The organism is Sorangium sp. So ce145, from assembly GCF_051525985.1.
GTDB lineage: Bacteria > Myxococcota_A > Polyangia > Polyangiales > Polyangiaceae > Sorangium > Sorangium cellulosum_B.
In genome coordinates, this window is sequence record NZ_CP150315.1 from 6,517,916 (window position 1) to 6,745,622 (window position 227,707).

The 227,707-nt window shown below is 71.0% G+C and carries 194 protein-coding genes and 2 pseudogenes (2 of these 196 cut by a window edge); 91 read left to right on the plus strand and 105 right to left on the minus strand.

Annotation, left to right across the window (positions count from 1 at the left end; translation table 11 throughout):
* From WMF34_RS23815 to WMF34_RS23825, 3 genes are all read left to right on the plus strand, one after another.
* On the plus strand, positions 1-673 hold the 3' portion of the coding sequence (locus WMF34_RS23815) for a DUF1552 domain-containing protein (RefSeq protein WP_012237240.1). It extends 773 nt beyond the left edge of the window; 673 of the gene's 1,446 nt are visible here — the last part of the coding sequence; its start codon lies beyond the left edge, outside the window; its stop codon occupies positions 671-673.
* 308 nt (positions 674-981) lie between these two features.
* Positions 982-2,451: a PAS domain-containing protein gene (locus WMF34_RS23820; RefSeq protein WP_437989211.1), complete on the plus strand. Its 1,470-nt coding sequence runs from the start codon at positions 982-984 to the stop codon at positions 2,449-2,451.
* A 120-nt stretch (positions 2,452-2,571) separates the two neighbouring features.
* Positions 2,572-2,826, plus strand: coding sequence for a hypothetical protein (locus WMF34_RS23825; RefSeq protein WP_437989212.1), 255 nt, complete (start codon positions 2,572-2,574; stop codon positions 2,824-2,826).
* A gap of 192 nt (positions 2,827-3,018) precedes the next feature.
* On the opposite strand, the gene WMF34_RS23830 is transcribed toward WMF34_RS23825, so the two are convergent.
* From WMF34_RS23830 to WMF34_RS23845, 4 genes are all read right to left on the minus strand, one after another.
* On the minus strand, positions 3,019-4,398 hold the full coding sequence (locus tag WMF34_RS23830; protein WP_012237243.1) for a DUF1552 domain-containing protein: 1,380 nt from the start codon (positions 4,396-4,398) through the stop codon (positions 3,019-3,021).
* On the minus strand, positions 4,398-5,927 hold the full coding sequence (locus WMF34_RS23835) for a DUF1592 domain-containing protein (protein WP_231864218.1): 1,530 nt from the start codon (positions 5,925-5,927) through the stop codon (positions 4,398-4,400). The genes WMF34_RS23830 and WMF34_RS23835 overlap by 1 nt, the downstream gene beginning before the upstream one ends.
* 737 nt (positions 5,928-6,664) lie before the next feature.
* Positions 6,665-7,762: a serine/threonine-protein kinase gene (locus WMF34_RS23840; RefSeq protein ID WP_437989213.1), complete on the minus strand. Its 1,098-nt coding sequence runs from the start codon at positions 7,760-7,762 to the stop codon at positions 6,665-6,667.
* Positions 7,763-7,806: 44 nt separating this feature from the next.
* Positions 7,807-10,551, minus strand: a complete 2,745-nt coding sequence (locus WMF34_RS23845; RefSeq protein ID WP_437989214.1) for a protein kinase domain-containing protein — start codon at positions 10,549-10,551, stop codon at positions 7,807-7,809.
* Positions 10,552-10,730: 179 nt separating this feature from the next.
* Here WMF34_RS23845 and WMF34_RS23850 point away from each other — a divergent pair, with 179 nt between their 5' ends.
* Both WMF34_RS23850 and WMF34_RS23855 read left to right on the plus strand, forming a co-directional pair.
* On the plus strand, positions 10,731-12,257 hold the full coding sequence (locus WMF34_RS23850; RefSeq protein ID WP_437989215.1) for a serine/threonine-protein kinase: 1,527 nt from the start codon (positions 10,731-10,733) through the stop codon (positions 12,255-12,257).
* A 334-nt stretch (positions 12,258-12,591) separates the two neighbouring features.
* Positions 12,592-13,077, plus strand: a complete 486-nt coding sequence (locus WMF34_RS23855) for a hypothetical protein (RefSeq protein WP_012237248.1) — start codon at positions 12,592-12,594, stop codon at positions 13,075-13,077.
* Between the two features lie 69 nt (positions 13,078-13,146).
* Here the strand turns inward: WMF34_RS23855 and WMF34_RS23860 are convergent, their stop codons facing one another.
* Positions 13,147-14,301 carry a hypothetical protein gene (locus tag WMF34_RS23860; RefSeq protein ID WP_437989216.1) on the minus strand — a complete coding sequence of 385 codons (1,155 nt, stop codon included), beginning with the start codon at positions 14,299-14,301 and terminating at the stop codon, positions 13,147-13,149.
* A 186-nt stretch (positions 14,302-14,487) separates the two neighbouring features.
* Between WMF34_RS23860 and WMF34_RS23865 the strand changes: the two genes are divergently transcribed.
* Both WMF34_RS23865 and WMF34_RS23870 read left to right on the plus strand, forming a co-directional pair.
* A complete protein-coding gene (locus WMF34_RS23865; protein ID WP_012237250.1) occupies positions 14,488-14,970 on the plus strand; it encodes a peroxiredoxin in 483 nt (160 codons plus the stop codon).
* A 115-nt stretch (positions 14,971-15,085) separates the two neighbouring features.
* Positions 15,086-17,095 (plus strand): DUF4139 domain-containing protein, encoded by a 2,010-nt coding sequence (locus tag WMF34_RS23870; protein ID WP_437989217.1) that lies wholly within the window; start codon positions 15,086-15,088, stop codon positions 17,093-17,095.
* Between the two features lie 192 nt (positions 17,096-17,287).
* Here the strand turns inward: WMF34_RS23870 and WMF34_RS23875 are convergent, their stop codons facing one another.
* From WMF34_RS23875 to WMF34_RS23885, 3 genes are all read right to left on the minus strand, one after another.
* A complete protein-coding gene (locus WMF34_RS23875) occupies positions 17,288-17,587 on the minus strand; it encodes a hypothetical protein (RefSeq protein ID WP_437989218.1) in 300 nt (99 codons plus the stop codon).
* A gap of 135 nt (positions 17,588-17,722) precedes the next feature.
* A complete protein-coding gene (locus tag WMF34_RS23880; RefSeq protein WP_437989219.1) occupies positions 17,723-18,694 on the minus strand; it encodes a type 1 glutamine amidotransferase domain-containing protein in 972 nt (323 codons plus the stop codon).
* 45 nt (positions 18,695-18,739) lie between these two features.
* The gene (locus WMF34_RS23885) at positions 18,740-19,351 is read right to left on the minus strand and encodes a Crp/Fnr family transcriptional regulator (protein ID WP_437989220.1); all 612 of its coding nucleotides are present in this window, start codon (positions 19,349-19,351) and stop codon (positions 18,740-18,742) included.
* A gap of 232 nt (positions 19,352-19,583) precedes the next feature.
* On the opposite strand from WMF34_RS23885, the gene WMF34_RS23890 reads away from it, so the two are divergent.
* The 3 genes from WMF34_RS23890 to WMF34_RS23900 all read left to right on the plus strand — a co-directional run bounded on the left by WMF34_RS23890 (position 19,584) and on the right by WMF34_RS23900 (position 21,975).
* Positions 19,584-20,042 carry a hypothetical protein gene (locus WMF34_RS23890; protein WP_437989221.1) on the plus strand — a complete coding sequence of 153 codons (459 nt, stop codon included), beginning with the start codon at positions 19,584-19,586 and terminating at the stop codon, positions 20,040-20,042.
* Between the two features lie 432 nt (positions 20,043-20,474).
* Complete coding sequence (locus WMF34_RS23895) at positions 20,475-21,338, plus strand: mechanosensitive ion channel family protein (RefSeq protein WP_437989222.1); 864 nt, start codon at positions 20,475-20,477, stop codon at positions 21,336-21,338.
* A gap of 205 nt (positions 21,339-21,543) precedes the next feature.
* The gene (locus WMF34_RS23900) at positions 21,544-21,975 is read left to right on the plus strand and encodes a nuclear transport factor 2 family protein (protein WP_012237257.1); all 432 of its coding nucleotides are present in this window, start codon (positions 21,544-21,546) and stop codon (positions 21,973-21,975) included.
* Positions 21,976-22,056: 81 nt separating this feature from the next.
* Here the strand turns inward: WMF34_RS23900 and WMF34_RS23905 are convergent, their stop codons facing one another.
* Together WMF34_RS23905 and WMF34_RS23910 are read right to left on the minus strand one after the other, a co-directional pair.
* Complete coding sequence (locus WMF34_RS23905; protein WP_437989223.1) at positions 22,057-23,373, minus strand: vanadium-dependent haloperoxidase; 1,317 nt, start codon at positions 23,371-23,373, stop codon at positions 22,057-22,059.
* Positions 23,374-23,909: 536 nt separating this feature from the next.
* Positions 23,910-24,647, minus strand: coding sequence for a helix-turn-helix transcriptional regulator (locus WMF34_RS23910; RefSeq protein ID WP_012237259.1), 738 nt, complete (start codon positions 24,645-24,647; stop codon positions 23,910-23,912).
* Positions 24,648-24,748: 101 nt separating this feature from the next.
* Between WMF34_RS23910 and WMF34_RS23915 the strand changes: the two genes are divergently transcribed.
* Positions 24,749-25,861: a DNA alkylation repair protein gene (locus WMF34_RS23915; RefSeq protein WP_437989224.1), complete on the plus strand. Its 1,113-nt coding sequence runs from the start codon at positions 24,749-24,751 to the stop codon at positions 25,859-25,861.
* A 205-nt stretch (positions 25,862-26,066) separates the two neighbouring features.
* The gene (locus WMF34_RS23920; protein ID WP_437989225.1) at positions 26,067-26,720 is read left to right on the plus strand and encodes an HD domain-containing protein; all 654 of its coding nucleotides are present in this window, start codon (positions 26,067-26,069) and stop codon (positions 26,718-26,720) included.
* A gap of 43 nt (positions 26,721-26,763) precedes the next feature.
* Here WMF34_RS23920 and WMF34_RS23925 read toward each other — a convergent pair whose 3' ends face one another.
* Positions 26,764-27,711 (minus strand): diacylglycerol/polyprenol kinase family protein, encoded by a 948-nt coding sequence (locus tag WMF34_RS23925; RefSeq protein WP_437989226.1) that lies wholly within the window; start codon positions 27,709-27,711, stop codon positions 26,764-26,766.
* 627 nt (positions 27,712-28,338) lie between these two features.
* Here WMF34_RS23925 and WMF34_RS23930 point away from each other — a divergent pair.
* Positions 28,339-32,304, plus strand: a complete 3,966-nt coding sequence (locus WMF34_RS23930) for a M36 family metallopeptidase (RefSeq protein WP_437989227.1) — start codon at positions 28,339-28,341, stop codon at positions 32,302-32,304.
* 77 nt (positions 32,305-32,381) lie between these two features.
* On the plus strand, positions 32,382-33,041 hold the full coding sequence (locus WMF34_RS23935; RefSeq protein WP_012237264.1) for a carbonic anhydrase: 660 nt from the start codon (positions 32,382-32,384) through the stop codon (positions 33,039-33,041).
* A 216-nt stretch (positions 33,042-33,257) separates the two neighbouring features.
* On the opposite strand, the gene WMF34_RS23940 is transcribed toward WMF34_RS23935, so the two are convergent.
* Positions 33,258-34,484, minus strand: coding sequence for a cytochrome P450 (locus tag WMF34_RS23940; RefSeq protein ID WP_012237265.1), 1,227 nt, complete (start codon positions 34,482-34,484; stop codon positions 33,258-33,260).
* A gap of 507 nt (positions 34,485-34,991) precedes the next feature.
* Between WMF34_RS23940 and WMF34_RS23945 the strand changes: the two genes are divergently transcribed.
* From WMF34_RS23945 to WMF34_RS23960, 4 genes are all read left to right on the plus strand, one after another.
* The gene (locus WMF34_RS23945) at positions 34,992-36,182 is read left to right on the plus strand and encodes an STAS domain-containing protein (protein WP_012237266.1); all 1,191 of its coding nucleotides are present in this window, start codon (positions 34,992-34,994) and stop codon (positions 36,180-36,182) included.
* 31 nt (positions 36,183-36,213) lie between these two features.
* Entirely contained in the window at positions 36,214-37,542 is a 1,329-nt protein-coding gene (locus WMF34_RS23950; RefSeq protein ID WP_437989228.1) for a cytochrome P450, read from the plus strand.
* A 123-nt stretch (positions 37,543-37,665) separates the two neighbouring features.
* Positions 37,666-39,201, plus strand: a complete 1,536-nt coding sequence (locus tag WMF34_RS23955; RefSeq protein WP_437989229.1) for a hypothetical protein — start codon at positions 37,666-37,668, stop codon at positions 39,199-39,201.
* Positions 39,189-40,370, plus strand: a complete 1,182-nt coding sequence (locus WMF34_RS23960; RefSeq protein WP_437989230.1) for a hypothetical protein — start codon at positions 39,189-39,191, stop codon at positions 40,368-40,370. Before WMF34_RS23955 ends, WMF34_RS23960 begins: the two co-directional genes overlap by 13 nt.
* Positions 40,371-40,539: 169 nt before the next feature.
* Here the strand turns inward: WMF34_RS23960 and WMF34_RS23965 are convergent, their stop codons facing one another.
* The 5 genes from WMF34_RS23965 to cysK (WMF34_RS23985) all read right to left on the minus strand — a co-directional run bounded on the left by WMF34_RS23965 (position 40,540) and on the right by cysK (WMF34_RS23985) (position 44,088).
* Positions 40,540-41,250, minus strand: a complete 711-nt coding sequence (locus tag WMF34_RS23965; RefSeq protein WP_012237270.1) for an HPP family protein — start codon at positions 41,248-41,250, stop codon at positions 40,540-40,542.
* Between the two features lie 92 nt (positions 41,251-41,342).
* Positions 41,343-41,609, minus strand: coding sequence for an SDR family NAD(P)-dependent oxidoreductase (locus WMF34_RS23970; RefSeq protein WP_437989231.1), 267 nt, complete (start codon positions 41,607-41,609; stop codon positions 41,343-41,345).
* Entirely contained in the window at positions 41,606-42,019 is a 414-nt protein-coding gene (locus WMF34_RS23975) for a hypothetical protein (RefSeq protein WP_012237271.1), read from the minus strand. The genes WMF34_RS23970 and WMF34_RS23975 overlap by 4 nt, the downstream gene beginning before the upstream one ends.
* A gap of 108 nt (positions 42,020-42,127) precedes the next feature.
* Positions 42,128-43,102 (minus strand): serine O-acetyltransferase EpsC, encoded by a 975-nt coding sequence (gene epsC / locus WMF34_RS23980; protein ID WP_437989232.1) that lies wholly within the window; start codon positions 43,100-43,102, stop codon positions 42,128-42,130.
* Positions 43,099-44,088 carry a cysteine synthase A gene (gene cysK / locus WMF34_RS23985; protein ID WP_012237273.1) on the minus strand — a complete coding sequence of 330 codons (990 nt, stop codon included), beginning with the start codon at positions 44,086-44,088 and terminating at the stop codon, positions 43,099-43,101. The genes epsC and cysK (WMF34_RS23985) overlap by 4 nt, the downstream gene beginning before the upstream one ends.
* Before the next feature lie 561 nt (positions 44,089-44,649).
* Between cysK (WMF34_RS23985) and WMF34_RS23990 the strand changes: the two genes are divergently transcribed.
* The 5 genes from WMF34_RS23990 (at position 44,650) to WMF34_RS24010 (ending at position 50,321) form a co-directional block, all read left to right on the plus strand.
* Positions 44,650-45,555 (plus strand): family 2A encapsulin nanocompartment shell protein, encoded by a 906-nt coding sequence (locus WMF34_RS23990; protein WP_437989233.1) that lies wholly within the window; start codon positions 44,650-44,652, stop codon positions 45,553-45,555.
* The gene (locus WMF34_RS23995) at positions 45,542-47,530 is read left to right on the plus strand and encodes a family 2A encapsulin nanocompartment cargo protein cysteine desulfurase (protein WP_437989234.1); all 1,989 of its coding nucleotides are present in this window, start codon (positions 45,542-45,544) and stop codon (positions 47,528-47,530) included. Before WMF34_RS23990 ends, WMF34_RS23995 begins: the two co-directional genes overlap by 14 nt.
* A 188-nt stretch (positions 47,531-47,718) precedes the next feature.
* Complete coding sequence (locus WMF34_RS24000) at positions 47,719-48,033, plus strand: rhodanese-like domain-containing protein (RefSeq protein ID WP_012237276.1); 315 nt, start codon at positions 47,719-47,721, stop codon at positions 48,031-48,033.
* Positions 48,034-48,097: 64 nt separating this feature from the next.
* Positions 48,098-49,978: a DUF885 domain-containing protein gene (locus tag WMF34_RS24005; protein ID WP_437989235.1), complete on the plus strand. Its 1,881-nt coding sequence runs from the start codon at positions 48,098-48,100 to the stop codon at positions 49,976-49,978.
* A 109-nt stretch (positions 49,979-50,087) separates the two neighbouring features.
* Positions 50,088-50,321 (plus strand): hypothetical protein, encoded by a 234-nt coding sequence (locus tag WMF34_RS24010; protein WP_012237278.1) that lies wholly within the window; start codon positions 50,088-50,090, stop codon positions 50,319-50,321.
* 122 nt (positions 50,322-50,443) lie between these two features.
* Here the strand turns inward: WMF34_RS24010 and WMF34_RS24015 are convergent, their stop codons facing one another.
* Positions 50,444-50,959, minus strand: a complete 516-nt coding sequence (locus tag WMF34_RS24015) for a hypothetical protein (protein ID WP_044969061.1) — start codon at positions 50,957-50,959, stop codon at positions 50,444-50,446.
* 190 nt (positions 50,960-51,149) lie between these two features.
* Entirely contained in the window at positions 51,150-52,790 is a 1,641-nt protein-coding gene (locus tag WMF34_RS24020) for a c-type cytochrome (protein WP_012237280.1), read from the minus strand.
* A 418-nt stretch (positions 52,791-53,208) separates the two neighbouring features.
* Between WMF34_RS24020 and WMF34_RS24025 the strand changes: the two genes are divergently transcribed.
* From WMF34_RS24025 to WMF34_RS24035, 3 genes are all read left to right on the plus strand, one after another.
* On the plus strand, positions 53,209-54,159 hold the full coding sequence (locus tag WMF34_RS24025) for a hypothetical protein (protein ID WP_437989236.1): 951 nt from the start codon (positions 53,209-53,211) through the stop codon (positions 54,157-54,159).
* A 159-nt stretch (positions 54,160-54,318) separates the two neighbouring features.
* A complete protein-coding gene (gene ybaK, locus WMF34_RS24030) occupies positions 54,319-54,804 on the plus strand; it encodes a Cys-tRNA(Pro) deacylase (protein WP_437994663.1) in 486 nt (161 codons plus the stop codon).
* Positions 54,805-55,052: 248 nt separating this feature from the next.
* Complete coding sequence (locus WMF34_RS24035; protein WP_437989237.1) at positions 55,053-55,886, plus strand: hypothetical protein; 834 nt, start codon at positions 55,053-55,055, stop codon at positions 55,884-55,886.
* On the opposite strand, the gene WMF34_RS24040 is transcribed toward WMF34_RS24035, so the two are convergent.
* Positions 55,860-56,324 (minus strand): DUF2243 domain-containing protein, encoded by a 465-nt coding sequence (locus WMF34_RS24040; protein ID WP_231864221.1) that lies wholly within the window; start codon positions 56,322-56,324, stop codon positions 55,860-55,862. The genes WMF34_RS24035 and WMF34_RS24040 overlap by 27 nt on opposite strands.
* Before the next feature lie 304 nt (positions 56,325-56,628).
* Here WMF34_RS24040 and WMF34_RS24045 point away from each other — a divergent pair, with 304 nt between their 5' ends.
* Complete coding sequence (locus WMF34_RS24045) at positions 56,629-57,411, plus strand: hypothetical protein (RefSeq protein WP_437989238.1); 783 nt, start codon at positions 56,629-56,631, stop codon at positions 57,409-57,411.
* A 45-nt stretch (positions 57,412-57,456) separates the two neighbouring features.
* Here the strand turns inward: WMF34_RS24045 and WMF34_RS24050 are convergent, their stop codons facing one another.
* From WMF34_RS24050 to WMF34_RS24060, 3 genes are all read right to left on the minus strand, one after another.
* Positions 57,457-57,816: a hypothetical protein gene (locus tag WMF34_RS24050; protein ID WP_157906872.1), complete on the minus strand. Its 360-nt coding sequence runs from the start codon at positions 57,814-57,816 to the stop codon at positions 57,457-57,459.
* Between the two features lie 101 nt (positions 57,817-57,917).
* Positions 57,918-59,300, minus strand: coding sequence for an MFS transporter (locus WMF34_RS24055; RefSeq protein ID WP_437989239.1), 1,383 nt, complete (start codon positions 59,298-59,300; stop codon positions 57,918-57,920).
* A gap of 133 nt (positions 59,301-59,433) precedes the next feature.
* Positions 59,434-60,222 (minus strand): SDR family NAD(P)-dependent oxidoreductase, encoded by a 789-nt coding sequence (locus WMF34_RS24060; protein ID WP_437989240.1) that lies wholly within the window; start codon positions 60,220-60,222, stop codon positions 59,434-59,436.
* A gap of 321 nt (positions 60,223-60,543) precedes the next feature.
* Here WMF34_RS24060 and WMF34_RS24065 point away from each other — a divergent pair, with 321 nt between their 5' ends.
* Entirely contained in the window at positions 60,544-60,687 is a 144-nt protein-coding gene (locus WMF34_RS24065; protein WP_157906873.1) for a hypothetical protein, read from the plus strand.
* Here WMF34_RS24065 and WMF34_RS24070 read toward each other — a convergent pair.
* The 10 genes and pseudogenes from WMF34_RS24070 to WMF34_RS24115 all read right to left on the minus strand — a co-directional run bounded on the left by WMF34_RS24070 (position 60,671) and on the right by WMF34_RS24115 (position 73,811).
* Positions 60,671-61,468 carry a hypothetical protein gene (locus WMF34_RS24070; protein WP_012237294.1) on the minus strand — a complete coding sequence of 266 codons (798 nt, stop codon included), beginning with the start codon at positions 61,466-61,468 and terminating at the stop codon, positions 60,671-60,673. The two genes, WMF34_RS24065 and WMF34_RS24070, sit on opposite strands and share 17 nt — an antisense overlap.
* Positions 61,469-61,491: 23 nt before the next feature.
* A complete protein-coding gene (locus tag WMF34_RS24075) occupies positions 61,492-63,840 on the minus strand; it encodes a DUF2169 domain-containing protein (protein WP_437989241.1) in 2,349 nt (782 codons plus the stop codon).
* Positions 63,841-63,892: 52 nt separating this feature from the next.
* Entirely contained in the window at positions 63,893-64,780 is an 888-nt protein-coding gene (locus WMF34_RS24080; RefSeq protein WP_012237296.1) for a HEAT repeat domain-containing protein, read from the minus strand.
* A gap of 103 nt (positions 64,781-64,883) precedes the next feature.
* Positions 64,884-67,910 carry a type VI secretion system Vgr family protein gene (locus WMF34_RS24085; RefSeq protein WP_437989242.1) on the minus strand — a complete coding sequence of 1,009 codons (3,027 nt, stop codon included), beginning with the start codon at positions 67,908-67,910 and terminating at the stop codon, positions 64,884-64,886.
* A gap of 12 nt (positions 67,911-67,922) precedes the next feature.
* Positions 67,923-68,495 (minus strand): hypothetical protein, encoded by a 573-nt coding sequence (locus tag WMF34_RS24090; protein WP_012237298.1) that lies wholly within the window; start codon positions 68,493-68,495, stop codon positions 67,923-67,925.
* Positions 68,496-68,532: 37 nt separating this feature from the next.
* The gene (locus tag WMF34_RS24095; protein ID WP_049876340.1) at positions 68,533-69,906 is read right to left on the minus strand and encodes a hypothetical protein; all 1,374 of its coding nucleotides are present in this window, start codon (positions 69,904-69,906) and stop codon (positions 68,533-68,535) included.
* Complete coding sequence (locus WMF34_RS24100; RefSeq protein ID WP_437989243.1) at positions 69,903-70,226, minus strand: hypothetical protein; 324 nt, start codon at positions 70,224-70,226, stop codon at positions 69,903-69,905. The genes WMF34_RS24095 and WMF34_RS24100 overlap by 4 nt, the downstream gene beginning before the upstream one ends.
* Positions 70,227-70,301: 75 nt before the next feature.
* Complete coding sequence (locus WMF34_RS24105) at positions 70,302-71,198, minus strand: DUF4123 domain-containing protein (protein ID WP_437989244.1); 897 nt, start codon at positions 71,196-71,198, stop codon at positions 70,302-70,304.
* An 86-nt stretch (positions 71,199-71,284) separates the two neighbouring features.
* Positions 71,285-71,572: pseudogene (locus WMF34_RS24110) on the minus strand (PAAR domain-containing protein); the annotation flags it as partial.
* Positions 71,573-71,600: 28 nt separating this feature from the next.
* On the minus strand, positions 71,601-73,811 hold the full coding sequence (locus tag WMF34_RS24115; RefSeq protein WP_437989245.1) for a type VI secretion system Vgr family protein: 2,211 nt from the start codon (positions 73,809-73,811) through the stop codon (positions 71,601-71,603).
* 426 nt (positions 73,812-74,237) lie between these two features.
* Here WMF34_RS24115 and WMF34_RS24120 point away from each other — a divergent pair, with 426 nt between their 5' ends.
* Positions 74,238-74,966, plus strand: a complete 729-nt coding sequence (locus WMF34_RS24120) for a hypothetical protein (protein WP_157906876.1) — start codon at positions 74,238-74,240, stop codon at positions 74,964-74,966.
* 243 nt (positions 74,967-75,209) lie between these two features.
* Entirely contained in the window at positions 75,210-76,151 is a 942-nt protein-coding gene (locus tag WMF34_RS24125) for a hypothetical protein (RefSeq protein ID WP_012237304.1), read from the plus strand.
* A gap of 62 nt (positions 76,152-76,213) precedes the next feature.
* Here the strand turns inward: WMF34_RS24125 and WMF34_RS24130 are convergent, their stop codons facing one another.
* A complete protein-coding gene (locus WMF34_RS24130; RefSeq protein WP_437989246.1) occupies positions 76,214-77,920 on the minus strand; it encodes a DUF6178 family protein in 1,707 nt (568 codons plus the stop codon).
* Positions 77,917-81,804 (minus strand): serine/threonine-protein kinase, encoded by a 3,888-nt coding sequence (locus WMF34_RS24135; protein WP_012237306.1) that lies wholly within the window; start codon positions 81,802-81,804, stop codon positions 77,917-77,919. The genes WMF34_RS24130 and WMF34_RS24135 overlap by 4 nt, the downstream gene beginning before the upstream one ends.
* A gap of 304 nt (positions 81,805-82,108) precedes the next feature.
* Between WMF34_RS24135 and WMF34_RS24140 the strand changes: the two genes are divergently transcribed.
* The 4 genes from WMF34_RS24140 to WMF34_RS24155 all read left to right on the plus strand — a co-directional run bounded on the left by WMF34_RS24140 (position 82,109) and on the right by WMF34_RS24155 (position 86,193).
* A complete protein-coding gene (locus WMF34_RS24140) occupies positions 82,109-82,375 on the plus strand; it encodes a hypothetical protein (protein WP_012237307.1) in 267 nt (88 codons plus the stop codon).
* A 68-nt stretch (positions 82,376-82,443) separates the two neighbouring features.
* Entirely contained in the window at positions 82,444-83,268 is an 825-nt protein-coding gene (locus WMF34_RS24145) for an SDR family oxidoreductase (RefSeq protein ID WP_437989247.1), read from the plus strand.
* Positions 83,269-83,874: 606 nt separating this feature from the next.
* Entirely contained in the window at positions 83,875-84,891 is a 1,017-nt protein-coding gene (locus tag WMF34_RS24150) for a hypothetical protein (protein WP_437989248.1), read from the plus strand.
* A 192-nt stretch (positions 84,892-85,083) separates the two neighbouring features.
* Positions 85,084-86,193, plus strand: a complete 1,110-nt coding sequence (locus WMF34_RS24155; RefSeq protein WP_437989249.1) for a hypothetical protein — start codon at positions 85,084-85,086, stop codon at positions 86,191-86,193.
* A gap of 1,154 nt (positions 86,194-87,347) precedes the next feature.
* Here the strand turns inward: WMF34_RS24155 and WMF34_RS24160 are convergent.
* Complete coding sequence (locus WMF34_RS24160; protein WP_437989250.1) at positions 87,348-89,774, minus strand: substrate-binding domain-containing protein; 2,427 nt, start codon at positions 89,772-89,774, stop codon at positions 87,348-87,350.
* 662 nt (positions 89,775-90,436) lie between these two features.
* Here WMF34_RS24160 and WMF34_RS24165 point away from each other — a divergent pair.
* The 5 genes from WMF34_RS24165 (at position 90,437) to WMF34_RS24185 (ending at position 94,569) form a co-directional block, all read left to right on the plus strand.
* Positions 90,437-91,234 carry a polyphosphate polymerase domain-containing protein gene (locus tag WMF34_RS24165; protein ID WP_231864224.1) on the plus strand — a complete coding sequence of 266 codons (798 nt, stop codon included), beginning with the start codon at positions 90,437-90,439 and terminating at the stop codon, positions 91,232-91,234.
* Positions 91,231-91,923: a DUF4956 domain-containing protein gene (locus WMF34_RS24170; protein ID WP_044965622.1), complete on the plus strand. Its 693-nt coding sequence runs from the start codon at positions 91,231-91,233 to the stop codon at positions 91,921-91,923. The genes WMF34_RS24165 and WMF34_RS24170 overlap by 4 nt, the downstream gene beginning before the upstream one ends.
* A gap of 97 nt (positions 91,924-92,020) precedes the next feature.
* Entirely contained in the window at positions 92,021-92,407 is a 387-nt protein-coding gene (locus WMF34_RS24175) for a VOC family protein (protein ID WP_012237325.1), read from the plus strand.
* Positions 92,408-92,854: 447 nt separating this feature from the next.
* On the plus strand, positions 92,855-93,826 hold the full coding sequence (locus WMF34_RS24180; protein ID WP_437989251.1) for an SUMF1/EgtB/PvdO family nonheme iron enzyme: 972 nt from the start codon (positions 92,855-92,857) through the stop codon (positions 93,824-93,826).
* A gap of 110 nt (positions 93,827-93,936) precedes the next feature.
* Positions 93,937-94,569: a DUF6151 family protein gene (locus WMF34_RS24185; RefSeq protein ID WP_044965625.1), complete on the plus strand. Its 633-nt coding sequence runs from the start codon at positions 93,937-93,939 to the stop codon at positions 94,567-94,569.
* 46 nt (positions 94,570-94,615) lie between these two features.
* Here WMF34_RS24185 and WMF34_RS24190 read toward each other — a convergent pair whose 3' ends face one another.
* The gene (locus tag WMF34_RS24190; RefSeq protein WP_012237329.1) at positions 94,616-95,647 is read right to left on the minus strand and encodes an endonuclease/exonuclease/phosphatase family protein; all 1,032 of its coding nucleotides are present in this window, start codon (positions 95,645-95,647) and stop codon (positions 94,616-94,618) included.
* A gap of 222 nt (positions 95,648-95,869) precedes the next feature.
* On the minus strand, positions 95,870-96,652 hold the full coding sequence (locus WMF34_RS24195; protein WP_437989252.1) for an MmcQ/YjbR family DNA-binding protein: 783 nt from the start codon (positions 96,650-96,652) through the stop codon (positions 95,870-95,872).
* A gap of 126 nt (positions 96,653-96,778) precedes the next feature.
* Here WMF34_RS24195 and manA point away from each other — a divergent pair, with 126 nt between their 5' ends.
* On the plus strand, positions 96,779-97,978 hold the full coding sequence (gene manA / locus WMF34_RS24200; RefSeq protein ID WP_012237331.1) for a mannose-6-phosphate isomerase, class I: 1,200 nt from the start codon (positions 96,779-96,781) through the stop codon (positions 97,976-97,978).
* 46 nt (positions 97,979-98,024) lie between these two features.
* Here manA and WMF34_RS24205 read toward each other — a convergent pair whose 3' ends face one another.
* From WMF34_RS24205 to WMF34_RS24220, 4 genes are read right to left on the minus strand one after another with little or no spacing between them, the layout of a single operon-like run.
* On the minus strand, positions 98,025-98,381 hold the full coding sequence (locus WMF34_RS24205; protein WP_437989253.1) for a hypothetical protein: 357 nt from the start codon (positions 98,379-98,381) through the stop codon (positions 98,025-98,027).
* The gene (locus tag WMF34_RS24210) at positions 98,378-99,151 is read right to left on the minus strand and encodes a nitrate reductase cytochrome c-type subunit (RefSeq protein ID WP_437989254.1); all 774 of its coding nucleotides are present in this window, start codon (positions 99,149-99,151) and stop codon (positions 98,378-98,380) included. The genes WMF34_RS24205 and WMF34_RS24210 overlap by 4 nt, the downstream gene beginning before the upstream one ends.
* Positions 99,148-101,571 (minus strand): molybdopterin-dependent oxidoreductase, encoded by a 2,424-nt coding sequence (locus tag WMF34_RS24215; protein WP_437989255.1) that lies wholly within the window; start codon positions 101,569-101,571, stop codon positions 99,148-99,150. The genes WMF34_RS24210 and WMF34_RS24215 overlap by 4 nt, the downstream gene beginning before the upstream one ends.
* Complete coding sequence (locus WMF34_RS24220) at positions 101,568-101,810, minus strand: hypothetical protein (RefSeq protein ID WP_012237335.1); 243 nt, start codon at positions 101,808-101,810, stop codon at positions 101,568-101,570. Before WMF34_RS24220 ends, WMF34_RS24215 begins: the two co-directional genes overlap by 4 nt.
* 275 nt (positions 101,811-102,085) lie before the next feature.
* Here WMF34_RS24220 and WMF34_RS24225 point away from each other — a divergent pair, with 275 nt between their 5' ends.
* The 4 genes from WMF34_RS24225 (at position 102,086) to WMF34_RS24240 (ending at position 106,997) form a co-directional block, all read left to right on the plus strand.
* The gene (locus tag WMF34_RS24225) at positions 102,086-102,706 is read left to right on the plus strand and encodes a hypothetical protein (RefSeq protein WP_437989256.1); all 621 of its coding nucleotides are present in this window, start codon (positions 102,086-102,088) and stop codon (positions 102,704-102,706) included.
* The gene (locus tag WMF34_RS24230; RefSeq protein WP_012237337.1) at positions 102,703-103,605 is read left to right on the plus strand and encodes a 4Fe-4S dicluster domain-containing protein; all 903 of its coding nucleotides are present in this window, start codon (positions 102,703-102,705) and stop codon (positions 103,603-103,605) included. Before WMF34_RS24225 ends, WMF34_RS24230 begins: the two co-directional genes overlap by 4 nt.
* A gap of 15 nt (positions 103,606-103,620) precedes the next feature.
* Positions 103,621-104,895, plus strand: coding sequence for a sulfate reduction electron transfer complex DsrMKJOP subunit DsrP (dsrP, locus tag WMF34_RS24235; protein WP_012237338.1), 1,275 nt, complete (start codon positions 103,621-103,623; stop codon positions 104,893-104,895).
* A 287-nt stretch (positions 104,896-105,182) separates the two neighbouring features.
* Positions 105,183-106,997, plus strand: a complete 1,815-nt coding sequence (locus WMF34_RS24240; RefSeq protein WP_012237339.1) for a carboxypeptidase-like regulatory domain-containing protein — start codon at positions 105,183-105,185, stop codon at positions 106,995-106,997.
* A 51-nt stretch (positions 106,998-107,048) separates the two neighbouring features.
* Here the strand turns inward: WMF34_RS24240 and WMF34_RS24245 are convergent, their stop codons facing one another.
* Positions 107,049-107,300, minus strand: coding sequence for a hypothetical protein (locus WMF34_RS24245; RefSeq protein ID WP_012237340.1), 252 nt, complete (start codon positions 107,298-107,300; stop codon positions 107,049-107,051).
* 313 nt (positions 107,301-107,613) lie between these two features.
* Between WMF34_RS24245 and WMF34_RS24250 the strand changes: the two genes are divergently transcribed.
* Positions 107,614-109,284 carry a carboxylesterase/lipase family protein gene (locus WMF34_RS24250; RefSeq protein WP_437989257.1) on the plus strand — a complete coding sequence of 557 codons (1,671 nt, stop codon included), beginning with the start codon at positions 107,614-107,616 and terminating at the stop codon, positions 109,282-109,284.
* 161 nt (positions 109,285-109,445) lie between these two features.
* Positions 109,446-110,081 carry an NUDIX hydrolase gene (locus tag WMF34_RS24255; protein ID WP_157906878.1) on the plus strand — a complete coding sequence of 212 codons (636 nt, stop codon included), beginning with the start codon at positions 109,446-109,448 and terminating at the stop codon, positions 110,079-110,081.
* An 88-nt stretch (positions 110,082-110,169) separates the two neighbouring features.
* Here WMF34_RS24255 and WMF34_RS24260 read toward each other — a convergent pair whose 3' ends face one another.
* From WMF34_RS24260 to WMF34_RS24270, 3 genes are all read right to left on the minus strand, one after another.
* Positions 110,170-112,242: a TonB-dependent receptor plug domain-containing protein gene (locus WMF34_RS24260; RefSeq protein WP_437989258.1), complete on the minus strand. Its 2,073-nt coding sequence runs from the start codon at positions 112,240-112,242 to the stop codon at positions 110,170-110,172.
* Between the two features lie 451 nt (positions 112,243-112,693).
* On the minus strand, positions 112,694-113,287 hold the full coding sequence (locus WMF34_RS24265) for a TetR/AcrR family transcriptional regulator (RefSeq protein ID WP_012237344.1): 594 nt from the start codon (positions 113,285-113,287) through the stop codon (positions 112,694-112,696).
* A gap of 7 nt (positions 113,288-113,294) precedes the next feature.
* The gene (locus WMF34_RS24270) at positions 113,295-113,882 is read right to left on the minus strand and encodes a DUF3995 domain-containing protein (RefSeq protein WP_049876345.1); all 588 of its coding nucleotides are present in this window, start codon (positions 113,880-113,882) and stop codon (positions 113,295-113,297) included.
* Positions 113,883-114,467: 585 nt separating this feature from the next.
* Here WMF34_RS24270 and WMF34_RS24275 point away from each other — a divergent pair.
* From WMF34_RS24275 to WMF34_RS24300, 6 genes are all read left to right on the plus strand, one after another.
* Positions 114,468-115,523: a hypothetical protein gene (locus WMF34_RS24275; RefSeq protein ID WP_012237346.1), complete on the plus strand. Its 1,056-nt coding sequence runs from the start codon at positions 114,468-114,470 to the stop codon at positions 115,521-115,523.
* Between the two features lie 120 nt (positions 115,524-115,643).
* A complete protein-coding gene (locus tag WMF34_RS24280; RefSeq protein ID WP_012237347.1) occupies positions 115,644-116,645 on the plus strand; it encodes a hypothetical protein in 1,002 nt (333 codons plus the stop codon).
* Positions 116,646-116,716: 71 nt separating this feature from the next.
* On the plus strand, positions 116,717-117,430 hold the full coding sequence (locus tag WMF34_RS24285) for a hypothetical protein (RefSeq protein WP_437989259.1): 714 nt from the start codon (positions 116,717-116,719) through the stop codon (positions 117,428-117,430).
* Positions 117,431-117,609: 179 nt separating this feature from the next.
* Positions 117,610-118,968: an AAA family ATPase gene (locus WMF34_RS24290; RefSeq protein WP_012237349.1), complete on the plus strand. Its 1,359-nt coding sequence runs from the start codon at positions 117,610-117,612 to the stop codon at positions 118,966-118,968.
* Complete coding sequence (locus tag WMF34_RS24295; RefSeq protein ID WP_437989260.1) at positions 118,965-120,209, plus strand: vWA domain-containing protein; 1,245 nt, start codon at positions 118,965-118,967, stop codon at positions 120,207-120,209. The genes WMF34_RS24290 and WMF34_RS24295 overlap by 4 nt, the downstream gene beginning before the upstream one ends.
* 7 nt (positions 120,210-120,216) lie before the next feature.
* Positions 120,217-121,209 (plus strand): DUF6602 domain-containing protein, encoded by a 993-nt coding sequence (locus WMF34_RS24300; RefSeq protein ID WP_012237351.1) that lies wholly within the window; start codon positions 120,217-120,219, stop codon positions 121,207-121,209.
* A 137-nt stretch (positions 121,210-121,346) separates the two neighbouring features.
* Here the strand turns inward: WMF34_RS24300 and WMF34_RS24305 are convergent, their stop codons facing one another.
* The 3 genes from WMF34_RS24305 to WMF34_RS24315 form a co-directional block, all read right to left on the minus strand.
* On the minus strand, positions 121,347-124,127 hold the full coding sequence (locus WMF34_RS24305; protein WP_437989261.1) for a YncE family protein: 2,781 nt from the start codon (positions 124,125-124,127) through the stop codon (positions 121,347-121,349).
* 420 nt (positions 124,128-124,547) lie between these two features.
* Complete coding sequence (locus WMF34_RS24310) at positions 124,548-126,089, minus strand: NCS1 family nucleobase:cation symporter-1 (protein WP_437989262.1); 1,542 nt, start codon at positions 126,087-126,089, stop codon at positions 124,548-124,550.
* Positions 126,090-126,316: 227 nt separating this feature from the next.
* Entirely contained in the window at positions 126,317-127,243 is a 927-nt protein-coding gene (locus WMF34_RS24315; protein WP_231864227.1) for a PAS domain S-box protein, read from the minus strand.
* Positions 127,244-127,882: 639 nt separating this feature from the next.
* On the opposite strand from WMF34_RS24315, the gene WMF34_RS24320 reads away from it, so the two are divergent.
* Positions 127,883-128,632: a hypothetical protein gene (locus WMF34_RS24320; protein WP_437989263.1), complete on the plus strand. Its 750-nt coding sequence runs from the start codon at positions 127,883-127,885 to the stop codon at positions 128,630-128,632.
* On the plus strand, positions 128,629-128,955 hold the full coding sequence (locus WMF34_RS24325) for a hypothetical protein (RefSeq protein WP_437989264.1): 327 nt from the start codon (positions 128,629-128,631) through the stop codon (positions 128,953-128,955). Before WMF34_RS24320 ends, WMF34_RS24325 begins: the two co-directional genes overlap by 4 nt.
* A gap of 479 nt (positions 128,956-129,434) precedes the next feature.
* Here the strand turns inward: WMF34_RS24325 and WMF34_RS24330 are convergent, their stop codons facing one another.
* Entirely contained in the window at positions 129,435-129,905 is a 471-nt protein-coding gene (locus WMF34_RS24330; RefSeq protein WP_437989265.1) for a hypothetical protein, read from the minus strand.
* A gap of 162 nt (positions 129,906-130,067) precedes the next feature.
* Between WMF34_RS24330 and WMF34_RS24335 the strand changes: the two genes are divergently transcribed.
* A complete protein-coding gene (locus WMF34_RS24335) occupies positions 130,068-130,862 on the plus strand; it encodes a hypothetical protein (protein WP_437989266.1) in 795 nt (264 codons plus the stop codon).
* 286 nt (positions 130,863-131,148) lie between these two features.
* Entirely contained in the window at positions 131,149-132,105 is a 957-nt protein-coding gene (locus WMF34_RS24340) for a hypothetical protein (RefSeq protein ID WP_437989267.1), read from the plus strand.
* Positions 132,106-132,160: 55 nt separating this feature from the next.
* On the opposite strand, the gene WMF34_RS24345 is transcribed toward WMF34_RS24340, so the two are convergent.
* Positions 132,161-133,144, minus strand: coding sequence for an aldo/keto reductase (locus WMF34_RS24345; RefSeq protein ID WP_437989268.1), 984 nt, complete (start codon positions 133,142-133,144; stop codon positions 132,161-132,163).
* A gap of 611 nt (positions 133,145-133,755) precedes the next feature.
* Positions 133,756-134,184: a DoxX family protein gene (locus tag WMF34_RS24350; protein ID WP_012237361.1), complete on the minus strand. Its 429-nt coding sequence runs from the start codon at positions 134,182-134,184 to the stop codon at positions 133,756-133,758.
* A gap of 355 nt (positions 134,185-134,539) precedes the next feature.
* On the opposite strand from WMF34_RS24350, the gene WMF34_RS24355 reads away from it, so the two are divergent.
* Positions 134,540-136,849 carry a hypothetical protein gene (locus tag WMF34_RS24355; RefSeq protein ID WP_437989269.1) on the plus strand — a complete coding sequence of 770 codons (2,310 nt, stop codon included), beginning with the start codon at positions 134,540-134,542 and terminating at the stop codon, positions 136,847-136,849.
* A gap of 87 nt (positions 136,850-136,936) precedes the next feature.
* On the opposite strand, the gene WMF34_RS24360 is transcribed toward WMF34_RS24355, so the two are convergent.
* Complete coding sequence (locus WMF34_RS24360) at positions 136,937-137,359, minus strand: ADP-ribosylation/crystallin J1 (RefSeq protein ID WP_437989270.1); 423 nt, start codon at positions 137,357-137,359, stop codon at positions 136,937-136,939.
* A 291-nt stretch (positions 137,360-137,650) separates the two neighbouring features.
* Here WMF34_RS24360 and WMF34_RS24365 point away from each other — a divergent pair, with 291 nt between their 5' ends.
* A complete protein-coding gene (locus WMF34_RS24365) occupies positions 137,651-138,199 on the plus strand; it encodes an EF-hand domain-containing protein (protein WP_012237364.1) in 549 nt (182 codons plus the stop codon).
* 48 nt (positions 138,200-138,247) lie between these two features.
* On the opposite strand, the gene WMF34_RS24370 is transcribed toward WMF34_RS24365, so the two are convergent.
* The 3 genes from WMF34_RS24370 to WMF34_RS24380 form a co-directional block, all read right to left on the minus strand.
* Complete coding sequence (locus WMF34_RS24370; protein WP_157906880.1) at positions 138,248-138,742, minus strand: hypothetical protein; 495 nt, start codon at positions 138,740-138,742, stop codon at positions 138,248-138,250.
* A gap of 96 nt (positions 138,743-138,838) precedes the next feature.
* Positions 138,839-139,234 carry a hypothetical protein gene (locus WMF34_RS24375; protein WP_012237366.1) on the minus strand — a complete coding sequence of 132 codons (396 nt, stop codon included), beginning with the start codon at positions 139,232-139,234 and terminating at the stop codon, positions 138,839-138,841.
* A gap of 109 nt (positions 139,235-139,343) precedes the next feature.
* Positions 139,344-139,919 carry a hypothetical protein gene (locus tag WMF34_RS24380; RefSeq protein ID WP_012237367.1) on the minus strand — a complete coding sequence of 192 codons (576 nt, stop codon included), beginning with the start codon at positions 139,917-139,919 and terminating at the stop codon, positions 139,344-139,346.
* 384 nt (positions 139,920-140,303) lie between these two features.
* Between WMF34_RS24380 and WMF34_RS24385 the strand changes: the two genes are divergently transcribed.
* A complete protein-coding gene (locus tag WMF34_RS24385) occupies positions 140,304-141,125 on the plus strand; it encodes a hypothetical protein (RefSeq protein ID WP_437989271.1) in 822 nt (273 codons plus the stop codon).
* A gap of 78 nt (positions 141,126-141,203) precedes the next feature.
* On the opposite strand, the gene WMF34_RS24390 is transcribed toward WMF34_RS24385, so the two are convergent.
* A complete protein-coding gene (locus WMF34_RS24390; RefSeq protein WP_437989272.1) occupies positions 141,204-142,058 on the minus strand; it encodes a hypothetical protein in 855 nt (284 codons plus the stop codon).
* A gap of 327 nt (positions 142,059-142,385) precedes the next feature.
* Positions 142,386-142,892: a hypothetical protein gene (locus WMF34_RS24395; protein WP_437989273.1), complete on the minus strand. Its 507-nt coding sequence runs from the start codon at positions 142,890-142,892 to the stop codon at positions 142,386-142,388.
* Between the two features lie 973 nt (positions 142,893-143,865).
* Between WMF34_RS24395 and WMF34_RS24400 the strand changes: the two genes are divergently transcribed.
* The gene (locus WMF34_RS24400) at positions 143,866-145,926 is read left to right on the plus strand and encodes a reverse transcriptase domain-containing protein (protein WP_437989274.1); all 2,061 of its coding nucleotides are present in this window, start codon (positions 143,866-143,868) and stop codon (positions 145,924-145,926) included.
* On the opposite strand, the gene WMF34_RS24405 is transcribed toward WMF34_RS24400, so the two are convergent.
* Positions 145,911-146,486, minus strand: coding sequence for a hypothetical protein (locus tag WMF34_RS24405; protein WP_437989275.1), 576 nt, complete (start codon positions 146,484-146,486; stop codon positions 145,911-145,913). The two genes, WMF34_RS24400 and WMF34_RS24405, sit on opposite strands and share 16 nt — an antisense overlap.
* A gap of 258 nt (positions 146,487-146,744) precedes the next feature.
* On the opposite strand from WMF34_RS24405, the gene WMF34_RS24410 reads away from it, so the two are divergent.
* The 7 genes from WMF34_RS24410 (at position 146,745) to WMF34_RS24440 (ending at position 151,912) form a co-directional block, all read left to right on the plus strand.
* Positions 146,745-147,353, plus strand: a complete 609-nt coding sequence (locus WMF34_RS24410; protein WP_437989276.1) for a YdeI/OmpD-associated family protein — start codon at positions 146,745-146,747, stop codon at positions 147,351-147,353.
* Between the two features lie 29 nt (positions 147,354-147,382).
* On the plus strand, positions 147,383-147,727 hold the full coding sequence (locus WMF34_RS24415; protein WP_437989277.1) for a VOC family protein: 345 nt from the start codon (positions 147,383-147,385) through the stop codon (positions 147,725-147,727).
* 137 nt (positions 147,728-147,864) lie between these two features.
* Positions 147,865-149,016: a penicillin-binding transpeptidase domain-containing protein gene (locus WMF34_RS24420; RefSeq protein ID WP_012237374.1), complete on the plus strand. Its 1,152-nt coding sequence runs from the start codon at positions 147,865-147,867 to the stop codon at positions 149,014-149,016.
* Positions 149,017-149,072: 56 nt separating this feature from the next.
* Positions 149,073-149,705, plus strand: a complete 633-nt coding sequence (gene nth / locus WMF34_RS24425) for an endonuclease III (RefSeq protein ID WP_044965656.1) — start codon at positions 149,073-149,075, stop codon at positions 149,703-149,705.
* 7 nt (positions 149,706-149,712) lie between these two features.
* A complete protein-coding gene (gene ung, locus WMF34_RS24430; RefSeq protein ID WP_012237379.1) occupies positions 149,713-150,396 on the plus strand; it encodes a uracil-DNA glycosylase in 684 nt (227 codons plus the stop codon).
* A gap of 7 nt (positions 150,397-150,403) precedes the next feature.
* Entirely contained in the window at positions 150,404-151,168 is a 765-nt protein-coding gene (locus tag WMF34_RS24435; RefSeq protein ID WP_012237380.1) for a YkgJ family cysteine cluster protein, read from the plus strand.
* Positions 151,169-151,294: 126 nt separating this feature from the next.
* On the plus strand, positions 151,295-151,912 hold the full coding sequence (locus WMF34_RS24440) for a glutathione S-transferase family protein (protein ID WP_012237381.1): 618 nt from the start codon (positions 151,295-151,297) through the stop codon (positions 151,910-151,912).
* A gap of 145 nt (positions 151,913-152,057) precedes the next feature.
* Here WMF34_RS24440 and WMF34_RS24445 read toward each other — a convergent pair whose 3' ends face one another.
* Together WMF34_RS24445 and WMF34_RS24450 are read right to left on the minus strand one after the other, a co-directional pair.
* Complete coding sequence (locus WMF34_RS24445; protein WP_437989278.1) at positions 152,058-153,002, minus strand: DUF4351 domain-containing protein; 945 nt, start codon at positions 153,000-153,002, stop codon at positions 152,058-152,060.
* Between the two features lie 165 nt (positions 153,003-153,167).
* Positions 153,168-154,073, minus strand: coding sequence for a phosphotransferase family protein (locus WMF34_RS24450; protein ID WP_437989279.1), 906 nt, complete (start codon positions 154,071-154,073; stop codon positions 153,168-153,170).
* An 84-nt stretch (positions 154,074-154,157) separates the two neighbouring features.
* Here WMF34_RS24450 and WMF34_RS24455 point away from each other — a divergent pair, with 84 nt between their 5' ends.
* Positions 154,158-155,063: a PP2C family protein-serine/threonine phosphatase gene (locus WMF34_RS24455; RefSeq protein WP_437989280.1), complete on the plus strand. Its 906-nt coding sequence runs from the start codon at positions 154,158-154,160 to the stop codon at positions 155,061-155,063.
* Between the two features lie 19 nt (positions 155,064-155,082).
* Here the strand turns inward: WMF34_RS24455 and WMF34_RS24460 are convergent, their stop codons facing one another.
* Positions 155,083-155,949, minus strand: a complete 867-nt coding sequence (locus WMF34_RS24460) for an SCE4755 family polysaccharide monooxygenase-like protein (protein WP_437989281.1) — start codon at positions 155,947-155,949, stop codon at positions 155,083-155,085.
* 371 nt (positions 155,950-156,320) lie between these two features.
* Between WMF34_RS24460 and WMF34_RS24465 the strand changes: the two genes are divergently transcribed.
* Both WMF34_RS24465 and WMF34_RS24470 read left to right on the plus strand, forming a co-directional pair.
* The gene (locus WMF34_RS24465) at positions 156,321-157,166 is read left to right on the plus strand and encodes an aldo/keto reductase (protein ID WP_437989282.1); all 846 of its coding nucleotides are present in this window, start codon (positions 156,321-156,323) and stop codon (positions 157,164-157,166) included.
* Positions 157,167-157,245: 79 nt separating this feature from the next.
* Positions 157,246-157,806 (plus strand): hypothetical protein, encoded by a 561-nt coding sequence (locus tag WMF34_RS24470; protein ID WP_437989283.1) that lies wholly within the window; start codon positions 157,246-157,248, stop codon positions 157,804-157,806.
* A gap of 22 nt (positions 157,807-157,828) precedes the next feature.
* On the opposite strand, the gene WMF34_RS24475 is transcribed toward WMF34_RS24470, so the two are convergent.
* Positions 157,829-159,286 (minus strand): thioredoxin family protein, encoded by a 1,458-nt coding sequence (locus tag WMF34_RS24475; protein WP_437989284.1) that lies wholly within the window; start codon positions 159,284-159,286, stop codon positions 157,829-157,831.
* A gap of 170 nt (positions 159,287-159,456) precedes the next feature.
* Between WMF34_RS24475 and WMF34_RS24480 the strand changes: the two genes are divergently transcribed.
* Together WMF34_RS24480 and WMF34_RS24485 are read left to right on the plus strand one after the other, a co-directional pair.
* The gene (locus WMF34_RS24480) at positions 159,457-160,122 is read left to right on the plus strand and encodes a hypothetical protein (protein WP_437989285.1); all 666 of its coding nucleotides are present in this window, start codon (positions 159,457-159,459) and stop codon (positions 160,120-160,122) included.
* Positions 160,123-160,252: 130 nt separating this feature from the next.
* Complete coding sequence (locus WMF34_RS24485) at positions 160,253-161,026, plus strand: hypothetical protein (RefSeq protein WP_044965665.1); 774 nt, start codon at positions 160,253-160,255, stop codon at positions 161,024-161,026.
* A gap of 236 nt (positions 161,027-161,262) precedes the next feature.
* Here the strand turns inward: WMF34_RS24485 and WMF34_RS24490 are convergent, their stop codons facing one another.
* Positions 161,263-161,697 carry a hypothetical protein gene (locus WMF34_RS24490; protein WP_437989286.1) on the minus strand — a complete coding sequence of 145 codons (435 nt, stop codon included), beginning with the start codon at positions 161,695-161,697 and terminating at the stop codon, positions 161,263-161,265.
* 196 nt (positions 161,698-161,893) lie between these two features.
* On the opposite strand from WMF34_RS24490, the pseudogene WMF34_RS24495 reads away from it, so the two are divergent.
* The 3 genes and pseudogenes from WMF34_RS24495 to WMF34_RS24505 form a co-directional block, all read left to right on the plus strand.
* A pseudogene (locus WMF34_RS24495) lies at positions 161,894-162,043 on the plus strand (type 1 glutamine amidotransferase domain-containing protein); the annotation flags it as partial.
* A gap of 321 nt (positions 162,044-162,364) precedes the next feature.
* Positions 162,365-164,410: an OPT family oligopeptide transporter gene (locus tag WMF34_RS24500; RefSeq protein ID WP_437989287.1), complete on the plus strand. Its 2,046-nt coding sequence runs from the start codon at positions 162,365-162,367 to the stop codon at positions 164,408-164,410.
* A gap of 648 nt (positions 164,411-165,058) precedes the next feature.
* Positions 165,059-165,295, plus strand: coding sequence for a hypothetical protein (locus WMF34_RS24505; RefSeq protein WP_012237396.1), 237 nt, complete (start codon positions 165,059-165,061; stop codon positions 165,293-165,295).
* A 28-nt stretch (positions 165,296-165,323) separates the two neighbouring features.
* Here WMF34_RS24505 and WMF34_RS24510 read toward each other — a convergent pair whose 3' ends face one another.
* Positions 165,324-166,061: a cysteine hydrolase family protein gene (locus WMF34_RS24510; protein ID WP_012237397.1), complete on the minus strand. Its 738-nt coding sequence runs from the start codon at positions 166,059-166,061 to the stop codon at positions 165,324-165,326.
* A 116-nt stretch (positions 166,062-166,177) separates the two neighbouring features.
* On the opposite strand from WMF34_RS24510, the gene WMF34_RS24515 reads away from it, so the two are divergent.
* On the plus strand, positions 166,178-167,089 hold the full coding sequence (locus tag WMF34_RS24515) for a LysR substrate-binding domain-containing protein (protein WP_437989288.1): 912 nt from the start codon (positions 166,178-166,180) through the stop codon (positions 167,087-167,089).
* Between the two features lie 76 nt (positions 167,090-167,165).
* Here the strand turns inward: WMF34_RS24515 and WMF34_RS24520 are convergent, their stop codons facing one another.
* Entirely contained in the window at positions 167,166-168,392 is a 1,227-nt protein-coding gene (locus WMF34_RS24520) for a PAS domain S-box protein (protein WP_437989289.1), read from the minus strand.
* Positions 168,393-168,663: 271 nt separating this feature from the next.
* Here WMF34_RS24520 and WMF34_RS24525 point away from each other — a divergent pair, with 271 nt between their 5' ends.
* The 3 genes from WMF34_RS24525 to WMF34_RS24535 are packed head-to-tail and all read left to right on the plus strand — an operon-like array spanning position 168,664 to position 171,346.
* Entirely contained in the window at positions 168,664-169,533 is an 870-nt protein-coding gene (locus WMF34_RS24525; protein ID WP_012237400.1) for an ABC transporter ATP-binding protein, read from the plus strand.
* Positions 169,526-170,359: an ABC transporter permease gene (locus WMF34_RS24530; protein WP_012237401.1), complete on the plus strand. Its 834-nt coding sequence runs from the start codon at positions 169,526-169,528 to the stop codon at positions 170,357-170,359. Before WMF34_RS24525 ends, WMF34_RS24530 begins: the two co-directional genes overlap by 8 nt.
* A gap of 57 nt (positions 170,360-170,416) precedes the next feature.
* Positions 170,417-171,346, plus strand: coding sequence for an aldo/keto reductase (locus WMF34_RS24535; protein WP_012237402.1), 930 nt, complete (start codon positions 170,417-170,419; stop codon positions 171,344-171,346).
* Between the two features lie 33 nt (positions 171,347-171,379).
* Here WMF34_RS24535 and WMF34_RS24540 read toward each other — a convergent pair whose 3' ends face one another.
* From WMF34_RS24540 to WMF34_RS24560, 5 genes are all read right to left on the minus strand, one after another.
* Entirely contained in the window at positions 171,380-172,324 is a 945-nt protein-coding gene (locus tag WMF34_RS24540; protein ID WP_437989290.1) for an alpha/beta fold hydrolase, read from the minus strand.
* Positions 172,321-172,953, minus strand: a complete 633-nt coding sequence (locus WMF34_RS24545) for a TetR/AcrR family transcriptional regulator (protein WP_437989291.1) — start codon at positions 172,951-172,953, stop codon at positions 172,321-172,323. The genes WMF34_RS24540 and WMF34_RS24545 overlap by 4 nt, the downstream gene beginning before the upstream one ends.
* 349 nt (positions 172,954-173,302) lie before the next feature.
* Positions 173,303-174,619, minus strand: a complete 1,317-nt coding sequence (locus WMF34_RS24550) for a hypothetical protein (protein WP_437989292.1) — start codon at positions 174,617-174,619, stop codon at positions 173,303-173,305.
* On the minus strand, positions 174,558-175,607 hold the full coding sequence (locus WMF34_RS24555; RefSeq protein WP_437989293.1) for a matrixin family metalloprotease: 1,050 nt from the start codon (positions 175,605-175,607) through the stop codon (positions 174,558-174,560). Before WMF34_RS24555 ends, WMF34_RS24550 begins: the two co-directional genes overlap by 62 nt.
* 15 nt (positions 175,608-175,622) lie before the next feature.
* Complete coding sequence (locus WMF34_RS24560) at positions 175,623-177,470, minus strand: hypothetical protein (protein ID WP_437989294.1); 1,848 nt, start codon at positions 177,468-177,470, stop codon at positions 175,623-175,625.
* Between the two features lie 122 nt (positions 177,471-177,592).
* Here WMF34_RS24560 and WMF34_RS24565 point away from each other — a divergent pair, with 122 nt between their 5' ends.
* Entirely contained in the window at positions 177,593-178,201 is a 609-nt protein-coding gene (locus tag WMF34_RS24565; RefSeq protein WP_437739181.1) for an FKBP-type peptidyl-prolyl cis-trans isomerase, read from the plus strand.
* A gap of 40 nt (positions 178,202-178,241) precedes the next feature.
* Here the strand turns inward: WMF34_RS24565 and WMF34_RS24570 are convergent, their stop codons facing one another.
* The 3 genes from WMF34_RS24570 to WMF34_RS24580 all read right to left on the minus strand — a co-directional run bounded on the left by WMF34_RS24570 (position 178,242) and on the right by WMF34_RS24580 (position 180,801).
* Entirely contained in the window at positions 178,242-179,357 is a 1,116-nt protein-coding gene (locus WMF34_RS24570) for a pyridoxal-phosphate-dependent aminotransferase family protein (protein ID WP_012237409.1), read from the minus strand.
* Between the two features lie 48 nt (positions 179,358-179,405).
* Entirely contained in the window at positions 179,406-180,263 is an 858-nt protein-coding gene (locus tag WMF34_RS24575) for a serine/threonine protein kinase (RefSeq protein WP_012237410.1), read from the minus strand.
* A gap of 121 nt (positions 180,264-180,384) precedes the next feature.
* The gene (locus tag WMF34_RS24580; protein WP_437292677.1) at positions 180,385-180,801 is read right to left on the minus strand and encodes a tellurite resistance TerB family protein; all 417 of its coding nucleotides are present in this window, start codon (positions 180,799-180,801) and stop codon (positions 180,385-180,387) included.
* Between the two features lie 172 nt (positions 180,802-180,973).
* Between WMF34_RS24580 and WMF34_RS24585 the strand changes: the two genes are divergently transcribed.
* Positions 180,974-181,711, plus strand: coding sequence for a tetratricopeptide repeat protein (locus WMF34_RS24585; RefSeq protein ID WP_437989295.1), 738 nt, complete (start codon positions 180,974-180,976; stop codon positions 181,709-181,711).
* Between the two features lie 26 nt (positions 181,712-181,737).
* On the opposite strand, the gene WMF34_RS24590 is transcribed toward WMF34_RS24585, so the two are convergent.
* Together WMF34_RS24590 and WMF34_RS24595 are read right to left on the minus strand one after the other, a co-directional pair.
* On the minus strand, positions 181,738-182,106 hold the full coding sequence (locus WMF34_RS24590; RefSeq protein WP_012237412.1) for a hypothetical protein: 369 nt from the start codon (positions 182,104-182,106) through the stop codon (positions 181,738-181,740).
* 10 nt (positions 182,107-182,116) lie between these two features.
* Complete coding sequence (locus WMF34_RS24595) at positions 182,117-182,467, minus strand: hypothetical protein (protein ID WP_012237413.1); 351 nt, start codon at positions 182,465-182,467, stop codon at positions 182,117-182,119.
* Between the two features lie 189 nt (positions 182,468-182,656).
* Between WMF34_RS24595 and WMF34_RS24600 the strand changes: the two genes are divergently transcribed.
* Positions 182,657-183,367: a nucleotidyltransferase family protein gene (locus WMF34_RS24600; RefSeq protein WP_437989296.1), complete on the plus strand. Its 711-nt coding sequence runs from the start codon at positions 182,657-182,659 to the stop codon at positions 183,365-183,367.
* On the opposite strand, the gene WMF34_RS24605 is transcribed toward WMF34_RS24600, so the two are convergent.
* The 3 genes from WMF34_RS24605 to WMF34_RS24615 form a co-directional block, all read right to left on the minus strand.
* Positions 183,356-184,501 carry a DegT/DnrJ/EryC1/StrS family aminotransferase gene (locus tag WMF34_RS24605; RefSeq protein WP_437989297.1) on the minus strand — a complete coding sequence of 382 codons (1,146 nt, stop codon included), beginning with the start codon at positions 184,499-184,501 and terminating at the stop codon, positions 183,356-183,358. The two genes, WMF34_RS24600 and WMF34_RS24605, sit on opposite strands and share 12 nt — an antisense overlap.
* A gap of 69 nt (positions 184,502-184,570) precedes the next feature.
* Positions 184,571-185,569, minus strand: coding sequence for an SDR family NAD(P)-dependent oxidoreductase (locus tag WMF34_RS24610; protein WP_437989298.1), 999 nt, complete (start codon positions 185,567-185,569; stop codon positions 184,571-184,573).
* Positions 185,570-185,741: 172 nt separating this feature from the next.
* Entirely contained in the window at positions 185,742-186,104 is a 363-nt protein-coding gene (locus WMF34_RS24615; RefSeq protein ID WP_044965677.1) for a hypothetical protein, read from the minus strand.
* A gap of 180 nt (positions 186,105-186,284) precedes the next feature.
* On the opposite strand from WMF34_RS24615, the gene WMF34_RS24620 reads away from it, so the two are divergent.
* Complete coding sequence (locus WMF34_RS24620; RefSeq protein WP_012237417.1) at positions 186,285-187,145, plus strand: endonuclease/exonuclease/phosphatase family protein; 861 nt, start codon at positions 186,285-186,287, stop codon at positions 187,143-187,145.
* Positions 187,146-187,328: 183 nt separating this feature from the next.
* Positions 187,329-188,219 (plus strand): cysteine synthase A, encoded by an 891-nt coding sequence (gene cysK, locus WMF34_RS24625; RefSeq protein WP_012237418.1) that lies wholly within the window; start codon positions 187,329-187,331, stop codon positions 188,217-188,219.
* A 52-nt stretch (positions 188,220-188,271) separates the two neighbouring features.
* Here the strand turns inward: cysK (WMF34_RS24625) and WMF34_RS24630 are convergent, their stop codons facing one another.
* From WMF34_RS24630 to WMF34_RS24645, 4 genes are all read right to left on the minus strand, one after another.
* Positions 188,272-189,819 carry a complex I subunit 4 family protein gene (locus WMF34_RS24630; protein ID WP_437989299.1) on the minus strand — a complete coding sequence of 516 codons (1,548 nt, stop codon included), beginning with the start codon at positions 189,817-189,819 and terminating at the stop codon, positions 188,272-188,274.
* Positions 189,816-191,249: a proton-conducting transporter transmembrane domain-containing protein gene (locus WMF34_RS24635; RefSeq protein ID WP_437989300.1), complete on the minus strand. Its 1,434-nt coding sequence runs from the start codon at positions 191,247-191,249 to the stop codon at positions 189,816-189,818. Before WMF34_RS24635 ends, WMF34_RS24630 begins: the two co-directional genes overlap by 4 nt.
* The gene (locus WMF34_RS24640) at positions 191,239-194,298 is read right to left on the minus strand and encodes a YbcC family protein (RefSeq protein WP_437989301.1); all 3,060 of its coding nucleotides are present in this window, start codon (positions 194,296-194,298) and stop codon (positions 191,239-191,241) included. Before WMF34_RS24640 ends, WMF34_RS24635 begins: the two co-directional genes overlap by 11 nt.
* Positions 194,299-194,376: 78 nt before the next feature.
* Complete coding sequence (locus tag WMF34_RS24645) at positions 194,377-196,017, minus strand: SulP family inorganic anion transporter (RefSeq protein ID WP_437989302.1); 1,641 nt, start codon at positions 196,015-196,017, stop codon at positions 194,377-194,379.
* A gap of 288 nt (positions 196,018-196,305) precedes the next feature.
* Here WMF34_RS24645 and WMF34_RS24650 point away from each other — a divergent pair, with 288 nt between their 5' ends.
* The gene (locus tag WMF34_RS24650; protein ID WP_044965681.1) at positions 196,306-196,893 is read left to right on the plus strand and encodes an RNA polymerase sigma factor; all 588 of its coding nucleotides are present in this window, start codon (positions 196,306-196,308) and stop codon (positions 196,891-196,893) included.
* The gene (locus WMF34_RS24655; RefSeq protein ID WP_437989303.1) at positions 196,890-197,498 is read left to right on the plus strand and encodes a hypothetical protein; all 609 of its coding nucleotides are present in this window, start codon (positions 196,890-196,892) and stop codon (positions 197,496-197,498) included. Before WMF34_RS24650 ends, WMF34_RS24655 begins: the two co-directional genes overlap by 4 nt.
* 103 nt (positions 197,499-197,601) lie before the next feature.
* Here the strand turns inward: WMF34_RS24655 and WMF34_RS24660 are convergent, their stop codons facing one another.
* On the minus strand, positions 197,602-198,675 hold the full coding sequence (locus tag WMF34_RS24660; RefSeq protein ID WP_157906885.1) for a sigma-54 interaction domain-containing protein: 1,074 nt from the start codon (positions 198,673-198,675) through the stop codon (positions 197,602-197,604).
* Between the two features lie 167 nt (positions 198,676-198,842).
* On the opposite strand from WMF34_RS24660, the gene WMF34_RS24665 reads away from it, so the two are divergent.
* The gene (locus WMF34_RS24665) at positions 198,843-200,633 is read left to right on the plus strand and encodes a phosphoenolpyruvate carboxykinase (GTP) (protein ID WP_012237426.1); all 1,791 of its coding nucleotides are present in this window, start codon (positions 198,843-198,845) and stop codon (positions 200,631-200,633) included.
* Between the two features lie 18 nt (positions 200,634-200,651).
* Entirely contained in the window at positions 200,652-201,392 is a 741-nt protein-coding gene (locus WMF34_RS24670) for a hypothetical protein (RefSeq protein WP_437989304.1), read from the plus strand.
* Positions 201,393-201,425: 33 nt separating this feature from the next.
* Here the strand turns inward: WMF34_RS24670 and WMF34_RS24675 are convergent, their stop codons facing one another.
* The 8 genes from WMF34_RS24675 to mazG form a co-directional block, all read right to left on the minus strand.
* Entirely contained in the window at positions 201,426-202,172 is a 747-nt protein-coding gene (locus WMF34_RS24675; RefSeq protein ID WP_437989305.1) for an NADH:ubiquinone oxidoreductase, read from the minus strand.
* Between the two features lie 2 nt (positions 202,173-202,174).
* On the minus strand, positions 202,175-203,635 hold the full coding sequence (locus WMF34_RS24680; RefSeq protein ID WP_437989306.1) for a hydrogenase: 1,461 nt from the start codon (positions 203,633-203,635) through the stop codon (positions 202,175-202,177).
* Between the two features lie 8 nt (positions 203,636-203,643).
* Positions 203,644-205,080 carry a proton-conducting transporter transmembrane domain-containing protein gene (locus tag WMF34_RS24685; RefSeq protein ID WP_437989307.1) on the minus strand — a complete coding sequence of 479 codons (1,437 nt, stop codon included), beginning with the start codon at positions 205,078-205,080 and terminating at the stop codon, positions 203,644-203,646.
* The gene (locus WMF34_RS24690) at positions 205,077-205,697 is read right to left on the minus strand and encodes a hypothetical protein (RefSeq protein WP_044965687.1); all 621 of its coding nucleotides are present in this window, start codon (positions 205,695-205,697) and stop codon (positions 205,077-205,079) included. The genes WMF34_RS24685 and WMF34_RS24690 overlap by 4 nt, the downstream gene beginning before the upstream one ends.
* 8 nt (positions 205,698-205,705) lie before the next feature.
* Positions 205,706-206,629, minus strand: a complete 924-nt coding sequence (locus WMF34_RS24695; RefSeq protein ID WP_437989308.1) for a respiratory chain complex I subunit 1 family protein — start codon at positions 206,627-206,629, stop codon at positions 205,706-205,708.
* Positions 206,626-208,602: a proton-conducting transporter transmembrane domain-containing protein gene (locus WMF34_RS24700; protein WP_012237433.1), complete on the minus strand. Its 1,977-nt coding sequence runs from the start codon at positions 208,600-208,602 to the stop codon at positions 206,626-206,628. The genes WMF34_RS24695 and WMF34_RS24700 overlap by 4 nt, the downstream gene beginning before the upstream one ends.
* A 79-nt stretch (positions 208,603-208,681) precedes the next feature.
* On the minus strand, positions 208,682-209,077 hold the full coding sequence (locus WMF34_RS24705) for a hypothetical protein (RefSeq protein ID WP_044965689.1): 396 nt from the start codon (positions 209,075-209,077) through the stop codon (positions 208,682-208,684).
* 450 nt (positions 209,078-209,527) lie between these two features.
* Positions 209,528-210,382: a nucleoside triphosphate pyrophosphohydrolase gene (gene mazG / locus WMF34_RS24710; RefSeq protein WP_012237435.1), complete on the minus strand. Its 855-nt coding sequence runs from the start codon at positions 210,380-210,382 to the stop codon at positions 209,528-209,530.
* Between the two features lie 157 nt (positions 210,383-210,539).
* Between mazG and WMF34_RS24715 the strand changes: the two genes are divergently transcribed.
* Entirely contained in the window at positions 210,540-211,760 is a 1,221-nt protein-coding gene (locus WMF34_RS24715; RefSeq protein ID WP_437989309.1) for a hypothetical protein, read from the plus strand.
* 312 nt (positions 211,761-212,072) lie between these two features.
* On the opposite strand, the gene WMF34_RS24720 is transcribed toward WMF34_RS24715, so the two are convergent.
* From WMF34_RS24720 to WMF34_RS24730, 3 genes are all read right to left on the minus strand, one after another.
* The gene (locus WMF34_RS24720; protein ID WP_044965691.1) at positions 212,073-212,993 is read right to left on the minus strand and encodes a transposase; all 921 of its coding nucleotides are present in this window, start codon (positions 212,991-212,993) and stop codon (positions 212,073-212,075) included.
* A 396-nt stretch (positions 212,994-213,389) separates the two neighbouring features.
* On the minus strand, positions 213,390-214,568 hold the full coding sequence (locus WMF34_RS24725) for a cytochrome P450 (RefSeq protein WP_012237438.1): 1,179 nt from the start codon (positions 214,566-214,568) through the stop codon (positions 213,390-213,392).
* 787 nt (positions 214,569-215,355) lie between these two features.
* Positions 215,356-216,654: a flavin-dependent oxidoreductase gene (locus WMF34_RS24730; protein ID WP_437989310.1), complete on the minus strand. Its 1,299-nt coding sequence runs from the start codon at positions 216,652-216,654 to the stop codon at positions 215,356-215,358.
* A gap of 100 nt (positions 216,655-216,754) precedes the next feature.
* On the opposite strand from WMF34_RS24730, the gene WMF34_RS24735 reads away from it, so the two are divergent.
* Positions 216,755-218,377 carry a ferritin-like domain-containing protein gene (locus WMF34_RS24735; RefSeq protein WP_437989311.1) on the plus strand — a complete coding sequence of 541 codons (1,623 nt, stop codon included), beginning with the start codon at positions 216,755-216,757 and terminating at the stop codon, positions 218,375-218,377.
* Here the strand turns inward: WMF34_RS24735 and WMF34_RS24740 are convergent.
* Positions 218,338-219,798, minus strand: a complete 1,461-nt coding sequence (locus WMF34_RS24740) for a hypothetical protein (protein ID WP_437989312.1) — start codon at positions 219,796-219,798, stop codon at positions 218,338-218,340. The genes WMF34_RS24735 and WMF34_RS24740 overlap by 40 nt on opposite strands.
* A 5-nt stretch (positions 219,799-219,803) precedes the next feature.
* Entirely contained in the window at positions 219,804-220,493 is a 690-nt protein-coding gene (locus tag WMF34_RS24745; protein ID WP_157906887.1) for a hypothetical protein, read from the minus strand.
* Positions 220,494-220,969: 476 nt separating this feature from the next.
* Between WMF34_RS24745 and WMF34_RS24750 the strand changes: the two genes are divergently transcribed.
* The gene (locus WMF34_RS24750) at positions 220,970-222,031 is read left to right on the plus strand and encodes a hypothetical protein (protein ID WP_437989313.1); all 1,062 of its coding nucleotides are present in this window, start codon (positions 220,970-220,972) and stop codon (positions 222,029-222,031) included.
* 77 nt (positions 222,032-222,108) lie between these two features.
* Here WMF34_RS24750 and WMF34_RS24755 read toward each other — a convergent pair whose 3' ends face one another.
* The 8 genes from WMF34_RS24755 to WMF34_RS24790 form a co-directional block, all read right to left on the minus strand.
* Positions 222,109-222,597: an FHA domain-containing protein gene (locus tag WMF34_RS24755; RefSeq protein ID WP_157906888.1), complete on the minus strand. Its 489-nt coding sequence runs from the start codon at positions 222,595-222,597 to the stop codon at positions 222,109-222,111.
* Between the two features lie 161 nt (positions 222,598-222,758).
* Entirely contained in the window at positions 222,759-223,220 is a 462-nt protein-coding gene (locus WMF34_RS24760) for a hypothetical protein (protein ID WP_437989314.1), read from the minus strand.
* 95 nt (positions 223,221-223,315) lie between these two features.
* On the minus strand, positions 223,316-223,474 hold the full coding sequence (locus tag WMF34_RS24765; RefSeq protein ID WP_157906889.1) for a hypothetical protein: 159 nt from the start codon (positions 223,472-223,474) through the stop codon (positions 223,316-223,318).
* The gene (locus WMF34_RS24770) at positions 223,471-223,683 is read right to left on the minus strand and encodes a hypothetical protein (protein WP_437989315.1); all 213 of its coding nucleotides are present in this window, start codon (positions 223,681-223,683) and stop codon (positions 223,471-223,473) included. The genes WMF34_RS24765 and WMF34_RS24770 overlap by 4 nt, the downstream gene beginning before the upstream one ends.
* A gap of 99 nt (positions 223,684-223,782) precedes the next feature.
* A complete protein-coding gene (locus WMF34_RS24775; RefSeq protein WP_437989316.1) occupies positions 223,783-225,075 on the minus strand; it encodes a pectate lyase family protein in 1,293 nt (430 codons plus the stop codon).
* Between the two features lie 358 nt (positions 225,076-225,433).
* The gene (locus tag WMF34_RS24780; RefSeq protein WP_437989317.1) at positions 225,434-226,081 is read right to left on the minus strand and encodes a hypothetical protein; all 648 of its coding nucleotides are present in this window, start codon (positions 226,079-226,081) and stop codon (positions 225,434-225,436) included.
* A gap of 113 nt (positions 226,082-226,194) precedes the next feature.
* The gene (locus tag WMF34_RS24785) at positions 226,195-226,902 is read right to left on the minus strand and encodes an SDR family NAD(P)-dependent oxidoreductase (protein ID WP_437292714.1); all 708 of its coding nucleotides are present in this window, start codon (positions 226,900-226,902) and stop codon (positions 226,195-226,197) included.
* A 106-nt stretch (positions 226,903-227,008) separates the two neighbouring features.
* Positions 227,009-227,707, minus strand: partial view of a PAS domain-containing protein gene (locus WMF34_RS24790; protein ID WP_231864232.1) — the 3' portion only. 456 nt of this gene lie beyond the right edge of the window; the window shows 699 of its 1,155 coding nt (coding positions 457-1,155); its start codon lies off the right edge, out of view; it ends in the stop codon at positions 227,009-227,011.

Below are 227,707 nucleotides of genomic sequence, written 5' to 3' on the forward strand. Positions count from 1 at the left end.
GCAGCATTTCGACGCCATCCGCGACGCCGAGGTCACGATGGGCGAGATGGCCGGGGCCTGCAGCCAGGCGGGCCTCTCGACGTCGGAGCTCGACGCGCTCAAGAGCGGCTTCGCGTTCAAGACGAACGGCATGATAGAAGACGTCGCGAAGCTCCACCTCGAGCTCGTGGCGCTGGCGTTCGCCTGCAACTTCAACCGCGTGGCGACGCTGCAGCACGGCGACGGCACGGATCAGACGAAGTATGCGGTGCCGTCGAACGAGAAGCTCGGGTGGCCCTTCCACCACATCAGCCATCGTGTGCAGTCGGACGCCTCTTCGGGCAGCAACCCGACGGCCGAGCAAGCGCACGCCGAGATCGACGTGGTCCGCATGCAGACGCTGCTCCACGGCCTCGATCAGTTCAAGGCGCGCGGCCTGTTCGACAAGTCCATCATCCTGTGGACGAACCACGTGGCGGACGGCCCGTCGCACAGCTTCCAGAACGTTCCGACGATCATCGCCGGGGACGGCGGCGGCTACCTGAAGCAGGGTGCTTACATCGACGCCGGAGGCGTCACGAACAACCGGCTCTTCAACGGCCTCATCGCCGCCGCCGTTCGGGACAAGACGGAGTGGACGGAGAACTTCGGCGAGGGCAAGGGCTCCGGGCCCATCGACGGCATGCTCGCCTGAGCGGCATCGCGCCCCCGGTGCTCATGACGATCCCAGTCCCGGGCCAGACCGAAGCGGTGGCCCAGGAAGAATGTGTTCGCTCACACACTTGAGCTCAAGCCCGATCGGCTGCACGCGTCTTGACGCGATCCGGCGGCTCGACGATAGGCCCGGCGCGGGGGTGCAGGCGCTCGTCGCTGGGCCATCGCCGCCGCGGGTGAGGGCAGGCGCGCCTCGCGGCGGGCCTCGTCGACTTTCCGGCGAGATCGACTTGCGGAACCGTTAGACTCGAGCGGCGCGCTCGTGGATCGGCGCGCGGAGGAGCGAGCATGGGTCGCGACAGGGGGGAGCGGACATCCGGACCGTTCGGACGCACGGACGCGGATGGGGTGTCGGGAGGGGACCACGGCTCGGAGGCAGGGAGCGCGGCGGGCGGGCCCTGCCAGCTCGACGGGGGCCCCGCGCCGGGCGGGGTGCCCGCGCGCGCCGACGGCGAGGTTGACTACAAGGCAGAGTGCGCGGCGCTGCGCGCGCGCGTCGAGGAGCTGGAGAATGAGCTGGCCAGTCGGCGCGGGGAGCTCGGGCGCGAGAGAGGGCTGGTCGGCGCGGCGGCGGCGTACCTCGACGCTCCGTTCGCTCTGGGCGCCACGCAAGTGCCGGCGCTGATCCACTGGCGCCAGGATGGCACCGTGACGCGCTGGAACGACGCCGCGGGGTACCTCTTCGGCTGGAGCGAGGGCGAGGCCGTGGGCCGCCGGCTCTCCGAGCTCGTGGCCGCGGATCCGGTGTCGCCAGAGGAGGTGGAGGCGTTCAACCACGATCCTGGCGAGAGCCTCTTCGCGACGACCACGAGCGCGGGCAGGACGAGAGAGGGAAACGAGATCACCTGCCGGTGGACCTACGCCGTGCTGCGCGACGAGAGAGGCGACGTCCGAGAGATCGCGGCCATCGTGGATGAAGGCGACGATCCGCGGCAGAGGGAGCGCCTGCTGCACGAACGCTATCAGATGCTCCTGCAGCTCGTGGACAGCTCGCCGAACGTCATGTTCATCAAGGACGCGGACGGACGCTACGTGTTCGTCAACCGCCATTATGCGCGGGCCATCGGGCGGCATGCCGTCGAGTTCCTCGGCAAGGACGAGCATGAGTTCGGCGCCACGCCGCCCGGCGTCGCCGACCGGATCGTGGAGAAGGAACGGGAGGTGTTCGCGAGCGGCCAGGCCATGCGATACGAGGAGGTCCTGGACTACGGCAGCCAGAATTTCTATTTCTTCACGGTCAAGTTCCCGGTTCGCAACGAGCGCGGCGAGCTGGTCGGCGTCGGCGGCGTCGTGAGAGAGGACACCGACCTGAGGCGCGCGCAGGCGGAGCGGACCGCGCTGCAGGAGCAAATCATCGCCGCGCAGCAGGACGCGCTCCGGGAGCTGTCGACGCCGCTCATCCCGCTCGCCGACGGCGTCCTGGCCATGCCGCTCGTCGGGACGGTGGACGGCGCGCGCGCGGGGCAGATCATGGAGACGCTGCTCACCGGGATCGGCAGCCAGCGCGCCCACACCGCGATCCTGGACATCACCGGCGTTCGCGCCGTCGATACGCTCGTCGCCGATGCGCTGACGCGGACCGCGCGCGCCGCCCAGATGCTCGGCGCGCGCGTGGTGCTCACGGGCATCCGCCCCGAGGTGGCGCGCGCCCTGATCGAGCTCGGCGCGGACCTCACCGGCATCGTCACGATGGGCACCTTGCAGAGCGGCATCGCGTACGCGCTCCGGCCCTCGGAGCGCCCGCGCGGCGCCCGGTGAAGCGCGCCCTGGCTGCATTGGCAAAGAGACCGAGGCTCCTCCCCTGCGCGGCGACTGGAGCGCGCGATCCGGCGGAAGGCGCGGGCCGCGGGCAAGAAGATCACCTTCGTCGGGTCCTTGATGAACGGGCCGGCGATGGTCGACGGCGCTGCGTTTCCGCGGGCCCATGAAGGGCACAGCGGCTGGAGGATCGATCAGATCGGGGGGCTGGTGCCGACGCCCGCGCTCGCGCAGGCCCCGCACATGGTGCTGCTCATGGCGGGGACCAACGATCTGACCCAGAACGACAACATTCCCATGGCGCCGCAGCGCCTGGGAGCGGTCCTCGACAAGCTCTTCGCCTCGGCTCCGGACGCGCTGCGACCAACGGGTTGAAACCGCCAGAAGAGAGCAGATTTCGAACCGCCAAGGCGCCAAGGCGCCAAGGCGCCAAGTAAATCACAAATCTTGGCGTCTTATGGCGCCTTGGCGGTTCACTTCTCGCTCGATCGACGGGATCGGTGTTCTGGAGGAGCGCCGGCCGGCGTCGTTGCGTTCGCGCGGGCCGGCTTTCCGCCCTTGTGACGGCTATGTCAGGTTCGTGAGCGGCCCGGTGCAGAATTTCGGGTCGCCGAACGTCGTTCGGTTGTCGCCGAAGAGGTTCAAGATCGAGACGAGCAGGTTGTTGTGCGGGAGGTTGGGGTACCGGACCCAGCGTCCAGTGCGCAGGCCGCCGCCGCCGCCGGCCAGCAGGAACGGCATGTTCGACTTGTTGTGGCTCGGCGGATCCGAGAGCTCGGACCCGAAGAAGACGACGCTCTCGTCGAGCAGCGAGTGTCCACCCATGTCGACCTTCGCCATCTCCTGCAGCAGATAGAGGTGCTGCTTCGAATACCAGTTGCAGATGAGCTCGCACTCGTTTGGCCTGAAGCCGCCGTCGTGCTGGTAGAAATGGTGGTGCTCGGTCAGGTTCAGCCAGGGGAAGGTGTGCTTCGCCTCCGTGTCGCTCCACTGCAGCGTGCCGACCGCGGTGATGTCACAGGCGAGCGACATCACCAGCATGTCCATCATCAGCTTGCCGACCTTGGGGATCGCCGCGTCGGTCGAGGTGTCCTTGACCTTGCCGTCGTTGTCCGCGCTGAGCCCCGTGCGCGGGTTGTAGTCGGACGTGTCGACCTTCGTCGGCGCCTTGCACGCGCTCGTCTCGACCGGCGGCGCGCTGTCGAGGCTCTTCTCGATCTCGCGGATCTTCGTCAGGTGCTGGTCGATCTTCTGCTTGTCGGCGGCGCCGAGCCGATTGGACAGGGCGGAGTAGCGCCCGTCGAGGAAATCGAGGATCGATTTCCTTCGCGCGAGCCGGCGGGCGGCGTCGTTGCCGGCGCTGGGGTCCAGCGTGCCGAAGAGGTCGGTGAAGATCTCCGTCGGATCGAGGCGCGGCGAGATCGGCCTGAACGGCGCGGCGCTCTCGAAGTTCGCGGCGTTCATCGGTGACAGCAGGCCGTGGGACTTGCCCGTCGCCCAGCGCACCGCGATCTCGATGCTCGCCTTCGCCTTCTGACCGGCGGAGATGCGGGAGGCGATCACCTGATCGACGGACGGTCCGCCCCCGTAGCCGCCGTTCGGGGCTTGGGTCGTGCCCGAGAGCCAGGCGATGATCCCGGCCTGGTGCTGCTCACCGACAGCGCTCTTCATGTCGAGGCCGTCGAGGACGAGCAGCCGGTCCTGCACCGGCGCGAGCGGCGACAGGATGGGCCCCAGGGTGAAGTTCGTCTCGGTGCCGGTCGGCCGCCAGCGGTTGATCACGGTCCCGCCCGGCGTGTAGACGGAGAGGAAACGCTTGGCGGGGGCGGGTTGCGCGCTCGCCGTGCGCTCGGGGCCCATGATCTCCAGCCAGGGGAGCGCGATGGCGATGGCGCCAGCGCCGCGCAGCACGGCACGTCGGCTCAAACGAAAGTTCGACATAACCATCACTCCTCCTGGGCAGCCATGTAGTGGAAGGCATCCGTCTGCGTGAGCTCGATCAGGAGCTGCTTTACATTGTATCCGGACGCCTTGAAGGCGTCCGTGACAGCCTTCTTGGTGCAAGCGTCCCCGGCGCGAAGCGTGAGACCATAGCCGTACTCGGCCCAGCGCGTCGCGAAGCAGTTCTGCACCGCCTCGGTCTGGGCGAGCCCCTGCACCAGCTCGATCGGCCCGCTCACCTTGATGTCCGTGCCCGGGACCCCGCCGCTCGCGTCGATCGGGACGTCGTTCTCCGTCGTGCGGAACAGCCCGACCGCGTCGTAGTTCTCGAGCGCGAACCCGACCGGATCCATGAACTGGTGGCACCCCGCGCAGACCGGATCCTTGCTGTGCTGGCTGAAGCGCTCCCGCGCCGTCGCGCCGGTGTACGGATCCGGCGGCTTCACCCGCTCCAGGATGTCGCCGGTGGGGAGCGGGATCTTCTGGCACATCAGCTTGTCGAGCACGAACGCGCCGCGGACCACGGGGTTCGTGTTGTTCGAGTGCGTCGTCCCGGCCATCATACCGGCCTGGGTGAGGAGCCCGAGGCGCTGGGTCGTGTCGAGCTGCACCCGCTGGAACTCGTCGCCCGTCACGCCGGGGACGCCGTAGAACTCCGCGAGAGGCCCGTTCATGAACGAGTACGGGGCCGTCAAGATGGACGCCCAGGTGCCGTTCTCCACGAAGATCTCGTGCTCGAGCAATCGCTGCGTCTCTTCGTGCATGAGCGAGCCGATCTTCCGCGAGAAGGTCGGGAACGACTCTGCTTTTCGCTCGAGATCCGCGAGGCTGCTGATGGGGAGCAGGTTGTCGAAGAAGTACCGGACGATGCTCCGGGACCGAGGATCCTCGAGCATGCGCTCGGCATGAGCGCGCACGCCTTCCTTGGTCGAGAGCTCACCTGCCCGCGCCGCCGTGCGCAGCTCCTCGTCGGGCATCGTGCCCCAGAGCAGGTACGATAGGCGCGTCGCCATCTCGTCGCCCGTGGGCCGGCGGAGCTCGGGGCGCTCCGGGTCGGGTGTGCCAAACTCGATGCGGTAGAGGAAATCCGGCGACTGGAGCAGCCCCTCGATCACCGTCGCGATGCCGACGTCGAACGTGGCGTCCGTCCGGCCGGCGCTGTACAGCGCGAGGAGCTCGTCCGCCTCGCCGTCGGCGAGCGGCCTTCGGTAAGCGAGCGGCGCGATTCGCTCGATGATCGTGCGTGCGCACGCGACCTCGCTCTCCGCCGTCACGCTGCTCGCGCAAGGGTCGAGCTTCGCGAGCGCCTCCGGGGTGGCGGTCGCGCGCTTGGCGACGCCCTCCGCGACGGTGCCCAGCTGGCTGGCGAGCAGGCTCGAGACCGACAGCGTGTCCGCGTCATTGCCGAAGCCGTTCCCGACATCCTCGCTCGGAAGCGAAATGGCTGGATCCGTCGTGTCGCCCAGGAGGTCGCGGACGGTCTTGTTGTATTCGAAGCGCGTCAGCCGCCGCAGCGGCGCTCGACCGGGGTACACCGCGCCGTCCTCGCAAGCGGCCGGGTCCGTCGGGCCCGTGCCCGTCGAGGTGGGCGGCGGGTCCGTCGTAGTGGAATCGGAATCGTCGGAGCGAAACCCGCCCAGGTCTCCCGTGCAGCCGCTGGCCACGATCAACGCGATCGAGACGGCTGACCGAGCGCCTAGGAGAGGACGCGCCTGCTCATGATCTGAGGGCCTAACCATGGGTTCTCTCTCTTCGCCCGCTGTGGGCACGCTACGTGAGCAATACCGATGATTTTTCACGACGATCGTGGAACAATCGATGTCTGTCGCGTTCTCTGGTGGCTCACTCCTGGCGAAACGCCGATCACCATCGTTCGACAATCGTCTGCGCGACGACCGAACGAGCGTAACCGGCACCAGGATCGACCCGATACCCGACCACGAAGCGCGCGATGCGCATGGCGACCCACGCAGAGCAAAGCGAAAGGATACCCTCGCAATGTGAACGCTCACATGCAGGATGTCAACGCCTATCGATCGGCCCGCGCGCGTCCGCCAACCCGAGGGAGGACAAGGTCGGTGGAGCTCCTCCGAAGCGCCGCGTCAACAAGAGCGGACGCCGCACCACGGTCGAGAACGTAAACGTAAACGTGGACGTCCACGTCCACGTCCACGTTCATGTTGCAGGGAGGGTGTAATCCTCCCGGTCGTGGTGTTGAACGAATACCCAGGCTCCGGGCTCCCCCGCGGACGCCGGAACCGCAGCGGCGCGCTCAGCCGCGCGAGGGCTGCCGCTGTTCCAGGAGCCCGCCCGATTCCGCCTCGCCCACCGGGCCCGCCGCGCGCATCGACTGCAAGGCAGCGACGATCTCCTCCGTGACGCACGGCCCGCCCGAAACGTAGTACGGCGCGAGCGGCCTCAGCGGCGGCGGGAGCACCTCGGCGACCCGCGCGCCAATGGCGTCGCGCGACGCCGAGTGCCCCTCCTCCCCGGCCGCGGCCCGGAGCGCCCGCGCGAAATCGGCCGCCGTGAGCCAGCGCGCGTCGCGATCGCGCTCGATCGCCCGCGCGACGGCCGCCGTGACGGCCTGGCCCACGCCCTCGCGCTCGCTCGAGAGCGGCGGCACCTCGCGCTCCAGGACGGCGTGGAGGGTCGAGACCATGTTGCCGCCGGCGAACAGCCGCCTGCCCGCCAGCACCTCCCACGCCACGACCCCGAGCGAGAACACGTCCGAGCGCCGATCCAGCGGCCTCGCGTTCGCCTGCTCCGGCGAGAAATAGCTCAGCTTCCCCTTCACCATCCCGGTCTTCGTCCGCGTCGTGCGGCGCAGGGCATACGCGAGCCCGAGATCGCAGATCGACGCCCGGCCGTCGACGCCGACAAGGATGTTGGACGGCGAGATGTCCCGGTGGATCACCTGGAGCAGCTCCCCCGAGCTGTCGCGCGCCTCGTGCGCCGCGTGCAGCCCCTCGGCGGCCTGCGCGATGAGCTCGATCGCGTCGCCGACCCCGAGCGCCCCGGGAGCACGGGTGAGGTGCTTGAGCGTGACCCCCACGACGAGCTCCATGACGATGTACGGCGCGCCCTCGTCGAGGCCGTAATCGAGGACGGGAACGAAATGGGGGCTCGCGACGCGCGACGCGATGGCCGCCTCGTCGAAGAGCATGCACGCATAGCTCGACTCGTAGCGCAGATCGGCCCGGATCCGCTTCACCGCCACGAGCGACCCGCGCTCCGGACCCGCGCCGCCCGCGTCCCCTCCGCCTGCAGCGCAGGCGCGACGCGCGATGAAGACCTCGGCCGAGCCGCCCCTGGCCAGCTGCAACAGCAGCTCGTAAGGACCGACGGCGCCCAGGTCAGAAGAATCCATGCTCACTGCTCCGGGCGGCGGGTTATCACGTCAATGGTTGTTCATCAACCTTGGCCCCCTTGCGCTTCGCTCCGTTCACACTCGGATTTGCGCTCCGGGGGGCGCCCCTCTCCTCCCCCTCCTCCCCCTCCTCCTCCGCCGCGATCCTGCGCGGGGCCGCGGGCGACGAGGCCCTCGCCGTCCGTGGGGGCGTCGCCGCCGCGCTCGGCGTGCTCGGCCAGCACCCGCTCGTCGGTCTCGCCCACCGAGCGCAGCCAGCGCGCCGCAGCCCGGTGGCCGGCGGCGCGATCGCCGTCCGTGAGCATCCCGTAGGCGGCGTCGCGCACGAGGGCGTGACGGAACGTGAGCTCGTCGTGCCCCGGGTAGCGCGACACGCCGCGCCGGGCGACGAGCTCCTCCGAGAGCAGGCTCTTGAGCCAGCGGTCGAGCGACTCGGCCGAGGTGCCAGCGCCGAGCAGCTGCCGCACGCCGTCCGGCCAGAAGCTGCCGCCGAACAGGCTCGCCGCCCGCAGCGTGCGCCGCGCCTCGGCCGGCAGCGCCTCGATGCGCGCGTGCATCAGGGCCACGACCGTGGGCGGCATGGCGCTCCGGCCCTCCGCGCGCGCGCGCATGAGCTCCTCGAGGAAGAAGGGGTGGCCGTCGGCGTGCTCGACGAGCCGCGCCACCTCGGGCAGCGCGAGCTCCTCGCCGAACACGCTGCGGACGAGCCGCTCGGCCGCGCGCTGGCTGAGCGCGCCGAGCTTGATGTGCTGCACGCCGCGCGAGCCCCAGAGGCCGGGGAACGTCTCCATCACGCTGTGGCGCGCGAAGCCGAGCACGAGGAGCGGGCGATCCGAGAGCGCCTGGAGCGCCTCGTCCAGCACCGAGACCGAGGCGTGATCGCTCCAGTGCATGTCCTCGAGCACCACGACGACCGGCCCCTCGGCGCACCGCGCGGCGAGCCACTCGAGCACGGCGCGGCGGGCCTGATCGCCCAGGGCGACCGCGTCCCCGCGGGGGGCGCGCAGCTCGGCGTCGGGGTCGTCGAACGGCGTGCCCGCGATCTCGCCGAGGTACCAGGCGACGCGCGGAGCGTCGTCGGCCGGCGCGGGGAGGGTCCGCGCGACGTGCTCGCGGATCTTGGCGCGGCGCGCCTCGAGCGCCTCGCCGGGCAGGCAGCCGGCGGCCGCGAGGACGATCTCGCCCAGCATGCCGAACGGCGCGCCCGCGCCGAGGGGGTCGCCCCGCGCCACGTAGACCGACGCGCGCGCGTCGCGCTCGCGCACGGCGCGGATGAGCTCGCAGCGGAGGCGCGTCTTGCCGATGCCAGCCTCGCCGAGGACGAGCGCGGCGCGCGCCACGGGCTCGTCGGCGCTCTGCTCGAAGAGGCCGCGCAGCGTCGCGAGCTCGCGGTCGCGCCCGACGAACGAGGTGACGCGGCCGAAGAGCGTGCGCTCGGGCTCGGTGCCGTCGCGCTCGCCCATCAGCAGGAACGAGGGGCCGTCGCCGATCACCTCGAAGCGCGGCGCAGCGAGCCCCGCGGTGACCTCGTCGATGCGCACGTCGCCCTCGGCCTCGCGGAGGCGGGCGACCGCGCGGTCGATGACGTCGCCCGCGGGCAGGCGCTCGCCCACCTGCGCGCGGCCCGTGGCGAGCGCGACCGGGCGCCCAGGAAGGCGCGCCTTCAGCGCGAGCGCGCACTGCGCGGCGCGCGCCGCGAGGTCGAAGGCGGCCATCGTGCCGGCGCCGCCGCGGCCGGAGAACACCTCGTCGGTCTGCGAGGACAGGAGCACCATGCGCGTGCCGCCCGGGAGCCGCACGCGCTCGCCGCCGAACGCCTCGGCGAGGTCCGCGACGATCCGCTCGACGCCGCGATCGCTCGCCGGCTCCGGGTCGGCGGCGCCGAGATCGACGAGGACGACGCTGACGAGCCGCCGCTCGTCGTCCGTGACCGACGCCGGCGCGCCGTCCGCGCCCGCGCTGGACGCGCGCGCGAGCAGGGCGCGCGCGTCCGCGAGCGCGGCCGCCGCCGCGCGGCCGTCCGCGGGGCGCGCCGCCGGATCCTTGGCCAGGAGGCGCGCGGCGAGCTCGTCGAGGAAGGGCGGCACGTCCGGGCGCCGCTCGACGAGGCGCGGCGCCTCCTCGAGGAGGATGCGGCACACCTCGGCGAGCGGATCGTCGGCCGCGAAGGGGCGCTGCCCGGCGAGGCACTCGAAGAGCAGGACGCCGAGCCCGAAGACGTCGGCGCGCGCGTCGACCTCGACGTCGCCGCGCGCCTGCTCGGGCGCGACGTAGCCGAGCGAGCCGACCAGCGAGCTGGCCTCCGTGACGAGCGAGGTCGACGCCGCCGCCCGGGCGACGCCGAAGTCGAGCAGGACCACGCCGTCGACCCTGCCGTCGCGCAGGAGCACGTTGCTCGGCTTGAGATCGCGGTGCGTGATCCCGATCGCGTGGATCGAGGCGAGCGCCTCCGCGATCTGGTGCGCGACGAGCAGCGCGTCGGCCACGGGGAGCGGCCCCTCCTGTAGGCGCGCGTCGAGCGTGACGCCCTCGAGCCACTCCATCGCGAGCCACAGGGCGCCGTCGTCGCCCGTGCCGTGCGCGATGTGCTGCACGATGAGCGGGTGCTGCACGGCCTCGAGCATGCGCGCCTCGCGCCGGAAGCGGGCGGCGAGCTCCGGGGGCGCGACCTTGAGCGCGACGGGGCGCCCGGTCAGCTGGTCGATCGCCCGGTAGACCGTGCCCATCCCGCCGGCGCCGGCAAGGCGGTGCACCTCGAACCGGCCTGCGACCAGCGTGCCCTCGCGCATGGTGCCAGCTTATCCGAGAGCTCCCGTCAGGTGCGCGGCGCGAGCGCTCGGTGGTGACGGTCCAGGGTGTTTGTTGTACGCTGTGCGCGCCGACACGCACCGACCCCCAGAGGGCCGCGCCGCCCGCACAGGACGCCCCCTCAGGACCGTCGGCTCGGCCGATCGAAGAGGGACCCCCGATGAACCCCGGACAGCAGGTGACGAGCACGCTCAGGCTGGCGCGCGAGCTCGGGAAGGGGGCGATGGGGAGCGTGTGGGTGGCCGATCACCTCGCGCTCGGGACGCAGGTGGCGGTGAAGTTCATGGCGCCGGCCTACGCGGACCAGACCGGCTTCGTGGAGCGCTTCCGGCGGGAGGCGATGGCGGCCGCGCAGATCAAGAGCCCGCACGTCGCGCAGGTCTTCGACCACGGCGTCACGCCGGACGGGGTGCCGTTCATCGTGATGGAGCTGCTCGAGGGCGAGGACCTCAAGAGCCGCATGCAGCGGCTGGGCGCGCTGCCGCCCGTCGAGGTCACGGCGATCGTGTCGCAGACGGCCAAGGCCCTCGGCCGGGCGCACCAGGTCGGGATCGTCCACCGCGACATCAAGCCGGACAACATCTTCCTGCTCGACGTCGAGGGCGAGCTGTTCGTGAAGGTGCTCGATTTCGGGGTGGCCAAGCGGGTCCAGGGCGAGCTCGGCATGACGTCGACCGGGAGCGTGCTGGGCACGCCGCTCTACATGAGCCCCGAGCAGCTGCTCAGCGCGAAGCACGTCGACTTCCGCGCGGATCTCTGGGGGCTCGCGGTGGTCGCTTACCACGCGCTCACCGAGCAGGTCCCGTTCCGGGGCGAGACGCTGGGCGCGCTGTCGGTGGTGCTGCACACCGGGATCTTCACGCCGCCGAGCGAGGTGAGGCCGGAGCTCTCTCCGGCGATCGACGCCTGGATGAAGAAGGCGCTGGCGCACGATCCGGCGGCGCGCTTCGCGTCGGCGCGGCAGATGGCGGAGGCGCTGGAGCGCGCGGTCCTCGGCATCGCGCGCACGGCGTTCACGACCGAGCCCTCGTCCGCGGGGGAGCGAGCCCTCCACGGGAGCGCGTCGCAGCCGGTGCTGTTCGGGGAGCCGACGCCGCTGCCGCCGGCGCCGGGCGCGCGGCTCTCGACGACCGGCACGCCGCCGTCGTCGGCGCCGAGCGCGCGGCTCTCGACGGACGGCGCGCCGGGGCGGACGCTCGCCGGCATGGCGACCTCGGGGACGGACGGGGCCCGGAGGTGGGCGCCGGCCATCCTGGCGGCCGCGCTCGCGTTCGGAGCGCTGGTGGCGGCGGTCGTCTTCCTGGCAACGAAGCAATCGCCCACGGCCGAGGTGACCCCCTCGTCGGAGGCGCCGGCCCGGCAGGCCGCGCCCGTCCCGGCGCAGCCGGTGGTGCCGGCGCCAGCGAGCGCCGCCGCGCCGGTGCCGGCAGAGCCGGCGAGCGCGACGCCCGCGGCCGAGACCGCGCAGCCAGCGGCCACGGCGGCGACCGCGCAGCCGGCGGCCACGGCGGCGACCGCGCAGCCGGCGGGCGCTGCCCGCACCGGCGCGGCAGGGAGGCCGGGTGCGACGGCGGCGCCGCGCGGCACGTCCGAGGGGCGCGGCCGCGCCACGCCGCGGGAGGCGTCGACGGGACGCCCGACGGGGACGAAGCCGCCCGCGCCGGTCGAGGACACGATCGGCTTCTGACGCGGCCTCCGGCCTCGTCGCGCACCGAACGCCCCGGACGCCCATGAACGCGGCCTTCGGACGACCTGGTCAGACGGAGCCCGTTGAAATGGGGCGCTCGCGCCGCTCGACGGCAAAATATGGAATCAACCGCGCTGGCACGGGCGATGTCGACATCGGAAGGTGAGGCCCACGGGGCGCACTGCGACATCCCGCCTCGCTCCTCCAGCGGAAGGGGCACAGAAATCGGCGCGAACGCACCGAGGCGTGAGAATTTCGGATTGGCACAGAGCGTGCGGTATCCGTCGCCGGGGCCCAGAGCGAGGACGCGCTCAACGCGAAGGAGGTCTCTTCCATGGAGAAGCTCGTAATTGGCCTGGTGCAGACGCACGACGACGCGGAAGCCGCGGCGGAACGCGTCATCGACTGCGGCTACACACGACAGGAGGTCAGCCTGCTGATGACCGAGGCGACACGCGACAGGTGCTTTCCGAGCCCGGACGTGGCGCCGCCGTCGAGCACGTTCGGCGCCGCGGTCGCGATGAGCGTCGTGGTCCCCGACCTCGGGTTCGTGGTCGCCGGGCCGCTGGCCGCGGTCGTGGCCAGCGCGGTCGGCGCCGGGATCACGGGCGGCCTGCGCGAGATCCTCATCACCGCGGGCGTCCCGAGGCACTGGGCGGAGCGCTACCAGGCCGGCGTCCGGCAGGGCGGCATCCTCGTGAGCGTCTTCGCCCGCAGCGAGCGCGACGTCGGCCTGCTCCATCTGGTCCTGGACGACCCGCACATGACGTCGTTCCACACGGAAGCCCACCGGCACCACGCGTACGACACGTCGTTTTGATCCGAGGCGCGCGCGTCGCGAGGCAAAGCGCCTCACCCCGGCAGGCGGATCCCACGCCTCGGCGCGGGCTCAACCCCCGAGCGACCTGAGCCGCGCGCGCAGCATCAGCGCCCCGATGAGGTCTTCCTCCGCGTCGCTCCGGCGCGACCAGCCCAGCGAGAGGTAGCGCAGCAGCTCGCCGAACGTCGGGCCGGCCAGCGCCGCGCTCGTGCCGCCGCGGACGACCCAGAGCTGCTCGCCGTCGGCCCCGAGCGCGACGACCGACCGCTGGGCCGCGCCGCCGCCGAGCGCCGAGCCCGAGAGCCGCGCGATCGGGTAGAGCTGTCGCGCCGCCGCCGCCTCCCAGCCCGGCTCGCGGTCGTGGGCGAGGAGCTCGCCCTTGCGGAGGAAGCGCAGCGTGCCCTCGACGGCGCCGATCGCGAGCTCGCGGTAGAGGTCCTCCGGATCCGCCGGATCGGCCCAGTCGTACGCGCGCACGAACGCCGCGTACGTCGCCGGCGGGGCGACGCCGCGGACGGGCGGCGGGGACGCGGGCGCGCCGCGGCCGTCTTCGCGGCGGAGCACCCGGTTGAGCCGCGCGACCTCGTCGGCGATCGACCCCGGCCCCGGCGCGACGAGGTGTATCTGGACGCGGCGCTCGGGCGCGAAGAGGCCGCCCATGAGCGCGCCCAGCACCGGGGCGCCCAGCTCGGCCGCGAGGAACGTCGAGCCGCGGTGCGGCCGGATCGCCCGGTCCATGGCCTCGCGCTCCTCCGCCGCGGTCGCGCCCTCCGGCAGGTCGACGTCGACCTCGACGATGTCGCTCCGGTCGGGCGCCTCCACGCCGGCCTCGACGCCCTCGTCCCCTTCCCTCACGAAGTGGCGGACGAACCCGCTCGCCTCGAAGCGCCAGCCGTCGTCGTGGACGACGTCCTCCGAGAACACGAGCGCGAAGACCGTGGCGCCGGGGTGGCCGAGCTCGGCGGCCGCGTCGAGCACGGCGACGGGCGGAGAGAGCTCGTCCTCGAAGAGCTCGGCGAGGTGGTCGAGCTCGTCGCCGCCGCCGGCGGGCTCGCCGCTCGAGTAGAACGCTGCCGCGTACCCGGGCACGCCGGGGAGCGGCGCGATGAACAGGCGCGGCGAGGCGACGTCCCAGCCACCGAGCGCCACGGCAAAGCCCTGGGACAGCGCGCGGTCCGGGATGTCGGCGGGTCGAAAGATCAACGCAGCGAACGTGGTGGCCATGGGGCGCTCAGGGTAACCCGATCTCCGGCCCGCGCCGGCGTCCGTCGCGCCCAGCGCGTCTTCATGACCGCTTCCTCAAGTTCTTCCTGATCCGGGGCGCAGGCGGCCGCGTTTTACTCGAGCGGCGAGCCGCCGCGCTCCGCGGGGCCTTGGACGCGGCGCGGCGCATCGGGTAGAGGAGACGCCATGCTCGGAAAATCCACCCTGTCCGTCGGTGAGACAGCGCCCGATTTCAGCCTGCAATCGCAGAAGCGGGAGACGGTCAAGCTCTCCGACTTCCGGGGCAAGAAGACCGTTGTCCTGTTCTTCTATCCCAAGGACGACACCCCTGGATGCACGGCGGAGTCGTGCGCGTTCCGCGACCATTACGATGCGTTCGCGGAGGCGGGCGCCGAGGTCCTCGGCGTGAGCGCCGACTCGGCGGGGTCTCACCAGCAATTCGCCGACAAATACCGCCTGCCCATGACGCTGCTCAGCGACCCTGGCGGGGAGACCGCCGCGCGCTACGGCGTCAAGTCGCTCTTTGGCCTCCTCCCGGGCCGCGTGACGTTCGTCATCGATCGCGACGGCATCGTTCGACATGCCTTCTCCTCCCAGCTCCGCGCGACCCGCCACGTCGACGAGGCGCTCGCGGTCGTGAAGCAGCTCGAGGCCTCGCGGCGCGGCTGACGCGCGGCGCCGCGCCCGATCTCCCGGCCAGCCACCGTCGTTGACGCCCCCCGGAGGGGCGTTATGGACACCGCCAGGGCGGGGCCATCGCACGCCTCCGCCGGGGGAGGCGACGATGAACCATGGATTGAGGACCACGGCGACGCTGCGGGCCGCCGCGATGGATCCGGCCCGATCGGGGGCCGCGTCGGACACGCTGCTGCTAAGGCGGGTGGTGCTCTCGACGGGCGGAGTCGGATATTTCGAGCACGAGGCGCGCGTGCGCGGCGACGCCGAGCTCCGGCTCGAGGTGCGGCTCGATCAGGTCGACGATGTATTGAAGAGCATCGTTGTCTATGACGATCGCGGCGTGATAGGGAATATCACGCTTCCCGGGAGGGAGCCGCTGCGCGATCTGTTCCGCGAGCTCCCGTTCGACGAGGGCGCGCTCGAGTCCGAGGCCGCCCTGCTCAACGCGCTCCGCGGCGCCGAGGTGCGGACGCGAGGGGCGCAAGGGGCCATCGCCGGGCGGATCGTGGCGGTCACCACGGCGCAGGCGGCGCTGCCGCACGGCGGCTCGGAGGACCGGCACCGGCTCTCGCTGATGTCGGAGGGCGCGCTGAAGCAGGTCGTCCTGGAGGAGCTCGAGAGCGTGGAGCTCGTCGAGGAGCGGCTGCGGCAGCAGGTCGGCGCGGCGCTGGTCGGGCTCTCGAGCCGGCGGGAGCGCAACCGCCGCGAGCTCGTCGTGCGCACGGCCGGCGAGGGCGAGCGGGTGGTCCGCGTGGCCTACGTCATCGAGGTGCCGCTCTGGAAGACGACGTATCGGCTCACGGTGCCGGAGGACGCGCAGACGAAGACCGGGGCGCTCGCCGGGTGGGCCGTCGTCGAGAACCAGAGCGGCAGCGACTGGCAGAACGTGGATTTCACCCTGGTGTCGGGAGACCCGGTGACGTTCCGCCAGGCGCTCTACGAGATCTATTACGTGGCCCGGCCGGAGGTGCCCGTCGACGTCGCCGAGCGCGTGCTGCCGCGGCTCGACGAGGGCGCCGCGGGGCTCGCGGCCAGGGCGGCGCGGCGCATGGGCTACCGCGCCGGCAGGGGCGCCGACGAGGCCCGCGCGCCCGCCGCGGCGGTCACCGTGCCCCCCGAGAAGGTCGAGCCGGAGCCCGCGGAGGCGGCGACGCAGGTCGTGTTCCACTTCCCGGCGCCGCTCACGATCGCGAGCGGGCAGACGGCGCTCCTCCCGATCATCCAGCGCGAGATCCCGGCAGAGCGGCTGTGGCTCTATCAGCCGGAGGCGAGCGCGCGCAGCCCGCTCGCCTCGGTCCGCCTGAGGAACGACGGCGACACGACCCTGCCGGCCGGCGCGATCACGGTCTACGAGCGCTCGGGCCGGGGGGTCGTCACCTACGTCGGCGACGCGCGCCTCTCGCCGCTGCCGCCGGGCGAATCGCGGATCGTGAGCTTCGCCGTGGACCGGAAGGTGCGAATCGACCGCGAGGAGCGGGGCGAGGAGGTGTTCTCGCGCGCCAAGATCCAGGGCGGCATGCTCGAGATCGTCAGGACCGCCCGCAAGGTGACGGTCTACACGATCGTGGGCGCGGCGCGCGAGCCGCGCGTCCTGCTCATCGAGCACCCGCGCATCGCCGGCTGGGACCTCGCCGAGCCCACGGAAGGCGTCGAGGCGACGCGCGATCGCTACCGCGTCCGGCGCGAGGTCGCCGCGGGCGAGACGGCGCGCGTGACCGTGGCGCTGGAGCAGCCCATCTCGCACACGGTGGCGCTCACGGGCCTCTCCGGCGAGCAGATCGAGGTGGTCCTGTCGTCGCGCGAGATCCCCGAGGCGCTGCGCGCGGCGCTCGCGCGGCTCGCGGAGCTCAGGGCCGCGGTCGCCGAGAGGCAGCGCGCGCTCTCGGCCCTCAAGTCCGAGATCGAGGCGCTGCGCGCCGAGCAGGCGCGCGTGCGCGACAACCTCAAGGTCGTGCCTCCGGGGAGCGCCCTCCACGAGCGCTACCTCAAGGCGCTGGGCGAGCAGGAAGACCGGATCGCGGCGGTGTCGGCGAAGCTCCCGGGCGCGCGGGAGGCGGTGGCCAGCGCCGAGCGGGCGCTCGCCGAGTACGTGCGCGGCCTGTCGCTCACGACCTAGCGCTGGAGTCGACCGAGATCGTCCCCGGCTGCGCGGGCCCGGCGCCCTCCTGCGCGGCCTCCGCTCCCCTCCTGAGCACCCCCATCATGGTGTCTGGAAAAGAGCTGGGATTGCTACGCTGAGGTCACCGCAGTTCACGCGTGATGGCTCGGGCTGCACGGGCCCCCTCGGTGTGCGGCAGAGATCGTTCCGTCACAGCGGCGGCTCGATTCCCAGGACCCTTGTTCCGCTCGAGTCCAGGATCGCGTGATGAATGTCGCTCTCGCCAAGCGCGTGGGTGGCCGTGAAATCGAAATAGTAGCTCGATCCGTAATACGGATAGAAACTCCCGCTGTGCGCTCCGCGTACGACCTTGATAGCGTAGCCCACCGGCCCCTGCACGAGACCCTGGAATTCGTTGTCGTCGTAACCTTCAATGAGCTGCTTGAGGCTGTCCCACGAAAGGTCGCCCTGATAATGGCTCGGTCGCTCGTCGATGAGCATCTTCGTCACCCCTCCGTGAATTCGCCGCGATTGCAACCCGGCGCGCGTGGCGCGTCGATACTGAACATGCGCCCGTCGTCCTCGCGAAGGCGGCCATGCGGCGGCATCGGGGGAGGCGCCGTTTTCCGCGCTCGCCGAGCAGGCCTATCGGCGGCCCTCGCCGGCACCCTCGGCGCAGCGGGCGCCGCGCCGGTAGTCGGCCAGCGCCTCCAGATAAAGCGCGCTGAAGCGATCGGTGGAGAACGGATTCTGGCTGGTCACGAGGTTGCAATCCCGCTGCGCGTAGGCGCTCCCGGGGAACGCGGCCTCGTGCTCGTAACCGTGATCCTCGAGCTGCTCGCCGATGCCCCGGACCTGGGCGTCGGCCCCCATCACGAAGGTCTCGATATAGAACTCCTCGAACGACGAGACCGACGTCACCGTCCGACCGCTGAGCGGATGCGGCTGCCGCATGCGGGTGAGCACCGCCGGCGCGTGGCAGATGAGCCCCACGGGCTGGTGTTTCGCGCCAAAGTGAGCGAGCAGCGCGTGCAGATCCGCGTTGTCGAGCAGGTCGACCATCACGCCCTGTCCGCCGGGAACGACGATGCCGTCGAACGAGTCGGCCGCGGCGCGCGCCGCCTTCAGGCTGAGCGGCGCGCGGACCTCCGGGGCGCGCTCGACGAAGCGCTGCGCTTGCGCGCGCCGCGCTCCGTCTCCCCAGTACCGCTCGTCGAGGCTCTCCGGGTCGATCGCCGGGGCAGCGCCCCCGTCGGTCGCGAACACGACCTCGTGCCCCGCGCCGGTGAGGGCCATGTACGGCTCGTAGAACTCGCCGAGGAAGGTGCCGGTCGCCCGCTTTGAGCTGTCGGCGAGCGTCTGCTCTCGCGCGGCGCTGAGGACGAACAGGATCTTCCCTCTGGGTTTCTCTGCCACCGGGCGCTCGGGGAACACGGGGTGGAGCCTCGGCGCCGCCGCGCCGCACGCGACGAGCGCCGAGCCGGCGAGCACGACCGCGAGGCCCGCGATCAGCGCCGTCCTTCGGGCCGCGGCCCGCGGCGCTCTGCGGCGCCCCGGGCCGCGCGTGGGTTCCGTCGCTGGGCGCTCGCCGTCTCGCTTCGTTCGTTCCGTCGTCATGCGGGAGACCATGACCAGCGGAGCGAGATCGCACCTTGACCTAGGTCAAGAAGCAGCGGCCCTGGTCACGGCGCGCTTCAGGCGGCTCAAAGCCTCGGGTGTGATGCCGAGATAGGCGGCGATGTGGTAGTCAGGCACGCGGCGCGCCACGGCCCCGTGCTCTGCGAGGAACGCCCGATAGCGCTCGGCGGCCGGATCCATCAGCAGCGACGCCTCGCGGCGCACCTTCTTCAGGTACACCCGCTCGACGATCCGGCGGCTCACCCGCTCCCAGTAGATGTCGCGCTCACAGAGCTCGCTCAGTCGCGAGTAGGGCGCGACGAAGAGCTGCATCGGCGTCAGCGCCTGGATCGTCAGCCGGGCGGGCTCCCTGGTGATCAGCGCCTCCAGCACCGACATGAAGTCCGGCGCGGAGATGAACCCCTTGTTGAACTCCTTCCCATCGCTCCGCGTGTAAAACATCCTCGCGATGCCGGAGTTGACGAGCGCCACCGAGTCGCTCGCGTCGCCCGCCCGCACGAACGCCTCGCCCTTCCGCAGGCTCTTCCCGTGAAACAGGGCCGCGAAGGCGTCGAAATGCGGCGCCGGCCGGGCGTCGAGCGCGGCGATCATGCGCGCGAGCGCCGCCACCTGCTCCGCGCGCGAGAGCTGCACCATGGCAGGGGAGCCTAGCACGGCGCTCCCGGAGCGCGCCTGCCGCTCGCCCGCGCCTGCATCGTGACGGGCCGAGTCGCATGGGCTAGATCACAGGTGCATGAGCCATTCGGCGGTCACAGCGGTCCTCGTCGGCGCTTGCCTTCTCGCCGGCTCTGCATCGGCGCAGGCGGAAGGCGTCCCCCCGGCAGGGAGCCCTCCCCCCGTGGTGGTTCCCGGCGAAGGCTGGCCCAACGTGGGGCGCCCTGGCGACCCCGTCGTGAGCGTGGGCGGCCTCTTCAGCTATGCTGGCCGCGAGAACGCCGATGACGCCGTGGGCGCCGGCGTCGAGGGGAGCCTCGCGTGGTACGGACAGCGCTCGTTCGTCTGGATAGGCGCCGTTGCGCAGGCGCAGATCGTCGCCGACCGACCGGTCCACGAGAGGTTGGCGCTCGGCTTCCAGGGTGGGTTCGGCCCGGTCGGCGCCGAGCTCTCGATGTACACCGAGGGCGCGGGCCGGTCGAACGCCCGGACGTATGGGGCGCAGATCGTCCCCTTCATCGCGATCCCCATCGCCTACGCGGGCTTTCGACTCGCCCTTCCGTTCGACGGGGCAGCTGGCGCGACGATGCCTTCCTACGGCACGGAGTACGGGCTGGTCATCGGCTTGAAATTCCCGATCAACCCGAGAGCCGCTGGGCACAGTCTTCATTGAGCCGGTTCACAGCCCCGTACGCCGGCCACACCGTTCTCCGCCCACGCCGCTGCCCCGCGTCCGCTCTCCGCTCCTCGAGCGTCACCTCGGCGGCGACGACGATCGCCTCGACCAGCTCCCTGGCTGGACACGCCTGCCTGGCGCGCTCGCTCGCTCCTGTGCCCTTGCACGTCGGCCGCGCGATCGCCGCCGCACGCCGCGAGCGGCCCCGCCGCCCGTTGCTCCTTCGCTACAACGAGGTATCCGCTCCGCGGCCGCCTGATGTCCGCAGGCAGCAGCGCTGAGGCCAGAAAATCTCGGTCACGCCCCTCGCGGAGCGGCCCGCCGGTGTGATAAGGCTGGCCGCCGGGGGGCAGATCCAGCAAGGCGCGTCGCGCATGGGCCTTGCACAGGGGCCCCGCGAGCGGCGCATAGGTCGCCAGGAGGCTTGAGATGGACGAGAGGGTTCAGCGGTACGTGGACATGGGGGTAGCGCTCGGGGTGAGCGTCGGCGGGAAGATCGTGGGCGCGATCCTGGTCTGGGTCATCGGCCGCATGATCGTCCGGGGGATCCTGTCGATGATGCAGCGCAGCTCCGCGCTGAAGAAGCTCGACACGACGCTGGCCCATTACCTGGAGTCGGCGGCGTCCGTGCTGTTGAACATCCTGCTCGTCATCGCCGTGCTCAGCGTCTTCGGCGTCGAGACGACCACCTTCGCCAGCCTGCTCGCCGCGATCGGCATCGCCGTCGGCATGGCATGGTCCGGCCTCCTGTCGAACCTCGCGGCCGGCGTCTTCATGATCCTCCTGCGCCCCTTCAAGACCGGGGATTACGTGACGGCCGGCGGCGTGACGGGCACCGTCCACTCGATCGGCCTCTTCGCGACCACCCTCGATACGCCCGACAACGTCCGCACCATCGTGGGCAACAACAAGATCTTCAGCGACACGATCCAGAACTTCAGCACGAACCCGGTCCGCCGCGTCGACTGCACCGCGCAGCTCGCCCACGGCGCGGATCACGAGGCGGCGATCGCTCAGCTCAAGACGCACCTCGCGCTCATCCCTAACGTCGCGAAGACCCCTGCGCCCAGCGTCGAGATCCTGGATTTCACCCTCGCCGGGCCCGTGCTGGCCGTCCGGCCCTTCTGCCACACCGATCATTACTGGGGCGTCTACTTCGCCACGACCAAGATCATCCGCGAGGAGCTCGGCAAGATGGGGCTCCCCGTCCCGAGCCAGCACGTGCACATCAACCAGCTCGCGGCGGCGCCTCCCCACCGCGCCGCAGGCTCGGAGATTCACCCGACGGCCTGACGCTCCGCCGATCGGCCGCGCGCCCTGCCCCTGCGCGCGGCCGGGATGCTCCGCATCGAGCGGATGAACCGGACACAGCTCGTCCTCCACCAGCAGAGCAAGGGCCCGTCCCAGTCGGCCCAGGCGCGGGGTCGAGCGGGCGAGGTGCCGAGACGACGCCGTCGAGGCCCTTGCGCCCGCGCTGGCCGGGGAGCATGGTCGCTGCATGAGCGTCGAGGAGCGCGTCGCGGCGGAACGGCTTGTCCTGGCCGCAAACGAGGCCTTTTACGAGGCGTTCCGCGCCGGGGATTACCAGGCGATGTGCCGGGTGTGGGCCGAGCGGGCGCCCGTGGCCTGCGCCCATCCCGGCATGGAGGCGCTCTCGGGGCGCGCCAGCGTGCTCGAGAGCTGGAGCCAGCTCTTGCGCCAGACCTCGCCCCTGCGCATGCGCTGCCAGGGCGCCTCGGCGCACCTCTTCGGGGACTTCGCCTTCGTCACGTGCTACGAGGCGAACGGCGACGAGCCCGCACACCTGTGCGCAACCAACGTGTTCGTCCTCGAGGACGGGCAATGGAAGATGGTCCACCACCACGCGGGTCCGCTCTCCGCGCCGCGGCCCGAGCGGTGGGCGCCCGCTCGCTCCCGGCTCATGAACTGAGGGGCTGGCCGGGGCCGGGGAGACCCGCCATGAGGCAACGGATCTCCGCTCGATGGAGCGCGCGGCTCGCTGGCGAATTCGTCAAGGAAGCGGCCGGAGGATCCTGTCGAAGACGGCGTCTCCGACGCGCTTGCCCTGACGGATCCCCTGCACTCCATCGAACCTCCAGTGGACGCCCAGGTAGACGCGGCTGACCGCGTTCTCCCAGGACGCCTCCTCGAAGCTGGAATAGCAGCGCGTGATCTCGGGGCGGACATTGCCCCGCTCGTCCGTCGTTACCCCGTTGTACTCGTCGGACATGAAGCAGAAGGGGATACGATCTGTCCCGTAATACCGGGTCAACACCTGGAACATGGCAGCCCCGAAGCTCGCGTGCCCGGAGGTGTACGCCGGAAATGCTGGGGTCATGCGCGGCGGGCCCTGGTTGCTGCCGGGGGATCCGAGGGGCGTCCATCTCCTGTCAGCTACCGTGAGCGAGTTGCCATCCCTGTCGGCCCGACGGATCGCTACGATGGGCCGCCAGAACTCGTAATGGTATTTCGTCTCCCACGTGGCGATGGCGGCGTCGGCCAGCGCGACGTTGACGAGCGCAAAGTAACGAGCGTTCTCGATCTCCGAGTTGCACTCCTTGACCGCGAGGACCCGCGCGATCTGGTTGTAGAGCCGGGGCGGCTCCCCGAGGCGCGGGGCGGAGTCGTACGACCAGAAGATCCCGATGACGGTCTGTTCCGGAGTGCGCGCGGTCGGGGTGCGCTGGCCGTCGCCACCCAGCAGGAAGACCTCATAGAAGCTCAACGCGTACTCCAGGCTCCACAGCGGCGGCGGCGGCCGAGACCGGAACTCGGCGCCGCTCTCGATGGCGAACGGCCGAACCTTTCCCCACCTCGGGGTCAAGTACCCCTGTTCGGGATAGAGCGGATCGACGCGATGCCGGCCGGGGGCGATGTCTGGGGTGTAAGGCATCGGGGCGTCTGACATGTCGTCCTCCCGCTCCCCGAGGATCTCGTCGGCGACAGCGCCGCCCAGCGCACGGCCATCCTCCTTGGCGTCGCTCTCGGGGATCTCGGCCAGGTACTCGCGGAGCCTCCCGTCGAGCAGCGCCCTCTGGCTCGGGAACAACGCCGTCAGCGTGCGGTGAGCTGCCGTGGCCACCGCCGCATCGATGGATGCATCCGGCATGTCGAGGAGGATGGAGTACGGCTTGTACCCCGGGACGATCGAGTTCACGGCGTCGAAGATCGCCGCGTGAACGATCGCGAGGGCCCGTGAGACGCGCGTCGGCCCGCCCTGGTCCCGCGCGCGTGCGCCGGCGGTGTCCTCTGCGACCGCGTCCAGAGCGACGGCGTTCCAGTCGAGGACCGCGTCCCTGTCCGGCGGATCGCCCTGCGCTTCCGGCACGTGGGCGAAGGCTCGATCTGCCAGCAGAGCGGTGGCAAGGGCGGCAAAGGAGACGGATACCCATCTCGCGGCTGAACGGTTCATTCAAGCTCCTTGGTTCGAGTCCTCGAGAATGGCCATCGAACACGATGGCCCTCGATCGTCGACCGGGTGGGGGGCCATCCAGCGACGAGAGGCATGCATCAACAACCTCGGCGAGCACGAAGCCCGTACTACCCGTGCGACACCGGCCACCACACGCAGGCGAGCGCGGCCTCACGGGGCATGTGGGCCGTGCGCCATCGATCGCCGGTCACTGCTCGGCGGGAGCTCTCTCTCTCTGCAATCGCCCGGAATCGAGCACACACCCCGTGTACCGGACGTCGCTCTTCGTTCTGGTCACTCGCCAAGATGTCGTGTGTTGTATCAAACCTAAGCTATCAGGCAGAGCCGATACGCGCAACCATACGACACCGAGACTCCCAGGCTCCGCTCGGTCGAACCGTGGTGGACACAGGATCGGAACCTGAACGGTGTCCGTCCGTTTTCGCCGATATTCACGGTCGGTCGCCGAGGAGCGGCCGCCACGCGCACTCCTCCGGCAAGAGCGCCCAGATGACGTGGGCGCTCGGGCGAAACGCGATCTCCCGCAGGACGCGGGGCGCCGAGATGCGATCCATCCTGAACATTCGCGGCTCGTTCTTCCCCGTGTCCAGGGCGAGCACGTACCAGACAGGGCTCTGGATCAGGAGGCCGTGCGGCTCCACGCGTCGCCTCGACGTCCTCCCCTCGCGGTCGCGGTAGTCGAACCCGAGGCCGACGCCGGCGGAGAACGACGCCTCGAAGAGCCTCACCAGCTCTGCAGGGGGCGCCCCGGCTCCGGCGCGCACTGGCCCGCTCGCAGGCTCGCCGACGATGACCCTGCGGCAGAGGGCGCGCAGCTCTCGCGCTCGTTCAGGAGGAAGGCTGCTGAGCAGCTTGGCCAGCGCGGAGCTGGCGGCGTCGCTCCACGGAAGGTCGCTCGCGGCCTGGGAGAGGCGCGCGGAGAGCCAGAGCGTCACGATCTCGGCGACCGAGAGGTGCACGGCGGTCACGCCCCGGCCGGCGTCGAGCCGGATCCCCCCGCCGGGGCCGGCCTCGCCCTCGATGTCGAGGCCGCGCTCCCTCAGCGTGGCGAGGTCCCTGCGCACCGTGCGGGCGCTGACCCCGAGCGTCGCGGCCAGCTCGCCGACCGTCGTCGCTCCCCGCGCGCGAAGCAGGTCGGAGAGCTCCATGACGCGGAGGGCGCGCGACATATGGTGACAGAATCTGTCAGGGTCTCGCGCTAGTCAACGCCCATGTCCAACGTGGCGAACACCTGGCCAATCGGCCTCGGCGTCCTCACCGGCAGGTACCCATGGCCGACCGGCTGAAGGACCTCTTCGACGAGCGGTGCGTCCGCTCGATCGCCCGCAACCTCCGCTCGGCGCACCCTGGCCTCGACGAGCGCGGCTTCGCCCGCGACTGCCTGGCCGGCCTCTCCGATCTGGAGCTGACGGGCCGCGCCTCCCGCATCGCGGACGTGATGCACCACCACCTGCCGCAGCCCTTTCCGGAGGCCGCTCGCGTGATCGTCGCCTCGCTCGGGCCCGAGCTCGATCGGAGCGACGCGTTCGGCCTCGCGCCGCTGCAGTACATGCCGCACGTGTTCTATGTGGCGAAGCGCGGTCTCGATCACTTCGAGGACGCGATGACCGCGCAAGTCGAGCTGACGAAGCGGTTCTCCGCCGAGTTCAGCATCCGCGCGTTCCTGACGAGGTACCCCGACGCGACGCTCCGGCGGCTCCGCGCGTGGGCCGTGGACCCGAACGTCCATGTCCGGCGGCTCGTCTCCGAGGGGACGCGCCCACGGCTGCCGTGGGCCCCGCGGCTCCGCGCTTTCCAGCAGGATCCAGGGCCGGTCATCGAGCTGCTCGAGCTCCTGAAGGACGATCCGGAGCGCTACGTGCAGCGCTCCGTCGCCAACAACATCAATGACATCGGCAAGGACCACCCGGACATCGCGGCGAGCCTCTGCCGGCGCTGGCTCGAGGGCGCGCCGCCCGGGCGGCAATGGATCGTGCGCCACGCGCTGCGCTCGCTCGTCAAGAAGGGTGATCGCGGCGCGCTCGACGCGCTCGGCTTCGGCGCGGCGCCGAGCGTCGCGATCGCCTCGGCGGCGCTGTCCCCGCGATCGGTGAAGCTCGGCGGAGAGCTACGCTTCTCGTTCGAGCTCGCGTCGACGGCGCCGCGCGACCAGGAGCTGATCGTCGACTGCGCCGTTCACTTCGTGAAGGCGAACGGCTCGACGCGGCCAAAGGTCTTCAAGCTGCGGAAGCTCGTCCTGCCGCCGTCGGGTCGAGCCGAGATAACCGGCAAGGTCTCCTTCGAGGAGATGACGACCCGCCGCCACTATCCCGGTCGCCACAGCATCGATGTGATGGTCAACGGCGTGGCGCACCCCCTGGGGCACTTCGAGGTGCGCCGGTGACCGAGCGAAGAAAGAAAGTGAGCAGGGAGGCGGGGAGACGGGGAGATTTGTGGGATTTCACTCCTCGTCTCCCCGTCTCCCCGTGAATTTTCTCGATAAAAATCAGAAAGGATGCTTCAGGGCGAAGGGAGCTGGCGCCCCCTGAGGGCGCGGGCGCCGCGCAGAGCCGTTGCGCGGGTCGGGGTCCGCGTCTATGAGGCGGGAGATGAAGGACTGGGAAGCGCTCTTCGCAAAGAAGCTCGAGGAGACCGACCTCGGCAAGGATCCGGCCCATGATCTGGCGCATTTCGCGAGGGTGGTCGCCACGGCCAAGGCGCTCGCGGCGGACGAAGGGGCAAGGCTCGAGATCGTCGTCCCCGCGGCGTGGCTGCACGATCTCGTCAACGTCCCCAAGAACGACCCCAGGCGCTCCCTGGCGTCGCGGCTCTCCGCGGAGGAGGCGCTCTGCTTCCTGCGGAGCGTGGAGTACCCCGAGGCGTTCCTCCCCGACATCGCCCACGCCATCGAGAGCCACAGCTACAGCGCGGGGATCGAGCCGACGACCCTCGAGGCCAGGGTGGTCCAGGACGCCGACCGCCTCGACGGCCTGGGCGCGATCGGGATCGCCCGCTGCTTCGCCGTGGGCGGCCTGCTCGGCGTGCGGTTCTACGATCCCGGGGATCCGTTCGCCGAGCGGAGGCCGTGGGACGACCGGGTGAACGCGATCGACCACTTCCACGTGAAGCTGTTCAAGACCGCCGAGAGCCTCACGACGGCCGCAGGGCGCCGCGAGGGCGCGCGACGCGCGGAGTTCATGAGACAGTACCTCGCTCGCCTCGCGCTGGAGATCGGCGGCGAGATGGCGACTGACGTCAGCTGACGTCAACTGACGTCAACTGACGTCAACTTGACGTCAACCGACGTCAGCCCGCGCCGGCGACCGTCACCGCGGCCGCCACGGCGACCGGGATCGTGAAGTTGTCGTCCATCCGCGTGGAGAACAGCTCGGTCGCCGCCCCGGCCAGGCCCGCGACGGCGGCCAGGAGGAGCCGCGACGAGAGCGACGCCGGGCCGAGCGCCCACATCACGGCGAGGGCGCTCAGCGCGCCCGCCACGAAGAAGGCGAGCGTGCCCTCCAGCGAGCGGCCGTCGCGCAGCCGCGTGCGGCCGAAGCGGCGGCCGATGAGGGCCGCCGCCGGATCGGCCACCGCCAGCACCACCACGGCGAGCGACTGGCTCAGCCGCGTCCCGAACAGCGCCAGCAGGAAGAGCGCTGTCACGTACCAGGTCGACGAGTTCACCCGGTAGCGCTCGTGCGGGTGCGCCACGAGCCGGAAGACCCCCATCAGCCGCTCGTTGACCCGCTCGCTGACCCGGCGAGCGATCTCCATCGACCACACCGCCACGACGAACGCGCCGCTCGCGGCCACGAGCCAGCCGCGCTCCGGCAGCAGCTGGATCAGCCCGAGCACCGAGAGCCCCGAGCCCACGTGCCACAGGCTGCGCACATGGTTCGTCGGCCTGACGCTCGGCGGCGCGGCGACGACGCCGCGCAGCGTCAGCAGCAGCGACTCGTAGGCAGGCTGCACCTCTCGCTGGAACGCAATCCACGCCGCCTTGGGCGAGGGTGTTCCGGTCGGGGTCGCCCGCTCGACCGCCGCGAGCAGCACGCGGAGCCGCTCGCGGAGCCGCTCGAGCGTGCCCCCGGCATCGTCGCGCTCGGCCGCCACGACGAGCTCGCGGAGCCGCGACGCCACCCGCTCGACCCGCGCGCGAACCTCGGGTTCGTCATGGAAGACGAAGACGGCGGGATCGACCTGACGCAACAGTACGCAGAGCTCTTCGGAGACGAGCTTGGTCTCGACGTGCAAGGCGTGAATCACGTTGGGTTTTGCGAAGATAATCCCCAGGCGTCGGGCGCCATGTCAGCGCTTCGTCATACCGGCACCCCGCGCGTGAGCTGGCTCGCGGCGCCAGCCCTGCATGAGCCCGCACCACACGAGCTCGCACCGCATGAGCCGGCGCCGCACGACGCGCCGCGCGAGTCCGCACCCCCGCGGGCCGGCGCTGCACGACGCGCCGCGCGAGCCGACCCGACGCCGGCCAGGTCCCGGAGCAGATCGCGGGCGCGACAACCACCCTCCTGCCCTCCCCGCCGCGACCGAGGGAGCCGCTCGGCTCGCCTCGCGAGGACGCATGAGACGGCAATTCATGGATTCATGCAATGCGCCATCAAGGAGTGTTTCTCTATTCCATTCTGGTCTCGGCGCCGCGTGACTCGCGCTCTGCGGAGCGCCCGGACGAGATCGCATGAGAGGCGCCTTACGACGCCGGACAGAGCGAGAGCCGTCGCGCTTTCCCTGCGCGCACGCTGGGGCTAGGTTGCCTCGCGCCGCGGATTCGACGGGTGGGCGCGAGGCGCCCGGGGAGGAAGCGCGCGGCCTACCCGCGCGCGGCCGGTCATGCGTCGTCCCCTCGGAGTCGGAGAATCGAGGAACATGAAGGTCTCAGTTCGGTACACCGCGCTATCGCTCGCGCTGCTCGCTGGCCCCATCGCCCATGCGCGGGAGCGCCCGAACTACGATGCATACTTCAAGGCCCCACCCGCGCCGCCCGTCCGCGCGACGCGCCGCGCGCGCGTCATCGACGTCGACGAGCGCGCGTCGACGACGCGCGCCGTCGTGGCGTCGACCGATCCGCAGCGCGGGGTGCCCACCTTCGTGTGGGCGACGTCCCCGGGCCACCGCCCGCCGGCCGCGACCCACGCGACGCCCGAGGCCGCGGCCCGGTGGTACGCGCAGCGGTACGCGCGCCTCTACGGTCTTCCGCAGGCCGCGCTCGATACGGCCGTGGTGCGCCACGTCCACGACACCGGGCGCGGCGGCATCGTCGTGACGCTGGGCCAGGACGTCGACGGGATCCCGGTCTTCCGGAGCGGGCTCAAGGTGCTCATGAAGCGCGACCTCGGGCTCGTCGCCCTCGCGGGCAACCTCCACGCGTCGGCCGTCCCCCTGGCGCCCGGCGCCGCCTCGCCGGCGGCCGGCGCGCTCCGCGGCCGGGCGTTCTCCGGCTCGCCGGCGCAGGCGGTCGTCCGCGCCCTGCGCGACGCGCACGGCATCGACGTCAAGACGGCCGACCTCCGCGAGCTCGGCGAGGCGAAGGGCGGGTATCGGCTCTTCGACATCGCGGACACCGATCACGCGCGCCAGCGCGCCGGAGGCCTGCGCTTCACGCAGCCGGCGCGGGTCAGGAAGGTGCTCTTTCCGCTGCCCGACCGGCTCCTCGCCGGCTACTTCGTCGAGCTCGTCTCGGGCGACGCCGGCGGCACGAGCTCCGCGGCGTACGCCTGGGTGTTCGGGGCCGGCGACGGGCAGATGCTCTCCCGGGAGAACCTCTCCCACGCCGCGTTCGATTACCGGGTCTGGGCGGAGGAAGGGGGTGATCACAGGCCGCTCGACGGCCCCCTCGCGGATCTCTCGCCGCACCCGACCGGGCGGCCCGACGGCCAGGTCCCTCGGTTCGTCGCGCCGAGCCTCATCTCCATCGATGGCTTGAACACGAACCTCGACGGCGGGGCCGATCCGTGGCTGCCGGCCGGCGCGACCTCGACCCGCGGCAACAACGTCGACGCCTACGCGGACCACAACGCGCCCGACGGGTTCTCCAGCGGCGATACGCGCGCGGAGCTCTCGGGGCCGGGCGCGTTCGACCACATCTATGACCCGCTCGCCGAGCCGCTCGCCACGCCCGAGCAGACCATGGCGGCCGTCACCCAGATCTTCTACGTCACGAACTGGCTCCATGACTGGTACTACGACTCCGGCTTCACCGAGGCCGCGGGCAACGCCCAGCGCGACAACCTCGGCCGGGGCGGCCTCGACGGCGATCCGCTCCTCGCGGAGGCGCAGGACGACGCGACCGGCGGCAGCCGCGACAACGCGAACATGGACGCGACGTACGACGGCGCGTCGCCCCGGATGCAGATGTACCTGTGGTCCGGGCCGGATCAGCGCTCGCTGAGCGTCACGCCGCAGAACGCCAGCTACGCGTCGAACACCGCCCTGTTCGGGCCCCGGCGCTACGAGGTCACCGGCGAGCTCGCCCTCGCGCTGGACGGCGTCGAGCCCCGCGGCGACGCGTGCGGGCCGATCACGAGCGACGTGGCCGGCAAGATCGCCCTCGTCGACCGGGGCGGGTGCACCTTCGCCGAGAAGGCGCAGAGCGCGCAGGCGGCGGGCGCCATCGGCGTGATCATCGCCAACAACCGCGAGAGCGACGGGGCCCCGCGGCTGTCCGGCGAGGCCCCCGAGGTGACGACCCCCGCCCAGAGCGTCTCGCACGAGGACGGCGGCGCGCTCAAGGCGGCGCTCGCCGCCGCGGACGCGCCGCTCACGGTCACCATGACCCGCGAGCCCGGCGTCGAGCGCGACGGCACGATCGACAACAGCATCGTGGCGCACGAGTGGGGCCATTACATCCACCTCCGTCAGGTCGCCTGCGGCACGAAGATGTGCGGCGCGCAGAGCGAGGGGTGGGGCGACTTCATCGCCCTGCACATGGCGCTGCGCGACGGCGACGACCTCGACGGCGCCTTCCCGCTCTCGAGCTACGGGAGCGCGGCGCTCGGCGACAGCTACTTCGGCATCCGCCGCGCCCCCTACTCCGTCGACTTCACAAGGAACGGGCTGACGTTCAAGCACATCTCGGAGGGGGCCCGCCTCCCCGACCACCCGCTCAACGCCTCGTTCTCCGACAACTCCGAGGAGCACAACGCGGGAGAGGTCTGGGCGAGCATGCTGTTCGAGGCCTACGTCGGGCTGATCCGGCACGGCAGCGGCCTGACCCCGCCGCGCGCGTTCGAGCAGACCCGGCGGCGGATGAGCGATTACGTGGTGGCCGGCATGCAGCTCGCGCCGGTGAACCCGACGTACACCGAGCAGCGCGACGCCCTCCTCGCGGCCGCGCTCGCCAGCGATCAGGGCGACTTCCTGGCGATGGCGGAGGCGTTCGCCCGGCGCGGCGCCGGCACGTGCGCCGTGTCCCCGCGCGCCGACTCGCGCGATTTCTCGGGCGTCGTGGAGAGCTTCAGCGTCCAGCCGGAGATCTCGCTGGTCCGGGCGGAGCTCGACGACAGCGCCGGCTCCTGCGACCGCGACGGGCTGCTCGACGCGGAGGAGTCCGGCACGATCGCGATCGAGATCGTCAATCGCGGCGCGGCGCCGCTGACCGGGGCGGTGGCGTCCATCGACGTGGCTTCCGCCGGGGTGACGTTCCCGGACGGCGCGCGCGCGTCGTTCGGCGACATCGCGCCGTTCGCGACCGGGACCGCGACCGTGGCGGTGAAGCTCGACAGGACCGTGGCGCCCGCCGAGGACCTCGAGCTCGGCCTGACGCTGAAGAGCGCCGCGGCGTGCACGCCGGTGCGGGTGGAGGCCCTGGTGCGCCGCGTGAACTTCGACGAGCTGCCGGGGTCCTCGGCGGTCGACGACGTGGAGGCGCAGAGCACGACCTGGCGCGTCGAGGGGCTCTCCAGCGAGCTCGTCTGGTCGCGCGCCGAGGGGACCGCGCCGAACCGGGTGTGGCGCGGCGTCAACCTCGGGAGCGTGTCCGACACGGCGCTGGTGTCGCCGGCCCTGGAGGTCAGCGAGTCCGAGCGCTTCGTGCTGACGTTCGCGCACCGGCACCGGTTCGAGACGAGCGACGAGACGTTCTGGGACGGCGCGGTGGTCGAGATCAGCGCCGACGGCGGCGCGACATGGCGGGACATCGGGAGTCGCGCGCAGCCCGGCTACGGCGGGAGGATCACCGTCGAGTCGGGCAATCCGCTGGGCAGGCGGAGGGCCTTCGTCGGCCAGAGCCCCTCGTGGCCCGACGTCGACCACGTGGCGATCGACCTGGGGACCACGTTCGCCGGGAAGACGGTGCAGGTGCGGTTCCGCGTCGGCACGGACGCGGCCGCGGGCGACGCCGGCTGGGAGCTCGACGACATCGGGTTCGCGGGCCTGAAGAACAAGCCGTTCGCGACGGTGGTCGAGGACACCGCCTCCTGCCAGGGCGGGCCCGTGGCCGACGCGGGGGCGGACCAGGCGGTCGCGATCGGCGAGCTCGTGACGCTCGACGCCTCGGGGAGCTCGGACCCCGAGGAGGACGCGCTGACGTTCTCCTGGGTGCAGACGGCGGGGCCCGCGGTCGAGCTGACCGGCGAGGGCGCGCGGGCGACCTTCGTGGCGCCCGAGGTCGCCGCGACGACGACCCTGGCGTTCGAGGTGACGGTCAGCGACGGGATCCTGGAGGCGACCGACCAGGTCGGCGTGGTGGTCGATCTGGCGAAGGAGCCGGCAGCCGAAGGCTGCGGGTGCGCGATCCCGGGGGGCGCGCCGCGCGGGCCGCTGGCCGCGCTCGGCGCCGCCGCGGCGCTCGCGGCGTTTGCGAGGCGGCGGCGCCGGGCAAGCGATGAGCGATGAGCCCGCCAGCTGACATGTGAGGCGGAAATTTCACCCATTGACGCCCGCGGCCCGGTCCACCACCGTGGCCGGTCAGCATGGGACTCAGCAACGCTCCGCCCGCCTCTCCCGTCGTGACGGCCGATCAGGCGCTGGAACGCCTCATTGAGGGCAACCGGCGCTTCGTGGACAACATCCGCGGCGAGCACGTCGTGATGGGACCGCGGGCGCGGGCCGCCCTCGTGGAGGGGCAGCAGCCCTTCGCCATCATCCTCAGCTGCTCGGACTCGCGGGCGCCGGCGGAGCTCATCTTCGACCAGGGGCTCGGGGACCTGTTCGTCATCCGGGTCGCGGGCAACGTGGTGGCGCCCTCGCTCGTGGGCAGCGTGGAGTTCGCCGCCGCCGCCTTCGGGACCCGCCTTGCCGTGGTGATGGGCCACTCGCGTTGCGGCGCCATCGACGCCACGCTGAGCGAGCTGCTCGACGAGGACCACGGCGGCCCCCTCACCGACAACATCCGCGATATCGTCGAGCGCTGCCGAGCTCCCGTCGAGACGGTGGTGAGCGCCGCCGGCCGCGACGCCGACAGGAGCTTTCTCCAGCGCGAGGCGGTGCGCGCCAACGTGCGCAACTCGTGCGATCACCTCCGGCACGGCAGCCGGCTTCTCGAGCGGCTGTGCACCGAGGAAGGCATGCTGATCGTGGGCGCCGAGTACGCCCTCGAGACCGGCAAGGTGACGTTCCTCCCGCGCGCGTGACGAGCCGGCGCGCCTCGTCGCTGCACGCCAGTCGGCGCCTCGGCGCATGAAGCGAGTCGCTGTGCACGGATCGCCGCACGAGGCGAGGGCGAGCGCATCTGCCTCGCCCTCGTCCGGCGACGTGGGAGGCCGTCGCACCGCGACCGTTCCGGGTGCTCCAGGCACACCACACGATCCGCAACCTCAACCTGAGGGACGAGATCAAAGACATCCTGATCAGGCGGTGGCGCGGCTCCGGCGCAGGACGAGCGGGAGCGACTCGAACCCGAGCGGCATGATCGCCCGCGTCTGCCGCAGCGGAGGCGCCTCGCCGGGCGTGATGGACTCATAGCAGTCGAGGAGCGCGTTCAGGGCGATCCGCGCCTCCATCCGCGCCAGCGCCGCGCCGATGCAGAAATGGGTCCCCTGCCCGAACGCCAGGTGCTCCGCCGGAGGCCGGTCGAGCCGGAACGCGTCCGGCTCCTCGAAGACGGCGGGATCCCGGTTCGCCGCGCCGAACACGACGTCGACCAGGTGCCCTGCCGGAATCATCACGCCGCTCACGTCCACCGGCCGCGTGGTGACACGCAGGAGGCGCTGCACGGGGCTCGAATGGCGCAACGTCTCCTCGATGATCGGCCCCACCAGGCTCCGATCCTGCTGCGCGCGCCGGTAGAGCTCGGGCCGCTCGGACAGGAGGTGCGCCATGTTGCCGATGAGGTTCGTCGTGGTGTCGTTGCCGGCGACGAGCAGGCCGACGCAGAAGCCGACCGCCTCGGGCGTGTCGAGGCGCGCGCCGTCGATCTCGGCCTCGACGAGCGCCGAGATGAGATCGCCTGACGGCGCGCGCCGTCGCGCCTCGAGCTCCGCCGCGAAGAAGTCGACCATCGCCTTACCGCGGCTCGCGCGCTCCTCCGCCGGGATACCGCTGTAGGACATCACGGACTCGGACCAGCTCCGAAATTGCACATAGCGCTCCGCCGGGATACCGAGCAGGGTGGCGATCACCATCATCGGCAGGGGCATCGCGTAGGCGCCCATGAGGTCTGACGGCCCGTCGCCCGTCGCTTCGAGCAGCGAGGCGGCGAGGCGGCCAATCCACGGCTCGAGCTCCGCGATGCGCCGCGGCGTGAACGATCGGCTGACGAGCCTGCGGAGGTGGGTGTGCCGGGGCGGATCGTCGTGCAGCAGCGTGATCCGCGGCAGGACACGGATCTTGTCGGTGACGTTCGACGAGAACGTCTGGGGATCCCGCAGCGCGGCGAGCACCTCCGCGTGGCGCAGGAGCGCGTAGGCGCGGATTGGCTCGCCGAGGCCCGCCGCGCCGCCCGCGGGCACGCGCGCATAGAGCACCGGAGATCGCCCGCGCAGCGCGCGGTACGCGGGGTAAGGATCGGCTATCACCGAAGGCGCGGAGAGGTCGATCTGCTCGGGCGAGGGGCTCGGGGCGGTCTCGGTTTCCATGTCGAGCTCAGAGCGGCGCGGCCGCGCTGCCGGACAGCACATCCAAGCGGTTCGTGGAAGTCAAGTCCTTTCCCCTGGCGTGACGACAGCATAGGTGACCTCATGGAACTCTGGGCGGCGTCCGCGCGATCACCGTCATGAGGAGCGCAGTCTTCGTATCGCGTCCGCCCCCCTCGCCTCGCGGCGTTCCGGGCCGAACGGATTGAACAGCATCCTGGACATCGATCACGATCACACATCGGGAATGGCCTTAGCGCGAGTTCCGGATCTACCCGGCCTCAGCCGGAGATGTGCGGCTTGTAATCTCGCAATGCAAGCTGGAACCCTCGCTGGGATCGAGGCATTTGGATATCTCCGGGCGCTCGTCATCGCGCTCGCGGGTCCTGAGAGGGGTGAGTCCGCTGACGCCGATTCTTGGTCAAATACACGCGCGATCCACGGCCCCTACGAACGAGGTGAGCACAGGTAGGAGGCCTGAATCGGGCTTGGGGGAGGGCAACATTCGTCATGACACAGCATTACACGAGTTCACGCGACCCGTGGGAGGCAGCCTATCTCTACTCCCCCGAGGCGCTGTTCGTAGCGAATGTCGACGGCACGCTGTCGCACTGGAGCGAGTCATTCGGCCGCACGGTCGGGCACGCGGCCACGCCGGGGACGGCGTTCTTCCAGCTCTTCCACGACGACGATCGGGAGGCGGCCCGGGCGAAGTGGTCCGGGCTCCTGGAGGCGACCGGGTCCGTCGAGCTCCGCGGGCGGGTGATGACGGCCGGGAACGTGTATGCGTCCTTCTCCTGCGTGCTGCGCAGAGCGCCGCACGGCCAGGAGGTCTACGGCTCGCTGCACGCGACGTCCGGCGCCGACGATCACCCCGCCGCCGAGCCCGGGAAGGGAGAGGACGCGGACATGCTCCGCGCCCTCTCCGACAACCTCCCTGTCATCGTCTGGTCATGCGACGCGGCGGGCGTCATCACCCGCCACGACGGGAGGGGCCTCTCGGGGCTCGGCCTCAAGCGGGGGCAGCTCGTCGGGACGAACCTCTTCGACGTCTTCGCCAACGCTCCCGAAGGCACGGAGAACGTGAGGAGGGCGCTCCGCGGGTCTCCCTCCCATTCCATGAGCCACGTCCCCGCCAACAATTCGTTCTGGGAGAACTGGATGGTGCCGATCCAGAGTCCGCTCGGAAACGTCGAGTCCGTGATCGGGCTCTCGCTCGATGTCTCGGAGGCGAAGAGAGCGGAAGAGGAGCTCCGGCTACGGCTGCTTCAGATCCAGAAGCAGCAGGAGGTCATCGGCAAGCTCTCGACGCCCATCATCCAGGTCTGGGACGGGGTGGTGGCGCTGCCCATGGTCGGCGTCGTCGACAGCGCGAGGACCGCCGACGTCATGCAGAGCTTGCTCGACGAGATCGTCCGCACCAGCGCGCGCTATGCGATCCTGGATCTCACGGGCGTCGAGATGGTGGACACGCAGGTCGCGAATCACCTGATCAAGCTCGTGAACGCCATCCGGCTCCTCGGCGCGGGCGGGATCATCTGCGGCATCAGGCCGTCGGTCGCGCAGACGATCGTCGAGCTGGGCCTCGATCTGAACAGCATGGTCACGCGGTCGAACCTGCGGGCTGGAATCATGTTCTGCATCAACCAGATGCGCCAGGCCGCGTCGACGCCGGCGACGAACGGCTCCCCGGGCCGCTGACCCGCGGCCCCTCCCCTTCTGCTCGCGCGTCATGCTCTCCCTGGGTCGAACCGACCACGACAGCTTCCCCACCGCGGCCGGAGAGCTGCCGGTGCTCGGTCACCTGCCCGTCCTTTACCGGGACGCCATCGGCCTGCTGCGCCGCAGCCGGAGCGCGCTGGGCCCGCTCTTCTGGGTCAACCTCGGGTTCGCGCAACGCCGGCTCTTCTATGTCGGAGCCGACGCCCTCGATCTCCTGCGCGCGCCGGAGGTGGTCATGGACCATCCGGAGCACATCAAGGGGATCGTGGGCCGGTCGATGGCTGCGCAGGACGGGCCCCTGCACCGGCACATGCGCTCGGCCATCAACCCCTCGTTCTCCCCGCAGGGGTTCGCCAAGGAGGCCGCCGCCGCCATCGCCTCCGCGATCGCCGCGAAGATCGACGCCTGGCTCCAGCAAGAGAGCTTCGCGGTCCATCCCGCCATGCGGGATCTGACCCTCGACATCATCCTTCGCATCTGCGGCGTCCCGACAGGGGATATACGCGCCTGGAGCCGGGCCTATCGCGAGCTGTTCCTGGGTGTTTACCCGATCCCGGGTCGTCTGCCAGGCATGCCCGCGTACCGCTCGGATCGCGCGCGCGCCTGGATAGACGACCGCCTGCGGAAGCTCCTCGCGCTCGCTCGCGGGGGCGGCGCCGCGGGCTCTCTCGTCGAGATGCTCTCGAATGCTCGCGACGACGAAGGCGAGCCTCTGTCGGACCAAGGCATCGTCGACAACCTTCGCGCGATAGTGCTCGCCGGACACGAGACCAGCGCCTCCATCCTGGCGTGGATCGTGATTGTCCTGTCGCGCCGGAGCGAGGTGTGGAGCGCGCTCTGCGACGAGCACGCGGCCGCGCCGGACGCGCCCGTGCCCATGTCCGCGAGAGAGGCGGACCGGCTCCCCGTCGCCAACGCCATCTTCCGGGAGGTCCTGCGGATGTACACGCCGGTCTGGTTCATCTTCCGGACGGTCACCGGGACGATCACGCTGAGCGGCAGACGCATCCCTCGAAATACGCCGCTGGCCCTCAGCCCCGCGCAATTCGGTTATGATCCATCGCTGTTCCCGGACCCCGACCGCTTCGATCTGAGCCGCTGGAGAGATCGCTCGAACCCACCGGGTCCGCTGGAGCTGGCCGCGTTCGGCGGGGGGCCGCACTTCTGTCTTGGATACAACGTCGCTTGCGTCGAGGCGCTCCAGCTTCAGCTCATCCTCGTCCGGGCGTTGCGCCGCGCCGGGCTCGTTCCACACTTGGAGGGCGCTTCACCGAAGCACGTATACTTCCCGACCGGGCATCCGACGGCCGCGACGCGGGTCGCCTTTCGCCGGTGCTGAACGGGCAAAGCTCGAGCGCCTTCCAACGCATCGAGCGATCGACCGCGATCGCCGACGGGACGACGCCGCTCACCATGAACACGGTCGCCGGCGGCAGCCGGCCCTCACTGGGTGGATCAGCGCATGAACACCTCACCGCATTCGAGTCCTTCCGATCACGCTCTGGCCGTCCTTCGCGAGCTCGTGGCGGAGCTCGGGCGAGGCGGGGGTCTCGTCAGCCCGTCGGTGTACGACACCGCCACCGTGCTGATGTTCGATGTCTTTCCCGGCGCCAGGGCGAGCATCATCCCATGGCTCCTGGATCAGCAGCGGTCGGATGGGGGCTGGGGGCTCTCGTCGGTCCCACGCGCGCGCGATCTCCCGACGCTGGCGTCGCTCGTGGCCCTCCATCCCTACCGCGAGCTCACGCCGCAGGTACGCCGCGCCTGCGAGGGGGGCCTCGCGTTCCTGCGCAACCAGGCGGCGCATTGGGAGACGTCCTTGCCGGACGACATCCCTGTCGGGCTGGAGCTGCTCATGCCCAGGCTGCTCGACCGGGCCTCCTCGCTCGGCCTCGGCGTCGATTGGGGCCCGTACAGGGCGCTCATCGCGCTCGGCGAGCGGCGCCGGGCCTTGATCGGCAAGGCCCGGCCGGCGGCCGGCAGCGCGGCGTCGCACTCGTGGGAGGGCTGGGGGAGCGGCCCCTCGCCCGACCTCCTCGACGTGAGCGGCGGCGTCGGGCACAGCCCCGCGGCCACGGCCGCCTGGCTTCACGCGTCTCGGGACAAGGTCGGCCTCGCGGCCGCACGAGCGGTGGCGCGCGAGTACCTGCTCCGAGCGAGCGACGCGACCGAGGTCGGGATCCCCGGCGTCGTCCCCACGGTGTGGCCCATCGGCCGATTCGAGCAGGCCTGGGTCCTGTATGCGCTGCGGGCCTTCGATCTCCTCGACCATCCCCGGCTGGGCGACGTGGCGCGGCCGCAGCTGCTCGACCTCGGCGCCGCGCTTCGCCCCGAGGGCATCGGCATGAGCGACGCCTTCACGCAGGACGGCGACATCACCTCGACGGTCATCGCCACCCTGGGAGAGCTCGCGGCGCCCCGCGCCATCGAGGCGCTGCGGCGCTTCGAGCGAGGCGGGATGTTCATCACGTACGCGAACGAGCTGCAGCCCTCGCTCACGACCAATGCACACGCGATGCACGCCCTCGCGTCCCGCGGGGAGAAGGCGTCGGAGCCGGCGCGGTATCTCCTCGAGCGCCAGCAGCCGGACGGGCGGTGGGTTGGCGACAAATGGCACAGCTCCTGGCTTTACACGACCAGCCAGGTCATCCTGGCCCTCTCGCACGAGGGGCAGCTGCCCGCCGTGAAGCGGGGCTTGGAGGCGCTGCTGCGCGCCCAGCGTGGCGACGGCGGCTGGGGAGCCGGCGGCGCGCCCACCGCGGCAGAGACGGCGTACGCCGTGCTCGCGCTCCGCGCCGCCCGGAGGAACCGCGAGCTCGAATCGATGGCGCGGGGCGCCTGGCGACGGGGGCGCGACTGGCTGATGTCGAACCATGACATCGGCGCCGGCCAGGAAGATCTCCGCTGGATCGGCAAGGAGCTGTATTGCCCGGCGCGGGTGGACCGCGCGTGGGTCCTCGGCGCCCTCCTCGCGTCGCAACCGTCATGGGAAAGCTAGACGACCTGATGGAAAGGACGTGGCAAAGCCACGTCTTCGGCGACTCCTACCCGACCGCCGTCGGCCGCCGCGCGCTCTCCGAGAGGATGCGCGCCGTCCACGCGTGTTTTCTCGAGAGGTTCCGCCCGATCGTCCAGGGCGCCTTACCCGACCTCGATCCGGAGCACGTCGAGCGCGTCGTGCGCCAGATTGGCCCCAAGGCGACCGCGTTCTGCGCCGCGATCGCGATCGAAATCGAGGAGGTCGAGCGCCTCGCCGAGGTCTCCATCGTATTTGGGCTCCTGTTCCTGTTCGATGGCCTGATGGATGACGGGGACCTTGCGATGGCGGTCGCGACGCACCGGTTCATCGAGGTTCACGCGCCGCGCCTGCGCCTCCCCGCGTCGAACGACGCGAAGCGGCTGGCGTCCGCCGTCCTCCGCAGCGAGCTCGACGCGGCCAGGGCGCCGCGCCCCGATCCCGCCCTCGTCGCGGCGCGCGCTCGGCCTCTGGCGGAGGTGGCGCGCCTGCTGCATCGCCTGAGCTCTCCCGAGGATGCGGGCGCGCTCATCGAGTCGCCCGTCGCCGGCTTTCTGAGCCATGGCTCCGCCATGCGGCAGCTCAGCCAGCGTTATCTCGAGCGCGAAGAGGGTGCGTTCTGGGACGACCACGCCGACGAATTCGTCGCGCATGCGATCGGGAGCATTCAAACGGCCGGGACGATCGCCGTCGTCTACAGCCTCTACCGGAGCGCGCGCCCCGAGCTCCCCACGACAGGACAGGTGCTGGCCTCCCCGGCGGTCAGGCGCGTGTGCGAGCGATTCGCCGACGCGGCTTCGCGCATCTTCGACGACGTGGGAGATCAGGACGTCGATCGGCGCTCGGGCCCCCGGGGCCGGTTCGGTCTCAACCTCTTCAACCATCCGAACCGGAGGCTCGTCGAGGCCACCCTGCGGTTCGTCGGCGTCGATGACGAGGACGTCATCGCGGCGACGCTGCGCGACCTCGCCGCCGACGACAGCGCCGGGGATGGCCGCGTCGTCGAGCGGTTCGTCGACGTCGTGCGCGGAGGCGTGGCGAGCCTGCCGGCGGAGTGCTGGCGCGACGCGGGCGTGTTCCTGATGCTCCTCAAGAGGATCATCGAGTCGGGATACGTGAACACGCTGGGCGACGCTGCGCTCGCGGAGTGACGCCGCGGCGCCGGGCGCGCCGCCCGGCGGAGCGCTGCTGCCCAGGGGGCGCTCAGGAGAGCGCCTTCGCCATGAGGCGCGGCGCGACGCGCGACGAGGCGCCTTGCCGGCATGGAGCGACGACGCGAGTCGCCCGTCCTCGGCCGCCCGGCGACGGGAGGCCCTTGGATCAAGGAGGAGGCGGAGGCGGCGGATCCTGCTCCGGGCGCGCCTGCCGCGGGGCCCACAGCGGGTAGTCGACGCCGGCGAGGCGATTGATGAGGATGGCCTGGAGCGTGAGCAGGACGACCCCACCAAGGAGCACGAGGAGCATCGGAGGCCGTGACAGGATGCCCAGCGAGACGATCAGCGTCGTCGCGCCCGCGGGAGGGTGTGGCGCGCGGGCGAGCACCATGAGGCCGGCCGTGAGCCCCAGCGAGAGCGCCGCGGCGATGGCGCGCGGCAGGGTCACCCCGGTCGCGGTCGCCGGCCCCGCGTGCGTGAGCCCGGTGATGAGCAGGCTCATGTACGCGACCGCGATGCCGATGCTGTGCCCAACGATGGTGGTGCGCGGCGCGGCCGACGCCGCCGTGGGAGTGTAAAAGAACAGGAAGGCAGTTGGCCCGAGCGACGGAAAGACGAAGGGCGACTTCGTCACCACGGCGAGGGCCGCCATCAGACCGATGCTCACGAACCCGTTCACGCAGCTGAAGACCGCGAGCACGGGTATCTTGGAGTAGCGCTGGAGGAGCCACGGGAGCCTGAGGCGCGTGAAGATGCCGCGCACCACGTCCGTCATCTCGCCGCCGAGCGGGTGCCGCGGCGAGATCGGGCCGTAACCGCGCCCGTTTCCCCATAGCTCCACCGCCGCGGGGGTCGATTGCCTGTCTCTCTCTGTCATCCTTCGTTCCTTGCGAGCGGGCCGCGCGTGGACGCGCCCGCTTCCGCGGCTGCACGCTCGCCGGCGGGCGCCACGGCCAGCTCACCACGATTCTACCCCGGGCTCCGCGGGATGGATCGGGGATCTCGCCCGGCGCGCTCGAGCATGCCGGGCAGCGCCGCCTGCGCGCTCACGAAGCCGCCGAGGCAGTTGATCTTCCAGTCGTCCTCGAGCTCTCGCGGCGCGAGCTCCAGCGCGCCCGCGACGCGGAAGGCGCTGGCGTTGTAGATGAGCACCTCGACCGGCCCGAGCGACGCCTCCACGCGCGCGAAGGCCGCCGCGACGGAGGCCGCGTCGGTGGCGTCCCCCGGGACGCTCAAGGCGCATCCCTCCACTGCCGCACGAAGAACGGCCACGCGTCGTGGAGGTACAGGCCGAAGGGGATCCACCAGACGAGATCGTTCGTCAAGCAGAGGACGGCGGACCGAGGCGGCCACTGCCCGGTGACGAGCAGCGCCGCGAGGCCGATCGGCCCGAGCACCTTGCCGAGCAGACCGACGCCCGCAAGGAGGAACCCGCGCTCGGGCGCGCGCGCGACCTCCGCATAGAGGATGGCGTACACCCCGACGACCATCCCCAGACAGGCGAAGATCTGCGGGTGATTGAGGGGTTCCATGCCCGCGAAGCGAAAGAGCCATTGCGGGTCGGCGGCGGCGTAGAGCCCCCAGCAAGCGTTGTAGAGGGCAGCCAGCGCGAAGACGGTGCGGTGCAGGCGGCGGCGGGGGATCATCGCGGGGCGGCCTCGGCGGACGCCCGGCGCTCATACACCGCATCGACGCCGGGCACGAGCCGGATCTCGCCCGCGCCGAGCGCGGCGTGACGGCGCGCTCGGCCCCCGTCAGATGCCGCCGCCGTCCTCGAAGACGTCGCTCCGCACCTGGGCCTGGCTGATACGGCTGTTCGGCGGGACGCTGCGCGTGAGCCACACGTTGCCGCCGATGCTCGATCCGCGGCCGATGGTGATGCGCCCGAGGATCGTGGCGCCGGCATACACCACCACCTGCTCCTCGACGATGGGGTGGCGATCGATCCCCTTGATGGGGTTCCCGCTCGCGTCGCGCGGGAAGCTCTTCGCGCCGAGCGTGACGCCCTGGTAGAGGCGCACGCGCTCGCCGATACGGCACGTCTCCCCGATGACGACGCCCGTGCCGTGATCGATGAAGAAGCTCGCCCCGATCTCGGCGCCGGGGTGGATGTCGATGCCGGTGTCGGCGTGCGCGATCTCGGAGAGGATGCGCGGGATGAGCGGTACGCCGAGCGTGTAGAGCAGGTGCGCGATCCGGTGGTGCATGATCGCCGTGATGCCCGGATAGCAGAACACCGCCTCGTCGATGCTGGTGGCCGCCGGGTCGCCCTCGAACGCCGCGCGCACGTCGGTCTCGAGCAGCTCCTGCACCGCGGGGAGGCCCGCGGCGAAGTCGCGCACGATCTCGGCCGCGCGGCCCTCGCGGCGGGCGGCCTCGCGGGCGTCGAGCTCCCTCGGGAAGCCAAGGCCCCTCCGGACCTGCTCGTGGAGCGCGAGCAGCGCCGCGTCGAGCGTGTGCCCGACGAAGTAGTCGGTCCCCTCCTCGGTGAGATCCGCGGGCCCGAAGTGCGCCGGGAAGAACACAGCGCGCAGATCGCGCGCGATGCCGACGAGCACCTCGCGCGACGGCAGCGCCTGGCGCCCGAGCTTCTGGCGCGCGCCGTCGATCCCCCGGCCGGCGGCGCGCAGCTCCGCGACCACCGAGCCGAGCGCCCAGGACGCGCCGGACACGGCGGGCGCGGCGGGCGCGGCGGGCGCGCGGAACCCCCCGTGATCGGCCTCGCTCATGTCGCGAGCCCCTTCTCGTCGAAGAGCCCCTCGAAGAGGGCCGTGCTCAGGTAGCGCTCGCCCGAGTCGGGGAGGATGACAACGATCGTCTTGCCCTCGCTCTCCTTGCGCTTCGCGATCCGCGCCGCGACCGCCACCGCCGCGCCGGACGAGATCCCCGAGAGGATGCCCTCCTCGCGCGTCAGCCGCCGCGCGTAGGCGATCGCCTCCTCGTTGGTCACCTGCTCGATCTGATCGACGATCGACAGATCGAGCACGTCGGGCACGAAGCCCGCGCCGATCCCCTGGATCTTGTGCGGCCCCGGCCTGAGCGGCTCCCCGGCGCGCGTCTGCGTGAGCACCGGGCTGTGCGCGGGCTCGACCGCGACGGAGGTGATCGCCTTGCCCTTCTGGTGCTTGATGAAGCGCGATACGCCCGTGATCGTGCCGCCGGTCCCGACGCCGGACACGAGGATGTCGACCTTCCCGGCCGTGTCGTCCCAGATCTCCGGGCCCGTCGTCCGCTCGTGGATCGCGGCGTTCGCCGGGTTCTTGAACTGCTGCAGGAGCACGTACCGGCTCGGGTTCGAGGCGACGATCTCCTCCGCCTTCGCGATGGCGCCGCTCATCCCCCGGGGCCCCTCGGTGAGCACCAGCTTCGCGCCGTAACCCACGAGGAGCTTGCGGCGCTCGATGCTCATCGTCTCGGGCATGGTCAGCGTGAGCGGATAGCCGCGCGCCGCCGCGACGAAGGCCAGCGCGATGCCCGTGTTGCCGCTCGTCGGCTCGACGATCTCCTTCCCCGGACCGAGGAGCCCCCGCTTCTCGGCGTCCCACACGAGCGCCGCGCCGAGGCGGCACTTCACGGAGTACGCCGGATTGCGTCCCTCGATCTTCGCGAGCACGAGCGCGCCCGCGCCGTCGACGGCGCGACGGAGGCGCACGAGCGGCGTGCGGCCGATGGATTCTGCGTTGTCTTCGAACCAGCCGCGTGTGACGTTCGACATGGGCCCTCCGGGGTGCGACGGCATGCCTCCGCGTCCTCGAGGTCGGAGGACGTCGAGCGGGCAGCGAACGCCGCGCTTGATTACCAGCGGATATTCGTCTAACATAACGGACAGAATCCGCCAACCACTTTGTGCCCGCCTTGTGCCCGCCTAGGTCGGTCGCCGCTCAGCGATCGTGGCGCGTCGGAAGCGCGCCGGTGGCTCGGGGCCGGCACTCGATCGCCTGGCTTCTGTCCTCAACACCGCAACGCCGCCGCCACGATGCCGCAACGCCGCCGCCACGATGCCGCAACGCCGCCGCAACCCCCTTGAGCGTTGACCTCAGCTGAGGTCCGCCCGCTTCACCATCCACCACGCCGCGCGCGGCGGCACTCCACGATCATGGAAAACCATCCGTTTTAAAGGAGTCCAGCATGGTGGAAAACACATCTGCTTTACAGGAGGAAAGCGTCCTGGGCATCATGAGCGCCATTGCGCCAACCCGCGTAGAAGTTGTAGTAATGGCCCAGCTTTGGCGGAGATAATCCCCCCACACGCCAGAGATCGAGGAAGGGCCCTGCCATGACAAACGAAAGCCATTTGCTTGGCGAGCGCGCCGCAAGGCAACACGCCAACACGAGCAAGACTCCGCCCCAGTGGGCCGGTGCCACCCCGCGTTGGCTCGTACAGCTGCTCCCCTGGACGCCCGTCGAAGCAGGCGTGTACCGCCTCAACCGGGTCTGCAGCAACGATTTCGCGGTCGATTGCAGCCCGGATGACGCGGCCGAGCTGCCCGTGGCGCGCATCCACTACGAAGAGCAGCCGCGCGAGTACGTGCTCAACACGGTGACCACGACGATCCAGGTGCACACCCGGATCTCCGACCTGTTCCGCAGCCCCATGGATCAGGTGAAGGAGCAGCTCACCGTCCTCGTCGAGAAGCTCAAGGAGAAGCAAGAGGACGAGCTGCTCAACAACGGCAACTACGGCCTGCTCAACAGCGTGCACGAGAGCATGCGGGTCAAGCCGCGCGGCGCCGGCCCCACGCCGGACGATCTCGACGAGCTCATCGCGCGCGTGTGGAAGGAGCCGGCCTTTTTCCTGGCGCACCCGCGCGCCATCGCGGCGTTCGGTCGCGAATGCACGAAGCGCGGCGTTCCGCCGCCGACGGTGACCCTGTTCGGCTCGCAGTTCCTCACGTGGCGCGGCCTCCCGCTCATCCCCACCGACAAGCTGCACCTCGCGGGCAACAAGACCGATATCCTCCTGGTCCGCACCGGCGAGAAGAAGCGCGGCGTCGTGGGCCTCTTCCAGCCCGGGATCCCCGGCGAGGTGAGCCCGAGCCTGTCGATTCGCTTCATGGGCATCAACCAGCTCGGGGCTGCCTCGTACCTCGCGTCCCTCTATTGCTCGGCGGCGGTTCTGACCGAAGATGCGCTCGGCGTGCTCGAGGGCGTCCAGGTGGACAGCTACTATGAGTACAAGTGAGATCCAGACAGCGGATCTCCAGGGTGCTCTGACGCAGGTGACTCGCGCCGTGGGGAGCTCTGGGATCGCGCCCTTGAACGTGCCTCTCTCGGCGCCGGGCGGCGCGCCCGTGCCGGCGCCCGCCGGCCCTGGCTTCGACCCCGCCTCCCTGGCCGCGGTGATGGCGCAGCTCGCGAACGAGATGCTCGGCGCGCCGTTGAATCAGGGGGCGGCGGCGCAGGGGGCCCCGCTGCCTGGCGCCGCGCCGTCGCAGTCACCCGTCCCGCACCTGGCGGCGGCTGGCGCGGCGCCGTCACCCGTACCGGGGCCGTCCGCGGCGGCGGCCCCCGTCTACCCCGGGTCGGCCCCCGCCTACTCCGGGTCGGCCCCCGCCTACTCCGGCTCGGCCCCCGCCCATTCGGGCGCTGTCCCCCCCTATTCCGGCGCCGCGCTGCCGGCTCCCGGCTCGGCCCCCGATCATTCCGGCGCGACGCCCGCCTTTCCCGGCGACGTGGCGCTGCCGGACTCGACGGTGCGCGCCGGCTTCGTCCGCGTCCCCCTCGTGGGCTCCGATCCGCTGAGCCTGGGAGCGACCGACGAGGTGCTCCGCATCCCGGTGCTGGACGATCTCGCGGGCCGCGACGCCGACCCGTACTTCGTGCCCGGCGCGCCCGCGCTGGGCATCGAGTCGCCTGTCGGCCCTCCCCAGGTCGAAGCCCACGAGATCCGCGCCGTGGATCCGGCGCTGGTCCGCGGCGTGAGCGGCTCGGCCGGCATCCTGGACCCGCACGCGATCCGCCGCGACTTCCCCATCCTCGAGGAGCGGGTCCACAACAAGCGGCTCGTCTGGCTCGACAACGCGGCGACGACCCAGAAGCCCCGGGCCGTCATCGATCGTCTCTCGTACTTCTACGAGCACGAGAACTCCAACATCCACCGCGCGGCGCACGCGCTCGCGGCCCGCGCGACGGACGCGTACGAGGCGGCGCGCGAGGCGACGCGCCGCTTCATCAACGCCCCGTCCACGCGCGAGATCGTGTTCGTGCGCGGCACCACCGAGGGGATCAACCTGATCGCCCAGAGCTGGGGCCGGAGGAACGTGGGCCCGGGCGACGAGATCGTCATCACGTGGCTCGAGCACCACGCCAACATCGTGCCGTGGCAGCAGCTCTGCTCCGAGAAGGGCGCAAGGCTCCGTGTCGCTCCGGTGGACGACCGGGGCCAGGTGATCCTCGAGGAGTACGAGAAGCTGCTCGGCCCGCGGACGCGCATCGTCTCGATCACGCAGGTGTCGAACGCGCTCGGCACCATCACGCCCGCCCGCGAGATGGTGGCGATGGCGCACCGGCACGGCGCGCGCGTGGTCGTGGACGGCGCGCAAGCGGTGTCCCACATGCGCGCGGACGTGCAGCTCCTCGACTGCGACTTCTACGTGTTCTCGGGCCACAAGGTGTTCGGCCCCACGGGCATCGGCGCCGTCTTCGGCAAGAGCGAGGTGCTCGACGCGATGCCGCCTTGGCAGGGCGGCGGCAACATGATCGCGGACGTCACCTTCGAGCGGACGATCTACCACCCGCCGCCCGCGCGCTTCGAGGCCGGCACCGGCAACATCGCCGACGCGGTCGGCCTGGGGGCCGCGCTCGACTACGTGACGCGGATCGGGATCGAGAACATCGGCCGCTACGAGCACGAGCTGCTCCACTACGCCACCCACGCCCTCGCGACCGTCCCCGGGCTGCGGCTCATCGGCACCGCGGCCGACAAGGCGGGCGTGCTCTCCTTCGTCCTCGATGGGCAGCGCACCGAGGACGTGGGCGGGGCGCTCGACCGGGAGGGCATCGCGGTGCGCTCGGGCCACCACTGCGCGCAGCCCATCCTGCGCCGCTTCGGCCTGGAGAGCACCGTGCGCGCGTCGCTCGCCCCCTACAACACCTGCGAGGACATCGACGCGCTGGTTGACGCGCTGCATCGGATCCAGATCGGGAGGTCCCGCTGACTGGCCGCCCGGCGGCTGTCCGCTGATGCGGATGCCGCCGGGCTCTTTGCCAGCCGCCCACGCCACCCACCCCCCTGCTGGGATGTTCGAAACAGGCTGAACACGCGGGATTTCGCAGGTTTTCGTCTCGACGGCGAACTTGTGTCCCCCGGGTTGCCACGGTCGCACGCGTCCGTTATAATGGACGCATGATCCAGACGATATCGCCCAGGGACGCGGACGAGCTCATCAAGAGCGGGGAGGTGGACGTTGTGGATGTGCGTGAGCCACGCGAGTGGTCGGTCGGACACGTGCCGCACGCGCGGCTGGTGCCCCTCGATCAGCTGAGAGCGGATCCGCAGCGGGCCCTGCCGCGCGATCGGGTGGTGTTCGTGTGCGCGAAGGGCGCTCGGAGCTTGACGGCGGCGAAGCTCGCCGAGCGGCTCGGGTTGAACCAGCTCTACAACCTGGATGGCGGCACGAGCGGCTGGGTGAAGGCGGGGCTTCCGCTCGAGCACAGCTGAGCTGGGCTCACGCCGGCCGCATTTGCCCCGCGTTGCGGCTGGCGCGCGGCGGCGCCGTCGCAAGATGTGCGGCATGGTCCTGCGCGCACTTCGCACCTCCGTCCTCGTCCCTCTGTTCGCCGCTGCGTGCGCCCGAGGCGCCCCGCCTCCTGCCGCCGCGCCGGCTCCCCTGCCCTCGCCGGAGCCCTCGGCGGCCACGCCCACCGCGCCCACCGCGCGCTCGGCGCCTGCCGCGGCCCGGCCACTCCCGGCCTGGGTCGAGCGCAGCAACGAGCACGCAAAGGCCCTCCTCGACGTGCTCGTCCGGTTCTCGCCGGAGCGCGCCGGAGCTCTGGGGATCGAGCGCGCGGACCGGGAGATCGCGGACCTCTCGCCCGGCGTCGAGGCGCAGAAGCGCGCGGCCTTCCGCGCGGCCATCGTGGAGCTCCAGAAACGGCGAGAGACCGAGAAGGACCCGGCGGTCGCCGAAGATCTGCAGATCTTGGTGGACGCCGCGGACCGGGCCGTTCGCGGCTCGGAGCTCGAGGAGAAGTACAGCGTCACCTACGTGCACGTCACGGGGCTCGTGTTCGACGGCATCTCGAGCCTGCTGGACGACCGGGTATCGCCGGCGCGGCGAGCTGCGGCCCGCACGCGCCTCCGGCGTTATGCCGGCATGGAGGCGGGCTACGTGCCCATCGCCGAGCAGGCCATGGCCAGGCTCCTCCAGGACCTCGAGAAGCCCGGCTTGCTCGCCCCGCCCAGGATGGAGATCGAGCGGCACCTCGCCACGAATGCCCGCGTGCGGGAGGGCATCGGTGAGCTGTTCAGGAAATACGGCATCAGCGGCCATGACGAACCGCTCGCGGCGCTGAACCGCCAGCTCGAGGCGTACGACGCGGCGCTGCGCCGCGACGTGCTCCCCCGGGCGCGGACCGACTTCGCGTTGCCGCGGCCGCTCTATGCGTTCGCGCTCGAGTCGTACGGCGTCGATCTGCCGCCCGCCGAGCTCGCGCCTCTGGCCCACGCCGCCTTCGAGGATCTGACGGCGCAGATGCAGGAGCTCTCGAGATCGGTCGCCAGGGCGCGCGAGCTGCCAGGCGCGGATTACTGTGACGTGCTCCGCGCCCTGAAGAAAGAGCAGCTGGTGGGCGAGGCCATCTTGCCGCATTACAAGGCGCGTCTGGCCCAGATAGAGGACATCATCAGGAAAGAGCGCCTCGTCACGCTGCCCGAGCGGCCCGCGCGCATCCGGCTCGGCACCGCCGCCGAGAGCGCCGAGACGCCAGCGCCGCACATGCGGCCGCCGCGGCTGCTCGGCAACCAGGGGGAAGTGGGGGAGTTCGTGTTGCCGCTCAGCCTCCCGGGCCCTCCCGGCGCCGCGGACGAGCTGCAGAAGGTTGACGACTTCACCTATGCAGCGGCGTCGTGGACGCTCACCGCCCACGAGGCGCGCCCCGGACACGAGCTCCAGTTCGCCTCGCTCGTCGAGCGCGGCGTCTCGATCGCCCGGGCGGTCTTCGCGATGAACAGCGCCAACGTCGAGGGGTGGGGGCTGTACTCCGAGGCCCTCGTGTTCCCGTTCATGCCGCCCGAGGGTCAGCTCGTCTCGCTGCAATACCGCCTGCTGCGGGCCGCGCGCGCCTTCCTGGATCCGGAGCTCCAGGCCGGCAAGATCACGCCCGCGGCCGCGCGCGCGTTCCTTGAGCAGGAGGTGGTGCTGTCGGCGCCGTTCGCTCGGTCCGAGGTGGAGCGTTACACGTTCCGCGCGCCGGGACAGGCGACATCGTATTTCTACGGGTTCACCCGGCTGATGGAGCTCCGGGCAGAGGTCGAGTCCATGATGGGCCCCCGCTTCGATGCGCAGCGATTTCACGATTTCGTGCTCGCCCAGGGGATCCTGCCGCCGGAGCTGCTGCGCAAGGCCGTGTTCGAGCGATTCGTCGAGGATCAGCCGGCGCGCTGAGCGAGGAGGAGCGAGCGAAAGCCGTCTCGATCCCGCGCGGGGTCCCCTTGCCGCACGCCTCGCCGGCTCCACCAGTCGTGTCGGGCACGGGAGCGCCGGAGGGTGACGCATGGGAACGAACGAGAAGAAGGCAGCGGAGCGACAGCCGGAATCGCCTGAAGACGCCGCGGCCGGACCCGGGGCGACGAGGGCGAAGACGCCCAAGGAGCGGAGCCCGCAGACGCCGCTCGATCGCGGCGGGGCGCTCTCGCAGCGCGAGGCGTGGGAGCCGGTGGACGAGGCGTCGGACGAGTCGTTCCCCGCGAGCGACCCGCCGGCCTGGACGCCTATTCACCCGGGCTGAGCCCGGACCCCGCTGTGTTGCAGCTCATTGCGGCGGAGCCAGCGCCCGCCCCTGAGCTGGCAGAAGCGGCGCTCGGCCTGGCTCATCGCCAGATCACCGGACCCTTCGCCGGCTGCGGCTCGTCACGGCTCGGGAACGCCCTCTTCGAGCCACGTCCGCGCGCTGTCGGCGGTGAGCTTGAAGTCCGGGGGCACCCTCGACCGCCTCACGGTCTCCCCTGCCGCGTCTCGCCCCGTGAGGATGGCGTGCGGATCGTCCTCGTCGGGCACGATGTCGAGGTCCACCCGCATCCGGGCGCCGCCCCCGACCACCGTCGTCACGCTCCGGTGCAGCTGCGCCCGGCGTTGCTGGTCGTGCCGCGAAAGGATCTCGTTCGCCGTCTTCACCAGGGTGGCGAAGGCGCTGGCGTCGAGGGGCTTCGGGTTCTTCTTGTCACGCCCCATCGTCCACGGCCCCACCAGCGAGGGCTCGCTCTGGCCGTCGCATGTCATCTCGACTGCCCACCCGTCGTCGTCCTCGTTCTTGATCACCCGCGCCGTCCACCCGTTCCCCTTCCACAGCTTGGGGTCCTGATCTTCAGGGCGGATCGGGCGCGTCTGCCCAACCTCGTCGTCCGTTGCGTCGTGCGTCGTGTCCATGGGCGCGTCGGTGTACCCGCTGCGCCCCCGGCGCGTCCACCCCGCCGCGCACGTCTCGGGCATTTCCTGTCAGCACCTGGCAGCCCTGGACCTCCTCCACGGCGACCATCGAGCCCGCTCTGGCAGGCCAGCAGGCCCGCGCTCCCCCCGCGCCACCATCGCTCGGCGCGCCTCGCCAGGCGCGCGCCGGTCACAGCGTCTTCAGGTACTCGACCAGATCCCAGCGCTCCTGCTCGGTCAGCGCGGGCCCGATGACGCCGTTTCCGAGCGGTCCGTCGCGGTATTCGTGCCCGGCGTTCGAGTTGCCGGGGATGTCCGTCACGAGCTCGAACCCTCCCTGAAAGGGCTTCACCTGGAGGCCGACGTGCTTCGGGTCGAACTCCGCACTGCCGAGGTAGAACCTCTTCGAACGCCGGTCCGCCGGCAGGAGAAGCTCGTACAGGTTAGGAACGGAGCCATTGTGAAGATACGGTGCTGTGGCCCAGATCCCGTTAAGCTCCCGCGCCTTGTACGCGCGCGGCGCGCGCCACTGGTTCGGGCGATACCCATCCCACACAAGCCGTTGCTCCGCCGACAGGCCGTACTCCTCGTACTTCAGCTCGCGGATCGCCGACGTACCGAACTCCAGCGCCTGCGCCATTCCCATCTTCCCGAGCCCGAGCGTCCCCAGATCCGCCGTGCGCTCGTTGAAACTCACGGCGTGTGTCGGATCGGTGCCGATCAACTCGAGCGGGGACATCATCGCTCGCCGGAAGCGCTTGCCGTGTTCATCCGGGGGAGTCCACCCAGGGTCATGACAGCTCGCGCAGTGCATCCTGTAGAGACGCCCGCCGCGTGCCGCCCGCTCCCGGTCGATGCTGCCGAGCAGGTGCTCTGGCCAGCGCGGCGCGCGGAGCTTCTCGACCTGCTGCTCGATCAGGTGCAGGTTGTCCACCCGGATGCTCGACTGGAGTTGCCATTTCGCCCCTTGTGGCGCGGGGTCGAGCCGCGTGTGCGTGCCCACCCCCAGGGCCTCCCCGATGTTGCGCCCCATCGGCTGCATGATGGATCCGTTCCATTGGACCCAGTCGTAGCTCGGCGCATCCCAGAGGTGAGGATAGTCGACCGGCGCGTTGGCCACGCGGAGGTTCTCCGGATTGAGCTGACCGAACAGCAGGTTGCCGGCGCGCCCGAGCGCGTCCAGCCTGCCAAACCCGGCAACGGCGGCGTGAGGCCCCGCCGCGCCCCCGGTGAACGCTTGTAGGCGGACCACCTCCAGCATCTTCTCCATCTGCGCTCGCAAGGCACGCGTGGAGTCCTCGCCGTAACGGTCCTTGAGCACCGCCCGGGCGAAGCGATCCAGCTTCTCCGGCGTCTTCAGCGTGCGGTCGAGCGCGCCGAAGATCGCATCGATGAAGGTGACCACGTCGATCGTCGCCGGGCCGCCGTCGATCCGGATCCTCGCTCCACGGTAGGAGATCTGGCGGGTGTGGCAAGTCGCGCACGTGAACCCGACGTACACCTCGCGCGTCTGGGGGTCGACGTCCCTGGCGAACCCCACCGGGAGGCGCTCAGGGTTGTTCTTCGCGTCCGGATCGTCGATGAAGCGATAGCGCGCCACATAGTCGCTCGTGGCGAACCGTTCCGCGCTGTCTTCCCGCTCGAGCGCAAGGAACCACCCGAACGGGAGTAGCCTGGCGCCCTGGGAAGCGCGGTAGAAGATCCGACGCTCCTCGTCGCCCCATCCCTGGTCGAGGTACACGGCATCGCTCGCGCCCCGGCCGCCCTTCGCGTGCGCGCAGCCGGCCGCCGCAACCGCCGCGAGCGCGATCGCCCCCATCTGAATCCACATGACCGTCCCCCCTTCGACAAGTCCGGTGGCGACGCCCGCGGCCGCCAACACCGCAGGTCCGAAGCCTTCGATAGCTCGTTTCCACTGACCGGCTCTCGCGAGCACGGTATGGATCCATCAGCGCGCCGCCGCGATCCACCCAGAACAGCGCGCAGCAGCGCGGCAATGCGCAGGGAGCCTACGACCGCACACAGCCGAGTCAAGCCGCGGGCAGCCAAGGGGCGACTCCGGTGGTCGGTGTCTTGGACGTGCGTTGGAAGAGCATCTTCCCAGGGACTCCGGGCTCGTCGACCTGGCGTCAGATCCCGAACGGCCACCGCCCGCGCAGCGCAGCTCCCGGACGCCGCTCGCGGGCGCCGCGCGCCTCGGAGCGCGGGTGCGGGCTGACTGACGGCCGCGGAGCTGCGACACTCCGCGCATGCTCCTCCACCGGCGCCCCTTCCTGGCCCTGTGCGCCTCAGCCCTCGCCCCGAGCGCCGCCCTCGCCGACCTCGCCAGCGCCGCGCCGCCCTCGCCGCCGCCCGCCGGCGCCGCGCCGCCCTCGCCGCCGCCCGCCGCTTCCCCGCCCGCCTTCGACGTCCGCGACCTCCAGGTCCCCGGCGATCGCGCCCTCGGCAGGCGGTTCACGCTGCTCGTCCCGAAGCACCTCGCCCCGGGCGAGCGCGTGCCGCTGCTCGTGCTCCTCCACGGCCTCGGCGAGACCGGCGACGAGCGCCTCGGCGCCTTCGCGTGGCTAGAGCGGTACGGCCTCGGGTCGGCCTACGAGCGGCTGCGCCGCCCGCCGCTCGGCCGCACCTCGCGCCGGAAGGACTGGACCGACGCGCGGCTCGCCGAGGTCAACGCCGCGCTCGCGGCGCGGCCGTTCGGCGGCCTGGCGATCGCGTGCCCCTTCACGCCCAACGTCCACAAGGCTCCGAACCCCGCCGCGGCGCTCGACGGCTACGCGCGCTGGCTCGCGGAGGTGGTCCTGCCGCGCGCCCGCGCCGAGGCGCCCGCGTTCGACGACGCGGCCCGCACCTCGCTCGACGGCTGCTCCCTCGGCGGCTTCATCGGGATCGAGGTGTTCCTCCGCAGGCCCGAGCTCTTCGGCGCCTGGGGCGGCGTGCAGTCCGCCATCAGCGCCCACCGCGCCCCCGCCTACGCCGACCGGCTCGCCAGGGCCATCGCCGCGGCCGGGCCGCGCGATCTCCACCTGCTCACCAGCGAGGGAGACCCGTTCCGCGACGCGAACGCCGCCCTCGCCGCGCAGCTCGCGAAGCGCTCGATCCCCCACACCCTCCGGGTCCTGCCGGGCCCGCACGACCAGCCCTGGCTCCGCGAGGCCGGCACCATCGAGATGCTCCTCTTCCACGACCGGCGCCCGCGCTGAGCCGGCGCCGCGCGCCCGGCCGCCTACCCGAGCAGCCCCGCCTCCCGCAGGAAGGCGCCCTCGACCGCGGCGTGGTCGGCCTCCACGTCGAGGCGCGCGAGGACCGAGCAGAACCCGAACTGGAGCCGGTTCGGGTATAGCATGGCCCGGCCCATTCCCATGAAGACCAACGCCGCGCGCATCCTCGACAGCCTCGGCATCCCGTACGAGCTGCGCACCTACGAGGTCGACCCGAGCGACCTGACCGCGGGCACCGTGGCCAGGAAGATCGGCCTGCCCCCGGAGCAGGTGTGGAAGACGCTGGTGGCGCGCGGCGATCGCCACGGCGTCTGCTTCGCGGTGGTGCCCGGCAACGCCCAGCTCGATCTGAAGGCGATGGCCAGGCTCACCGGCGACCGGAAGGTCGACACGGTGTCGCTGAAGGAGGTCCAGCCGCTCACCGGTTACGTGCGCGGCGGGGTCACGGCGCTGGGCGCGAAGAAGGCCTATCCCGTCTACGCGGACGAGACGATCGAGCTCTTCGACCTCGTCTCCATCTCGGCCGGCGTGCGCGGCACCCAGATTCTCGTCGCTCCCGGCGATTATCTGCGCGCGACCAGGGCGAAGGTCGGTGCCATCGCGTCGCCGGACGGCGACGCGGTTTGAACACGTCGCCGGACGGCGACGCGGTTTGAACACGTCGCCGGACGGCGACGCGGTTTGAACACGTCGCCCGGCGGCGACGCGGTTTGAACACGTCGCCCGGCGGCGACGCGGTTTGAACACGTCGCCCGGCGGCGACGCGGTTTGAACACGTCGCCCGGCGGCGACGCGGTTTGAACGCGCAGGCCGCCGGATCCGCGGTATGATGGCAGAGTTCGCCTCCGGTCCGGCGCCGGGCGGCGACGAGGGATATGACCAGAGCGGCATGCGACCTGCGCGATCCGAGCGAGCTGAGCACCGCCGAGCTGCGGCAGCGGTGCCGGGGCTGCAAGCCGTGGGAGCTCGGGCTCGGCGCGGTCCAGCTGGCCGCCTCGGCGGCGGCCGGAGGCGCCGTGCTCGCGGCGGCCGGCGCCTGCATTCCGGGGCTGGTCCAGTGCATCAGCGTGGGTCCGGCGCTCGCGGCCGGGCTCGCGGTCTGGGAGTCGATCGGCGTGGCCAGGGGGTGGCTCCCGGGCGTGGCGTACCGCGATGAGCTCGCGTTCCGGGCGTGGCACGCGGGGCTCTCGCCGTGGGTCGGGCCAGGAGCGCAGCGCCGCTGGGCGAGGCGCGCGCTGGCGCGCCGGCCCGCGGCCCCCGACTGGCTGCTCGTCCTCGAGGGCATCGCGCCGGCCGGCGGAGGGCGCCGCTGGGTCAAGGTCGAGCTCTCGCTGTCCCCCTCCTCGGACGGCCCGTTCCGCTCGCAGGCCAGCGGGCACGCGCTGCTGCGCGCGGGCGGCGACGGCGCAGAAGCGGCGCACGAGCGGCGCCTCGCGATCGACGAGCTCGACGACCTGAGGCGGGCCGTCGCAGAGCTCCCGGAGGCGCTCTCGCTGGACCCCCCCGCCTCGCCCCGGGACCCCGCGGTGTTCAACGGCCGCTGCGAGCTGCTCATCGCCAGGAAGACGCCGTTCGCCGCGGCCCAGCTGACGAGCGCGTTTCCGTCGCTCGAGGCAGGCCCTCAGGGGCCCTCGCAGTCGCTGCTGCACCGCCTGGTCCAGCTGGCCTGGCGCGGGGGCGAGTCAGGCCCGAGCCGGCGCGGCCGCTGACGCGGGCGCCTCGCGCATCAGGCGACGGCCGACCAGCATCAGCAGGACACCGGACGCGAGAAAGGCCAGGTCCCAGCCGAGCTGCCCCGGACCCGGACGGACATGGTGGATCTGCAAGAGGTGATGATCGATCACCCCCTCGACCAGGTTGAACAGCCCCCAGCCCATGGCAGCGGCGCCCGGGAGCATCCGTCCGGGGAGCTCAGCTCCGCCCGCGCGCAGGGCGCTCCAGAGCTTGATGACACCTGCCACGGTGAGGCCCAATGCGACAACGCCGAACAGACCGTCGGCGAAGATGTTCCGCCTCACATCGTCGATGGTCGCGCCTGGATGGCAGCTGAAGCAGATCAGATGATGCCACTGCAGGAGCTGATGAAACAGGATGCCGTCGATCAGGCCACCTACGCCCATGCCGAAGATCACCCCCGCCGTCTTCACGGCGCGTGATGTCCTCGTGGCGGCGGTGATCTCCAGCGGGCGGGCTGTGCTCATGAAATCCTCCTGAGCGCGCCCCCATGCGAGCGGCAAACCACAGCCGTCGGGCGGCGGAGGACGGATCGGTCGGGCCGGCGGAGCGACCGGTTCGCCGCCGCCGGACCGCGGCGCTTTCGCCGGCCACGAACCGACGGCGCCCCGACTCCATGGACTGGCCAGCTCGGACCTGGCACGGAGTTGGCACATGTCGGGGAGAGGAACCCACGTATCCGCAGAAATCGCTGAAAGGTGCCAGATGGACAATCGAATGAACCCGGAACGCGCCGCAGGAACGGCGGAGCCGGAGCACCAGGGTCCCAGGCCGGTCCCCTACACGTACCATGACGGCCGCGAGGATTACCTCCATGTCGGCCGCCGGGAGGGCGCGGCGCCGGATCAGCCCGAGGCGCTGGTCCCGCCTTCCGAGGGGGTGACCTCACCTCTCCAGGCGACGTCCCCGCCGCCCGAAGCCGCCTCGGCGGCCGCCGCGCCGATCGCCTCGCCGCCCGAGGCAACGGCGCTGCCGCCCGAGGCGACCGCCCTGCCGCCCGCGGCGACGCCCGGGTCTCCCTGGGCGACGCCTCGCGCAGCGGCGCAGCGCCCTCGGCAGGCGATCCGGATGAGCGAGATCGTCACGCGCGGGCTGCGGACCGGCGCCGTGCTGACGGCAGCGACGATGTGCACGATGATGGCAGCGTCCACCCTCAAGCGCGGATCGCCCTGGGCCGCCATGAACGCCATGGCGGCGGCGGTCGGCCTCGGAGGGCGGCGCGCGAAGGACCGGTTCGATCCGGTCGCCACGCCCGCAGGGATCGCGGCGCTCGCCGGGGGCCTGCTCGTGTGGGGCATCGGCTACGAGAAGGCGCTCGACGCGGCGGGGCGGCGCGGCGGCGCGCTCACGGGCGCGCTGTCGGCGCTCGGCGGCTTCCTGCTCGACGACCTGGTCTTGCCCAACCGGCTCATGAAGGGCTTCCGCGACACGATGGGCGTGGCCGGCACCGTCGGCAAATACGTCGCCCTCGGCGTCGCGAGCGCCGTCGCCCCGCGGTGAGCGCGCGAGGCGCCGGCGCGAGCGCCGCCGTGGCGCCGCGCCCCGCTAGCTCTGGCCGGCGGCCTTGCGCTCCTTCGCGCCCGGCTCCTCGTGCTGGGGCAACGCGCCTTTCGGCTGCGCCTGTTCGGTCGCGCCGCTCTCCGGCGGCGGCTCCTCCTCGGGCGGGGCCGGCGCGCCCGCGGCCGTGGCCTCGGCGCCGGTCTCCCGCCGCTCGAGCGAGCCCGCGGGGCCGCCGCGGCCCGACTCCTCGTACGGCCCGCCGCCGAGCGAGCCCGGCGCGCGGAGCTCGGCGTCCTTGGGGTGCGGCCCGTCGAGCCGGAAGATCCCCTTCGATTGATCGACCTCGTCGAACCGCGCGTTCTCCTGCGCCTGCGCCTCGGACCGCTGCTTGGCCTTTTGCCCCATGATCCCCTCCATCGCCCGGCGCGCAGTGCGTCGACCGCACACACGCCCGCCTCGACCCGCGGCGTGCATGCGAGGTGCCGGACCGCGCCGGCCCCGCCCGCTCACGCCGGCCGCGCCGCGCCCTGCTCCTCCGAGGCGGCCCCCGCCGCGACCGGCTGGGTGAGCTGCTCCGAGGGCGTCCCGGCGGCCATCTGCTGGGCGATGATCAGCTCCCGCGCCTGCTGCCGCAGCCCGGGGAGCCTCGCGGCGAACACCGCCGCCGCGGCGACGCAGCACGCGCCGCCCGAGGCCACGGTCGCGGGCGCGCCGATCTTGCCCGCGAGCCAGCCGGCGAGCAGCGCGCCGAGCGGGGCCATCCCCATGAACATCATCGCGTAGACCGCCATGACGCGCCCGCGGAGCGCGTCCGGCACCATCGCCTGCACGAGCGTGTTCGACCCCGCCATCTGCACCATCATCGAGAAGCCGACGGGCACGAGCAGGAGCGCCGAGAGCCAGAACGACCGCGACAGCGCGAACAGCCCGAGCGCCACCCCGAACCCCGCGCAGGCCGCGGCGACCCAGCGGCCGAGGCCACTGAGCCGCCGCCGGCTGGCGAGGACGAGCGCGCCGAGCAGCGCCCCGACGCCCGACGCGCCCATCAGGATGCCGAGCCCCTGCGCCCCCCCGCGCAGGATCCGATCGGCGAAGATCGGCATCAGCACCGCGTACGGCATCGCGGTGACGCTCACGACCCCGAGCAGGAGGAGGAGCGCGCGGATGGCCCTGGTGCGCGCGACGAACCGGAAGCCCTCGGCCGTATGGGCGAACGCGGAGACGCGCCCGGCGGCTGCCGGACGGGGCGCGACGCGCATCGCCAGGAGGCTCCCGAGCACGGCAAGGAAGCTCACCCCGTTCGCGACGAAGCACCACCCCTCGCCGATCGCGCCGACGAGGATGCCCGCCACCGCCGGGCCGAGGATCCGCGCGCCGTTGAACATCGAGGAGTTGAGCGCGATGGCGTTGGCGAGGTCCTCCCTGCCCACCATCTCGACGACGAACGCCTGCCGCGTCGGGATGTCGAACGCGTTCACGACGCCGAGGAGCACGCTGAACCCGAGGATGTGCGGCACCTGGACGTGCCCGCTCAGGGTGAGCGCGCCGAGCCCGAAGGCGAGCGCCATCGCGGCGGACTGCGTGGCGAGCAGGATGCGGTGGCGGCTCCGCCGGTCGGCCACCGTGCCGCCGATCGGGGCGAGCAGGAAGACGGGGATCTGCGTCGCGAACCCGACGGCGCCGAGCAGCAGCGACGAGCCCGTCAGCCGGTAGACGAGCCACGACTGGGCGACCGACTGCATCCAGGTGCCCACCAGCGAGACGAGCTGGCCGGCGAAGAACAGCTGGTAGTTCCGGTGGCGGAGCGCGCGCAACAACGACGGGGCGGAGGCCGCCGGGCGCTCGCCACGGCCCGCCGCGGGGGGCGGCTCCGCTTCAGGCTGACCCATGGTTGCAGTATGGGGACGCCGGAGGCTCGGGAACCTGGGATCCAAAGGATCCGGGCGCAGCGGGGTCAGGCGCGCGGCCGCCGGCCGGGCTCCGCCGCGGGGCGCTCCCCCGGGCGCCGCCGTGGCGCGTGGCTCAGCCCCCGCCCGCGTAGTTGGCGGGCCACGCCGCCGAGAGGAGGCCCCCGTCGACGGCGACGTCCTGGCCGGTGATGAACGAGGCCTTGTCGCTGAAGAGGAAGGCGACAAGCGCGGCTACCTCGTCGGGCCCGCCGACGCGGTTCATGGCGTGGAGCGACGCGGCGAAGGCGCGTCCCTGGGGATCGTCGAGGCGCCATCCGGCCGTCGACATCTCCGACTCGACGACGCCGGGGCTCACCGCGTTGATGCGGATCCCCTTCTGCGCGTACTCGACCGCGGCGGTGCGGGTGAGCGCGACGAGGCCGGCCTTGGAGGCAGCGTAGATCGCGAGCCCGGGGAAGAAGCGCGACGTGGCCACCGACGCGCAGTTGACGATCGAGCCCCCGCCGCTCGCGAGCATGGCTTTGATCTGGTACTTCATGCACCAGAAGACGCCGCGGAGGTTCGTGTCCATGACCAGGTCGTAGTCGGCGTTGGACATGTCGGCGAGCGGGATCAAGGAGCCGGAGCCGGCGTTGTTGAAGCTGCAGTCGAGGCGCCCGTAGGTGGACACCGCGGCCTTCACGAGCGCCTCGACGTCGCCCTCGACCCGGATGTCGGCGGTGACCCAGGTGATCTCCCCGCCGCGATCCTTGACGGCCGCGACGAGCTCGCGCCCTTGCGCCTCGCGCCGCGCGCTCGCGACGACCCTGGCGCCCTCGGCGGCCAGCGCGACGGCCGTCGCCCTGCCGATGCCCGAGCTCGCGCCCGTGACGATGACGACCTTGTCTTTCAGAGCTCCCATGCCTCACACCCCTCGAAGGTGGCCGGCGCCTCCGAGACAGGCGCCGACGCTTGTGAAATGCAGAGTTAAGGGACAACCGTCTTCGACCGTCTGGAGCGCAAATTGAACGCGCAGAGCGGGCCCGTGACGATGCCAAGGGCGGGTACGAAAGGGAAGCAATTCCGGCGTTCTACGCGTCGTAACGCGACGCGCAGCATGGCTCCTTGTACCGTGATGTCGCCTGCTCGCTCCGGGCTGCGTGGATGTGGGTCGCGTGACCTCGCGTCGCGTCGACCCCTGCTGCCCCTGCTTTCAGCCTCGTCTCCTCGCAGGTTGGCGCTCGTGAGCGACTGCGATCTGGATGGATGCGTCGAGATGTCGGACGGCAATGACCTCGATCATGGCCCCCTGCTGGGTTGCAGCGCCCTCGAGCGAGAGGAAAGCGACGAACGTTGGCGGGAAACCGGCGTCACCGGTGCGGCGTAGCCGGAGGGATCTGGCGCGCTAGCGCGAGGGCCTCGACGGCGAACGCGTGCGGCTCGAACTCATCCATCGAGAGGTGCGCCGCGGCGATGAGGCGAGCAGGGAAGCGCTGGTAGAGGGGGAGCTTCGCCGCGAGATCGGCGGGGAAGTAGACGAGCATCGGGGCCTTGCCGCCGGGCCCATGGAGCAGGGCGCGCAGGTGGGGTGCTCCGCCGAACGTGCGCTTCTGGTAACGGCGGTGCTCGAGCAGCGCGCGCTCGATCTGCGCGTCGAGGTAATCCGACGGCACCGCGCGCCGGATCCGCCCGAAGGCCTGGCGGATGCGGTCCGTGAGCCCCTCGACCACGGCGGGCGCGGCGAGCAGGCCGGGAGTCTTCAGGAAATCGTTCGCTGCGGCGACGGCCGCCTTGAGCGGCTCGTCTCCGCCGGCGAACGGCGTCGCCGTCGTCACGGCGGCCTTCAGCGCATCGAGCTCGTCGAAGGGGAAACGCAGCTCTCCCGCGACGAGCACGAGCGGCGGCGCGAACTTGCCGTCCTCGCGGACGGCGTCCGAGAGCGCCGCGGCCACGCCGTTGCTGTCGATCGCTGCGGCGCGGGCGAGGATCAAGAACACGTCGTGGCGGTCTTCCGGAGGGACGGTCTGGCCGGGCAGCTCAGGCCCGGCGGAGTCTGCTGCGCGGGGGTCCTTTCGCGCGTCGTCGACGAGGCGTTGCCAGGGCGGTCGCTTGCGAATGCGCGCCGCGCTCTTGGGGTCGATCCAGACAAGCTCTAGCGTCTCGGGCATGGCGAAGGTTGCTCCTCGGTAGCTCAGCGTCGCACGGTCGACGGGCTCACGGTCGCGAGCGCCGCCGCGCGCAGCGCCGCCGGGTGGGTCTCGTGCTGATCCACGGCGGGGTGCACGTAGGCCACAAGGCGCACCCGGAGCCGCTGCGCCGCGGGCAGCTTCGCGGCGAGCTCCTCGCGCAGGTACGTCGGGATCGGCCCCTCGACTGGGCCGTGGAGGAGCGCGCGCACATGATGCCCGCCGAAGACGGCTCGGCGCTGGAGATGGCGGCCGCCGAGCAGCGCGCGCGCCGCGAGCGCGTCGAGCTGGCCCTCCGGCACGAGGCCACGCTTCTCGAATGTCTCGCGGACGCGCGCCTCGAGGCCCTCGGCAACGAGCGGCGCACCGGGCAGGCCCGGCGTGCCCAGAAACTCCTTGGCCAGGTCGAGGATCCCGCTGTCCTCCGGATCTGCGCCGGCGTGGGGCGTGGCCGCGGAGATCATCGCCTTGAGCGCCTCGAGCTCATCGAACGAGAAGACGAGCTCCCCTGCCAGGAGCACGAGCGGTTGCAAGAGCCGCCCGTCGTCGAGCGTGGCCGCGGCGAGCGCGGCCGTCACGCGATCGCCGCTGATCGGGCCGCGCGCGAGGATCTCGAAGGCTTCCCGTCGATCCTCCAGGTCGGACGTGGCCTCGGCGCCCGCCGGGTCGTCGAGGTCATGATCCAGCGGCTGCTCGTCGAGCGCCTCGAGGACCGGGGCGTAGCGAGGGTCCTTGCGCAGGCGCTGGAGGCACAGGGGATCGAACCAGACGAGGTGCAGCGCGTCGGGCGTGGAGGTGCGCTGCAGGAGCGATGCGGACGGCGACCGCGGCGCGTGCTTCGTCGGTGTGACGAGGCGCGGCGGCGCCAGCGGCAGCGGCGATGCGGTCGCTGATGCGAACGCTGCGACGGGTGGCATCGCCGCGCTGGGCAGCTCGCCCGACGGCAGCGCGAAGCTCGACACTGCGCGGCGAGCCCACGGGCTCTCCGCCGGTGCGCTAGCAGCTGGTAGGGGCGCCGCGGAGGACGCAAGCGCCCCATGGACGGCTCCGGAGGCGACAGCGACGGCCTCGGAGGCGTCAGGGACGGCCGGTATGGCGATCGTCCCGGTCCCGTCATCGGTCAGCGGCGGCGGGATGGGCATCGGCGGCGCGGGCGGCGCGCCTGGAGGATGGAACGGCAGCCCCACGTCATCTGGGGCGGACTCGTGCGGCGCCCGGGGGCGCTGCACCGCCGCAAAGGGCAGGGGCGAGGGCCGCGCCGGGGTCATTTCGACGGGCACCGCGATCGTCCGCCTCTCCGGATCGAGCTCCGCCTGCTGGGCCTCACCGGCCGCCGCGTCCCGGAGCTGCTCGACACGCTCCCACGTGAGCGGGAGCCCGGGCTCCTCCATGGCCACGAGGACCTGAACCGGCTGCGCCGCGTGCTCGAGGCGGATCTGGCCGCGCCACGTCACCGTGCAGAGCCCGCGCGAGGCGTCGATCCAGAGCGTGTCGGCCCGCATCGCCACGCCTTGCGGCGCGCCCATGCCCTGGACGAACGCTCGCGGGCGGATCCCGGGGAGGCGCGTGACGAGCTGCGCGTGCTGGAAGTGCAGGTTCTCGAGCGTGATCTGCGTGTCGGGGTGGAGCGCCTGCACCTGCTGATCTCTTGGGGCCGCCTGGAAATGCTCCGGATCGAGATCGCTGGGCAGGACCTGACCTCGCCAGGTGTCGGGCAGCCGCGCGGCCGCGGCGGGGCCGAGCAGCGCGCGGCGCGAGGGCCAGCCGCTCGCGATCGGACCGAACCCGACCGGCGCGATGGGGTCGCCCGGCGACGCGCTCTCGATGCCCGGCGGCTGGAGGTTGGGCAGCGCGAGGCGGCCGTGGACGTCGCGCCCGTCGGGGCGCAGGCCGATCGGGTTCTCGGTCCGGGCCCCCCCTGCGGCGCGCTCGTAGACGAGCGGCATGCTGGTGAACCGGGGACCTTCGTGGAGCGCCCCCTGGAGGTCGAGCTGCCGGTCGCAGAAGACCTCGATGCGCTTGTCCACCTCGCCGACGGCGAGCCGGGCGATGAGCGAGCGCACCGGCTGCCGCCCGGGCGCGAACGCGTGCCCGACGAGGAGCACGTCGGCGCGCGGCTTCATCGGGACCAGGTCCGCGGGCGTATAGACGCCGAGGCTCGCGCCGTCGGGGTAGGATCGCTCCGTGGCGCTCGGCGGCTCCTGCTCCTCCGCGAGCACGGACTCGCCGGGTCGGAGGACGAACGTCGCCCGGGTAACGACCGTCAGCACCGGCTTGCTCGGCGGGCGCTGCCAGACAAGCCATCCGACCGGCACCACGTCCGACAGCCCGAGGACAGAGACCTTGCTATCCATGCGCTCGCCCATCCTGCGATTCCTCTCGTCGCATCCGGCCGGAGCCCACCCTCTACTTGGGGAGGCTCTCCAGGTACGCCTTCGCTCGCTCGCGCACCTCGGTGTTCGGGTCGCCGAGCAGCGGCGACACGGCCGCGCGATCCCGCGGGTCCGGATGGGCGGCCATCCAGTCCAGCGCCGTCCAGCGGATGTTCGGGTTGTCGGAGGCGAGCAACGCGTGGACCTTCTCCCGGGGGAGGTCGAGGCGCAGCCGGTCGATCTCCGCGAGGGCGGCCATGACCACCATGGAGTCCGGTCGCGAGAGCATCCCGACGATGAGCTTGTGAGCCTGGGGGGACGAAGAGCGCCCCAGCGCCTCGATGCCGATCACCTCGAGTCCATCGATGGTCAACATCCGGGCCTGGGCCTCGAGCGCGAGCGGCGTCTCCAGGAAGGCGAGCGCCTCGGCGGCTTCCATCTTCACCTTGCGGTCCTTGCTACGGAGGTTCGCTGCGTGGTTGGACAGCACCTCTTTCAAAGCATCTTCCGTCCCCTGGATCAAATGAAACGTGAGCTCGCCTGCAGCGGTGATCTCCTTGTTGGAGGCTTCCGGCGTCCGCGGGCTCACGGTCACGTGCACGTCGAGTTGGTACTTCACGCGGGCGTCCCCGGGGACGTCGAACCTCAGGTAGCGATTGAGGTAGTAGGTGGAGGCGTACCGCTGGCCCGGCGGGATCGGGATCGCGATCGTCCGCTCGTCGCCGACGCTCGGCGTCGGCCTCTGGGTCGCGGAGGGCGACTCGAAGCGGAGGTCGTTCACGTTCGGGTAGGGGAGCAGGATGTCGATCGGAGCTGCCGAGCGGTTGTGGACGACCACGACCGCGGGGATCGGCCCGGCAAGCAGGACGGGCGCGGCTGGGGCGGAGACATCGATGGAGATGCCGACGTTGCTGTTGGCCATGAGGAGTCTTCCTGTAGCGGTTGTGTCATCGGGAGGGACCTCGTTCCGCGCACCACGGCACGCCGGGCAGGCCGCCGCGAGCATCGAGCAGAGCGCGAGCGCCTCAACGCAAGATATGGTCAGGGGTCGTGACATTGCAATCGCCCGCTTCGCTGGTCCATGCCCCGATGGTCGTCCTCTCGCCGAACTTCCAGAATTTATGCTTCCACTGCGCGCCATCCTGGAAGACGCGGTGGAGGATATGCAACCCGGAGTTCGGCTGCACCTTGTCGACGACTCCGCAGCGGTCGCACTTGAAGACGAACAGTTGCTTTGCATCCCTCACGCCAGCCGGCCCGGCTCGGGGGCGCGGGGCGCGGTGGGTGTCCACGAGCCCGATCGAGTTGGCGGGGAGATAGCCGCTGTTCAGGTTCGGGCCGCTCTGGAACGGCGGCACGTCCTGGCGCACGTAGAAGACTTTCTCGGAGAACGATGCCCTGTCGAGATCGGCGAACGTGCCGCTGTCGGAGTCCCAGGCCACATCGACGATCGCCCCCACGACGGCGCCGTCCAGGTCTGATTGGAGCGTGTTGTGCAGATTGAGCGGGTGAGCGCAGACGGTGAACCCGGCCGACTCCGCCTTCACGACCCCGTCGAGCCTCGCCTGGATCTTCAGATTGCCGGCGTTACCCGGGTCGGTCTGCGCGCCGCCGGTCACCGTGACGGTGGTCGTGGAGCTGATCTGCCTCGGGGTGACCGTCGCGGTGCCGTTGCCGCCGCCGCCGTTGACCACGCTGAGCTCGATGAAGCGCCCCGGCTCGAGCTGCGGCATCACGGTGACCTGCACCTCATAGCTCCTGGTCGGCGGGACGCTGTCCACCATCCCGTCTGCCGGATTCGCGCCCGATTGCGCGTACGGGTTTCCCCGCATCACGCGGCCGATCGTCACCGCGGGATCGATGAGCCGCGGTGGCGGCGGCTGCGCCGGCGGGGTGACATCGCCCTCCCTGGGCTCCTCCGGCGCGGTCCCCCTGACGTCGGCGGCCGACCCTGGCGACCCGCCCTCGTTGATCTGGACCAGCGTGCCCACGATGGTGACGCCCCCCGCATCGATCCGGATAAAGCCGCCGGGCCCCTTGAGGGTCACGTCCGCGGCCCCCTCGGCCACGAGGACGGTGCCAGCCTTCTCGTGGAGCTCGAGCCCCGTCTCGAGGGCGTGGTTCGCGCCCACCTTCTCCTGCTGCACCGCAGTGGAGAGCGACTGCGCACCGACGCTCTCGTTCCGGCACCCTTTCACCAGCAGGTGCGCGTCCTGGTGGATGAGCTCCCGCTTCGTCTTCTTGACGATGATCTGCCGGTCCTTGCCGACCCAACCGATCTGGCCTCCCAGGGTCCGCTCGATCTCGTCGCCCTTGACGCGCTTCGCGAGGATCTTGATAGCCGCCGTGGTGCGGGTCCCGGAGACCTCCTCGGTCCGGTCCCCCGCGGTCACCTCGGTCCGCTTGCCGAGGGTCGTGTCCGTCTCGTTCCCCGCGACGGTCTTCTCCCGGTCATTGACCACGGTGATCGTCTCGTCGTGCTTGACCAGCCGGCGCAGGTTCTTCTGCGCCTGCATGTAGACGAGCTCGCTCCCGGCGAGATCCTCGAAGAGGATCTCGTTCCACCCGTCCGACCCGGGCGATGTGTCGCTCTTCCAGGCGCTCCGGGTCTTGTTCTCCGGCAGCTTGTACGGGACCGGGTTGGTCATGTTGGAGAGCCGCGCCACGACGATAGGCTGCTCCGGGTCGCCGTTCAGGAACGCGACCAGCACCTCTTGCCCCACCCTCGGGAGGGTGAGCGCGCCGAACCCGGCGCCTGCCCAGCCCTGGCTCACCCGGATCCATGTCGAGCTCGAGTCGTCCCTCGTGCCCTCGCGGTCCCACGGGAACTGTACCCGCACGCGCCCGAACTCGTCGGTGTGGATCTGCTGCCCGGCGGGCCCGACCACGGTGGCGCTCTGCACGCTGTGGATCTTCGGCCTGGGCGTCCTCCTGGGCGGGCGGTAGGGCACGCTGGCGAAGACCGCGGTCCCGGACATGTGCCAGGTGTCGACCGCCGCTCCTTCGATGGAGAAGTGAGTGACGAGCAGACGCTGGCTGTCGGGGAGCTCGGGGTGTGGGTGCTGGCCGATCGAGAAGATGACGCAGGGCCAGAGATCCGTGGTGTTGGTGGTGAACGAGACGGCGCGCTTCTCGACCCGCTCCGCGTCGAGGGCGCGCTGGGCGAGCGCCTTACCGGAGGGTTGATCGTGGCGGTAAGAGCCCTTGTCATCGGCAGCCGGTGTGTCGGCGGGACCGGCGGACGCCACCAGGAACGCGCCCGGCTGATAATCGAAGTGCTCGTAGCGATCCTCCGGCGCCGCGGCCTTCTCGGCTTCGCCGAGCGTCGGGAAGGCTGGGTTGCGGAAGTCGACGTCGCGGACGGCGTACGCGCCGGGGCGGACGTCGTGCACAAGGCGGACCTCGGTCACGATCTCGTGCTCCGCCGCGGCCTCCGTGGGGTGGTCGACATAGCGGAGCGGCGGGGTGGTGCGGGGGGGACGCGCGTGGAGGGCGTCATCGAGGAGGAGCCGTGAACCGTTCGCGTCGTCGTTCGGGAAGGTGAACGCGATGCCGGCCTCCTCGAGGAGGCGGCTCAGGAAGGCGTAGTCGGTCTCGCCGTACTGCACCTTGTACTCGAGCTTCGGGTACAGGGGGCGGTCGATCTGCCAGATGGGGTCGATGTTCCACTCACCGAGGAGTTTGTCGGCGATATCAGGGATGGATAGGTGCTGGAAGATGCGATGGCCGCGGCGCTGGGTGAGGAGCCAAAGCCGTGGCACGATGCGGAGGTGGTAGGTCGACCTGCCGAGCGGCTCGGCGCGGGCGAGTTGCATGGAGTTGCAGAGGCCGGACCAGAGGCGGGCGGCGCCGAGGGGGGAGAAGGCAAGGTCTCGAGCGGCGCGGAAGGACGCCGGTTGGCCGATGATCGCGTCGAAATCGACGCTGGGGTCCTCGGAGGTGGCCGAGATCGAGACGGTGAACAGGGTGGAGATGCCCTCGTGGACTGAGAAATGGCTCACCGAGAGGGGGGACTCGCCAGAGGCGAAGGTGAGGCTGAGAAGGAGCGTCATGGCATCTCTTGCTCAAAATGTCATTTCGAAGCCAGGGTGCCGCTCACCCAACTGGTCCGTCGAGCACAGGGCCCCGATGATAGCCGGTGGCGGAGTCAGGTAAGCCCAAGATAGCATGGTCAGCGTCCCGAACAGAATTGCCCCCATTACCAGCGCGCCCCACTGCCGTGCCGACGACGTCAGGCGGGGCCGCAGGATTGCTTCCGGTCCGACCTCCCCCACCAGCAGCGTGACGATGAGCCAGACCACGGTGGCCCCGAGCCAGACGGTCGCGAACAACCCCGCTCGCTGGGCCATTGTCTGCCATGTGAACTTTGTCAGCTCCGCCAGGAGCGCAAGGAGAACCACCGCCGACGCCGCCGCCCCGACCAGTCGTGCCGGCCCGAATCCGCGTGGGCGGACGAACGTTTCCAGCCCGAGATCGAGCGTCGCCACGATCAGCAGCAGGGTCGCCATTTCCGGGAATGGCGACGAAAACGCCGAGAGCGCGCCGAACGTCACATAGATCCACGGCACGGCCAGCAGGCCGACGAAGAATGCGCCGATCGCAGCCGCGCCCGGACTCCTTCGCCGCCCAGCGGTCATGGGCGCCCCCTCCGCGCGGGTTGAGCGGCTGCGTGAGTCACGGAACGGGCACCCTGAACTCGCGCTCGAACGCAATGCGGGTGATCAGCGGCGCGTAGCCATGTTGGTGCTGAAGCTGCCACCATGCGGTGAAGCCCTCTGCCGGGATGGTGTCAGGCCAGCCGTCGGCACCGAATCTCCGGAGGTCGATGTCATCGAGCCCGAACACGTCGTAAAACACGTACTCCAGCCTGATGTAATATTCGCGGGCACAACGATCATAGTGGTAGTCCTTAGCCACCACTATCACATGTTGGACACCGTCGACCATCACCGTCAGCCCATTACTATAATCTTCCGTCAACAATATATCGCTGCCACGGTTGAAGGCCGGCACGCCCAAGTCCGTCGGGGCTACGGCGGCGTTGATATCCCAGCCTGCGGTCTCCAGCGCCTGGTGAATTCTTGTCCCCCCCGCGGCGCGTTCCGGTGAATTGGGTGCCGATAGAGCTCGGTGGACGAACGAGGTGATGTTGGGATGCGTCTCGGCCGCGGCGGTGAGGTGCGGGTCGCTCCAGAACGACACGGCTGTCTGCGGTACGAGGAAGGCTTTGAACAGCCGCCGCGCCTTGCCATGCGTGTCGTTCGAGGCGAACCACGACAACAGCTCGCGCATCTTGGGTTCCAAGACGGCGGTGGTCGATCCGACGCTGGGTCCGTGGGGTTGCGCCCGCCCGGTCGAGAAGGAGATATCCTGGCCAAAGCTCAGCGCGTGCCCACCGGGTAGCAAGGGGTCGGGAACGGTTGCCGTGGGTGTCGTACTCCGCAGAGCCGGGTCGGTCGCAATTGCGATGATCCTCTCCTGTGCGAGGCGGAAGAGCTTGCATTTCTGGATCCAGATAAGCACATGCCTGGTAATCGGCGCGCAGCCCGGCTGGGTACGCGTTACCTCCACCACCTCTCCGATCTCCGGAGCCGCGTTGGGGACCGGACCCGCACGGACGGTGACCACATGACCAGTCGAAGGCGCTTCAACGCGCAGCCTCTGGCTGCTCGTCGTCCAGCTGTATGTCCCCTGGCCAATGCCCGCCGGCTGAATGTCGGTGGCGACCAACACCGTGTTTTCCTCCGCTTCGAGCGTCACCGATGGGGGCGCGGCCAGAAAATCGGTCGGGCAGCAGCCTTGGCAGGGGGCGAGCGGATCCGGCCCACCGCCCGGGGGATCGGCCGCTGGGGGCGAGGCGCGGCGGCGGGCCTGCTTTTCCGCAAGACGCCTGCGGTATTCCGCGATCCAGGCCCTGCGACCTTCGGCGTCCTCGACGGAGGTGGGGTGCAGCGGCGCGCCGCGCAACTCCCGCCCGCGGGGATGCGACCTGTAGAACCATTCGTCGGTCTCCCGGACGATCTCCCGATCCAGAGGGTACAGGCTCATCGGCGTCTCGCGAGCAGGACGAAGATCGACGTCTCCTCGATCCGGTCGAGCTTGGTTTGTGGCGATAGATCCCGTCGCGACAGGATGTCGCGCGCCCAGTGCTCCCGCTCGCCGAACCCGAAGCCGAGAGTGGCGCAGAGGTCGACATAGCGTTCGAGCATCTGCATGGACCGGAAGCCCTGGCCATGGGCGAAAGCGATCTCCGGCTCGAGTGCGGAAGCGATCGCCTCACGCCCGCAACCGGCGCAAGCTTGCGGGTGACGCTGGGTCAGCCGGTCCGCGAGCGTCTGGGCGACGGCGGCAAGGCGGTCTCTGGCCAAGAGAGCAAGTTGCCCGCTCGAAATCCTTAACATGCGCCTTCCTGAACGATTTCATGCACCCGGATCATCATCCACCTAAAGGCCCGGCACCTCCGAGCGTGCCGTCAGGACGGCCGGCGTCCCCTGTGCCCCAAACCGCATCACCTCTCCGTCCTTCGTCTCGACCAGAAGCGCCCCGATCTCCCCGAAGAACTGCGCCCTCTGCCGCGGCGTGCACGTCGGAAGGAATACGCGGAGCGCCGTTGGGTCATAGAACCGGAAGTACATCCGCTCTCCGGTCTCATCGTTCACCACCATCAAGAACCGCCTCAGATGCGTCCGCACCTCCTTGAACGGCCGCCGACACGTCAGGAAGATTCCCCACCGCTTCCCCCACCCCTCCAGCACCAGCTGCTCCAGGAGCCGCGCCCCCTTCGGCAGCCGCACGAGGAACGGTGCCTGCATCGCGAGCGCCTCCCCCTGGATGCCCTCGTACAGCGACTGGTACTCCTCCACCGACTCCCGCAGCACCTCGAGCACGCGCAACCCGCGCGACGCGTCGAGCACCGCAAACAGCGGCTCCGGCTCCACCTGCAGCGCCGCCAGCACGTCTTCCTGGAGCGGCGTCAGCCGGTCCTGGCCCCCCCCTTTGAGCCCGCTCTCGCGCCGCGGCGGCGTCGTCCCCTCGAGATAGACGGCGAAGACCGTTCCCCCAGCGCGGATCCAGCCGCCGTTCTTGATCTCGCCCCCGTCCACCCGCTCGCCGTTGAGCCACGTCCCGTCCTGACTCGCTAGGTCCACGACCCGGCACGTCTCCCCGTCCCACCGGATCTCGCAATGCACCGCCGACATGGCCCTGTCCGCCGCCACCACCAGATCCGCCCGCTCGGTCCGCCCGATGCGGAGCGCGCCCCCGGGCTCGATCACGGCCCTGTTCGCCGGCGCAGCCTTGGCCCAGCGGACCTCCACGATGGCGCGCTGCCACCCGAGCATCACTCGATTCCCCTGCGCCGGTTCTTCTCGCACTCCTCGCAGAACGGCGCCGTGGCCGCCGACAACGCGACCCCCTGCGGCGACGATCCGATGAGCACGGTCGGACACCCGAGCACGATGGTCCCGCCGTGCTCCATCGGATCCCCGAGCCGCGCCGCCGGCTTGTTGCCGATCAGCACCGACGCCTCGCCCCGCGAGATCTTGTCCGGCGGCCCGACGCACACCGCCATATCCCCTTCCCGCGCCGCGGGCATGAACCCGATCAGCACCGTCGGCTCCCCCGCCGGCAGGATCGGCCCCCCGACATGAGGTACCGGCCCCGGCTCCACCTTGGGGCATACATGCATGTCCGTGACCCGCGCCGCAGGCGGCATCGCCCTCCCCCTTCCCCAATCTACTGCATTATTGCCCGATCCCCGTCCTGCTCACGTCGTCCGGCTGAGGCCGCGCCGGCTCGGCCACTTGGGCCTCCTGCGGCGCCTCCGGCCCCGCCGGGCTCGCGCCGCTGCCCGAGCCGGCCGCCCCGCCGCTGTTGATCTTCACCAGATTCCCTTTGATCGTCACGCCGCCCGCGTCAATCCGGATGAACCCGCCCGGCCCCTTGATGGTCAGATCCGACACCGCCTCGAGCACCAGCGCCGTCCCGGCCTTCAGGTGGATCTCCTGGCCGGCCTCGAGCGCGTAGTTCTTCCCCACCTTGCCGTGCTGATCGCCGCCGACCGACAGGGATTGCGTCCCGCTCACCTGCTCGTTCCGGCTCCCGTTCACCTTGAGGTGGCTGTCCTGCTCGACGAGCTCCCGCTTCACCTGCTTGACGATGAGGTGCTGCTCGCCGCCGACCCAGAGCAGGAGATCGCCCTCCGTCCGCTCCACCTCGTCCGCCTTGACAAGCTTGCGGAGCGCGCCGCCAATGACCGTCGTCCGGCTTCCGTCGGTGAGCTCCACCCGATCGCCGCCGGTGAACTCCGCCCGCTTTCCCTCGGTCACCTCCGTCTCGTTCGCCTTGACCAGCTTCTGCCGGTCGTGGCCGACGGTGATCGTCTCGTCGTTCTTGACCAGCCGGCGCTGGTTCTTCTGCGCCTGCATAAAGACGAGCTCCTGGCCCGCCAGGTCCTCGAACATGATCTCGTTGAAGCCGCCGCCGCCCATGGAGCTGCTCGTCTTCCACGTGCTGCGCGTCTTGTGCTGCGGCAGGTTGTAGGGGACGCGGTTGTTGTTGTTGAACACGCGCCCAACGATCACCGGCTGATCCGGATCCCCTTCGAGGAAGCCGACCAGCACCTCCTGGCCGATCCGCGGGATGGCGATCATGCCGAAGCCCGTGCCCGCCCAGCCCTGGCTCGCGCGGATCCAGGAGGAGCTGTCGTCGTTGTTCCGCCCCTCGCGATCCCAGGGGAACTGCACGCGGACCCGCCCGAACTCGTCCGTGTGGATCTCCTGCCCGGAGGGCCCCACGACGACGGCGCTCTGCACCCCGGTGACGTGCGGCTTCGGCGTGCTCTTCAGCGGCCGATACGGCACGTCCGCGAAGACGGCATGGCCGGATTGCGTCCACTCGGTCCCCACGGCCCCGTGGATCTGCACCTCCGTCACGAGGAGCTTCTTGCCGGCGGCGAACGCCGCGTGGGGGTGGTTGTCGATGGAGAAGACCGCGCCGGGCGAAAGGTCGAGGGCATTGGTCTCGAACGTGACCGTCCGCTTCAAGGCGCGCCGCCCGTCGAGCGCCCGCTCGGCGAGCGCCTTGCCATAACTCTGGTCGTGGCGCGCGACCCCCTTGTCGTCCGCAGCCGGCGTGCCGCCGCCCCTCTGGCCCTCGATCAAGAAGGCGCCAGGCTGGTAGTGGTACTGCTCGTACTTGTCCTCGGGCGCAGGCGCCTTGGGCGCCTCGCCGAAGAGGGGGAAGGCCGGGTTGCGGAAGTCGTAGTCGCGGATCGTGGTCGCCCCCGGCTCGACCTCGTGGGTGATCGTGACCTCGGTGACGTACTCGCTCTCGGCGGCATCGTTCGGCGAATCGACGAACCGGAGCGCCGGCGGCGCCCGGGGCGTGGCCAGGTGGAGCTTGTCGCTCAGCGTCGGCGTCGAGCCGCTGGCCTGGTCATCAGGATGCGTGAACGCGATCCCCGCCTCCTCGAGCAGGCGTGAGAGGAAGGCGTAGTCGCTCTCCCCGTACTGGCACCTGTATTCGAGCTTGGGATACTTGGCGCGCTCGATACTCCACGTCGGCGTGATCTGCCACTCGGCGAAGATCCTGTCGGCGATGTCCGGTATCGCGAGGTGCTGGTAGATGCGAAAATTCCGCCGCTGCGTCAGCAGCCACAGCGCCGGGACGATCCGGAGATGGTACGTGGAGAGGCCGGTCGTCTCGGCCTGAACCTGCTCGATCTGGTTGCACACGCCCGTCCAGAAGCGGGCACCGGAGCTGGCGAAGTCGAAGCCGTTGGCGATACGGAAGGAGGCCCGCTTGCCGACGATCGACTCGAGATCGATGTCCGCGTTCGGCGAGCGCGCCAGGATCGACAGCGTGAAGAGCCCCGAGATGCTCTCCTGGACGTCGAATTGCCGCACGTCCAGCGACGCTTCCCCGGATTCGAACGTGAGCTCAAGCAACGGCATCAGATCACCTCTCGCATTGGAGCGCTGCGCCGGGATGGTATCTTACATACCGGGCGGATGGCTGTCCAGCCCGGCGCGGCGGGACGTCCGGCGCGCGCGGACGATGGGCCCCGCCGATCCAGGCGCCACGCCTTGAAGGCCAGTCCTGCGGTCGTGTACCATGGAGCGCGATGGACCGCGGCTTCGCGAACGCTGACGCTGCGCGCTTGCGGCGCAGACGCGCTCCGGCGACCTCGCAGCGATCCTACGCCTGCGTATCCCCATCAAGGAAAACAGCCAGGAACGTCCGGGGTGCAGCCGGCGGATCCGAGGCGGGCCTTGACGCGGCTCGCCGGAGCGCGAGCGGCGCATCGTGCCGTTCGAAGAAAACAGGCCAAAACCTCAGCAACCCACGGTGTTATGTCAGAGTGTGAGCCGCTCTGGGAGATGGAGACGTACTGGCGTGAGCTGCAGCTCTTTCACATCGCCAGGGAGGGGAATCGCCACAGGTTTTATCGAGACGCCAGAGGACTCGTGACGATCGGCATCGGACATCTGGTCGATCGAGGCGATGGCGCCTCCCACGCTCAGCGGCGTGATGTCGCGGAGAGTTTCGCCAGGGCAAACGCCTCGCACTTCAGGACCGCTGACGGCGGCCGGGCCAGCCCGGCGCAGGTCCTGGAGGACTGGGAAAGGGTGCACAGAGGCAGCGTGCGTGTCGGTCAGCTCCAACTGCCACAAGAAGGAATCGACGCGCTGTACACGCAGAGGGTCAGAGGTTATCTAGACGAGATGTACAACAGGCGGCCCTTCTCCAGCTGCCTTCCACCACGGATTCAGATGGCACTGGTCGACGCGCGCTACAATCCAGCCCGTGTATCGCTGTACCCTGGGGAAGCGACGAGAGGGGGCGACGCAGCGGAGAGGAGAGAGAGAGAAAGTGTCCGCGCGATGTGGAGCGCGTTGGATAGGGACTCGCCCGAGGCACCGCTGCACTACAATCCCCGCGCGGCGTTGGAGCTCTTCCGGCAGATCTGGCGAGGACGTGGAGGCCCCGTTTACCAGAACCGACACACGTGGCGTGTGAGTCAATTCGAGCAGGGCGTCGCGACGATGTTGGCTGACGACGAGAGCAGGTTCCACGAGCTGATCGATGACCTAGCGAGCGGGAGATGACGAGCGACGCGGCGGCCTCATGCGCCCCCTCGCGAATCTCAGACCCCGGATACCGCGGCGAGGTTCAGTTGCTTCGTGGGGTGCTCCGAACCTCGGAGCACCTACGCCGACAGATGCAACACCACACCCTCGCATTCCACAAATCCCGTGCATGACGCGCCGCTCCGCCACCTCACCGAGCGTGCCCCAGCCGCCGCGCAACGCGCCCCCGGCCGCAGCGGAGTTGGGCTATAGCCTGCCCCCATGAACCGACCCCGCCTCGTCGCCGGCGCGCTCTTTCTGACCGGCCACCTCTTCGCGCTCGGCTGCAGCGCCCCCAAGCCGGAGCCCGAGATCGCGTCGTCGGCCTCGCAGAGCGGCTACGCGGAGCGCTACCCGGCCGAGCTGCAGGCGACGGCCGCGTCGTTCGGCGAGCGCGACGACCTCGTGAAGCGCGCCACAGCGCAGTTCGCGGGCTATCCCGACCAGCTCAAGAAGCCGGACTGGAAGCAGGTCCTCGACGTCATCGAGCAGGCGGACGCGGCGGGCCGGAGCTACGACTACGTGGAGCGCGTGCGCGCCGTCGACGGCGCGGCGGCGTTCTTCAACGACAATAAGGAGGATCTCACCCGCAAGGTGAGCGGCGCCGCGCAGTACGTCGTCAAGCAGAAGGGGTGCGACGTCGACGTCACGGGCGCCACGGCGCACGCGCTCGAGGACGGCGTCGAGCGCCAGCTCGAGAAGTACGTCCGCGAGCGCAGCGAGGCGCACCGCCGCATCGAGCGCTACCGCGCCTCGCTCGGCAAGGAGAACGCCGCGACGCTCGAGAAGCAGGCCGACGCCGTGAGCTTCGTGAGCTACGTCGTCCACATCGACATGGTCGAGCACAAGCTCCGACTCCGCCGGATGCTCGAGGAGATCGAGACCATCAAGAAGTCGATCGACGAGGCGGTCCAGGCGGAGCGAGCATTCCAGTCCTCTGGCAACCGCACCGACGAGGAGAAGAAGGCGTCGGAGGCGCGCATCGAGGAGCTCGGGCGCAGCAAGGCGATGCTCGACTCGTCCGCGACCCAGGCGAAGCAGATCGACGAGACGATGGAGGAGCGCATCGCCGCGGCCCAGAAGACCTACCGCGAGGCGATGGACCGCCTGATCGCCACCCTCCGCAAGAACGCCGGCCTGCCGGCCGAGCCCCGCGAGGGCTGACCCTCTCCGCCCCCTGCGCCCCTCCCGGGGGGCGCCGCCGGCGTGGCGGCGCGACCGCTACGTCACTTCCGCGGGCCGGCACCGGTCGGAGAGCGCTTGCGGCGGGGCTTGGCGGGCGCGGCCGCCGCCGCTGCGCCCTTCGCGCCGCTCTTCTCCGGCCGCGCCAGCATCGCCTGGAGGGCCCGGACCTGCGCGGCGCGCGAGAGGAAGCGCGAGCCCCGCGCCCCTTGGCCCAGGCCCGGGGGCAGCGCCGGGAGCTCGTCCAGGAGCGCGCGGTAGGCCGACGTCGCCTCGGCCCCGAGCGCGCGCGCGATCCGATCGAGCTTGCCCCGCGAGCGCCACGGCTTGCCCGCGTCGGTGTCCGCCCCGAGCCCGGCGGCCACGCGCTCGATCTCACGGGCCGCCTGCGCGTCCGGCTGGCTCGCCGCCAGCTCGGCCAGCGCCTTCCGGAGCGCGCCGGCGGCGAAGAGCAGCACCTCGTGGTGCAGGAGGTTCCACCCGACCATGAACGCCTTCACCGCGTCGTGCTCGGCCACCGACGCGACGAGCGCGTCCGGCCCAGGTCTCTTGCGCTCCGCGCGCTCTCCGAGGAGGCGCTCGAACCCGAGGTTGCAGGTGCAGAGCGCGGCCTCGACCGCCTCGAACGGCCGGAGCGCGCGGCCGTCGTGGCTGCAGCCGGAGATGAGCACGTTCACGAGGTAGCTCAGCTCCATCAGTCGCTTCCCGTAGAGCTCCGCGTCGCGCGCCATCACCTCGCGGATCGCCTGCGTGAACAGCAGCTCTTCCCCGCGCTTCGCGCCGGCCTCGAGGAGCCGCGGCTCGGTCGCGGGCGGCAGGACGTCCGCCTCACGGAGCACCTCGAGGAAGCTCTGGAGGCCCTCCGCGGTCGGGGCGCCCTCGTCCTCGCGGGAGGTCGGCCGCCGGGTCGGCGCGGCGGGGGGTCGCGCCCTCGCCGCCGCCCGGAAATGCGCGCGCGTGACGGCGTCGTACGTGCGGGATCTCAGGATCTCTTCGAGCGGCGTGACCTTCGACAGCTCGAGGAAGCTCAGGGCCGCCGATGGGGCGACGAACCCCTCGTGCTCGCGCCGCTCTTCCCGCTCCGCGGCCACGTCGGACTCCAGCATCTCCTCGGAGGTGAGGACGTCGTAGAGGCCGCCGGAGTCCTCGATGTACTCGGTGGAGATCGCGCAGCAGCGCTCGAGCAGCGCTCGCAGGAGCGCGTGGTGCTCCCTGTCGAGCTCGACCAGGACCAGGAGGATCGCATCCCAGCTCCGGTTGTCCTTCGCGATGACGCGGAACTCCTCGAACTCTTGATACTGGCAGCCCTCGAGCGCCTTCTCCACGAGATCGTCGTCGTCCGAGCGCTCCGAGCTCGACATCTGCACGCTGAGCCCGTCGACGTCGATCACCAGGACGTGCTTGCACAGGGCCATCGTGACGAAGTCCTCGTCGAGCTCGGCGATCTTCCGCGCCGCGAACGCCTCGCCGGCCTCCAGCATGACCTCGAGCCAGAGGGCGAATCGGTCCGCGTCGAACGCCTCGTCCTTGCCCGGGCGTTCGCTGCGCCACAGATCCTCGTCGAAGATCCCCTTGAGCTGCTCGGTCGTCGCGAGCGCGACGATCTCTCCCGCGTCCTCCAGGCCGATGCGGCGGATCAGCCGGGTGAGGACCGGGGCCGCGAGCCCCTGCACGAGGTGCACGAGGTCCGGCCGCTCGAGCAGCCTCGCCACGAGGTGGCGAGGTCGGGTCGACTTGGCGATCGTCGTCATAAGGCCCCTCCCCACCTCGCCGCCATCTCCAGCGTCCGCTGGTTCTCCGGGATCGTGAGAAACCGCTCCCTCCACACCGGATCGCTGATTTTCCCCGCCCTTTCCATCAACCGCTCCCTCGCCGCCGCGATCGCCGCCGCGCAGTCCGCCTCCATCCCGTTCGCCGCCAGCGCCTCCGCGTAGACGTTCCTCACCGCGGACTCCCCCTCCTCGATCGCCCCGATCGCGTTCAGCATCGAGAACGCCTCCCCCGCCGCCGACAGCGCCTCGTCGAACCTCCCCAGCCCGAGCAGCGCCCTCGCCCTCGCCGCCACCGCCGCCGCGCGCAGCGGCGGCGCGCTCTGCAGGATCTCCGCCGCCGCCCTCGCCTCCTGCTCCGCCCCCTCGAAGTCCCGCGCGAGCAGCGCGATCCGCGCGAGGTACGTCCGCGCGCTCCCCTCCGTGCGCGGATCCCCGAGCCGCTGCGACAGGGCGATCGCCTCGCGCTCGGTCCGCTCCGCCTCCTCGATCCGCCCCCGGTAGCCGAGGACGTGCCCCAGGTTGCTGAGCGTCGCCACCGCGAGATCGTGCAACCCCATCCGCTCCGCGCCCGAGAGCGCGCTGCGCAGCACCTCCTCCGCGCCCGCGAAATCCCCGAGCTCCGCGTGCATGTACCCGACGTTCATGCGGAACGCGCACGCGTTGCCGCGGTCGCCCGCGCGCTCGAACGCCGCGAGCGCCGCGGACAGCCCCGCGAGGCACGCGCTGGGATCGCCGCTCACGAGCGCCCGGGCCGACCGCGCCGCGTGCAGCCGCGCCACCACCTCGACCTCCCGCTCCGCGAGATCCGTCCCGTCGCCCTCGATCGCCTCGATCAACGCGTCCGCGAACGCGTAGCGCCCCCCGAACACGAGCAGCTGCGCCCCCTCGCCGAGGCACATGTGCTTCGCCACGAGCGCGCCCTCCGCCTCCGCCTCGGCGGCCTGCGCCGCGCTCATCCAGCGCTCCACCCGCTCGAAGCCGCCCAGCTTGCCCGCGGCCATGGCGACGTGCTTGATCGCCGAGAACCACGCCGCGGAGCCGGCGGGCAGCCGGTCCACCGCCTCGGTCCCGCGCTGCTCCGCGAGCGCGAGCTCCCCGCGCCAGACGTGCGCCTCGGCCTCCACGAGGCGCAGCGCGCCGAGCGCCTGCGCGTTCGGGCCGCACGCGACGCCGCGCTCGGCGCGCTCGATCGCCGCGGCCAGGTCCTGCGCCCGCAGCGCCTGCTCCGCCGCGCGGCAGTACGCGGCCGCGGCCCGCGACAGCTCGCCGCCGCGCTCGAAGTGCTCGCCGAGCGCCATCGCGTCCACCGCGCCCGCGCCCGCGCGCGACAGCCACTCGCCGGCGAGCCGGTGCCCGAGCCGCCGGTCGCCGTCCGTCAGCATCCCGTAGGCCGCCTCCCGCACGATCGCGTGCTGGAAGCCGTACTCCACCTCGCCGGGCAGGCTGCCCTCGCCGCGCCGGGAGATCACCTCGCGCTGCTCCAGCTCGACCAGCTTCGGCGCGACCTGCGCCCCGCCCACGAGCGCCGACACCCCGCCCTGCCAGAACGTCTGCCCGAAGACGCTCGCCGCCCGCAGCGCCCGCCGCGCCTCGATGTCGAGCGCCTCGATGCGCGCCTGCACCATCGCCACCACCGTCTCGGGCAGGTCGGCGCCCTTGCCGTCGGCCACCGCGCGGAGCTGCTCCTCCAGGTAGAACGCGTTGCCGTCGGCGCGGTCGACGATCATCGCGAGGAGCTCCGGCGCGACGTCCTCGCCGAGCACCTGGCGCACCAGCCGCTCGCTCGCGCGCCGCGGCAGCCCCGACAGCTGCACCTCGTGGACGCCGCGCCCCGCCCAGAGCTTCGGGAAGAGCTCCCGCACCTCTGGCCGGCCGAGCGCGAGCACCATCAGCCGCTGATCGCCGAGGTTGCGGAGCGCCGAGTCGACGAGCAGCACGCTCGGCAGATCGCCCCAGTGCAGGTCCTCGAGCACGAGCAGCACGGGCCTCGCCGAGCACTCGGCCCTGAGGAGCTCCTCCCAGGCGACGCGGATCTGGTCGCTCATCAGCACGGGGCTGCGCCGCGCCGCCATCAGCTGCACGCTGTCGCCGTCGGGGAACGGCACGCCGACGAGCTCCCCGAGGAACGCCGCGGTGCGCGCCGACTCGGCGTGGCCGTACCGCGCGACGCGCGCGCGGAGCTTGCGCTGCCGCGCCTCCATGGGCTCGCCCTCGAAGAGGCCGATCGCGCGCCGCAGCGCCGGGGCGAGCAGCGCGAAGGCCGAGCCGGCGCTCATCGGGTCGCCGCGCCCGATCCACACCTCCATGTCCTCGCCGCGGTCGCGAAGCCGCCGGATCAGCTCGGAGCGCAGGCGGGATTTCCCCGCGCCCGCCGGCGCCGTCACGAGCACGGCGCTCGGCGTCGACTCCTCGACGCAGTGCGAGAACGCCGCCTCCAGCAGCGCGAGCTCGCGGTCGCGCCCGACGCAGGGCGTCGGCTTGCCGAGCAAGGGCGGCGTGGAGGCGAGCTCCTCGCGCTCGCCGTGCAGGCGGAGGCGGCCCGCGTCGCGGGTCACGTCGAACCGGGCGCCGAGCAGCCCTGCGGTCACCTCGTCCATGCAGACGGCGTCCGCGCCGGCGGGCGCGTGCGCGGGCGGCAGCAGGTGGACCGCGCGGTCGATGAGCTCGCCGACCGGCAGCCGCGCGGACATCTCCGCGCGGCCCGTGACGAGCGCGACCGGCACGCTGCCGAGCAGCGCGTTCAGCGCGAGCGCGCAGCGGGCGGACTGCGCCGCGAGGTCGGTCGGGGCGCCGCCGGCGGTGAGCACGATGAGCGGCGAGCGGGACTCCAGGATCTCGAGCTCGCCCTGGTAGCGCTCGGCGACGGCGATGAGCGCCTTGCTGCGCTCCAGGTCCTCCTCCTGCGAGCGCGTCGCCTCGGCGTCGCCGCTCGCGTCGCGCGCGAGCACGAGGCACATCATCTTCCGCTCGTTCGTGGTGATCTCGCCCCCGCGCAGGGTGTTCGACGGGCGGCTGCTCGCGGCGCCGACGCCCGCGTCGTCGAGCGCGAGCAGCTCCGCCGCGACCGCGTCGCCGTCGCGGGGCCGGTCCTTCGGCGGCTTCGCGAGCATGCGCGCGACGAGGTCGTCGAGCGCCTCGGGGATGTCCCCGCGCAGCTCCCGGAGCCGCGGCGGCTCCTCGAGGATGACCTTGATGAGCACCGAGAGCCCGTCGGCGCCCTGGAACGCCGAGCGCCCGGTGAGGCACTTGAAGAGCACGCAGCCGAGCGAGAAGACGTCGGCGCGGGGGTCGATGTTCGGCTCGCTGCGGGCCTGCTCCGGCGCCATGTAGCCCGGGGTGCCGAGCATCGTGCCGGGCATGGTGAGGTGCCGGTCCATGGCGCCGAGGCGCACCACGCCGAAGTCGATGAGCGTGACCCCCTCGATCGCGCCGCCCACGAGGAGCAGGTTGCTCGGCTTGAGGTCGCGGTGGACGATGCCGGCGCGGTGCACGACGCCGAGCGTCGACGCGATGCGCGACGCGAGCGCGATGCTCTCGGCGATCGTGAGCGAGCTGCGGGTGAGCCGCTCGGTCAGCGTCTCGCCGGCGAGCCACTCCATCGCGAGGTAGGGCTGCCCCGCGTCGGTCGCGCCGTGCGCGATGTAGCGCACGATGCCCGCGTGCCGCAGCGCGGTGAGCGCCTCGAGCGCCTCGACCTCGCGCGCGAACCGGATCGCCTCCTGGAGCCCCCGCCGCTGCAAGACCTTCAGCGCCACCGGCTCGTTCGTGACCAGATCGCAGGCGCGGTAGACGTCCCCCATCCCGCCCGAGCTGGCGAGGCGCTCGATCAGGAAGCGACGGTCGATGACGTCTCCCACGCGCATCTCGTCCCCGCCTTACCTGAGACCTCGCATGAGCCTGCTTACAACGGAGTAAACGAACTCGGCCCCGATCGCCAGCGACTCCGCCCGCAGCGGCCGGACGAGGCTGCCCGTTGCCGGCCGCAAGCCTGATCGAAGTGTTAGCTTCCAAACATCATCCATCAGCGTCAGCGTGGGGAGGGACATTTTTTCCACATCGAGGCAAAACGTCCTGTCTGCGGGGCGCGTGTCACGGGGGCGCATTGCGCTCGTCACCGCGCTTCGGCCTCGATCGCCATGGCACGACCCCTGCTGAGCCGATGGGATCATGAAGGCGAAGCTCTCGAAGAAGCAGAAGAGGAAGCTCAACAAGCTCGGCCGGAGAGCCCTCCGGCCGGTGGCCGCGGCGGCGAGCCTCGCAGCGGTGTTCGCCGCCGGCCTGTACAGCGGTGAGGCGAGAAACTATCTGAGCAGCGCGAAGACCGCCGTGAGCCGCAAGGTGAGGGCGTGGGCGAGCGCGCTGGGCGGTTCGAAGCTGGCCAATGGCGTATCGGGGAGAGCTCACCCCGACGTCGAGCTTTCGCAGCCGTCATGAGGCGCGCCGCCGCGGGCCTGCACGAGCGCCTCGCGCCTCGGGCGGTCCTGGGGTAGGTTCGGCCGCCGATGGACACCCGAACTTACTTCCAGGGCAAGAGCGTTCTCATCACCGGCGGTTCCAGCGGCATCGGGCTGTCGTTCGCGCGGCTCGTCGCGGGGTACGGCGCCGCGGTGACGCTGGTGGCGCGCCGCCGCGCGCTCCTCGACGAGGCCGCCGTGGGCATCCGGCGCGAGCACCCGTCCGCGCGGGTCGACGTCCTGGAGCTCGACATCAGCCGGGCGGACGACGTGGCCCGGGCGATGGAGTCGCGGCTCGCCGACCGGCCGATCGATCACCTCGTGAACAACGCGGGCGTGGTGATGCCGGGGCGCTTCCTCGAGCTGCCGGTGGAGCAGTTCCGGGGCATGATGGACGTGAACTTCTTTGGCGCGGTGCACCTGTGCAAGGCGGTGCTCCCGGCGATGGCGGCGCGCGGCAGCGGCCATGTGCTCAACGTCTCGTCGCTCGCGGGCGTGATCGGCATCTACGGTTACACGCCGTACGCGGCGAGCAAGTTCGCGCTGATCGGCTTCTCGCAGGCGCTGCGCGCGGAGATGTGGCCTCACGGGGTGCGGGTGAGCGTGTGCATGCCGCCCGACACCGACACTCCGCAGCTGGCGTTCGAGAACCAGTACAAGCCGGCGGAGACGAAGGCCATCGCTGGCAACGTGAAGACGCTCGAGCCGGACGCGGTGGCGCGCAGCATGGCCGACGGCATGGCGCGCGGGCGGTTCGAGATCTACCCCGACGTGGGCTCGCGGGTGAGCGCGATCGCGCAGGGGGTCATTCCTGGGGTGGTCCGGTGGGTCTGCGACAGCGCGCAGCGGAAGGCCGGGCCGGCGATGGGGTGAGCGCGGGAGAGCGATAGAAGGGCGGGACTCGCCGCCTGAGGTCCTCCCCGCGCCGCGAGGGATCTGCACGCGATGGGTGACGGCGTCCGAGCGCGGGCCGTGTCGATCGAGGCCCGCGACCTCTTGCTCTCACGCGCGGCAAAGAAACATTGAGGACCCCGAGCGCCTCCGGGGCTACCTCGATAACGTGCCCGAGGACGCGCGCATCCTCGCCCTGGCCGCCACCTGGGAGCGAGCCGCGTCATCGGACCGCGCGAGCCTGGTCGGCTCGCGCCGGCGATTGGCAATTTATCGACAACTCCAGACACTACCATTGAATTTACACCTGGCGTCCCCCGTGAACGAGCGCCGACACGCGGACGAAACGGTCTTCAGCAGAGCGCGTGAGCACCGGAGCAAATACCATCATCGAGAGGGCGCGCATGCGCGCGCCGCTCCAGCGCGCGAGATCGCGCCTGGTCGACCTCCATCGCCTGGCCCTCCGGCACCCCGGCGGCTTCCAGGGCTTCCACCGACAGCCTCCTTCTGGTACGTGGGGCCGTCGCCCGGGGCCCTCGCTCCGGAGCGGCCCTTCAGACCGAGGCTCGGCCAAGGAGATCCGCACCCGTGCTAAGGAACACACGCCGCGTCGCCGCGCTCCCGCTGTGCATCGCCCTGCTGGCCGGCGCGGCGGAGGGTCGCGCCGAGGCCCCTTCGGAGGCGGTCGCGCGGCTCATGGCGCAGGCGAACGCGGCCGCTCGCGAGGCTCGGCTCGCCGACTCGCGCGACCTGTGGATGGCGGTCTGGCGGCTGGAGCGCGCCCAGGTCGCCGCGTGCAACATCGGGGCGCTGTCGCTCCGGCTCGGCGACGCGCCGGCCGCCGTGCGCTGGCTGTCGCTCTGCCAGGAGATCATGCGCGCGCCGAGGACGCCCGCGGAGCGCGCGCTGGTCGCGTCGCGGCTCAGCGACCTGGCCCGCGCGCGGCAGCTCGCCGGCGAGCTCCACGTGGTCGCCCCCGCGGGCTCGAAGATCACGATCGACGGCGCGCCCGCCGAGCTCGAGGGCGACAAGCCCATCCCCGTCGCCCCCGGCCACCACGTGGTGCGCGCCGTGCTGGACGGCAACGTCGCGACGGCCGAGATCGACGTGCCGCGCGGCGAGGCGCGGGAGGTCGTGCTCACGTTCGCTGCCCGGCCCGCCGGCGTCCCTGCGCCGCTCCCAGGCCTCCCGGCCGCGCCCGCAGGCGCGCCGGCGCCGCCCCCCGGCCCCCGCGCCTCCCCCCTCGCCCCCCCGCCTCCCTGGCCCGGGCCGCGGCCGGAGCTCGTCGCCGGCGGCTTCGGGCTCTCCGCCACCCTGGCGGCGATCGGCGGCGTGATGCTCGTCGGCGCGGAGAAGAAGGACGACGCGGGCGACACCGCCGCGCTCTCCGCAGGGCCGAACCGTTGCTTCCGGCTGACCCGGCCGATTTGCCAGCAGTCGGCGTCGGCCTACGACGACGCGATCGCCTACCGGGGCGTGGGCCTCGCCGGCCTCATCGCGGGAGGGGCCGTCCTGGCCGCCACGCTCGGCTACACGTTCTATCCGCGCGGACCGGCAGAGATGACGGTGTCGACCAAGGGGCTTACGTTGACGAGCACGTTTTGATGTGCGCTTCGACCTTGCCACTGCTCTGACCGAAGGCCGCTCCGCACGCTGCGCGATCTTGCGAAAACTTGCGTGACGGCGGCCGCCTGACCGCGGCATACTGCGCCCCGAGACCACCTGGCAAACGACACCCCGGCGGATTGGGGCCGCCTGGGTGCCGGCGCCACAGCCTCGTGCCGGAGGACTGGACGCATGGGTAGACCCATCGCGCGTTGTGCTGCTGCTCTGCTCATTCTCATCACCTCGGTGACCTTCTTTGCGTGCGGCGATGGGCCCTACGTGGGCGGACGGTGCGCGACCACGGACCACTGCCAGTCGGACCAGCAGAATGTGCCGGGCACGATCTGCGTCGATGAGCACTGCGAGTGTGGCGAGCCGGGGAAGGTCGTCTGCTGCGCGCGCGGCGACGACAGGCCGAACTGCTTCGAGGAGTGCCGGACCTGCGACGAGTGCGCCGAGGGCACGGAGGAGTGCTCGGGGGTGCCGGTTCCGCCGGGGGGCTGCGAGGGCGACGCGGACTGCGCGGGCCCGCCGGGGGGCTGCGAGGGCGACGCGGACTGCGCGGGCCCGCCGGACCCGCGGTGCGGCGTGGGAAGGTGCGTGGACGGCGCGTGCGTCGTGGAGATCGAGCGGGGCCCGATCGCCTCGCAGATCCGCGGCGATTGCAAGGTCGAGGAGTGCACGGCCGACGGCCGCGTGGTCAGCGTGGCGGCCGTCGACCCCTACGACGACGGCAACCAGTGCACCCTCGACGCCTGCGACATCGACGAGCCGCGACATCTCCTGTTGGAGGGTGTCGCATGTCCCGCCTCGGGCGCCGGACGATGCCATGAGGGCGCGTGCGTGCAGTGCGTGGCCACAGGCCCGACGGTGCTGTGCCCCGGCGGGCTCGCGTGTGATGGCGTCTGGTGCGTGCCGGAGCACTGCGTGAACGGCGCGCGAGATGAGGGGCTCCGCGAAACGGGATTGGACTGCGGCGGTTCATGCCGTCCCTGCCCATCGGGCGAGCGCTGCGAGGCCGCCGCGGACTGTGAGAGCGGCGTGTGCACCAACGGAAGCTGCATGATCCCGACGTGCAGCGATGGCGTGAAGAACGGCCGTGAGGCCGGCGTCGACTGCGGTAAGCAATATTGCCCGCGCTGCCCGCCGGGCGAGGGCTGCAAGACCGGCGCAGACTGCCTGAGCCGCGTGTGCTGGAGCGGCGTCTGCGAGGAGCCCACCTGCACCGACGGCGTGAAGAACGGCGACGAGGCCGGCGTCGACTGCGGCGGCGCGGCGTGCGCCACGGCGTGCCCCGGGTGATCGCGCCGCGGGCAGGAGGCCGACGACGGCCGTGAGCTTCCAGGAGAGCACGCTGCCCGGTAGGACCTCGCCGCCAGGCTCGTCGACGAGTTGCTTCATCGCGCCGGCCTGCGGGTCGATCCCCGCTCGGACGGCGGCGCCCTCACGCTCTCCATCTCGCGATCTCCCTGACCGTCGTTGATCCCTGAGTCCCTCGGGATCCCACGGGCGCCTCCGCCGCCGCGCCGTCCGCCGAGCGCGACGACTCAGACGACACGAGTTCACCAGAGACGCCACCCTCCCCTCGTCCGGGCCAGACGCCGGCCACCCCCCACGAACGCGCCGCCGTCGATCAGGGCGCTCCCGCTTGCCTCTCGCGGCCACGGCGCCGCATGGACACGGCCAACGCCCGCGCAAGCACCTCGTGCAGGCGATGACGGCGTTCGTGTGGAAACACGGAATCAGCGAAGCATCACGGGAGGACAGGGCCGAAAAATGACGAGCAAGATCATCTTCAGGTATGCCGCGCTGTGGACATGCATCGCACTTGGCGCGCGATCGCTCACCGGTTGTGTCGTCGACAGCTCATCTTACCACGAGACACCGCAGGACGGAGACCCGTCAGAGGCTATGCCGGCCCAGAGCGCCCTCAGCCGCCCGCCGCAGGGGGACCTCGCCACGGCGGTGTCCTGGTCTGACTTCCCTCACGTCTGCGACTTCGGCTTCCTCGGGGGCGCGGCGTGCGACCAGTACTGCAAGAGCCAAAGGCACGCAGTGTGCGGCTATTGCGAATGGAATGACACCGAGCGTAGAAATCAGTGCCAATGCCAGTCGGATCCTCAGCGCTGCTCGCAATAGCCGTCGCTCCGCGATGTCCCTGAGGCGTCTCGACCTCCGAGAGCCCATCTCCAACGGGGCCCTCCGTCAGGTCACCTCGGGCCGCGGCGCCAAAGGGTGGGCCGCCGCGGATCAAACGCCACGCTGCCCCCGCACATCATGAGCTCATGTCGCCCCCGCTCCCTGGAGCAGGTGGATTCGAACACGCCCCGCAACCCTGAGGTGCTCGAAGCTCGGACACGTTGCCTTCGACTTTTCTGTTTGGGTCGTTCACGCGAGGCGCGACATCGACGGGGTACGTCCGCTAACCTCGCGTCGGGGGAATCCTGTGTCGCGGCTCAGCGACGTCGCTTCGCCTCGCGGCGGCGCACCCTCGAGAGCGCATGGCGGAAGCCGCTCGCCAGGTTGGCGTGCGTCACCATCGAGCCGACGTCCAGGCCTTGCCGGACCATCATCTGCGCGACCTCCGGGCGGATGCCGACCAGCACCGCCTCGGCGCCGAGCAGCGCGGCCGCCTGCGCCGCCTCGACGAGCCGGGACGCCGCCGTCGCGTCGACGAACGCCATGCCGGTGACGTCGATCAGCACGACGTGCGCGCGCTTCGCGTCGATCTCGCGGAGCATCGACGCGATGAAGTCGCTGGAGCGCTGCGCATCCATGACGCCCACGACGGGCATCACGAGGATGCCGTCCGCGATGGGCACCACGGGGCTCGAGAGCTCGCGGATCGTCTGGAGCATCGCCGCTTGCTGCAGGTTGGCGCGCTCGAGCTCCTCGCTCCGCGCGGAGACGCGGCGGAGCAGCCGGGCGTTCTCGACGCCGATCGCCACCGTGCCGGCGACGCGGACCAGGAACGCCACGTCGCACGCGCCGCACGCCTCCCTGCGAGCGCTGCTCATGACGAGGGCGCCGAGGACGTTGCCGCGGCCTCGCATTGGCACGGCGATGGCCGTGCGCGCGCCGTCGTGCGCGGCAGGCAGGGCCGCGTCCGCGCCCCCCTCGGCGGGGTCGATCACGACCGGCCGGCCCGACACGATCGCGCGGCGCACGAGCGAGCGCATCGGGATCGCGACCTGGTCCTCGACGACGGAGCACGAGGGCGGCGGGAGCCCGATCATCATGACCTCGATCGCAGAGGCGGCGGGCGCGCTCCGGCCGCCGTTCCCGGACGCGGCCCGGCGGGCGGCCTCGAGAGAGAGGTAATCGCTCAGCGTCGTGGACCACGGCGTCTGCTCGAGGGTGACGCAATCGACGCGGGTGTGGAGGACACGGGAAGGCGGCAGCTCGGCGAGGGTCGGCCCGACGCCGCGCGTGATCATCCGGTGGATCGTCTCGATGGCGCGGAAGCCCATGTCGTCCTCGCGCTGGACGATCGTCGCGTGGATCGCCCCTTGCCGGAGCAGGGCGACCGTGCGGGCGACGAGATCGAAGCCGACGACCTTGAGATCTCCGGCCCTGCCGAGGGCTTGCGCCGCGCGGCCCCAGGACGGCCCGTTGTCCGCCGCGGCGCCGAAGGCGCCCGCGACGTCGGGCCGCCCCTCCAGCGCCGCCGTGGCGAGCCGCGTCCCGGCCTCCTGATCCCAGTCGCACGGGATCGTCGGCAGCACCGTGAGGTTCGACCCGAGCGCCGCCGCCCAGAAGCCATCGACGCGCTCGCGGATGTTCAGCGCGAGCCCCACGGCGCCCAGGGACGCGACGACGCCGCCGCCCGGGAGCAGCCGCTTCATCACCTCGGCCGCCAGCCTGCCCGACGCCACGTTGTCCGTCCCGATGTAGAGCGGCGCCCGGCTGCCCGGGATCGGAGGCGTGTCGATCACGACGACCGGGATGTCCCTCTCGGCCGCCCGCCGGAACGCCTCCTCCGCGCTCTCGGGGTCGGTGGGCGCGACGATGATGCCGGACATGCGCCGGCCGATCGCCTCGTCGAGCAGGGCGCGCTGGGAGCCGTCGCCGTCGCCGCCGTGACCGGTCCGCCAGTCGATGGAGACGCCGAGGGGCCGCGCGGCGCTGTCCGCGCCGGCGCGGATGTTCTGGAAGTAGGTCGTCGGCTCCGACGCCGGAGCCCGGTAGACGCGGGCGCAGAGATCGCCCCGCGCGAGCCCGGGACCGTCCCCGACGCGGTCCTCATCGAGCAGCCAGATCTCCACCGTGTCCCAGCTCGGATCGAGCTGCACGCTCTTGATGCCGTGAGCGATGGTCTCGATGAGGTCGTGCAGTTCGAGCGTCGTGCCCACCGCGTGGAGCAGCCGCTCGAACAGGCGGATCTCCTGCGCCGCGCTCGCCTTGTCGTCATAGAGCCTGTGCCGCTCCAGCGCATCTCCGGCCGTGCCCGCGAGGACCTCGATCGTGGCGCGGCGCTCCTCGTCCGGAGACTCCATGGTGGCCAGCTCGATCGCGAGGTAGCCGGCCGGCTCGCCGCACAGCTGGATGGGCGCGACGAGCACCCCGGCGCCTTCGGGTACGCCGCAGCCCGCCTCGAGCGCGAAAGGCAGGTACGTCCGGTACCACGCCCGCGCATCGACGATGCGGCTCGCGTGCGCGCCGTCGGAGGGCGCCGCCGCGCCGAGCGCGCCCCCCTCGACCACCGCGCCGACCGGAACGCGCGAGGAGACCCCATGTGGCGCGTCGAACCCGACGAGCGCTCGGGCCGCGAAGCGGTCGCCCTCGCGGAGCAGCAGGCTCCCGCGCGGCGCGTGCGGGACGACGGCCATGGCCCGCCGCACGATCTGCTGGAGGACGGCGAGGAGGTCGGGTACCTGACGCATGCGGACCGTTCGACGATCTCGCCTGGATCCAGGCGGCCTTCAACAACTTCGCGCGAGATCGATCGATCGGGTCAATCGGGGGTCGGAAGGGGCTGCGCGGCCGAGAGGCGGCGCGGCTCGCGCCGGTCACGGCGATACCGCCGAGCCGAGCCGCTCGAGCGCGCCAGCCGAGCCGAGAGCGACATCGACGCGCTGGCTGCGGGGCACATGCGCCGACACCGCGCGTCGAGGAGCGCGAGCGTGGTGCGTCGCGCCGGCGTCGCCGCCGGCGAGGGACCGCTCACGACATCGACTCGCGACGACGCGATCATGAGCTGGGCGCTCGTGGCACAAACAGGCAGCGACCTCCGCCCGCGCGCGGGCCGATGCCGGGGAGCGCGCCGGCCCGCGTCACCCCGGCAGCCGAAGGCCCGCCCCGCCGGCGCCGACCCCGAGCCCCTGTCAGCCCACGGCAAGGAGCAGCGCCCGCGCGGGCCCCGAGCCGCGCCCGGGCGCTCCCCCGCAGCGCTGCCGCAGGCGCGCAGATTGCACGCGCAGGTTGCAGGGGAAGCGCAAAGATCTCGGGAGGCGGCCATGGATTCCGCTTGCGGACGCCGGCGAAATTTGTGTCATTATTGCGCGGTTACCGTAACAACTTTGCGACGCGCAGCAGCGCGGCGCGCTTGCCCTTGACGACCGAGGAGGCGAGAGTCCTGGACGTCATCGAACGATACGAGTTCAAATACCTGGTACCGGAGCGTCTGGTCCCGGCGATCCGGGCCACCGCGTGCGCGATCGGCCGGTTGGACCGGTACGCCGGCCCGGGCGGCGTGTACCGCATCCGGTCGCTCTACCTCGACACCCGCGGGTTCGACCTCTACTGGGCCAACGCCCGCGAGCAGCGCGACCGCTTCAAGCTGCGGGTGCGCACCTATCCCGGGAAGACCAGCCCGGCCTTCCTGGAGGTGAAGCGGCGCGTCCAGGATGTGATCATCAAGTCGCGCGCGGCGGTGCCAGCGAGCGAGTGGCGCGATCTGCTCGCGCCCGGCCGCCCCCCCTCGCTCGATCGGCTCTCGCCGGGCGCGCGGAAGGGCGCGGAGAAGTTCATCGGCGCGCTCCACCGCCACGACCTCAGGCCGACGCTCCTGGTCGACTATGAGCGCGAGGCGTACGAGAGCACCCTCGACAGCTACGCGCGCCTGACGTTTGACCGGAAGATCGTCTGTCAGCGCAGGGAAACGATGGATCTCGACGCCTCCGAGGGGGGGTGGCGCCCGGTCGACCACCCCGTCCAGACGCAGACGCCGGAGCCCGTCTGCGTCCTCGAGCTCAAGTTCGAGCGCAGGCCGCCTGCGTGGATGGTCGCGCTCGTGCGGCGCCTCGACCTCGTCCGGCACTCGTTCTCCAAGTACTGCTACGGCGTCACCGCGCAGCTGACGCTCCCGGAGGCGCGGGCGGCCCGGGTCGCAGGGTGGCAATGATGGACTGGCTGACGGCGCTCTCGCACGGCGAGGCCGTCGAGTGGCGCGACGCGCTCGTCGCCCTGCTCGTCGCCTTCGGGCTCACGCAGGGCATCGCCGGCGTCTACATGCTCACGTTCCGCGGCCTCTCGTACTCCCGGACGGTCGTCCAGAGCATGGCGCTGGGCAGCATCATCACGTGCACGCTCATGCTCGCCGTCGGCAACAACATCGCGGCCGGCATCGGGATCGCGGGGGGCGTCTCCGCGATCCGGTTCCGCACCACGATGCGCGACCCGCGCGACGTCGTGTTCGTCTTCGCGTCGCTCACCATCGGCATGGCGAGCGGCGCGCGGGCCTACGGCGCGGCGATCGCGGGGGCGGCGATGTTCGGCGTCGCGACGCTCTTGCTCCACGTCACCGGCTACGGGTCGCGCCGGCAGCCGGACGGGCTGCTCCGGTTCGTGGCGCCGGCCGGCCAGGCCGGCGCGGAGATCGCCGGCCCGATCACCGGCATCCTCCGCGAGCACTGCGGCACCTTCTCGCTCGTGACCCTGCGCGAGGCGGCGCAGGGCACGGTCATGGAGCACGCCTACCAGATCCGCGTTCGCCACCCCGACATGCGGGCCGGCCTCGTGACGAGCCTGCAGGCGTTGCCCGGCGTGGCGGACGTGAGCCTGATGCTCCAGGAGCCGACGCTGGACCTCTGATCACGGCGACGCACCCCATCGACTGGTGCGTGGGCAGCAATCTCACCTGGGCGCATCGCGTCGCCGCCGCACCGTGGTAGCCGTGCTAACAGAGCGCATGCACAAGAGTCGCCTGGCTGGGTTCATCATCGACTGCCGAACCGACGATCTCGATGGCGCCGCCCGCTTCTGGAGCGCGGCGCTGGGCATGCGATCGCGCGGCCAGGATGGCGAGGCCTACGTCCGCCTCGACGCGTCTGCGCGCGATCTTTCGGTCGAAGTGCAGAGCGTGAAGCACGGGAGCCGCGTTCACCTCGACATCGAGACCGACAACGTCGAAGCCGAGGTGCGCCGCCTCGAGCGGCTCGGCGCCAAGCGGATCACGCAGGCCTCGACGTGGTGGGTGCTCGAGGCGCCGACCGGCCAGCGCTTCTGCGTGGTGAAGACCCATCATCCGGACGCGCACGGCTTCTCCACGTGGGACGACGAGGGGAACCCCGTGTAGCAGCGGCGGCTCTGGCCTCGACGCCCGCGATGGGCGACTCATTGCCTCGTGTAATTCACCATAACATCGCGTTCAAACGGACTCCCGCGGAGCGCCCACGGCGGCCGGCGGCCAGCCAGCTGCGCAAAAGGCGCAGGGCGCGCAGTTCGCGCGCTGGCCGATGTGCCCGGGGTGGCCGCGCTGGCCGGCCATCCTGGACCACCGGGCGGCCACGCCACGGGACAAAGCCACGGCCAACAGCCCCGTAGCCCGGTTTTCCGGGGTGCGGAGGCAGGCCGAGATTTTGCAGTGCCTCCGGATGGCTCCCGACGCTCGCGAGAAATCGAGGCGAGCCCGGGTCAGCATCAATTTTGGCCCACGCCTGTAGGCTGATGTAGCCAAACGTGGGAAGAGGTCAACGTGCGTATCCCGGGTTTCACGGTACTGACACTGCTTGGCGTTGCGACCTTGAGCTGCACTGGTCCCTCGGACATTGGCGGGAGCGGGGGCGGAGGTGGAGGCGACGCCCGGCACGTCGAGAATCCCGAGCAGTCGTCGGAGCTGTCCGACCCGCTGCCGGTCGAGACGCCGGCGACGGAGGCGGAGCTCACGGACCCGCTGCCGGTCGAGCCTCCGGCCACAGAGAACGACGAGCCGATGGACCAGCCGGCGATGATCGAGGTGCCGATCGCGCTGCCCGGCTCGACCCAGGGCTGCCCCGACGGGATGGTGCGGGTGGAGGGGGAGTATTGCAGCGCCGTGGTGCAGGAATGCCTCGAGTACCATCCCGAATGGACAAAGCGCCACGGCGAGCCGGGGGTTGCCGCCCGATGCTTGCGATTCCGCGAGCCGTCGCGGTGCGTCGCCGAGAAGACCGAGCACCTCTCGTTCTGCATGGACCGGTACGAGTACCCGAACGTCCCGGGCGCGCTGCCGCGCACGCTGACCTCGTGGGAGCAAGCCGCCGGGCTCTGCGCGGCCGAGGGCAAGCGGCTCTGCACCGAGGCCGAGTTCAATTTCGCCTGCGAGGGCCCCGAATCGCTGCCTTACGTCTACGGCTACGAGCGGAGTGCCGAGACGTGCAATCAGGACCGAGACTACCGCTTTCCAGACCACTCGCAGCGGCTGCTCCACTACGCAGCGTGCCAGCAGAACGCGCGATGCGCCGCCGAGCTCGCGCGCCTGGACGGCCGCGAGCCGTCCGGCGGGCGCGCGGAGTGCGCGTCGTGGGCGGGCGTCTTCGACCTGAACGGCAACGTCAACGAGTGGGTGGTGCGCACCGATCAGAAGGCCCCTTACCGCAGCGGGCTCAAGGGCGGATGGTGGGGTCCGATCCGGAGCCAGTGCCGCCCGATGACGACCTTCCACAAGGAAGACGACTACGGCTACGAGGTCGGCTTCCGCTGCTGCGCGGACGCCGAGACACACCCCGCGGGGTGAGCGCGGCCGGGCACAGGCCTGGTGCTCGGCGGAGCCGACCTCGCTGCGGCGTTCGCGCAGCACGGCCCGAAGCGCGCGCGTCGCGCGTCGAGCCGTGTTATGCGAGCTCCATGTCCAGAGACGTCGAGCTCCAGTGTCGATGCGGAAAGGTCCACGGATGGCTGCGCGGAGCATCGCCGGACGCGGTGAACCGCGCCGTCTGCTACTGCGACGACTGTCAGGCGTTCTTGCACCATCTCGGCCGCGCCGACCTGCTCGATGAGCAGGGCGGCACGGACATCGTGCAGGTGGCTCCTTCGGCGGTCTCCTTCGACCGCGGCGACGAGTTCGTCGTCGCCGCGCGGCTGGCGCCCAAGGGCCTCTATCGCTGGTACGCGAGCTGCTGCAAGACGCCCCTCGGCAATACGTTGACGCCGCGACTGCCGTTCATCGGCATCGTCACCGAGCTGTTCCAGCAAGCGCCGAGCGCGCGCCCGTGCGACGAGGTCTTCGGCGCGCCGCGCGGCGCGATCCTGGGGAAGTTCGCCATCGGCGAGCCGCCGCCCGGGTCACTGAGGCCGAGCGTGCGCTTCCTCGCGCACGTGGCCCGGAAGCTGCTCGGCTGGAAGCTCCGCGGCAAGGCGTGGCCGCATCCGTTCTTCGATCGCGCGAGCGGCAATCCGAAGTACCCCATCACGGTGCTGTCCACGGCCGAGCGCGAGGCGCTGCGCCCGCTGTGCGGCCCGCGCCCCGCGCGCGCATGACGGGCCGGCTCGAACTGCCCCCGCTCGTTCTCGCGGCGACGCCGCGCTAGCGCTCCGCCCGGCCTTCGCGCCGGGCGCCGCTCCAGCGCAGATCGGCGACGATGGGGAGGTGATCCGAGCCGAGATCCGGGCCGATCCATGCGCGCTCGGTCGTCCAGCCAGGCCCGGCGAGCACGTGGTCGATGCGGACGCCGAACCAGCGCGTGCGCTTCGTCGCGCCGAACCCCAGGCCGGCGCGCGAGAACGCGTTCTCGAAGCCTGCCCAGAAGCGCCGGTAGATGGCGCTGTCGACCGGCATGTTGAAGTCGCCGGCGACGACGACCGGATAGGGCGCCTCGTCGACCCACTGCCGCGCGAGCTCGGACTCCCAGGCACGCAATGCGATGACGCGGTCGTGCTCTGCTTCCTGCTTCCACAGGCCGTGGATCAGCGCCTCGATCGCCTCGCGGGGCGTCTCCAGGTGCAGGTTGAGCAGGCTGAAGACACGGGTCCCGCGCGGCTCCTCCGAGCTCGGCCGTAGCGCGTCCGGCAGCGCGATCTCGTAGCGGAGGATCGCGCCGTGGCCGCCTTTATCCCAGACGTCGCGGCGATCCCTGGACTCGGCCTTGAGGAGAGGGTGCCGGCTCACGAGGCACATCCCGGTATCGACGTGGACGGACCACCCTGGAAATGCTGCGTTCAGCTCCGGCTCCGACGCCGAGCACTCCTGCAGCGCGAGCACGTCGGGCCGGGTCTCGGCCACGAAGCCCTTGAGTCGATCGATGTTCATGGCGCGGCTCCCCGTGTTGAAGGAGGCGACGCGCAGATCGGCGCCCTCGCCCCCTTCGCCGAGGGCTCGGAGCGAGAGCGTGAAACCGAGGATCGGCCCGGCCACGATCGCGGATGCCAGCGCCGCCGGGAGGAGAGCGCGGCGCTGCACGAGGAGCCCGGCGGGCACGATCACGAGGAGAGGGAGGGCGACGATCTGGCGCGGTCCGAAGAGAAAGAGCGTCCCTGGCCACCACCGGTCGCCCACGATGGGCAGGGCGAGCCATATCGACGCGACCGCGAGGAGGTAGAGCACGGCGACGGCGAGCACGACGGACCGGAGCCGGCGCCAGCGTGTTGGGGACGAACGACGCCAGGCGGGTCGCGGTTGCGGCTCGGACGACGCATCCCTGGATGGCTCGCGGTGGCGCATCGATGTTCCTCCGTCGGCGTGTAGAGTCCGTCTCGACGCGCGGCGGCGGCGACGAACGCACTCAGCCTCACCGGCCGGGCGCGCTGGCCGCGTCCGCTGGCGCCGCCTCATTCACAAGCGTTATGGACTTCGCCGGCTCTCCTTCGCCGCAGCCCTCTTTGCGGGAGACCCCTTCTTCGCTGCAGCCTTCTTGGCGGGAGACCCCTTCTTCGCTGCAGCCTTCTTGGCGGGAGACCCCTTCTTCGCTGCAGCCTTCTTGGCGGGAGACCCCTTCTTCGCCGCCGCCTTCTTCTCCGGGGTTCCCTTCGCCGCTGCCACCTTCTTGACGGGGGTCCCGTTCTTCGCCGCTGCCATCTTCTTGACGGGAGACCCGTTCTTCGCCGCTGCCTTCTTGGCGGGAGTCTCCTTCGCCGCCGCAGCCTTCTCCGCCGCAGCGGCCGTCGTCTGCGCCTCTCGCGGGCTCGCCGCCGCACGCGCTGCTGGAGCGCCCGACTTCATTGGCTTCCCTGCCCTCCCCGGCGTCGGCGCCGCGCCACCCAGCGACTGCAAAGCCCGCTTCGGCGCCACCGCGCGATAGCTCTCCTCGATCCACTCGAGCAGCATCGCCTCGGGCACGCGATCCCTCGGGCCGAAGCGCGCAGTCACCCAGCCGCTCTTGCCGAGGTTGTACCCCGTGGGCTCCGCGAACGGCAGCATGAGCGCGGCCTCGCCCGACTGCGGGAGCTTGGCCGTGACATGGAGCTTCCCTTCGTGGGTGTTGAGGAAGACGAAGATCTTCCCGCGCACCTTGGCGACACGGTCGCCCCAGGGGAACTCCTCCACGGCCTCGGGATAGGCCAGCGCGGCGTCGCGCAGCCTCGCGAGGATGGGCGTGAACCTCGCGTCGTCCTGGCGCATCGTCATCCGGCGAGCGTAGAGCGCTCGCACGACCTCGTAAAGACGGAACGGCGCCTGCGCACAGCCAGCTCAAGAGCTGATTTCTCCAGTGCCATGAGGTAGGGTGGCGCCTTGCAGGAGCGCGCTATCCCAATGTTTTCGCTCGAGAACCGTGTTCAGGAGTACGCCTGGGGCTCCCGGGACGCCATCGCGACGCTGCTCGGACAGCGCCCCTCCGACAAACCGCAGGCCGAGCTCTGGATGGGAGCCCACCCGGCGGCCTCCTCGTGCATCGAGCTCGACGGGGGCCGAGAGCGCCTGATCGACGCGATCTCCAAGCACGCCGACGCCTTCCTCGGCGGACCGACGCGCGAACGCTTCGGCGCTCGGCTCCCCTTTCTGCTCAAGGTGCTCGCGGCCGACCAGCCGCTGTCGCTGCAGGCACACCCGGACGAAGCGCAGGCGCGGCGCGGGTTCGACGCGGAGAACGCCGCCGGCGTCCCGGTCGACGCCCCCGAGCGCACCTACCGCGACCCGCACCACAAACCCGAGCTCATCTGCGCGCTCACCCCGTTCGACGCCCTCTGCGGTTTCCGGCCGGCCACCGCGCTGCCCGAGGTCTTCGAGCTCCTCGCCGGAGGCCCAGGGGACGCGCTCGTCCCGCGCGGCGCCGACGCGATCGACGCGGCCGCGGTCGCGCGGCTCGTCCAGGGCCTGCTCGCGCTCGAGCCGGCCGCCCGGCGAGAGCTCGTGTCCTCGGTGGTCGAGGCGTGCCGCGCACGCGCCCAGGCGGGCGGATGGCTCGCGCGGGCCGCTGGCTGGGCGCTCCGCCTGCACGAGCTCTACCCGGGCGACGTCGGCGTCGTGATCGCGCTCCTGCTCAACGACGTGCACCTCGAGCCGGGCGAGGCGCTGTACCTGCCGCCGCGCCGTCTGCACGCCTATGTGCAAGGGGTCGGGATCGAGATCATGGCGAGCTCCGACAACGTGCTGCGCGGCGGGCTCACGCCGAAGCGCGTCAACGTCGACGAGCTCGTTCGCGTCCTCGATTTCGCGCCGTGGCGTGTCGAGCCCGTCGTCCCGCGCCAGGTGGGCGTGGAGTCCTTTTATGACACCCCAGCGCCGGAGTTCCGGCTCTCCCGCATCGACCTCGACGCCGCGGCCCCCTGGAGGGCCGATGACCGCCGAGGCCCCGAGATCGTCCTCTGCACCCGGGGACAGGCCTCGCTGGTCGACGCGCGCGGCGCTGCCCGCGAGCTCCGCCAGGGTGGCTCGATCTTCGTCCCGTTCTCGTCGGGGAGCTACGCCATCGAGGGACACGGCCAGCTCTTCCGGGCTACCGTCGGCCTCTGAGTCGCTCTCTGGTCATCGAATGACGGCGCCACCCGTGCGCGGCGCGCTATCCGAGGGCGTCCTCGATCCGGACGCGCACGAGGCGCACGCCGGAGGGCACCCGGAGCAGCGTGTCCCACCACTCCGAGCCCGCGAAGCGATAACGGATCTGCACCCCGAGCGCGGTCCCGTCGCCGAGCGCGCGGCGGGCGAGGGCGAGCTCGCCGCCCGCGCTGCCGGCCCGCTGGAGATCCCCCGCGCGTGCAGTCGCACCGGCCTTGAGCGACACCGAGACGATCTCCGCGGCCTCGGCGAGGTCGAAGAAGAGCTGATCGAGGGTCGGCTCGTCGAGTACGGCCTCCTGCAAGGGCGGCAGCGGGATCTCGGGACCGACATCCGTCTCATCCGTGGAGGGGAGCTTCATGGCCTGTCCGCTCCCGTGCTCGGCGGCGGCCACGCCGAAAGGGGCCGGGGCGCGCGCTGATCGAGCTCGGCCGAAGGCGCGTGGCACTGGGTGCAGCTCTGCCGGTAAGGGTGGGTCGAGCGAATTCCCAGGGCGCCATGGACGCCATGGCAGCTCGCGCACTCCGAGCGCATCAGCGTCGGGTGCGGGATCGTGGGCGGCGCGCCCTCGTAGGCGCGGGCGCCTCGCCGCGGCGACGCCATGCCAGCAAAGGTGTTGTCGGGCGGAGGCGGCGTCTCCGCGAGCGGCCTCGGGTCGGCGCCGACGACATGGCACTGCGTGCAGCTCTCGTAGCGACGGTGGCTCATCCTGGGCGCGGTGAGGTTCGCGACGCGCAGCCCGCGCTCGTGGCACGAAAGGCAATCCGGGGCGCCGAGCTGCTCGATGCGATGCGGGATCGTGGGCGGCGCGCCGTCGTAGGCGCGGCGGGAAGCGCGCCGCTCGAGCGCCGCCTCTCGATCGGCCTCCGACTGCTCGACAGGCGCGTAGAGATCGGCGTCCGCCGCCTCGAGCCGGGCGAATGCGCCCTCGTACATGCCGGCGTTCGGGCCGTGCGCGCGCTCGCGCATGTCGGCGTAGCTGCGCGCCTCGACGCTCGCCGACGGCGGAGCGGGATCGCCGCGCAGCTCTGCGACCCCCTGCTCCGTGCCGCGGATCCCCGAGAAGTAGCCCGCCGCCGCGACAGCGACGATCGCGGCGAGGCCGACGTGCAGGCCGCGGGCGTCCTTCATCGCGCCTCTCCCCGCTTGCCCTGCGGCTTGCGGCGGATCCTGACCGCGCACTTCTTGTAGTCCGGCTGCTTCGAGAGCGGATCGTGCGCCTCGAGCGTCGCGCGGTTCACCATCACGGTCTCATCGAAGAACGGCACGAACACCGTGCCAGGCGGCGGCGCGCCCCGGCCCTCGATCCAGACAGGCAGCTCGAGCGCGCCGCGCCGGCTCTCCAGGATCACGACCTCGCCGTCGCCGACGCCGAGCCTCCGCGCGTCCTCGCGGCTCATCTCCAGGTACGACTGCGGCATCGCCCGCTGTAGCTGGGGTATCCTCATGGTGAGCGACCCCGTGTGCCAGTGCTCGAGGACGCGGCCCGTGCACAGCCAGAAGGGATACTCCGCGTCGGGCGACTCGGGCGGCGGCTCGTAGGGGTGAAACCAGATGAGCGCCCGGTCGTCCTTGGTCACCGAGTGGTAAAACTGGATCTCGTCCTTCGTGGCATAAGGGTCGTCGAACCTCGCGAAGCGGAACCGCGTCTCCCGCCACGAACCGTCGGGCTGCTCGACGACGGGCCAGCGCAGGCCCCGCGCCTTGACGTACTCGCGGTACGGCGCCAGGTCCTTGTGCTTGAACCGGCTGAACTCGCGGTACTCCTCGAAGAGCTGCTCGTCGACGTTGACGTCGTGGTAATGCTTGTAGTCCCAGACCGGCACCTCCTTGCCGCCCTTCCGGATGTCGAACAGGAAACGGCCGTCCTTGTCCTTCATCCCGGCGAAGCCGATGTCGTGGAGCTTGCGCGCCACGGCGATGATCTGCCATGCATCGTCCCGCGCCTCGCCGGGCGGCTCGACCATCTTGAACCACTGCTGCGTGCGGCGCTCGGAGTTGCCGAACATCCCGTTCTTCTCGACCCACATGGCCGAGGGCAGGACGAGGTCCGCGGCGCGCACCGTGGCCGTCGGGTAGACGTCGGACACGATCAGGAACTTGCCCGGGATCTTGCGGCTCGCGTCGAAGAGCTCGTTCGTGTTCGGCAACGACTGGCCTGGATTGGTCACCATCACCCAGATGGTGTCGATGTCGCCCCCCTGCTCCTTCGGGGTCGAGAAGCGCTTCCAGAGGTCGACCGTGTGGTAGCCGGGCTTCGGGTTGATCCGCCCCTCGGGCAGGTTCCAGAGGTGCTCGGCCTCTTTCCGGTGCTCTGCGTTCGTGACGACGAGGCCGCCGGGGAGCCCGTGGGCGAGCGTGCCGACCTCGCGCACCGTGCCGCAGGCCGACGGCTGGCCCGTCAGGCTGGTCGGGGCGTCGCCGGGCTTGCCGAAATGGCCGCTGAGCAGGTGCACGCCGTGCACCAGATCGTTGATCGCGGTGCCCCGGGTGTGCTGGTTCATCCCCATGCACCAGAGGCTCGTGATCCGCAGATCGCGGCGCCCGAAGAGATCCGCCAGCATCCGGATGTCCTTCGCGGCGACGCCCGAGATCGCCTCCACCCGCTCCGGCGTGTATTCGGCGAGCGCCGTCTTGTACTCCTCGAAGCTCATCGGCTGCCCCTCGAGGGTCGGGGGCTCGGTCCGCTTCCGGAAGTTGCAGAACCTGTCGACGAACGCCCGGTCGAACGTCCCGCGCTCGACGAGCAGGTGGGCGATGCCGTTCGCGATCGCGAGATCGGTGTTCGGCTTGAAATAGAGCGTGTGCTGGCAGAAGGCCGAGGTGCGGGTGCGCCGCGTCGTGAGATCGATGAGCAGCACCTGCTCGCCCCTCGACCGCCGGTCGACGACGCGCGAGAAGAGCACGGGGTGCATCTCGGCCGGGTTGTTCCCCCACATGAGGAGCACATCGCACGTGTCGAGATCCTCGTAGCAGCCGGCCGGCTCGTCCACGCCGTAGGTGGAGAGGAAGCCTGTCACCGCGGACGACATGCAGAGGCGCGCGTTCGGGTCGATCTGGTTGTTCCCGAGCCCCGCCTTCACGAGCTTGTTCGCCGCGTACCCCTCGGGGATCGTCCACTGGCCGCTGCCGTAGAGCGCGAACCCCGCCGGGTTCTGCATCGCGCGCCGCGCGACGATCGCGATGGCCTCATCCCAGCCGATGGGCTCGAGCTTGCCGTTCCTGCGGAGCAGCGGCTTCGTGAGCCGATCTCTGCCGTAGAGGGCGAGGCCGACGTGATACCCCTTCACGCAGAGCAGGCCCTTGTTGACGTCCGCGCTCTGGTCGCCCGCGACCGCGACCACGCGGCCCCCTCTCACGCCCACCTGCACGTGGCAGCCGGTGCCGCAGAACCTGCACGGCGCCTTGTTCCAGACCACATCGGAGGCGGTGCCCGCCCCGGGCGCCGCCTGGGCGGCGGCGACGCCGTCCTTGCCCAGCGCGAGCCGACTGGCGGCCACGGTCGCCGCGCCCATCGCGGAGCACCTCAGAAAATCGCGGCGATCCATCATGGCTCCAGATCCGAGAAGTCGACCGAGACCACATCGACGAAGTCCACCCCGTCGGTGCAGAGCATCCGCTCCACGAGCTCTTCCCCCGCGAGCAGGGTCGCTGTCTCGGCGATCGCGGGCAGCCTCGAACCACACGGCGGACCGAGCGAGAGCGCCGCCTCCGCGGCGAGCGAGCGACACGCCCGCGCTCGCGCGCTGGGCTCATCGGAAAGCGTGATGACAAGAGCACTGAGGGGCATCGGAACGCCTGTCTGGGGTTGATCGAGTGGAGGTGATCGAGCGGGTCGAGCGTCGGCTCACGACATCGCAAGGTCCACGCCACGCGAGATCGTCGCCGGGACGCCCGTCCATCGCGCCTGCGCCCTGCGCCTCACCGGGGATCCCTGGCGCGCGCGGACCGCGGCGCAGCGCAAACGGTGCGTCCGGACGCGCTCCCTGCACCGCGCCGAGCCGCGGGACGCGGCGCCGCCCCGGACGCGCGCGATGGCACGTGGCGTGCGATGTGAATCGACCCGTGCACTCCTCTCTTCATCTTCCCGGGGCCGCCGCGATCCTGGGGCTCCTGTGCGTGACGCACGCGACAGGCTGCCAGGGTCGCGACCAGCCGCTCGGGCTGCGCCCCGCGCTCGACGCGACGCCGATCGCCTCCGCGAGCATCCACCGCCCTGACAAGCTCTCCGGTGTCGCCACGGACAAGCGGGACTCGCTGGGCCGGCCGATCCGCGCGGCGTGCGTGACGTGCCACTCGCTCCGCAGGCCCGACGCGCTGCCGACCTCGACGGCGGAGCTCGACGAGTTCCACGTCGGGCTGAGGTTCGAGCACGGCGGGCTGAGCTGCGCCTCGTGCCACGTGATCGGCGAGCAGGACACGCTGCGCAAGGCCGATGGCGCGCTCCTCCCGATGCGCGACGCCATGCAGCTCTGCGCCCAGTGCCACGGCCCCCAGCTCCGCGACTACGCGAACGGGGCTCATGGCGGGATGAACGGCAGTTACGCGGGCGGCGCGCGGGTGCGCAACCACTGCGTCGACTGCCACGATCCGCACGTGCCGGCGTTCCAGCCGTCGATGCCCGTCCTGCCCCCGCGCGACCGCTTCGTGGAGGCGCGCGGCGCAGGAGAAGGAGCCCACCGATGACCCAGACATCCAGGCGCGTCGCGCTCAAGGTGCTCGGAGCCACGCTCGGCGCCTCCGCGTTCGCCCACGCGATGGAGCCGCTCCGCGCGTGGAGCAAGGACCTCTCGCTCGATCAGTTCCTGCAGCGCCATTACAAGGAGCTCACGAGGGAAGAGCTCGCCGAGGTCATCGACCGCCTCGAGCGAGAGACGCGCGAGGAGTACGGCCGCGAGGTCACGATCCGCGACGTCCGCCCGCAGGAAGGGGTGCAGTTCGGCTACGCGCTCAGCCTGAGCGTGTGCATCGGCTGCCGCAAGTGCGTGGAGGCGTGCCACGTGGAGAACAACCACGATCGGCGCACGAACAACTCCTACATTCGCGTGCTCGAGATGGATCAGGGCAGCTTCGACATGGAGAAGGGCGACGCGACGTACGAGCACGCCGTGCCCGCGAAGGGCAAGTACTACCTGCCGGTGCAGTGCCAGCAGTGCGACAACGCGCCTTGCGTGAAGGTCTGCCCCGTCCAGGCGACCTGGAAGGAGCCCGACGGCATCGTCGCCGTCGATTACAACTGGTGCATCGGCTGCCGCTACTGCGAGGCCGCCTGCCCCTACCACGCGCGGCGCTTCAACTGGACGAAGCCCGAGGTGCCCGCGGACGAGATCAACCCGGACCAGGGCTACCTGTCGAATCGCATCCGGCCCCAGGGCGTCGTGGAGAAATGCACCTTCTGCCTGCATCGGACCCGCGAGGGCCGGATGCCGGCCTGCCTCGAGGCCTGCCCCACGGGCGCGCGCGTCTTCGGCAACCTCCTGGATCCGAAGAGCGAGATCCGCTGGGTGCTCGAGAACAAGCGGATCTTCATCCTCAAGGAGGAGCTCGGCACGCGGCCGCGCTTCTTCTACTTCTTCGACGTCTGAGCGAGCGGAGCCACGATGGGCAAGGACACGCACGCCATCACCTACCCGCGCTTCCTGCGCCGGGTCATCGGCCAGAGCTTCGAGGGCTCGTGGCGCTTCTATCTCTGGATGACCGTGCTCTCGGCGATCGCCCTCGTCGGCGCGAACGCCTGGGCCCACCAGCTCGCCGAGGGCATGCGGGTCACCGGCATGAGCGACCACGTCTCGTGGGGCCTCTACATCGCGAACTTCACCTTCGGCGTGGGGCTCGCGGCGGGCGCCGTGATGATGGTGATCCCGGCGTACCTCTACGACGACCACGAGATGCACGACGTCGTGATCCTCGGCGAGCTGCTCGCGATCGCCGCCATCGTCGTGTGCCTCCTGTTCATCGTGGCCGACATGGGGCGCCCGGACAGGTTCTGGCACATCTTGCCCGGGCTCGGGCGGTTCAACTGGCCGATCTCGATGCTGACCTGGGACGTCATCGTCCTGAACGGCTACCTGTTCATCAACCTGCACATCTCGGGCTACCTCATCTACACGAGGTACCTGGGCAGGAAGCCGGACAGGAAGTGGTATCTGCCGTTCGTGTTCCTGTCCATCGGCTGGGCGGTGTCGATCCACACGGTGACGGCGTTCCTCTACTCGGGCCTCGGCGGCCGCCCCTTCTGGAACTCGGCGCTGCTCGCCCCCCGCTTCATCGCCTCTGCCTTCATCACGGGTCCGGCCTTCGTGATCCTGCTGCTCCAGCTCGTCGCCCGGCTGACCCGGTTTCGCGTGGGCGACGGGCCGATCCGCACGCTCACCTCCGTGCTCCGCGTGACCGTCCTGCTCAACCTGTTCATGCTCGGCTCGGAGCTCTTCACGTCGCTCTACACCGGGGGCACGCACGGCGCCGCGGTGACCTACCTGTTCTTCGGCCTTCACGGCAAGAGCGCGCTCGTGCCGTGGATCTGGTCGGCCGTCGCGCTGAACGTGGCCTCCGCGGCGCTCCTGCACCTGCCGGCGAGCCGCGGGAGCCGCGCCTACCTCAACGCGGCCTGCGTCGCCGCCTTCGCCGGCGTCTGGATCGAGAAGGGCATGGGCCTCATCATCCCGGGCTTCGTGCCGAGCACCCTGCACGAGCTCGTCGAGTACGTGCCGTCGATGGCCGAGTGGAAGATCACGGCAGGCATCTGGGCCGTCGGATTCATGGTGCTCACGATCGCCATCAAGGTCGCGCTGACGGTGCTCACCGGCGAGATGTCGGTCGAGCCGCGCTCCGGTGCCACCCGCACGGACGAGCACGCGCCGCCGCTCGCGCAATAGCGCTGCTGTGTGGAATGGCGCGCCGCCGGACGCACGTCTCGCGTCGCGAGAGCGCGCGTGTCGGCCTGCGTGGTCGTTGGCCCGGAAAGTGGCACTTCCTCGGACAATATAAAAGCTGAGCCGTCCACGGATCGCCCGGGCACTACAGGGGGCATGTGCTGGCCGGCGCGTTGACCCAGTGCGAGAGTGGCAATCGCCTCATGTCATCCAGATTGCCCGGGCGAGTGAGCGCTGAGCCGCGCTGGCGACCGCGTCGCATTTCAACTTACAAGAGGGAGGACACTTCAATGAAAGTTGTCGAGTACGCTCGTCTGGCTGCACAGGCCGCCGCCATCGCTCTCCCGCTCGTCGCGCTGGGCTGCGGGCCTGACCCGGAGAAGGTCGGCGATGAATGTGCTCCGGATGACGGCTGCCCGAACGGCCTCGTGTGCGCCGAGGGCGGCGAGGACCACATCTGTTATGCGCCGCCCGGCGCCGGCTGCGATGCGGGCGGCACCGACTATTGCCTGGGCGATGCCGTCTGCGGCGACGACGGCACATGCCGAGTTCCGCTCGGCGGCCCCTGCGCCGGGGACGCGAAGGACTTCTGCGCAGAAGGCACGACGTGCGGCGCTGACGGAACCTGCCAGACCCCGCCTGGCGGCGCGTGCGATCCAGCGGGCCCCGATCTCTGCCTCGACGACGCGGTCTGCGGCAAGAGGCGAGACGGCGGGGGAATCTGTGGCATCGCCGAAGGCGGCGCGTGCGATCCGGAGGCCCCGCTGTGCGCGGGCGGGCTCACCTGCGCCGAGCTCGTCGCAGGCGGCCATGCGTGTTATCCACCCGTGCTGGCGAGAGGGAACGTCTTCGACTCCGAGAGCACCGCGGGCATCGAGGGCGCGCTCGTGCTCGCGCTCGACGATCAGGCGACCGCGATCACGGACGTGACGACCACCGACGCCGCAGGGAATTACGTGCTCGAGGTGCCGGTGCCCCGCACGGAGAACGGCGCGCCGATCGGGGACGTGATCTTCACGCTGCGGGCAAGCGCGCAGGACCACCAGCCCTTCCCCGGTGGGCTCCGCACCGCCCTGCCGATCGCCTCCAGCGAGGCGACGTCGGGCGACGACGGGTGGAGCATCGAGACCGCGCTCACGGATATCGCGCTGATCCCGCTGCCCGAGGACCAGCGGGGGCTGCCGAGCATCTCGGGCTCGGTGCTCGCGGACGAGCGGTCCGGCGGCGTGCTCGTCGTGGCCGAGGACGAGGGCGGCAAGGGGTTCAGCGCGGTGACCGATCGCGGCGGCGCCTACACGATCTTCAACGTGCCGGCCGGCGGCTACTCGGTGAGCGGCTACGCGGCGGGGCTCGCGCTCGATCCGAAGGCCGCGGAGGTCGGTGACACGGCGGTCACGGGCGTGGATCTGGCGCGCTCGGACGCCGCCCTCGGCACCCTGACTGGCACGCTCAACATCGTCGACGCTCCTGGCGGTTCGACCACCAGCGTCGTGGTCGTCGTCGCGTCCACGTTCAACGACGCCTTCGTCCGCGGGGAGGTGCCGCGAGGGCTGCGCACGCCGCTCAGCGGGCCGCCCGACGTGAGCGGTGAGTTCAGCATCTCCGGCGTCCCCGCGGGCAAATACGTGGTGCTGGCCGCGTTCGAGAACGACAGCCTCGTCCGTGATCCCGATCCGAACATCGCCGGCACGCAGCTCGTCACCGTGGAGATGCCGAGCCCCGGCGAGGACGTCTCGCTGCCGACCTCGTTCAAGATCACCGAGTCGCTGCCGTTGATCGGCCCGGGCGCGACGGATCCCGAGCCGGTGACGGCCGCGCCCACGCTCCGGTGGGGAGACGACGCCAGCGAGGATTTCTATACCGTGGTCGTCTACAACGCCTATGGCGACCTCGTGTGGTGCCTCGGGGACGACCCGACGTGCGCTGGGCCGAGCATCCCGGGATCGAGCGGCGTCGACGAGGTCTCGGTCGAGTACGGCGGTCCCCTCGATCCGGGCATGTACTATCAGTTCCGCGTGACGTCCTGGCGCTCCCCGGGCGGCGAGCCGGGCGCCATCTCCGCGACCGAGGATCTGCGGGGCGTCTTCTACGTCACAGGCCAGTAACGACCCCCCAGGCGTCCCGGGTGGACAGCTGAGCCCGCGGCGCTGCCCGGCTCACTCCGCGACGATCGCGATGGAGGCCGGCAGCGCCCCGACCACGGCCGTGACCACGCCGTCCTCGTACGAGAACGGCACCACGCGATCTTCCTCGAAGTCGATCGACGCGACAGTGACCTGCGTCGGGCTCGCGTCCACGGGGAAGCTCGCCGTCACCCCCTCCTGCTCCACCACACCTGCGCTGTACTCGTGGTTGATCACGTGGAGCACCGTGCGGCCGTCCGCGAGCCGCACGAGGTTGTGGCTCATCGCCGAAGCCCCTCGACGCCCAGCGCCGCCCGCGATCCCGTCTTTCCGATGAGTTGCCACGGGCACAGAAGGAGTTCGTGCCCTTCGCCATGTCAAGGTTGCCCTGCCCCACGGCACGAAGCTGTCACCGTGGGAGCTTCTCGGACATCGACGTCAAATTCCAGTACCACCGCTCGCCCTTCATGGTTGAATTCCGCGTGCACAGAACGTCGCTCCGCCGACTGGCGGCCTTCATCGCCACCCACGTCCTCGGCGCCGCGCTCTCCTCTTCCCACGATCCTGCATTCACGATTTGCTCTTGACGGAGACGATCATGCCCATTCGACCTTCATTGTCGCGCACCATTCTTCTTGGCTTGCTCGCTGCCGCCTGCGGCTCGAGCGAGCCGGCTCTGGAGGGCTCCGGCGGCGCGGGCGGCGCCGGTGGCTCAGGCGGCGCCGGCGGCTCGGGCGCCGGTGGGTCCGGCGGCGAGGCGGCCGCGCCGCTCGTCGAGACGGAGGCGGGTCCAGTGGAGGGCGCGCTCGTCGGCGCGACGCGCACCTTCCTGGGCATCCCGTACGCCGCGCCGCCGGTCGGGGAGCTGCGCTGGAGATCGCCCGCGCCGCACGAGCCGTGGACCGAGCCGCGGGCCGCCGTCGAGGTGGGCATCCCCTGCTCGCAGCTGAACCTGCTCACCCCGGGCTTCAATGAGATCTCGGGAGAGGACTGCCTCACCCTGAACGTCTGGGCGCCCGAGCGCCCGGCGTCCTCGTCCGTACCCGTCCTCGTCTGGATCCATGGCGGCGGCTTCGAGCTCGGCAGCGGCGGGGAGGCCGATTACGACGGCCGGGCGCTCTCCGAGGCGACCGGCTCGGTGGTGGTCACCTTCAACTACCGCCTCGGCCCGCTCGGGTTCCTCGCCCTCCCGGAGCTCAAGTCGGAAGATCCCGATCACCCCTCGACGGGCGCGTACGGCCTGGAGGACCAGCGCGCCGCGCTCGAATGGGTCAAGGCCAACATCGCCGCGTTCGGCGGGGATCCTTCCAGGGTCACCCTGTTCGGCGAGTCCGCGGGCGGCATCAGCGTCTGCATGCACCTGGTGTCGCCCAGGAGCAAAGGCCTGTTCCAGCGCGCCATCATCGAGAGCGGACCGTGCGACTCCGCCGCGGACGAGGCGACGGCCAGCGCGCAGGGGAAAGAGTTCGTCGAGGCGCTGGGCTGCACCGACGCGCCTTCCGTCCTCGAGTGCCTTCGCGGCAAATCGGCCGAGGAGATCATGAGCGCGCTGCCGCGGGGCGCGGCCTTCCTCGAGGGCGCCGGCCCGACGTGGTTCCCGGTCGTCGACGGATGGAACCTCCCCGACACGCCGGGCAAGCTCCTCGAGGCCGGGAGCTTCGAGAAGGTGCCGACGATCCTCGGCAGCAACGCGGATGAGGGCGCGCTCTTCGTCGCGCTCTGGGGCGAGTCCGCGACGGTCGCCGACGACGCCGCGTTCGAGGCGTTCGCCGAGACGCTCGCCCCGGGCCACGGCGAGGAGGTGGTGGCGCTCTACCCGAGCGAGACCTACGGCTCGGCGCAGGCGGCGGCGATCGCGGCGCTGGGCGACGCGATGTTCGTGTGCCCGACGCGGCGGGCGGCGCGCGCGATCGCGGGCGGCGGCGCGGCGACGTATCTCTATCATTTCACCTATGCGCCCGAGAGCTCGCTGCTCGGCGATCTCGGCTCCTTCCATGCTGCCGAGATCAAGTTCGTGTTCGGCAACCCGACGCTGGTGTTGCCGGAACCGCTGACCGAGGGTGAGCTCGCGATGTCGCAGCAAATCATGGGGTACTGGTCGCGCCACGCGGCGAGCGGGGACCCCAACGGCGAGGGCGCCGTCGCGTGGCCGAGGTATGAAGCGGAGGGGGACGAGAGCCTCACCCTCGATCGCGACATCGCGCCGCAGGCCGGCCTGAAGGCCGAGCTCTGCGACGCGTGGGACACCTTCGCCACCGCGGCTCCCTGACGGTGCTCGCACGGAGGGCCGCGGCGCGTCACGCCGTGGCGCCATGGCCGGGGTCCGGCGAGCGGCCTGCGCGCCTCGCATCCCGGCCCGCCGCGAGCGGGATCCCCGAGCGCCGCCGCCGCGCGCTAAATAGCGATAGATATTATGCTATCCTGACCACGGTGCTCTCCTCCTACGACCTCGCCGCCATCATGGCTCGCCTCGACGCGCGCGAGGCCGCGCTCGACCTGCTCACGCAGGAGCGCCAGGCCGCGGTCGCCGCGATCTTGCGGGCGCCGGCGGGGCCTCTGGGCACGGCGCACGATCCTCTTGCGGGGGGCCGGGAGCCCGGGGAGGCCGAGCTCCTCCTGATCCGCCGGGCCGAGCACCCGGCCGATCCCTGGTCGGGGCACATGGCGCTCCCGGGCGGGCGGCGCGAGCCGGCGGACGAGAGCCTGCTCGCCACCGCGATCCGCGAGACGCGGGAGGAGGTGGGGATCGATCTCGCGGCGCACGGGACCCTGCTCGCGCGCCTGCCCGAGGTCCCGGCGGTCGCGCGCGGGCGGCGCGCCGGGATGATCGTCGCCCCGTTCGTCTTCGCGCTGCGCTCTACGCCGGAGCTCACCCTGAGCGACGAGGTGGCCGAGGCGCTCTGGACGCCGCTCGGGCCGCTCGCGCGCGGCGAGCGCACCTCGCGTTACGCGTACACGCACGAGGGAAACGTCCTCCAGCTCCCGTGCCTGCTCGTGGACGAGCGGGTCGTCTGGGGGCTAACGTACCTCATGCTGAAGCAGCTCTTCGAGGTGCTCCACCGGTAGCTCCCGCAGCCGCCGGATCAGCCCGTCTGCCGCGGCGTCGCCGGCCGCTTTCCCCTCGGATTCCCCTCAGATTCCCCTCAGATTCCCCTCAGAACCCGCCCTCGATCGCGAGCCCCGGCAACGTGATGGGCCCGAGCTTCCGCGGCGTGCACCCGCCCTCGTCGCAGCTCACGTCGAACACCTCCTTCGCCAGCGTCGCGTTCTGCACATCGAACACGAGCCCGAGATAGCTCCGCGCGCCCAGCGCCCAGCGCTTCGACAGGCGCATGTCGAGCCGGTAGAACGGCGCGATGCGATCCGGGTGCTCGCGCGGGGTGCGGCCCGGGGCGGCCTCGTCGGCGGGGAAGCCCGTGTAGAAGACGTGGCGGATCCCGGCGCGCCAGCCCCCGCCGAGATCGTAGAGCAGCGCGACGTGCGCCACGTGCGTCCGGTCGTAGGCCGAGGGGATCGTCGCCCTGCCCCGCGTGCGCGTGGAGCGCGACAGCGTGTACGACGCCAGGAAGAACATGTCGCGGCGGAGCGCCCCGCGCGCCCCGAGCTCGAGACCGTACGTGTCGCCGAGGCTCCGCGTGAGGAAGCGCTCCGTGCTGAGGGTCGTGCCGCGGCCCGTCCCGATCGGATCGCTCAGGCCGAAGGTCGCCTGTCGAAACACCGTGGCGCTGAGGTTGACCGGGCCCGCGTCGACCTCGACGCCGAAGCTCGACTGCAGGCTGCGCTGCAGCCCCCCCGGGATGCCGCCGATCTGGAGCGCCGGCAGCGGGGCGAGGCCGGGCAGCTGCGAGGCGAGGCCGAACGCCGGGATGAGCCGCACGTGGTCGCCGACGCCGAAGCGGCCGACGATCCTCGGGTCGACGGCGAGCGCGCTCTTGCCGAGCGAGGTGTAGTGGTCCACGCGCACGCCGGGCGTGATCGTCGACCGCTCGTCGAGCACGAGCAGCGCGTCGGCCCACGCGCCCAGCGCGAGATCGAGCCGGCTGCGGAAGAGCTCGGGGAAGCTCTCGTCGAGCTGGTCCGTCCCCTCGCCGGGCGTGTCCTCCTCGGTGGACGCGCCGCCTCCGGGCTCGCCGTCCGGCGCGCTGGGGCGCGGCGTCACCACGTAGCGGTCGACCGCGGCGTCGACGCCCACCCGCACGAGCGCGCGCCCCGCGAGGATGGGCCGGGCCAGGCTCATCCGCGCGTTGAGCTTCCAGGCCTCGGCGCTCTCCACGCCGACCCCGCGCGACCGGTCGAGCCCGAGGGTGAGCGCCGACCTGACGCGCGCGCCCGAGGCGGCGTCGTCGCGGTCGTAGCGCAGGTCGAGGCGGTGGAAATCGCTGTCGAGGAGGACGTCGGTCGCCTCGGCGCCGTCCTCCTCGCCGATGCTGGCGAGGTAGTCGTACGCGCCGAACGCGAACACGGTGAACCGCTCCTCCGGCCCGAGCCGGTAGATCATCCGGCCCTGGTAGTCGGCGTAGCCCACGTCGACGCTCGGGACGAGCGCCGACGTGAGCGCCGCGCCGGCGGCGTAGCGCCCTCCCACGAGGACGTGGGTGTCCTTGTCCATCGGCCCCTCCACGACGCCGCCGAGGTCGATGAACCGGAGGCTCCCCTCCCCGCGCCAGACGTCGGACGGTGGCGCGCTCTCGGCCTCGATCGCCGCGCCCGCGAGCCGCCCGATGTCCGAGGGATAGGGGCCGAGGTGCATCTCGACGCGCTGGACCATCGCGGCCGGGATGACGCTGGGGCCAGCGCCCACGTGAAAGAGGAGCGGGACCTGGATGCCGTTGAAGAAGTAGCCGATGTTCCCCGGCGGCGCGCCGCGGATGTAGTAGTACGGCATGCCGCTCGCGACGGGGGTCACGCCGGGCTGGATCTCGATGGCGCGGTAGGGGTCGCCGAGGGCGCCGGGCAGCTCGCGGACGTCGCGCCTCGTGAGCGAGACGGAGCCCGGCGGAGCCCGGTTGCCCTCGACGGTGACCTCGATCCCGGCGGGCGCGGCGGCCTGTCCGTCGGTGACCACGGGAGGCGGCGGCTCGGCCGGGGCTGCGCCGGGCGCCTGCGCCGCCTCGGCTCTTGCCGGCTCACCGGCCGGGCGGCCTGCAGGCTGAGGGCGCGCCTCGCCCGCATGCAAGGTGGCGGCGGCCGCGAGCGCGAGGGAGAAGAGTGCGCCTGGGGATCTCACGCGGATGTCGTAAATGCGCCGCCGGGCAGCCGGGAGAACCTCCCCCGTGGCGCCCCGGGATTAGCAAATCCAGCGGCTCGGCGGAAGCCAGGGAGTCCATGCACGCTCGGCCACCCACGCGCCCTGGACATGCATCCCCGCGCTCGCAGGGCGCCCGTCAGCCACATCGACGGGCGGCGCTTCCCCTCGCCCGATCCGGGGAGACAAAAAACAGAGCGCCCATTCGACGGCGGGGGGGGAAGCCGTCACGGGCGCTCTGACATCCATGCTTAGCAGGACACGGGCCAAGGCTATCCCCTTCTCTGTTCCTGGGGTTACCCTTAAGGTTACCCCCGACACATTTCAATTCTGAGATCTCCGCTTTCAAACCTGGCATGGGATCCGCGCCTCGGCGCCTCGTGCCAGGGCCTCCCTGCCGCAACGACTTTCCTGACGCGGAGGCCGCCAGGCCTCACGTCGCTCGCCGCCTCCGCGCCGCGCCCGGCGGACGCGCGACACGCTCGTCCTTGGCCAGGAGCTCGAGCGCGCGATCGAGCGCGAGCCCCAGCGAGCGCGCGCCCTCGACCGAGAGGTCGGAGAAGAGCATCTGCGCGCCGACGAAGGCCGCGTACTCCAGCCGCGCGAGCAGCAAGGCGGCGCCGCGCGCGCGCCCCTCGGAGGCGTACAGGGACGCGAGGTAGTCGACGCGGCGCGCGTCGACCCGCCGGAGCACGGCCGCGGCGCGCTCGTCTCGGAGCGCCCACGCCCGCACGGCGAGCTCGAGCCGGCCGTCGAGCGAGCGAACGACCGCGGAGAGCCGCTGCCGCTTCTGCTCGGCGCTCCCGCCCGCCTCGGCGTGGTGGATCGGCGCCGACGTCTGCCGCTCCTCCCAGCGAGCGAGGAGCGCCGCGAGGAACGCCGCGACGTCCTCGAAGTGATGATAGAACGAGCCCTTCGTTCGCCCGAGCCTCGCGCAGAGCCCGTCGATCGTCAGCGCGCCCTCGCCGCCGTCGCGGAGCGCGTCGAGCCCCTGGTCGAGCCAGTCGTTCCTCGAGGTGCGCGCCATGTGCGGGTCAGTCGAGCGTGGCGCCCGCGACAGCGGCCGCGAGGGTGAGCGAGAGCGGCGAGTACACGAGGCGGTTCAGCCGGTGATACGGCAGCGCGCGCGTGCCGGGCCGCAGGCGAGCGTCGAGGTAGCCGCCGACGCCCCGCGCCCCGAGCACCAGCGCGACGGCCCACGCGCCGAGCCGGAGCAGCGCCGGCGACCCGCCGCCGCCGTACCGCTGGGCCAGCACCAGCGCGGCGGACGACGCGAGGAGACACGCCACGACGAGACACGCGCCGAGGGACGGAAAGGGACTCCCCTTGGGCAAGCCGACCACCATCTCCACCTTCTCGTGCCGGGCATCCCCGGGCCACGCGCCTCCCAGGCCCCAGTAAACGTGGATCGCCGCGAGCCCCCCGAGGGCGCCGCCCGACGCCAGGGCAAGCACGTCGCGCCGCGGGACCCCGGCGCCCAGCGCCCCGGCCGCGCACAGGATCGCGAGCAGGCCGAGCAGCATCCACGGAGACACCCGGCGCGGCGCTCCGAGCCGGGCTACGCCGGCGACAAGCACGATGAGCGCGGCGACGACCGCCGCGCTCGATAGAAGTGGATCCATCAGGGCCTCACCTTCAAACCATACCATACGGTATTGTTTGGACCTGGACAAGCGTCTGCTCCTCCTGAACGCACGGCACAGGGACCGTCGCTGTGGCGCTCCGCCACGGACGCTCCGGAGCCACGCGAGGCCCTCGGCTGCTCAGGTTGCTCTCGCCCGCCGCCGCGCACGCTGCCACGCGCCTCCCTGCGCGCCGCCCGCCACGCCCGGCGCGGCCCGATTCCCGCCGGCAGCGCGGCAGCGCCACCGTACTTTCCACCCTTTGCGGTGAGATTCTCACGAAAAGCGCACGACCAACAAATGCTGAGATCTTCTCGGGGCCTATCGGAAATACATTCGATATACACTCGAGTCATCGCGCCTTCACGGCAGATTCGGCTTCCTTGTCCTCGCCTGCCCAAGTATGAAATAGGCGTGCGAGCTCTCCTTGGCTCCGAAGTGACAAGGGCGCCGCGCGCCCCCGGTCGAGTCGCCTCGCCGGCGTGAAGGAGCGGGAAGAGAGAGGCTTGGGGCAGCGCCGAGCGATCGTCGCGGTGCCCCCTGCCGAAGAGCCGAAACGCGACACGCGAGAGAAGGACCATCACGATGAGGAGAAGGAAGGACCCGTTCGGCATCGCGCTCGCGCTCGCCGGCGCCGGCAGCTTCGCGGGCTGCTGGGAAGGCGGCGCTGTCCAGATCTATTCGTGCAACGAGCCGTGCTTCAGCCTGGATGCTCACGAGTGCAATGATCCGTGCCCCGTGTGCGACGGCGCATGCGTGCCGCCGCCGCCCCTCGGGTTCGACGATCCCATCCTGCTCTGGAGGGGCGACGCGACCGGCGGGACGTCCCCACCGGAGTGCCCGGTGGAGGCGCCGGATCTCCTGTTCGACGGTTACAGCGGGTTCAGCGGCGAGCACAGGTGTCCGACGTGCCTTTGCACGAAGCCCTCCTGCGAGCTGCCTTCAGGCCTCCTGGGGAGCGCCTCGGCCACGTGCGACGGGACCGCGTCCACGTCGTTCGCCGCCCCCGAGGGGTGGAGCGGCGCGTGCACGGCGCCGGCCGCGGCGACCTCGGGCGAGCTCGGCTCGCTCCTCATCCCGGCGCCGACCGTGAGCGCGTGCGCCCCGACGCACGATTCCGGAGGAGCGCCGCCCGAGCTGGCCGCCCCCGCGAGCACCCGGGTGCGCGCGTGCACCGGCGCGGCCGACAAGAACAAGTGCAGAGATCCCTCGACGATGTGTGTCGCGGCCCCCAGGCGGCGGTCCGGGGGCTTCACGATGTGCATCCGCCATCTCCTCCAGCGCGCGCCGGAGTGCCCTGAGCCGTATCCCGATCTGCTGGCGGTCGCCGAGGGCTTCGACGACACGCGCACCTGCACGCCTTGCGCGTGCGAGGAGCTCGAGGACGCCACGTGCGCCGCGCTCGTCTCGGTCTACGAGGACGGCGGCTGTCGCGAGCTCCTCGGCGCAGAGACGGTGACGATGGCCGGGCCGAAGTGCGTCGCGGGGCCGGATCTGCGGCTCGAGAGCATGGAGGCGCGATGGATCAGGGACGACCCAGGCCGGTGCGCCCCGACCGGAGGAGTCGCCATGGGCCAGGTGACACCGGAGAGCCTGGCCTACTATTGCTGCCAGTCAGACGAGGTCATCCCTATCTATTGATGACCCCGCCCGCCAAGGGCCGTTCGACCTGGACGCCCCATTGAGCGAGGGTGCGACTTCGTGTACCCGTACGCGCGCTTCGCGGCTATAAGAGCGAATCACGCGAAAGGGAGAGCGGATATGCGAATCGCACGATGGTGCTTCTGGATCGCGCTCGCCGCGGCCGGTTGCAGCGCGTCCAGCCGCGGCACGTCCGCGACGGAGACCGACCCGTCCTCGGGCGCCGGAGAGAGTGGCGGAGAGAGCGGTGAAGGGAGCGGCGCGGGCGGCCAGGACGACCCGTTTGGCTCCGGCACCGATATCGGCGGGAACAGCGGAGACATCGGGAATGGGGGCAACGGGAGTGGCGCCCCTGACAACGGGTGCATCGAGCGCGCATCCCTCGTGTACGTGCTCTCACAGGACAACGAGCTCTACAGCTTCAGGCCCGATCGCAAGGAGTTCACGAAGATTGGTGTCCTGGGGTGCCGGACCGGCATGGATCCGAACTCGATGGCGATCGATCGCAACGCGGTGGCGTGGGTCAACTACGTGGAGCCCGACGACAGCGAGGGGACGCTGTTCAAGGTCAGCACCGAGGACGCGAGCTGCGAGCCCTCCGGGGCAACGCTCGCCGGCGGGTGGGCCCGGCTCGGCATGGGCTTCTCGAGCGACCTCTCGCGCCCGGACACCGAGCAGCTGTTCGTGGCGGGCGCCACGGGCACGCCGGGCATCGGGCTGGGGAGGATCGACGGCGCGTCCGTGACGCCGGTCGGCGAGTTCAGCGGCTCGATGCGTGACATCTCGGCGGAGCTCACCGGCACCGGGGATGGACGCCTCTTCGGCTTCTTCACGACCACCCCGGTGCAGCTCGCCGAGATCGACAAGGAGACCGGCGAGATCATCGAGGCCACGGACCTGCCGGGCATCGAGACCCCCAGCGCGTGGGCGTTCTCGTTCTGGGGTGGCGACTTCTATTTCTACACCGCCCCGAGCGAGCTCGGGTCCCCGTCGCGCACCACCAACGTGAGCCGCTATCGCCCGTCCGACGGCTCGATCGACACGGACTACATGACGAACATCGGCTTCCGCATCGTCGGCGCCGGCGTCTCGACCTGCGCCCCTCTCGAGCTGCCTCGCTGAAGAGGGCCGATCGGACGAGCCCTCGGGACGGACTCGCCAGGGGCGTCCCTGATGCCATCAGGGACGGAGCCGTGAAGCGCGCTCCCGGCGGGACAGGCGTCTACCGGTCCGGCATCAACGGCATCACGTTGCGCGTGGCCGATCGGGCACACCCGATCGGGCGGCGAGGTGTTGCGATGCGGATGAACCTTCTCCCGGGGCGCGGTCACTGGCTACTCGCGCTCGCGCTGTCGCTCACCGCGGCGTGCGGGACGGCGCCGGGCGCCGAATCCCCGGCGCGCGAGGACATCTTCCGCGCCGCGGGGCCGAACGAGTTCATCCTGCTGACCGCCCGGGGCGAGCTCGTCAGCGCCGACATCGAACCGGGGCGCGTCGTCGGCCCGGACGTGAACCTCGGCGTGTACGCCGCTGACAGAGGGCGCGACGGGCAGACAGTCCGGGGCGTGGCGTTCAACCGGACCGTGAACGTCACGGCGACGGGGCACCGCGCGGCCGGCATCGTCGGCGCCATGCCGCTGGAGCTCTCGGTGACCCGGGCGGAGGCAGGGCTCCGCGCGCAGGGCCTCCTGGCTGGCGCCCTCTCCGACTACCGGCTGGACGAGCGGCAGCTCACGGGCACGATCGGGCGCTGCAGCTACGCGCTCACGCGGACGGGGCGCACCTACGAGGGATCGCGGCGCTGCGAAGGCCCGCCTCATCACGCGACCGTGCTCCTGCCCCGCGGGCTGTCCTCGTGGAGCGACGCCGCGCTCGCGGCCGCCCTCGGGCTGCTCCTTGGCGCCTGAACGCGCCGCGGCCCGCCCTGTCGCGTGGGCGGTGGTGAATGACAGGTCGCGCAGCGGCTGCTAGAGCTCGGGGCGACCCGGCAAGAAAGACGAAGCGCGCCGGAAGCCCGTCGGGTACGGAAGGGCTGGGCCCCGGCGGTCCTTTCTTCGCGCCCTCGCGCGGCACCCCCTCTTCATCCGTGACGAAGCCCAGATCCGATGGCAACGCGCCGGGCAGGCCGACGCCGGCGACTTCACCGAACCTCCTCGAAGGACGCTCCGCGCCCATCCCGGTCGGGCCGCGCCTCGAGGCCGTGCTCGAGCTCGCCTACCGCGCGCGCCGCGCGGTGCTGCTCGAGGGGCCCACGGGGATCGGCAAGAGCGAGCTCGTCCGGCAGCTCGCCGAGCGGCTCGGCATCGCCACCGTCGTGCTCGATCTGAGCCTCCTCGAGCCGCCCGACCTCGTGGGCCTGCCGGTCATCCGGGACGGCCGGACCACCTACGCGGCGCCGTCGGTGCTGCCCCAGGACGGCGCCGGCATCCTGATGCTCGAAGAGCTCAACCGGGCGGAGCGGTACATCCAGCAGCCGGCGCTCCAGCTGCTCAGCGCCCGGCGGCTGCACGAGTACGAGCTGCCCGCGGGCTGGGTGTGCTTCGCCGCCGTCAACCCCGAGTCGGCCGATTATCAGGTGACCCCCCTCGATCGCGCGCTCCGGGCGCGGTTCCTTCACCTCAACGTCCGCGCGGACCGGGCGTCGTGGCTCGCCTGGGCGCAGGTGAACGGGCTCCACCCGGGCGTGATCGCCCTCGCGCAGGGGCACGAGCGCATCCTCGACGACGTGCCCCCGCGCACCTGGACCTATGCGTCGCACGTGCTGAGCGCGCTCCGCCCCGAGGAGCTCGCGGACGGCGTGCTCCTGCGCGACGCCCTGGGCGGGTACCTGCCCCCGAGCTGGGTCGAGCTCCTGCTCGCGTCGAAGGACACCTGGTCGACGCGGCTGCCGTTCGATCTGCGCGCGCTGCTCGCCGAGTACGGGCCGAGCTCGCCGGCGGGCAAGGTGCTGCGCGGGGCGCGCGAGCGCGGGGAGACCGACCGGTTCGACGAGGTGACGGCGCGGCTCGCGCCGCTGCTCGAGGGGCCGGAGGTCGGCGTGCTCGCGGCGCAGCGCAAGCTGTCGCTGGGGGCGTTCGAGGCGTTGCTCGCCGACCTGCCGGGCGACCACCGCGAGCGGCTCCAGGACGCGCTCGGCGGCAACGCGACGGCCACGCAGCTCATCGACGTCCGGCCCGAGGAGCTGCTCCAGAACTACGCGGGCAGCGCCGCCGAGCAGAAGGTGCTGGCGTGGCGCGCCGATCCGCTGCGGCAGCACCGCGTGGGGCTCGTCGTGACCGCGCTGTCGGCGCACCTCGCGCAGCAGGCGAAGCTCGTCGACGTGCGGCGGAGCAACGTCGCGCGCGTGTGCCTGGGCCAGCTGCTCGCGCAGCTGCCGGAGCGCTGGGCCCTCCGGCTCGCGGGGACGCTGAAGAAGCACGGCGTCACGCCGGTCCGGCCGCAATGAGCGAGACAGCGGGGCGCGGCGAGGTGCGCGAGGTGCCCGCGGACGCGCTCGCCGCGTGGCTCGACGCCTTCGTGCGCGATCCCGGCTTCCTGGAGCGGTACCCCTGCTACGCGGCGATCCTCGCGCGGCTCGCGCCGGTCGCGGACCCCTCGGTCAAGCGCATGGCCGTCTCGCTGTTCGACGGCCGCTTCTTCCTCCACGTCAACGTGGAGTCGTTCATGAACGAGCCCGTGTTCCTGCGGGGCGTGCTCCTCCACGAGGTGCACCACGTCGCGCTCGGGCACCTGTGCCACCCCAAGTTCGCGGGCGCGGACGAGCCGGAGCTCATGGACCTCGCCCTGGAGATGTCGGCCAACGAGTACATCGAGGAGCCGCTGCCCGATCCGATCCGCTGGCAGCCCTACGCCCCGATCGGCCTGCGCGGCGGCCAGAGCACGCTCGAGCGTTACGAGCTGCTCGTGAGCGCGGCGCGCGAGGGCAAGCTCCCGCAGCGCGGCGGCGAGGCCGTCGACGATCACCGCGTGCTCCGGCGCCCCTCGCGGGAGCCGGGCGCGGTGGAGCAGACGCGGCAGCTCCTGCTGCGCGCCGCCGAGGAGGCGGACGCGCTCGCGAACGACGGCGATCCGGCGGACGTGCCCGTCCTCTTGCTCGCGGGCAAGACGCCGGGGCGGCTCATCGAGGAGCTGACGGACGCGCTGGGCCCGCCCGCGCACCCGCTCGACTGGAAGACCGCGCTCAGGATGTTCGTGGCCAGGGAGCGCGCGCCGGTGCACACGTACGCGCGGCCGAACCGGCGCTTCCCGGGCCGCGTCGGCGAGGTCCCCGGCAGGACGTACGCGCCCCGCGCGATCACGAAGCCGTCGGTGCTCGTCGCGATCGACACGTCGATGAGCATGCGGCGCGAGGAGCTCTCGGAGATCGCCCGGCAGCTGCAGGTGATGAGCGAGTCGGCGCGCATCACCGTCGTCGAGTGCGACGTGGAGATCGGGCGCGTGTACGCGTTCGACGGGCGGCTCGACGAGGTCGGCGGCCGCGGCGGGACCGATCTGCGGCCGGTGTTCGCCCCGGAGTTCCTGGCGGCGCGGAAGGTCTCCGGCGTCATCTATTTCACGGACGGCGCGGGGCCCACGCCCCCGGCGCCGCCGCCGCTGCCGGTGCTCTGGATCCTGACGAAGCCGCTCGATTTCACGTGCCCGTGGGGAGACCGGGCGTGGCTCGCGAGGAAGCCTCGGCGGGGGTGACGTGACGATGGCAGGCAAGCGCGCGAAGACGACCACGCGGCCAGGGATCGCCGCTTCGAAGCGCGGCGGCGGGGGCGCGCCGGGCGGCCTCGCGGAGGCCCCGCCGCGCGGCGGGTTCTACGACGGCTGGTCCGAGGAGATCGTCGAGCACCTGGAAGACGAGTTCCGGAAGCTCCGCGCCCTCGCGACCCTCGAGCTCGGTCCCGAGCTGGAGATCGCGATGTGCCATGCGCTCCGGAAGTTCCTCCCCGAGCGCGCCGGCGTCTGCCGCGGCTGGGTGGTGGATGTCACGGGGGACAAGCAGGGCGAGGACATCATCATCTACGACGCCGCGCGCTTCCCGACGCTGCGCGGGCTGGGCGGCGACCTCGCGATCCGGGAGCGCGTGCCAGCCGAGGCCGTCCTGGCCTACATCGAGGTCAAGCACACGCTGTATGCGCAGGCGAAGGTGCCCGCGAAGAGCCAGGGGCAGTCCGTCGTGAAGGCGTGTCGCCAGGTGGCGGCGGTGAAGCGGCTGACGCGCGCCCCCGTGCCGCTGAAGATGATCGCGCCGAGGATCTCGCTGGAGGACGGGGCCATCCAGCGGGACAGGGGCTTTCCGGCGATCCGCAACCCCTGGTACGCGGCCATCTGGGCGCTGAACCTCCGCGTCGACAAGGCCCTGGAGGGAAACCCGGCGGAGGCGGTGAAGCGGCGCGTGGCCGCCGTCCGGCGGGCCGGCACCCGCGTCGAGCACCTGCCCGACGTGATCGCCGCGGGCCCTGTCCTGATGACGCCCGCGATCGCCGCCGCGGGGGCCCTGGAGCCGCGGCCGTTCACCACGCCCGACACGGAGCTCATCTTCATGAACGGGATGAAGGCCCTGGGAGCCGCCATGGAGCACCTCACCTGGGCGATCGACGACATCCTCCTCGGGGAAATCCCCTGGAGGCGCATGCTCGCCCATCAGCTCCAGCGAGCAGAGGACGAGGCAGGGAGCGTCCGACTCACCATCACCTGATCTGGCCGGGTCTCCGGCGTCGGTGCCGCGAGCGCCGGCGGGCGCGGGGCGAGCCCCTGCCCTCCTCGACCCCGGTGAGCGGCGCGGTCATCGGGGGTGGATGACCGCGCGCAGGGCGGCGCGTCGTACGCGGAGCCTCAGGGCACGCTCGCCGGATCGGCCGGGTCGGTCCCCGCGTCCGCCTCGTCGCCGTCGAGCGCCCCATCGCTGTCGCGGTCGAGCGCCATCCGCACCCCCGATCCCGGCGGCGCGCAGGTGAAGGTCAGCGCCTTGTCCGGCGCCGCGATCGCGCGCAGCGCCGCCGCGCCGATCGCCGCGCTCGCCGCCCTGTCCCGCAGGAATGTGCCAGCGCCCTGTTGATAGAGGAAGCCCTCCTCGTCCCCGTGCCTGCGGACCTTCGCCACCAGATCGCACTCCCCCGCGTCGGCGCGGGCGATCAGGAGATCCACCCGCAGCTCGGCGGCCGCGTCGCCCGCGCCGGCGAGCGTCGCTTGCTGGCCCACGATAGGCGCCAGGTTGCTGTCGAAGGCGTGCAGGAAGTCGGTCACCTGCGCGCGCAGCACGTCGCCCGCCGCGCCCGGCGGGAAGCCGGCGATCCCCGGCGCCTCGTTGAAGCCGTTCTGATCGTGGAAGCGGAAGATCGTATCCATCGTCCCGTCGTGGCCGAAACCGAACCCGCGGATCTGATCGCCCTGGAACTCGAAGTTCCGGTCGTTGAAGCGCGGGTTCTGCACCATGCCGAACATACCCACCTTCTGATAGACGTTGCGGAGCTGGGCGACCTTGAAGCTCTGGAAGATGAAGTCGAACGTGTAGCGCCCGTCGGTCCCGAAGAAGCCGGGGAACGCGACCCCGTGCTCGGCGTTGGCCATTGGATCGAGCACGTGGCACGAGGCGCACGCGCCGCCCTCGCTGGCCGGCAGGGTGAAGAAGGCCTTGCCCGCCGCCTGATCGGCCGTGAGCGAGTTGTCCAGCTGACGGATGGGGTTGGGCGGATACATCATCTGCATGGTGAAGTCCGTGAACGCCTGCATGTCCGCCGCGGGGATGGGCGCGTCCCGCCCGAGCAGGCCGACGAAGGCGACGCTGAACTTCTTGAACGCGGCATCCTCGTCGAAGGTGCCGCTGTCCGGCTGCGCGCTCGGCGCGTCGTTCCCGCCGGTGCGGTCTCCGCGCCAGTGCATCGGCCCGTGGTTGGCCAGCCCGCGCAGGCTCTGCGTCGTCATCGGCCCCTTGAGCGCGGCGAACTCGCGGGGCGCGCCGAAGATCGCCGGATCGAGCGCGAACGGGCCTGGCATCGGCGTGTTCACCGCGTCGGGGTCGCCGAGGTCCCACGCCAGGCTGTCGAGATCGCCGAAGACATGGCAGCTCGCGCACGCCGAGTCGCCGTGGCTCGACGTGAACGACGCGTCGTAGAGGAAGCGGCGGCCGCGGACCACGCTCTCCGGCTCGGGGCTGTACATGGGCACGTGCGCGATCTCGGCCTTGTCGCCGACGTCGATGATCGAGATGGAGTTGTCGAAGCGCGTGAGGGCGTAGAGCTGCCCGCGCGCCTCGTCCAGCACCACGCCGGTCGGCCCGCCGCCGGAGACCGGGATCTGGCGCGCGAGCCTCGGCACGAAGGTGTCCGCCTCGAGCGCCGCGGTGTTGAAGACGCCGATCTTGTCCGAGCCGAGCGCGGCGACGTAGAGCTTCTTCCCGTTGCTGGAGACGGCCATGCCCGTGGGCAGCGCGAGGCTCTTGCGGTTCTCGGCGTTCGGGACCGGCGCGCAGCACGTGTTATAGTCGATGTGTTTGTTCAGGTGCCGCGGGGCGACGCCGCCGGTCGCTGGATCGAGCACCGTGATGTTGTTGTGGTTGAAGCGGCCGCGCACGGTGTGGCCGGCGAAGACGCCGGGGCCCTCGAAGCGATTCTCGTTGAACGCCTCCGTGTTGGCCACGTAGACGCGCCCGCTCACCGGGTTGACGGCCATGTTGTAGAGGACCGTGCCGACTCCCCGGAACACGCCCCCGGGCCCCTCGACGGGCGCGGGCGGGTCGGCCAGGGCGTCGATGACGAAGACGTCCTTGTCGGGCAACGAGAGGTTCACCTTGTCGTCCCAGGATCGATTCAGCTCGTCCACCCAGTGCGTGCCGTTGAATTTGACGATGAGGGGCGCCGAGGGCTGCGGGACCCCGGCGGCGTTGGTGGTCGGCGGGGGCAGGCCGAGGCCCAGGTTGACCACGTTGGTCTCGATCACCGTGGTGCGGTTTCCGGAGTGGAAGGCCGCCGCATAGACGCGCGAGCCGTCGGGCGTGGCGGCGAGCGCGCGCGGCGTGTCGCTGAAGAGGGTGATGATGTTGAGCGGCGCGGGGCTCGGGCTCGCCGCCGAGAAGACCCAGACGTCGGCGCGGCCCACGCCCGGCGTGGTGAGCGCCGGATCCACAGGGCTGTTCTGGCCGCGGTGCGCCGTCGTGATGAAGGCGCGGCTCTTGCCGGCGCCGGCAAAGACGATATCGCGAGGCTCGTCACCCACGAGGAGGGTGCGCACGACGCGGGGCTTCCTCGGCCTCGAGACGTCGACCACGCTCACACTGTCGGAGAGGTGGTTGACGACCCAGACCTCGTCGTCGCTGCGGGCCGCGACGGCGACCGGCTCCATGCCCACGGAGACGGAGCCGCGGTGCTCGAGCGTGCCCCTCCTGACCTTGAAGATCTCGAGCCGGTTGTCAGGCGTGTTGACGGCGAAGAGCATCGAGCCGTCGGGCGAGAGGGCGAGAGGGCGGACCTGGCCGCTCTCGAAGAGGGAGTAGGGCCGGGCGGCGGCGACCGTGATCGGGGCGCCCGCGACGGCCGGGGTTTCGTCGACAGGCGTGCCGTGTTCAGCGCATGCGGCCAGGGCGAGAGCCGGGAGCGACCAGAGGACGAGCTTGTTCATGGGCACCTCGAAGGCGGGAGAAGAGCGACATTTCATGATCCATCGAAAGGCGCCCACGGAGCAAGAGACAGACGGATGGAATCAACACACGTTGTTTGGCAAGACACTTTTAAAGCGCGGAGCCCCTCGGCGGCGGGAGCCCTCCACAACACACCACAGGTCTCCCACGGTGGGGCCCCGACCCACAACAACGTTGTTGCCATCGGCGACTCTCGTCGTTGATCACGAGATGAATGCTCGCCTACAAAAAAAGCGACCCATCGGGGCGGCGCGCGCCGGCGAGGCGCCGGCGGCGCTCCCGAGGCAGAGGGCGTCTCGAGGGCGCGCGCCGCGGGGGAGATGCGGCGTTCGCGGCCGACGGCGTTGATGCCGAGTTGGATGGGCGGTGGGGTCGCGCGCCTCGGCGCGAGGCGATGAGGGTCAGGCCGCGGCGAGCTTGGCCGGGCGGCGAATCAGCGAGAGGGCGACGTAGACGACGAACGAGATGGCGAAGCCCGTGAACCAGGCGTAGTTGTAGAGATCCATCCATGCCTTGGAGACCGTCGCGACCTTGATGGTGCCGAAGAAGCCAGGCAAGTTGGGCACGACGCCGAGGACGAGGGCGACGATCGCGACGGGGTTCCACCCGCCCGCGTACCAGTAGATCCCTTCCCGCTTGTAGAGCTGGGTGAGATCGAGGTTGGTCCTGCGGACGACGTAGTACTCCGCGATCAGGATCGCGCCGAGGGGGCCGAGCAGCGCGGAGTAGCCGACGAGCCAGGTGAAGATGTACCCCGTCGGGTCGCTGACGAGCCGCCACGGCTGCATCAGGATCCCGATGATCCCGGTGATGAGGCCGCCGGTGCGGAAGGAGATCCGCGACGGCCAGAGGTTCGAGAAATCGTTGGCCGGGCTCACGACGTTCGCGGCGATGTTCGTCGCCAGGTTGGCGATGCAGAGGGCGGCGAGCGAGATGATCAGGACGACCGGGTTCTCGAAGCGGGTGATGACGATGACCGGATCCCAGAGCGTCTCGCCGTAGATGACGACCGTGGCGGAGGTGACGGCGACGCCGATGAACGAGAAGAACGCCATCGTGGGCGGCAGGCCGATCGCCTGCCCGATGACCTGATCGCGCTGCGAATGCGCGTAGCGCGTGAAGTCCGGGATGTTGAGGGCCAGGGTGGCCCAGAAGCCGACCATCGCCGTGAGCGCCGGGAAGAAGAAGAGCCAGAACTGGCCCTCCTTGGGCTGCCCCACCCCGAAGGACGAGGGCTTCTCGAGCATCGGGCCGAACCCGCCGGCGCGGCTATAGGCCCAGAGGAGCAGCGCCAGGCCGAGGCCGATCAGGAGAGGCGCCTTGATGTTCAGCAGGATCCGGATCGACTCGATGCCCATGCGAATGATCCAGATGTTGACGCCCCAGAAGAGCAGGAAGCAGACGAGCTGCGCGACGTTGATGCCCAGCGGCGTCGGCGGCATCTGCTCTATCGACGGGACGAAGACCGCCACGATCTTGTAGATGGCCCACCCGCCGAGCCACGTCCCGATCCCGAACCAGCCGCAGGCCACGAGGGCGCGCAGCACCGCGGGCACGTTCGCCCCCCGGATGCCGAAGGCGCTCCGGCAGTAGACGGGGAACGGGATGCCGTACTTCGTGCCCGCGTGCGCGTTGAGGATCATGGGCATGAGCACGATGACGTTGCCGAGGAGGATCGTGAGGACGGCCTGCCCCCAGCTCATCCCCTCGGCGATCAGGCCCGAGGCGAGCATGTACGTCGGGGTGCAGGCGCACATGGAGACCCACAGCGCGGCGATGTCCTTCATCCCCCATTTGCGGTGATCCAAGCGCACGGGCGCGATATCCTCGTTGATGTAGCGCGAGTCGATGTCCCCTCCTGTCTGCTGAAAGCCCTCGCTGGCCTTCGCGCCGTGAGCAGCCGAATGCACGTCGGGTTGAGCAGTCGTTTGCGTGTGCGCCATCGTCGATGAGGCTACACGATCGTACGTGAGACTGGATAGTGGGCAGGCGCGCCCTCTCCGGCGCACGCCAGCTGTCCGGTGAGCCTGAACGAGCAGGCGCAGCGCGAGCAGCGCTCGCTTTGTTTCGTTTGTTTCCTCGATGTTGCGCGCCGAGCCTCGGCGTCCGCTCCGCGGTTGTTCTGGTTCCGTGGTGCGGTGATCCCTGGCGGGATCTCCGAGGCTCGGAGCTAGCTGCCCTGGTGGGCCGAAGGTCGAGGGGCGGTGAGGCCGCGCCGCAGGGCGAACGCGATACCCTCTTTCAGGGTCCGGAGCGTCACGACGCCGCCCACACCGACGCCCTGCGCGACCAGCGTCTGCGCGATCCGCGGCTGGATGCCGGTGAGCACCACCTGGGAGCCGAGGAGGTTCACCGCCTTGGCCAGCCGGACGAGCGAGTCGGCTACCTGGGAGTCGATGACCCCCACGCCGGTGATGTCGAGGACCACCGTCCTGGCGCTGTGCGTGACGACCCCGTTGAGCACGGCCTCGAGCGTCGCCGCGGCACGGTCGCTGTCGAGGAAGCCGATCAGCGGCACCGCGATCACCTGATCCGCAACCGGCATGAGCGGGGTCGACAGCTCGCGGACCATCTGCTCGAGCCGCTTGGTCTTGTCCGCCACGCGCAGCTCGAGCTCGGCGTTGAGGCGCCTCACCTCGTCCTCCGCGTGCCGGCGCTCGGTGACGTCGACGCCGATCGCCTGGAACTCGGCGAGCGGCCCCCCCTCGCCGAGCGGGGCGCGGTTGGTCCAGTGCAACCAGCGGACCGAGCCGTTCGGGAGGATGACGCGGTGCTCTGTGTGGACGATCGGGTTCTCGGGGCCGAGCTTCGCGAACTGCCGGGCGAGCTGCGGCCCGTCCTCGTCGGGGACCAGCGGCATGAAGCGGTGGCCGACCAGCTCCTCCCGCGTCTTCTCGAAGTACCGGCAGTAGATGTCGTTGACGAAGGTCAGCGTGCCATCCATCCGGAAGCGGCAAATGAGCTCGGTCTGGTCCTCGACGATGCCCCGGTAGCGCGCCTCGCTCTCCCGCAGGGCGGTCTCCACGCGCTGCTTCTCGGCGAGCTCCCGCTCGAGCTCGGCGTTGCGCCAGCGGAGCCCCTCCAATTCCGCTCGCATCGCAGCGAGACCATCCGCTTCGCCGTTGTTCATGATCCGGTGATTCCTTGGCGCGCCGTATGGACAATTACGTCCGTTCTAGATATCTTATCAAAGGACGACCCCGCCGGGTGAACTTCGAGCACGAGGAAGGCACGCGCAGCGCCTCCGACAGCGCACGTCCTCCTGTCCCGTCGACGCACCCTGACGCAGCGGATCCGCTGCCTGCTCCACGCATCTCGCGGTGGGTCTCGTAGGCGAGCGTACGCTTCAGGGCGCGACCACTCCACGGGCCCGGACGAGCCGCCGCCCCGCCGCAGGACAAGCACCCAGGGCCACGCGGGAAGCGCCGTGAACGTCATGGCTCGATGCGTAGCGCTCACCGGCGGACCGAACACCGCTTTGATAGGCGCACAGCGCGCCTCGACAGACGTGGCGACTCCGCGACGACCCCACGAGAACCCACCGGAAGGCCACTTCGCCCCCACGGGTCCCGGCACCCGCCGCGGGTGCGAACGTAGATGGCGCGCGCGTCGCTCCCTGAGGGCAGCACCTACCGCCGAACACACCACAAAGGCATACACCAACCCACTAAAATCACAAAATTTCTTCGATAAATGATAATTTTCTCTCCGTCGATACAATGGTCACGTGTATCACATGCCTGTGTCAGCACGTGCTGCGCGGGTGAAGGGCAGTGCCGGAGGTGGGTCGGAGCCGGGGTCGGGGAAGCGCGGGCGCGGCGTCACGCTCGACTCGCTGGAGGCGGTGCTCCGCGCCAGCGCCTCGCCGCGGGAGTGGGGCAGGTTCGTCGAGGCCACGGGCATGTCGGCGATCCCGGGCGCGGGGAAGAGCGGGACGAAGGTCGACTACTCCGCTTACTTCTACGCGCTCCCGACGGGGAAGCCCGCGGAGGTGGATCCCCTGTACCTCTACGGAGATCTCCGTCCGGTCCCCGGGGAGGAGACGAGCGCCCACCTCAAGCTGCGCTGGGAGATGATGCCGGAAGGGGCCATCCCGCAGCGGATCAAGGGCTCCAGCCGCGCCGTCGGAGGGTGGCCGAAGGTGCTTCACCGCATCGCGACTGCCTGGCCAGGGGGCCAGGCCGCGAGCGTCGATGTGACGGCGACCTTCGTGATCGATGAAGCGGCCTACAGGCCGATCCCGGCGCTCAGGCTCAAGTCGAGGCCGTCGATCGCGCGCTCGCACCGGCTGACCCAGACGGCCGTCGCGTGGTCCGTCGATCCGCCGAGCGGACCGGTGGCGCGGCTGTCCGTCGCGCTCCTCCGCGCGACGGAGCTCGTCCTCGTGGCCTCGGGGCGACACGCGCTGACGCTGGGCCCAAACATGGCAGCAGAGCTGGAAGGTGCGGTATGGGAAGGCGCCCGCAGGTTCCTCAAGGCGACGTGACCGCGCCCGGGCGCCGGCGCTCGCCGCGCGCGTCCGCGAGGCTCTGGTCGGGGGGCGAGGTGACGCAGCCGCCCTCCACCGCGAAGGAGCCGGAGACGATGCGGGTGTCGCGCACCACGGTCTACGAGCTCGGAGGCTCGGAGACACCGCCGACGCTCGCCGCGCACGAGGAGCGCCTCCGCAGCCTGGAGCAGCAGGTCGCGCAGCTCGGGATCCAGGTGGAGGAGGGCGTCGGCCGCCTCGCGCGGCAGATCAAGCACCTGCGGCGCGACGTCGACGGGCTCGCCCGCGAGCCGGCGCGGGGCGCTCGTCGGCCTGGTTGACGGGTACGGCAGGAAGCGGCGCGCCGAACGGCTCACCGAGGTAGGGGTCGGCTAGCCAGGGCCGAGCCGACCGCCGGCCCTTCCAGGCAGGCTGGGGCGACGCGAGCTGGGCGAGCTCGGCGAGCGAGGAGCTCGCTGCCGGGAGCGCTCGCGCCGCTCCGTCCACCGCTGACCGGCCGCGCGACGGGTCCGGAAGCGCCTGGGCGTCACCTGGGGCGCGCCGGATGAGCGGATCACCCGACGCGCCTTCACCGCGTTGCGACACGAGGTCTCCCCTGTGGAGTCGACTCGCCATGAGCCGACAGTCAGGCCGTGCGTGACGGACTAGAGCCGCCGGGGCGGTGACGCAAGATCAAGAACGCCGAGCTGCGCGCGCAGAACGGCCGCCGGAGCATTACGCCGACGCGTCACGATTTCTCATCCGACGAGTGGATTCAGCGCATTGCCGGAGGCGGTTCGATTTTCTCAGCCAAAGAGACTCACTGCGCCCGCCGGAGCGTGGCGACGCCCTTCCAGGGCGGCGTCTGCGCATGGACGACGAGCTCTCCTTGGTCCGAGAACTCGCACAGCGCCTCGTAGGCGACCCCCGCCTCGTCGTAGGAGACCAGCTTGAACCGATCCCATGCGGGATCGCGGATCTCGTAGGCGCGGTCCACGTGGAGGCCGGGCGAGTCGGCGAGGATGCGCTTTCCGTCGAAGCGGACGACCAGGTGCGCGTACTGGAACTCGAGCATCGACGCGAGCATCGGCTCGAGCGGGACCTCGGGCTCGAACCGGACGAGCCGGAAGCTGCCGCGCAGGCGCGCGTCGATCGACGCGATCTCGGCGCCCGCTTCGGGCCCCCGGGCGGCGCTCGAGCCGCAGCCGGCGGCCAGCGCGGCCAGGAGAGCGGCGCAGGCGGCGAGGAGGGAGCGGGAAGCGGAGGACGGACGGCTCGCCGAGGGCGACATGGGGCGGAGCTTAGGGCGAGCGGACGGACAGCGCAAAGCGGCGCAGGAGCGCGCGGCCGCGGGCACGCCGCGGGCGAGCGCGCGAAACCTCTTCCTGCCGCGTCCGCTTCCGCTCACGCTTCCACCTGGAGCGCCGCGGTCGCGCTCGCGGGAGGGGGGAGCATGACAGACGTCCTGAGAGGCACCGATTTCGTCGCAGGCCTTCCAGAGCACGCGTGCGCCGCGCGCGAGGAGGCCATCCTCGAAGCGGTGCAGGCCGGCCACGTGGCGCCGATCTCGTGGGTCCCGGTGTACAGCCAGCTCGACGAGCGCCGCGCGACGTTCCTCGTGAGCGCCGACGCGCTCCGCATCGGCGACGCGGAGGACTCCGTCCGCGTCAACGCCTCGGCCCGGACGACCCAGCGAATCGCGGATCTGCTCGAGTGCGCGATGCTGACGACGCGCCTCTGCGACCTCGTGTGGGAGCAGGCCACCGTGCGGATCCCGCCGTGCATCGGCGCCCCGGACGCCTCGATGGCGAACACCTCCCGCATGCTGGAGCACCACCGCCGCCTCGAGGAGCAGGTCGCGGGGAGGACCGGGCTCATCGAGAACGTGGGCAAGCACTGGGTACTCACCAACCGCCTCGCGGATCGCCCCGACCGGGCAGCCAACTACGGCTGGTTCGACCCGGGCGCGGCCCACAGGTACGGCCAGCACACGCTGTGGCAACCTCTCGGGCTCGCGCACAATCCGGATCACGTGGACTACTCCCAGGTCGTCCGCCTCGTGCGGCGACGATGCACGGTCGACGGCGCGGAGCGCGATCTCCACGAGGTGATGACCGATCCGGCGCTCGCCGGTCTGGTCTCGTCCGAGGGCCCCCTGCGCGTCCTCCGGCTGCCCGGTGTGCCCGAAGAGGCGTGGCTCGCCGCGCGCCCGAAGGAGCGCGCCGGCCGCGCGCCCGAAGAGGTGTGATCGCCGCGCGCCCCTCGGGGCGTCCGCCCCACATCCCACTCCGTCGCGGGCTGGCGCCCTGTGGAACACGCCTTCGTGCCGCGCGGATGTCCCCGCCTCTGTACCCCGCGCGCTTGGCCATTCCTGCGCAACGCAACCCCGATTGCGCGAGTCCCTGCTCAATTTGAGCAAACCAGCGCAGGCCACCCCGCGCTCGCGCCGCCCGGCGTCGTGTCCCCGGAGCGCCTGGCCAGGTCGTGGGCCCTCGACGCGGGCGTGGCACGGAGCGTGATTAAAGGATCGCTCCATGACCGAAAGAACTCACGGGCTTCTCGCCAACACTCCTCGCCGAACGTACCGAGCCGCGCCTCTGCTCGCCGCGGCGTTCATGATGGGCTGCACCGCCGCGTCGACCGAGGCGGACGACGCCGCCCCTCTCGCCCAGCCCTCGGCGGACGGCGGGCTGCGCTTCGCGAGCGAGCACGACGCGCTCGGGTGGGTCGCCAGGCGGGCCGAAGAGCTCGAGATGGGGCCGGTGATGGTCGAACGAGACGAGGACGGCCGGCCCATCAAGGTGGCCGGCGTGTCGATCGGCTCGCCCGACGAGATCGCCGCGGCGAAGGCGGGCTTGATCGGCGAGCTGGGTGGTGAAGACCATGCGGTCGAGATCGCGGGGGAGCGCTATCTCCTGGAAGGCCAGGAGTCCGGTGTGTTCGCCGCGGTCGCCCACTGCAACGGCGGCCTCTGCACGAATGACGAGTCGTTCAAGAACGACTACGTGTTGTATCGAGAGCTCGGCAGCCGAACCTCGGTGACGTCAGGGGGGTTCGAGACCCGGCGCCAGACGATCCAGGGCAGAGGAGAGTACGAGTGTGTGGACCTGCCGGGGCCCCTGCCCGTCAAATGCACCGGCTACTGCACGTATCCGTCCGGCTGCCCTTCCGGCTTCACGGTGGAGAGCACCGCCGGCTACCCCACGTGCAGGACGACCTGCGTCGGCCAGGTGCGCAACGTGACGCTCTCGATCTCGATCGAGGGCTTCGAGTTCTTCGAGTCGAGCGGCATCCTCGTCCCCTCCATCCCGGCGCGAAGCGGCACGACCAACGACTCGAGCCTCGAGGTCAAATACTGGGAGTACGGCATCGGCATCGACTCCGTGATCTCCGACGCCGATGGGCTGTGCGGCTCACACTCGACGTCCGGTCCGGACGGGTTCGTCGTCGCCAAGAGCCACTGGGGCAGCGTGCCCACCGCGTGCCAGTAGCCCTCGCGCGGCGCTCGCGGCCGCGGACCGAAGTGTGCTCCTCAGGCCGCCTCGCTCACCGGTTCACGAGCTGCATGCCGGGCTCCGGATAGCGGAGGCCGGCGGCCGCGCCCTTCGGCACCACCGCGTCCAGGCGCCGCAGATCGCCCTCGCCGAGCGTGATTGTCGCCGCGGCGACGTTCTCCTCGAGGTAGCTGCGGCGCTTCGTGCCGGGGATCGGGACGGTGAAGTCCCCCTGCGCGAGCACCCAGGCGAGCGCGAGCTGCGACGCCTTCACGCCCTTCTCCCGCGCGATGCTCTCGACCTTCACCACGAGATCGAGGTTCCGCTGGAAGTTGTCGCCCTGGAATCGCGGCGAGGTGCGGCGGTAGTCGTCCGGCGCGAGATCCTCGAAGCGCCGGATCTGCCCCGTGAGGAAGCCGCGGCCGAGGGGGCTGTACGCGAGGAAGCCGATGCCTAGCTCGCGGCACGTGGCGAGCACGTCGTCCTCGGGATCGCGCGTCCAGAGCGAGTACTCCGTCTGCACCGACGCGAGCGGGTGCACGGCGTGGGCGCGCCGGAGCGTCGACGAGCTGGCCTCGGAGAGGCCGATCGCGCGCACCTTGCCGGCCTTCACGAGGTCCGCCATCGCGCCGACGCTGTCCTCGATGGGCGTCTTCGGATCCACGCGGTGCAGCTGGTAGAGATCGATCACATCGACGCGCAGGCGCCGCAGGCTCGCGTCGCACGCCGAGCGGATGTACTCCGGCGCGCCGTTGATGCCGCGGACCGTGACGTCGTTCGGGTCGCGGACGATGCCGCACTTGGTCGCGAGGACGACGCGATCGCGCCGGCCCGCGATGGCCCGGCCGACGAGCTCCTCGTTCGTGAAGGGACCATACATGTCCGCGGTGTCGAGCAGCGTGACGCCGAGCTCGATGGCGCGGTGGATCGTGGCGATCGACTCGGCCTCATCGCGCTCGCCGTAAAAATCGCTCATGCCCATGCAGCCGAGGCCGAGGGCGGAGACCTGGAGAGTTCCGAGCTTGCGTGTGTGCATGGTTGGGCTCCTTGGCGCCGCGGAGAGGCGATGGCGACGCACACCACGTAGAAGTGAGCGCGCGCACGGAGTCAAGGGCGGTTCGCCCCCTTGGAGCCTGTCCACACCCTCCCGGCAGAGATGGAACTCTGGCCGGAGCCTGTCCACACCCTCCCGGCAGAGATGAAACTCTGGCCGGAGCCTGTCCACTCCCTCCCGGCAGAGATGAGACTCTGGCCGGAGCCTGTCCACTCCCTCCCGGCAGAGATGAAACTCTGGCCGGAGCCTGTCCACTCCCTCCCGGCAGAGATGAGACTCTGGCCGGAGCCTGTCCACACCCTACCGGCAGAGATGAGACTCTGGCCGGAGGCTTCAGACAGCCACCACGCTGTACAATTCATATGATGGTGCAATCGCCGCGGCTTGCGCGCTCAGGAGGGCGGAGGCCCATCCATCAGCGGTAGCACCTCGCAGTGGCCGTCCCCGGCGACCAGGAGGAAGCGCTTCGCCCCCGCTCAAGAATCGCATCGTCGTCTCTCCTTGGATGCTCGCCCGGCACCCCGGGCGCTCCTCCATCACAGACCGCGCGACCCGCTCGGACGCATCGGTCGCGCGATCATTTCTCGATCCCGCTACTTCCGGAGCGGGAGCAGCGCGCGCAGCCGCTCGTCGCGCAGGAGCAGCCCGCCCCAGATCATCGCGGCGACGTACACAGGGAACAGGACGTGGCTGAACAGCGGGTTGTCGACGCGCACGTGCGTGGCGACGGCGCCGCCCAGGAAGCCCGTCAGCAGGATCGCGCCGAGCACGGAGGTGCGCGGGATCATGTAGGTGACGACGCTCGCCAGCAGGACGACCCCGATGCCGCGGACCGAGCTCACGGGATAGCCGAGCTGCTCCGACCCCTCCAGCACCTGGGGCACCCTCATCAGCTTCCCGATGCTGTCGAAGAGCAGGAACGCCACCGAGAGGCCGCTGAGGATCCGCCCGGCCCAGACCTTCTTGTTCGACACAACCACCGGCTCCACGTGCTGCTCCGACATCGATGCGCTCGTCTCCATCGTCTCCTCCTGGCTCGCTCTGGACAGATCGGTCCTCCCGCCCCGGCGTCATGGCGGCGCGGCGCGGCCGATTCGATCCCTAGGACCGCGCGACCGCGCCCGATTCATCGGTCGTCCCGAAGATTTTTTCCTGGGCCGCGCTCGGCGGCGGCGGACGAGCGCCCGGAGCGCGGAGCGCTTGACTCACGAAGCACACCGCCAGAGGCTCTGCTCCATGAGGGGCAGGAGCAGGGCAGCAGCAGCGGCGGTCTGGCTCTGGGCCGTTGCCACGGTTGCGCCTGGCGGCTGCGCGCAGAATATTCGCACGGAGCCGGGCGACGGTGGGCAGAGCCCAGGGACGGGCGGCGCAGGGGGCATGTCGGAGCCAGGACCGGCGACGGTGCACCCCGAGCGGCTGGTGCAGGGCTCGGTCGACAAGATCGACCTCCTCCTGGCGATCGACAACTCGAGCTCGATGGCCGACAAGCAGGACGTCCTCGCCATCGCGATCCCCGACCTCGTCCACGGTCTCGTCAACCCGCGCTGCATCCACAGGGCCGGCGCGATGCCCCCGACCACGGTCGGCTCGCCGAACGCCCCCTGTCCGCAGGACTACGAGCGTGAGTTCGCGCCGATCAAGGACCTCCACATCGGCATCATCAGCTCGAGCCTCGGCGGCCACGGGTCGGGCGCCTGCCAGGCGACGACGAGCGCCTCGAACGTGGACATGGCGCACCTCCTCGCGCGCAGCGACGAGAACTCCACCACAAACGACATCCCGACCTACCTCGACCGGGGCTTCCTGGCCTGGGATCCGGATCAGAAGCTCGACGGCGAGCCGGAGAGGCCGGATCCGCTCGACGGCGAGGCGGACATCGGCCCCAATGATTCGAACGCCGACCTCAACGACACGTCGCTGGTCGGGCAGCTCACCGCGATGGTCAGGGGCACGGGGCAGACCGGCTGCGGCTTCGAGGCGCAGCTCGAGAGCGTGTACCGCTTCCTCGTCGACCCGGAGCCCTACGAGACGATCAGCGTCGACCCGGCCACCGAGTACATCGTCGTCACCGGCGAGGATGCCGTCGTCAAGAAGCAGCGCGCCGACTTCCTGCGGCCGAGCTCCCTCCTCGCGATCCTCATGCTCACCGACGAGAACGACTGCTCGATCCGCGAGGAGGGCATGGACTACCTCGTCGCGGAGACCGCGCCGGGCTTCCGGATGTGGCGGCCGCGCGCCGAGTGCGCCCAGGACCCGGGCAACACGTGCTGCAGGTCGTGCCGCCAGGATCAGACGGGCTGCACCGAGGACCCGGCGTGCACAGACCCGGACGGCGACGCGGCCAGGCTGACCGCCGCGGAGGACCCGATCAACTCTCGCTGCTGGGACCAGAAGCGCCGGTTCGGCTTCAACTTCCTCTATCCGATCGACCGCTACAGGCGCGCCTTCACCGAGGCGGAGATCCCGAACCGCAGGGGCGAGCTGGTCCCGAACCCGATCTTCAGCGATCTGAACCCGGACGACCTCGACGACACCATCCGCGATCCCGAGCTCGTCTTCTTCGCCGGCATCGTCGGCGTGCCATGGCAGGACATCGCGCGCCAGAACGCGCAAGGCCAGCCCGACCTGCTGAACGGCCTCAACCGGGAAGGCGAGCCGGTCGGTGGGTTCAAGAGCGCCGACGAGCTCAGCGCTCCGGTGGGCGACCACGGCAGCACCTGGGAGCTCATCCTCGGCGATCCCGCGAAGTACCAGCCGCCGAAGGATCCCTTCATGGTCGAGTCGATGAAGCCTCGCTCCGGCGCGAACCCGATCACCGGCGACACGATCGTCCCGCCGCAGGCGACCGGCTGGAACGCCATCAACGGCCGCGAGTACACGATCCCGGCGGATGGCACGGGGGACCTCCAGTACGCTTGCATCTTCGATCTCCCCAGCGACGCGGTGAAGCGCTGCGACGGGGCGGCTCAGAGCTGCGACTGCAGAGCGGTGGGGGGTCAGGCGATCGACAACCCGCTGTGCGAGCCGGAAGCGGGGAACGGCCAGGAGGATCCGGCGCCCAGGTCGACGACGCAGATCAAGGTGAAGGCCTACCCGAGCCTCCGCGAGCTGCAGCTCATCCGGGAGCTCGGCCCCCAGGGCATCGTCGGCTCGGTGTGCCCGCGCCAGCTCACCGACGACAACGCGGCCGACTTCGGCTACCGGCCGGCGATCGGCGCCATCATCGAGCGTCTGAAGACAGGCCTCGACAGCCGGTGCCTGCAGCGCACGCTGACGCCCGAGGCTGGAGGGGAGGTCGCCTGTCTGATCCTCGAGGCGCGCGACGCGCAGGGCGCGTGCAGCTGCGCTGACATCCCGGCGCGCGCCGACGTCACGGAGGAGCACGCGGCGGCGAAGGAAGAGGTGCTCGCCGATCCGATCGCAGCGGCCGCCGGTTGGGATTGCGTGTGCGAGATCGAGCAGCTCGCAGGCGCAGAGGGCGAGGCGTGCAGGCACGACGTGAGCGACGATGTCGAGGCGGGCGGCGAGCCGGTACACGGGTGGTGCTACGTCGACCCGGCGAACGGCCGCGGCGACCCGGCCATCGTCGCCGACTGCCGGGCGGACGAGCGCCGCAAGATCCGGTTCGTCGGCGGAGGGGAAGCCCAGCAGGGGGCCACGCTGTTCATCGCCTGCCCCGGCGAGTAGGCCGCCCGCGCCCACCGGGAGCAGGACGTGGCTCGTCGTTCGAGCTACGTCTCGGGCCGCAAGGGCAGGCCAAAGAGCGCCATGGCCTCAGCTTCCCTTCCTGGGCGGGTCGCGGAGCCAACCGACGGGAAGGCGGGTCGCAGGATCGATGTCTCCCTGAAACTTCGGCCCGCAATAGACCTCGGTGATCTCGATGGTCCCGACGAGATGCCGGTTGAACTCCTCCAGCTCCTCGGCGGGCACCCAGAGCTCCTCGTGGGAGCGTCCGCCCGCGATCTGCACAGGATACCTGCGGGCAAAGTCGTCCTCGACCTCGAACCGCGTCACCCACCCCGCGAACCCGGAGGTCTCATCGGCGGTGTTCCAGTCGCGGGCGATCTTGCGCGCGTACTCCTCCGTCAGCACCGGATAGAAGATCGGCTGATGCGACAGCCGCGGCGGGAACGCTCGATAGCCGGCCTCCGCGATGAGCCGGAGCTCGGCGAGGCCCACGGGTCGGTACAAGATCATCGTCGTCTCTGCTTCCTTTATACCCCCGCTCGACGCGGATCTCAGCGTCCGTCTGCCGGAGCCGGCGCTGCGACCTCGATGCGATGCGCGGAGGCTCACACCAGCGGGCCGCGCGCGGCCCCTGCCCACGGGCGGGTGGTGGCGGACCGGGGCCGAGCGAGGTGCCGTGGGCCACGGCCGCGCCCGCTGAAAAAAGATCGAGGGGCGCGTAGGGAGGACGGCCCGGGGCGCGTCTCACGAACAGAAGCCGGCAAGAACACGCTGGCCCTTGCACCAAGGAGCACGACCCCCATGAAGCTCGCCCTCTTCTCCAACAAGACCCACAGCGCGATCCGTCGCTTCGTCCTCGGCAGCTTCCTTGCCGCGGCCGTCCTCGCCGGCGGCGGAGCGGCCTACGCGGCGAACGGCGCGGGCGGAACGGGGGGCAAGCCGGCGCCGCACCAGGCCCAGGGCAAGGACGCCCGTCGCCAGCACGGCCCGAAGGACCCGGCCCGCCTCATCAAGCGCTTCGATAAGAACGGCGACGGCAAGCTGACCGTCGCTGAGCTCCCCGAGAAGGCGCAGAAGCGGCTCGGCAAGGCCGACACCAACAACGACGGCACCCTGTCGGCCGAGGAGCTCAAGGCGCACGCCGAGCTGCGCATGAAGGACCGGGCGGCGAAGCAGAAGGCGCGCTTCGCCAAGAAGGACAAGAACGGCGACGGCTTCCTCACCAGGGACGAGGTGGGTGACAAGCGCTGGGAGCGGATGAAGGCGGCGGACGCGAACCGCGACGGCAAGGTGAGCGCCGACGAGCTGCGCGCGGCGCGTCCCGCGCGCAAGGCGCCGGCAGCGCGGTAGCTCCGAGGCGAGCGCGCGACGCGGCGAGCCGTGACCGGCCTGCTCCGTTCACGGCTCCGGCGCGGACCGGTGCAGCTCATCACCGAGCGCTCGCAGCGCGCTCTCCAGCGCCGGCAGGTCGCTCCCCTCGATCTCCCATTCCTTCCGGCTGTAGTACTTCGCGGCGCCCCGCGGAGCGCCGCTCAGATCGAGGCAGTAGTCGAAGCCCTTCACGTCGCACGGCCGCGCATCGAAGGCGACCTCGTGCCTCGATTTGTCCTGCGGGAAGAGCAGCTGCACCTTGTCGTTGCCGCGGAGCTCGTAACGAAACAGGGCAAATGAGCCCTCGTACTGGGACGAACGCCGGAAGACGCCGATCGGCTCGTCGGCGAGCAGCACGACGAGCTCGACAAGGTCCGTGTCGCCCTTCGGGAGCCGCTCGATCCAGACGCGGCCGACGAGCGTCTTCGGGTCGGAAGTGCGCGAGCCCAGGAGCCCGTAGCCGGCTGCGACCCCCGCGAGCGCGATCACCGTGGCCGTCACCATCCTGGAAACGCGGTTCATGGGCGGCATCCTACTCCTTGCAGCGCCGCGAGGGGCCCGAGATCGAGGCCCGCGGTCCGCCTGCCGCGGCGGCGGGGAGCAGCCGAGCGCGCCCTCTCAAGAGCCGAGCGGCGCGCCGCAGCGATCGCAACCCTTCGATCGGTACGAGTGCTTCGCCGCGCAGTTCAGGCAGTGCTTCGGCAGGAAGTAGAGGAGCGCCAGGCCGATGCAGGTGACCAGCCCCACGATCCCCCACGCGCCGCTCCGGCCGCGCATCTTCGCGTAATACACGAGGGCGGTGATGAACAGGGCGACGCCGAGGAGCGAGATGGCAGCGTTGTCCATCGCGCGACCCACCGATTGCAGGAGGAACCCCGGCACCCCGCACAGGAGGCTCAAGTTGCTGTAGCGACTCAGCTTCTTCTGGATCTCGAGGCGCTGCTCCGGGCTGATCTGCGCGACACCCTCGGGGTGAGGCTCGATGGATGCGGTCGGAGGTGCATAAGGGTTCATGCGTTCTTCCTTCCCGGCGCGCGTTCAGGCGCGGTCTCGCTGGGCGCCGCGCGCCGAGGATCCCAGGTTATGCGCCTTCCACGACCCGGAATAGCGGGATCCGGCGAGGTCAGCGCCGCGGCGCTGTCTCCTCGCCGGAGGCCGTCCCCTCGCCCGGCGCTGTCTCCTCGCCAGCGCCGGCTGCCGCTGCGGCGCCGCGCTTCCTCGGACGCTTCGGAAAGAGCGGGAGCTGCCGCTCGAGCACCTGGCTCCGCCAGGCGAGCAGGGTCTGCGCGCGCCGGCGCGCCGTCTCCTTCCCGATGCCCGCGGTGAAGCGGAAGATGCGCCGCGCGAGCGCCTCCCGCGTCGGCGCCGCGGGCTCGAAGAGATCCGGCGCGACCTCCTTCACGACCTCGCACGCGAAGATCGCGCGCCTGAGGTGCGTCCGCTCGTCGGCAGAGCCGGACGAGGTGGCGAGAAGCTCGCGCGCCGCGGGCGTGATCGAGGCGCCGTCGTCGCCGAGCCAGCCGAGGACGCGGGCAGCGGCGAGCGCATAGCCGACGTGCCGCAAGGAGATGCCCGTCTGCTCGGAGATCCGCTCCTTCTCGGTCACCCCGCCCGAGAGCGCCTCCAGCACGCGCCGCACGTTCGCGAGGTTGTCGGCCTGGGGGATCTCGGCGCTGTGCAACAGGCGGGTCGTCGGCATGGGCGGCAAGGAACCCCCGGCCCCCGGCCGGGAGACGACACCATAGCGCGCCAAGGCACGGCGTGGGTCTCGAAGACGCCCGCCGGGGCCGGGCGGCGCCGTCGCCGCACCTCTCCAGCGCGCACGCCGCGCCGGCCGGGTCGGGAGGGCCCGGTCCCTGTGCCAGGGCTGTCTGCGCCTGGCACACGTGGCGCAGCGCGCTAGCGAGCGCGCTCGGGAAAGCGCCCGGATTGCGCGGAGCGCGCGATGGAACGGTTGCTGCCAAGTCTGCCAGGGCCGACGCTCGCGTCGAGCCCGCCGCGGCCCTCCGGGACATCGCGCCTGAAGGAGGGAGCGCTCCGGCTCTCCCCTTTACAGCGCCCTCGCGTGTTCCAGGTGTTCCCCATGAGATCTTTCCTTCGCGCATCGACCCGCTGGCAAGCGACTCCCGTGCTCACCCTCGCGCTGCTGTGTCTCCACTGCAGCTCGAGCGTCGAGGCGGACGCGATGGGCGGCGGCGGCTCCACCGGCGAGGGCGGCGGCGGCAGCTCCACCAGCGAGGGGAGCGCCGACGGCGCCTCGACCGGCGAGGGCGGCGGCGGCGCCGGAAGCTCGAATGGATCGGGCGCTGGCGGCTCCACGGGGGAAGGCGGCGGAAGCTCCGCAGGCGAAGGCGGCAGCTCCACGGGGGAAGGCGGCGGCGGAAGCTCCACGGGGGCGGGCGGAGGCGGCGGGTGCCGCCTGCCGGACGACCCCGCTGTGTTCGAGATCGGGACCGGCGAGACCTGCTTCGAGAGCATCGAGGACGGCGCCACGCTCCCGGTGATGGCCGGGCCCCAGGGCGGATATCACCTCTGGTTCGCCGTGGGCTGCAGCGATTGCGGCACGAGGGTCCGCGTGCGGTACAGCGTCAAGGACCCTGCGACCGGGGACCTGTTCCCGCCGGGCGTGCCGCAGGAGGGGATGGTCGAGCTCCTCCCCGGGGAGTTCCCGCACGCGTACGGGCTCATCGCGTTCCTCCCCGGAAGGCAGTGGCAGCCGGAAGCCGTGCTCGAGGAGGGGACCCACGTGCTCCTCGCGGCGGAGGCGCGCAACGACGACGGCTCGACGAAACACACGGCGCAGGTGGAGGTCGTCCTCGGCGCCACCGTGGCCTGGGGGCTGCCGTGCAGCGACGATCCGGCGACCTGCGACGCGCCCGGCGGGGCCCCGTGCTGCACCGACTGAGCGATGCGGCGCGGAGCCCATGTTCGGTGCGCCCGGCGCGGATCTCCGGACTTGCGCGCCGAGCGGCAGCGGCGTGGTTCAGAAGACGACGGCGCCGGGCGAGCAATACTGATCGAGGAGGGGCGAAGGCGTCGCCGACACGTTGGCGTCGTCCACGTAGTACACCGCCGGCCCGCCGATCGTGTAGATAAGGACCTGGTTGTTGAACGTCGTGCCGCAGGTCTGGAGGTACTCCCACTTTCCGGTCTGGGTCGATGTCCTGGTGGTGTAACCCGTCCCGCCGCTGCCGAGCCCTATCGTCACCTGCCCGGTCACCGTATAGACCCAGACGCTGAACCGCAGGTACGCGTTGTTCGGCGGCGGGCTGGCGGATGTCCAGTACTGCTGGGCGATGCCGCCGTTGGTCGTCGTCGCGGACACGAGGAGGCTGCGCTTGTTGGCGGTGTGCACGACGTCGGTCTTGAGCCATGTCGCGATGGCGCCGTAGTTCAGGTCGTTGCTCGTGGCAGGCCAGGAGTCCGCCGCGGTGCCCCAGCCGGCGAACCATGAGGCGTTGGCGTTGCCATGATCGATGAAGCCCGACGGGATGCCGGCCTGCGCGTTCTCGAAGCCGGGGTTAATCAGCAGGTTGACGATCGGGAGCTGGAGGAGGACGAGGGACTGCGCGCCGCCGGAGCCGACAACGATCTCTGCGGCAGACTTCCCGGCGGAGCTCAGCGCCTGCGGGGCGAGGGCGTCCGCGGCCGGCGCGGTGCTCTGCGCGCCGATGCCTTCGGACGGCTGCACCTCCACCTGGGCGCGGGCTGCCTCGGGGAAGGCGGCGGCCTCCTCGACGTCCATGAGCCCCTCGTCGTGAGGTTCGGCGTCCGAGAGGCAACCGACGAGGGCGAAGGGGACAACGAGGCCGCTGAGGATGAATGCGGTAGATTTCATGATGGGTTCTCTCCGGTCGGGGATTGATGGATCGATTGACTGTCCTTCCCCCTGAGCACGTTGAGCACGCAGCGTGCCGGCTCGGCGGGCGTGGATTTGCGGTGATCTCGAGGGGGCGCTCGTGGAGCGAGCGCCGGGAAGGGAGCACGCCAACAGCTCTGCTAAAATGCTCCAGGCGCCGATGTGGAGGCTGTGGCCTGGAGGCCAGGACCTCCAGGCGCGGAGGCGTGCCTCTCCAGGAGGCCGCGCCGGCGGTGCTGACGGCGCGCGAGCGCAGCGTGGACGGAGGACGCGCGGTGCTGGAGCGCGCCGTGGCGGCGTCGGATGTCAGCCCGGCGGGAGCAGGGCGAGCAGCGCTCGGGCGGCGACCCTCTTGTCGAGCACAAGCACGCTCCGGATCAGCTTCGCGCTCCCGGTGAGCTTCTCGCCCAGCGCCTCGCCGGCGATCTCGAGCCGGCAGGCCAGGAGGCGCTGGGGGTAGCGGGAGAGGAGCGCGTCGCAGTCGCGATAGAAGCGGGTGCTGCCGTCGCTCGCGAGAAAGAGGATGCGCGACGCGCGAGCGTTCTGCGGGCTCTCCGGGGCCCGCCTGGCCGCGGCGTCCAGCCCCTTCTGCTCGCCGGCGAGCTTGTCGGCGATGAGCTCGAGCCCGTGGCAGGCGTGCTCGGCCGCGAGCGCGCCGCGGAGCTCCGCGGCCAGCGCGTCGGTCATCGGGAGCGTCGCCACCTGGTTTCGGCCGCTCTCCCACAAGAGACCCGCATGCTTGGTGAGGAGCTCGAACACCGCGTCATGGCGCGGATCAGCGACGAGATCTTTCGGCAGCTTGAGCACAGGCACCTCTGCGCGCACCCTACCAGACCCGGAGCGCGGCGACGACCGCCGCGGCGGCGGGCCTCCCTGAGCCGCCCGCCGGGCGCGTGCTGCGGCCGCGCGGCGTGCCGGCACACATTATCATCGCAGAACGACCAGCGCTTCCCAAGTCGCCTTGCGGCTCAGGCCGGGTACCTTACTCTGCGCACGCGGGGCTCAGGCACGGCGCCCCACTCTGCACATGCGGGCCCGTCGCACCAGGCCAATCCCCTCCGTGGGCTCGCGCGCTCGGCATTCCGGAGCTTCCAGGGGGAGCCCGAGCTGCGCGAGGATCTCCCTCGCCATCGCTGGCGCAGTCACAGCACTTGAAAGACGCATCGCGCCACCACCAGTAAAGCAGAGCACGTCGACCGGATAGGTACGCTGCAGGAGCTGACCTGGATGGAGCCACCGTGGCGCGTCGTCCAGGCGCGGTGCCGCGCCTATCCGCGCGGGCCACCGCGTCCCCTCACGAGCGCCTCTCAGCGTCCCGGAGAGGCCGCGACCGCGCCTGTGTTGAACGGCGCTACCCTACGGCGCCGGACTGCACTCTGGACTTGCGGAGCAGCGCCGCTGTACGAGACGCACCATGCATGGCGTCACCGAATGCGCCCGAATGCATAGACCTGATCCGCCGGGTTCGGTTGGCCCGTCGACCACTTGTTGGACCGCGGACCAGATACTGGCTGCGCGACCGAGCGCCCACCCAGACCGCTAGCCCACGCGGCAAGAACGAGGCCGAACCGTAGCGGCACGACGTCCCCCCTTTACGGGCGCATCCGCCTGAGGTATGGTCGTAACGGTTGGCCATGCAATCGAGGGCTGAAAATGCCGTTGAATTTCGCGGCAGCGCTCCAATGTCCCGGACACGGAGTCGCGTGGCGGTCCAGTTCGTAACAAGGGATCGACTCAAGGGTGGAGCCCTGCATGGTCAACCATTTTTCCCGGAGAGGTTCTCAGCGTGAACACTATTCCGGATGCTCCCTTCCTGTTGAAGCCCTGGGACGCGACCGCTGCAGCAGCCGGGTTGAAGACGGCATCCACGCGTCGCCAGTTGGCTGAGCTTCTCGGGGTAGCATATCCAAGCTTCATGTATTTCCTATGGGGACCCGAGCACGATAATAACTACCGCACATTTGAGGTCCCGAAGAAGGCTGGCGGCCATCGGCTGATCGAAGCACCGATTGGCCCGCTCGCCGCCCTTCAGAGGAGGATCGCGGATGTCCTTGCGCAGCTTTACCGCGTTCCGTTCTGCGCCCATGGTTTTCTCTCGAATCGCAGTATCGTCACTAACGCGAGTCGGCATGTCGCACGCAGCGAGATCCTCAACATCGATCTCAAAGACTATTTTCATTCCGTGACGTTTCCTCGCTTGCGCGGTGCCCTGAAGGCGCCCCCGTACAGTCTTTCGGAGCCTGTGGCAACAGCGATCGCCCACGCATGTTGCCATAAGGGCCGACTACCGCAAGGCGCCCCGACTTCGCCGATAGCCTCGAACATCGTGTTCAGATCTCTCGACAGAGAGATAGCAAAACTTCTCAAACACTCTGGCGTTGCATACACGCGCTACGCCGATGATTTGTCGTTCTCAGCAAAAGAGGGAAATCTTCCCGAATGGCTTGTGTCTACCGGACCGTCCGGTGCAACAACGGTCGGGGCAGTGCTGGCAGAGGTACTGCAGAAAAGCGGATTCGAGGCAAATCCTCAAAAAGTCCGCCTACAAAGACGAACAACACGGCAAATCGTCACCGGACTCGTAGTCAACGAGCGAGTCAACGTCCCCAGACGTCGAATTAGACGAATTCGTGAAACGATCAACGCCTGTTGGCGCTTTGGTCTGGACGTCGTCGCGCAGCGTGCGCTCGGCAATAAAACTCCCGGAACTGGTCCTGACACCCGAACATCATTCATTCAGCGCATGCGTGGCGAATTGGCTTTTGTGGCGATGGTTCGAGGCAAGCAGGACAAGGTCTATTTGCAGCTTAGACGACAGTTCGAAAACGTTGTTCTGGGGAAGACCCCATACGCGCCACCCCCACAGGAGAGGGCGTCGGAGTTTCGTGCTTCAATGCGAATTCTGCACATTTCTGATCTTCATTTCGCCGAACGCGACCACTGGGAAGCAGGGCCCATCCTCCGTAGACTTACCGAGGCCGTGCGTGAACTCTGTGACCGCATCGGCCCACCCGATTTCGTGGCCTGCACCGGCGACATCGCTTTCAGTGGCAAGAAGGCCGAGTACGACCTAGCCGCCAACTGGTTCGTAAACTCGCTGCTTCCGGCCGGAGGTCTACCAACTGACCGATTGCTCCTTGTGCCCGGAAACCACGACGTCGACCGCAGCCTAATCTCAAAGGGTGCTCGCCACCTGCGCCGAGATATTCTTGACAATCCGAAGATCATTCCCGAAATATTCAACGGACTGGCGACCGATCGTGACGCGTTACTCGCAGGAATGTGTGAGTACGATCGATTCGCCTCTGCGCTGGGTTGCGCTTCCGCGAAGACTGGGCCTTGGTGGTTTCAGGAACACACGTTCAAGCACAAGAACAAGGTGCTATTTTGTGGCCTTTGCTCGCCGTGGCTCTCGCAGGGCACAGAAAACGATCACGGTCGACTCTTACTGAGCGACTACCAAGTTAGGTGCGTCACGCCACCAGGGCCGCACGATTTGGTGATCGGACTTGTCCACCATCCACTTGCGTATTTGAATGATGGGGATAACGGAGCAAAGAAGATCCTCTCCTCAACGTTTAACGTTCTTCTCTACGGGCACCTGCACGACCAGGCCGCACGCTTGGTTGTTAGGACCGAAGGCGACGCATTGCTTGAGGTGGCAGCTGGCAGTTGCTACGGCGGAGGCGAGTGGATCAATTCGGTCAACTTTCTCGAATTTGACTTGGATGCACGTCGCTGTCGTCTGCATCGACAAATTTGGGATCCGAACATTCAGCGCTGGCATACGGACTACAACAGCTTTCAGGGGCGTGGCTACGAGGAGATTTCCTACGCGCCGCGATAGGGAATCACCACGTGGTGGAGCACGACACCGGCTTGTTCGGCGACGTAGATCGGCAACAAGATACCGCTGCTACGATACCGGATCGTGCCGCCGCGCAATGTATCGGAATGCTTATTGCTGTTCGCTCGACGTAGAGCCAAGAATAACGAGTTCAACGCGCTGCATGGAGATGCATCGGGAACAGCCTCGGCGATCGATTTTATTGCGCTTTCCATCAGGCCACGCAGCATTGTCACTTCCAATAGGTACCAATGGCGGGGAGAGTTCTCCTCGTGCGTTCCAAATCCGTACAAAACAAGGTTGGCACGCGTATCAACCATCCACCCGGGTCGTTGCGTTGTATTGTTCGCCTTCGTCTCGAGGAAAAAGTTTCCTGTATATTGCCGCTCGACACGCACGAGGACCCGTTGTTCTCCATCGGCACGACTCCAAGTAAATTCGTGAATTCGCCTGTCCTGACTACGGATGACATGGCTGCCATGCGACAGTTGCAAAAGCAAGCACTCCGCTTCCGCAAGTGCTTTCCTGCCGAATTGAAGGTCTTTGCGGTAGTCTCCCATCGGTCGAACTCTAGATGAGAAAACCGCGAACCGGCAGGCTCGTCAAGAAAAAGTTTCGCGGAAGCGCTACCGGTTCTCAGCGAGGCGTTGGACGGACGGGCGTACGAACTGGCGAGTTGGCGACATTGGCACTGCTCGGTCGCCATAGGCAACGTTCGATGATTCCCCTGTCAAGGAAGAGGACTCGTACGTGCAGTGGACCCGGCGTGCCGGCTCCCTTGGTTCCTTGTTCGATAAGCTTAAACCAGGACCGTTCTCATGGCGCCGATCATTCCCAATCCAGACAAGATCAAGAGCTTCCCCACCGAGGCGGCCTTCGAGGCCTGGATGGCCGCGAACCACGCCCGCGAGACCGAGCTGTGGCTGAAGATTCACAAGAAGGACTCCGGCGTGCCGACGGTGACGTACGCGCAGGCGCTGGACGTGGCCCTGTGCTGGGGGTGGATCGACGGCATCCGGAAGTCCTTCGACGAGGTCTCGTTTCTGCAGCGGTACACGCCTCGCAAGGCGAAGAGCGTCTGGAGCCAGATCAACAGGGATCACATCGCTCGGCTGACGGCAGCCGGCCGCATGACCCCGCACGGCCAGCGGCAGGTCGACGCCGCGAAGGCGGATGGTCGCTGGGAGGCCGCCTACGCCCCCATCCGCAGCGCGACCGAAGCCACCCTTCCTGCGGACCTTCGCGCAGCCATCGAGGCGAACCCACGGGCGCGCAAGACGTTCCAGACCCTCGGGCGCCAGAACCTCTTCGCGCTGGCGTTTCGCACGAGCAACATGAAGACGCCCGCCGGGCGCGCGAAGAAAATCGCGGCGCTGGTGGAGATGCTGGCGCGCGGAGAAACGATCGTGCCGGAAGGGCGGCGCTGACCTCGGTCAGCGCGCGCGGCTCCCCTCCAATGAGCGTGCAACGTGTTGCCTACGTGGTCCTCCGGTGCGCGGACCTCGAGCGCTCGCGGCGGTTCTACGAAAGCCTTGGCCTGCGCTTGTCCCCGGAACAGCACGGCAACGGAGCGAAGCACTACGCGTGCGATGTGGGTGGAATGGTCCTCGAGCTCTATCCGCTCTCGGACAGGGCGACGTCCGGCCTCCGCCTGGGGCTCGTCGTCTCCGACCTCGATCGAATCCTGGCGTCGCTCCGAGCGCTGGGCGCGGTGGTCGGCACCATCGGCTCCGAGGGCAGCTCGCCCGTGACGGTCGTCGATCCCGATGGCCATCGGATCGCCCTGGAGCAAGAGCGCTGAGCCGCTCCAGGGCAAAGCCGGGGAGCGCGCGCTGCTCCTCATGAGCCGCTCCCCCCTCCTCCTCGGGCGACGAGGTACCCGTCGCGAGCGCCGCGCGGAACTTGGCCCTCCCGCGCGCCGCCTGGCATCTCCGCGCGGTGCGATCGCGTCTCTTCCTCGCGCTCGCCGCCGCGATCGCCGTCGGGATCGCGCCGGCGACGGCATCTCCGGCGCCGCCGGGCGTCCGAAAGCTCCACGTCGAGGCCGGCGCGGTCCACGCGACGGTCGGCGCGTCGGGCAAGCAGGTGCGCCTCACGCTCGATCCCGAGCTCCAGCGCGCCGCCGAGCGCCTCCTCGCCCGCTCCGGCGCCCCCGAGGGCGCCATCGTCGCCTCCGACGTCCGCACTGGCCGCATCCTCGTGTGGGCGAGCCGCGGAGACCGGGACTACGTCGCCACCCCGCTCGCCCCGAGCGCGAGCCTCTTCAAGATCGTCACCGCGGCGGCGCTGCTCGAGGGCCGCAAGGTGAACATCGCCACGCCCGTCTGCTACACGGGCGGCATGAGCGCGATCACCGCGGCCGATCTGGAGGGCCGCGGCGCCACCTGCACCGTCTTCGGCGAGGCGCTCGGCCGCAGCATCAACGGCGTCTTCGCCCGCCTCGCAGGCCGGCACCTCACGGCCGACGACCTGCGCAACAAGGCCCGCGACCTCGGCTTCGACGGCGAGGTCCCCATCGACATCCCCGTCGCGCCGAGCACCGCCAACATCCCCGCCGGCGGGCTCGGCCTCGCCCGCGCCGCCGCGGGCTTCTGGAGCGGGCGGCTCAGCCCGCTCGGCGCCCTGTTCGCGATGCAGACGATCGCCAACGACGGCGAGCGCGTCCGCCTCTCGCTGCTCGCGCCGCCGGGCGCGCACGACGCCCAGGACCGCGAGGACGCGGGCGCCGTCACGCCGCGGAGCACCGACGGCCGCGGCCTGCGGGCCGACGTCGCGCGCACCCTCCGGTCGATGCTCGAGATCACCACGCGGCGGGGCACCTGCGCCAAGGCGTTCCGCAAGCCCGACGGCACCCGCGCCCTCGGCACCATGCCCGTCGCCGCCAAGACCGGCACGCTGGTCGGCGGCAAACCGTCGCGGATGTTCTCGTGGTTCGCCTCGTTCGCGCCGTCGGATCGCCCCGAGATCGCGGTCTCCGTGATGCTGGCCAACGACATCGCGTGGCGCACCAAGGCGAACCTCGTGGGGCGCGAGCTGCTCGAGATCTACTTCGGCCGGAAGCGTCCGGGGCCCGTGGCCCGGCGTCGCTGAGGGGCCGAGCCCCGCTGACGGGCGGCCCGGGGCTGGGTTACGCTGCGATGACCCCCATGAACGCCCGAGACCGCATCCCCCTCCTCCTCGAGCAACTACGCGAGGAGTACCCCGACGCGCGTTACGAGCTCGACTGGAAGACGCCGCTCGATCTGCTCGTCGCGACCATCCTGGCCGCGCAATGCACGGACGAGCGCGTCAACCGGGTGACCGCCACGCTCTTCCCGAAGTACCCGACGGCGCAGGCGTACGCCGACGCGCCCACGGCGGAGCTCGAGGAAGAGCTCAAGCCGACCGGCTTCTACCGCCAGAAGACGAAGACGGTGCAGGCCACGTGCAGGGAGCTCGTCGCGCGCTTCGGCGGCGAGGTGCCCGCGACCATGGCCGAGCTCACCACGCTGCCCGGCGTGGCCAGGAAGACGGCGAACGTCGTGCTCAACACGGCGTTCGACATCCCCTCGGGGATCATCGTCGACACCCACGTCGCCCGCCTCAGCGGGCGCATCGGCCTCTCGAAGCGCGAGAAGCCCGAGCAGATCGAGGAGGATCTGATGAAGATCGTGCCGAAGGACCAGTGGACGTTCTTCGGCCCTGCGCTGGTGCTGCACGGCCGCTACACCTGCGTCGCCAGGAAGCCGAAGTGCGGGGAGTGCCGGATGAGCGAGTTCTGTCCGAAGGAAGGGGTCTGAACGAGAGATGAAGATCGATCTACCTGCCTCGTGGGAGCGCGTGCTCGCCGGAGAGCTCGAGCAGCCGTACTTCAAGAAGCTGGCGCGCTTCGTCGAGGACGAGCGGAAGGCGCACCAGGTGTTTCCGGCGGAGGAGGACGTCTTCGCCGCGTTCAAGCTCACGCCGTACGAGAGCGTCCGCGTGCTGCTCCTCGGCCAGGATCCGTACCACGACGACGGGCAGGCCCACGGGCTGTGCTTCTCCGTGCGCCCGGGCATCACGCCGCCGCCGTCGCTGGCCAACATGTACAAGGAGGCGGTCTCGGATCTGCCGGGCTTCACGATCCCGGGCCACGGCTGCCTCACGACGTGGGCGACCCAGGGGGTGCTGCTGCTGAACACCGTGCTCACCGTCCGGGCGCACACGCCGAACTCCCACAAGAACCAGGGCTGGGAGTCGTTCACCGACGCGGTCATCAAGAAGGTCAACGACAGGCCCGACGGGGTGGTGTTCGTGCTCTGGGGCGGCTACGCGCAGAAGAAGGCGAAGCTCATCGACGCGAAGCGCCACACCGTCATCAAGGCGGCGCACCCCTCGCCGCTGTCGGCGAGGAGCGGCTTCTTCGGCAGCAAGCCGTTCTCGACCATCAACAGCGCCCTCCGCGCCCGCGGCGTCGACGAGATCGACTGGCGGCTCCCGGAGACCGCGTAGCGCCGCGATGACGCGGCGGAAGCGCTCCCTGCCGCTCGCCCCCGGGACGCGGTACACCCCCGCCGTCCTCGAGGGGATCGCCGACGGGGAGCGCGCCGCGCTCGCGCTGTCGCTCGCCGCGCGCACCGAGGCCGGCGCTGTGTCGGCCGCGGCCTCGGCGCTCGCGCGGGCGGAGGCGCTGCAGGGGGCATCGGTCGCCGCCGAGCCGCCCGAGCGGCCCATCGCCTGCAAGGCCGGCTGCGCGACCTGCTGCGTCAGCAAGGTGCTCGTGCTGGCGCCGGAGGTGCTCCGCATCGCGGCCCACCTGCGCGCCACGCGGAGCCAGGCGGAGCTCGCCGCGCTGGAGGAGCGCGTCCGCGCCGCCGACGCGGCGACGCGCGGGCTCTCCCGCCTGGAACGCGCCGAGGCCGGCGTCCCCTGCCCGCTGCTCGACGAGCGCGGCGCCTGCTCGATCCACGCTGTCCGCCCGATCGTGTGCGCGGGCTGGAGCTCCCTCGACGCCGCCGCGTGCGAGCGCCACTTCGCCGCGCCCGCGTCCGTGCCCACGGCGCCGATGCACCGCCCGGGCTACGAGGTCGCCAACGCCGTCCTCGCCGGCCTGGGATGGGCTGCGAAGGAGCAAGGCCTCGACGCCGCGCCGCTCGAGCTGATCGCGGCCCTGCGCATCGCGCTCGAGCGCCCGAACGCCGGCGAGCGGTGGCTCGCGCGCCTCCCGGTCTTCGCCGCGGCCCGCGACGCCGAGTGGCAGGAGGATCGGCGGCGCGAGGGCTGATCGCGCGCCGCGGTCGGCCCGCGTCATCCGGGCGATCGCGGTCGGAGAAATCCGTTTAGGCTAGCGCGCCGTGGAGGCCGCCGCCGGTCGGCGCCTCGCGACGGAACACAGGTCTAAGGAGACGCGATGAAGATCTACGGACATCCCATGAGCACGTGTACGCGCAAGGTCCTGACGGTGCTCGCCGAGAAGGGCCAGGAGGCGCAGTTCGTGCTCGTCGACCTGATGAAGGGCGCGCACAAGCAGCCCGAGCACCTCGCGCGCCACCCCTTCGGCGTGATCCCGGTGCTCGAGGACGAGGACTTCACGCTCTACGAGTCGAGGGCGATCATGCGTTACCTCGATCACAAGCTTCCGGGAGCTCCGCTGACGCCGACCGAGCTCAGGGCCAGGGCGCTCATGGATCAGTGGCTCAGCGTGGAGCAATCGTACTTCGCCACCCCGGCGGTCAAGATCGTCTTCCAGCGGGTCTTCCTGCCGATGCAGGGCAAGCCGGGCGACGAGGCGATCGTCGATGCGTCCAAGGCCGAGGTCTCGAAGGCGCTCGACGTGATCGAGAAGGCGCTGGCCGGCCACGAGTACCTCGCGGGCTCGAGCTACTCGCTGGCCGACATCTCGTGGATGCCGTACCTCCAGTGTCTCGTGGTGTCGAAGCTCGGGGATCTCATCACCGATCGGCCGAACGTCGGGGCGTGGTGGAAGCGGATCAGCGAGCGCCCCGCCTGGGTGAAGGTGTCGTCCTGACGCCTGCCGGCCCGCCTTGAGCGGGCCGTCTTCTGCGCAGAAAGAGACGGGGTGGTCGGCGACGCCGGGGACGCTGGTGCATCGCTGCCGCCCCTGCGCGGCCGCGCTGCTGCCGGACGGCCAGGGGCGGCGGGCCCTCGGCCCTTCAGCTCGGGGCGCCGAGCACCTCGTCGAGCGTCCGCGCGCCGAGCACCCGCTCGCCCCACCGCTCGAGCTCGGCCACGTCGGCTGCATCGACGCGAGCGACGACGGCGGCGGGCAGCTCGCCGAAGCGGGCCCGGAGCTGCCGCAGCAGGAGGTTGCGCCCCCCTTCCTTCAGCCCCTCGTCGCGCCCTTCCTTCAGCCCCTCGTCGCGCCCCTCGTTGCGCAGCTTTTGCTGGTAATCCTCGAACCACGCCCGGATCTCTGCGCTCACGTCGTCCTCCTCGCTCGTCGCCTGCTCATCGAGCCCGAGCTGGAAATGTACCAGGAGAGGCGTGGCGACGCTCCTCTCCCAGGCGTCCTCCGGTATCGCCGCCAGATCGGCGAGAGCCTCGCGCAGCACGCGCCCGGAGCCGAGCAGGCGCAAGAGCAGCGTCTCCTGCGTCCGGGGCAGCTCGGACAGCACGACGATGCGAAGCGCGAGCCCCGGCGCCGCGTGGGAGACGCCGGGCTTCGCCTTGCGGCACTCGTACGCTGCCAGCACGCTCTCCGGCCGGCCCGAGCTGATGACAACGAGCGTGGGGAAAGCCACGGCCGGCTGGGTCGATGCGTCGGGTTCCGCATCGTTCGACGAGGCGCCGACTGGAGACGCTTGCGCGCGGGCCCGGCGTTCGAGCTCGTGATACCAGGTGAGCTGCTTGCGCAGACACGAGCGGACCTGCCGCAAGCCGGGCGTGCGGTGAAACGGCTCGAACAGGCTCGGCTCCGCGGAGAGCTCGCCCAGCAAGCCCATCCCGGCGCGCTCAGCGTCCCGCGCCGGATCGGGCACGCTGTAGACATCGATTTTCTGCGTCGCCGCGAGCACCTCCACCTCCGTCTCCGGAGACGAGGCTCGGCTCAACGCCTCGCGCAGAATGTTCTTCGCGAACTGGTCAGCGCCGTTGTGCATCGGCGTCGCACCCTAACCGCATCACGGTGAACGGCCCACAAGATAGAGCGGAAGATCCGCGACAAGCATCCTTACGCGAGGAGCTCAGCGCTCATCACGAAAACGACTCTCCAAGCTGCGGCGCACGCCGAGAAGCACTGTCGAGCGATGCCGGGTTCGACGTCTTCAATCCACCTCAGTCCTCGCTTCCCCTGTGGTCTGAAGAATACGGCCACAGACATCGGCCGCCCGGCGCGAGCCAGGCTCCACCCCGTCGAGGAGCCCCACCAGGTTGAACAGGTCGAACGCCGCGGCCCAGCGCTCGAACTCCTCGGGGAGCGGCGCGCTCTCGCGGTAAGCGCCCGCGAACGCCGCGACGAACTCGCGCCCCGGGCTCCAGCGCAGGAGCTGGCCGACGTCCATCAGGCCCGGCCCTGCGTACGCGAACTCCCAGTCGAGCACGAGGAGCTCGCCCGACGACAGCCAGTGCAGGTTCGACGCCTTGAAATCCCCGTGGAGGAGCACGGGCGCCGACGCCAGCGCGCGCAGCGCCTCCGCGTTCGCGTCGAGGAACGCGCGCACGCGCTCGCTCAGCTCGCCGCGCAGGGCAGGAGCCAGCCTGTCGAGGACCGCGTCCACATGACCCCGCAGCGCGCCGATGCAGTCGGCGAACGGCACGGACACGGCGAGCTCCGGCCCCAGGAAACCCGCGCTGTCGTAGCCGACGCCGTGAATCTCCGCGAGCGCGCGCCCGACCGCTGCGCCGCACATCGCGGTGTCCTGGAGCGGAACGTGCGGGACGTGCTCGAGGACGAGGAAATCGTCACCCGCCGACAGGACCGCCGGGACGCGGAACGACCTCCAGCCATGCGCGAGCAGGCTGGCCTCCTTCGGCGCCGCGCTGGCGTCTCGGCGGTACACCCGCAGCACGCGCTCGGCGCCGAGGCGCACGTTCACGTTGGCGTGCCCGCCGGAGAGCACCTCCACTTCGCCCGTGAACGGCGGGATCCGCCGCTCGATCTCGGCGCGCGCGAGGGTCTGGACGTGCGCGGCGCGCTCCCACGCGCGCTCGGGGTTGGGGAGCAGCCTCATGCGGTCTCTCTTCATTTGAGGCACGAGGCGCGCCGCGCGTCGAGCGCCCTCCCTCGGACAGCGCCCCCGCGGTACGATGCGCGCATGCCCGTGTACCGCACGTCCGCCGTCGAACACGCCGCGGCGGTCGCCGTGGCGGCCCGGACCGACGTGGGCCTCAGCCGCGAGCACAACGAGGATACCTTCCTGATCAGCGATCTCGCGCGCGGGCTCGCCCATGGGCCCGCGGCCGCCCAGGCGTCCGTCGAGCCGCCGCTCGCCCTGTCGCTCGCCGTCTACGACGGCTCCGGCGGCGCGTCGTCCCCCGACGCGGCGAGCCGGCTCGCGGCGCGCATCGTCCACGCCACCCTCACCCGCTCCGCGCCCCGATCGAGCGACGCCCTCGAGCGGAGCCTCCTCGAGGCGATCGGCGAGGCCGGGCGCGCCGTCCGCGACAACGCCCGCCGGAGCTCACAACACCGGAACAGCGGCACCACGGCGACCGTGGCCGCGCTCTGCGATGAGCGCCTCCTGCTCGCGCAGGTCGGCGACAGCCGCGCCTACCTCCTCCGCAGCGGCGTCCTCACCCAGCTCACCCGCGACCAGACCCTCCTCCAGTCGCTGCTCGACAGCGGCAAGCTGCGGCCCGAAGAGGCCGCCACCTTCGAGCACAGGGGCGTGATGCTCCAGGCGCTCGGGCTCCGCGAACACCTCAGGATCGCGCTCTCCGCCGTCGAGCTCCGCCGCGAGGACACCCTGCTGCTCTGCACCGACGGGCTGAGCGACCTCGTCGACGATCAACACATCGCCGCCGCGCTCGACGCCCACCCCGACCCCGCGGCGGCCGCCAGCGCCCTGATCGACGCCGCGCTCGCCGCCGGAGGCCGCGACAACGTGACCGCGCTGGTCACCCGGTTCGACGGCCCCTGGCTCGCTCCGCCGGCCAGCGACCGCGCCACGGAGATCGTCGAGATCGCCAGGTTCTCCGAAGGGCCGACGCGCCGCTCCTGACGGCGCGCCGGCCCCGCGATCACGAGCGCCGCGGCCCGCGACCGGCAGCGTCCTGCCGCGGCGCCAGCCGGCCTCGCCGCCGCCCGCGCGCCGCGAGCGCGAGGGCGGCGAGCGCGCCGAGCCCCGCCGAGATCGGAGCCCCGCCCACCGCGCCGCCGAAGCTGCACCCGCCGTCGTCCTCCGCCGCGCCAGAGCCCTCGTCAACGCCAGCGCCCGTCGTCGCGCCCCCGCCCGTGCCCGCGCCCGCCCCTGTCGTTGCGCCCCCGCCCGTGCCGGCGCCCGTCGTCGCGTCTCCGCCTGCGCCCGCCGTGGCGCTGCTGCTCGCGCTCGTCGCCGCGTCCCCGCCCGCGCCCGTCGCACCGCCGCCCGTGCCGGCGCCGGTGCTCGCCGCGCTCGTCGCGGCGCCAGGGTCGGAGGACTTGAGCACCAGATCCGCACAACGGTAGTACAGGGTGGCCGGCCTCCTGTCCGTCATGACCTGGATGAGCTGAAGCGTGCAGTTGTCACACTCCACGTCCGGGAGCGTGACCTCCGCCGAATACGATCCTCCCTTCTTGTCGGCGATGCCGTCGAGCAGGCAGCCCTTGTCCACCCCCGGCTCGCAGAGATCGTTCTCATTGGCCGGCTCCGGAAAATCGTCGAAGCCGTCGTCGTCGAACATGATCCGGAAATGCCCGGGGTGATCGATCGTCTCGTTCCACGTCACCGTGATGGTCTCGCCCGGCTCGAACACGGTGACGGTCTCGCCCCGCGCATCGCCGCGAGCACCACAAGGCGCCACCTTCTGCTGGTCGTCCGCGTGCCTCGGCGCGGGGGACGTGAGGTCGATGTGCGCGCGGCTCACGCCAGCGAACGACATCACGGCGGCCACTACGAACGATCCCATCAGCATGCAACGCATCGATCCACCTCCTCGGAGCCCACGGGCAACGCAATCTACACAGCGGCTCATCGTCTGTCTGCGACGTCCTCAAGCAAGGAATTTTCCACGGGCAGGGCGCCAGTGACCGACGTCGCGAACCGCCGGACTCAGCCCAATGAAGGCGCTCGGGCTTGCTTTTCGTGGTGAATTCAGCGATCCCACCTGGGGCGGAGGGGCGCCTCTGCAACGCCGATCAGGTAGAAACGCTGTGTCCATGCGGCTCTCCGTGAGGGGAGGCCAGCACGGACCGCGTGGGGGTGGGGCCCCGCCGGCTCTGCCGGCGGGGCGGGGGCGGCGCGTGCCGCCCCCGGTGACAAAAGCGGAGGTTCATCATCATGGAGCAGCGCGCACTCGGTTCTACTGGCGTCACGATCCCGGTCGTCGGACAGGGCACCTGGCAGATGGAGATGAACGATGAGGCGGCCTGCATCGACGCCATCCGACGGGGGATCGACGCGGGCATGACGCACATCGACACGGCGGAGATGTACGGCTCGGGCGCGGTCGAGGCGCTCGTCGGCAAGGCGATCGCCGGCCGCCGCGACGAGGTGTTCCTCGCCTCCAAGGTGCTGCCCAGCAACGCGAGCTACGCCGGCACGATCGCGGCGTGCGAGCGCAGCCTGGAGCAGCTCCGCACCGACAGGCTCGACCTCTACCTCCTCCACTGGCCCGGGCCGCACCCGCTCGAGGAGACGTTCCGCGCCTTCAAGGACCTGAGGGACCGGGGCAAGATCCGGTATTTCGGCGTCAGCAACTTCGACCAGGCGGAGCTGTCGAAGGCGATCACCATCGCCGGAGCGCGCGAGATCGCCTGCAACCAGGTGCTCTATCACCTGCTCGAGCGGTCGATCGAGCACCGGGTGCTGCCGCTCTGCGAGCGGCACGGTATCGCGGTCGTCGCCTACAGCCCGTTCGGCTCGGGCCGGTTCCCGGCGCCGGACAGCGCGGCCGGCAGGGTGCTCGCGTCCGTCGCCGCCGCCCACCGCGCGACGCCGTGGCAGGTCGCGCTGCGCTTCCTGCTCCGCCGACAGCCGATCTTCGTGATCCCCAAGGCCGCGAGCGCCGCCCACGCGCTCGACAACGCGGCCGCGGGCGATCTGCGCCTCAGCAGCGAGGACATCGCCCGCCTCGAGACGGCCTTCCCCCTCGGCCGGGACCGCGGCGTGCTGCCGACGCTGTGAAGCGGGCGGCGAACAGAGGAACCGTGAGGACGCCAGGAGCCACCAAGATCGGAATTTCCCCTTGGCGTCTTCTGGCGCCTTGGCATGTCTTTCCTTCGTAGGCCGGTGCGCCCCCCGGCCCGGGGGGTGCCCGGAGGACTGCCCGGGCGTCTGCGGGTGCGACGGCCAGTTCTACTGCAATGCGTGCGTCGCGCAGCAGGCGGGGGTGGATATCTCGGACAATGCCTCCTGCGGCGAGACCGAGGTCGGCCGCTACACCGCCACGTACTGGCCCGGCGGGTACGATCATCTCACCATCTACAAGGCCCGGCCAGAGGCGGACCTCTGCGTGGTGCTCTACGCCGAGGCGCCGAGCAGGCAGTCGCCTGCGGGCTTCGACATCGTCACGGTCCCGGAGATGTGGAGTGTGTCGCGCCTCCTGATGCGCAAGGGGGCGGCCGGCTGCACGCCGGAGGGCCTGGACCCCGCTGGCGCGGCCGTGAGCGCGACGGGCGCCACAGGGAGCCTGACGATGGAGCTCCTGCCGGGGACAGCCGCCCCGTGCACCGTCGACGTGGACATCACCGTGACCTTCCCGGAGGACCCCGCGACCGACCACCTCCGCGCGACGGACCTGATCGTGGACGCCGGGTGCCAGTAGCGGCCGCCAGACGCCGCCGCCGTCAGCGCTTCTTCACACCGCCGCCGCGCTGGGCCTTCTCCGCCTCGGCGAGCCGCCGCCGCGCGTCGTCCAGGGCCGCCTGGCTGGCGTGGCCCTTGGGGAGCGCCTCGTAGCCGGCCACCTCCTCGCGCAGCGTGGCGATCTGCTCCGCGCCCCGCCCGAGCCGCTGCTGGATCTCCGCGCGGAGCTTCAGGTAGCGCAGCCGGCGCGGGCCATAGGCGCGGCCGATGGCCCGCTCCACCGCGGCGAGCGCCTCCGCCTCGCGGCCCATCGCGTGGAGCACCTGCGCGAGCCGCGCGGGCGGCTCGTACGAGGCGGGCATCTGCGCCTCGCGCTGCGAGAGCATCGCGACCGCCTCCTCGCCGCGGCCGAGCGCGATGTACGCCATGGCGCGCCCGTAGTCGTACGCGGCGGCCGCCTCGGGCGTCTTCGCCTCCTTCGCGGCCCGCTCCAGCACGGCGAGCTTCGACTCGCTCGCAGCGCGGGCCCCGCCCGCGTCGCCGAGCGCCTCGAGCCCCTCGGCGAGCAGGCCCCACGCGTCGGCCCTGTCGTCCGCGCTCGCGTCCGCGGGCGGGCTCGCGACGATCGATCGCAGCCGGGCGACCGCCGCCTCGCGCGCGGCCCGCTGGGCCTTGCCGCCGGGGAGCGCGGCCGCGCAGGAGAGCAGGACGCTCGCGAAATCGGCGGGCAGCGCCGCGCCCTTCACCTCGCCGACGTGCGCGCTGCCGAGCTCCGCGCACGCCGCGGCGTCCTTCGTGCGGTAGAGCGCCGAAAGGAGGCCGAGCAGCGCCTCGCTGCGCCGCGGCCAGGCCTCTCCGCCCCGGGCCAGGGCGCGCCGGTAGGCGGACACCGCCGCGGCGTGGTCCCCGGCGCTGTGGGCCCGCTTCGCCTCGACCAGCAGGCGGTTCGGATCGTCCGCGGGCAGCGCCGACGCAGCCTGCGAATCCATCGCGAGCAGCGCCTCGCGGATGAGCTCGCGCAGCTCCTCGACCGAGGCGGCGCCCCGCCAGAGCCCGATCACCTCGCCGCCCGCCGGCTCGAGGACGAAGAACGTCGGCCACACCGTCACCTCGTGCCGCTCCAGGAACGGCGCGCTCTCCGGTCGATCCGTGTCGACGTCCGCGAACACCACCCGATCGGCGAACGGGCGCAGCGACGGATCGGTCAGCACGTAGTGCTTCATGCTCAGGCAGGTGTGGCACCACGGCGCCCACGCATCGACGAACAGCGCCTTGCCCTCGGCCCGGGCCTTCTCGCGCGCTCGCGGCACGTCGTCGTGGATGAACTCGAGCGGCGGCCGCGCGGCCGCCGGCTCCGGCCCGGCAGCGGGCGAGGGCGCCGCGGCTGGCGGCGACGGCGGGGCGGCCGGAGGCGCCGGCGCGCGTGGCGGCGGCTCGGCGGCACAGGCAGCGAGGGCGGCGGCGGAGACGAGGGCGGGGAGCAGGGCCGGGGCACGCACGGCCAGACATGGTAGCCGAACCGCGGCGAGCTCGCCCTCGCTGCGACAGGCGAGCGCGGCACCAGGACCGAGCGCGGCACCGGGACCGGATCGCGGCGTCGCTGGCGGGCGCCTCCGTGCGTCGATAAGGCGCTCCCCGACGGCCGCAAAGCTGGTACAGTCCCGCCGCAGTGAACGATTACGCGGGTCGGTGCGGCAGCTGCGCGGCATTCACCCGGGCGCACGACGATCCAGCGCGCGGCCGCGTCGGCGAGTGCGCCCTCGAGGTGTACCCGCCGCCGATCAAGGCGACAGCGACGTGCGCCCGTTACCGTGCCAAGGGCGCGCCTCCGCCGCCACCGCCGCCCCGGGCGGCGGGCCAGCCGCGCGGCTCCGGCGTCAGGCCGCGGGCGCCCGAGCGCGCCCCGTCGCCGGAGCACCGGCCGAGCGCGGCGCCGCAGCCCTTCCGTTCGCCGCTGCCAAGGGAGATCGACATCGACATGGATATCGACGAGTTCCGCCGTGTGCTGCGCGAGGTGCTGTCCGAGGAGCTCGGCGTCGGCCGCGCGGAGATGGGCGGCCGCTGGGAAGGCGGGGAGATCGTGCTCCGGCCCGGGAAGGAGGGCACGGCCGAGAAGCGCATCCCGCTCGACGTGTTCTTCCACAAGATCGTGATGCTCCGCGACAAGCTGCGCGTGCTGGAGCAGAAGATCAACGGGCACGAGGGGCTGAGCGACGCGGAGAAGGTCCAGCTCCAGGCGTACATCACGGGCTGTTACGGGACGCTCACGACGTTCAACGTCCTCTTCGCGCGCCGGGAAGACGGATTCACAGGCAGCGGCCGAGACAGCGACTGACCCCAGTTGCCCTGCGCCGAGAGCGCCACGGCTCTCCCTCTCGTGCCTCGCGCGGGCCATGGGGGCCTCATCACTCGCTCGCCCCTCCGCTTCGGCCTGCTGGGCCCGGGCGCGGCGCTATACTTGCCCCGTGTTCCGTTCCGATCGAGATGCGCTCGCGGGCAAGCTCGACGACGTTCAGGCCGAGAACGAGCGCCTGCGCCGACAGAACGAGGCCATGCGTCACGCCCTGCTGGCGCAGCGCGTCGGCGGGCAGCCTGTTGCGTCCAACAGCTATCGGGGCGGCGTGGCCGCGCTGGGCGCGGGCGAGCGGGTCGCGCTCGCGCGGCACCAGCTCGAGGCGTTTCCGGTGTGGGCCACGGCGCTGCTGCACGTCGTGACGTTCGGAATCGTGTCGTTCGTCCGCTTCAACGCGATGCACGCCCAGCTGCCCCGGGCCGAGCGCGACGATCCCTCCGTGGGGAAGGCCATCGTCCTGCACTTCGCCCCGTACTTCAACTACTACTGGATATTCTGGAACGGCCTCCGGCTCTGTGATCGCGTGAACCTGCAGTGCCGCCTGCGGGGCATGCCCGACGGCGTGCCGCGGGGCCTGGTCATCGCGGCGTGTGTGGCGAGCGTCATCCCGTACCTCCAGCTCTTTACCGGCCCGATCACCTGGCTGTTCGTCGCCATCGCCATGCAGCGCGCGGTGAACCGGATCGTCGAGTTCGACGCGCGGACCACGAGCGAGCGCGTGGAGCCGGTCGCCGCGGGCGCCGGCGTGTTCGGCCTGCGGTTCCCTGCGGTTCAGGCGCTGCCGCTGCCGGACGACGTCGCCGCCCAGGCGGAGGCGGAGGCGGAGGCCGCGGCGGTGGTCGCCGGGGAGCTCGGGAGAGGCCAGCGCTACCCGAGAGACCGATAACGTTGGACCACCCAGCGGCTTCAGCGTCTGAGCGGGCGCGGGTCGGCCCGTGCCCTCCGCCTCGGAGTCGGCCTTGTTGAAAAGCGCCGGCAGGACGTTGGTCCACGCGAAGCACATCTGGGTCGCCTGTTCGAGCTGCAGCACCGCCGACGCGCTTGCCAGCGGACGGGCCGCGGTCAGCTTCCAGACCGGGAGGTCGACCGAGCATGGTGGCCGGCGGGTGACTCGGCCTTGAGTCAGGTGAAGCTGTGCGGGAGCGATGCGCTGGGATCCGCCGCCCGGGCGGCCTTGCGACTGGCCTCGAGCGCTGCGGCGAGCGCCTCGTCATCGAACTCACCACCGAACTGGACGAAGACGCCGACGATCTCTGTGCCGCCGTGGCGGAAGACGGTGCCGCTGTCGGAGTAGTTCCACACGTCGAAGATGGGCTGGCCGCCCTCGGTCACCGTCCAGCGCTCGAGCGGCACCTCGGCCAGACCGTCGAACTTGCCGCAGGGGATCGCGAACGGGTCGTCGCCCTTGATCCCGTACTCCTTCAGCACGGCGCGCAGCTGCGCGACCTCGTGACCCAGGAACTGCTCGGCCTTCAACCACGGGCCCGCCCAGACGCGCTCGTCCTTGTAGTCGGCGCCGTCGATCTTGCGGTAGTTGGTGAACTGGTACCTTGTCATGGGCCCTTTTTAGCACACGCCCGCCGGCTTCCGGGGCTGAGGCACCTGGGGCGTCGACGCGGCCACGGCTTCCGTCACCCGGTGATGCGTCGCGCTCTGCGCGGAGAGCTTGCGAAGGCGCGACCATTCTCAACACCCTGGTACAAATGCTTCGCCCTGTCGTCGTCTACCGGGCTCGCGCCGGACAGCCTATCGGCTCGTCGAGCGCGGCGCGCTCTTCCAACCTGCAGCGCCGTGGCAGGAGCAGGTCGTCGTCGCCGAGCGCCTGGTGACCGGGCAAAACCCTGCGTCGGCCGCGGGCGTCGCCGAGGCGATGGTCCGCCTGCTCCGCCCCGAGGCGCGTTGACGGGTCGCGCCCCCGATGCGCTCACTGGGCGGTTAGGCCCGAGAGCGGGTATCGGAGGCCGGTGCGACGTCGAGGACGACAGGAGCGCTCCACGGAGGTGAGACAGCCTCCGGCCGGGCCCGCGAACGGCGCCGGCGGGCGCGACCCTCGTGACACGGGGCCAGCAATTCCGTCGCAGCATGGATTCGCCGAGATCGGCGGCAGGGCGCGGGGGCGATGGAGCGAACGGGGAATCGGCGAGATCTGCGCCGTGGGCGCTCGCCGAAGAGATGCACGGCGCGTCGCCCACCATGGTACAAGGTGCGAGGAGGTCGCCGCGCAATGGCCATCAAACAGCTCACGCCAGAGCAGGTTCACACCATGTCGCTCGAAGAGAAGGACGCATGGTGGCTGAAGAACGTCTACCGCGGCGACATGCCCCAGCTCACGTGGCGCTCGGCGATCACGGGCATGCTCCTCGGCGCGTTCCTGTCGCTCACGAACCTGTACATCGGCGCGCGCACCGGCTGGTCGCTCGGCGTCGGGATCACGAGCGTGATCCTGGCCTTCGGGCTCTTCAAGGTGCTCTCCAGGCTCGGCCTCGGCAGCGACATGACCGTGCTCGAGAACAACGCGATGCAGTCCATCGCGACGTCGGCCGGATACATGAACGCGCCGCTCTTCACGAGCCTCGCGGCCTACTCGATGGTCACGACGACGATCATCCCCATGGGCCAGGCGATGATCTGGATGTTCGTCCTCGCCATCCTCGGCGTGCTCTTCGCCTTCCCGATGAAGAAGCGCTTCATCAACGACGAGCAGCAGCCCTTCCCCGAGGGGATGGCCGCCGGCGTCGTCATGGACGCGCTGCACGAGAGCGACGAGAAGGAGGGCCTCTTCAAGGCGAAGCTCCTCCTCGGCGGCGGCCTCCTGAGCGCCGCGCTCGAGCTCCTCCGCGACGACAAGGTGATGCGCGCGCTCTTCGCGCTGAAGAACATCCCGCATTACTACGACGAGTTCCTCTATGGCGGGGGCTTCGCCGATCTGCTCAAGCGCTGGGGCCTCTCGCCGGCCATCCGCGGCACCCCCCTGAACGAGCTCACCATCCGGTTCGACACGAGCATTATCTTCGTCGCCACGGGCGGCCTGATGGGCATCCGGACCGGCGTGTCGCTCCTCCTCGGCGGCATCCTCAACTACTGGGTCCTCGCCCCTCTGCTGATCGAGCGCGGGATCATCCTGCCGAAGAACGGGCATTTCGGGTTCGGGGCGATCACCCTCTGGGCGCTGTGGGGCGGCGTCGCGTGCATGACGACGTCCTCTCTCTACGCCTTCTTCTCCAAGCCCAAGGTGATCCTCGACGCGTTCAAGGGCCTCACCAAGAAGGGTGGTGCGACCGACGTGCTCGCGGACATCGAGCTCCCGGTGAAGCTGTCGATCATCGGCATACCCATCGTCGGCGTGGTGATCGTGGTGCTCGGGGAGCTCTGGTTCGGGATCTCCTGGTGGCTCGGGGCGCTCGCGATCCCGCTCGTCTTCATCTTCTCGCTCATCGCGGTCAACTCGACGGCCATCACGGCGATCACCCCGACCGGGGCGCTCGGCAAGCTGACGCAGCTCACCTACGGCGCGCTCGCGCCGAAGAACATCACGACGAACCTGATGACGGCCGGGATCACCGCCGAGGTCGCGAGCAACACGGCGAACCTGCTGATGGATATCAAGCCGGGCTACATGCTCGGCGGCAAGCCGCGCCACCAGGCGATGGGGCACGTGCTCGGGACCATCGCGGGGCTCGTGCTCTCGGTGCCCGTCTGGTACCTCGTGCTCATCCAGGGCGACATCGGCCGCTACGGGACGGAGCGGCTGCCGGTCCCGAGCGCGCTCACGTGGAAGGCGGTCGCCGAGGTGCTGATGAAGGGGCTCGATTTCCTCCACCCGACGGCCAAGTCCGCGGTGGTGGTCGGGGCGATCGTCGGGATCGTCGTCGAGGTCACGAGGCAGGTCACGAAGAACCGATTCCCCCTCTCCGCGGTCGCCCTGGGGCTCGCGTTCATCCTCAACTTCACCGATATCTGGTCGATGTTCCTCGGCTCGTTCCTCTTCTGGCTGCTCGAGCGGCGCGCCGCGCTCTGGCACAAGAAGCGCGAGCAGGAGACACGGCTCAGCGAGACGGCGCCCGGCGGGCGCTCGGACGCGCCGCCCGCGCGCCCCTGGTACGCGCTCGCCGCGGAGAACACCGAGGCCATCTGCGCGGGCGTGATCGCCGGAGGCTCGCTGATGGGCATCGGTCTCAGTGTGCTCGGCGTGCTTGTGCTGCCCGACGTGCTGGAAGCCGAGAGCCTCACCAAGGCGCTCGGGCAGATCCTTCAATTCCCCCCGAAGTGAAGCGCTGGCGGTCGACGGGCGGGCCCATCCGGCTCGCTCGCGGCCGCCTGCTCAGCCCGATCCGGCGCGCGGGCGTGCTCGGGACGGCGCCTCGCCGTGCGAGCGCACGCGGAGGTGGAGGAGCGTTGGCGGCTCGCCGCGCCGCGCCCCAGCCATGCAGCCGCGCCTCACTGTGACAGGAATGCGCGCCGTGGAGGGCCGCGGCGAGCGCGTACCAGGACCGCGCGGACGCCGCGCGTCGCGCTGTCGAGCCGCTCCGCTCGGAGGCGCTCGTGGCGCGGTTCATGCAGCCTTGTTTGCACCGCGTCAACACGAGGTCAGCCAAGGACGCGCGAGGAAAGAACCGTCCATGCCGGTGAATGCGCCCCCCTCCCGAGGAACGCCCAACCCCGAGCCCGTCGGCGATCCCGGACGGGGTCCGCCGGTGCAGGATCCGGCGCCGCGCGAGCCGCCGCGGCGCGATCCCGATCCTGGCGAGCCGGCGCGTCGGGATCCCCCGCCCCCTCCGCCAGCGCCCGGAGAGCGCTCTCCGGAGATCGAAGACCCGCCGGCGCCGGGACAGCCACCCAAGGAGCCGGGGGTGATCGCGAGGACCGGCCGCGCTCGGCCAGCGGCGCAACATCATCCCCTAACCGTCGAGAGGTTCTCATGAACACGTGTGACTGCTGCGGCAACAGCTACGACAAGGCATTTCAGATCATGGTGGGCGGCACGAGCTACACCTTCGATTGCTTCGAGTGCGCGATTCACAAGCTCGCGCCCGTGTGCGCCCACTGCGCCTGCCGCATCGTGGGACACGGCATCGAGGCCGGCGGGGCGTTCTACTGCTGTGCGCACTGTTCCAAGCAGGAGGGCGTTCAGGGGGCGATCGATCGGGTGGCGTGAGCCCGCCCGCCAGGCGACGAGAGAGGTTTCACCTCGCGGCGTCGTGGAGCGGAAGCGCGAGGACGCCCTCGGTCGGCAGCACGTCGGCGAAGCGATCGGCGAGCGCGGCGAGCGAGACCTCGTGCACGGTCCGGTGATCGAGCACGCGCGCGCCCTGTGCGCCCTCGACGGCCGGCAGATCGCGGCTCGCCGACGCGTCGCTCGGGAGCAGGACGCGGTAGCCGAGCACGAGCCCGTCCCGCACCGTCGAGTCGACCGCGAGGTGGGTCATGAGGCCGCTCACGATGATCGTGTCCACGCCGCGGCGGCGGAGCTGGTCGTCGAGCTCGGTCTTCGTGAAGCCGCCGGCCATCGATTTCGTGATCACGAGCTCTCCGGCGAGCGGCCGCGCCGCGGGCGCGAAGTCAACGCGCGGGCCGTCCGCGGCGAAGAGCCGGGCGCCGTTCGCCCCGACGTTCCGCACGTGCGCCACCGTGATCCCGCTCTCCCGGGCCCAGCGGAGGAGCCTGGCCGCGTTCTCCAGCGCCGCGCGACCGCCCGGCAGCTTGAGCCCGCCTGAGAAGAACTCTTCCTGGAAGTCGACGAGCACGAGCGCCGTGCGCTCGGGGTGGAGCCTGTCGACCTGCCCGAGGCCGTACAGCCTTCGCAGCGTGGTCGCCTCGCCCGCCGCCGGAGGCAACGCCGCGAGCCGCTCCGCGGTCAGGGCCGAGACCAGGATGAAGAACAGCAGCGCGACGCCCGTGCGTCCGCGAGCTTGCGTGAGCATGGATGCCTCCTTCGCGGCGAGGCGGTCGCCTCGCGCTCCAGGAAAGTAGATCTGGAGCCTACGCGTGATAATCCTGGTCGTCCGACGAGGATTGCGTCGCGGAAGGAACGAATGGAATGGATCCGCTGGGCGGTCACCTGGACGAGATGAGGGCGTTCCTCGAGGTCGCGCGGCGGCAGAGCTTCTCGGCGGCGGCGAGGGCGCTCGGGCTCACGTCGTCGTCGGTCAGCAAGCAGGTCGCGCGGCTGGAGGAGCGCCTCGGCGCGCAGCTCCTCCGGCGCACCACGCGCCGCGTGAGCCTCACGGAGGCGGGGAGCCTGTACGCCGAGCGCGCAGACCGGATCCTCTCGGACATCGAGGAGGCGCGGCGGGCGGTCGCCGATCTCGACGGGACGCCGCGCGGGACGCTGCGCATCTCGGCGCCCACGGTCCTCGGCTCGATCCGCGTCGCGCCCGCGGTGCTGGCCTGTCGGGCGAAGTACCCGGAGCTCCGCATCGATCTCGACCTCACCGACCGCATCGTCGATCTGGTGGCCGAACGCATCGACGTGGCGGTGCGCCTGGCCGCCGAGATCTCCCCCGCTTCCCTCGTCGCGCGGCGGCTCGCCGACGACCTGCGCGTGCTCTGCGCGAGCCCGCGGTACCTGCGTCGCCACGGGACGCCGCGCCGCCTCGAGGACCTGGCCGACCACGACTGCATCACGCTCAACCTCGAGCCTGTCGCCCGGTGGACGCTCGTGGGCCCCGAGGGCGAGCGCGTCGTCCCGGTGAGCGGCACGTTCCGCTCCAGCGACACGATCACGCTGCGCGACGCCGCGGTCGCCGGCGTCGGCCTGGCGAACCTCCCCGATTACGTCGTCCAGGATCAGCTCGAGAGCGGCGCCCTGCGGCGCGTGCTGCCGGAGTACGGCGCCTCGCAGCGCGCCAGCTTCGCGGTCTACGCGGCGCCCGCGCGCGCCGCGGTCCGCGTCGTCGTCGATGCGCTGGCCAGGGCGATGGGGGCAGCGGGGACGGCGCGGAAGCCGTGAGCCAGCGCGGCGCTCGTGAGGGATCGCAGGGGAGCCGAGCGAACGCCGCGCCGGAGCGGTCGCCCGCGCGGCGCTGTCACAGGGGCCGCGGCGCAGCGCCCTGGAGCGGAGCGTGCGCCGCGCCGGCCGCGCGCTCCTTGGTCATCTGACGGATGCAGTACTGGAGCGCCGCCCGGAGGTTCCCGAGGGTGGTGATGTTCGCCAGATCGAGCCCGAGGCTGACGATGGTCTGGGCGACGTTCGAGCGGATGCCCGCGACGATGCCCTCGGCGCCGAGCAGCCGGATCGCGGCGACGAGATCGAGGAGGTAGCTCGCGGTCTTCGTGTCGACCAGCTCGACGCCGGTGAGATCGAGGATGGCGAAGCGCGAGCCCGTGCGGACGATCGCATCGAGCAGGGTATCCATCACCTCCGCTGTCCTGGCGCTGTCGAGCACGCCGATCATCGGCAGGGTCAGCACGCCGTCCCACACCTGGATGATGGGAGTCGACAGGTCGCGGATGACCCGCTGTTGCCGCTCGATGAGCTCCAGCCTGGCCCGGAGCTCCTGCTCGGTGTTCTTTGGCTTGCTGATATCGAGGGTGAAGCCGACGACCGAGAACACCTCGCCCTTCTCGTCGCGCATGGGGACCTCCCAGTTGTCCCAGAACACCCCGTGCGTCAGCGACTCCGAATGGCTCGCTTCGCCCGCGAGCGCCCGCCGCAGCACCTCGCACCCGTGCGGGTTGCTCGCGTAGAGGTCGAACACGTTCTTGCCGATGTGCGCGCCCTGCTGGAGCCCGATGCCCTCGAGCGCCTTGCCCTCGTGGCACGTGAAGGTCCCCTCGCGGTCGATGGCCCAGACGATGATCGGGAGCGACTGCGTGATGGCCTGCAGGATCACCTCTCTCTGATGGTGGCGGCGGGCCTGCTCGGTCCGCTCCGTCACGTCCTGCCCGAACACGCCGACGCCGATGACCTCTCCGTGCTCGTCGAGGATGCGCTCGTGGCGCCACTCGACGCTCAGCACGGCGCCGTCCTTCCTGACGTAGCTCCACACCCGGGGGGCCGCCCCGTCCTCCGCGAGGAGCTGCCGCCACGCGTCGGGGCTGCCGGACGCCGGCAGGAGCTCGTCCACGCGCTGGCCGAGCGCCTCCTTCCGCGCGTGGCCGAGCAGGCGCTCGGCCGCGCCGTTCCAGTCCTCGATCGTGAGCTCCTTGCCGTACTGGACGATCGCGACCGGCGCTCGCTCGAAGAGGCGTGCGCGCTTGCCCGCGAGTTTCTCAGCGTCGATTTCTCCCCATGACGTGGTGGCGGCGGTCATGGGCTGGAAATTTATCCTGGGCGTTCGCGCACGTCGAAATAACTGCCATTCGTCTTCGTCGGATCGTCCGCAGACCGTCCTGGGTTCGTAAGGACGGATCCACTGTTGCTGTAGCAACACCCCGTGAGCAAGCGCCTGCTGCTCCAGCAGCAGGCCGCCATCTGTTATAGCGGATTTGCGTCCAGGGAGCCGGCTCACGCTTGGTACGGGGCGTGCTCAACGGCGTTCCGTGAAGGGGCCCCCTCGTCGAGGTTCGGGAGCAGGAGGAGCCATGAGCAACAAGATCCAGTTCCACAATGTGAGCAAGACATTCGCCGTCAAGGGGCCGGCCGGCACCAAGGAGAGCGCGCGGTTCACGGCCATCGAGGACCTCAATCTCGACGTGAGGGCCGGCGAGCTGATGGTCCTCGTCGGGCCGAGCGGGTGCGGCAAGTCGACGCTCATCGATCTGCTCGGCGGCCTGTCGAAGCCGAGCAGCGGCAAGCTCCTGCTCGACGGCAAGCCGATCACGGGCCCGGCCCTCGATCGAGGGATCGTGTTCCAGCAGTATGCGCTGTTCCCGTGGCGGACGGCGCGCGAGAACGTCGAGTTCGGGCTCGAGGCCAAGGGCGTCCCGGAGAGCCGGCGCAAGGAGATCGCCCAGGATTACCTGGATCTGGTCAGCCTCTCCGGCTTCGAGGATCGGTATCCGCACGAGCTGTCGGGCGGCATGAAGCAGCGGGTGGCCATCGCGAGGAGCCTCGCCTACGACCCGGAGGTGCTGATGATGGACGAGCCGTTCGCGGCGCTGGACGCGCAGACGCGCGAGTCGCTGCAGGCGGAGCTGCTCCGGATCTGGGAGAAGTCGCGCAAGACGATCCTGTTCATCACGCACAGCATCGACGAGGCGGTGTTCCTCGGGCAGCGGGTCGCGATCATGACGTCCCGGCCCGGCCGGGTGAAGCGGGTGATCGATATCCCGGAGGAGATCCGGGGCTACGAGGACGCGCGGTCGACACCTGAGTTCGGCAGGCTGCGGCACGAGATCTGGACGCTGCTGCGCGAGGAGGTGTTGAAGGCCGAGGAGCAGGAGCGGAGCAAGCGGCAGAAGCGCGCGGCGGAGAGCCGCCCCGTGGCGGGCGTGGTGGCGGTCAATGGCTAGCCTGGAGCAATCGATTTCGCTGCCCGAGGAGTCGCAGCAAGGGCAGCTCGTGGGCGACGCGGCGCGGTGGATCGGCCGCGCGATCGCGCGGTCGGGGATCCTCCTCGCGGTCGCCGCCCTGTGGGAGACGGCGCCGCGGGTGGGCCTCGTGGAGGGGGCGTTCCTTCCGCCGCTCTCCGAGGTGCTGGGGACGGGGTGGCAGCTCCTCCAGAACGGGCAGCTCCTGAGCCACATCAAGGCGAGCCTGTCGCGCTCTCTCGTCGGCTTCACGCTGGCGATCTCCGTGGGTGTGCCGCTCGGGCTCGCGATCGGGTGGTACAAGGGCGTGGCGGACGCGCTCAATCCGCTGCTCGAGGTGCTGCGCAACACGGCGGCGCTCGCGCTCCTGCCCGTGTTCCTGCTGCTGCTCGGGATCGGGGAGTCCTCGAAGATCGCGCTCGTCATCTACTCGTGCACCTGGCCGATCCTGCTCAACACGATCAGCGGGGTGCGCGGGGTCGATCCGCTGCTCGTCAAGTCGGCGCGCACGATGGGGCTGTCGCCGCTCCAGCTGTTCCGCAAGGTCATCCTGCCGGCCGCAGTCCCGACGATCTTCGTGGGTATCCGCCTGGCGGGCGCGTACTCGCTGCTCGTGCTCGTCGCGGCGGAGATGATCGGGGCCAAGGCGGGGCTCGGATACCTGATCATCTACGCGCAATACAATTTCCAGATCCCGAGCATGTATGTCGGCATCTTGACCATCACGGCGCTCGGGCTGACGTTCAATCACCTGCTCATGCGCGTCGAGCGGCGGTTCACGTCGTGGAAGGTCGCCCCGAAGGAGTGAGCCCAGGCCCGGCGTGGGCGCCGTGACGATCACCGTTCATCGAGGGAGAGGACCATCGTGAATCGAATCATCCTGGGCCGGACCGGCCTCGAGGTCAGCGTGCTCGGCCTGGGCGCGGGCGGCGACAGCCGGCTCGGGTCCGGGCGCATCGCGGAGGCCGAGTCGCTCCGGCTCGTCCGTGCGGCCGTCGAGCGCGGCGTGAACTTCATCGACACGGCGGAGGCGTACGGGACCGAGGGGCTCATCGGCAAGGCGCTCCGCGAGGTGCCGCGCGACCGCGTGGTGCTCTCGACGAAGAAGACGACGCGCCTCGAGGCGCCGCTCCGCCCGGAAGACGTGGTGTCGTCGCTGCATGCGAGCCTCGAGCGGCTCGGCACGGATCACGTCGACGTCTACCATCTGCACGGCGTGCTGCCGGATCAGTACGCCGATCTGCGCGAGCGGATCGTCCCCGTGCTGCTGCGCCTGCGCGAACAGGGCAAGATCCGCTTCCTCGGCATCACGGAGGCGTTCGCCGCCGATCCGGCGCACGCGACGCTGGAGCAGGCGCTCCGCGACGATGTGTGGGACGTCGTGATGGTCGGGTTCAACCTCCTGAACCAGTCGGCGCGAGCGCGGGTGTTCCCGCTGACGCGGGCGAAGGACATCGGGACGCTGATCATGTTCGCGGTCCGGCGCGCGCTGAGCCGGCCCGATCGGCTGCGGGAGCTGCTCGCGGACCTGGCGGCGCGCGGCAAGGTGTCGCCCGAGCTCGGCGACGAGGGGCTGGACCGGCTCCTGGAAGGAGAGGGCGCCTCGTCGCTCCCGGACGCGGCGTACCGCTTCTGCAGGGACGAGCCCGGGGCGCACGTGATCCTGTCGGGGACGAGCAGCGTGGAGCACCTCCTGGAGAACGTGCGCTCGATCGAGGCGCCGCCGCTGTCGGCACGGGCGCGCGAGCGCCTCGTCGAGGCGTTCGCGCAGGTCGACGACGTGTCGGGGCACTGAGGGGCGCTCGCCGGCGGGAGCGCGGCGCGGGGTTCACGCGACCGGCGCGGCGAGCCCGGGCGGCGCGGGGGGCGGCGCGACGTCGGCGGCGTCACGCGCGGCGTCGCTGCCGAGGAAGCGCGTGATCCGCCCGCAGAGCCGCGCGCGGAAGGCGTCGTCGGTGGGGGGCGAGTGGCGGCACCCCTCGAGCAGCTCGGTCTCGGCGTGCGGCAGGAGCTCCTTCGCGCGCGCGAGCAGCTTCGCGCCGGGGAAGCTCACGTCGTCGTCGGCGCCGAACACGAGCGCGGGCCGCGTGAACCCGGCGAGGGACGCGGGCGTGGCGAGCGGCGGCGGGCGGAAATCGAGCCGGTAGCTGCGGACGGCGTCGCCGAAATAGGAGCACCACATGTCGTCGTGGGTGGAGAACAGCCCGGAGACGAGGCGCGCGAGGCGCTCTTCCGAGGGGAAGGCGCGGTAGAGGGCCATCGGGATCGCGATGCGGGTGAGGCCTTGCCACGCCGAGCCCGACACCAGGGCCGCGGGCACGATCAGGACGAGCCGATCGATGCGGGCGGGCGCGACCTGGGCCATGCGCAGGGCCGCGAAGCCGCCCCAGCTGACGCCGAGGAGGTGGGTGCGCGCGAGGCCGAGCGCGTCGAGGACGTCGGTGAGCCACTCGGCGTAGGCGGGCCCGTCGATCGGAAGGCGGACGTCGGCGCTCTTGACGGACTGGCCGATGACGTCGACGACGTGGACGCGGTAGCGCGCGAGGAGCGGGCCGAGCTCGGGCATGAGGTGCGCGGAGCTGGCGAGCGCGCCGTGCAGGCAGACGAGCGGCGGGGCGCTCTCGGGGCCGGCGATGCGGACGTGCGTGGCGCCGAAGCGGGTGGCGACCTCGCGCGAACGGGTCGGGACCGGGAGCTTTTCGTGGAACCTGTCGAACCACGCCGCGATGCGCGCGCGCGCCTCTGGACTGCGGAACATGATGGATGACGTCATCGAGCCCTCCTGACGTTGGCTGCGGGGCGGAGGCCGCAGAGGTGCTGAGCGACGAGCCGATCGAGCAGGGCGATGGGCGACGGGTGCGCGCCCTGGGCCCAGGCGATCAGCGCGAAGTAGTAGAAGGAGAAGAAGGCGACGCCGAAGAGCGCGGGGTCGGCGTCGTCGGCGACCTCCCCCTGCGCGCGGGCGGCGTTGAAGAGCTCGACGACGCGGCCGTGCACGGCGGCGACCTGCTCGGTGAAGCGGGCCTGCCAGGGCGGGTCGGCGAACAGGGCGTCGCGGAGCAGCGTCTTCGAGAGGGCCGGCCGGCGGGCGTAGTACGCGAAGAAGGCGGCCCCGAGCCGGTGGAGCCGCTGCTCGAGGGAGCCGGGCTCCTCGTCGCGGACGGCCTCGGCCGCGGTGGCGGCGAGGTCGTCGAACAGCGCGGCGTGGAGCAGGTCGCGCTTGTCGGCGAAGTGGAGGAGGACCGTGCCGGCGGCCACGCCCGCGTCCGCGGCGATGGCGCGGACGTTGGCGGCCTCGAAGCCGTGGCGCTCGAAGTGGTCGCGCGCGGCCTCGAGGATCCGGGCGCGCGTCGCGTCTTTCTGGGCGTCGCGCCGGCCGGGTCTTTGGATGAACACGTTCACTGAACGAGTTCATTACATGAGAAGGAGCGGCGGACAAGGAGAATTGAGCCGGTGCGCGGGGCATCCGACCCAGGTTGAGGACGCCCGCCCGAGGACGCCCCGGCGCTGGGGGGCATCCGACCCAGGTTGAGGGCGACGAGGCGGGGCATCCGACCCAGGTTGAGGACGCCCCGCGGGGCGGGGCATCCGACCCCGTCGGGCATCCGGGCATCCGACCCAGGTTGAGGGCGTCCGTCCAGGTTGAGGGCGTCCGTCCGTCCGCCTGGGCGCCCGACTCAGGTTGAGGGCGTCCGTCCGCCTGGACGTCCGACTCAGGTTGAGGGTGTCCGTCTGCGATCGCCGGTACGGCTCAGCCCGCCGCGGGGGCCTGCTGCGCCTGGGCGCGCGCCCGGAGGCGCTGCTTGGCGGAGGGGCCGCCGGCGTGGCGCACCGAGGCCACGGCGCGATCCATCGCGTCCCGCCAGTAGCGCGCGACGTCCTCGCGCTCGGTGAGGAGGGCGTCGATGGGCCCGTGGTCGGTCTCGATCTCGACAGCGAACCGGTCGCCGCGCGGGAGCACGCGGATCTCGCGGACCTCTCCGGCGGAGATGGCCGCCCCCAGCCGGCCCTCGGGGCGCAGGTCGATCGCGCCGGTGCGGCTCACCCAGGGGGCCACCACGAAGCGGCCCGGGCCGAACGACACGACCGGCGCGGAGCGCGCCGCATAACGGGACGAGAACCTGGCGACGCCCAGGAAGGCGTAGCCCGCGAGCGAGAGCAGCACGGCGGCGCTGCCGACGCCGATGGCGATGCCGCTGTCCCCCGCGGAGACGCTCCGCATGACCTGGATCCAGAGCGCGAGCGCGACGAGCAGCAGCGCGGCCCCGATGAGCGCGTTGCGAGCCGCGGAGCCGCGCGGACCGTGGCTCGCGTAATCCCGCAAGACGAGGAGCTCACCCTCGCTCCGGATCGCGAACCGCGACAGCGCGGCGGCCGGCAGCGCTGGCGGCGGAGTCGGGGCAGGCTCCGGGAGAGGCCGCGGCGCGATGGCGCCGGGCGGCTCGGTACCCCGCGCCGTCTCCAGCGGGACGCCCAGCGCGGCCGCGAGCGGCGCCGCCACCGCCTCGACGAGCGCCTCCGCCCGCGCGGCCTCGAGATCCTGCGCCTCGGCGACGAGCAAGCGCCGCGCCGCCGTGGCGCGCGCGGGCGCGGCGAGCGCGGGCGTGGCGAGCGCGAGCCAGGCGGCGACGTACGTCCGCTCGTGCGCGCACGTGGGGGCGCCGCAGCATGGGCGCCGCTCCGAGATCACCTGAATGCCCACCGCCTCACGAGGCTCGGCCGTGCCCTCCCCGGCCCCGCCCGCGCCGCCTGCCTCGGGCCGCGCGTGGCGGGCGCCCGCGAGCCTCAGCGGCGCGAGCCGGAGGACGCTCGCGCCGCGCTCGATCCGGAGCCATACCGGGTCCCGCGGCGCCGGGCCGAAGCCTGTATCCTGCTCCCGCCGCAGCGCGCCAAGCTCGGGCGCCACCCGGAGGATCAGCGGCGCGCCGCCGCCCTCCGCCGAGAGGGCGCGCGCCGCCCCGGCCGGATCGCCGAGCGGATCGAGGGCGGAAACGGAGCTGTCGGCCTCAAGGGAGCGGAGGGCACGCGCGACCTCCGCCTCGAACGCTGCGGTGCTCGGCTCGGGCATGGCGGGACGTTTGCCCCGGCTGCGCTGGGTTGTAAAGCGCACCCGTCCGCGCGACAACACGGCGGGCGCGCACTCCTGCCCCGGCCGATCGCTGCCGCTCGCGCAGGGTCCGGCGCGGCCGCCGGCGCCAGAAGGCCAGCAGCGCGCCGAGCGCCGTCATCGGCAGGGCGCCGGGAGCGATCGGCGGCTGGCCAGCCCCCGAGCAGGAGCAGCCGGCGTCGCCCTCGGCCTCGTCCACATTGCCGCTCTTCGGCCTGTCCTCGCTCCCCGACGCCGCGCCGCCCGCTCCGCCCGAGGCCGCCGTCGCGCCCGCGCCGGAGCCGCCGCCGCCCGAGCTCGCGGCGCTCGTCCCGGCGATCGGGTAGAGGGCGCAGACCCCTTCGATGTCGTCATCCTCGAGCGTGCGCGCCGACGTGCCGCCCGGGTAGAACCCCAGCATCATCGCCCCGCGCACGTTCGTGTGGCCCAGGCCGAGGAAGTGCCCTTCTTCGTGCGTGGCGATCGAGCGCACATCGATGCAGTCGCCTTCGCCCGTGTCGTTCCAGCAGAAGCCGACGTTGTTGAAGATCATGTCGGCCTCGCCGATGACGCCGTCGGCATCCCAGACCGGCATCGTGACGGCGATGACCGAGTCGGCTTGCCCGAGCTCGCCAGGCCAGCTGTCGCTGATCCAGAAAAATACGCTCTTGCCGTCGTCGAAGTCGTAGCTGTCCCCCGTGTCGCCGAGGAGCTCGGTCTCCCACGCGGTGCATCCGGGGCTCGACCAGGCCGCGAAGCCGGCCGCGATGCTGGCGGCGGCGAAGCTGGAGAGCGGCCCCGGGATCGTCCCCACGTTGATGTGGTAGCGGGCCGGCAGCGCGCGCCAGCGGGGGACGACCTCGAGATCGAGCGGCGCCCACGCGGCGGCCTCGCGGGCCCCCGCGAGCTGCGCCAGCGCGGCGGCGAGCGGGGCGACCAGGGCGAGCGCGGCCCTGAAGCCTCTGTTCATTCCCCCATCATCGGCTCATCGCTCCTGCGGGACCACCTCGAGCTCCTCGGGCGCCGCGCTCCCCTCGAGGGGCAGGGTCACCTCCACCCCCTCGTGCACCGGAAGGGTCGCCGCGACGGGCCAGGAGCGAGGCGCGCTGCCCTCGCCCGCCGCGACCTCGCGCAGCGTCACGCCGCGCACCGGGTTCACGCCGCCGTTGAAGAGGCACGCGCGCAGCCGCCCCTCGACGACCGCGGCCGAGCACGGGATGACATCGGCCGTGGCGCGCCGGATCCGGCCGAGCATCGCCTCCTCCGCAGGCGCGGCGGGCAGGAGCGCCACGAGCGCGTCGCGGGCGCGCGGGTCGCGGAGCCAGGCGAGCATCATCGCCGCGTGGATGCGCACCACGCGGTAGCGCGCGCGCGTCAGCTGGAAGAAGGCGTCGGGCGACGCCACGCCGGTCTCGCCGTCGAGCATGCCCGTCACGCCCGGCTCGATCTTCACCTCCGTCCCGGGCGCTTCGACGTGCCACTTCACAGCGCGCCCCGGCCCGAGCGCGCCCTCCCAGAACAGCCCGCGCTCGGTGATGCCGGCGCGCTCGCCGCGGCGATCGCGCCGCGCGAACGTGAGCAGCACGCGGAAGTCGCTGACGGGCGCGCCGCTGTTGTTCACGACCGCGAGCTCGAAATCGTAGCGGCCACGCGCCGGCCGCGTCGCGCGGCCGGCCCGGCCCGCGTCGCCCGGCTCCGCTCCGGCGTCGCGCGGCTCCCCGGCGGCGTCGCCCTGCCCCGCGCCGGCCTCGCTCTCGGCGTCGTCGTCCGCGCGGTCCCGCCGCAGGATCGGCGCGATCACCCCGGCGCCGTCGTCCGGCCCGGTCGATCCGAGCAGGCTGAGGATCGGCACCCCCGCCCGCCAGAGCGGCGAGTCGGCGCGATCGCAGAGGCAGTGCGGGAACGACGGCTCGGCGCGCTCCCGGGCCTCGCTCGCGAGGAGCGCGGCGGTGGCTCCCCGGGTCGCCTGCCCGACGCCGCGCGCCGCGCGCCGCTCGGCCGGCGGCTGATCGCGAGGGGCCGCGAACCGCTGCACGAACGCCATCGTCGCCACGATGCCGATCACCGCAAGCGCCGCGGGCACGAGCACGCGCGCCCGGAGCGGGAGCGCGTCGATCCCCTCCTCGACGCCGCGCCTCTGTTCGCGCCCCGGCCGCTCGCCGAGCGGCGTCGGGCGGGGCGCGAACACGGGCGCAGCCGGCGAGCCGGGGGACGAGGCCGCGAGCCGCTCCGACGCGAAGCCCATGCGGCTCGACATCTCCGCCACGAGCGCGTCGCGCAGGCGGTCCGAGGGCGGCCCTCCCCAGGTCGCGAGCCGCGCGACGAAGCGCAGCGCGAGCCAGGTCGCGAGCGCGACGAGGCACGCGAGCGACGCGGTCCCGAGCGGGCCGCTCGCGAGATAGTCGGGGGACAGGGCGGCCGCGAGCACGCCGAGCGGCGCCGGTGCGATCCAGCTCGCCATGCGGGCGTTGAGGCGCGCGCGGTAGGCGCTCTCCATCGCCTCCATCGCCGCCGGCGAGGTCACGCCGGGCACCCCGGGCAGATCGCCCTCGAAGCGCGCGAGGACGAAGCAGTTGTGCGGCGAGCACGCGGACGGATCGAGCGCCACGCAGAGCGCCTTGCCGCGCCGGAAGAGGCCGCGGATCGCGGTGTAGGGCACCCCGAACCGGACCGGCGCCGCCACGGCGCCCAGGGCGAACCCCTCGGCGTAGCCGGCGACCCGGACCAGCTCGACCTCGAGCTCCGCCTCGGCGCAGGTGAAGCGCACCGCGCCAACGGCATTGGCGCCCCCCTCGGCGATCGCCAGGGCAGCGACGGAGAACGCGCGAGCCAAGGTGGCCGCACCCTAACCGCGCGGGCCGGAGCGCTGCAACGGAAACCCGGACGGCCGGGAGGCCCCCGGGCGCGTCGGGTGACCGTTGATCGCCCAGCGCCGGGTGCGTAAGACGTGGCGCCATGAAGCCCCTCCAAATCGTCATCGCCATCTCCTGCGCTGTCCTCCTCGGCCCGGTCGCGGGCTGCGAGGAGAAGGTCCCCGAGCCGGATCTGCCGCCGGGCAGCGCCGTGCCGGTGGTGAAGCCCGCCGAGCCGGAGCCCGCCGATCTCATCAAGGAAGACACCGTCGTGGGCACCGGCCCCGAGGCGAAGGACGGCGACAAAGTCCGCGTCCACTACACGGGGCGCCTGCTGAAGAACAACGCCGAGTTCGACTCCTCCGTCGGCCGCGAGCCGTTCGAGTTCACGCTCGGCGCGTCGGAGGTCATCAAGGGCTGGGACCAGGGCGTTGCCGGCATGAAGGTGGGCGGCAAGCGCAAGCTCACGATCCCCTCCCGGCTCGGCTACGGCGACGCGGGCAGCCCGCCGAAGATCCCGGCCAAGGCGACGCTGGTCTTCGACATCGAGCTGCTCGGCGTCGGCGACGCGGCGAAGGACGCGGCCGGGGACGACAAGGCCGGGAAGACCACGGCCGACAAGGCGGCCAAGCCCGCGGGCGACAAGGCGGCCAAGGGCGACAAGCCCGCGGCGCCGGCCGAGAAGAAGGAGGCGCCCAAGGAGGCGAAGTGAGCCGCAGGCGGCCGCGCGGAGTGAGCCGCGGGCCCCGCGCTCAGACGACGCGCGCGAGCGCCTTGAGGAAGATCTCGTAGGCCTCGAGCGGGTACTCACCCATGTGGAAGATCCGGAACAGCCGGTCCGAGAGCTTCCCCTGGGCGGCGTAGATCTCGAACACGTGCCCATCGACCGGCTCGCTGGCGAGCCGGCTCGCCATCTCGTCGTAGGTCCGCCCGGCCGGGATGTGCAGCGCCGTCCCGATCGACTGGAGCGGCATGTTCTCCCAGCGCGCGATCGTCAGCCCGAGGCGCTCGTAGCCGGGGCGCAGGATCGCGCAGCGCGCCTGGTACACGGCGTGACGCCCGGCGACGCCGCCGGTGGCGGCGAGGTGCTCGAGCGCCGCGATCACCTGGCAGAGGCTCATCGGATCGATCGTGTAGGGGTGCGCGCCGCCCTGCTGGGCGCGCCAGGTCTTGTGGAGCTCCAGGCTCGGGACGCGGGCGGGGATCCGCTCCATCTCGGCGAGCAGATCCTTCCGGACCAGCGCCACCGTCAGGTTCGGGTGGCTGTGCAGGCCCTTGTTGCACGAGCCCATGACGGCGGCGATGCCCGAGCCCTCGAGGGCCAGCGGCTCGACGAAGAGCGCGCTGATGCCGTCGACGAGGAGCTTCTTGCCGTACTTCCGGGCGAGCGCGCCCACCTCGGGCAAGGGGTTCAACGTGCACGTCGACGTGCCCCCGTAGACCATGGCCACCGCGTCGACCTCGTCCGCCGCCAGGATGGCCTCGATCTTCTCGAGGTCCGGCCTCTCGCCGTAAGGCAGGCACATGTCGACAACCGGCTGGCCGAGCGTGGCGGCGTACTCGAAGATCCGGTCGCCGTAGGCGCCGTTCCGGACGACGAGGAGCCGCTCGTCGCGCCGCAAGCAGGAGCCGAGCACGGCGGCCATGGAGGTCGATCCCGACCCCGTGAGGAGGATGGCCTCGTAGCTGGGCGCGCCGAGGGCCTCGACGATGCCGTGCCGTGCCCGGTCGAGCAGCGGCCGGAGCCGGGGGCCGCGCGGGACGATCGGGCTCTCCCCGTAGGTGCGGGAGACCTGGTTCACCGCGTCCGGCAGGTGGAAGACCGCGGGCGTGAGCGAGACGACGCGTGGCGTTTCGGCGGCGATCATGCCGCGATATCTAGCCCGGAACGCGCGCGGGACGCAGCGGAGATCGCGCTACGCCCAGCGGAGCTGGCGCAGATCGTCCCAGACATCGCGGGCGGAGTGGTAGCGGTAGGCGTCGCGGCGGCGCAGCAGCTTGGCGATCACCTGGCTGAGCGGCGTGCCGAGCGCCTCGGCCTTCTGCCGGGGGGTGCCCTCGGCGATCTGCCGCGTGATCTCCTCGTAGGCGACGTTCACGTCGATGGCCGGTTGCCCGGTGTGCATCTGGTACATGAGCAGGCCGAGCTGGTAGAGGTCGCTCTGCGTCGTCGTGTAGCCCGCCGTCACGAGCTCCGGCACGAGGATCTTCGGGTTCGCGACCTGCGGGCGGAACCAGCGGGTGACGCCGTCGAGCTGGTGCGCGACGCCGAAGTCGGTGAGCTTGACGAGCGGCCTGTGGTCGAGCTGGGAGATGAGCACGTTGCCCGCGTGCAGGTCGGCGTGCACGACGCCGTTGTCGTGCAGGTACTGCAGCGTCATCAGCAGCTGGCGCGCGAGCTCCAGGAGCAGCGGCGGCTGGAACGGGGCGCCGAGCAGCGCCCGGAGGCTCGTGTCGCACCGCTCGAGCGCCAGGTAGAACAGGTAATTCACCTCGAACGCGTCGTGGATGTAGACGATGTTCGGGTGGCGGAAGCTCTCCAGGCGGAGCATCTCGCGCGACCACTCTTCCTTGACGACCTGGTAGGGCTTGTTCGCCGGCCGCAGCATCTTCAGGGCGTACACCTGATCGAACGGCCCGCTGCACTCGTACACCGAGCCATACTGCCCATCGCCGATGAGCGCCCCGATCACGTACGTCCCCCGGGTGGAGGTCAGCGCTGAGCCCGGCACCGGAAACGGGATCAGGAAACTACCAGTGGAAGACCAGGTCACGGCGAGGCCATCGTAACCGAAAACGCTGGCGCCCGTTCACCCCGCCGCGCGCGGCCCGCGTTCGCGGCGCAGGGGGCGCCCCTGTCCCCCCGCACGCGGCGCGCCGAGGGCGGCCGGCCGCTCATGAAGCGGCGAGCTTCCGCACGATCTCCGCGGCCTCGGCCTGATCGAGCTCGAGCGCCGCGGCGACGTCGAGCAAGAGCTCGCGCTCGCTGCTCCTGACGATCCCGTCGGCGACCACGACCTGAGCGGCCAGGAAGAAGGCGACCTTCCGGGCCTGCGGGCTGGCGAGCCGTTCCTTGAGCGACGCGAGCCGGGCCGCGCGGCCCTCCTTGTGGAGCTGCTCCACCACGGTCTGGAGGAGCGTGTCCATGGTGCTCTGCGGGATCCGTCGATCCGTGAGCGACTCTACGCTCCGGGCGAAATGGATCTTCTCCTCCGGGCTGAACTCGCCGTCGGCGAACGCCGCGAGGAACATCAGCTCGACGAGCGCCTCGAGGTTCGGCTCATCAAGCGTTTGCAGCGGAGGAGGGCTCATCTGGGGCATCGGCTCCGTGTACACCGAGGCCCGGCGCGGGACCAGCCCTGGAGCGCCCCCCTTATCCCGCGCGCCCGGGGCAAACGTGCGCGCCCGGGGCAAACGCGGCGGGGTTGAATGTGCCCGAGGGGCGGCATTGGGAGAGCGCTCCCTGTGTGTCATGAGTTCGAGCATGCACGTGCGCGAACTCGCCCAGTCGCTCCTCGGCGCGCTCTTCCTCTGCGGCTGCAGCAGCGCGACCGCGGCGCGGCGCCCTGCCGATCCGGGCCGACCCGCACCCGAGGGGCGCGCGGCGACGCCGCGGGCCGCGGCGAGCGCCGAGGCGGCCCCGCCGCCGCTGCGGCTGCCCTGCGAGGCGGACGATCTCGTCGGCTGTACGAACGGCTGCGCCGACCACCAGATCGAGGACTGCGTGACGCTGGGATCGATGTACCTGGGCGGAGCGATCGTCTCGATCGACGTGGAGCGGGCGATGACGCTGTTCGAGAAGGCGTGCGCGGAGGGGAGCGCGCGCGGCTGCTTGCGGCTCGGCGACGCCTACCACGATCGGCTCGCGCGCGCGGGCGGCGCCGGCGGGGCGAGCGAGGCGGACGAGGCGGCGCTCTACTGGCACGCGCGCGCATGCCACGCGGGCGCGAACCTCGGATGCCTCGCGGCGGGCAGGGCCTACCTCCACGGCCAGGGCGCGAGCGCCGATCCCGGACGCGCGGCCGCGCTGTTCCAGCGCGTCTGCGAGCGCGGGAACGCCCCCGCCTGCGTCGAGCTCGGACATCTCCACGCGGAGGGCGAGGGCGTGAAGCGCGACGACCGGAAGGCGGTCGAGCTGTTCACGAAGGCGTGCAAGCTGGGCCTCGACGAGGGATGCCTGCGGGCGAGCCGGTCCGGCGACGTCCTCCCGCCGCGCGACTGACGCGCCTCGACCGCCGCTCTTCGCCGTCAGTCGGTCCGGCGGCGCTGGGCGATGTCCAGCGCCGCCGTGATCATCGCGGTGAGCTGTGTGTCCGACACGTTCTCGGAGGGGAGCACCACGAGCTCGGCGCCGATGCGCCGCGACAGCTCCATGAACCCTTCCGGATCGAACGCCCGCACGTCCTGCGTCATCACGATGGCCAGCGGGTGCAGCCATGCCGCGCTGCCGCGCAGCGACACGAGATCGCACGCGAGCAGGTCGGCGCCTTCGACGAAGACCAGCCGCCGGCAACGCTCCGCGAGCTGCTCGCTGGCGCTCACGATGAGCACCACCGAGGCCGACGCCGTCCGCTTGCTGCGCCCCGCTGGTCGTGTCGGTAGCTCTCGCGTGCTCATGAAGCCCAGGTCAGCGAGCGAGCAGCGGGCGCCCGTACGGGACGGGCCCGCCGCCCGGCGCCCGGGCCCGCGCCTCGTCGGCGAGGGCGAGATCCATGACGAAGGAGCCGAACGGCAACCGGAAATCCCGGTCGTTCGGCTTGGTTGCGTAGAGGGCGAGCAGCGAGAGCACGCTCCCGATCTGCGCCGCGGCCGGATCGCCCTCGCACGCGTTGAAGCGGTCGGCGAGCGTGCACAGCTGCCGGAAGAGCGGACCGCCCGGGTGCGGGCCGGCGCTGCACATGGCGAAGGTGCCGCTGCCTCGATATCCGAGCTTCCGGCGCTTCCTGGCGGGGGTACGGGACGGAGGTACCATCGTCATGATTGCTGCCCAAGTCGCCTGTGAGGGATGAATCGCCCCACGCCGGGGCTGACCTGCCGCGGGACGCTCTCCAACCAGTAATAGAGCAGCCCGAAGAGAGTCAATCGGAGAGGACGCCGCGGGCCGGGCAAGCGTGAAATTCTGCGGAATGGTCACCCGTCCGGGCAGCGCGTGGGTATACGTCATCGCATGAAGGCAGTCGTGCTTGCCGGCGGCAAAGGGTCCCGGCTCCGCCCCTACACCGCCCTTATTCCGAAGCCGCTCATGCCGATCGGGGATCACACGATCGTCGAGATCCTCCTCCGGCAGCTGGCGCGGGCGGGGGTCACCGACGTCGTGATGTGCGTCGGCCACCAGGCCGCGCTCATCGAGGCGGTCGTCGGCGAGGGGAGCCGATACGGGCTGCGCATCGCCTACCAGCGCGAGGATACGCCGCTCGGGACCGTGGGTCCGCTCCGGGTGATCGAGCGGGACCTGCCGGAGCGCTTCCTCGTGATGAACGGCGACATCCTCAGCGATCTCGACTTCACGGCGCTCCACCGGACGGGCGAGTCGACCGGATCGCCGCTCACCGTCGCCGTCTGCGAGCGCGCCTCGAAGATCGACCTGGGGGTGCTCGACCTCGGCGCAGACGGGCGCGTCGTCAGCTTCCGCGAGAAGCCGACGTACACGTTCTGGGTCAGCATGGGCATCTACGCGATGAGCCGCGGCGTGCTGCCTTTCATCCCCGAGGGCCGGCCGTTCGGGTTCGACGACCTGATGCACGCGCTGCTCGGCGCCGGCGAGCCGGTGGCCACCTTCCCCTTCCGGGGCCACTGGCTCGACATCGGAAGGAGCGACGACTTCGCCGAGGCGCAGGAAGAGTTCGAGAAGAACCGGCAGCGGTACCTACCGGAGTGACGCGGCGAGCGCCTCGCACACGGCGTCGACGTCGGCGTCGGCCATGCGCGGGTGGAGCGGCAGCGTGAGCTCGCGGCCCGCGATCGCGTCCGTCCGCGAGAGCCCCTCCTTGCGCACCCGGTCCGAGGCGCCGTGGTGCGAGAAGCGGTGGATCGGCGTGTAGTGCACGCTCGTCTGGACCCCGCGCGCCTTCATGGCCTCCATCACGGCCTCGCGCGAGGTGCCCTCGGGCAGGAGCACCGGCATGAGGTGGTGCGCGCTCTCCCCCAGCCCGCGCGCGTAGAAGTCGCGGTACGGCAGCCCGATGCCCCGCGCCCCGGCGAGGCGCTCGTGGTAGCGCGCCGCGAGCGCGCGCCGACGCGCGTTGCCCGCCGCGAGCCGGCCGAGCTGCACGAGGCCGATGGCGCTGCGGATCTCGTCGATGCGGTAGTTCATGCCCGCGTCCACGACGTCGTAGGTGAACGCGTGCCCCTTGTGCCGATCGAGGGTGAGCGTCGTCATCCCGTGCGCGCGGAGGAGCCGCATGCGCGCGTGGAGCGCGTCGTCCCTCGCGATCACGGCCCCCCCCTCGCCGACCGCGAGGTTCTTGTTCGAGAAGAAGCTCAGGCAGCCGACGTCCCCCAGCGTCCCGAGCGCCCTGCCCCGGTAGGTCGCGAGCGGCGCGTGCGCCGCGTCCTCGACCACCGCGAGCCCCCGCTCGGCCGCGATCGCGCAGATCGCGTCCATGTCGCAAGGGTAGCCGGCGTAATGGACGACCGCGATCGCCCGCGTCCTCGGGGTGATCTTGCGGACGATGTCAGCGGGATCGACGCTGAGGTCGTCGTCGCCGACGATGTCGGCGAGCACCACGCTGGCCCCGCACAGGAGCGCGGCGTTGGCGGTCGCCACGAACGTGAGGCTCGGGCAGATCACCTCGTCGCCGGGGCCCACGGAGAGCGCGGTGTACGCGAGGTGCAGCGCGGCGGTGCAGTTCGTCACGGCGAGCACCCTCGGGGTGCCGAGCGCCTCGCCGAGCTCCCGCTCGAACTGCGCCGTCCGCTCCCCCATCGTCAACCAGCCCGACGCGACGACCTGCCGCGCAGCCTCGGCTTCTTCAGGCCCGAACGAGAGATCGCTGAGAGGTATCTTCCACATGGCCTTCCATCCATCCAGCCGGCGCCCCGCGGAGAGGGCGCGCGAGGCGCCGGCCCCCGGCCGCGCGCGTCAGATCGCGTACTCGCGCGGCCGGTAATCGGTGAGGTGACGCTCGACATAGGCGTACGTCCGCGCGAGCCCCTCCTCGAGCGGCACGCGGGGCGCGTAGCCGACGAGCTCCGCGGCGCGACGGAAATCGGCGAGCAGCACCATGACCTCGCTCGCGTCGGGGCGCACCCGGGCGTCGTCCGTCACGAGCTCCGCGCGCTTGCCCGTCACCTCGAAGATGAGGCGGACCAGATCGCCGATGGAGATGGCGCGCCCGCTCCCGACGTTGAGCGTCTGCCCCACGGCCCGCGCGCTCGATCCGACGAGGAGGAAGCCGGCGACGGTGTCGGTCACGAAGTTGAGGTCCCGCACCGGCGCGGTGCTGCCGATGCGGAGCGCGGCGCTGCCGGCGGCGAGCTGCTGCATCACGCTCGGGATGATCGCGCGCGACGACTGCCGCGGGCCGTAGGTGTTGAACGGCCGGATGGTCGCCACCTCGAGGCCGAACGAGAGGTGATAGCTCTCGGCGAGCTTGTCGGCGCCGATCTTCGTGGCCGAGTACGGGGACTGGCCGGTCAGGGGGTGCGCCTCGTCGATGGGCGTGTAGCGCGCGGTGCCGTAGGTCTCGCTCGTCGACGTGTGGACAACGCGCGCGCCGTGCTCGCGCGCCGCCTCGAGGACGTTCAGCGTGCCCTGCACGTTGGTCGCCACGTACTGCTGCGGGGCCACATACGAGTAGGGGATCCCGATCAGGGCCGCGAGGTGGAACACGACGTCGGCGCCGCGCACGAGCGACCGGACCGCGCCCGCGTCCTCCACGTTGCCGGGGACGACCTCGACCTGCGCGAGGACGTCCTCGGGGAGCCGGTCGAGGTGCCCGCGCCGCGAGCCCGAGGTGTACCGGACGAGCGCCCTCACGCACGCGCCCTCCCGGACCAGCGCCTCGACGAGGTGGCTGCCGATGAACCCGCCGGCGCCGGTCACCACGACGCGCTTGCCGCGATAGAAGCCTTCGCTCACAGCCGCGTCCGTGGCCCCTGCGGGTTCGCGCGTCAAGCGCGTACCGAGGCGGCGCGCCCGTTTGCGCCCGGCAGCGCGGCCCCGCGCGCGGCGCGCGCCGGCCCGCGCCGCGCTCGGGCAGCGCCGCCGCGCAGCGGCCCGCGGGGCTCGCTGGCGGACGGCGCGGCGGGGATCACTGGATCTGGATCTGGTCGGTGGGCGTGTTGCCCGCCCCCTCCGGCGTGCCGATCTCGCGGTGCACGCAGAGCCCCTGCTTGCAGTAGGAGTCCGGCGGGGGCTTGCAGTCCACCTTGGGCTCCTCGCACTTGCCCGTCTTGTAGCTCTCCGAGAGGGGCTTGATCTTGTCGAAGGTCGCGTTGCTGATGGGCTTCGCACAGCCCGGCCACTCGCTCTGACGGCAGTCGGCGTCCGTGTTGCAGTGCTGCGCCTTGTTCACCATCTCGAAGGCGTCGCCGCGGACTTTGTCGCACTCCTTGGGATCCATCTTGCTCTCGCAACCGGCGACCAGCGCGAGCAGGAGGAAGCTCGCGGTCATGCGGAGCGAGGTCCGAGGTCGGAAGGAGGCCGATCCAGGCCGCCCGCGTCGACGAGCACACGTGATCATTCAGGGTTCTCCCGGTCAAGGCCGCCCTTCCGCGCCGGAGGGGCAGCGGCCTGCGCCGGGCCCTTCGTATCACGGCTGGATCCGGGCGCGCAGCTGGCGTAGCCCGTCGGCATGGAACGTCCTCGAGAAGGCTCCGGGGTCAGCGGCTCCCCGCACGGCGGATCCGGCATCCGTGTTCGCAGCTCCCTCCGGGTGCTCACCCTGAACATCTGGAACCGCCACGACCCGTGGGAGGCGCGCCTCGAGGTCATCCGGGAGGGTCTCCGCGAGCTCGATCCCGACGTTGTCGGCCTCCAGGAGGTGCTGTCGTACGAGGGCCGCTCGCTGGCCGACGGCATCGCGGACGGGCTCGGCTACGAGGTCGCGTTCGGCGCCGCGCACGACCTCGGCGGCGGCGTGCTCTTCGGCAACGCCGTGCTCTCGCGCTGGCCGATCGCGCGGAGCCAGGCGTTCCCCCTGCCCACGGGTGAGACCGACGAGAAGCGCTCGATCCTGCTCGCCGAGCTCGGGTCGCCCCACGGCGCGATCCCGTTCTTCGTCACCCACCTCAACTGGAAGTTCCACCACGGCGCCGTGCGCGAGGCGCAGGTCGCGGCCGTGGCCGACATCGTCATGCGCGAGGCACCCATGGAGGGCCTGCCGCCCATCGTCGTAGGCGACTTCAACGCGCAGCCCGAGGCCACGGAGATCCGGTTCATGAAGGGGCTGCACGCCCTGAACCAGAAGAGCGTCTACTTCGCCGACACCTTCGACCAGACGGGCAAGGGCCCCGGATTCACCTTCGATCCGGTGCGGAACCCGTTCGCGGCCATCACGAACGAGTACCCCCGCCGCATCGATTACGTCTTCGTCCGCGGCCCGGACGCGCAGGGGCGAGGCAAGCCGCTCTCGTCGAGGGTCGTCTTCGAGGAGATCCGCAACGGCGTCGCCGCTTCGGATCATTACGGGGTTCTCTCGGAGATCTCGATGTAAAGCGGGCCGGCGCCCCTGGAGGGGCGTGCGCTCCGGCACGTTGCCCGGGGATGCCCTGTTCACGTGTACACTGGCGGCATGTCGTCCCCTCGAGCACCGGGCGACGGACCGCCGAGTCCGCCCGACGCGCCTGGTGAGAGCTCGGCTCCTCCGCCTGCTGGCGCGGTCCGCGTCGGTCCGGTCGTGCCGGACGCCCTGTCGCTCATCGGCGGCACGCCGCTCGTCCGCCTTGCCCGGATCTCGCCCGAGGGCGGAGGCGTCGTCTACGGCAAGCTCGAGTCGATGAACCCGGGCGGCAGCGTCAAGGACAGGGCGGCGCTCGGCATGGTGCTCTGCGCCGAGCGCGAAGGGATCCTCAGGAGAGGGTCGACCATCGTCGAGGCGACGAGCGGCAACACGGGGATCAGCCTCGCGATGATCGCCGCCGTGCGCGGCTACCGCTGCGTGGTGGTCATGCCCGAGGACATGAGCGTCGAGCGCCGGCACGTCCTCCGCGCGTACGGCGCCGAGATCGTCCTCACGCCCGAGGGCCAGGGCATGGCCGGCGCGGTCGCCCGCGCGATCGAGATCTGCGAGGCGACCCCCGGCGGGTGGATGAGCCAGCAGTTCCAGAACCCGGCGAACCCCGGCGCCCACGCGCGCGCCACCGGCCTCGAGATCCTCGCGCAGACCGGCGGCGACATCGCGGCCTTCGTCGTCGGCGTGGGCACCGGCGGCACGCTGACCGGCTGCGGGCGCGTGCTCCGGGATCAGCTCGGCGGCGCGGTCCGCATCTGCGCCGTCGAGCCGACGAAGAGCGCCGTGCTCTCCGGGCGAGGCCCCGGCCCCCACGGCATCCAGGGCCTCGGCCCCGGCTTCGTCCCGGCGATCCTCGAGCGATCGCTCATCGACGAGATCCTGACGGTGACCGAGGCGGGCGCCTCGCGCATGGCGCGGCGGCTCGCCCGCGAGGAGGGGCTCCTCGTCGGGCCGAGCTCCGGCGCCAACGTCCACGCGGCCGTGGAGATCGCGCGCAGGGTGCGCGGGACGATCGTGACCGTGCTGCCCGACTCGGGAGAGCGCTACCTGCTCTGAGCCACCCCCGGCGGCGGCGAGCGCGGTGCGCGCGCCATCCGCCGGACGCGGCTCAGGGCGACGGCCGCCCGTCGCGACGGGGCGCTCGGCCGTCCGCGTCGATGGAGCGGCGGTTCGCAGCCGCCGCGACGCGCGACTGCGCGCCGTGCGCCACGTCGTGGACGACCCGCTCGACCACCGGCGCATGGATCGAGATCAGCCGCGCCGGGGCCACCCCCAGGACCAGGGTGAGCGCGACCAGCGCGAGCAGGAACGCTCGCTCGCGGAGCACGAGCGCCTCCAGCGCGGCGCCCTTCAGGTGGCGCCGGAGCGGCCCCAGGAAGGTCCGCTGGAACGCCCGGAACAGCGTGATCCCGTTGAGCGCCGCCGCCGTCAGCGCCAGCACCGCGAGCACGGGATGGGCGTGCAAGATTCCGTGCAGGAGCAGGTCCTCGCTCACGAACGAGAGCGCCCCCGGCATCCCGATCATGGCGCACGCGAGCAGGAAGAAAAAGGCGGCCATGCGGGGCGTCCGGGCGACGAGGCCGCCGAGCTCCCGCGTGTCCGCCGTACCGGCGCGCGCCTCGATCGCGCCGACGACCATCGCGAGCCCCGTGATCGCGATCGACAAGGCGACGCTCTGCAGGAGCGCGCCGCTCACGCTCTGCGGGCTCAGCGAGGCGACCCCCAGGAGCACGAGCCCCTTCTGGCTCGCCACGAGGTAGCCGAGCAGCCGGCGCAGATCGGTCTGGACCAGCGCGAGCACCGCGCCGTGCAGCGCGCTGATCAGGCCGAGCACGGCGAGGATCGGCATGCCGTTGGCCGAGCCCACGGGCAGGAGCGTCACCCCCACGCGAACGAGCACGCAGACGCCGACCTGCATCTGGGCGAGCAGGATGGTCACGCCGAGCGGCCCCCGCTCCAGCAGCACCGGCAGCCAGCCGTGGAACGGCACCGCGGCCATGCGCATCAGCACGGCGATGCCGACGAGCGCGAACAGCGGCGACTGCCATGCTTCGGGGACGCCGGCGCGGGCGATCTCCTCGACGTCGAACGGCAGCGCGGCGCCCTGGCGCGCGGCGAGCACGGCGATGGCGCCGATCGCCACGACGAGCGGCGCCGTGCCCCCCAGCAGGAAGATGCGGCAGGTGCGCCGGAGGAGCGGGTCCTCGGCGCCCTTGCTGGCGACCAGACGCTCCACCGGCACGAGCGCGGCGACCCACGCCGCCGCGAGCACCGCGAGATCGACCGCGCAGAACACGCCGAGGATGGCGCTGCCGGTGGCGAGCAGCGCGGCGGCGCTGGGCGGATCGATCGCGGCGCGCGGGCTCGCGGCGAGCAGGGCGAGCAGGACGAAGCCGAGCAGCGGGAGCAACGTGATGGTGAAGCCGTCGAGGCCGAGGCGGAGGCGCGCGCCGAGGAGCGGCAAGGCGGGCCCCCCGGCGGTGAGCGCGACGCCGGCGTGGGAGAGCGCGAGCGGCAGCAGCGAGAGGAGCAGGGTCAGCGCCGCACCGAGGAGGGCGACGCGGCGCGCGCGCTCGTCGCTGCGCGCCCGGGCGGCGAACAGCGCCGCGATCGCGGGCGTGAGGATGAGCGTCCCGAGGAGCGGAAAGGCGTTCACGTGCGAGCCCTCTTCGTATCGCGCGCGCGGGGCTGGAAGGCCGCCGCGTGCTCTGTCGCGTCGCGCGCGTCCTCGTCGCCGGGCTCCGCGGTGGTGCGCTCAGGCCAGCCGCTCAGCGCCGCCACCCAGCGGCGCTCGCTCCGGTCGAGCAGGCGCCCGAGGCGCATCAGCGGCGCGGCGACCAGCCGCTCCTGCAGCCCCTCGAGGTGGAAGCGGTCGAGCGACAGCCAGTACGCGCGCCGCACGAGCGCCGCCGGCAGGAGCCGGCCAGCGAGCCCGACGTGCGGCAGCGGCTCGCCGGCGTGCGCGGCCCGGATGTCCTGCGCGTCGCGGAGCGCCGAGGGGGCGCGCAGCAGCTGGAGGCAGCGCAGGCAGGCGTGAGCGAACAGGTGGACGAGCGCGAGCCAGTAGAGCCCGAGCCCGATCTCCACGAACATGAGCCCCACCTGCGTCATCGTCGCGTGCGCGAGCGCGCCCTTCACGTCCGCCTGCACGCGCCCCACCATCGTGCCGTAGACGGCCGTCGCCGCCCCGACGCAGGTGATCACCACGCTCGCGGCGAGCGAGCGCTGGAGCAGCGGGGCCGCGCGGAGCATGAGGTACACCCCGGCGTGCACCGAGATGGCGCCGTAGAAGAGCGCGCTCGATGGCGTCGGCCCCTCCATGGCCCGCGGCAGCCAGCTGCCCAGAGGAAACTGCGCGCTCTTGCCCATCGCGGCGAGGAACAGGCACAGCGCGAGCGCCGTGGCCGCGCCGGGCCCGAGCGACGCGGCGGCCCCGGGCCAGGGCGAGCCGCCGAACACCTCGCCCCACTGCGAGGAGCGGGCGACGTCGTGCATGAGCACCGCGCCCCCGAGCAGCCCGATGTCGCAGAGCCGGTAGGTGATGTACACCCGCACCGCGGCCCGCGGCGGCGCCTCGCGCTCGTGGAAGAAGGCCACGAGCAGCACGCTCGTCGCGCCGACGAGCTCCCAGCCGGCGAAGAGGAGGTCGACGGTGCCCGCCGACACGAGCCCCAGCATCCCCGTCGAGAACAGCGCCAGGAGCAGGAAGAAGCGCGCGAAGCCCGGCTCGCGGTGCAGGTACGCCACCGAGAACCTGCCGACCAGGAGCGCGATCAGCGAGACGAGGAGCATCATCGTCGCCGACAGCCGATCGACGAGCAGGACGACCTCGAACGCATAATCGCCGAGCTCGAACCAGTGGCCGAGCGCCACCGGGACGAACGCGTAGGGCGCCGCGACGGCCGACAGCCATATCGCCAGCGAGGCCGCGAGCGAGAGCGCGAGCGTGGAGAGCACGACGCGCGACACGACGCGCTCGCTCGGCGTGCGAAGGAGCAGCAGGTAGGCGCCGAGCGCGGCGAACGCCGCCGCCGGAGAGAGCACGGCGAGCGCGGCGAGCTTGCCGAGGAGCACATCAGACAGCATGGTCGACGACCTCACGTGGCCGCGTGGACGCGGCTCGAATGAGCGCAGGCGGAACGAAGCCGGACCTCCCGGCGTACCAGTCGGCCGAGCGCTGGACCGCGGGCAAGGGTTGATCCGGCGGAGAGAACGGCGCGAAGCCGTCGCCCGTGAAGCACGCGATCCGGCGCGTCGCAGGATCGACGCAGGCGAGCTGGATCCAGCCGTTGCCGATGAGCTCGCGGAGGGCCGGCTGCCGCGCGTAGAGCGCGGCGGCCGTGTCCGTGCTCGCCTCGACGACGACGAGCAGGCGCACCGGCTCGTGGATCTCGATCATCTGCTTCGGCAGCCCGGTGCGCAGGTCGCTCAGCGATCCCTCCATGACCCCGAGCAGCGAGGCGAGGTTGTGAGGGAGCTTGGTGCCGGCGCCGTAACGGCGGTTGTCGACGCAGGAGAAGTAGTACTCGAGGTTGATCCCTGCCCCGACCGGGCCGACCGCGAGCAGGACGCGCTCGAGGATCGCTCCGCCCTGGTCCTGGATCGGGTCGTACGAGACGAGGAACGCCCTGCGGTCGAGGAACAGCCCGCGGGTGAGCGAGCGGCGGCCGACGACGCAAACCGCGTTGGTCACGTGCCCCAGCTCGGGCCGCGCCTCGCTGAGATCCGCGGCGCGCGCCTCGACGTGCGCCAGCGCCCGCGCGGCGTCGCCCTCGCGCGGCGCCGACGCGAACCTCCGGCAGCGCTCGTGCGCGTGCTGCTGGCGCGCGGCGTCGAGCGCTCCGACCAGCGCCGAGAGCTCGCCGCGGTGGGACGAAGGCACGAGGTGCTTGTCGTAGAGGACGATCTCGTCCGTCGTCGTGTTGTTCATGCCGCCGAGGAAGAAGGTCCCGTCCGGGATGTCGATCCCGCGCGCGGCGAGCAGCACGCGGACCTCGGGATCGTTCGCCATGGCCGCGAACAGCCGCGCGTTCGGGCCGCCGTGACGGCCGCCGCACGCGCCGCAGTCGTACGCCGACTGGTGCGGGTTGTTCACGCTGGTCGCCCCGTGGCCGAGCACGACCACGATCGGCGCGAAGCCGCGCGTGAGCCCCATGTTCTCCAGCGTGGCGGCCACGCGGGCCGCCTTGGCCGCGGCGGTGAACGGCTGCCCCTCGCCGCCCGCGGCGGAGCCCTCGTCGCGCGGGCTGTGGAGCCGCGTCGGCACCGGCGGGAGCAGGCGCCGCTCGAGAGCCCGGCGCAGCCGCGCCGCGGCCCGCGGAAAGAGGGTGCGTCCCACGAGAGGGACGGTGGACAGGAGGCCCAGGGTCGGTGTGAGCAGCACGCCGCGCGCCAGGGTGCGGGTACCGCGCCCCAGCGCGTGCAGGAGCCGCGCCCAGCGCTTGCGGCGAGCCTTTCGGCGCCAGCCCGCCTCCTCCTCGTGCGGCCGCTCGACGATCTCGTGCGCCGGCTCCACGCCGACCGGGCAGAGGCTCACGTGGCCGGCGTCGTCGAGCCCGCGGTAGCGGATCGGCACGCCGAAGAACCCGGCCACGCCGAAGGTCTCGTGCCGCGGCGAGAGCTCCTCGAAATGCCTCCGGAGGCCCTCGCAGCGGTCGTCGATGCAGAACGCGACCTGGAAGCGGGGCGCCTCGACGGAGCGCTCCTCCTCCGGGCGGCGGAGGTTCGCGGCGATCCCGTGCAGCACCTCGGTACGGTGGTGGTGCTCGTAGGCCTCATGCAGGACGCGGCGCCGCGTTATCTCGTCGAACGCCTCGAGCGCCTCGAGCGCCCAGACGCGCTCCGCCTTGGAGAGCGGCTCGATCTCGGCGGCCGAGAGGCCGGCGAGCTGAGCGAGCTGGAACAGACGGAACGGCCGAGCGTGGTCAGGCGAGCTCGACGGCGGCGCAGGCGGCCGCGCGGCGCGCCGTGCATGCTCGACGAGGCCGGCGAGCGGCCCTCGGTACCCCAGCCGCCGGCGCGCGACGTCGCGCAGCGCGTACCGGGCGAGCGTCAGGCGCGCGGCGAGGTACTCGACCAGCGACACGGGCGGCGATCCCGGAGGCCGGTCGCTCGGCGTGTGCTCGAGGCGGTGGATCATGCCGGCCCAGCCCGGCAGCTCGAGCAGCACGCGTGTCACGTACACGTCCCAGTGATCCTCGGCGACGGAGAGCTCCTCGAGGGCGCGGACGGCGATCGCGGGCGGCGACAGCGCCTCCGCGTCGAACCGGCGGAGCTCCGCGTCGAGCCCGACGAAGGCCGGGGCGGCCAGCCGGGAGCCCTCGAGCGCCATGTCGCGAAAGCAGCGCCACAGCCCCTTCGCTCGATCGGGCATCGTCCAGTGTGCAATGCCCTCGTCGAGGTAGGCGCCGAGGAACCGGATCATGAGCGGATCGATGAGCTCGGCCGGATCCTCGCCCGCCAGCTCGACCAGCAGATCGCGGTGCGACCGGCCTTCGCCCACGCGCTCGACGAGCGGCGGCTCCAGGGGCGGGGCGGGCGGCAGCGTCACGGCGCGGCACGCGTCCCAGAGCGCGAGGGCGGCGCGCGCCTCCGGATCGCGGCCCGCCCGGTCGAGGAGGCGCGCAGCGATCTCAGGGCGCGCCTCGAGCCAGCGCTCCGTGCTCTGGACGATGCGCCGGCGCCGCTCGTCGGGGACGTCGGCCCGGAGCCTGCGCGTCTCCCCGGCCTCGGAGATACGCCACAGCAGGCCCGCTGCCGTCTCGGCCTCGATCGGATGGCGCAGCGCGAGCCGCTCGATCTCGCGCCGGGTCAGCGGGCCCCGCCGTTCGTCCGGCTGCGCGGCGAACCGCCCCGCGAGCGCGGCCTCGAGGTCCTCGTCGCCGATCCGACCCGACGCGATGTGCGCTCGGTAATCTGCCTCGGAGAGATACGGCTCGGCCTCGAAGATGGCGCTCGCCGCGGCGAGCGCGTCATGGAACGGCAGGTGCTGGAACGCGTGCAACGTGTTGTGGTGGACGAACACGCCGATCGGCCCCTGCGCCGGCAGGAGGTGTCCGGCGTGCTCGACCACGTCGCGCAGGTGCTCCTGCCGGGCGGCGCTCGCGCCAAGATCCTGAGAGAGCTCGCTGTTCATGGGGTTCCCGAGTGGCGGTTGTTCCTGGAGAGCCCCACGCGCGCTTCCCCCTTTCGCGCCATGGTGTCTCGACTCGATTCAGCGCTCGGCGACAGGGCTGATGACAGGCCGCTTCCTCGCCGAGAGCGGGTGGGATGACATCTGGAAATGATCGCCGAGGCCGGCGAGGGTCAACTTCCGCCCATTTCGTTCCATCACGCCCTGGAGCTCATGCAGGTTGGACATGACCGTGTGATCGACCAGGCGGGCATTCGCGAAGTCGATCTCGATGTTCGAGACGTGCGCGTGGCTCTCGATCTTCCGCTGGATGCTGAGGTAATTGCTGAAGATGGCGGCATGCTTGACGCGCAGCACGACCCGCCCCGCCTCGACGCGCTCGTCCACCTCGGAGCGGAAGAGGACGCGCAGCGGCGCGCCGTTCGTCAGGTGGATGAGCAGCTTCACGGCGATGCCGGCCGCGACGCCGACGAGCAGATCGGAGACGATGCACATCGCAGCCGTGGTGGCGAAGATGACGAGCTGCTCCCTGCCGATGCGGAGCGTCTTCGCGAACTCCCTGGGCGACGCGAGGCGGGTGCCCGTGAAGGTGAGCATGGCGGCGAGCGCGGCGAGGGGGATCCGGTGGATGAGGCCCGGCGCGAAGGCCACGAAGAGGAGGAGGAAGGTCCCGTGAAAGAAGTTGGATAACCGGCTCTTCGCGCCGTAGCCGATGTTCGCGGAGCTGCGAACGATCTCGGAGATCATCGGCAGCCCGCCGAGCAGGCCCGCGATGAGGTTGCCCACGCCCGTGGCCAGCAGATCCTTGTCGAGGTCGGAGCGGCGCTTCGCGGGATCGAGCGCGTCGACGGCCTTCGCGGACAGGAGCGACTCGATGCTGCCCACCAGCGAGAACATGACGATATATTTGATGGACGCGGGCGTGCCGACGTGACTGAAGTCCGGGAAGGCGATCGCCTGGATGAGGTTTCCCGGCAGGTTGACGAGGAAGCTCGGCCCGATCGCGTACGTCGTGTGGGTCGCCGCGAGCGTGTACGTGTGCTCGTGCTCGAGATCGAAGAGATAGGCGAGCGGTACGGACAGCGCCAGCACCAGCATCGGCGCGGGGATCTTCTGCGCCCAGCGCGCTCTCTTGGCGACGACTGGATAGCCGAAGAGGAGGATCATCGAGAGGACGCCGATCGAGGCGATCTCGGGGTTCAGGCGCGACAGGCTGCGCGGGATCTCCAGGATCAGGTGGAGCGGGTCTTTCGCCGCAGGCGTGACGCCGACGAGCGTGTGGACCTGTTTCGAGCAGATGATGATCCCGATGGCCGCCAGCATGCCGTGGACCACCGAGGAGGGGAAAAAGTCGCCGAGCGTGCCCGCGCGCGCCAGGGCGAAGACGATCTGTGTCACCGCGGCGACGGCGATGCAGGCGAGCGCGCGGCGGTAGCCCACGGCGTTGTCCCCACCGCCGAGCTCCTGAACGGCGCCCAGCGCGATGACGATGAGGCCCGCGGCGGGCCCCTTGATGGTCAGCGGCGCGCTGCCGAGCCAGGTGGCGACCATGCCACCGACGACGGCGGTGAGCACGCCCGCGATGGGGGGAAACCCGCTCGCCATGGCGATGCCCAGGCAGAGCGGCAGGGCGATCAAGAAAACGAGGAACCCTGAAACCAGGTCGTTCCTCCACGTGGACGCCGAGGACGTCGGCGCCCTCGAAATCTTCGGATTGGACATGCGGTGCTCGCCTTGGAGTTGGGGCACCCTGTGGGCCCGCTGTTCGTCAGAACACGGCCCAGGACGGGACCAGTCGGTCGGAGGTTCCCGCTCGGGGTGACGATTTCGTACGGCGCCCAGGAACCTCGGCGCGGATCGGTTCCGTCCCAGGGCAGCCCGATGGACATTTCTTACTCCTTCGGGGCGACGTCGCTCGCCCCCTCGTGGCGCGAGCAGCGGGCGCTACCCCTCCGGCCATTCCACGCTAGAGTTCCGGCCTTCGACGCTCTAGATGCTCGAGCGGCCCTCATGACCGAATCGCGACCCCCCCTCGGCGAATCGCGCGCGGAGTTCGAGTCGGCGGTGCGCCCGGTGCTCCCTCGGCTCTATCGATTCTGCGCCTCGCTCTGCGGCGCGCGAGACCAGGCGGACGATCTGTTCCAGAACGCGTTGCTCAAGGCATACCTCCACGCGGCGTCCTTCGAGGGACGCTCCGACCTCGGCGTCTGGCTCTGCGGGATCGCTCGGCACGAGTACTTGGAGGCTTACCGGACCGAGGCGCGGCGCCGCAGCCTGCTCGATCGGCTCGTCGAGGTGTGCACCGACGCGCTCGGCATCCTCCCTCGCGCCGAGGTGTCGAGCCCCGAGGCGGCCGCGATCTTGAGCCAGGACACTGGAGTGCTCCTTGCGTGCCTCCAGGAGCTGCCGGAGGAATTTCGCACCGTGGTGGTGCTATGCGACATCGAGGAAGTCGGATATGACAGCGTGGCCGAGCTCCTCGGGATCCCCAAGGGGACGGTGAAGAGCCGCCACGCCCGCGGGCGCGCGCGGCTGCGCGACGCCTACGAACGTCTGGCGGCGCCGCGCGTCGTCGCGGAGCGGGAGGGTTCGACGTGAGCGAGCACGACGACGATCTGCCTCCCGTTCCGCCGGATCTCACGGCGAGCATGCGGGCGCTGCGCTCGATGAGCCCCTCCGATGCGCTCGTCGAGCGCGCGCTGAGCAAGCTCCCCGAGCGACCGGAGCGCCCGGCGGCGGCCGGCGGCGCGCGCTCGCAGCGGGCGAGCGACCGCTGGGGGTGGAGGGTGTCCATCGTGGCCCCGGCGCTCGCCGCGCTGGCGGTCGCCGTCTTCGTGGCGGGCGACAGGGGCGCGTGCTCTCCGGCGATCGAGCGATCCGAGGAGCGTGCCGTCGCCTTGCCTGACGAAGGGCACGCGTGGACGCACCTCGATCTGTGGACCCACCGCCACGCGGACGAGCCGGCGGTGGTCCAGCTCGAGGTGCCGGAGCACGTGCGCGTGCGGTTGCCTGACGGCGAAGGTGGATCGCTGGAGCAACACTGCCGGCAGGAGCGCTGCTCGCACAGGCTGACGCGCTACCGAGGCGACGCGCCGCTCGGCGTGGCCGTGGCTCAGCCGGGCCGGTATGAGATCCACGTCCGTCACGAGTCGAACGAGGCGCGCGTGCGCGAGCGCTTCGTTCTGATAGCTGAACGCGAGTGAGCCCAGAGAGACGTGTTACCGCGACCTGGGCGGCTCCGGTCGTCACCGCGACCTGCGGGAGGCCCCAACCTGGGTAGTCGGCAGTCGGCCGGGCCGACGCGGCTCATTTCTTCGCCGCCCTCTGCTCTCGACGGGCAGGCCCGCTCGGCACCCGCACGCGCCCCGCTGCGACGTAGCGTTGCACCGTCCTCAGGCTGATCCGAAGTCGCGCCGCCGCCTTGACCTTGTCGCCCCCGTCGCGCTCCAGCGCCGCCTCGACGATCTGCTGGATGAGCGACTCCAATCCATCGTCGAGGTCGAGCGCGGGCGAGGTGCTGGCGCGCGACACGCCCGCGGCGGCTTCTTCCGGCACGGCCAGCGAACGGACGCTCTCGGGCAGATCGGCCACGCGCACCTGCCGCCCATCCCGGAGCAAGCAGAGCGTCTCCACGACGTTCCGGAGCTCGCGCACGTTGCCAGGCCAGTCGTAACGGAGCAGCAGCGCCTTGGCCTGCCGGCTGAACCTCGGCGGGCGGACCCCGTGTCGCGCCGAGTGCTGCGCGACGAACTGATTCAGCAGGGGCGCGATGTCAGCGCGTCGCTCACGCAAAGCGGGGACATTGAGCGTGATGCCCTGGATTCGATAGAACAGGTCGGCGCGAAAACGACCCGCGCGCACCTCCTGATCGAGGGGTCGTAGCGTGGCAAACATCAACCGGACATCCGCCTCGATCTTCGTCGCGCCGCCGACGCGCATGTACCGGCGGTTTTCGAGGAATCGCAGGAGCTTCGCCTGCATCGGCATCGGCATATCACCGATCTCATCGAGCAAGAGCGTGCCCCGCTCGGCCGCTTCGACTTTGCCCTTCGCTCGCTCGCTTGCCCCGGTGAACGCGCCGCGCTCGTGACCGAAGAGCTCGCTTTCGAAGAGCGCGTCGGGGATGGCCGCGCAATTGATGGGCACGAACGGCCCCCGCCGGCGCTCGGAGAGTTCGTGCGCGCGCCTCGCCAGCACCTCCTTGCCGGAGCCGCTCTCGCCGATCAGCGTCAGGGTGACGTCCTTCGCGGCGACGGCGCGAAGGATCTGGTCCGCCTTCTTCATGGCGTGGGAGCGCATGATCGGCTCAAACACCACGTCAGGTCGTCGTTTCCGCTCTCCCACGCGAGAAATAGTGAGCGATCTTGTCGTAACCTGCAAGCCCGACCACGAGATCGGCTCCGGCGATCCACGTCGCCCCTCGACCGGCGGAATTCGTCGGCAGTTCGCCCTGGAAATGCCGAGAAAGCGCGCCGCTTCGAGCGCTCCTGGCGCGGTTCACGGCCAGCCCCTGCTCCGGCACGGATTCTGCTGTGACGGATTCTGCTGTGACCAAGACCAAGACCATGAACGAAGCTCCCACGACGAACCGCGCGCTCCGCGCCTGGGTCCAGGCGATCGCCGAACACACGCGACCTGCACGCATCCGCTGGTGCGACGGCAGCGAGGAGGAGCGGATCACCCTGGAGCGCGACATGGCGCTCTCCGGTTCGTTCATCGAGCTGGATCCACGGACTCACCCTCGTTCATTCCTGCATCGATCGGATCCGACGGACGTCGCGAGGACGGAGCACCTCACCTTCATCTCGACGCCACGACGGGAGGACGCGGGACCCACGAACCACTGGATGAGCCGAGAGGAGGCGCAGGCGCGCGTATGGCCGCTCTTCGCAGGCGCCATGAAGGACCGGACGATGTACGTGGTGCCGTACCTGATGGGCCCCGCGGGTTCGCCCTTCAGCCGCGTCGGGGTCGAGCTTACCGACAGCCCGTACGTCGCTCTCAATCTCCGGATCATGACGCGCATGGGCCGCGCGGCGCTCGGTCACCTCGGCGCTGCGGAGAGCTTCGTGCGTGGCATCCACAGCCTCGGGGACCTCTCGCCGGACAGGCGCTTCGTCGTCCATTTCCCCGAGACCCTCGAGATCTGGAGCATCGGCTCGGGGTATGGCGGCAACGCATTGCTCAGCAAGAAGTGCCATGCGCTGCGCATCGCGAGCGCGCAAGCGCGCGCGGAAGGCTGGCTCGCCGAGCACATGCTCATCCTCGGCTTGACGAGCCCCGAGGGGCGCACGCACTACGTCACGGCTGCCTTCCCGAGCGCGTGCGGCAAGACCAACCTGGCGATGCTCGTCCCCTCGCTCCCGGGGTGGAAGATCGAGACGGTTGGTGACGATATTTGCTGGATGCACCCCGGCAGCGACGGACGGCTCTGGGCCATCAACCCGGAGAACGGCATGTTCGGCGTCGCACCAGGGACCAGCCTCAAGACCAACCCGAACGCGATGAAGGCTCTCGCGCACGATGTGATCTTCACGAACGTCGCGCTGCGCGCGGGCCGTCGCGTATGGTGGGAGGGGATGTCCCAGCTCGACGAGCACGAGATCATCGAAGATTGGCGCGGCGCGAAGTGGACGAACGGCGCCGCGACGTCTCCTGCCGCGCACCCCAATTCACGCTTCACCGTCCCGCTGCGCCAGTGTCCCAGCGCGGCCGGCTCCTTCGATCTCGCCACGGGGGTGCCGATCTCGGCCATCCTCTTCGGGGGGCGCCGGTCGAAGCTCGCCCCTCTCGTCTACGAAGCGCGGAGCTTTCGTCACGGCGTCTACGTCGGTGCGACCATGGCGAGCGAGACGACCGCCGCGGCGACCGGCGCGGTGGGCGTCCTCAGAAACGATCCCATGGCGATGCTCCCCTTCTGCGGGTACAATATGGGCGACTACTTTGCGCACTGGATGGCCGTTGGGAAAGGGCTCAGTCGTCCGCCGAAGATCTTTCATGTCAACTGGTTCCGGACGGGGGACGACGGGCGCATCCTGTGGCCCGGGTTCGGCGACAATATCCGCGTCCTCAAGTGGATTCTCGAGCGTGTCGAGGGCACGGCGACCGCGCGCGAGTCCGCAATCGGCCTCCTTCCGCATGAGCGGGGAATCGATCTGACCGGGATGGACCTCTCGAAAGACGCGCTCTTCCAGCTGCTCGCGGTCGACAGCGGCGCGTGGTTGAGGGAGGCCGACGGTGTGCTCGAGTTCCTCCGCAAGTTCGCGGATCGACTCCCCGCGGCGCTGCTGGCCGAGCACCGATCGCTCGTCAAGCGGCTGCACGATTCGCTGCATTGAGCTGACCTGGGAGGACTCGTGGAAGATTATACCAAACCTTCGCCGGCGAACGACTGCCGCGACAGAAACCATTCCTCCGTAGATGGCCGCGCGGCCGGACCGCTGGCGGGTGCCGTCGCGCAGGCGCTGCGAGCGGGGCGCAGCCCCAGAAATCACGACTTCGACCGCTTCCTTCCCGACGATCTACGCCGCGTCTCCGCTCAGTTCTGGACGCCGATCGAGGTCGCTGTTCGCGCGGCCCAGTGGCTGGACGAGCTCGACGTTCGCACCGTCGTCGATGTCGGGTCGGGCGCCGGCAAGTTCTGCGTGGCGGCGGCGCTGGCGGGACGCAGCCACTTCACGGGGATCGAACAGCGATCTCGGCTCGTCATGGCGGCGCGCGGCCTCGCGCGGGTCTACGAGATCGAGGACCGCGTTCGCTTCGTCGAGGCCACCCTGGGGAGAGCGGAAGTTCCGCGCGCGGACGCCTACTACTTCTTCAACCCGTTCGGCGAGAATCTCTTCGGACGAGAAGACCACCTCGATGATGACGTCGAGCTGGGGGTCGATCGATACCAGCGCGACACCGCGGCCGCCGAAGCGCTCCTCAACGAGGCGCCGCTCGGGACCTATCTCCTGACGTACAACGGATTCGGCGGGCGGGTACCGGACAGCTACGACGAAGTCCGCGTCGATCGGGAGCTCCCGAACGTCCTGCGGATGTGGCGAAAGGCGCGCCTCGTGGCTGCCGGTCCGGGTCTACGCGCGGACGAGCTCTGACCACCACGACGACGCGTGACGCGCCGTCGCGCGTCACGCGATCCCGAGCAGATCGAGTACCGCGTTCACGAAGGTGAGCGGGTGCGGCGGACATCCAGGGACGTAGAGTGAAGGGCCGACGCGCTCCAGGAAGCCGCGGTCGACGCCCGCGGCGCCGTCGTAGAGCCCCCCGGAGATGGCGCAGGCCCCCACGGCGACGATGAACCGCGGGTCGGGCATCGCATCCCAGGCCAGCTGAACCGCCTCCTTCATGTTGCGCGTGAGCGGACCTGTCAGGACGAGCGCATCCGCGTGCCGCGGAGAAGCCACCCACTCGATCCCGAACCGCTGCACATCGAAGTTGACGTTGGTGACGGCGTTCAGCTCGAGCTCGCAGGCGTTGCAGCCGCCGGCCGAGACCTGGCGCATCTTCAGAGACCGCCCGAACAACCTCGAGAACGCCGCGGAAGCGCGGACCCGCACGATCTCCTCCTCGCCCTCTCGGACCGTGAGATCAGAGGGCTCGTTCCCGCCCATCCTTGGCTCCGGCGTGAACTCGATCTTCGCCTCGGGGCAGCCCTCCGCGCAGGCGTCGCAGAAGACGCAGCGGCCCAGATCGAGCGTCACCGGAGCCAGCCCGATGGCCTGGGTCGGGCACGCGTCACGACACGCGCTGCAATCGGCCGCGCACGGGCCGCGATGGATTTTCGGGCGACCACGGAAGCCGGTCGGCGTTGCCTTGCGGAGATCCGCGATGGCCTGCGTGCCCTGGGAGGCACGTACACGGAGCGACAAAAACATGGTCATAGATCGTTCCCGCAGTAGGAGAGGTCGAAGCTCTTGTTGCAGATCGGGAAGTCCGAGATCTCGTTGCCGCGCACCGCGAGGGCGAGGCCCATCCAGTTGCGGAGCGATGGATCCTGGACTTTGTAATGGACCACCTCACCGTGCGCGCCGGTCTCGACGCAGTGGACGACCTCTCCCCGAAACCCCTCGACGAGCGAAATGGCGAGCTGGTCCGGCGCGAGCTCGCCGATCGATGGCCGCGGGCGCTCCCAGTTCGCGTAGAGCGCGATGACGGCCGACACCCACGACAGGGACGCTTCGATCTCCGCGATGCGGATACGCGCACGTGCCCAGCAGTCGCCGTCCGGCAAGACGACGGGCTGGATGGGCACCACGCTGTACGCCCCGTGCTCCACGAGGTGGCGCGCGTCGAGCTCGATCCCCGAGGCGCGCGCGGCCAGTCCGACGAGCCCGAGCTCCCGCGCTTGCGCGGTCGTCAACGTTCCCGTCGAACGCAGACGGTGCTGAACCGTTCGTGCCATGAGAAAGCAATCGTTGATGATCGGCAGATCCGCTTGAAGCAGGTCGAGGTTCGCCCGAATGTCAGGCAGCGCCTCCGGCGGCAGCCGCATCCGGACTCCACCGGGGCGTAGCGCTCCTTTGCCGAAGCGGCTGCCACATAGCCGCATCATCGTGTTGATCGCCGTGGTTCGGAGTCGGCCGTACGTCGTCGCTCCCTGCAGAAATCCGACGTCCGCCGCCATCCCGGCCAGCGTCGACAGGTGCATCGCGACCCGCTCGAGCTCGAGGGCGACCGCCCTGGCGAGCTCGATTTCGATGTCCAGCCGGCATCCCGCGAGGCTCTCGAGGGCGGAGCAGTGCGCCCATGCGTGGGCGACGCTGGTATCTCCCGCGATGGTCTCGATGAGCGGGGTCAGGCTCCGCGGGTCACGCTCGAGAAGGCGGCGTTCGACGCCACGGTGCTGATAACCGAGATGGATCTCCAGGTGATGCACCTGCTCCCCGAGGCACATGAAGCGAAAGGAGCCGGGCTCGATCACCCCGGCATGGATGGGGCCGACAGCGACCTCGTGCACCTCCTTCCCTTCGATCTTGTAGAACGGGTGCGAGCTCATCGCCGACTGCTCCTGCCCCTCGTAGCGGATCGGCTTGAGCCACGGATGTCCGGCGATCCGCGCGCCGGTCTGCTCGTGGAGCTCGCGCTCGAAGCAGTGAAGCGCGGCGTGCTCTGTCGTCATCTCGTGGTACCCGCGCTCCGCGGCCACCTCGGTCCTCGAGACGTGCAGGGAACGGTCCGACGCCTGCAGGACCGCCGTGACCGCGACACGGTCGACGTCGCGCCTGCCGTACAGCGTGACCACACGCATGTCAGCGCGGAGCTGCTTCAAGAGCTCGTCGCGCCACGGCCCCGGCTCGAGCCTCGGGATCGTGCCGACGGCGACCTGGTGGACGGTCATCGACTCCTTCACGGCCCCTCCAGGCATACAGCCACCTGCGCGAGCAGCGAGCTGACGGGCGGCGGGATGTAGACGCCCAGCACGACCAGCGCGACGAGGAACCCGAGCTTGGGCAGAGCGACCGGCAGGGTCTGCCGAGGCCAGCTGCGCTGCCTCGTGGGTTCACCCCAGATCATCGGAAACACCGCTCGTCCCGTCGCCACGAACGTCATCGTGATCAGCACGCAGAAGGCGGCGAAGACGAGCATCTGCCCTGAGCCGACGAGGGCGGACAGGATCAGGAGCTCTCCGAGAAAGCTGCCGAACGGGGGGAAGCCGAGCAGAGCGAAGGTGCCGACCATCAAGAACCCACCGCTGTACGGGAGGTCCTCGATGAGGCCCGATATCTCGCGCGTGTCCTTGGTATGATAGTGAGCCTTGATCGTGCCCGCCGTCAGGAAGAGGATCGCCTTGATGAAAGCGTTGCTCAGGACGTAGAGCAGAAGTCCGTAGGACGCTGACTTGCCGACGCCGAGGCCGATCGCGATCACGCCGGCGTGGTTGATCGACGCATAAGCGATGAGACGCTTCAGGTTGCGAGTCGCGATGATGCCGACCGTCGACACGACGACCGAGACGATGCCCATCGTGAGGAGCTCGCCTGCCAGAAGCGACGCATGGGTCGGTCGGAGAACCTGAACGACGCGGAAGAGGGCGACGAGGACGCAGTTGAACTGGATGGCGCCGAGGAGCGCCGCGACGGCCGGCGGGGCTTCGTCGTAGGCCTCCGGAAGCCAGCTGTACATCGGCGCGAGGCCGAGCTTGGTGCCCAGCCCGAGGAGCGCCAGCGCGGCCCCGAGCTTCGTCCAGGCGTTCACCGGGATCGCGGGAGGCGCGAGGAGGCGATCGAGGAAGAACGTCGGAGCCTGGCCGCCGGACTCGAGCCCGCGCCCGAGGCAGATGAAGCCGACGAGGAGCACGCCGAGCCCGACGGAAGAAAAGAGCAAATAGCGCCATGACGCTCGATGGGACGCGGGTACGCCGGGTCGCACGATGAGGGGCGCGGCCGCGAGGGTGGTCGCCTCGAGCGCGATCCAGAGCAACACCAGGTGATTCGCGAGCAGCACCGCGTTCGCTGCAGCCAGGAACAACAGAGCCAGCCACACGAACCGCGCGATGTCCTTGCGGAGCGCCGGGGTCGTGTACACCCGATGCATCACGTACAAGGAGATGCCGAGGAAGATCGAGTCCACGACGGTCATGAAGAGCCGTGAAGTCGCGTCCACGCGAAAGAAGCCCCCGAGAAGGCTCGGGGCGTCGGGGGGCATCGCGGCCCCCATGATCGCGAGGGCGGTTGTGATCGCAGAAGCGCCGACCAGGACCAGCGTGGCTCGTTCGCGGGCGGCGCGCGCGAGGAGCGCCACGGATGCCAGCGCAGGAAGCAGGACGAGGGCGATCGAGCTCATAGCGTGGGCCCCTCCACGGGGCTATCGGGCTGCGCGACGGTGCTCGCGCCGAGCATCTCGAGATACCAGCGATAGAGGGCGATCGTCACCGCGACGACGGCGACCTGACCGAGCTGGATGGCGAGCGTGCCATGCTCATGCGCACCGCTGAGCTCGAACAGGGCGATCGCGTTCTCGATGCGAAGAACACCCACCATCTGGCTGAACGGACCGGATTGCGTCGATAGCACCAGGAAGCCGAGCAAGACCCCAGCTGCAGCCACCGCGACGAGCGTTCGCCGTTCTCCGTGCTCGGGGACGAGCGATTCGGAGAAGTTGAAAGCGAGGAGGACGACGCCGAGGGCGATCGTCCAAGAGAGCAGGTTCGGCGAGATGACGTCGTTGCGCCTGGGCGCGTTCTGCGATCGAAGCACGCGGTAGAGCGCGATCGGCGCGGCGAGCCCGCGCAGGAGGACCAAATCGCCCAGGGTGACCCAGTCACCCACGGTGCCGAGGTCCGGATTCAGGCGGTACGCCACCCACGCCATCAAGAACCCTTGACAGGACAGGCCGGCCAGGCTCGTCCGCCACGTCGCGACGAACAGGGGGATGAGCAGCACGCCGAGCAGCGTATTCAAGAGAGGGCTCATTCGGGGCCCCCCGCCCGCCACACGGTCGCGAGGAGCGCGACGACGCCAGCGGCGAGCGCGACGACGATGTACTGCGGAACAGAGCGTAGCTTCAGCCGGGCTACCAGGGATTCGACCGTGCCGATCACGGCGCCGACCGCGAGGGTCAAGGCGAGGTTCGCGGCGGCGCAGGCCGCGCCGCCGGAGCCCGCCCAAGGATTGAGGAGCGTCGCGACGATGGACGCGCCGACGAAGAGCTTGATCGCGGAGCCGAGGTGGATGCACGCGAGATCCGGGCCGCTGTGGTCGAGGATCATGACCTCATGCACCATCGTGAGCTCGAGGTGGGTCGTCGGGTCGTCGACGGGCATGCGCGCCGTCTCGACCTGAAGCACGATGAGCATCGCCACGACCGCGGCGCCCCAGACGAAGGCGGATGCGCCGGCGTGGAGGTGCGGCGCCAGCGCCTCGTGCAGGGTGCGTCGGCCCCCGACGAAGCTCAGCGCGCCGGTGACGAGGAACAGCGCAGGCTCGAGGAGCGACGAGAACACGGCCTCCCGCGCTGCGCCCATCCCCTCGAACGAGCTCCCCGTGTCGAGCGCGGCGAGCATGACGGCGACGCGGCCGAGCCCCCACACGTACGCGAACCACACGAAATCGAGCTGGAACGACGCGAGGGGCGTCGCACCGAGAAGAGGCGCGATGAGGGCGGAGCCCACCGCGGTTGCGAGGAACACGTACGGCGCGATCCGGAAGAGCGGTGTCGTCGTCGTGCTGTAGACAGACGATTTCCGGAAAAGTCGCCTCACGTCATGGGCCAGCTGAAGGACCGGCGGTCCCTTGCGTCCGGACCACAGCGATTTCACGCGGTTGATCACACCGGTGAGGACGAACGGCATGACGACGAGCGCGGCGACGTTCGCGAGGCGGGTGAGCATCATCGGCCGACCCCTCCGATCACCATCGCTCCGATGATGACGAGCGCGACGAACCCTGCGGAGAACGCGAAGCGCGGCTGTTCTGGGATGCGGTCGAAAGCTTGAGCGATGAAGCTCTCTCCGTGCCCGAGCACCTCGAACATGCGTCGCTCGACGGCGTCGACGTGGTGTGTTGACAGATGGCCGGGCTGCTGCGGGAATGGCCCCTCGGGCAGCCGCTCCCTTCGAAGCGATGGCAAGAATGATGCGAAGATGCGCGTGAACTGCTCGGAGAATGAGCTCCCCGTGTACTGCATGCGAGACGAGGTGGCGGTGGTTCCGCACCCCCAGGTGACGCTCCGCCGCGCCGCTAGACCTCGACGCCAGCCGATCACGCCGGCGACGAGCAAGGCGCCAGCGAGCGCGCGGCTGGCCCATGCGAGCGGAGTGAGCAGGGCTGGCAGCGTGCTCGCGCTGGACTCGATGGGAAAGAGCCTCAGCGCGGCGCCTATCGCTGCGATGCCCAGGTCTGGAGCGACGCCGATGGCGATCACGAACGCGGCGTGAACCACCATGGGCCAGAGCATCGAACTCGGCGCGTCCTCGCCGACGTGGAGCCCTGGATCCCGAGGCACGCCGAGGAATGTGAGGCCGAAGGCCCGCGTCATCGACAGCGCGCTCACCGCGCCGACGAAGGCCAGCGCCGCCGCCGCTGCGATGGTCACCGCGCTGCCTTGACTGGAAGGCGCGCGCCCCGAGAGGAGCCCGGCGTAGATCAGGAGCTCGCTGACGAAGCCGTTGAGCGGCGGGAGCGCGGAGATGGCCAGGCATCCGATGAGGAAGAGGATGGATGTCCGCGGGAGGCGCTTCGCGAGCCCGCCGAGCCGCTCGAGATCGACGGTGTGCGCAGCGCGGTAGATCGCCCCAGCGGCGTAGAACAGGAGGCACTTGAACAGCGCGTGATTCAGGATGTGCAGGAGGCCGCCGCCGAAGCCGCACAGGGTCAGCGCAGGGACTCCCCAGGTCCATCCGAGGTATCCCACCCCGAGGCCCATCGCTGCGATGCCGACGTTCTCGGTCGACGAGTACCCGAGCAGGCGCTTCAGATCGCGTTCGGCTGACGTGGAGAGGACGCCGAAGAACGCGGAGAGCGCGCCGAAGCCGAGCACGCTCCATCCCATCCACTCGTCGGGTCGTCCCATGAGCAGCGTGAAGCGGAGAAAGGCGAAGAGGCCGGCCTTGTGAATCACGCCTGACATGAGCGCTGAGATGTGCGCCGGCGCCGCGGAGTGGGCCCGGGGAAGCCACGTGTGAAACGGAAAGAACGCGGATTTCAGCGCGAACGCCACCCCGAGGAGCAGGAAGAGCGTCCCCCGCGCAGGGTCCTGGCTCGACAGGAATTCGCCGAACACGGCGAGATCCATGGAGTCGGTCTTGCTGTGGAGCAGCATGAACGCCGCGACGAGGACGAAGAGGCCGACATGGGTTGAGATGAGATAGTTGAAGCCGGCGAAGCGGATCTTCTGGTTGCGGTAATCCCAGATGACGAGCAGCCACGCTGCGAGGGCGGCGATCTCCCATCCCAGCAAGAACACGAGGGCGTTCTGCACCGAGTAGATCAGCACGAAGGACAGGGCGACCATGTTCAGGAGAGCGAAGTGTGGACCGCCGTTCCTCCCTCGATCGAAGTAGGGGCGGAGGTATCCGACGGCGTAGATCGTGCCGAGCAGCGTCATCGGGAGGGACCACGCGAGGAAGAACGCTCCGAGCGCGTCGACGCGGAACGCCATGCTGTCGATGGGCGTCGGCCAGCGCCACACGATCTCCAGCGCCTCGCCGCCGCGGAGGATGGGGACGGCCCTCGCGAGCACGAGCGCGGCGGCCATCGCTTGCGAGGCGATCGCGGCCGCGCCTCGCGCGCCGTTCGAGCGCAGGCCCAGCGAGAGCGCCGCCCCGACGAGCAGCACGGGCACGCTGAGGAGCAGAGATCCCGTCACGTTGCCGTCCTCCCGCGACGTCGGCTGGCGCGTCGCGCCGCGCCGGCAGGAGGTGAATTCCGTCGAATGATTGAAGCAGTCATGTGGACTCCGAATGAGCGTGCGCGCGAAGAGCGTCGAGGATGGTCCAGCCAAACGCCGGCTTCGGCAGCACCATGGGCGGCAAGGAGCGGCCGTCTGGCCCCAGCGCGGAGCGAAAGGACTGTGGTGTGCCCGTCACGAGGAGAATGAGGAGCTTCGGTCGCGCGCTCCGCAGCGACGTGATGAACGTCACGATGTCGCCGGGATCGAAGTCGTCGGGGAACAGAACCAGGGCGGTCGCCGCGGGCGCCATCCTGTGCGCGTCGTTCAATGTCCTCTTGCCGTTCGACGCAACCCCGGCCTGGCTGAAGTAGGCATGAAGCGCGTCGATCGTCTCGGGATTGTCCGCGACGACGGCGACGTGGAGCAACCTGGCGGAGGAGCGGTTTGCCATGGCTGCCCGGGCGTCTAGCAAGCCGTGGGCCGCCTCGTGAAAGGCGCAAGAACCTTGAGTACGCGCCTATCGCGATGGAAGAGCCGACGACCCTTTCGGAGGACAGCGGCACAAAACGACAGATTGACGCGGCAAATGCGAATGGATCACGTGAATTTCGTCACGATCAGGCCGCATTTTGATGCGATGGCGCCTACTTGACCGCTAAGAGGGCCAGTCAGCGGAGGCAGCGTCGCGTCGATCTCGACGCCGTCGGAGCGCCGCTCGCCCGGGGTTGGCCGCTTGTTATGCCGTCGGAGCGCGCCTCTCGCCCGGGGTTGGCCGCTTGTTATGCCGTCGGAGCGCGCCGCTCGCCCTGGATTGGCCGCTTGGAGAGGCCGCATAGGCGACGCCGGATGCTGCCGGCGTCTCCCCGGCGCGCATCTCGCCAAGACCGTCCGCGCGCCGCGGTCAGGTCTGCCGCTCCGCGCGCTTGGCCTCGTCCCAGTAGCCGTCGAGCTCCTCCAGCGTGAGCGTGTCGTGGGACGCCTTGACGGGCCAGCCCCCGTGCCGCTCAATGACCCGCCGTTCGACGTGATCGAAGCGCCGGGTGAACTTGTCGATCGTCCGACGCAGGGCCCCCTCCGCGTCGACGCCGGCGTGGCGCGCCAGGTTCCCGAGCGCGAAGAGCACGTCCCCGAGTTCCTCCTCGATGGCGGCGGAATCGCCGCCATCGAGGGCCCGATCGAGCTCCCCGAGCTCCTCGTCCACCTTCGCGCGCGAGCCCCGCGCGTCCGGCCAATCGAAACCCACGCGCGCGACCTTCTCGCCTACCCGCTGCGCCCGGGTCAGCGCCGGCAGGCTGCGGGGAACGCCGCCGAGCACGCCGCGGTCCTTCCCCTGCCTCGCCCGCTCGTCCGCCTTGATGCGCTCCCAGTTCTGAAGCACCTCGTCGGCGTTCTCGGCGCTCTCGTCCGCGAACACGTGGGGGTGGCGCCGCACGAGCTTCTCGCAGATCGCAGCGATCACATCGTCCGGCCCGAACGCCCCCTCGGCCCGGGCGAGCTCGGCCTGGAAGACGACCTGGAGCAAGAGGTCGCCGAGCTCGGCGCACAGCTCCTTACGGTCGCCGCCGTCGATGGCATCGATGACCTCGCACGCCTCCTCGAGCACGTAGCGCCTGAGCGTCGCGAAGCTCTGCTCGCGATCCCAAGGACATCCGTCGGGTGCGAGGAGCCGCTGCATCAGCTCGACCATGCGCGGAAACGTGCGACCGACCTGCTCGGGGAGCGGCGGCGCCTTCACGGGCTCGAAGGAACGAGGCATGCAGTGCTACTAGCGCAAACCGCCCCCGCTCCGGAAGCAGAGGAAGAGGAAGAGGAGACGGTGCAGGGCGCGTTTTCGCAGAGCGTCATCCTGGCTTCCGAGGCCGTAGCATGAGAAAAGTACGGAGGGCATCGAGGCTCCGACGACGAGGACGACCATGAAGAGCGCAGGCTATGTGGTGCTGTTCGCGATCGCCGGCTGCTCGCAGTGTGTGTGTCGGAGCATCGGGAGCGCGCCGGGCACGGCGCCGAACCCGGGAGCAGCTACGGAGGAGCCCGTGACGGCGGCCCTGGTCAACAGCGGCGAGCAGGAGGTGCTGGACGAGGAGATCACCCCGCTGCGCAAGGGCGGGCGCCACCTCATCGCGGAGCCGCCGGACGACGCGGAGGAGGTGACGTACGCCGCATGGATCGCGGCGGCTGGGCTCGCCGCGCAGAACAGGCAGCCGCCGCCGGCCGCACCACCGGGGTTCGCGCTGCGGGCGGTCCACGGGCGCGACCTGTGGGTGTTGTCCGAGGACGGCACGCGCCGCCGCGGGGCAGCCGCGGTCGTTCTGCGCGTAGGAGCGGCCGTGCCGCTGATCGTCGAGGCGCCGCACACGTTCTTCGATCGGGGAACGCTGCCCGTCGCGCTGGCCATCTTCGAGGCGCAACGGGCGCGCGCGCTGATCGTCAATACGTCGCACCGGTACGGCGGGGGTCCCAACCCACGCGACGCCAGCGCGGACGAAGACGGCGCAGAAGGCGGGCCCCCCAACCTGGGTGCCGCTGTCGGAGGCGGACGCAACCCGGGTCACACCGCGGATGGTGACGAGAGCACGGAAGGCGCTGGTGGCGAGAACGGCGGTGATGAAGCCGTCAACGGCAACACCGCGCAGGACGGCGCCCAGGGCACCGGCGGCGGCGCTCGTGGGGATAACCGTGCTTCCCGAGAGCGGCTGATTGCGTCGCTCGCCTTCGCAGACGTAGCCCACGCCGAGCGCTCGTTCTTCCTGTCCGTGCACCGGGCGCTGCTCCAGAGCTTCCCCGGCACGCCCACCGTGCAGCTGCACGGCTTTCAAGACCGTTCGGCTCCGAATGCCGCCATCATCGCCAGCGCGGTGGGGCACGGCGCCGCGCTGGACCGACTGCTCGCCCCTCTACGGGCGGTCATCAACGAGGGAAAGGTCCTCGCCTACCCCACGGAGATAGATAGGTTGGGGGGTGCCACGAACGTGCAAGCACGCTGGTCCCGTCAGATGGGCGCACCGTTCTACCATGTTGAGATGTCCCGAACGCTGCGCGACAAGCTGATCGTGGATACGGATTTCCGGCGCCGCTTCGCGGCGGCCTTCTCGGGGCTCACAGGCGGAACAAATCGGATGCGCGACCCAGGTTGACCGCAACGGGATTGTCCGCAACGACCAGGCTCAACGGATGCCAAGCGCGCGTTCTGCACGGCGAGCCGCTCCAGATCGTCCCAACAACCGGTGAACACTCGGCGTCCGCTGATCAAACGCAATCGGCGTCCCCGGGGCCGATCCATCCGCGATCGACACCGCATCCCCCGTTCGTGGGCGTACGCGCAGCGCCCCATGAACACTTCGCCCGCCCGCGCCAGCTCCTCCAACGGATGTTCCCATGAGACGGCAACGACGCGTCGGAGCCGCCCCTTCCTATTCCGGACCGCTGTGGAGCTCGCCACCCGATACCTACACCGTGAGCCCGAAGTCCCTCGCGCTGGCGCCGTGGAACGTGCACATCCACCACGTCCCCGCCGGAAATACCACACTGCGTACCCCGGCGCGCCACCGTTCGAGCGCCGCGCGGTACGACGCGCGAAACGCCCGCACAGCGGCGCCAGCGATTCGTCGTACGTCCCCCTGCTCGCGGCCCACTGCAAAGGTCGGATTGCGCTCACCCAGCGCCTCAAAGCTCGTTACGCGCTCGTACGGGGAGATCTTCGTGACTCGCTCAGCACCAAGAAAACGACGCCCCTGCTGCTGAAGCGCAGAATGGGCCTGCGCCTCCTGTACGTTGAGTTCGACTGCAACCTCGTGGCGAAAGTCATCAACGCTGTCCTGCTCTACCGCCGGCGGCAACGCGAGAAGTAACGTCACTTCCTCGGGCCACTGTGGGTTTTCCGGGTCAAGATACGCCACGGGACGCGCCGCTCGCAGCACGCCGCAGCCGAGCTCTCCCACATCGACTTTCGCCCCCGGCCACTCACGCGCATGCCGGACGAGGCCAGCGGCTACAGGGTTTGCGAGTACGTAGGCTATTTTTTCCACCACGGCAGCGCGCGTCAGGAGTCGCACGACGCTCGTGGCTTCGTGGTCCCATACCGGTCCTTCCCACGCGCGAAGCACCTTGGTCCCGAGCGCCACAATACGATGGAAGAACTGCAAGAAGCGCGGCAGGACTCCATTCACGTCCGTCACGACCAGGTGCAGATGCGTTGACATCGCGCAGAACGCGTGAACCTCGATTCCGAAGCGCGGGGCCGAGACCGCGAGGGCGTAGACCAGGAGCTGGGTGATGGCTGCGTCGGGGCGAAAGAGCAGGTGCCGGCGCAAGACGCGACGGGTGATCATATAGGTAGCGCCGGGCGCGATCTCGCGGGGGTGGCTCATGGCCCGTCCACATCAACAAACGCTGTGCCAAAGATCGCAGTCAATCATTTCAAGATATTGCCGCGCCCCGCAGGTGGCGGCTCCTACGCCAGGGGTGGCGGCCGCCATGCCACTCGGATCGCCCTACGTGGGTATACCTGGGTAGAGTCCACAACGTCGGTAGAGTCCACAACGTGGGTCCCGCCCCGCAACCTGGGTCGGCTCGCGCGCGCGGCGCGGGACCCAATCTGCGCGGGATCCAACCTGGGGCGGGTCGGCGGCGGGTGGGAGCTCGGGTCGGGTCCCGGGTCGGCGTCAACCTGGGTGGACCACCGCCACTGCCAACCTGGGTCGGGTCGGCCGGGGGGGGGGCGGGTCGGCGCCACCGCCAACCTGGGTGGGGTCGCGACGCGAAAATTACACGAGCAGCGCCGGAATCTGGTCAGGTCCGAACGCGGCCGCACCGCGCGGCGCCGTTGAGAACGTCGGTTGCACGGTCGGATCGGCCCGTAGCGCCGGAAAGCGCTCGAGCAGGAGCGACACGCCGACCCTCGCCTCCATCCGCGCAAGCGGCGCCCCGACACAGTAGTGCAGACCGCCGCCGAAGTTCAGCATCCCCACCGGTCGTCGATGGATGTCGAAGGTCTCCGGTCGCGGGTAGATCTCCTCGTCGTAATGGCGAGCGATCAGCGACAGGTAGAGGATCGTCCCCGCAGCCAGCGTCTCGCCGCCGATCGTCGCCTCACGCTCGACGAACCGCACGATGCCCGCCGCGCTGCTGCACCAGCGGGTCGACTCCTCGATGGCTTGCGGCAGGAGCGAAGGTTGCTGACGCAGCTGGTTCATCGCGTCCGGGTGGGCGAGCAGCGCCACGAGCAGGTTGGCCAGCATCCAGCTGGTCGTCTCGTAGCTGCCGAGGATCAACGTGAGCACGACCCCCTCGCACGCCTCCACACCGCCCAGCCCCTCCGCGACGATCGCCCGCGCGATCTCGCCGAGCAGCGTATCGCTCGGGTGCGCCACCTCGCGCTCGGCGATCTCCCGGAGCTGCGCTTCCATCGCGGCGTGGGCGCTCCGCCCTTCGGCCACGACGACGGGATCCTGCGGCATCACGACGCTGCGGATCATCTTGCGAATCAGCGCGTCATTCTCGGCGATCCGCTCCTCCGGGAGCCCGAAGAGGGCGCTCGTCACGCCCATGGGCATCGAGATCGCAAAATCATCGAAAAGCTCCGCCCGCTCTTTCCGCACGAGCCGTTCCACGACCCTGCGCGCCACCGGGGTCACGGTCGCCTCCTCGTAGCGGGAGATCACGCGTGGGGAGAGGACCGCGTTGAAGAGCCGCCGCATGCGCGTGTGCGCCTCACCGCCAAGCGTCACGAGCGCCCCTTTCATGATCCCGGTGTCGTAGGTCCGCGTGCTGAAGGTCTCGCTGTCGCGCAGCACCGCGACCACATCGGCCCCGCGGAGTACGACCGGCACGCCGAGTCCCTCGTCGAAATAGACGGAGTGCTCCCTCGCCGCAGCGGCGAGATGGATCCCGAACGCCGAAGGGTCTTTCGATGTGAAAGAAAATAGATTTTTACGAGGCAGCATACATAAAACCTAGTATTCCATCTCGAAACGCGAATCAAGCCGTTTTGCCATGACTTCGACTGGGACGTAGGTGTGGAAGAGCGGTTATTGCGGACGCTTCTCCCACGTTGGCTTCGCGTGCGGGCCCTGTAGGTGCCCTCCGCCTGGTCTTGGGTCACGCCCGCACCGTGGTTGTGTCGCTGTTGTCGGCGATCTGCGGCGATCGACGCTGACGACGGTCGCCCTACGCACGCCATAGAGCGGCGCCTTCACGGCGCTCGATCAGCGGTGACACGCCGTGGATGCGCCGAGATCCGTCCGTACTGGTTCGTCGAATCCCTGGCGACGAAAAGCTGCTCAACTCGGGAGTTCTGCTCGACCCGGGTTGAAGGAGGCGGATATCGCGGACGGAGGCGCCGTGACCGATCATGGCAGCGAAGCCCGGACGTCGTCGGGCCGGTCACCGAGAGGACGGATAGATTCCATCGTCTGCCTTGAGAAAGCGCCGGAAACGGCCAGCAGGCGCGAGCGCATCCGCCATGGACGGTCGCCAGGCCCCATAAGCCGAGCCAGACACGCCTCGTGCCCTCGCACCAGCGCCTATGGCAGGAGCACAAAAAAACAGAGCGTCCATTCGACGGTGGGGGGAAACCGTCACGGACGCTCTGCTTGCGTCTCTTGCAGGAGGTGAGCCAAGGACGTCCCTGCCTGATTTCAGATGCTTTTCCTACAGCAACAGACGTGCACCTTTCGGTTGTGGAATCGTAGCGAGCGGAGCGTGGCGGCCTTCGGCCACCGGCTCGCCCGATCAGCTGGAGCCGTTCCGCTCTCCCGGCGCCTCCCGTCCCCCGCCGACGCCCCACGACGGCCGGGCGTTGAGCTCCTCAACGTCGGTCCCAATCATCTCCGTGTAGCTGCGACCCATCGCCTCGAGCTCATCGCTGCTCAGCACGTCCTCGATCCGGGCGAAGCCCGCCGGCGCTCGCTGCTCCACCATCGAGAGGACCCGGTCGGCGCCCATCGCTCGGTTCGCGAGGACGAGGGAGCTCGTCGGCGGACGGCGCGCAGCTTCATAGGCGGCGAGCGCCTCTTCGGGGGCGCTCGTCCGGGCGAGGTGCCAGGCCAGCACGCGAGCATCGAGGATCGCCTGGGAGGCCCCGTTGGAACCGACAGGGTACATGGGATGTGCAGCGTCGCCGAGCAGGGTGACCCGGCCAGCGCCCCACCACGGCAGCGGATCGCGATCGATCATGGGATACTCGAAGATGACGGGCGCCGCGGCGATGAGCGCCGGAATGTCGAGCCAGGAGAAGCGCCACGCCGCGAAGTGGGGCAGCACGTCCTCCAGGCGTCCTTGCCGGTTCCAGCTCCCCGGCGCGACCGCCGCCCCCTCGTGCAGCCGCACCTCCGCCACCCAGTTGATCGCGGCCCGGCCGCGGAGCTCCGCGCGGCGGGAGATGGGATAAGCGACGAACTTGGCGGCCAGGTTGCTGCCGGCCATGATCATGCTGCGCCCCCCCAGGAACGGCTCGCCCTCGGTCACGCCGCGCCACATGTGAATGCCGTTCCACCTGGGCGGCCCCTCCGCCGGGTGGAGCTGCGCGCGAACCACGGAGTGGATGCCGTCGGCCCCGACAAGCACGTCCGCAGGGACCACGTCGCGCTCACCGGTCCGCCGATCCCGCACCGTGACCTGCACGTCGGACGTCGTCTGCTCGAACTTCTCCACCGCCAGCCCGACGCGCACGCTGGAGGCCCCCAGGCGCCGCTGCACCGCCGCGAGCAACATCAACTGGAGCTCACCACGGTGGATCGACACCTGTGGCCAGCGATACCCAGCGGAGATACCCCGCGGATGGCCCCAGATCCGACCCCCGAACCGATCGTGGTGCACGAGCTCGGCGGTCGGGATCCCTGTCGCCACCAGCGCGTCGGCGAGGCCAAGCTCCATCAGCTCTCGCACGGCGTGAGGGAGGAGGTTGATGCCGACGCCGAGCGGCCTGATCTCCCGCGCGGCCTCCACGACGCACGCATCGATGCCGGCCGCGTGCAGGCTCAGGGCCGCCGCCAGCCCGCCGATCCCCCCGCCCGCGATCAACGCCCGCATCACGCGACGCTCGCACGGCGCGCCGGACGCGGCAACGACGCTCGTGGCGCCCGCGACCGCGGCGCCGAATCCGGGTAAGATCCTGGAACGAGGGACATACATGCGATTGCTCGTCTCGATGGACTCTTGGGGTGCGAGGCTGCTCTCGGTGCTGGCGATCGCGCCTGCGCTGAGCTGCGGTGGAAACGTCACGTCCGGTGAAGCCTCGGGCGGCGGCACAGGTGAAGGCGCCTCCAGCAGCACAGGTGAAGGCGCCTCCGGCAGCACAGGTGAAGGCGCCTCCGGCAGCACAGGTGAAGGCGCCTCCGGCAGCACAGGTGAAGGCACCTCCGGCAGCACCGGAGGCCTGCCACCGGAAGGGTTTCCGTTCGCTTGCGACGATCCGGAGCCCATCGTCGTCGCGGACCAGAACACCGGGTACGTGCGCTGCGCCGACGGCTGGATCCACCGCGCGGAGGTCGTCACCTGTCCCAGCCCGCTCCCGCGTGCCAAGGCCTGCGCGGACCCGAGCGGCGCGACGGGGAACTGCACCTCCGACGCCGACTGCACCGAGCAGCCACACGGCTACTGCGACGTCATGACCGGAGGCGAGGTGGCTCCAGGGTGCTTCTGCCAGTACGGGTGCACGACCGACGCCGACTGCGGCGAGGGGCAGATCTGCCTGTGCGGCGATCCGGTCGGACGATGCGTGCCCTCGCAGTGCACCAGCGACCAGGACTGTGGAAGTCTGCTCTGCTCCAGCTACGTCCTGCACCCCGGATGCGGCGGGACCGCCTTCGCGTGCCAGACGCCCGCCGACGAGTGCGCCAGCGACCAGGACTGCTCAGGGGACGAGCAATGCTCGCTCGAGGCCCTGCGGCACACCTGCACGGCGCAGATCTGCGCGATCGGCCGGCCGTTCCTCGTGGAAGGCGTCGTGCGCACCGCGCAGCCCGCCGCGCGCGACGACTGGCGGACCGCCGCTCCGGACGCGCCGCCTCGCCTGGAAGAGCTGTCCGTCGAGCAACGGGCTGCCCTCGCCGAGCACTGGACCCGCGCCGCCCTCCTCGAGCACGCGTCGATCGCCGCGTTCGCGCGCTTCGCGCTGCAGCTCCTGTCGCTCGGCGCGCCGCCGGAGCTCGTCGGCGCCGCGCAGGCGGCCATGGGCGACGAGGCCGACCACGCGCGCACGTGCTTCGAGCTGGCCAGCGCGTTCGCCGGCCGCGGCGTCGGCCCAGGGCCGCTCGCCATCGACGGCGCCCTCGGCGGCGAAGGCGCCCGCGAGATCCTCGTGACGACCCTCCGCGAGGGGTGCATCGGCGAGACCATCGCCGCGATCGAGGCGGCAGAGGCCGCCCTCCACGCGACCGATCCAGCGGTACGGCGCGCGCTCGAGAAGATCGCCGAGGACGAGACGCGGCACGCCGAGCTCGCCTTCCGGTTCGCGGCCTGGGCCCTCGACCGCGATCCTTCCCTCGCGGGCGCCATCGTCGACGAGCTCGCCGCGGCCTCCGCGGAGCTCCGCGCCTCGAGCGAGGCCAGCCACGGCGGCCCGCTGCTCGGCTTCGGCGTGCTCTCCCCGCAGCACCGGCGCGCGATCCGGGAGCGCGCGCTCGCTCAGGTCATCGCGCCCTGCGCGCGGGCGCTGCTCTCGCGCGGCGGCGGCAGCATCGAGCGCAGCCGCCCGCGCCCGGCGGACGGCCGTCAGCGCGAGGAGACCGACAGCTTGGCGACGAACAGCTGACCGTCCTCGGCCTCGACAGGGCAGTTCAGGAGCGCGAAGTCGGCGCCGGACGTGCCTGCGAGGAACACGTCCGTTCCGGAGACGGCGAGCGCCAGGATCCGCTGGAGCGTAGGGCCGCCGAGCGCGCCCAGCCACTCGACCTCGCCGTCCGTGGCCCGGAGCCGCGCGAGGAAGGCGTCCCCCTCGCCGGCCTCCCCGCCGATCTCGACGTCATCGATCTTCATCTGCTGATCGAAATGCCCGGCCACGACGATCTTTCCGAGCTCGTCGACGCCGACGACCTGCGCCGATTGGGCCCCGCTGCCCCCGAGCTGCTTGGCCCACGTGGCGGCGCCGCTCCGGTCGAGGTGCGCGGCGAAGCCGTCCTCTCCGGTGGAGACGATCTCTCCCGCGAGATCGATCTGCCCCTCGAACGAGCCCGTCAAGACGACGCCCGCCTCGTGCATCGCCACGGCGCTGGCGCGCTGATCGCCGCGGAGAGCGGAGTAGTGTCGATACCAGACGTCCGCCCCCTCGGCGCTCCATCCATCGCAGATCCACGACGCCGGAAACGACGCCAGGAGCGCGTCGACCCCGTCCGAGGCCGCGCCGCCGGGCGGCAGCGCGCTCTCGAAGCCGGGGAAGCCCACGTTCACCCGGCCCTCGAAATCGGCGATCACGAAGGCGTCGCCGGAGGCCACACGGAGATCGCGAGGCAAAAAACGCGCCCCCTCACGGCCCGCAAAGACGCCGCTGCACGGATTCAGGAGGGTCTGTGCATCGTAGCTGGAGAACCCGATGTCGAGCCCGCCCTGGAGCGACGTCAGGACGAAGACGCGGTCGCCCTCCGCCGCAACCGCCTTCGCCTCGTCAAGACCGCTGGACCCGTGCGTCACGCACGCCGCTACCCCGCCGGGATCGCTCTTGTCGAGCCGCGCCACGAACGCGTCGCCGGCGCCCTCGGGCAGCCCGCAGTCCGCGCCGAACGACAGGCTGCCCGTGAAGTCGCCCGCCACGTAGACGCTGCCGCCGTCCAGCGCGATCGCGGTCGCCTGGTGGACGTGGGTCGCGGTGTCGTTCTCCGCGTTCCCGAAGCGCTCGCTCCACACGTGGTTCCCGTCCCGCGCGAGGTGCGCCACGAAGACGTCCTTGCCGGCGCCGCCCGCCGTGAGCGGGGCGCCGCCGGCAACGGTGAGGTCCCCCTTGAAGCCGCCCGCCAGCCACAGGGTGCCGTCCTCGTCGGCCGCGATCCCGCCGAGCGTGGTCTCGGCGCCACCGAAAGACATCACCCACTGGCACGTATAGCCGGGCTCGCTGAACGAGCCGCCCCCGACGCCTTGCTCGTCGATGAGCTGAATGCCCACGAGCTCCGCGCAGCCCGCGCTGCTCGCCGCGACGAGAGAGGTCGCCAGCCACAGCCGAGCGCGCCTTTCGAGCCTCATCGTCATCAGAACGCCCCGACGACGGAGCCACCGACGACGCCCGGAGCGAGCTGGAGGCGGGCGGTCGCGCGCGGCCCGTCCGAGGGCAGCGTCAGCCAGAGGACGGCCGTGCCGGCGAGCGCCACGCTCGCGGCGATGAACGAGAAATCGGACACGGTCGCATACGACATCGCCTTGCTGGCCAGATCGGGCACCGGCTGCGCGCAGTCCCGGTAACGCCTCGGATTCGCGCACGCCGTCTTCGCCGCGTCGTCGACCTTGTCCCACGTGGAGATCGCCAGGCCACCGAAGGTGCTTCCGAGCGCGATGCCCGCCAGCGTGAGCCCGCCCGTCACCCACATCAGGCTCCGATGGATCGGATCCGGCCTTGCGCCGTAAGGCGTCGGCCGGCGCGGCTCGATGTCGCCGGTGGAAGGCGCGGCATCCTGCGCTGCCGCGCTGGGCGCGAGCGCCCTCACGGGGACCTCGACGGCCTCTTCCGGCCGCGTCACCTCGACGTCGCGCGCGACGGCGTACCTCGCGGGCGCAGCCGCGATGACCTTGCGCTTCCCCGGCTCGACAGGGCGGGCCGCGCTGGCCCCTTTCGCGGCCACGCCGTCGCGCGTCACCGGGAGCGCCTTCACCTCCTCGGACACCTCTGCGGCGCTCTGCTCGGCCCGTGCCACGCCCGCCTGCGCCCAGGTGGCCAGCGTCACGAGGAGCCCGACCGCCGGCCAACCGAGCCCCCTTCGCCCCGCGCGCCCCACACCCTTTGCGGAGCGCCGGGAGCCTCTGCTGTTCGCTTCAGGCATCGAGTCCCCTGGAAGGTCGGCGAGCGACACCTGCTTCAGGTCCCCGCGCTGGACCACGACGACCGATAACAGGGCACCGCGACGAGCGCCAGACGAAAGACCCCCGCGCCAGCCGCCACGCCGCGCCCCTTGCGCGCCCCTTGCGTGCGCGCCCCTTGCGCGCCCTTTACGCCCATTGCGCCCTCTGCGCCGTGTTCGCGCTTCGACGCACGCGGCCTTTGCGCTAGCGTTCCGCTCTCGGTTCCTCGCGGTTCCTCTCGTTCCTCGCGGTTCCTCTCGTTCCTCGCGGTTCCTCTCTGTTCCTCTCGGTTCCGGTCTCGCCCCTCGCTCCCAGGTCGTCGAGCGTGCCGGCTGGAGCGCCCTCGCGAACAGGTGCCCTGATGTCCTCCGTGCCAGCCCCCAAGAAGACCGTGCCAGCCCCCAAGAAGAAGCAGTCCAAGAAGAGCGCGCGCTCGCTGCCTCGCAGGGACGAGGAGTGGATCGGCGGCTTCTTCTCCCTGCGCGCGTTCGTGCACGAGGGCGACGACGCGTACCGCCCCGAGGCGGTCGTCTGGATGACCGAGCGCGGCTTCGTCCTGAGCTGCGCCGCCCTGCGCCCCGGCGACGTCGTGACGGGCGCGGTCGACAGCTTCGAGGCCGCCGCCAGAGGTCCCCTGGAGGGCAAGCCGCGGCTGCCCGAGCGCGTGCGCGTGGCCTCGCCGGCGCTCGCGGAGGCCCTGCGGGCGCGGCTCGGCCCGGAGGTCGAGGTCCGCGTCGCGCCCACGCCGGAGATCGACGTCGTCGCCGAGGACCTGGAGGCGCACCTCGGCACGCGGGACGGCCGCCTGACGCCGAGCTTCCTCGGGGGCGGCATCGAGGCGCCGGCGATGGCCTCGTTCTTCCGCGCGGCGGCCGCGCTCTACCGCGTGACGCCCTGGAAGGCGGTGCCCAGCGACGCCGACATCATGGCGCTGTCGATCCCGTCGCTCGGCGCGCGCGATCTCGCGCTGTGCGTCGTCGGGCAGGCCGGCCAGAGCCACGGCGTCCTCCTGTTCGAGAGCGCGCGCGGGTTCGCGCTCTACCTGGCCGAGACCGCCAAGCTCCCGGACGCGCCGCCCGCGTCGCTGCCGGCGAGCTTCTTCTCGCTGAGCTTCGATCGCGCGAGCGACCTGCACCCCGCGCTGCGCGCCGAGGTCGCCGAGCAGCGCTGGGAGCTGGCCGACCCGGACGCCTACCCCACGCTCGCGATGGTCGATGAGGACCTCATCGGCCGCAAGCCGACGCCGAAGGAGCTCACGGCCTCCGAGGCGCTCGCGCTCGGCCTGGTCGAGCTGATGAAGCGGCGCAAGGAGATCACGAAGGCGTTCCGCGGCGGCGCCCCGGTGGAGGCGAGCTACGTCGTGGAGACGCACGCGGGCCCGGTGGAGGTGCTCTTCCGCGCGCCCCACCCGGAGCGGAGCTGATCCCGGCGGCGGCGCCGGCGATCAGTCAGGGCTCGGGTGAGCCGGCGGGCGAGCGCAGCAGCGGGGAAGCCCCGCCCTCAGCGAGCGACGAGCCGGTAGAGATCGGCGTTCACGATGAACTCGCAGAGGACGTTGCCGAGCTGGAGCATGTCGCCGCTGCGGAGAGGCACGCCGTCCCCGGACGGCGCCAGGAGCCGGTCGTTCAGGAAGGTCCCGTTGGTGCTCTTTCTCGCGTGGAGCATCGGGGTGTCCGCGACCAGCACCGAGATGTGGGCGTGGACCTTGGAGACGGACGCGTCGCGGAGCACGACATCGCTGTTCAGCGCTCGCCCGATGAGGATGCGATCCTGCCAGGGGCTCTCGGGGCGCTTCGCCACCGGCAGGAGCTCGCAGCCGTGCGACGTGGCGATCATCCCCGACGAGATCCGGTGGCGGGACGAGATCGGCTGGCCGCTCATGCCAGGCGCGGTCCCGGCGACGAGGGTCTTGAACGACGGAGGAGGTTGGTCATCGGGGCCGAGCTCCCGGAGCAGCCAGGCGTGCGGGTACTTCCGATCGAACGCCATCCGTGAAATCGCCCGGCTCTGAGCACAAAGCGCCGCGAAGGTCAACATGACGAGATCTTCCCCCAGGTTCCGGGCCGTTCGAGAGAGTTGAGCTCCCCGAGCGGCGCATCGCCCAATTCAGCGGGGCCCGATAGGCCCTTATACATCAGGAGACGACGGAATCACCGGACGCCACGAGACACCTTCGAGACGACTCCGGCGCTGAACGGACTACATCGTCGGCGCTCGCCACACTCGGCTCCCGCGCGGCTCGACAAGACCGGCCGCACCGAGCCCATGACGGGCGTCTTCGCGCTCGATGCGCCGAGCATGCGCGACCTCGAGTCGACGCGCGGCGGCCAGCGGATCGGCGTCGCCCACGCCCCGCTGGCAGATCGGACCAACGCCGGCGTGACCTCGGAGGCAGCGGACCCGATCTCGAGCTGCCCCTCGCCGTTCGCGCCCCAGCACCACAGGCTGCCGTCGAGCCGCCTCGCGCAGCTGTGCAGCTCGCCGATGGCGCTCTCGGCCCAGCCATCACCCTCGACCGCGGCCGGAGTGGTCCGGTCCTCCGTGTCGCCGACGCCGAGCTGCCCCTCGTCGTTGGCCCCCAGCAGGAGAGCCGCCCGCCCAGGATGACGCACGTGTGGTACGGGCCCGCGGCGAGGCCGTCGACGCGCAGGACGGTGTCGCCGGCAGCGCCGCCCGCGCCACGCCCGCGGCCGCGTCGAGCGTCCTGTCAGAACACCACCCCCGCGCCCAGCGCCGCGAGCACGCCTGGGCCGCCCGTGCTCGTGACGACCGCGTCGCCCGCGAGCGCCTCCACCATCATGAAGGGCGCGAGCGCGCCGACGCTCGCGCCGAAGCGCACGGGCCGCACGTCGACGTCCGCGGTCACGACGAGCCGCCGCGCGCCCCGACCCACAGCGCGGCCGCCCCCAGGGCGAGCGCTCCTGCGAGGGAGCCGGCCCAGAGCCACCGGCGGCCATGGCGAGCGCCCCGGGCCTCGAGCCGCTCCTCGATGCGCTGCCACTGGCGCGCCGCGCTCCCCTGGGTGAGCGGCGGTCGCACCCACGCCCGGAGGGGCGGCTCGGGGTTCATGCTCACGATGTACCCCGACGGGCCGGGAATGGCTCAGCCGGCGGATGCGCTCGGGCGCGCTCCAGCCTGGCGCCGCCGGGACGAGGAGCGCGCCGGCAGCGGCGCTCAGGGCAGGTTCGCCAGCGGGTCCGTCTTGCCGACGCCCGCGTGCTCCAGGACGAGCGCCTTGACGGCGGCCGCGCGGTCGAGCGGGTACTCGTACGGCGCGGTCCAGGAGCAGTCTTGACCCGACGCCTGCGTCCCGGTGGTCTGCTCGAACACGTTGTCGATGCGGTGCGTACCGCCGGCCGGGCTGTCCAGGGTGGTGATGGGGTTCTTCACCTTGTAGAAGTGATTGCCCTCCACCCTCAGGCAGGCGCCGACCCGCGAGTTCACCCCCGACGTGGGGACGTCCTCGAAGTAGTTGTTGAAGACGTGCCCGTTGCCGCCGCGGTAGCTCGGGACGCGGGAGTTCACGTTGCGGAAGCGGTTGTGATGGAAGGTGATGCGGCGGTCGCTGTCGTCGTTGTCCGACGATCCGACCAGCATGCCCTTCCAGTGGTCGTGCAGGTAGCTCCACGAGATCGTGATGTTCGAGGACTCATGGGTCGCGTCGATGAGGCCATCGTACTTGTCCTTGTCGGAGTTCACGGCGGGAGACTCGGCCCAGAGCTCGCAGTGGTCGATCCAGACGTTGTGGCTCTCGTCCATGTGGATGCCGTCGCCGTTGCCGCTGCTGGCCAGCACGTGGTGGATCTTCAGGTTGCGGACGATGATGTTGGAGGCCCTCCTCAGATTGAGCCCGATCCCCTCCAGCTCTCCGCTCGACCCGACCCCCACGATCGTCTTGTCGGAAGTGACGTCCACGTCGTCGCCGCTACCGCTGATCTTGCCGGTGATCTGGATGATCATGGCGCCGTCCCGCGCGGCCTCCCTCCTGAGGGCGTCGAGCGAGCTCACCGAGACGACCTGTCCGCCCTTGCCGCCGGTGGTGCCGTCGCCGGTCGTGGCGTAGCCGTAGAGCCTGAAGTCGACCGCGCCAGGGTCGCCGCCGCCGGCGCCGCTGCTGGAGCCGCCGGTGCCTTCGTCCGAGCCGCCCTCACCGCTGCCGGAGCCGCCCTCACCGCTGCTGGAGCCGCCGGTGCCTTCGTCCGAGCCGCCCTCACCGCTGCCGGAGCCGCCCTCACCGCTGCCGGAGCCGCCGGTCCCGCCGCTGGAGTTGCCCGCGCCGCTGCCCGCGCCGCTCCCACCGGTCCCGGCGGCGCCGACGCTCGCCGTGGAGCCTGCGCTCCCGCTGCTCGTCGGCTGCCCCGCGTCGTCTTCCGGCTCTGACGTCTCCGAGCCGCACCCGACCACCGAAACGCCGAGGATGCCGAGCGCGATCAGCGCAGCCCAAGCGACTCCAGATTCGCACTTCATGAGCAAGTCACCTTTCCGTGATGAGCCAAGGCCAAGCAGCTCGCGCGACGCGGGCGGAGACGCCGGACAGCACACAAGCCGTTCGCTGGAGCTTCACAGCAACGCACATGCCATCGGTTCAGGACGAACCAGCCCTGTCTGGATCGCACGGTTCCACCGCATTTCTCGCAGGGATCTCTGCAGCGCCGCTCCTCTCCCCCGGAGCTCCCGGGCAGGCGCCGCGACCGAGGCTGTCAACCACCGGTTGACACGGTGGACACGTGCAACACCGCGTCATCAGCCCTGGCGCTGTACGATGCCCGCGATATCGAGCGCCGCGGCGTGGTCCCGCGCCCGGCTCCGCGGCGCCTCCCGGGGATCAGGGGCCGATTCGAACGAGCTCGACCCAGTCGAGCCTCGCCGCGTCCTCGCGGCACCCGAACGAGACGATGTGCACCCCTGGATCGAGCGCGAACTTGAGCAGCAGCCCTGTCGCGTCCTTCGCGTCGTGAACGTAATCCTCGTGGAACTCGGTCCCGTTGAAGTCGTACCTGGTTCCGAGCTCCGGCTCATGGTCCACGCGGACCAGGAACGAGTTGTCCGTGCTCTCGTCGGGCCCCGTGGCGACCCTGGCCCTGATCTGGTACGTGCCGGCCTCGCCGATCTCGAACGAGCAGTCGACCCGGTCGCTGTTGCAATTCGCCTCCTCGGGGACCGCCACGTACGTCCCGCCGCTCGCGAGCGGGTCGTCCACGCGCTCGAAGCGGCCGGAGAGCTCGCAGTCCTCGGCCTCGATCCTGATCCTGAACGAGCTGCTCCCCCCTCCCGCGGGCGCCGGCGAGGCATCCCACGCGGCGGACAACCCCTCCAGCGAGCACGCGCAGGCCAGCACCGGCAAGAGCGCCCCCCAGCGCCCCCATCGCGCCGCACGCGCGACGGCCGCCGTCGCGCGCGCCGTGGGATCCTCCCCCGCGCCGCAGCTCGCGCGAGGTGTCGTGTCCGCCCCAGGTCCCGAGGTCTCGTTCATCTCCCACGACGCTAGCAAGACGCGCACCGGCGGCGCGGCACAACTCGTCGAGCCGGCGCGATTCACGCGATTCACGCGGGGCGCGCGGACGTCAGAAGCACGCCCCGCGCGTGTCAGCGCGCGGCGGGACGCGCGTAATCCTGCGCGCGGAAGAGCACCCCGTGGACCTCGCCGTCGACCAGCGCCGGGACGAGCGCCCCAGGCAACACCGACTCGACGTCGTTCGGCGCCTTCGGCCCGCCGAGATCGGTCCGCAGCCACCCCGGGTCGAGGAGGTTCATCAGCACGCCCGTACCACGGAGCGAAGGCGCCATGTCGCGCACGAACTTGTCGAGCGCGGCCTTCGACGCCGCGTAGGCCATCAGCTCGGGCTGATCCTGGATCCCGGAGGTCACCTGCACGATTCGCCCGAACCGCCGCTCCAGCATCGTCGGCAGCAGCCGGTACGTGATCCGTATCGGGCTGATGACGTTCACCTCGAAGCTGAGCCGGTAATCGTCCGCCGGCGTCTGCAGGTGCGAGGCGCGGAACGGCGTCATGATGGCGGCGTTGTTGAACAGGAGGTCGATCCCGCCCGACGCCGCGATGGCGTCGTCCAGCATGCGGTCGACCGCCGCCTGATCCGACAGCTCGCCCGAGACCGCGCTCACCCGGATCCCCTTGCCGGCGAGCTCCCCTTCGAGCTCGCGCGTGTGCGCCGCGTCGCGGCTGTGCAGGACGACGTTGCAGCCGAGGTCCGCGAGGCCGCGCGCGATCCGCTTGCCGATGCCCCGGCTCGCGCCGGTGACCAGCGCCCACTTTCCACGAATTTCAAGCGTCATGGCGGCCTCTTATGGCAGAGGCCGTCCGGCCTGGCAGCTCGAAAAGCGCCGCGGCGGGCGCAGGCGCCGCGGGGACGCCGCTCCGGGTGGCGCCGCGCGCCGGCGCCTACGCCCGGCGCCGCGCGCCTCCACGCGCGCGCCGCCGGCTGACCTCCAGGCCGCGGCCGAGGCTGCGCAGGACGAGCAGCTCGTCGCCGAGGTCGACGTCGACGAGCGCGCGCGCGACCTCCGGGCGGACGCCGGTGAGGATCGGCCTGGAGCCGAGCAGCTGGATCGCGTGCGCCAGCCGCTCCAGGGCCGCGGCGCCGTCCGGATCGAGCGCCTCCGCGCCGGTGACGTCGAGGACCACGTGGGACGCCCGCTGCGCCACGATCGCGGGGAGGAGCCGCTCTCCGAGCTCGCTGCCGCGCTCCGCGTCGAGCCGCCCGATGAGCGGCACCGCGAGCGTGCCCCGGCCGACGTCGAGGATCGGCGCGGAGAGGTTCAGGATCTGCCGCCGTTGCTCCTCCACGAGGGCGAGCGAGCGGTTCAGCTGGTCGATGAGCCGGCCCTGCTCCTCGACCTGCCCCTCGGCGCGCCGCTGCGCCGTGACGTCGAGCTGCTGCACGAGCACCGCGCGCGCGCCGGTCACGGGATCGGTCGTGGGGCGCGCCTCCACCTGGTGCCACCGCTCGCCGTCGGTCGTGACGACCCGCACTTCCCCTGCCCACGCCGCCTCCGCGTCGATCGCGCCGCGGACCGCCGCGGCCACGCCCTCGTCCGGGAACGCCGCGTCGATCGCCGGCGCGTCGCCGAGGGCGCGCAG

What these genes read in the sequence shown, in the direction of transcription:
- WMF34_RS24210 (WP_437989254.1), bottom strand. Translation starts at nt 99,151, where the DNA reads ATGAAGGACGCCCGCGGCCTGCACGTCGGCCTCGCCGCGATCGTCGCT.
- WMF34_RS24775 (WP_437989316.1), bottom strand. Translation starts at nt 225,075, where the DNA reads ATGAAGTGCGAATCTGGAGTCGCTTGGGCTGCGCTGATCGCGCTCGGC.
- WMF34_RS24085 (WP_437989242.1), bottom strand. Translation starts at nt 67,910, where the DNA reads ATGACGCTCCTTCTCAGCCTCACCTTCGCCTCTGGCGAGTCCCCCCTC.
- WMF34_RS23855 (WP_012237248.1), top strand. Translation starts at nt 12,592, where the DNA reads ATGGAGAAGCTCGTAATTGGCCTGGTGCAGACGCACGACGACGCGGAA.
- WMF34_RS23955 (WP_437989229.1), top strand. Translation starts at nt 37,666, where the DNA reads ATGAACACCTCACCGCATTCGAGTCCTTCCGATCACGCTCTGGCCGTC.
- WMF34_RS24385 (WP_437989271.1), top strand. Translation starts at nt 140,304, where the DNA reads ATGAGATCTTTCCTTCGCGCATCGACCCGCTGGCAAGCGACTCCCGTG.
- epsC (WP_437989232.1), bottom strand. Translation starts at nt 43,102, where the DNA reads ATGAGCGAGGCCGATCACGGGGGGTTCCGCGCGCCCGCCGCGCCCGCC.
- WMF34_RS23920 (WP_437989225.1), top strand. Translation starts at nt 26,067, where the DNA reads ATGAAGGACTGGGAAGCGCTCTTCGCAAAGAAGCTCGAGGAGACCGAC.
- ybaK (WP_437994663.1), top strand. Translation starts at nt 54,319, where the DNA reads ATGAAGACCAACGCCGCGCGCATCCTCGACAGCCTCGGCATCCCGTAC.
- WMF34_RS24115 (WP_437989245.1), bottom strand. Translation starts at nt 73,811, where the DNA reads ATGCCGTTGCTTGAGCTCACGTTCGAATCCGGGGAAGCGTCGCTGGAC.
- WMF34_RS23935 (WP_012237264.1), top strand. Translation starts at nt 32,382, where the DNA reads ATGGGACTCAGCAACGCTCCGCCCGCCTCTCCCGTCGTGACGGCCGAT.
- WMF34_RS24195 (WP_437989252.1), bottom strand. Translation starts at nt 96,652, where the DNA reads ATGACGATGCGCCAGGACGACGCGAGGTTCACGCCCATCCTCGCGAGG.
- WMF34_RS24730 (WP_437989310.1), bottom strand. Translation starts at nt 216,654, where the DNA reads ATGCGGGCGTTGATCGCGGGCGGGGGGATCGGCGGGCTGGCGGCGGCC.
- WMF34_RS24390 (WP_437989272.1), bottom strand. Translation starts at nt 142,058, where the DNA reads ATGAAATCTACCGCATTCATCCTCAGCGGCCTCGTTGTCCCCTTCGCC.
- WMF34_RS24215 (WP_437989255.1), bottom strand. Translation starts at nt 101,571, where the DNA reads ATGATGGATCGCCGCGATTTTCTGAGGTGCTCCGCGATGGGCGCGGCG.
- WMF34_RS24580 (WP_437292677.1), bottom strand. Translation starts at nt 180,801, where the DNA reads ATGAGCCCTCCTCCGCTGCAAACGCTTGATGAGCCGAACCTCGAGGCG.
- WMF34_RS24510 (WP_012237397.1), bottom strand. Translation starts at nt 166,061, where the DNA reads ATGCTCACGCAAGCTCGCGGACGCACGGGCGTCGCGCTGCTGTTCTTC.
- WMF34_RS24205 (WP_437989253.1), bottom strand. Translation starts at nt 98,381, where the DNA reads ATGAAGCTCCCCTCCACGGATGAGACGGATGTCGGTCCCGAGATCCCG.
- WMF34_RS23870 (WP_437989217.1), top strand. Translation starts at nt 15,086, where the DNA reads ATGAACCATGGATTGAGGACCACGGCGACGCTGCGGGCCGCCGCGATG.
- WMF34_RS23940 (WP_012237265.1), bottom strand. Translation starts at nt 34,484, where the DNA reads ATGGAAACCGAGACCGCCCCGAGCCCCTCGCCCGAGCAGATCGACCTC.
- WMF34_RS24620 (WP_012237417.1), top strand. Translation starts at nt 186,285, where the DNA reads ATGGAACGTCCTCGAGAAGGCTCCGGGGTCAGCGGCTCCCCGCACGGC.
- WMF34_RS24500 (WP_437989287.1), top strand. Translation starts at nt 162,365, where the DNA reads ATGGCCATCAAACAGCTCACGCCAGAGCAGGTTCACACCATGTCGCTC.
- WMF34_RS24375 (WP_012237366.1), bottom strand. Translation starts at nt 139,234, where the DNA reads ATGAACCCTTATGCACCTCCGACCGCATCCATCGAGCCTCACCCCGAG.
- WMF34_RS24365 (WP_012237364.1), top strand. Translation starts at nt 137,651, where the DNA reads ATGAAGCTCGCCCTCTTCTCCAACAAGACCCACAGCGCGATCCGTCGC.
- WMF34_RS24135 (WP_012237306.1), bottom strand. Translation starts at nt 81,804, where the DNA reads ATGCGCGTGGGAGACGTCATCGACCGTCGCTTCCTGATCGAGCGCCTC.
- WMF34_RS24280 (WP_012237347.1), top strand. Translation starts at nt 115,644, where the DNA reads ATGCGAATCGCACGATGGTGCTTCTGGATCGCGCTCGCCGCGGCCGGT.
- WMF34_RS24010 (WP_012237278.1), top strand. Translation starts at nt 50,088, where the DNA reads ATGGGAACGAACGAGAAGAAGGCAGCGGAGCGACAGCCGGAATCGCCT.
- WMF34_RS23845 (WP_437989214.1), bottom strand. Translation starts at nt 10,551, where the DNA reads ATGCGCGAGGGCACGCTGGTCGCAGGCCGGTTCGAGGTGCACCGCCTT.
- WMF34_RS24460 (WP_437989281.1), bottom strand. Translation starts at nt 155,949, where the DNA reads ATGGGATCGTTCGTAGTGGCCGCCGTGATGTCGTTCGCTGGCGTGAGC.
- WMF34_RS24000 (WP_012237276.1), top strand. Translation starts at nt 47,719, where the DNA reads ATGATCCAGACGATATCGCCCAGGGACGCGGACGAGCTCATCAAGAGC.
- WMF34_RS24330 (WP_437989265.1), bottom strand. Translation starts at nt 129,905, where the DNA reads ATGTCGCCCTCGGCGAGCCGTCCGTCCTCCGCTTCCCGCTCCCTCCTC.
- WMF34_RS24410 (WP_437989276.1), top strand. Translation starts at nt 146,745, where the DNA reads ATGGCGCCGATCATTCCCAATCCAGACAAGATCAAGAGCTTCCCCACC.
- WMF34_RS24020 (WP_012237280.1), bottom strand. Translation starts at nt 52,790, where the DNA reads ATGTGGATTCAGATGGGGGCGATCGCGCTCGCGGCGGTTGCGGCGGCC.
- WMF34_RS24300 (WP_012237351.1), top strand. Translation starts at nt 120,217, where the DNA reads ATGGCAGGCAAGCGCGCGAAGACGACCACGCGGCCAGGGATCGCCGCT.
- WMF34_RS24755 (WP_157906888.1), bottom strand. Translation starts at nt 222,597, where the DNA reads ATGGCGTTCGATCGGAAGTACCCGCACGCCTGGCTGCTCCGGGAGCTC.
- WMF34_RS24310 (WP_437989262.1), bottom strand. Translation starts at nt 126,089, where the DNA reads ATGGCGCACACGCAAACGACTGCTCAACCCGACGTGCATTCGGCTGCT.
- WMF34_RS24185 (WP_044965625.1), top strand. Translation starts at nt 93,937, where the DNA reads ATGTCCAGAGACGTCGAGCTCCAGTGTCGATGCGGAAAGGTCCACGGA.
- WMF34_RS24360 (WP_437989270.1), bottom strand. Translation starts at nt 137,359, where the DNA reads ATGATCTTGTACCGACCCGTGGGCCTCGCCGAGCTCCGGCTCATCGCG.
- WMF34_RS24120 (WP_157906876.1), top strand. Translation starts at nt 74,238, where the DNA reads ATGGAGACGTACTGGCGTGAGCTGCAGCTCTTTCACATCGCCAGGGAG.
- WMF34_RS23830 (WP_012237243.1), bottom strand. Translation starts at nt 4,398, where the DNA reads ATGGTTATGTCGAACTTTCGTTTGAGCCGACGTGCCGTGCTGCGCGGC.
- WMF34_RS24695 (WP_437989308.1), bottom strand. Translation starts at nt 206,629, where the DNA reads ATGATGCTCACCCGCCTCGCGAACGTCGCCGCGCTCGTCGTCATGCCG.
- WMF34_RS23885 (WP_437989220.1), bottom strand. Translation starts at nt 19,351, where the DNA reads ATGGTGCAGCTCTCGCGCGCGGAGCAGGTGGCGGCGCTCGCGCGCATG.
- WMF34_RS24240 (WP_012237339.1), top strand. Translation starts at nt 105,183, where the DNA reads ATGAAAGTTGTCGAGTACGCTCGTCTGGCTGCACAGGCCGCCGCCATC.
- WMF34_RS24455 (WP_437989280.1), top strand. Translation starts at nt 154,158, where the DNA reads ATGCCCGTGTACCGCACGTCCGCCGTCGAACACGCCGCGGCGGTCGCC.
- WMF34_RS23950 (WP_437989228.1), top strand. Translation starts at nt 36,214, where the DNA reads ATGCTCTCCCTGGGTCGAACCGACCACGACAGCTTCCCCACCGCGGCC.
- WMF34_RS23995 (WP_437989234.1), top strand. Translation starts at nt 45,542, where the DNA reads ATGAGTACAAGTGAGATCCAGACAGCGGATCTCCAGGGTGCTCTGACG.
- WMF34_RS23900 (WP_012237257.1), top strand. Translation starts at nt 21,544, where the DNA reads ATGAGCGTCGAGGAGCGCGTCGCGGCGGAACGGCTTGTCCTGGCCGCA.
- WMF34_RS24720 (WP_044965691.1), bottom strand. Translation starts at nt 212,993, where the DNA reads ATGAGCCACCCCCGCGAGATCGCGCCCGGCGCTACCTATATGATCACC.
- mazG (WP_012237435.1), bottom strand. Translation starts at nt 210,382, where the DNA reads ATGCCTCGTTCCTTCGAGCCCGTGAAGGCGCCGCCGCTCCCCGAGCAG.
- WMF34_RS24705 (WP_044965689.1), bottom strand. Translation starts at nt 209,077, where the DNA reads ATGGCAAACCGCTCCTCCGCCAGGTTGCTCCACGTCGCCGTCGTCGCG.
- WMF34_RS23860 (WP_437989216.1), bottom strand. Translation starts at nt 14,301, where the DNA reads ATGGCCACCACGTTCGCTGCGTTGATCTTTCGACCCGCCGACATCCCG.
- WMF34_RS24055 (WP_437989239.1), bottom strand. Translation starts at nt 59,300, where the DNA reads ATGGGTCAGCCTGAAGCGGAGCCGCCCCCCGCGGCGGGCCGTGGCGAG.
- WMF34_RS24025 (WP_437989236.1), top strand. Translation starts at nt 53,209, where the DNA reads ATGCTCCTCCACCGGCGCCCCTTCCTGGCCCTGTGCGCCTCAGCCCTC.
- WMF34_RS24315 (WP_231864227.1), bottom strand. Translation starts at nt 127,243, where the DNA reads ATGCGAGCGGAATTGGAGGGGCTCCGCTGGCGCAACGCCGAGCTCGAG.
- WMF34_RS24525 (WP_012237400.1), top strand. Translation starts at nt 168,664, where the DNA reads ATGAGCAACAAGATCCAGTTCCACAATGTGAGCAAGACATTCGCCGTC.
- WMF34_RS24270 (WP_049876345.1), bottom strand. Translation starts at nt 113,882, where the DNA reads ATGGATCCACTTCTATCGAGCGCGGCGGTCGTCGCCGCGCTCATCGTG.
- WMF34_RS23990 (WP_437989233.1), top strand. Translation starts at nt 44,650, where the DNA reads ATGACAAACGAAAGCCATTTGCTTGGCGAGCGCGCCGCAAGGCAACAC.
- WMF34_RS24685 (WP_437989307.1), bottom strand. Translation starts at nt 205,080, where the DNA reads ATGAGCTCGATCGCCCTCGTCCTGCTTCCTGCGCTGGCATCCGTGGCG.
- WMF34_RS24105 (WP_437989244.1), bottom strand. Translation starts at nt 71,198, where the DNA reads ATGCTCGGGTGGCAGCGCGCCATCGTGGAGGTCCGCTGGGCCAAGGCT.
- WMF34_RS24295 (WP_437989260.1), top strand. Translation starts at nt 118,965, where the DNA reads ATGAGCGAGACAGCGGGGCGCGGCGAGGTGCGCGAGGTGCCCGCGGAC.
- WMF34_RS24750 (WP_437989313.1), top strand. Translation starts at nt 220,970, where the DNA reads ATGTCCTCCGTGCCAGCCCCCAAGAAGACCGTGCCAGCCCCCAAGAAG.
- WMF34_RS24050 (WP_157906872.1), bottom strand. Translation starts at nt 57,816, where the DNA reads ATGGGGCAAAAGGCCAAGCAGCGGTCCGAGGCGCAGGCGCAGGAGAAC.
- WMF34_RS24675 (WP_437989305.1), bottom strand. Translation starts at nt 202,172, where the DNA reads ATGTTTTTGTCGCTCCGTGTACGTGCCTCCCAGGGCACGCAGGCCATC.
- WMF34_RS24175 (WP_012237325.1), top strand. Translation starts at nt 92,021, where the DNA reads ATGCACAAGAGTCGCCTGGCTGGGTTCATCATCGACTGCCGAACCGAC.
- WMF34_RS24305 (WP_437989261.1), bottom strand. Translation starts at nt 124,127, where the DNA reads ATGAACAAGCTCGTCCTCTGGTCGCTCCCGGCTCTCGCCCTGGCCGCA.
- WMF34_RS24345 (WP_437989268.1), bottom strand. Translation starts at nt 133,144, where the DNA reads ATGCACACACGCAAGCTCGGAACTCTCCAGGTCTCCGCCCTCGGCCTC.
- WMF34_RS24340 (WP_437989267.1), top strand. Translation starts at nt 131,149, where the DNA reads ATGACCGAAAGAACTCACGGGCTTCTCGCCAACACTCCTCGCCGAACG.
- WMF34_RS24640 (WP_437989301.1), bottom strand. Translation starts at nt 194,298, where the DNA reads ATGAACAGCGAGCTCTCTCAGGATCTTGGCGCGAGCGCCGCCCGGCAG.
- WMF34_RS24140 (WP_012237307.1), top strand. Translation starts at nt 82,109, where the DNA reads ATGAAGGCGAAGCTCTCGAAGAAGCAGAAGAGGAAGCTCAACAAGCTC.
- WMF34_RS23825 (WP_437989212.1), top strand. Translation starts at nt 2,572, where the DNA reads ATGAACGGGCCGGCGATGGTCGACGGCGCTGCGTTTCCGCGGGCCCAT.
- WMF34_RS24490 (WP_437989286.1), bottom strand. Translation starts at nt 161,697, where the DNA reads ATGACAAGGTACCAGTTCACCAACTACCGCAAGATCGACGGCGCCGAC.
- WMF34_RS24275 (WP_012237346.1), top strand. Translation starts at nt 114,468, where the DNA reads ATGAGGAGAAGGAAGGACCCGTTCGGCATCGCGCTCGCGCTCGCCGGC.
- WMF34_RS24530 (WP_012237401.1), top strand. Translation starts at nt 169,526, where the DNA reads ATGGCTAGCCTGGAGCAATCGATTTCGCTGCCCGAGGAGTCGCAGCAA.
- WMF34_RS24605 (WP_437989297.1), bottom strand. Translation starts at nt 184,501, where the DNA reads ATGTGGAAGATACCTCTCAGCGATCTCTCGTTCGGGCCTGAAGAAGCC.
- WMF34_RS24465 (WP_437989282.1), top strand. Translation starts at nt 156,321, where the DNA reads ATGGAGCAGCGCGCACTCGGTTCTACTGGCGTCACGATCCCGGTCGTC.
- WMF34_RS24615 (WP_044965677.1), bottom strand. Translation starts at nt 186,104, where the DNA reads ATGACCGCGAGCTTCCTCCTGCTCGCGCTGGTCGCCGGTTGCGAGAGC.
- WMF34_RS24015 (WP_044969061.1), bottom strand. Translation starts at nt 50,959, where the DNA reads ATGGACACGACGCACGACGCAACGGACGACGAGGTTGGGCAGACGCGC.
- WMF34_RS24095 (WP_049876340.1), bottom strand. Translation starts at nt 69,906, where the DNA reads ATGAGCCTGTACCCTCTGGATCGGGAGATCGTCCGGGAGACCGACGAA.
- WMF34_RS24005 (WP_437989235.1), top strand. Translation starts at nt 48,098, where the DNA reads ATGTGCGGCATGGTCCTGCGCGCACTTCGCACCTCCGTCCTCGTCCCT.
- WMF34_RS24370 (WP_157906880.1), bottom strand. Translation starts at nt 138,742, where the DNA reads ATGAACCGCGTTTCCAGGATGGTGACGGCCACGGTGATCGCGCTCGCG.
- WMF34_RS23945 (WP_012237266.1), top strand. Translation starts at nt 34,992, where the DNA reads ATGACACAGCATTACACGAGTTCACGCGACCCGTGGGAGGCAGCCTAT.
- WMF34_RS23865 (WP_012237250.1), top strand. Translation starts at nt 14,488, where the DNA reads ATGCTCGGAAAATCCACCCTGTCCGTCGGTGAGACAGCGCCCGATTTC.
- WMF34_RS24570 (WP_012237409.1), bottom strand. Translation starts at nt 179,357, where the DNA reads ATGATCGCCGCCGAAACGCCACGCGTCGTCTCGCTCACGCCCGCGGTC.
- WMF34_RS23895 (WP_437989222.1), top strand. Translation starts at nt 20,475, where the DNA reads ATGGACGAGAGGGTTCAGCGGTACGTGGACATGGGGGTAGCGCTCGGG.
- WMF34_RS24405 (WP_437989275.1), bottom strand. Translation starts at nt 146,486, where the DNA reads ATGGGAGACTACCGCAAAGACCTTCAATTCGGCAGGAAAGCACTTGCG.
- WMF34_RS24565 (WP_437739181.1), top strand. Translation starts at nt 177,593, where the DNA reads ATGAAGCCCCTCCAAATCGTCATCGCCATCTCCTGCGCTGTCCTCCTC.
- WMF34_RS24045 (WP_437989238.1), top strand. Translation starts at nt 56,629, where the DNA reads ATGAACCCGGAACGCGCCGCAGGAACGGCGGAGCCGGAGCACCAGGGT.
- WMF34_RS24075 (WP_437989241.1), bottom strand. Translation starts at nt 63,840, where the DNA reads ATGGATAGCAAGGTCTCTGTCCTCGGGCTGTCGGACGTGGTGCCGGTC.
- WMF34_RS24355 (WP_437989269.1), top strand. Translation starts at nt 134,540, where the DNA reads ATGTCGGAGCCAGGACCGGCGACGGTGCACCCCGAGCGGCTGGTGCAG.
- WMF34_RS24155 (WP_437989249.1), top strand. Translation starts at nt 85,084, where the DNA reads ATGGGTAGACCCATCGCGCGTTGTGCTGCTGCTCTGCTCATTCTCATC.
- WMF34_RS24130 (WP_437989246.1), bottom strand. Translation starts at nt 77,920, where the DNA reads ATGACGACGATCGCCAAGTCGACCCGACCTCGCCACCTCGTGGCGAGG.
- WMF34_RS24635 (WP_437989300.1), bottom strand. Translation starts at nt 191,249, where the DNA reads ATGCTGTCTGATGTGCTCCTCGGCAAGCTCGCCGCGCTCGCCGTGCTC.
- WMF34_RS24515 (WP_437989288.1), top strand. Translation starts at nt 166,178, where the DNA reads ATGGATCCGCTGGGCGGTCACCTGGACGAGATGAGGGCGTTCCTCGAG.
- ung (WP_012237379.1), top strand. Translation starts at nt 149,713, where the DNA reads ATGAAGATCGATCTACCTGCCTCGTGGGAGCGCGTGCTCGCCGGAGAG.
- WMF34_RS24415 (WP_437989277.1), top strand. Translation starts at nt 147,383, where the DNA reads ATGAGCGTGCAACGTGTTGCCTACGTGGTCCTCCGGTGCGCGGACCTC.
- WMF34_RS24550 (WP_437989292.1), bottom strand. Translation starts at nt 174,619, where the DNA reads ATGCCCGAGCCGAGCACCGCAGCGTTCGAGGCGGAGGTCGCGCGTGCC.
- WMF34_RS23975 (WP_012237271.1), bottom strand. Translation starts at nt 42,019, where the DNA reads ATGATCCCCCGCCGCCGCCTGCACCGCACCGTCTTCGCGCTGGCTGCC.
- WMF34_RS23840 (WP_437989213.1), bottom strand. Translation starts at nt 7,762, where the DNA reads ATGGATTCTTCTGACCTGGGCGCCGTCGGTCCTTACGAGCTGCTGTTG.
- WMF34_RS24080 (WP_012237296.1), bottom strand. Translation starts at nt 64,780, where the DNA reads ATGGCCAACAGCAACGTCGGCATCTCCATCGATGTCTCCGCCCCAGCC.
- WMF34_RS24780 (WP_437989317.1), bottom strand. Translation starts at nt 226,081, where the DNA reads ATGAACGAGACCTCGGGACCTGGGGCGGACACGACACCTCGCGCGAGC.
- WMF34_RS24230 (WP_012237337.1), top strand. Translation starts at nt 102,703, where the DNA reads ATGACCCAGACATCCAGGCGCGTCGCGCTCAAGGTGCTCGGAGCCACG.
- WMF34_RS24585 (WP_437989295.1), top strand. Translation starts at nt 180,974, where the DNA reads ATGCACGTGCGCGAACTCGCCCAGTCGCTCCTCGGCGCGCTCTTCCTC.
- WMF34_RS24725 (WP_012237438.1), bottom strand. Translation starts at nt 214,568, where the DNA reads ATGCTGCCTCGTAAAAATCTATTTTCTTTCACATCGAAAGACCCTTCG.
- WMF34_RS24680 (WP_437989306.1), bottom strand. Translation starts at nt 203,635, where the DNA reads ATGACCGTCCACCAGGTCGCCGTCGGCACGATCCCGAGGCTCGAGCCG.
- WMF34_RS24265 (WP_012237344.1), bottom strand. Translation starts at nt 113,287, where the DNA reads ATGGCGCGCACCTCGAGGAACGACTGGCTCGACCAGGGGCTCGACGCG.
- WMF34_RS24600 (WP_437989296.1), top strand. Translation starts at nt 182,657, where the DNA reads ATGAAGGCAGTCGTGCTTGCCGGCGGCAAAGGGTCCCGGCTCCGCCCC.
- WMF34_RS23880 (WP_437989219.1), bottom strand. Translation starts at nt 18,694, where the DNA reads ATGACGACGGAACGAACGAAGCGAGACGGCGAGCGCCCAGCGACGGAA.
- WMF34_RS23960 (WP_437989230.1), top strand. Translation starts at nt 39,189, where the DNA reads ATGGGAAAGCTAGACGACCTGATGGAAAGGACGTGGCAAAGCCACGTC.
- WMF34_RS24715 (WP_437989309.1), top strand. Translation starts at nt 210,540, where the DNA reads ATGAAGAGCGCAGGCTATGTGGTGCTGTTCGCGATCGCCGGCTGCTCG.
- WMF34_RS24595 (WP_012237413.1), bottom strand. Translation starts at nt 182,467, where the DNA reads ATGACGATGGTACCTCCGTCCCGTACCCCCGCCAGGAAGCGCCGGAAG.
- WMF34_RS24070 (WP_012237294.1), bottom strand. Translation starts at nt 61,468, where the DNA reads ATGCCCGAGACGCTAGAGCTTGTCTGGATCGACCCCAAGAGCGCGGCG.
- WMF34_RS24435 (WP_012237380.1), top strand. Translation starts at nt 150,404, where the DNA reads ATGACGCGGCGGAAGCGCTCCCTGCCGCTCGCCCCCGGGACGCGGTAC.
- WMF34_RS24035 (WP_437989237.1), top strand. Translation starts at nt 55,053, where the DNA reads ATGACCAGAGCGGCATGCGACCTGCGCGATCCGAGCGAGCTGAGCACC.
- WMF34_RS24060 (WP_437989240.1), bottom strand. Translation starts at nt 60,222, where the DNA reads ATGGGAGCTCTGAAAGACAAGGTCGTCATCGTCACGGGCGCGAGCTCG.
- WMF34_RS24250 (WP_437989257.1), top strand. Translation starts at nt 107,614, where the DNA reads ATGCCCATTCGACCTTCATTGTCGCGCACCATTCTTCTTGGCTTGCTC.
- WMF34_RS24445 (WP_437989278.1), bottom strand. Translation starts at nt 153,002, where the DNA reads ATGCACAACGGCGCTGACCAGTTCGCGAAGAACATTCTGCGCGAGGCG.
- WMF34_RS23910 (WP_012237259.1), bottom strand. Translation starts at nt 24,647, where the DNA reads ATGTCGCGCGCCCTCCGCGTCATGGAGCTCTCCGACCTGCTTCGCGCG.
- cysK (WP_012237273.1), bottom strand. Translation starts at nt 44,088, where the DNA reads ATGTCGAACGTCACACGCGGCTGGTTCGAAGACAACGCAGAATCCATC.
- WMF34_RS24125 (WP_012237304.1), top strand. Translation starts at nt 75,210, where the DNA reads ATGAACCGACCCCGCCTCGTCGCCGGCGCGCTCTTTCTGACCGGCCAC.
- nth (WP_044965656.1), top strand. Translation starts at nt 149,073, where the DNA reads ATGAACGCCCGAGACCGCATCCCCCTCCTCCTCGAGCAACTACGCGAG.
- manA (WP_012237331.1), top strand. Translation starts at nt 96,779, where the DNA reads ATGTTTTCGCTCGAGAACCGTGTTCAGGAGTACGCCTGGGGCTCCCGG.
- WMF34_RS24650 (WP_044965681.1), top strand. Translation starts at nt 196,306, where the DNA reads ATGACCGAATCGCGACCCCCCCTCGGCGAATCGCGCGCGGAGTTCGAG.
- WMF34_RS24540 (WP_437989290.1), bottom strand. Translation starts at nt 172,324, where the DNA reads ATGACGTCATCCATCATGTTCCGCAGTCCAGAGGCGCGCGCGCGCATC.
- WMF34_RS23820 (WP_437989211.1), top strand. Translation starts at nt 982, where the DNA reads ATGGGTCGCGACAGGGGGGAGCGGACATCCGGACCGTTCGGACGCACG.
- dsrP (WP_012237338.1), top strand. Translation starts at nt 103,621, where the DNA reads ATGGGCAAGGACACGCACGCCATCACCTACCCGCGCTTCCTGCGCCGG.
- WMF34_RS24320 (WP_437989263.1), top strand. Translation starts at nt 127,883, where the DNA reads ATGCCTGTGTCAGCACGTGCTGCGCGGGTGAAGGGCAGTGCCGGAGGT.
- WMF34_RS24350 (WP_012237361.1), bottom strand. Translation starts at nt 134,184, where the DNA reads ATGGAGACGAGCGCATCGATGTCGGAGCAGCACGTGGAGCCGGTGGTT.
- WMF34_RS24785 (WP_437292714.1), bottom strand. Translation starts at nt 226,902, where the DNA reads ATGACGCTTGAAATTCGTGGAAAGTGGGCGCTGGTCACCGGCGCGAGC.
- WMF34_RS23850 (WP_437989215.1), top strand. Translation starts at nt 10,731, where the DNA reads ATGAACCCCGGACAGCAGGTGACGAGCACGCTCAGGCTGGCGCGCGAG.
- WMF34_RS23915 (WP_437989224.1), top strand. Translation starts at nt 24,749, where the DNA reads ATGGCCGACCGGCTGAAGGACCTCTTCGACGAGCGGTGCGTCCGCTCG.
- WMF34_RS24645 (WP_437989302.1), bottom strand. Translation starts at nt 196,017, where the DNA reads ATGTCCAATCCGAAGATTTCGAGGGCGCCGACGTCCTCGGCGTCCACG.
- WMF34_RS24450 (WP_437989279.1), bottom strand. Translation starts at nt 154,073, where the DNA reads ATGAGGCTGCTCCCCAACCCCGAGCGCGCGTGGGAGCGCGCCGCGCAC.
- WMF34_RS24380 (WP_012237367.1), bottom strand. Translation starts at nt 139,919, where the DNA reads ATGCCGACGACCCGCCTGTTGCACAGCGCCGAGATCCCCCAGGCCGAC.
- WMF34_RS23930 (WP_437989227.1), top strand. Translation starts at nt 28,339, where the DNA reads ATGAAGGTCTCAGTTCGGTACACCGCGCTATCGCTCGCGCTGCTCGCT.
- WMF34_RS24090 (WP_012237298.1), bottom strand. Translation starts at nt 68,495, where the DNA reads ATGACCGCTGGGCGGCGAAGGAGTCCGGGCGCGGCTGCGATCGGCGCA.
- WMF34_RS24520 (WP_437989289.1), bottom strand. Translation starts at nt 168,392, where the DNA reads ATGACCGCCGCCACCACGTCATGGGGAGAAATCGACGCTGAGAAACTC.
- WMF34_RS24220 (WP_012237335.1), bottom strand. Translation starts at nt 101,810, where the DNA reads ATGCCCCTCAGTGCTCTTGTCATCACGCTTTCCGATGAGCCCAGCGCG.
- WMF34_RS24505 (WP_012237396.1), top strand. Translation starts at nt 165,059, where the DNA reads ATGAACACGTGTGACTGCTGCGGCAACAGCTACGACAAGGCATTTCAG.
- WMF34_RS24740 (WP_437989312.1), bottom strand. Translation starts at nt 219,798, where the DNA reads ATGAGGCTCGAAAGGCGCGCTCGGCTGTGGCTGGCGACCTCTCTCGTC.
- WMF34_RS24245 (WP_012237340.1), bottom strand. Translation starts at nt 107,300, where the DNA reads ATGAGCCACAACCTCGTGCGGCTCGCGGACGGCCGCACGGTGCTCCAC.
- WMF34_RS24170 (WP_044965622.1), top strand. Translation starts at nt 91,231, where the DNA reads ATGATGGACTGGCTGACGGCGCTCTCGCACGGCGAGGCCGTCGAGTGG.
- WMF34_RS24555 (WP_437989293.1), bottom strand. Translation starts at nt 175,607, where the DNA reads ATGAACAGAGGCTTCAGGGCCGCGCTCGCCCTGGTCGCCCCGCTCGCC.
- WMF34_RS24440 (WP_012237381.1), top strand. Translation starts at nt 151,295, where the DNA reads ATGAAGATCTACGGACATCCCATGAGCACGTGTACGCGCAAGGTCCTG.
- WMF34_RS24160 (WP_437989250.1), bottom strand. Translation starts at nt 89,774, where the DNA reads ATGCGTCAGGTACCCGACCTCCTCGCCGTCCTCCAGCAGATCGTGCGG.
- WMF34_RS24735 (WP_437989311.1), top strand. Translation starts at nt 216,755, where the DNA reads ATGCGATTGCTCGTCTCGATGGACTCTTGGGGTGCGAGGCTGCTCTCG.
- WMF34_RS23965 (WP_012237270.1), bottom strand. Translation starts at nt 41,250, where the DNA reads ATGACAGAGAGAGACAGGCAATCGACCCCCGCGGCGGTGGAGCTATGG.
- WMF34_RS24335 (WP_437989266.1), top strand. Translation starts at nt 130,068, where the DNA reads ATGACAGACGTCCTGAGAGGCACCGATTTCGTCGCAGGCCTTCCAGAG.
- WMF34_RS24590 (WP_012237412.1), bottom strand. Translation starts at nt 182,106, where the DNA reads ATGAGCACGCGAGAGCTACCGACACGACCAGCGGGGCGCAGCAAGCGG.
- WMF34_RS24145 (WP_437989247.1), top strand. Translation starts at nt 82,444, where the DNA reads ATGGACACCCGAACTTACTTCCAGGGCAAGAGCGTTCTCATCACCGGC.